Genomic DNA, 230,686 nt, shown 5'->3' on the forward strand with positions numbered 1-230,686 from the left:
CAGCGCCGATGGTACTGCGAAAGCGGGAGAGTAGGCCGCCGCCAGTTTTTATTTTATTTTTAAAAAACCTTTATCATAACGATAAAGGTTTTTTTGTTTTATACTCTATACAATACAGTACAATACAATAATGCACGCTCCTTCTGAATATCCTCAATACATGTACAGGAAAAGTAACTCAATAGGCCTTTAACCAGAAAAACTTCCGCCTCTTATAAAGTCTCTCAAATAAGCTCGTAAATCGGTTATTCCGTACAAATCAGGACTCGTGGCAGAGAATTGAAAATGGAGAGCCAGGATCTATCTTATTTTCATCGAGAAGATATAAAGAAACCGCTTCTGTGAAGAAACGGTCCTGTTTTATGATATAATGATGAATATCTATGATAAAAACATTATTAATTGGGGCCAATTGTGAAGACAATTTGAGTAGCATATGTTGTTGCAGGGATGGTTACAGAAACGCCGCTTATCTGGACTTGTCCATTAATACCCGAAAACGTTACGCTATTACCCAGTCCTAAAACACCGGTAAAATTGATGGTGAAAAATGCAGTTGCCACTGCCTGTGGTATTTCTACATAGGTAGTGCCGCCATTAATAGTGGCTGTACATCCTACACAAAGGCCACTGATACTGGTTGTTCCACCACTTCTTTTAGCATAAAGATGCAGATTACTATTCCATGTAGTTGGGGTATGATGTACGCTTATTCTGGCAGCTCCATTTGTAAGGAGATTTAAGAAGGATCCGGGTAATGTTCCTGATAGTGTAAATAAGTTGGTGGCACTCTCATAAGTTCCGGCATAGTTTGTTCCGGCTTCAGTGATAGCGGGTACGCTTACGGTCCAGTTACTTCCACCTACAGTTATTGTTTGCCCATGAAGGCAGCCTGACATTGCTGCAAGGGTAACAGAAATAAATATCTTTAAGTAAATTTCTCTGAAAAAAGGAGTATTGATTTTCATTTTTCAATTTTATTCTGTGATGGTGTAGGTAATGACGACAGCTGTATTCGCCTGTGCAATTAAATTAGCATATGTGTTGGTTGTTAATGAAATAGTAAGTAAATGGCCATTACTTGATCCGTTTCCTGTATAGGCACCTCCGATTCCACTGATAATAGTAGTGGCCGTAGTAGATAATGTAACCAGCCCTGAAGAAGTTCCCAATGTTCCTGCTCCGGCTCCTGTGGCCGCCGCTGCCTGTAATCTAATATTAACTCCTGCGATGACTTTATTCACAGATGCTGTAATTCTTCTGGTAACTCCACCGGGAGCAATGGCAGAGGTATAGTTAATTCGTTTTGAAGTATTCGGTGTTGGATTGCCGATAGCATTTCCGGCTTCAGTAGGAGCGGTAAAATTGAGCGCAAAACTTCCTGTAGGCTCGATATCCATTAAGGTAACAACAGGTAAAGTCATTGTAACATTGGTCTGGGAATAAAATAATTCCGACAAAGCAATAAATGCTAATAACAATATGGACCGGATCAAAATCATTTCTTCTTTTTTATTTCATTATATCCTACTTTCAAAGATTCCTGCTGGTATTTTATTTCTATCTGCTGCTTAACAACATTAATCCTTATTTTTTTTGTTTCCGAAGGTTGTAAGGTAAACTGAAATTTGTCGTTGGAAACCTTGTAACGTTTATCAAGACCATTACGGTAAACTTTTACAGTCCAGTCTCCGGGTCTTAGATAGGTAAAATCAAAATCCTCTCCTATAAAACAGATTTTTCGGTAAGTTTGATCCTTACTGGATGCTTCAATAATAATACTTTCCTTTTTCTTTTTTTGAGTAAGCAACTCAGTAAGGGCTGTCTGATTTTTATCTTCCGCTTCTAAAAATTGAATATGCCCCTGAACATTTGCCGCTGTTGTTAATCCGAAATTAAAAATATTTTCTTTATTGCTGAGAGAGAGCGCCGCAGGAAAATTTAAGGTGGAAATATCATTGATGTCCGTTGTTGAACGGTCTATCTCCATGAAATAATCTCCCGGGATCACATTTTTGAATGAATAATTACCGTCCTTATCTGTAACTGAAAGATAGCTGCCCAGCATTAATCTTATTCCTTCTATCTTTTTAATGCCAAGGTTACTGACATTTCCGGACAAGGAAATATATTCTGCTGTTTTCTGTACCGGAATATTGGGGCGCCACGTATATCGAAGAGAAAATATAAAATCTTTATCTCCAATTTCTCCTCTCTGTAATGAATATCTTCCGGAAAGATCCAGCTCATTTCCCGGAAATAGCTGCTGATGAAAGAGAAGCTCAAATAAATTTCTGTCTTTAAAATATTCTTCAGGCATATAATTGTTCTGATAAAAAATACTCAAAGAAGTTTTATCCGAAAATCTGCTGTAAATTCTCGCCCCGTAATAAAGCTGTTTCTGGTTCTGAAGCTGGTACCTTGAGCTGATGGCATAGCTTCCGAATACGTTAAATGATGTACTGAATTTTTGAAATGAAAGATTGGCGGAATAGAAACTGGAATTACCAGTAAATCCTATCAGATAATTATCTGTTTTACCAAACTGTCCTTCCAGATTCAGCTGAAATATGCCCATTTTCTGATCAATGCTTACTTTGAAAAATCGCTCATAGTAATCAAACTGTCTTGGCTCCAGGCGATCCTGATATTTTTGATAGCCATTAGTAAGTATGACGGAACCATTGGACAGGTATTTATACTGTAAACCATATTGGAAATACTTTCTGTAAGGTGCGGCTAAAAATAAAGTATCTCTCTGAAAATTCTTTACATCCTGAGTATAGTTGACAAAAGCCCCAAGCTTTTTGGAAATTTTATAATATGCATTTCCGTTAAAAGTGTTGGTATTGGTAAAATAGCCTGCAAATTCAGGACTTGCTCTTACATACATTAAGCTTCCGTTGAATTTTTCGAAAGCAGCGTCCGCCTGAACCATGTACGCTGTTCCTTCTGTCTGTTTTGTTGTACTGTAAGCGGCTTCTCCGGAAAGATTGATGTTTCCTGATATCTTGAATTTTCCTTTTGCATAAGGAAGATGTGCGTCAGAATCCAGTCTTACATCACTATATCTCATCTCGCCTTTTCTTGGGTTTTTATAAAGATATCCCACAGAAATCTCAGACTGTTTCCGGATTTTAAAAGCAGAATAAAAATTAAATTCATCTTTGATGTCCCTGAAAAACCTTGGATGATTATAGAATCCACCTACACTTACTTTATTAAAATCATACCGGATTTCTGCTCCGCGGCCATATCTTGCAAACTCTGTTAAATAAGAAGAAGAATACGTCTTATCCCCAAGATGAATGAAAAAGTTATTCCTTTTATAATTGAAAAAATATTCTTCATATTGGGTAAATGTGTTTAATTCTACAGGATTGTGAGTAACTGCGCGGAACTCAATCTGGTTTTTATTGTCTTTATCAAGTGTTCCCTTACCGTAGATTTCTCCCTGGAAGCCGTCATTGTAAATGCCCATATTCTGCATTCCGATGAAAGACAGGGAGAGGGCTACAGGAAGCCGGTGGTAAATATCATTTTCTGAGGGTTTTACGGAAATAACCTGAGTGCTTACATAAACACTTTGATCTTCTTTGCTGTTCCCTTGTGAGTACACCGAAAGATTAAGGTTTTGAAATTCATTCTGTTTCAGTTCAGGATTTGTTATTTTATGTATTGTGATCACTTTTGACTCATTGGGGTCTAATACCAATGAGAAATCACCATCAATAAAAGCATTTTTACTTTCCAGAATGATATCTTCCGGTATGTTACCATTGTTTTTTAAAAGGAACGAGGCACGGATCGTTTCTCCTGCTCTTATGAATTCAGGAGAATTCAGAGCGGTGAGCGATATATTGCGGTTTCCTGAAATTGTTATTGTTGATGCTTTTGTAAACGATATTCCATGAGCGGGGTCTGTAATATTCAGCATCACTGAATAATTGCCCTGGCTTGTTTCTGCGGCAATCCGCAAGGGTACCAGATAAACCGATGTCTCATGAGGAGCCATCTGAAATTCTCCCTTTGCTAAAATGGGGGTAATTAATGGACTTGATGTGGTAACCAGGATCTCGTAGGTCTTGTTTTCTGCTGAATGATTTTCTAATGTAAAAGGAATAGAAGTAGACATTCCCGGCATTAAACTATCTTTTTTACTGACCAATCTGGTAGATTGCTGCTGAGAAAAAATAAATGCAGGGAACAATAATAGGATAATAAATAAATTCCAAGTTTTAATCATTTTTTATTTCTAATTCCACATTGATTGCAAATGCATTCTCTTCTTCATCCGTAGCTATTATGGCGGCTTTGTATTTATCCGGGGGTATTTTACTGATATCAATGTAAAATGTTTTGGAGGTATCTGGCAGCAGCCCCATCGTTAAACTGGAATAAGTTCCTACTTTTTCACCTGTTTTGCGATGATAGATTTCCATGGTTGCTGTGGGTTTGCAATACAGATTACCGGTATTGGCTATGGCAATTTTCGCTGTTTGTTTACCTTCCTGTTTTTCTACTTTTATACTTTCAAACTTAAGGGCCGGTTTAGCCTTTTCTGCCTCAAAATCTGTAATCACCTGGATCGCATACCGTATCACAGAAGTAATGCTTACTCCAGGTTTATTATCAGTAGGTTTTATATCTTCCACAGGCTCTACAATGATGACGCTCCAGTAGCTCCCTGGATCTATGGCTTGTGCAGGAACAGTAATTTCATACAGTACATCCGTTTTTTCTTTACCTTTTAAAGTAACGAGATTGGTACTGAATTTTATCCATTCTCCGTTGGAACGTTTATTGGTGTGCAATTCAGTGTAATTAATGGTTCCGTCTGCATGATAAGCAAAATCCTGTAAGAATAATTTTACATTCTGAGGATTGCTGCCCGTATTTTCAATGGAAACCTTTCCTTTGTAAACTTTTCCGTTTTCTATTTTGTAAGAATGCGTAAGCCCGTTGAGAATCACAATGCCGGCATGTAAAAAGCTGAACTGCAAAATCAGGGTGACCAAAATAAGTATACGCTTTATCATTTTGTGAAATTTGAAGTTAAATTATTGATAGTACAAAATCAGGAAGAAACTGAATAACAACTTCTCCTTGCTTTTGAAACACGATTAGAATTTGATTTTTATCTTCTAATTGTCTGATATCGTATAAGTAACGGTAGCTGCTACGGTAGCGGTAGCCTGTAAATCAGCATAGGCTGCTACACCGCCCGGGCCGCTTCCTGCAGCAAGTGCATAGGTAAGATTGTGTCCGTTGTTGGCTCCGTTTCCTGTATAAGCACTTCCGATTCCGGAAACAATAGTCTGATCTGTCGCAGTCAGTGTTAATAGACCGGCAGATGTGCCTAATGTTCCTGCACCTGCTCCGGTGGCAGCGGCAGCGGTTACGTGAAGATCAACTCCCGGAACTAGGGCGTTCATTTTCACACTTACATTACGCGTAGGGTCTGCAACAGATTTAATGGAAGAGTAATTAAGCCACAAAGTGGTGTTAGAAGCACTTGGTGTAATAGGATTTCCTGCTTCAGTAGGTGCTGTGAATCCAAGAGTGATGTTTTTTGTAGCGGCTGGTTCTATATCTACCAATGCAACTTCGGGAATAGAAATGGTAACGGTATGGTTGTCCGTATTGGTATCTTGCGCGCTAAGATTCCCGGACAGAGCCAATGCAAATAAGGACATTGCAATTGTTAAATTTAATTTTTTCATGATGTGGATAATTAGTTAAGTGAATATAATAAAATTCAATAAATTTTGAAAATATTATAGTATAATTTTTATATTAATGATTATTTCAATTATGTAATGCATTATATTTAAAATATGCTTTAACATAATAAGTCAAAAAAAATCCTGCACATTAATGTACAGGATTTAGTAAGTATTATCCGTATTTTCTATGCCCAATGTGGATCAGAAACAGATACTTTTCCGGTCTCTATTCTTCCTGCAAAATGCCATAGATGCTCGCTAAACGATAATTTCAAATCATACCAGCCTTTATTTTTATCCAGATCAATCAGTATTTTTTCCTCAGGCTTCTGTGGGAGGGAAATTGTTTTTTTTGTTTTTCCATAAAGATCTTCCAGCTGCATGGAAATGGCGTTCTTTTTATGGTTTCTGATGATCAGTTCGACCTGGCTTTTTGGTGTTTTATTAACCAAAACGACCTCCAATTCCGGGGTATCCTGTCCCTTAAATTTCCTAAAAAAGCCATTCGGACCGAAAATTTCGTAATCGTAAGCTCCGGAATGTACAGCATGGGATAGCTCATGCTTCCCATACAATGCATATGAAAAATGATAATTATTGCTGCCAAACCGAGTTCGGTCATATACTAAAAGCGGAACCCCGTTTTCTTTTAAATTAACCATCTTTACGTGTTCACCTTCCAGGTTAACGTGGAAATCATACGGAAGCGGATTAGAGGGTTTCAATCCTCTTTCCTGAATGTCAAGTAAATTAGTGGTAAGCTCATTTTCAGCATACCATTTCAGATTGGGAACAGGTTTATTTTTAGCCGCATTGATGGTTTTAGCATAATCTTTCTGGTTGAGATAATCCATTTTGGGAGCCTTCACACTGGAAGAATTAAAGGCAGAGGTAAGATCTCCGCATATGGCTCTTCTCCAGTCACTGATATTATCCACATGTACATTCTTGTTGAATTTTTTCATGATGAATTTCTCCAGAAACTGCAGCACAGAAGTATGATCCGATACTTCTGAATTTACAAAGCCTCCTTTTGTCCATGGTGAAGCGATGATCATCGGCACTCTGTAGCCTAAACCAACAGTTCCTTCTACTTTTTCATAGCTTTTTAAAGAAGGATTGCTCATGTATTCCTGGGATTTATCCACATATTCTACGCCTTCTTTTCCATTCATGTCAACAGGCTGGCTTGGATTCAGCGGTGGAGCGAATGGCAGTACATGATCAAAATATCCGTCATTTTCATCGTAATTGATGATGAAAATTGTTTTTTTCCAGGTTTCAGGATCTTTGGTAAGAATATTTAAGACTTCAGAAATATACCATGCTCCATACCAGGGTGATCCCGGATGGTCAGAGAAATGTTCAGGAGCTACCAGCCATGAAACCAGCGGCAGCTTTTTATCTTCTACATCTTTTCGGAACTGGAAGAGAACATCACCTTCGGGAACAACCAGTCTTTCTCCGTTTTCATCTTTACCGATTTCCAGTTTCCAGTAATCAGGATCATTGGAATTGGTGGTAAAAGCTTTTTCGTGAAGGTTTTTTTCTTCTTTTGAAAGCTTGGCATAATGATCCGGATGGTATTTGATCTGATCTTCCTGAACTTCTGCCAGCATGGCTTCAAGTCTTTTCTTCTGATCAGGATTTTTTTCGATTTCCTGTTTCAGGTAGGCGATAATATTGGGAATATTCTGATAATATCCTTTCGAAAACTTCACATTGAATCTTGAAAACCATTCAATCGGGTTATCGGTAAAATTGCTTAGCCAGGCTTCCTGCTCGCCGGACATTCCTTTTGGAAGACTGATTTCGTTCTGATAAATTCTCCAGGAAACATTCTGCTCTTCCAAAATCTCAGGAAAGCTTTTCCATTTTGCCTGTCTTGCTTTATCATAATCAATGTTTTCATTTACCACATTGGCTCTTGCTTTTCCGTTTTGCTGTTCTCTTAATGTTCCGGACCAGTGGAAAAGTCTGTTCGGAGTAGTTCCGGTAAGGGATGAGCAGAAATACTGATCAAATATGGTAAATGCATCAGCCAGCTGGTAGTAGAACGGAAGATCTTCACGGTTATAGTAGCCCAATGTCAATGGGATATTCTTATAATCTTTATTCCCTGATGCTTTAGCCTGAAGCCATTGGTCAAACTTACCTTTATTCAGCGCTTTCTGTTGATCCGCCCATGAGTGCGGCAGTGAACTCATCCAGGTAGATTTCGTATTTCTTAAATCCAGCCGTGCGGGTGATGCATATCTTCCATCATCATTCTTTTGGAAGAATACGGAATGCCCGTCCTCTTTTACAAACGCTCTTTTATCCAGAAATCCTCTTACTCCTTTAAGAGCACCAAAAGCATGGTCAAACGAACGGTTCTCCTGCATCAGGATTACAATATGTTCTGCATCGTAAAAAGTAGACTGTGCAGCCGGATCAATGGCTAAGGCTTTTAAAATGGAAGGGTGAAGAACACTTGAAGTTCCCAGTCCGGCTAATAAAAGACTTGATTTTTCTAAAAATTCTCTTCTGTTCATGTTCAATCGTAATAAGAAAGAAACCGCAAGTTAACAGGAATTTTCTGCGATTTCTTTGTTTTCATATAAAAATAATCAGATTTCTATTGTAACCACCAAGGTTTGGAGGTGATATTGTCATTTCCTCCGTACTGAGCCGCCAGGGCAGCTTTTAAATTGTTGCTGTTATAGCTGTATTCTGACTGTGGATATCTGAATCTGAAAGGCGCCGCAACTCCTGCTTTTAGGGGGTAATTAGGGTATCCCGTTCTCAGATAGTCATAGTAGGACGTCCATTGTGCCTGATGGAACATGGTCATGTATTTTTGAGTCATGATTTTTTCAAGCTGTGTCTGAAGAGGATCAGCATTGTTGTATACTACCAAAGGCGTTGTCAGGTATTGGTTCACATCAAAACCTGAGAAATATTGTCCCGAATTTTTTACATAGGTTTGATAAAAACTGAAACTTGCTTTAACCGCATTGTCATAATGCGTTTTTGCCGAGCCGGAAATCCAGCCTCTTGCTGCAGCTTCAGCCAGAATAAACTCCAGCTCTGAATAACTCAATACAGAAGCCGGCTCATTGGTAGGATCTTTATAGAAACGGTCATTCACTTTAGAAATATTTTTTGCAGTGATTAGCGCAGCATTGTCAGAATAAGGAGAGGTAGGGTTTCCTCCATTGTATCCTGTGTAATCTGTGATGGCTTTGCCGGCTTCTTTAGCTCCTGTAGTCTGTGCTGCAAAGGTGAACAGGCGGGGATCATGTCTCTCTTTGAACATATTGATGAAATAATCTGCCATATACAAGCTGGAACCGTATCCGCTGTTGTTAAACATGGTATACCTGCTGTCTGCAGCGTCAGCAAATTTAAGCTCACCATTATCAGCGATGGAAGTCATCAGAGACTGGCTTCCTGCAATGGAAGCAAATTCTGTTGCGATATTATAATTTCCTACGGTCGTTTTTTTGGAAAGGGTAATCAAAACTTTCAGACGGAAAGAATTGATCAGTTTTTTCCATTTCATAGCATCTCCGTTATAGACAATATCACCTTCAATTTTATCACTGGTATTAATAAGATCATTGGCTTCTTTTAATTCTGATAAAATTCCGGACATGATGGCTTCCTGGTTATCATACTTTGGCTGTGTAATTCCGGATTCTCCTTTTGCCGCTTCAGAGTAAGGGGCGCTTCCTACTTTTAAACTGATATTGAAAAAATGATAGGCTCTCAGAAACTTACCAATAGCAGCATAGTTTTTATTGTTGATTTTTTCAGCTTCCTGCATCATTTTTCCTATGTTCAGAAGCCCTTTTGTATAGACTTCAAAAGAGGTGTCGTTCCATTTCATATACTGATACTTATTTTCGCCATCAGTACCAATCATCATTCTGGAAGCATACATATTATCTCCGTCTACCTGGAAAGTATATTTTTCTACATAGGTCAGAAGAAATTTAGGATCAATGCTGGCCTGGTCATTGGGGTTTTCATTGATGGTATCAAGGTTAGATTCACATGAAGCCAATGTCAGAAGTCCGGCGGCAAATATACTCTTCAGGACTCCCTTTGTTGTTTTGCTTTTTAGTCCTTTTACTTTGTTTATCGTATTTTTCATTGTTAGACGTGCTTTTTAGTTAAAACTTAAGATTAAAACCGATTCCAAACCATCTGCTGGATGGATCCTGAATGTCATTCTCTGTTTTTGTCTGGAAATCAGGGTCAGAATAAAGGTTCTTTGATTTTTTCCACATGGCCAGATTGTAAGCAGAAATATTGGCAGTAAACCCTTTTACCATTCCTCTTGGATTTAATAATGAGGAGAAATCATATTCCAGCACTACAGATCTCAGCTTGATGAAAGTTCTGTCGAAAACGTTGGCAAACTCTTCGCTCTCATCCTGTGTTACTCTTGCCTGGTATGGGTAATTCTGTGCCCAGTCCTGGAAGCTGATGGCTTTGGTGTGTGGAGTATACTGACCTGTTGCCGGATTGTAGTTCACTCCATCCGGTACAAAATAATAGGTTCCCGGATTGGCATATTCAAGATCTCTGTACGCTACAGAATTAGGATGCTTTCCTCCCCACCACATTTTTTCCACAACCTGCGATCTCATCACACCGCCTATGCTTCCGTCAATTCCGATATTTAAAGTGAATTTCTTATATTTGAATGTGTTGTTAAAACCGAAAGTCCAGTCCGGATTGAAATGTCCTAAATTGGTTGGATTATTGGCTCTTGTCGGCATTCCCGTATTGGCATCCAGAATGACTTTTCCGTCCGGAGACTTCTGCCATGTATAATCATAGTAGCTGTCCATTCTTTCGCCCAGCTTAATGTTTTTATAGTTCGGCATATTGTCGTAAATGGAAGTCAGCTTTTGTTCGTAAGTGCTCCAGTTGATTAATGTTTTCCAGCTGAAATCAGCAGTTTTTACCGGAACCAGTCCTAAGGAAACTTCAAAACCTTTGGTGGTGTATTCATTTCCATTTACATATTGTGAAGTGAAACCGGAGGATTCAGCTGCCGGGAACTGGAGAATATTATTATAATCTAATGTTCTGAAATAAGTGGCATCTAAAGTAATTCTGTTATTCAGGAAACCGGCGCTTAGCCCCAGTTCATACGATTTTGTCTGTTCAGGCTTCAGAGAGTTTTCTACATTCAGAGTGGTTGGATAATAGTAGGTAGGATTCCCGTTAAATGTGATTCCCTGATTATTCAGATAATAATTTCTGATGGAATAAGGCTGGAAGTCATACGCTACTTTTGCCCATGAAGCAGACAGTTTCAGCATATTGACCGACTCCGGTAATTTTACCAGATTTGAAATAACGGCACTGATGGATGCTGAAGGGTAGAAGTAAGACCTGTTAGCTTTAGGCAGCGTAGAAGACCAGTCATTACGTCCGGAAATATTGATGAAGAAAGCGTTGTATAATCCTATATCAATGGTAGAATAGGCACTATAGATTAGCTTTTCTTTCAGATAAGTATAATTTTTCAGTGCTCCGATAGAGTTTTCAAAAGTGTACACTTCAGGAATTTTCAATCCATCCGTAGATCTTTCATTGTTGTTGTTTTTATAATAAAATGCTGAACCTCCGGCATTGATGGTAAAATCAAAGTTGTCAGATATTTTTTTCTTGTAGGTTGCAAGAACATCGTAGTTAAGATTCCAGGTTTTATTGTCTTTTAAAATATAGCCTCCGCTTCTCGGTGCACTGTAGTTAAAATAAGAATAAGGACTCAGTACCTCTGTTTTACTGTGGTTTTCAACAAGGGATATTTTTCCCTTTACCGAAAGATCCTGCGTAGCCTTATACTCTAAACCTGTCTGAGCATTGATGATATTTGTTCTGTTCTGATTTTTATAATATTCAGCTCCGAACCACGGGTTATTATACCAGGCATAATTCCAGTTGGCTTGCGCTACACCTTCTTTTCCGGGAATCCACATATGGTTTTTCAGTGCTTTTCCGTCTACATCACCTCCCATCCAGATCAGAATGGTATACATGTGTCCGCTTGGGTTATAGTCGTAATTGGGAATATTGGGTGTAAATGCCTGATTGAAATTAAATTTTGTATCAAAGATTAATTGATCTCCAAGGTGGTTTTCGGAAGAGAAGTTAATCCCGTATTTCTGAAGATAGGAATTCGGAACTCTGTCATCATAATTCATAAAGTTTCCGGAGAAGCGGTATATATCTTTGTTATCTCTGTAGCTGATCGCAAAATTATTATTGTTGATAACCGCAGGCTTTAAGAAAGTGCTTAAATTATCATGGTATTTCCAGTCAATCGGAACTCTTTCGTACCTTGACTTATCATCATACTGAGTTCCCGTCACCGCACCATACCACGGAACAACTTCTCCTGTCACTTTATCTCTGATAGGGCTGTTCCACTGGGCAATCTGTAAACCGGGTACAAATTTAGGACCCCAGATCATGTCTCCGTCATTCACTCCGCCATCGGCTCCGTCCCAGAATTCATACTTTCCGTGTGAACCGTTTCCGTATTCAGTCTGCGTTTTGGGAAGATTGGTAAACCCTGCTGTGATCATCGTGTTCTGTGAAAATTCTACAGAAAAGCCTTTCTTCTTCGCATTTTTTGTTGTGATGAGAACCGCTCCGTAACGGCCTCGTGAACCGTATAAAGCCGAAGCAGTAGCTCCTTTCAGTACGTTGATATTTTCAATATTGTTAGGATCTAAATTCTGAAAAACCTCTCTTTCCACGATCACACCATCAATTACAAAAACCAGATTGGAGTTTCCTCTCAGGGTGAACTGCGGTGCCTGCTGCATTCCTGTTGGGTTAGAAACATTCAGGCCGGCTACCTGTCCGGAAAACAGGTTTCCAATACTGGGGGTGGTAATGGTTTCAAACTGTTTTGTTCCCACTTCCTGAGTAGAATACCCAATTTTTTCTTTCTTCTTGGCAATCCCTAAAGCGGTAATTACAACACCTTCAATCTGTTTTTCGTTTTGTTTTTTTAAAACAATGGAATACTGTTTTTTGGAAGAAACCTCAACGGTATAAACAGAAAAATCTGGAGCAAAAAACTCAAGAATATCTTTGGGGTTTGCAGAAATGGTGAAATTACCATTTTCGTCTGTTGTAGCAGTCTTTCCTGTGTTTTTGTCGGTGATGTTTACACCGGAAACACTAGAACCGTTTTCAGATTTTACATTTCCTGTAATATTGATTTCCTGAGCAGAAAAATAAAGGGGGAGTAAAAAAACGGCAAAGGTGGCTAGAGTCTTCTTCATTTTTTTGAAGGCAAATTTAGCAGCGCACTGTTACCTGTATTTTAATGAAGTATTAAAATAAAAATACGATTTTAATATTTTTTATAGGAAGAATTAATAGAAAAGTAAAACAGAAAAAGTGCTTTGTAGAGGGACTTTTACTTTATTATATAAATATAGATAGGAGACTGGGAGAAGGGTGCTGAGGGTTATTATCGTGTTGTAAGATTAGCATACAACCTTTTTATAAAAATACTAAGATAGTGAAACTGCGACCTCGATAACTTCCAGCATCCTGCGTTGCTTCTTTTCTTTTTTAAAACCTACTCAGAATTCCCCAGTGAATTTTGGTGTCATTAAACTTAAAAGGATTTCCAAATTCATTACCATTAGAGAGCTGAAAACTCATCAGGCCGATCGGAATAAAGAAGTTAAAACCAAGACCTACACTGTAAAGTTTGGGCCTGACGTTTAATGATTTATTGTTGAGCTGCCCGTATTGTCCAAAGATGTCAAAAAAGGCCTGATTACCGATCAGATACCGGTATTCCAGACTTCCGTAATAATAGAAATCGGCGGCAAGTGATTTCTCATTAAATCCCCGCATGGAATTCCATCCTCCGAAACGGTACAATTCGTTGGTGGTGAACTCTATCTTTGAATCCATCATCGCTCCTTCCCCTTTAATGTTGAGAAAGTGATTTCCTGAGATATGATAATTGTGCTCTCCGAAGAAATAAAACTGGTTTTGGTTAGCTTTGATATTGTCTTTGGAATAAGTAGTCGTTAAAAAGTCATATCCTGCATTAATCTTTGTCTTATAAAGGAAAAGGTCTATATCAGTAGGTTCGGTCATTTCAAACCAGACCCCGATTCCCTTTTTATTATAATCTTTCCCCTGCACATACAGTGTGTCAATGATAGTGGAAGATTCCAGGGTTGCTCTTAATCCTATTTTATTGCGGTTGTTGATATGGTAATAGAAAGCAGGCAGGAATTTTACATTGGCAAAAGTAGAATCCTGCCGGTAGATGTTCACTTTTGCATTCATCCCTACGTTGGATTTAAAGAGATACGGGATATCAACCTGAAGATCAAAGGTCTGTCCTTTATCCGGATTTCTCTGCCAGTATAAATTGACAGTTTCGAAGCCATTGAACATATTCCTGAAGTTTACATTCATAGTTCCGTTCAGCGTAAACTTGGAGGTTTTATCATTTCCAAAACCGACAACCCCGTCAAAAGTATTTGTCTTTTTCTTTTCCAGAAAGAGGTAGATGCTGGTGGAGTCTTTTGTGAATAAAGTCTGTGGCTGCCGTTCCAGCGTCAGAAAAGGGTGGCTCTGAAATGTTTTATTAATGGCTAAAAGGTTTTTGTCATCATAGTTTTTGCCTTTAAATTCCTTTTCAAGGTTTTTGATGAATCTTTTCGGAACTTTTTCATACCCTTTCACTACAAAACCGTCAATCGTTCTTTTATCATTCTTGTTGATGTCCAGTTCTACAATTGGATAACCGTTTTTCTGGCCTTTGTATTTGGATTTGATTCTGCTGAAAGAGTAGCCCTCATCAATGTAAGTCTTGTTAATGCTTTTTTTAGTTGAATCTAAATTTTTAGTAAAAAAGTCTTTTTGAATCTTTAGCTTCTGAACCAGAGAATCTGTAAGGTTAACATAGGTTTCATTAAAATTTTTACCTTTATCATAGAAAATTTCGGTGCTGTCGCCTTTTACTTTTACATCTTTTAACTGCGTGAAGAAATAATTACTCTGAGCGAGCGAATCCAGAAACTTTACAGCGGAAGTAGAATCTTTAACTTTTTTTCTGGCTTTGGTCTCTGTATCAATCAGCCAATACTGTTTTTTCTGCGCTTGGGTAAAAACGCAGAACAGTACAAAAAATATTTTCAGAAACAGTTTCAATTTATCATTCTGATTGTGAAGGAAGTTGAGAAATCTTCGTTACAAAGATTCTTCACTGCATTTCTGAACAACGGTCACAGACTTTCAGTCAGTGTTCAGAATGACAATGCGCTCTTTCAATCAACTAATTTTTATCTAATTTATTATATTTCTTCATCAAATTCTCATAAGTTCCCTGAGGAAGAATCCATTTCAAAGGCACCCCAATTTTCTGCCCGAATTTACCAAAATAATAATGAGCTTTCCATTTATTTTTTGCTAAAAGTTGTTCAATGTATTCCGCCACTTCCAATGGATCAGTTCCGTCATTCACATGAGCATTCATCAGCGCGTATACTTTGTCAAAAACGTTTTTATAAGGCTGGGAAACTTTCGCAATCACTCTGTTGTCTGCAATATTGGTTTTAATATCTCCCAAATGCAGCGAACATACCTCAATATTCCATGGGTATACTTCATACCGCATTGCTTCCGTTACTTTATCCAACGCAGATTTTGAGGCGGAGTAAAATCCGCGGAAAGGCAGCCCCATCTCACTTCCGATACTGGAAACATTAATGATTTTTCCAAATTTGTGTTCACGCATGTTCGGAAGTACGGCACTCATCATCTGCACAGGTCCGGCAAGATTCAGGCTGAAAAGTTTCAGAATATCTTCTTTTGTAGAATCTTCTACGGCACCTACCATTCCCATCCCGGCATTATTGATCAGAACATCAATTTTAGATTCTGTTTTTAGAACTTCAGCGATAGCATTCTGAACGGCTGTATTATCGGTTACATCAGTAGGGATTGATTTGAAGTACTGGCTTTCTGTATGCTTTCTGCTTAATCCATATACTTTATGTCCTTTTTTACCAAAATATTCGGCCAATGCAAACCCGATTCCTGATGAGGTTCCTGTTATAATGATGGTCATTGAATTCGTATGATTTTTAATGTTTTTATTTTTCTTCTGATGCCAGCGAGACGTTTTTAAAAATCTGTGTTCAAAAGTAAAATCTATTTTCAGCAAATGTAAAAAAAGAAAAATGAACTGAGTTATTTATTATTCCTGAAATAATTTTTAAGGTTTTCTTGATCTATTGTCCCGGATGGAGGATAAACTTAAAATAAAGTTAATCTGAGTTATACATAGAATATCAACAGAATGCTTACTTTTAATTGTGTATATATTTGAAATACAGTTGATTAATTTTATTTAATGGTATTTACTGTCTTAAAAAAGCTAAAATTTCTTAATAAAAACATAAGAAAACCTTAATGAGTGGTGGGAGCAGGCTGTTCTAATTTTGCACCTAATCAAAAAGGAGATCATGAATGTATTTAAAACCCCTGTCTCAGTAATGTATTTAACGGGAAGGGTATTACTTATTGGTGCAATATCAGCTTCACCGATGTTCCTCGCTCAGAAAAAAGACAGCTTAAAAGAAAAATCCATCGACGAGATTGTTGTGGTTGGATATGGGACACAGAAAAAGAGTAAAGTTTCCGGGGCTGTTTCGGAGGCTTCACTGGATAAGCTTACTTCCAGATCTTTATCTGGGGTAGGAGAAGTGCTTCAGGGGAAAGCTCCGGGAGTAACCGTAGTGAACGAAGGTGGTGATCCTAACGGAGCTCCGAAGGTAAATATTCGTGGTCTGGGAGGAATTAACGGTGAAACACCCCTTTATGTAGTAGATGGGGTAGTTTTCAACGGAACGCCTTCTATTAATCCAAACGATATTCAGGATATTTCTGTGCTTAAAGATGCGTCTGCAGCTATTTACGGAGCAAGATCTTCCGGAGGGGTTATTCTTATCACCACTAAAAAAGGAAAAAAAGGAAATCTTACCGTAGATTTTGATGTTAAATATGGTTTAAATGAGGCGTGGAGACTGAAAGAATCTCTGAATGCAGCAGAATTTCAGGATGTAATGTACAGGGCCTACGAAAATGCCGGAAAATTAGGAAGTCTGCCAATGGCTTTTAATCCTGCTCAGTATCCGGATGGAAGAATCACCAGAACAGACTGGATGAAAGAAATTTTCAGAACAGGATCCATTCAGGAATATAACGTGAACCTGAGCGGAGGAAGTGAGAAATCCAGGTATTTTGTTGGGATGAACCACAGAAGTCTGGAAGGAATCTTATTGAATACCCAGGCAAAGCGCTACAATTTCAGAGTGAATTCTGAACATAAAGTAAAAGACTGGCTGACCATCGGAGAAAATATGTATTATAATTATTCTGACGGCAATACAGCAGATACCAAAAGTGGATACACAGGAGCTTTAGTGGCAGCCATGTATTATCCGCCCAATGTTCCCGTATACACTCCTACCGGTGCATTCTCAGGACTTCCGATTGATGTGGCAGGAGGATACGGAGATATGATCAACCCGGTAGCGTATCTTAAAAGAATCAGCATCAGAAACCCTACCCACGAGATTTTAATCAACCCTTATGCTGAAATTACACTGGCCAAAGATTTAAAATTCCGCTCCAATTTTTCACAGACCTTTAAACTGGGAGATGTGAAGAACTTTACCTACAGAGTTCTGGAAGTCGGGAAAATTTTTGACACCAACAATTTGGAATACCAATCTAATAATTCTTCTACAGCACTTGCCGAGCAGTTGCTGACTTATAAAATTTCAGCAGGCCAGCATAATTTTGATTTCCTGGGTGGTTTTACTTTCCAGAAGACCATTGATGATGGCTTTGTAGCAAAATCGTATGATTTCAGAAGCGAAGCTGAGGTTTTCCAACACCTTCAGAATGCTGCGGATACCAATAAAGATGTTTCCAGCTACAGATTCAAGCAATCTCTGGTTTCTTATCTGGCCAGAGTAAACTATGACTTTGCAGGTAAATACATTGTAAGCTTATTGGGAAGACGTGATGGGTCTTCACTGGTGGCGAAGCAGAACAGATTCGCGAATTATTATGCAGTTTCCGGTGCATGGGTAGTTTCTAAAGAAAATTTTATGAAGGAAATTTCATGGCTTTCAAGTCTTAAACTGAGAGGAAGTTATGGTATTCTGGGTAACCTTGGAGGAATTTCACCACAAGCTGTAAATCCGTTAATGACCAGAGACAATAATGTCATCTTCGGACAGGATCCTTCTCAGAATATTGCATATTATGCAACCACCCGTCCGAATCCGGATCTGAAGTGGGGAAAATCTGAGCAGACGAACTTTGGGGTGGATGCTTCATTTCTTCACAACAGCCTTTCCTTACAGTTCGATTATTTCGTGAAGAATTCTAAAGATCAGATCTTCAACGTTAGCTTACCAAGTACGGCAACATATAATAATCAGTATGTGAATGCCGGATTATTCCAGGATAAAGGATATGAGCTGGGAATCAATTACAACAAAGTGATTTCAGATGATTTCACTTTCTCAGTGGGAGCAACCATGAGTCAACTAAAAAATACGGTGAAGCAGCTTGCCAGTGTGGATGAAATCTTTATCAATGATAACGGGGTAAGAGGCGTATTGAAACCTACACGAGTGAAAGTAGGTGACCCTCTGTATTCTTTCTACGGTTATAAGACGGGCGGAATTTTTCAGACTCAGGAAGAAATCAATAATTATAAAGATGCCAACGGAAATCTGATCCAGCCTAATGCTAAGCCGGGAGATATCAAATTCCTGAAAAAAGAAGGAAATACCGGAGTACTTAATAATAACGACTTTGTCAATCTGGGAAGCCCATACCCTAAGTTCTCTTACGGATTCTCTTACAACATGACCTGGAAAAACTTTGACCTGAATTTATTCTTCCAGGGAGTATACGGAAATAAAATATTCAACGGAATGAAGTTTATTTCTTTGAACCCTGGCGGAACCGGGCAGAATTATAATATGGACAGAGATATTCTGAATGCATGGACACCTCAGAATACCAATACCAATATTCCAAGACTGGTACACGGTGACCCAAGCGGTAATTATTCCAAAGTTTCAGATTTCTACGTAGAAGACGGATCTTACTTAAGACTGAAGAACCTTACCATTGGTTATTCATTACCAAAAGAACTGTACAGCAGGCTGGATGTAAACAAAGTAAGAATCTATATGACTTCCAACAACCTGTTTACGATTACGAAATATACAGGATTTGATCCTGAAGTAGGAATGAATTCTTACGGAGTGGATACCGGAAGATATCCTCAGGCACGCTCATTCATCTTTGGAGTGGAGATCGGATTATAATTTTTTAACCAACAAAAAAGAAAAAAAATGAAATTTTTCAATACAATATTTTTAGCGGCAGGAATATCTGTAATGCTGCTGTCATGTACAGGAGAGTTAGATGTTCAGCCCGAAGGAACCCCTACTGAAGCCAGCTTCTGGAAAACAGAAAATGATCTGATTACTGGTGCAAATGCTATGTATAAGCCGTTGTTTGATGGTGAATTTTACGGAAGAGGATTGTTCTGGTTTATCAATGCCAGTGATGATATGGTCACCGGACGAGCTAAAAGTGAGGCTGATAACGCTAAAAACTTCAGCAGCAATTATATTGCCGCGGGCGATCTTGAAACCCAGTGGAACAAAAGATACAATGTAATCGGAGTGGCCAACCGTGTGATTCGTAATGTGGATAACATACAGACCTCACAGGCTATTAAGAATAAATATCTTGGCGAAGCTCTGTTCATGAGCAGCAGAATGTATTTTGAACTGGCATACTCTTACGGAAATGAAAAAGCTGGAGTTCCGATTATTGACCGTTCAAAAGATCCTGATCCTAATCCCATTCCGAGAGCTGCTAACGTAATGGAAAATTACAATTACATAGTCAATGACCTGAAAAGAGCCGCCGAATTATTACCTACTCAGGCAGAACTTCCCGCAAAAGATTACGGAAGACCGCATAAAGCCGCAGCATGGGCACTGCTGGCAAAAGTATACCTGTTTATGAAAGACTGGAAGAATGCTGAATTCTGGGCTAATGAGGTAATGACCAAAGGAAACAGGGCGTTGCTGGGTAACTTCGCTGACGTTTTCAAAGCGGACAATAATTACAGTTCAGAATACATCTGGTCTGTCCCGGGCACCCCTAAGTTTACAGCGTGGGGAAGCATTCTTCCGGGAGTAATGCTTGAGAACAAAGGTTGGGGTGAATACAACGGATGGGGATATTTCCAACCCACTAAAGAATTGTATGATGAATACGAAACCGGAGACCTTAGAAGAAGTGCTACCATCCTGAAAACAGGCGATCAGTTTACCTTTAACGGAAAGGTTAGAACCTATGCCTCGTCCAATTCTCTTACCGGATACCAGTTTAACAAATATATGGATGCCTTCAAATATCAGCTGAACAGCGGCCATGTAAGTGCCAACGGAGATTACCCGTGTACAGATCTTGCCGTTCCGATTATGCGTTATGCTGAGGTCATCCTGATCAAAGCAGAAGCCTTACTGATGCAGGGGAAATCTGCAGATCAGGAAATCAATATGATCAGAGTACGCGCAGGATTATCTCCGAAAAACGGATGTACAATGGCCGATCTGAAGCATGAAAGACGTTGTGAACTGGCAGGCGAATGGGCAGACAGGCACAGAGACCTTGTACGTTGGGGAGATGCTCAGGCAGCTTATGCCAAGCCGCTGCACGGCATGAACGGACAGGTGGTCTGGGCAGCAAGAAACTTTAATCCGGCAGTACATAATGTTTGGGCGGTTCCGCAGGCTGAAATCGTAAACAGTCACGGAATCATTAAACAAAATGAAGGCTGGTAAAATTTTAATCTTTTATAGATAAACCACTATATCATTGCAGAATTTCTGTGGTGATATAGTTTTTTCTCAGGCTTTCCAGTGGGCCTGTAAAGAACAATAAAGATATACGAATGAAATTATCAAAAATAGTAGCTGTAGCGGCTTTGGCCGTATTTTCAGAAAATCAGGCACAGAATTATTTAAATTACAATCTTGGAAATGCCCATTCGCATAATGACTATATGCAGGAAATTCCTTTCTGGCAGGCTTATTATGCCAACTTCGGTTCCATTGAGGCAGATGTTTTTCTGGTAAAAGGTAAGCTTTGGGTAGCACATACTGAAAAAGAACTTTCGGCAGACAGAACACTGGAGAATCTTTATCTTGATAATATTTCAAAACAGATTAAGCTGAACAATGGAAATATTTATCCTGATGCAGGTAAGAAGCTTCAGTTGCTGATTGATATCAAGCAGGATTATAAAACATCACTTGCTGCTTTAGTCAGTACATTAAAAAATTACCCTGAAATTACAGGTAATTCCGGAATTAAAATTGTCATTACCGGTGGAAAGCCTCAGCCGTCAGAATTTAATAATTATCCGGATTATCTTTTTTTTGATGGTGACCTGGAAAAAAATTATGAAGCAGATCAGCTGAAAAGAATCGGAATGTTCAGTGCAGACCTTCCTGCATTGGTAAAATGGAATGGAAAAGGCATTCCACGGGATGAGGAAACCCTAAAAATTAAAAGTGCAGTGAACAAAGCTCATATGCAGCACAAGCCTGTCCGATTTTATGGAGCTCCGGATTTTCCCAATGCATGGGTGAACCTGATGGATTTGGGAGTGGATTATATCAATACGGATCACATTCCGGATCTTAAGAAATTTATAAATGCTATTCCGAAAAACTTTTATAAGAATACAAAGGAATATGCTACCTATACACCAACCTATCAGTCAGACGGTATTGAGAAAAAGGTGAAAAATGTGATCCTTCTTATTCCGGACGGCACTTCTTTACCACAATACTATGCTGCCTTTACAGCGAATAAAGGAAAACTCAATGTTTTCAACATGAAATCCACAGGGCTTTCCAAAACCAATTCTTCCAACGCTTATATTACAGACTCCGCACCGGGCTCTACGGCATTTGCAACAGGAGTGAAGACCAAAAATACTTTTGTAGGAGTTGATCATATGGGGAAAGCACTGGCACAAATTCCTGATATTATCGCAGAAAAAGGAATGACTTCGGGTCTGATTTCCACGGGAGATGTTACTGATGCTACTCCGGCAGACTTCTATGCCCATTCGGATAACAGAAACAGCTCAGAACCTATTCTCAAAGATTTTGCCGCTTCAAAAACTAAAATATTGATCGGCGGCCCTACCAGCGGATTATCTCAGGAGAATATTCAGAAATTCAAAGAAGCTAAAATAGATCTCTACCAGGATTTAAAATCAGTACCGAAAATAAATAACCGCACTTTGGTTATTGATCCTCTGGCTTCACAAAGGATAACCAGCGGCAGAGGAAACTGGCTTGCCGATGCCTTTGACCTTACTCTGAACGATCTGAAAAACAATAAAAAAGGTTTTTTTATGATGATTGAAGCCTCTCAGACCGATGGAGGAGGTCACAGCAATAATATCGAGCAGTTGGTAACAGAGCTGCTGGATTTTGACCACGTGGTAGGAAAAGCCATGAAATTTGCTGATGAAAATAAAGAAACCCTGGTGATAGTGGTAGGAGACCATGAAACAGGTGGGTTGACTCTATTGGACGGAAGTTTAAAAGAAGGCTGGGTATTTGGAAATTTCAGTACGAATGATCATACCTCCATTCCATCCAGTGTTTTTGCGTACGGACCGAATTCAAAAGAATTCACGGGATTGTTCGAAAATACGGAGATTTTCAATAAAATACTAGCTGCCTACGGGATTCAGAAATAGCTTTTGATTGATACTTTTACTTTTACAAAGATGGACTGTTTCAAATGAAACAGTCTTTTTATTAATTCAAAGTTCCTAACAATTAAGCGTATTACTTAATTCATCTATATAACCTGTGGCAGATAGAAGCGGAATACAATTCAAAAAGGCTGCCTTAGCAAGAAAGACAGCCTTTGAGTATATCTAACAAATAATAAATCAGAAATTTGTTTTAACAATCAATTCAGATAATTCAGCGTTCACAAAGTCAATCGGCATTATTCCAAATGATCCGTGAGTATTGGTTTGGAAGAAGGTTTTAAGTCTTGGATTAATATTATTTGATACCGTAGGAATACTTGGGATCCCGAAAATCCCCGGCTTATAACCGCTCGTGAAATTGACGAAGAGTTTACCATTCGAATCATTTTTGGCTTCATTAAGAAGGCTGGAAATCCCATTCCACTTATCATCATTATTGGTTACCTTATAGTAATCCTGTACTTTTAGCTGTACCCCGTAGTTGTTGATGTCAAAAGTAGTATTATCTGCCCATGGCGAAGCATTTATTCCCTTCGTTGCGCCAGAAGAAAATCTTCTTAATAATTTGATTTTACCTCTTACCGCTCCCAGCGTTGGAATATTTGAGCCAAGATCCCATTTAGAAGGATTTTTCTGTACATAAGAATCAAAAGTCTGTTCAAAGCTTCTGGTTGTGTTGGATGCATCATATTCTTCTTTTACAGACATAATGATTGTTTCAGATGGATGACTGTTAAGAAATGTATAACACGCATTCAGGACATCATCAAAATTCAGATTTTGGTAAATCGCTCCGTGATGAATCGTGAAAGCATTGTCAATATGTCTGCAGCGGATATCCAGAAATCGTACGCCTGCATTCAGCTGTTCTGCAATGCTGAGGTCTTGGGTTTTGGCTGTACCTGATACAACAGGGGCATCTACACGTGCTCCGGAATCATGAGTACCGGGAATTGAGATTTTTGAAAGGGAAATATTGTCCTGAAGACCGGACATCCAGCTATTCATTTCAATAGGTGCTAGCGAAGTTCTGCTGTTTACTTTTGCTAAAGAAGCTCCATTGTTTTCATTAGAATCTCTTTCCAAAAGGCTGTCATTGGAACAGGAAAAAAAGATAGATGTCGTAACCACTCCAAGAGCGATTGTCGTCATACGTCTCATGCGTTTTTTGAACATAGTTTTTTTATTTTTAAAGTAGCTTAAAAATAAGAATATATCAAAGCACTAGGAGTTAATTTAACTTTAAGAGATGATTAAGTTGGTATAAAGTCAGGAAGCTGGAAGAAATAAGACGACGTTTTTTTTAACGCAAAGTTTATTTTTAATTCCAGAGATATGGAGGAAGCAAAGATGAAATCAATGAAATTGATTTTTTCTAAGAGGATGTGTAAATCAAGCTTCATCAACGATATGTGTAGGCTTCTTTGCTCACTTTACTACTGCAGTAGTATTGTTTTTACTATGCGTTTTAAATTAAGAGAAAGATTTCCATCCTAAAACACAAAATCCTCTTTCAAACCGGGAAGCCTGAGCTTGTGATCTCCGATAAAGAAATCATTCATTTTAATAAGAGCCGGGAATTGATGGGTAAATTCTTTGTGTAAATTTTCGGGTACTTTAGTTTCATCATCACAGGATGAATATTCTCTGTCAACAATAATCTTTCCTGTAGAAAAATTGATTTCATTCGTAAAACTGAAATCACAGGTATCTTCAAAATGATCATATAAACCTATCAGATAAAAATCTCCGTTCTGAAACCTGAAGGTATGTTGATATTGCTGGGTATGCCTCGAATTGGTAAAAAAAAGCTGTTCAATAATAAGGCTGTTATTTTTAACATTGATTGTAAGAGCATTCCCTGAAGGATAAAATCCGAATCCGCTGGAAAAAACGATGGCAGAATTTTCTTTCCAAACTTTCAGACCGTTGTTTCCCTTTTTAAGAATATATAAAACCCTTTCATAGTCACTGGTCCCTTCCGGGGTTTGTATTTCTGATGCTTTTATATCCGTATTAAATATAAGGATAATTTCATCTTTTCCATCATTGTCAAGATCACCTTTGGCTTCCGCAATCTGTGTATATCCCTTCGGAACCGAAAAACGTTTCAGATTCTGAGCAGGTAAGCTTAAAACAGATAAAACTAACAAAAAGAAAAAGCAGTATTTCATGGTTATGATGTAAAATTAAAATGTGGCCATCCGAAATAAATAATCAATTTCAAATTACCACATTTTTGGATAACATTAATGAGTCAGTATGCTTTCAAGATCTTTCCAGAATACCGGATAAGATTTTTCCACCACATCTTCATCCTCAATATTCAGTTCTTTTATCAGGCAGAACGGAGCAAAGCTCATCGCCATTCTGTGATCCTGGTAGGTTTTGATCGAAATATCATCTTGTGGCTCTCCAAAACTGATGGATTGAATGGTTAAATCTGTAATCTCAGTTTCGGTACCGAGTTTTTTAAGCTCATTATATAAAGCAAGAAGTCTGTCTGTTTCCTTTACTCTTAACGTTCCCAAACCGGAAATATCAAAAGGAATTTTTAAGGCGGCTGCTGTTACGCAAAGGGTTTGTGCAATATCCGGACAGTTGTTCATATCCAGAACAATTTTTTCCGGGAAAGAAAAGCCGGGCTGAGGTTCCAGGGTTAATTTATGCTCATCTTCAGAAAAAGTAGTTTTAATCCCGAAGAACTTCTCATAGATATCAGCAATTGCGGAATCTCCTTGTGTGGATGCTTGGTAAAAACTTTTCAGATGAATGGTTTCTCTTCCCAATGCGCAGATGGAGTAGAAGTAAGAAGCTGAGCTCCAGTCACTTTCTACTTCATAATGTACAGGTGCATCGTCATTCTGAGGAGCGAATGGTTCTACTTTGATTGTGTTTCCTTCAAAGCTGCTTTGGATTCCCAATCTTGTCAGAATATCAAGGGTCATTTCAATATAGGATCTTGAAGTAACATCACCTACAAGATTAATCACCAATCCGTTTTCAAGTTTTCCTGCAATAAGAAGAAGAGATGTGATAAACTGGCTTGAAATATTGGCAGGAACATTCACAGAAGTCTGAGTAATCTTTCTTCCTGTAATTTTCAAAGGAGGAAATCCCTCATTCTCCATATATTCAATATCTGCACCGAGATCTCTCAAAGCAGTTACCAGATTTTTGATAGGTCTTTCTTTCATTCTTCCGGAACCCGTAAGAACAGTTGTTTTTCCTTCCTGAATAGAATAAAAAGAGGTCAGAAAACGCATAGCGGTTCCTGCATGATGAATATCTACCACCTCAGTACTTTCAGATAAAGCTTTTTTCAGCAGCTGAGTATCCTGAGAATTGGATAGATTTCCGATTTTTATATTGCTAAACAGGCTTTCCAGAATCAATAAACGATTCGAAATACTTTTCGAACCGCTGATCTGTACTGTTTTATCTCCTAATAATTTTGATTTTTCTAGCTTCATTATGATCTACATTATCTTAAAAATGATGAGCTCATATTCAGTTGCAATTCATAGCTCATCATTTATTATTATTTTAATTTTTCGTTATTCTGATGCCGGTCTTTATCACGGTCAGTTTTGATTTTCATTTTTCTGTCGAATGCATCCTGCAGATTAACGCCTGTCTGATTGGCCAGACATAAGGTGACAAAAAGGACATCAGCAAGCTCTTCACCAAGGTCCTTGGTCTTATCGCTTTCCTTTTCGCTTTGCTCGCCATATCTTCTGGCAATAATTCTTGCCACTTCACCCACTTCTTCTGTCAGCATCGCCATATTGGTAAGTTCATTAAAGTATCTTACCCCAATGGTCTTAATCCATTCATCTACCTGCTGTTGTAACTGCGTAATCTCCATTATTGATAAGCTCCTAAAGTTGGATTAGTCGTTCTGGATACTCCTACAATATCAGAAGGAACCGTTGCGGCTACCGCTGTGCTTCCTTTTCCGAGGGCTGGTGAGCCAGGTTTTACCCTTAAATTCATTTTAGCCATAAAATAATTGACAAACTGAGGATCTGTATTCTTCGCAGTTTGTACCACGCGTGGGTTGTTGTCAAAAGTAAATCCTGCACCTGTTGCGCTTGTATATTTGATTAATGAATTTTGAAGTAAGAATTCAAATTGCTGTCCGGGAGTCTGTTCAAAATGAACAGCATCATCCCTGTCGGAATATACAATACTGTTTTTTATGTCCAGAAGTTGTAAAGCTCCCTGTTGTGTCTGTCCGGCATCATTCTTCCATTCATTGGCTGCGAAAATTCCTGTTCGGTCAAAAGAGCTCATTGTCTTGGAATAATTAGCAATAGTAGCATGTGTATAACTGTGTTTTCCACCAAGGAAAATTCCGATACATGACGAACCGCAATTATTCATGACAAGGTTATTGGCATTCACGGTAGATCCTACCGCATAAATTCCGTATTCAAAGAAAGTATGGATGAAAGAATTGGTGATGGTAGCATTGGTTTGTCTCATATCAAGACCTCTTGTTCCTCCAAATAACCGGGCATGATTCATTTTCAGTGTAGAATTGGCCTCCATTCTGATGGAATTCCAGTTTTTAGGAATCGTGTCATAATAAGGATCATTTCTGTCACCACGGAGAATTACCTGATCAGTCTGGGTTCCATTAATATTTAAAACCGCTCCCGAAGAAACTTTCATACCGCTGTTTTTGTGAAAGTAAACCTTAGTTCCTGCATTGATATCAAGTGTTACACTTGGATTGATGGTAAGATTTCCGTAGATGATTTTCGCTTTATTGTTGTTCCATGTAGTGGAACTGCTAATAATATTGGGGTTACCGGGGGTCTGTATAAAGAATTCAGCGTCCTGAACGACAGAAAACAACGTCACATGCTGTTGCCCGCCGGGACTTGTAAAAAGCACTTTGTCTTCAGCAATTGCCTCAGGTCCGGTAGCTTCCGGGGCAATTTCAACAAATATATATAGACTGTCTTTCTTTCTTAATGGAACATTCTGAAAATCATAACCCGGTTTTCCATCCACATTGATTCTATATAATGATGCAGAGCCCTTTTCAAGATTTACCCTTGGAATCAGGATATCTTTATCCTCATTATTATATACCTTTACAACATAGGTTTCTGAACGCACCTGATGATAAACCGTATCACAGAAAACCGTATCTTTAGAGAACCTGAGTTGCTGCGTAGGACTATCAAATGTTATGTCATCCTTATTACATGATACAGCTGCAAGTAACATCCAGAAGAAAAAAGCCAGTAATAATTTGAATTTCATTGAAATTAAAGTTTAAGTAAGTTCCAAATTTAACGAAAATACTTTGAATTTCTTATCTATAAAAAAATATTGAATTCAGTATTTGGAAATTTAAAAAAATGTTGTATTTTTGCAACCTAAAATTTAGCAGAGAAATATCCATTACTATTTCGAAAGCAAACTTAATTTTTTTAAAAATAGTATTATGAAAAACGGAATCCACCCAGAAAATTATAGACTTGTTGTTTTCAAAGATATGAGTAACGACGAGGTGTTTCTTTGCAAGTCTACTGCAGAAACAAAAGACACTATCGAGTATGAAGGACAAGAGTATCCTCTGATCAAAATGGAAATCTCTTCAACTTCTCACCCTTTCTACACTGGTAAAGTGAAACTAGTTGACACTGCAGGTAGAGTTGATAAGTTCATGAACAAATACAAAAAATTCGCTAAGTAATTTTTGTATCCTTAAAAATATAGAAGTCTTCCAATTTTTTGGAAGACTTTTTTTATTGTAAATTTGTTAACCTTGAATTTTAAACTTTAAATCAAAAAAACTGAATGATGCAATTAGTATTTTCAGATGCACAATATTGGGAAGACTTTCTTCCGCTTACCTTTACCCGTCCCGTTGCTGCTATGCGATGCGGAATTCTTACATTCTCCGAAAGATGGCAGAAAATTCTGGATAATACTGAAATTTCATATTTTACAGAAATGTATCTGCAGGATAAATTTAGAAGTCCTGAAGAAAAAGAAAGCCTATTTTTAGTTCCTAATTTTCTTCCTACAGAGACCGTAATTCAACAGATTAAAGATCTTAAGCAGGGTGAAGCGCTGGTTTATGAAGGTGAATTGATTGCGGCTAAAATCAATATGAAAGGTTTTTCTCTGAACCAGATTGAGAAAATGACAGACATTAAGGAAGATCTTGTTTTCTTTAAAAGACCTAAAGATCTGTTTACCTATAATCATCATGCAATTGATTTTGATTTTGATCTTCTTACCAAAGGAAGAACTTCACAGGAATTGTCTTCAACCAATGGTTTCTTAGGTGATAAAAAAGATCTGTTTATTGAAGAAGGAGCTTATGTTGAATTCTCCACAATCAATACAAAACCGGGAAAAATTTACATCGGGAAAAATACTGAGGTTATGGAAGGCTGCCACCTTCGCGGTCCCATTGCTCTTTGTGATGAGTCCAAATTTAATCTTGGGGCTAAAATTTATGGAGCTACCACTATTGGTCCTCACTGCAAAGTAGGTGGAGAAGTGAATAATATTATTATATTCGGCTACTCCAGTAAAGGACACGAAGGTTTTGTAGGAAACTCTGTCATTGGGGAGTGGTGTAATTTCGGAGCGGATACCAATTCTTCAAACATGAAAAATAATTATGGTAACGTAAAATTCTGGAGCTACAGAACAAAAGCATTTGAAGACACAGGCTTACAGTTTGCCGGAATGATTGTGGGGGATCATTCCAAAACAGCCATCAATACCCAATTGAATACCGGAACGGTAATTGGGGTAGCCTCCAATATATTCAAGCCAGGCTTTCCGCCTAATCTTGTGGAAAACTTCTCGTGGGGAGGACTGAAAGATGATGAGAGATTCAAACTCGATAAAGTATATGAAGTGGCAGAAAGAGCCATGGCGAGAAGAAAAGTGGCTTTAACAGAAGAAGATAAAGCGATTCTGAAACATATTTTTGATACGTATTAATAGAGAAACCTCAGAGAAATTCTGAGGTTTTATTTTGAATATAATAAATATAAAGTATCTATAAAGTTATCTTGCGAAATGATATCAGCTTCTTCTCCTTCAAAAGAAAAATAATAATATTGAGGATTTTCTTTTTTTATTCTTTCAAATTTTTCTTTGCTAATATTTTTTCCATCGAAATAGTAATAATCAGGAGGCGGATTTTTAACAATTACTATACCTCCAATATATGAAAGTTGAGAATCAATCTGAAATTCTTTCTCATTTATTTGTTCATTTTTGGAAAAGATAATTGAAGTGTTTTCGTAAATATCTCCATTTATTGTATTAGGTACTTCTCTGTTGGGGTTTTTATAGGTTTCATTATTTAATTTGTCAAAATTAAAGTACAGAACATTTTTTCTTTTAATCAGCTTATTGGGTATTTCTAAAATGAAATTTCCATTTTCATCTGTTATTGTTTTTATATATCTTGATTTACAAATGAAAAAAACTTCAGCATTGGATATTTCCTTGTTAGTTTTTTTAAAGATCAATTTTCCTGAAACTTTTGTGATGACTGTTGCTTTTTGCTCAGTAGCAATTTCAGAATTATTTTGAATCTGAGCCTGAACAAAAGTAAGATTGGTAATTAAAATAATTCCTGTAGCAGCTAAAGCTAATGATCGTTTTGAAATTCTTCCGCATATTTCTTTGCTATTAGCCGTTTGAAGAATCTCATTAATTTGTGTATCTGTTTTTTCTGTAAAATCTACGACACATTTAGAACATTTCTCACAGAATTTCCCTGAAGGAAAATCTTGCATATTTTCCCAGTTTTCTGGGCAGGGGTTATGTATTGTAATTTGTTTTTTCATAATCTGTGTTGGCAAATAAAACCTTCAATGTTGGAGGTTTTATCTTATTGTTTTGTTAGTATTATATCTTTTGCATCTGGAATTACTTTTTTATAGCCTGTAGGACAACTCGTTATAATATCCATATCCTGCATAAAGACCAATTTCATTTGATTTAAATTATTTGGATCAGGAAATGATAGATAAATATATCCTCCATCATTACAATCTGCATTAGCTGTATAGGACAGCTTAGTAATAATTTTGAAACTCTCAAATCATTCTCTGGGTAGAAGCAGAAGTATCATGTACCAGATAGAAATCTACCCAGCTCCTGTCTTCTTTAAGCTTTCCGTACCATAAAGAAGTTACCTTTCCATCTTTCAATATCGGATAGAAGATGTATTTTTTATCTTCACCGAAAGTTTGTGAAGCTACATTGTAATCTATTTCACCAAAATCATCAGCTAGCTTATCATAAAAATCAGGATGTTTCACTAAAAATTGGTAAATAATTTCACTGAAAGGTTGGGCATAGCTGAGCGGAAGAGAAGTTCCGTTTTTAGAAGAATGGGTTTTCTTGTTCAGGACATCCTGGTAACGAAGATTCTCAAATCTTTTGAAAGCTTCTATTTTCTCATTTTCTAAACTTTGCTCAGAATTGGCCATTTCATCTGTCCTACAGGAGTAGAAAAGAAAAATGAGTCCCAATACTGAAGCAAGCAGCGTTAAGGTTTTTTTCATCATAGACATTTGTTTTTAGGAATATATAGAACTTTTATACTCTACAAATGTGTGAATAATATTTTGAAATATTACCATAAGAAATTACGGATACCCGTAATGGTTAGTGTCTTTCTAGTAAAGAAAGAGATATAATTTCAGAAATAGTTTCCGGATAAAAATAAAAATTTAAAAATCTTCAAAGTTTTTTTATTTTTGATGTAATAGATAGGTAACGGCAATTGTCTTACCTATAAGAAACAAAACTCATGACCCAAGAAACTTTCAAGAATACGGTGTTTATTCTCAAAGACGAGATGTATCGTTTTGCGAAGCGATTTGTCATGAGCAGTGATGAAGCAGAAGATGTAGTACAGGATCTCATGATGAAGTTCTGGCAGAAGAGGGATGAGCTGGAGCAGTTCGGGAATTTTAAATCCTATGCGCTGAAGTCTGTCCGGAATGAGTGCCTGAACCGCCTGAAGCATCACGATGTAAAAATCGGTTTTGCAGATATGCAGCTTCATCGCTCGGAGCTTTACAGTATGGAAGTTGATAACCTTAAGGAACATATTGTAGGATTTATCAGTCAGCTCCCCGAGAAACAGAAGATGGTCATCCACTTGAAAGATGTAGAAGAATACGAAGTTTCCGAAATTTCTGAAATGCTGGAAATGGAAGAAAATGCAGTAAGGGTAAACCTGATGCGTGCGAGACAAAAAGTAAAAGAACAAATCTCACAACTGATGAGCTATGAAAAAAGATCAATTACAAGATAAATACAACGAAGTCTTCCGGGATATCAGGGAAGAAAAAATGGACTGGAGCTTTGAAGATTTTCTTCAGACTGCAGAAGGTGCGGAGCCTGAAAAAAATGCTTCACCTATTATTCCGTTGGAAGACAAGAAAAAAAACTCCTTTCCTAAATGGTTCTGGATGGCCGCCAGTATCATGGTGGTTTTCGGTATCGGTTTATTTATCAACCATAATAATTCCGGTACAGGGGTACAGGACAGAGAAAAGCTGGTAAAAGACGAAATCTTAAAACAAAAGTCCGGGTTCATTGAAGAAAACAGTGATCATCAGGAACAGGTAGCCGTGAATCATACCGATTCTATATCCGGAGTGAAAAAAGATTCTGTTTTTCAGGACAACCAGGTGGCAGAAAAAGATGTAATGGATGAAATTCTGCCAAAAAGAGGAAGACTTAAGAAAGAAAGAAAACCAAGATATGTTGATAATTCTTCCTACCCAAGTAAAAATTTAAATGATTCTGCAACAGCGTACAATGAATCTTATGTAATTGTAAACGGAAAAAGAATCAGCAGTGAAAAAGAAGCCTTAGATGTTACCAGATACTCCTTTATGAAACTAGGAAATGAGTTTAAAAAGACAGTAGCATCTTCTCAAAAAAATGAAAATCTTGACAGCGAATATTAAAAATCAGAACAGTCCCATGAAAAAAATAATTTTTATAATAGCCATAATGCTAAGCAGCTTTGCAACTTCTTCTGCACAGACTGAGAAATTAGACAAGCTTTTTCAGGATTTTGAAAAAAATGGAAGAGTAACCTCTATCAATATCAAAAAACCGATGTTCAAACTATTGAATACCATTGATGTTGATGATGCCTATATCGGAAAGATAAAACCTATTCTGAATGAGGTAGAGGGGCTTAAAATTCTTATTATTCCAAAAATTACATTCCCGGATCGTTTAAAAGACGAAAATCTTGCGAATATAAAAATGAATGAAGAAAAAACGGAGAGAATAAACAAAGCTTTAAATTCTCTTAATTTCAATGAGCTGATGTCCATGAGCAGTGACGGAACTTCTATGAAATTTCTGGCTGAAGAAGAAAAAGACAACTACCTGGAGAATCTGGTTTTTAATGTAGATTCCAAAGAAGAGAACATTATTTTTATCCTTAACGGAAAAATGAAATTGTCGGATGTTAACAAGATCATTAATTCCGGGGAAACAAGTACTTCTACTGTAACAAGCACAATGAGAAGCAGCCTGACTTCAGATAACACTTCTTCTTACCTGAACGGTGACAACAGAAATGTAGGCGAATTCTCAAAAATAGATGCCAGTGTAGGAGTAAATGTAACTTTTAAACAGGAGAATACAAGGAGTGTGAAAGTAATTGCAGATGCCGATAAGCTTCAATATATCATCACAAAAGTGGAAAACGGAGTTTTAAAAATATACGTAGACAACAGAGGAGTCCGAAACTTAAGATTTAAAAATCTGACCGTAAATGTTTCAGCTCCCAATATCAACGCTATAAAAACGTCTTCAGGAAGTATTTTTACTGCAGTGAATCCCGTAAAAGAAAGCAGTCTGTCCATTGAAGCAGAGTCCGGATCCATTATTAAAGGAACATTCAATTTGAATCAGGCAACATCACTGGCGGTGAATTCCGGCTCTGTACTGGATGTAGATCTTAAAACACCAAAGCTGGCACTGGATATTTCCAGCGGAGCAAGTGTTAACTTATCCGGAGAGACAGGTTCTGCAGTGATTGATATCAGCAGCGGAGCATCCTGTAAAGCAGATGATCTGAAAATTGCAACGGCAGTAGTAGAATCTACTTCAGGAGCAAGCCTTTCAATTTTGGTTACGGATAAATTGAAAGTAAGCGTATCTTCAGGAGCAGATGTGAAGTTGAGAGGAACCCCTGAACTGGATGCCAAAGTAGATAAAATTTCGGGAGGAAGCCTCAGACAAATCAAATAAAAACTAACTATGAAAACTCTTACAAACATTTTTCTCACGCTTCTGATGGTAGGATTTATGCAGTCGTGTATTGTTTCAGAAAAACCCAATATAGATTTTTTCCAGAACTCACAATATGATTTCAAAGGAGCGCAGTTTGCAAGTATTAATGTACCGATGGTGCTGGCTAAATCCTATATTAAGAAAGCTCTTAGAGAAGAGGGAGAAAGCGAAGAGACCATAAATCTTGTGAAAAAAGCTTCTAAAATAAAAGTACTTACCGTAACAAACGGAAGCAGTAAGATGCTCAGTGATTATGAACAGTTTCTGAATAATAACCATTATGAAGAATGGGCTACCATAAAACATGACGGAGATAATATCAATATTCGTGTAAAGCAGGATGGGGAAATTATTAAAAATATGCTGATCACCGTAGGTTCCAATAAAAATGAAATGGTATTTGTAGATGTGAAAGGAAATTTTACCGCTAATGATATTTCAAAAATGATTAATACTGTGTCTGATAAATAATCATATAACCCAAACATTCAAAGCATGGAAAAATTAATAAGAGAAGTCCGCATCCTTAAAATCTATGCCGTTGTACTTACCCTTCTGTGTGCGATGTTTTTCTTTCTCGCATTCAAAAATCAGTCTTCTAATGAACGTTTTAAAGAAATAGATGTTGAGCGCATTAATATTGTTGAGAAAGACGGAACATTAAAGATGGTCATCAGTAACAAAGAACGCCAGCATCCTGGCTTGGTGAATCATAAAGAGTTGAAACCAAGGGAGCGGGAAGCAGGACTTATTTTCTTCAATTCCATGGGTGACGAATGCGGAGGTCTTGTATATGATGGTAATGAAAAAGAATCCGGAATGGTATATTCTGTAGATCAGAGAAATACAGATCAGATCATGCAGCTTCAGTATTTTGAAGGATCCGGAAAAGATAAAAACAGAGTGTATGGGTTAAAACTTTGGGACCGCCCAGATGATTTTCCGCTGGAAGATATTATTAAGTTTGAAGACTCTCTGAAAAAATTAAATGATCCTGCGGCAAGTAAAAAAGCCTATGCAAAACTTAGAGAACAAGGAAAGCTTACCAATGAACGTTTCTTTGCCGGTAAAACTGCCGCTGGTGATGTGGGGATCTTTATCCGCGATACCAAAGGGAACGTGAGATTGAAATTATACGTTGACAAAAATAACCAGACTCATATTGACAACCTGGATGAAAACGGAAACCTTGTTAGATAACCATTAAAGTTCATTATATAACCTATATCTAAAGTAGTTTCATACTTATTCAATTATTTTGTACCGTAACCGTTCTTACATAAGGACGGTTTTTTGATTTAAGTTATTGATTATTAAATTTTATTTAAACTATTAAAAAGGATTTTCATATCTCACTAAAATAACCTAATTTTGCAAAGAAAGTAAAGATGTCTATTCATAACAAAATTGTAGAGACAGCCATCACTTTCGATGACGTTCTTCTAGTCCCTTCTTATTCAGAAGTTTTACCTAACCAGGTTTCATTAAAATCAAGACTTACCGACAAAATTACGCTGAATGTTCCGATAGTTTCCGCTGCGATGGACACCGTTACAGAAGCTGATCTGGCAATTGCTTTAGCAAGAGTTGGAGGGTTAGGCTTTATCCACAAAAACATGACGATCGCTGAGCAGGCAGCTCAGGTGAACCGTGTTAAACGTTCAGAAAACGGAATGATCTCAGATCCGGTTACCTTATCTAAAGATCATACTTTAGGAGAAGCTAAAGACCTTATGTCAAGATATAAGATTTCAGGTCTTCCCGTAGTAGATCCTAATAATGTTCTGATCGGAATTATTACCAACAGAGATGTGAAATATCAGGAAAATCTTGATATGAAAGTAGAAGAGATCATGACCAAGGAAAATTTGATCACTTCAGACAAAAATACCAATCTTGAAAAGGCCAAAGAAATTCTTCTTAAAAACAGAGTTGAAAAACTTCCTATCGTAGATCAAGATAATAAGCTTGTAGGTTTAATTACCATCAAGGATATTGATAATCAGTTAGAGTATCCCAATGCTAATAAAGATGAGAACGGCCGCCTTATTGTAGGTGCCGGAGTAGGAGTGGGAGAAGATACATTAACGAGAATTGAGGCTTTGGTGCAGGCCGGAGTTGATATTGTAGCAATTGATTCTGCGCATGGTCACTCTAAAGGCGTTTTGGATAAAATTTCAGAAATCAGAAAAGCATATCCGGATCTTGATATAGTGGGAGGGAATATTGTAACTGCTGACGCAGCGAAAGACCTTATTGCAGCAGGAGCCAATGTATTGAAAGTAGGAGTGGGACCCGGGTCTATCTGTACGACCAGAGTAGTAGCCGGAGTAGGAGTTCCTCAGCTTTCTGCTATCTATAATGTATACGAATATGCTAAATCTCAAAATGTAGCCGTAATTGGTGATGGAGGAATCAAACTTTCAGGGGATATCGTAAAAGCTATTGCAAGCGGAGCTGGAGCAGTAATGTTAGGTTCACTTTTAGCAGGAACAGATGAAGCTCCGGGAGAAGAGATTATCTTCCAGGGAAGAAAATTCAAATCTTACCAGGGAATGGGAAGCCTTTCAGCCATGAAGAGAGGAGGTAAAGAAAGATACTTCCAGAGTGAAGCTAAAAAATTCGTTCCGGAAGGAATTGAAGGAAGAGTGCCGCACAAAGGAAAACTGGAGGATGTTATTTTCCAGTTGACAGGAGGTCTTAGAGCTGGTATGGGATACTGCGGAGCAAAAGATATTGAAGCTCTTCAGAGAGATTCCAAATTGGTTATGATTACCGGAAGCGGACTGAAAGAATCTCACCCGCATGATGTAATTATCACACAGGAAGCTCCGAATTATTCTTTATAATATTAAAAATATCAATACAGAAATCCCCGTTCCAACGGGGATTTTTTTATTCAATCTTAGTATATTTAAATCTGGGTTTGATAACCTTATTAAGAAATTGCCCTTTAGATTTTGCCTTTCCAAATTTCTCAATAATATCAGGTGGAACTTTAAAATAATCATAAACCGCTCCTGACTGATATATAATTCTTAATATTTCAGTCTCAGGAAAATAGATGAAATTTTTAACGACACTTGATGGCATGCAACTGTTCATACAAAAAATGTTCCCAGTCCAAAAAATAAAGCTCCCAGAATTTCTGAAAGCTTTAGATCAATTCTTTTAAAAAAGAATTTATTTTTTCACGAATTTAAACTGATGGGTCTGAAAATTTTTGGTACTGATTTTCAAAACATATCCACCAGAAACAAATTGGGAAACATCAATCTTGGAATCAAACGCTTCAGATTTCACCAAACGTCCGTCAATATTATAAATTTGAATGGAAAGCCCGTTATCAATACCGGAAATACGGATAAAATCTGTCACCGGATTAGGGAAGATCTGAATTTTATTTTTCGAAAACTCTGAAGTGCCTAATGTTATCGTCTGTACATCACCGGTCATCGTAGAATTGGCTGCGGTAAGATTTCCGCCGCATTGGCCATTGGTAACCGTTGTATTCTCTGCCCAGGTTCCTACCATATTGCCGGGAGGCATTGGGATTGAGTTATTTCCTGTCGAATTATAATAAATTAAAAATGGAGTTGTGAAAGTTCCATTTCCTTCATCAGCAAGAAATTCCCATCTGGTAAGCGCATTGTTCCATTGGATTTTAAACTCGCATGTTCCTAATCCGCTGCAGTCCTGTGCACCGTCAATAGGAGTGGTCATATAAATGTTTTTATTAAAGGAATCCACACCCGTTTTGTTAAAAGTAAATGTAGTCGCATCAAACAGATTAGGGCATCCCTTAAAAGTTATCGTCTGCGCAAAAGCTGAGCTTCCAAGAGCCAGACATACTAAGTAAAGAATTTTCATAGCGATTAGTTTTGCGTTGGAAAGACTCCTACTAATGAAATAATACATTTCAAGGTTATAAACGGAGGTCTGTTTTCATGCGGCTGGCTTCCGCCGGTGTTATTGATCATTGTACTCTTCATGGTAGTGTTGGCTGCCGCATCAGAATACTCTTTGTCAAGAACTTTTGTATCTGCCGGAAGGCTGTTGGTAGGAGAATTTTGATTTCCCTCAGCGGTTACAGCATTTACTGTATGGTTGTGAGCCGGCATTTGTGTTACTAATAACGTGACACTTTCAGTTCCTCCAATTTGTCCCATCGTATAATTGGTAGGACCTCCCGGAGCCTGCCCGTTATGCACAAGCATTCTTCCTCTCATATCCGGCAGCGCAAAAGTTGTGATCCCGTTTCCGCCGTAAGTTGTTCCTAAAAGAGCAAATAATGCCTGATTTTGTGCGATGGGTAAAAGCTGTCCGTCACATGATGCCCAGTTTTTAGGAACAAAATTATAGGGTACAAAAGCAATTTGTCCTAAATAAGGGTCCGATGCCTGAGCTTGTAAGGAAGGAGCGAATGCACCGCAGATCAGCAGTGTACATGCCATAAATAAGTTTTTCATGATAACAAGGTTTTAATTGATATAAAATTAGAAAATATTTAACATAAATACTATATAAATAAAAAAAACCTTTCATAATAAAATGAAAGGTTAGATATTATTAATTAAGATTTGATTTTTTATAGTTTTTTTCTCTAATGTCTAAAAGTCCGAAAAGCGTAATTTTAATTTTTCAAATTATCCTTAAAATCTTCGATCCGGAAATCAGTAAGGGCATTTCCTTTTTCAATCTTTTCTTTGGAATACAGCCTGAAGTCATTTTCTGTTTTTTCCAGAAGATAGTCGTAGGGCCCAATATGGGAAATCAATTTTACCAGTACCGGAGAAATTTCCAGACAGATAAATAATCCCATGATGAATGAAGCGGCAAGTCCTATGATAGCAGAGTTTTTTCCCAGCTCATCCAGTGCCTGAAGTCTTGCTGCAAAACCATTGAACTTGTCTTCAAAGGTTTCTGTCGATTTCCTTTCAGTTTCAAGATTGGTATATACCTTAGAAATTTCCTTATCCAGATATTCCAGTCTTGGAGCGGCCTGCTTCTGATAATTTTCGAGATCCTGTCTGCGCTGCTCCTTTAATTCCTGCTTACGTTTAGCATTGGGACCGTAACCTTCTTTTCCGCTGGTTAATCCTGACTGTTTTCCCAGAATTTCCTTTTCAAGTTCTACCGAGGCAGAGTCATAGGCTTTCTGATACTGAGCAATTTTTCCTGAGATCTGCTGTTTTTCAGTTTCAAAAGGTCCGCTCTGCTGAAGGATCCTTCCATTCATTTCCCCCTGAAGCTGTTTCTTATTTCTTTGAATAATCGTATTAAGCTGTTTATTCACCTCTTTCTCGAAAATTTTAAGTTCTAACGGTTTTGAGATAATAATTCCTAAAAATGTAGCAAGGATAAGACGGGGGACCGCCATGAGAACCTGGTTCCACCAGGTACCTGTTTTCTTGATAGAAGAAACAATATACCGGTCAAGATTAAAGATCATCAGTCCCCATAAAATTCCAAACCCTACTGCAGCCCAGATATGATCAAAAACTGTATACATGGCATAGCCCGCAGATAAAGTAGCAAAAACCGCTGTGAAAAGTACAATGCCTCCAATTCCTGAAAATTTATTCCATTCACTAGGAGTTTTTCTTAGAATATGGATGTTCCCTCCGGAGCATACCATGAGAAACTTCTGAAACCAGTTTATGGTATGAGTTTCTTGATTTATAGTTTGTTGGTTTGTTTTCATTACCGAAAATTTATACAAAGATAGTACTAAAAATCATACCAATGTAAAAGATAGTATTATGTTTTACCAAGTAACTGTTTATTTTGTTCTTTTTATTGTGAATCAGTTTTTTATGAATCAGTGAAAAAGTGCGATTACTTCAATCTGTCAGGATTCTGTTTCAGAAAACTTTCCCATCCCGAATATGATTTAGTATCCGATATCGTTCCGGAGTTGAAGTGATGGCATACCGCTACGGCAAGCCCGTCGGAAGCATCTAAATATTTTGTAGGAAATTCCTTTAGGTTAAGGAGATTTTGAAGCATTCCTGCTACCTGCTCTTTGCTGGCATTCCCGTTTCCGGTGATTGCCATTTTGATTTTTTTCGGAGAATATTCAGTGATAGGAATATTTCTGTAAAGACTTGCAGCCATGGCGACTCCCTGTGCACGCCCCAATTTCAGCATACTCTGTACATTCTTTCCAAAGAAAGGAGCCTCCAGAGCCACTTCATCAGGATGAAACTCATCTATAAGAGATAATGTTCTTTCAAAAATATATTTGAGTTTCGTTTCATGGTTAGGATATTTTTTTAAGATAAGCTCATGGATGGAAATCATCTCCATTTTTCCTTTTTTTACGGAGATAATACCAAATCCCATTACAGTAGTACCCGGGTCAATGCCTAAAATTATTTTCTCTGAAATCATTGCCCCAAAGATAAGGCTTTCTTGGTTTTAAGTTTCAAAAAGTATGTATTGAGATTTTTATGTATATTAGAAATATTTAAAACTTTACTACCTTTGAACAAAAATGATTATGAAAAATATATTTAATGTATTAATTGTTCCTGTTTTTTTGTTTTGCAGCTTTCAAAAAGAAAATGATGAATCTCAAAACAAAAAACTGAATTCAGAAACCATTGCAAAAAAGGGTGACAGAATTATCTATCTGTTTTTTAAAGCCGATCAAGATCAGGCCGGAAATGCAAAAGTAACTCTTCAGAGCAGTAAAATTGCAGATGGAAGACTGAAACAGACTCCGGCTTTTGAAAGAAATAACATTCACAAAGGAGATCTTGTCATCAGCCTGACAGGCTCGGACGGAAAAGAGGTTGTTCAGCAGCTTGTGAAAGATCCTTTTAATCCTGAACTGGAAGTGTACGAAAAAGAAGGCATCACAAGACATAAAGCTGCCTTTCAGAATACGGAATTCAGCGCCAGATTTCCTTACTCAGAAAATATTCAGATGGTAAAGGTGGAAAGAGCAACTGAGGATGGAGTACAATTATTATTCACACAAAAACTATAAATATGAAAAAAGTTTTATTTTCACTTCTGATAGGAAGCAGTTGCTTTGCCCAGACGTTTGATACGGTTCCGCTTTTGCAGAACGGAGATAATAGTAAGCGTGTTATTATTGCTATTTTAGGAGACGGATTTACCGCTGCGCAGCAGACCGCTTTTACCACTTCAGCCCAAAATACAGTCAACTATCTTTTTACAAAAAGTCCTTATACAGAATATAAAAATTACTTTAATGCATATGCTGTAAAAGTGATTTCTACAGAATCCGGAGTGAAGCATCCCGGAACGGCAACAGATGTTGTAGAGCCCGTTATTCCGGTCTCCAATCCTAATAACTATCTTGGATCTACTTTCGATATAGGCGTTCACAGGTGCTTATACAGCAATACATCCAATACAGTAGGACAGGTGCTGGCAGCCAACGTTCCTGACTATGACATCACCTATGTACTGGGGAATTCTACAGAATATGGAGGATGTGGAGGAACATATGCTTTTGCATCCTTGAACGCTTCGGCAAATGAGATTGTAGTACATGAGCTGGGACATTCATTTGGAAAGCTGGCTGATGAATACTGGTTCGCAGGATCTCTTGAGTCTCCTAATAAAACTCAGAACTCTAATCCTGCTACCGTAAAATGGAAAAACTGGGTGGGATTGAACGGAGTTGGCGTATATCCTCATGCTGAAAGTCCTACGTGGTTCAGACCGCATCAGAGCTGTGAGATGAGGTATCTTAACCAGCAGTTCTGCTCTGTGTGTAAGGAAGCAATTATTGAAAGAATCCATTCTCTGGTTTCTCCTGTAGATTCCTATACGCCTGCCAATAATACTACAGTAGATGCCACTTCAAGTGTTACTTTTACAGCGAATGAAATTCTTCCTATTCCTAATACATTAGTTAATAAATGGACGTTAAATGGAACGGATCTGGGATCAGCAGGAAGTTCCGTAACCATTAGTCCGGGACAGCTTAACGGAGGGAATAACACGTTGACGCTTTCTGTAGTAGATGATAATCCCCTTCTGAAAGTGGACAATCACAGCACCCTGCACGTGACCAATGTTACATGGACGTTAAGCAAAGCTACTCTCGGTACATCAGAAGTGAAAGCCGAAGAAAGACGTTTCAGTATCTATCCGAACCCTACGGACGGGGAGTTTTTTATTAAAGTAAAGCAGGGATTCTCAAAAGATATAAGAGTAGAAGTGTATGATACCTCTGGAAAACTGATACCCTCCAGATTTGAACAGAATGATTCCGGAATAAAGGTTGATATTAAAAATTATCCGGCCGGTACTTATCTGCTGAATGTAAAAGAAAATAAAACTCTGATCCTTTCCCAGAAAGTAATCAAAGAATAACGATAACGAAACCGGCTGTCCCCAGCCGGTTTTTATTTTGTGAGTTTCTTTTCAGCAATAGGAACCCAATGTCCGTCATGTCGGAGAAGTAAAATTTTTTCAACTAAAAATTTAGTTTTGTATTCTTTTGATGCATACTTTTCCCATGCTTTAAGGTAATTTTCCCAGGTCAGATCTCTGTATCCTACAGTGATATGAGGATGGAAGGAATAGGTTCCGAAATTGAACTGCTGTTTTACATTATGGTAAAGTTCTGTCAGATGCGGATTATTTTCCGGCTGAACAAATAATACGGGGTTTTTAGGATTGGGAAAACTTCCAAATCCATTCAGTTCTATTTCAAAAGGAGTTATTTCTGTATTGATCTTTTGAAACGCAGTATGAATATCATTTTCCATTTCACGTTCTCTGGAAAAAGGAGGAAAAAGAGTGATATGTGCTTCGTTTTTCAAAGCTTTGGAATTTCCATAATGAATGGCCAAATCTCTTTTAAATTCTTTTATTTCCTCAATCATCTCCTGAGGAGGATAAATCGCTATGAAATACATTTTTTTCATCAAGCAATTTAAATTTTTTTTAAATAAACTTTCATACATAAGAAAATTATGCATAAGTTTGTAATGTATAGAAAACTCTATGAAAAAGAATAGTCTTTATAAAGGTACCCTGCAGAATATTATTTTGAAGCTTCTTTCCAGAGAAGTTAAGATGTATGGATATCAGATTACCCAAAGAGCTAAAGAGCTTACGCAGGGTGAGCTGGAAATGACGGAAGGTGCACTTTACCCATCGCTGCATAAACTGGAAAGTGAAGGAATGATTACTTCCGAGATCCGGAAGATTAATGGGAGAGACCGGAAATACTATCTGCTGACTGAAAAAGGAAAAAGACAACAGGCAGAACAGGAGACTGAGATGAAAAGCTATTTACTTAATTTACAAACGATTTTCAACATATGATTACCGAAGGACAGGAAAATGCAATTACAGATTATCTGGTAGCCCAGCAGCTTTCTCTGGATATTCTGGTTGAAATCAGAGATCATATGATCAGCCAGATTTCGGAGATGCAGTTCAATGAAAATATCAGTTTTGAGGAAGCCTTTTCAAAGGTAAAAGAATCCTGGAGCGGAGAATTTAAAATGGTTCATTATGTACTGTTTTATCCAACTCAGATTCCATTGATGGCCAGAAGAATTATTCATGAAAAATACAAAGGACTTTTTAAAAAATCTCTGATGATTGGTATTTTGGCTTTAGTGGTAAACCTATTGCTTATTTTTATATCAGGCAATCAGAAGCAATATGATCTGTTCTTTAAACTGCTGAACGGATCCTTTGTATTGACAACAATTCTGATCTGGATTTTTAATTATAAAATCTGGAAATATATTAAAGCTGATTTTAAATACAAGGGGAAATCTCTCTACACCATGTATCAGCAGAATCTGGGATTAATGGTTGTCTGCGCCAGCTCCATGACGCAGGTTGCGGTAAGAAGCGGACATTATGCTTACCAGTTTTTCAGAGAACAGAACTATTCTGATATGACAGCGACTCTTTTGACTCTGATTCTTCCTTTTGTTTTACAGATGGCTCTTGTTTTTGCCATATTCAATTTTGTTGAACACAAGAAGAGTCTGTTGAAAATGCAGGAATTTCTAAAGCCGGCATAAACAAATCAGTATCAAAGCTAATCTTTCGATCTAAGCTGTGTAAGTGTATTTTCAAGATGATCCGTGATCTTCTTTACTTCAATATGAGGTCTGAAAATTACTCCTTTTCCTTTTTCCTCATCAGCAATATTAGAAAGAATGAGCACCGATGTTTTGGTGTTCGGATAATAAATATTCAGCGAAGGAGAACCTTTTATATAACCACTGTGGAAATAGGAATCAGGTTTCCCGATATTAAGCATAATACCATAAGCGTACCCCATCTTTCCAAAAATAGCATGATGTCTTTCCGAACTTTTTGCCATAAAGAGTTTAAGCGTTTCTGGTTTTAAAATTTTTCCACCGTACAGTGCATTGTTCCATAAGTGAAGATCCTGAATGGTAGATAATATTCCGCCAGCCGGAGTTCCTATTTCCTGCCCTCCTAATCTTTTCGGCATGTTGGGAACTTCTGAGAATTTAGCAGGTGTACCGACGTAAGCGCTGGCAAAATGATCTCCTTTGAAAATATTCCCTGTTGAAGAATGCGTCATTCCCGCTTTTTTGAACAGTTCCGAAACATTCTCATCATAAGATTTTCCGGATACTTTTTCCACAATTTTTCCGAGTGTATTAAATCCATCGTTGGAATAAAAAAAGTTAGAACCACTTTTAAACATCAGTTTTCCTCCCATCAGATTCAGTCCGGAAGTATGGTTCAGCAGCTGATGAATCGTAATATTTTCGTATTCTTTGGTCTGAAATTCCTTCAGGTATTGGGAAGCTTTATCCGTTATATTAAGTTTTCCCTGTTCCATCTGAAGCAGGATCAAAACAGCGGTGAACTGCTTGCTTACAGATCCTATGGCAAAAATGGTGTTACTGTCAATTTTCGTTTTTCTTTTAAAATCCGAATAACCATTTTCCCTTCTGTACAGCGGAACAGAATCTTTAAAAACGGCAATACTTCCGTTAAAGTGATATTTTTTGAAAACAGAATCAAGTTGTTGTTCTAAAAGTGTTTTCTGAAAAGCCGTGATGGTAGAATCTACAATTGCCTTTTTATCAACAGGCGTAATTTTGGGCGTTTCGGAAGTGCAGGAGCACAAAAATGCAATAAGGGACAGAAGTACTAAATTTTTGATCACAGGTGTTATGTTTTTAAAAATAAATAATATGTAAGATATTACCTAAAATATCCTAAAGAGTAGTAAGGGAAGCAAATTACGTGCTAGAAGAGATTGCTGAATCAAATTAATGAAGAATTCCACAATCTTTTTGTGGAGTATTTAATACTTTTGATATGGACTATTGATCAAAATTATGAATGAACATTTGAAAAACGATACAGGCAACATCAATTATCTGCTGAATATCGTTAAAGAGCAGGGGGTAACGTACTTGAATTCTCTTGAGAGCAGACCTACATCCGTGATCAGTCAAAATGCTCCGGAAAGACAGGAACTTCCGGAATCCGGATATGGCACAGAAGAGGCGTTACAGATTTTCAACAGGAAATTTGAGCCCATCATGGTGGGATCCGGAGGGCCAAGGTATTGGGGATTTGTCACCGGAGGTGCTACTCCTGCATCAGTAGCAGGCGACTGGCTGGCAACTGTTTATGACCAGAATGTACAGACTGTAAAAGGGCAGGGGGATATTTCCGCAGTGATAGAAATAGAGACAATTCAGCTCTTACTCGAGCTTCTGCAGCTTCCGGAAAAATTTCTTGGAGGTTTTGTCTCTGGGGCCACGATGTCCAATTTTACCTGTCTGGGTGTTGCCCGCCAATGGCTGGGAAGAGAACAGGGACGAGATATTGCGAAAGAAGGCATTTCCGGAGCGGTAAAAGTACTTACGGCAACTCCTCATTCCTCATCCATCAAGTCATTATCCTTATTAGGGCTCGGAAGCAGTAATATTATTAAAATTAAAACCGAAGAAGGGAATCGTGAAGCCATCAATATCAAAGATCTGGAAGAACATATTCTGAAACTTGGCGGCGAACCATTTATCCTGATTTCCAGTGGAGGAACAGTGAATACAGTTGATTTCGATGATTTTAAAGCGGTCAGAAAACTAAAAGAAAAATACTCGTTCTGGTGGCACATTGATGCTGCTTTCGGAGGTTTTGCTGCCTGCTCGGAAACACATCAGCACCTTGTAGAAGACTGGGAGTACGCAGACAGTATCACAGTAGACTGTCACAAATGGCTGAATGTGCCATATGAAAGTGCGGTCTTTCTCATTAAAGAACAATATAAAATTTTACAGGTAGAGACTTTTCAGAATTCCAATGCTCCTTATCTCGGGGATCCGTTAGAAAACTTCAGTTATTTGAATTTCCTTCCTGAAAATTCAAGAAGGCTGAAGGCTCTTCCGGCGTGGTTTTCTCTTATGTCCTACGGTAAGAAAGGATATCAGGAGATTGTGGATAAGAATATTTCATGGGCAAAACAATTGGGAGAGCTCATTGAAAACAGTGATGATTTTAAACTGCTTGCCCCGGTAAGGTTAAATACAGTGTGCTTTTCCCTGAAAGATAATACAAAACAGGATGAGGTAGGAGTATTCCTTGAAAAGCTTAATGATACGGGAAAAGTCTTTATGACACCTACTTTTTATAATGAACATAATGGGATTAGAGCTGCTTTTGTTAACTGGATGACTGACGAAAAAGATATCCGTATGGTATTTGATCTCATGAATGAAACTATACAGAAAATAAAATAATAGATTTAAAGCCTGTGAACAGATGTCCGCAGGCTTTTTTATATCAGGTCACTGAACCAGAAAATATATTCCCCGTCTTCTTCTTCCGGGGAGGTCTTGGGTTTAGGATAGGTTTTCTTTACGGTTTCTCCAATTTCAAACTGAACAGGTTTTTTGAAAATAGGCCCGTCAAAAGTGAAAGTATGAAACTCTCCATTTTCTCCACATGGATCAACATTTTCTGGAAGGTCATCAATAAATTTCTGATCGATAATCCGTCCGGCAAAGCTTTTGTCGAGGTAAGATCCGTTTACACACGTTACAATGGTTTTAAATCCGAGCGCTAAAAATTCCTGGATCAGTTGGGAGGTATTGCGCTTCCAAAGAGGAAATACTGCTTCCATACCCACGGCCTTTAACTGATCTTCTCTATATTTTCTCAGATCTTCAAGAAAAATATCCCCAAAAATAGAGTGAGTAATCCCTTGTGCCTGAACGTCGGTCATTGTTTTGCTCATCATTTGCCGGTATTCCTCCATGGACGGTTCTTTGGGAAGCTCCATCTTAATGAGAGGAATGCCAAGACTTTCCGCCTGCTTTTCCAGAAGGGATACGGATACTCCATGCATAGAGATCCTTTGAAACTCTTGATTAATGCTTGTAAGCAGTACGGCGACCTCATACCGGTTCTCCTGCAGAGTCTGATAAAGAGCGAGCGCAGAGTCTTTTCCGCTGCTCCAGTTGAATAAGGCTTTTGGTTTCATCTAATAATAAAATCAGTCAAAAATAGGGTGATTTTGCAGTTCATGAAAAATATAAAACTCCCGGATGAGCAGGAGTCTATATTTACCGGGGAATTTGCTTATTTTGAAGCCGGCCTTCCGTAGTTGTTTTTGACACTTGTAATGTCAATTTTATCTTTTTCTGCCTGCTCTCTTTTCTGTAATTCTTCAACATTTCTAACCATGTCGCTTTTAGGAGAGGCATCTGCAGCGGAGGTTTTACAAGAACCTAATGCCACAAACAGGCTAAGCACCGAAATCATTTTAATATAGTTTTTCATTCCAATTTTTGGTGGCAAATATATAGGATCAGGTTAGTTTATTTTTAATTTTTAACAAACATTATAAATCAGCATGCCGGAATTTGGAATGTTTTTCCATTAAAAAATAAAAACCTCAAAGAATTTCTTTGAGGTTTATGATATGATAAGATCACGATTACATATTTCTCCTGTACTTACCGCCTACTTCAAACAAAGCGTTGGTAATCTGTCCTAAAGAACAGTATTTCACAGCGTCCATCATTACTTCAAATAAGTTTTGCTGGTTGATGGCAGCATGCTGAAGCTGTTTTAATGCTTCTTCAGATCTGTTTTCATTAGCTTGCTGGAAGTTATGAAGAGACTCTATCTGTGCCTGCTTTTCTTCTTCAGTAGAACGGATAACTTCTCCCGGTAAAACAGTTGGTGAACCGTCTTTTCCTAAGAACGTGTTTACCCCGATAATCGGATATTCACCGGTGTGTTTCAGCCATTCGTAATGCATAGATTCTTCCTGAATTTTTGAACGCTGATACATGGTTTCCATTGCTCCCAGCACACCGCCTCTTTCTGTAATTCTGTCGAATTCTGCATATACAGCTTCTTCCACAAGATCTGTCAATTCTTCAATGATGAATGACCCCTGAAGCGGATTCTCGTTTTTAGCCAATCCCAATTCTTTATTAATGATCAGCTGAATTGCCATCGCTCTTCTTACCGATTGCTCTGTAGGGGTAGTAATGGCCTCGTCATAAGCATTTGTATGAAGGGAGTTACAGTTGTCATAGATTGCATAAAGTGCCTGAAGAGTGGTTCTGATATCATTGAAATCAATTTCCTGAGCGTGAAGAGAACGCCCCGAAGTCTGAATATGGTATTTCAGCATCTGGCTTCTTTCGTCAGCTCCGTATTTTAGTTTCATTGCTTTTGCCCAGATTCTTCTTGCTACACGTCCGATTACTGAATATTCAGGGTCGATACCGTTGGAGAAGAAGAAAGACAAGTTGGGAGCAAAGTCATTGATGTCCATTCCGCGGCTTAAATAATATTCCACATACGTGAAACCATTAGCCAGTGTGAATGCCAATTGGGAAACCGGATTGGCTCCTGCTTCAGCAATATGGTACCCTGAAATGGAAACAGAGTAGAAGTTTCTTACTTTTTCTCTGATGAAATATTCCTGAACGTCACCCATTAATCTCAATGCAAATTCAGTAGAGAATATACATGTATTCTGAGCCTGATCTTCTTTTAAAATATCAGCCTGAACGGTACCACGCACCGTAGCAATTGTTTTAGCTTTGATTTCTGCATATACTTCCGCAGGGATTACTTCATCACCTGTCAGCCCTAAAAGCTGAAGTCCTAAACCGTTATTGGATGGAGGAAGTTCACCATTGTATTTTGGTCTTTCTAGTCCTTTATCATCAAATTTTTCATTAAGTTTAGCTTCTACTTTAGCTTCTAAGCCATTTTCTTTGATGTATTTCTCAACATTCTGGTCAATAGCGGCATTCATAAAGAAAGCCAGCAGCATGGGTGCCGGGCCGTTGATGGTCATTGAAACCGAAGTTAACGCATTCACAAGATCAAACCCGGAGTACAATTTCTTCGCATCATCCAGTGTAGCGATAGAAACTCCTGCATTTCCGATTTTTCCATAGATATCCGGTGGTAAAGCAGGATCCTGGCCATATAAGGTTACAGAGTCAAAAGCGGTAGATAAACGTTTTGCAGGCATTTCTGCAGAAACATAGTGAAATCTTCTGTTGGTTCTCTCCGGACCTCCTTCTCCTGCAAACATCCTTGTAGGATCTTCTCCGGTTCTTTTGAACGGGTAAATACCTGCTGTATAAGGGAAGCTTCCCGGAAGGTTTTCCTGACCTTTCCATTTGATCAGGTCTCCCCAGTCATTGTATTTAGGTAGAGCAATTTTGGGAATTCTTAAGTGGGATAAAGATTCGGTAGACGTTTCCACTTTAATCTCTTTTCCTCTTACGAAATAAGAATAAAACTCTGCATGAAAAGCTTTTTTTGTATCCTCCCAGGTCTTCAGGAAGTCGATGTTTTCCTGTTGAAGCTCTTTTTCTGCTTTTTGGTATTCGGCATCCAGCACTTCATTGGAGATGATATTTTTTACGCCTTCAATATGATACATTTTTCTGGCCAGCTCAGCCTGTTTTTCAATACTGATATCGTATTGCCTGTTGTTTTCTACAATTTCAGAGAGGTAACGAACTCTTTTCGGGGGAATAATGGTTACTTCTTCTGTAACTTCCTGTTCTACGAAAGTTTTTAGGTTTAAATCAGAGAATTTATCGTTTACTTTTGAAACCAGTCTGTTGTATAATTCTGTAGTTCCGTGGTCATTGAACTGGGATGCTTTTGTTGCATATACCGGCATATCGTCTAATGGGCTTTCCCACAGTAGATGGTTTCTCTGGAATTGTTTCCTTACCGCCTGAAGGGCATCCAATGCACCGCGTTTGTCAGATTTATTCAAAGCTACCAGATCCGCATAATCTAACATGTCGATTTTTTCCAGCTGTGTAGAAGCACCGTATTCAGGAGTCATTACATACATGGATACATCCGCAAAATCAGAAACTTCGGAACCGGACTGCCCGATCCCTGATGTTTCAAGGATAATGACATCCGGATGAGCCAGTTTCAGGACATTCAGTGCAGAATGAATAAATGGTGAAACAGAAACGTTGTTTTCTCTGGTAGCCATAGAACGCATATAAACTCGTGGATCATTGATCGCATTCATACGGATTCTGTCTCCCAATAAAGCCCCGCCGGTTTTCTTTTTCGAAGGGTCAATGGAAATAATAGCGATTTTTTTATCCGTATTGGAACGTAAGAAACGTCTTACCAATTCGTCTGTTAAAGAAGACTTACCTGCTCCTCCGGTACCCGTGATACCGATAATTGGAATCGTAAGATCTTTGGATTTTTCGTCGATTGCTTTTACAAGTTCCGGTTTTTCTTCCGAGAAGTTTTCAACGGCGGAGATGATCTGTGCAATGCTGGAAGGATTTTCGAAGCTGATATCATCAAGATCTTTTGCCGTAACATCTTTCCCTGTCGCGAAGTCTGATCGGTGTACCAGATCATCAATCATTCCCTGAAGGCCAAGTTCACGGCCGTCATCCGGAGAATAAATTCGGTCAATTCCGTAAGACATCAGGTCTTTGATCTCTTCCGGAAGGATCACACCACCGCCACCGCCAAAAATTTTGATCTGCGGTGAATTCTTTTCTCTCAAAAGGTCATAGATATATTTAAAATATTCGTTGTGACCTCCCTGATAGGAAGTTAAGGCAATCGCATTGGCATCTTCCTGAATGGCTGTATTAACCACTTCCTCTGCTGATTTATCGTGTCCTAAGTGGATCACTTCGCATCCTGTTCCCTGTATAACACGACGCATAATGTTGATCGCAGCATCATGCCCATCAAATAATGAGGCAGCAGTTACGATTCTTACCTTGTTGGTTGGAGTATATTTTTGGGTTTCCATAAAAAATTCTAGACAGTTTCTAAGTTCTCAAATATAGTAATAAAATGAAAACCTTGTATTGTGAGTTAATGTTATGGTTTTTAAGTGTTTATGATAATTGTTTTTTTGAATCTTACAGACTTTCTCAGAGGTCAGGTCTGTATTTCTCAGTTTATTACGCCAGTCAGTAGAAATATGAATGCCGGCAGATAAAATCTGCCGGCATTTCTCATGATCTTAAGCCTTACAGTTAGTCTCTGTTTAAGGTTAAATTTCCTGTTTTATTGTTTTTCAGAAAAAAGTGTTTTTCTTTTGCTGTCCAGTCCCCAGTTCAATCCTAAAAATGAAATGAGATTGTCCTTATCTCCGTAGTTTTTTCCAAATGCTGCATTGATATATACACTGTCAGATACTTTGTAATTGATGATTCCGTTGGAACGGTAGGTGTTATCCAGATCGCTGCTTCTGTAAATGAATTCATAGCCAATGGAGAATTTATTGTACACAAGCTCTATCTTCCCGCCAAAATCATAATTATTCGTTTTGCTGAATCCGCTGGCAACATCATAAACCGTTTTATCCTGCATGTATCTTGCAACGGCGTAGAAGTTCAGTCTTTTTTCAACCTTTGAAGGGTCTGCAGAAGTCTCTTTGATGGTTACTTTTGATTGTATCTTATTTTGATCATCAGCCGGTTTGGGTTTTTGTCTTTCGAGGTTGATTCCGGAACTCATTGTCATCCAGAATCCCAGCTTCCCGAATTGATTATTCTTGAACTGATTATCCAAAAAGAAGGTACTGTAGGCCGAAGCCACATCTAGTTGGAAAGCAGGTTTTTCATCAAGATACTTTTTGTATTTTTCAGTTTCGGTTTTATAGTAATCTGTGACAAAGTCATCTTGTGCCTTTGAAAGTTTTTCTTCCTTTTCGCTTTGACTTATATCGGATTTCATAATATCCATGAACTTGGGTGATTGTTCAAATTCTCTTTGAATATCGGTTAATTCCTTTGAAATATTTTTATTTGAAGCCGCAATAGCCTCTATATTTTTTTTATTCCTTACTTTAAACACAGTGGTTCTCAAAGAAAAAGAGACCGAGGGATTTTCCGTATTGAGATCTTCAATTTTATAATTTCTCAGAAAGGCAAATGAGACGGAAACGTTTTTGGCTTCACTGAAAATATTATTCCTATACTCATCTTGATGGCCAGCGTTTTTGATCGTTTTAATGCCGGCATACTTCAATGCATCCATTTCTGTCAATGGAAATAAATGAGTGGGAGTAAGTTCTACAGCATAGGCGTTGGGAAGACCTTCATTTTCGCTGAATGAATTCACAATACTGGTCATGAAAGCCTTTTTTGATTTGGGCGTTTCCAAATCAGAACTTGCCAGGCCGAGAAGCATAACACTCGGAGCATTGGAAAGCTCCAGTTTGTTCAGCTCTTCACTAATTTTCTTGCCTTGGGAAAACAGTAAGGCCGGCAAGGCCGTCAGAGTTAACATGATGATCTTTTTCATAGCTCAATTTTTATGAATTTATAAACCCCATAGATAAATTTGCCAGCCAGGTCTTCGGTTGTCTTACCTTTAAATGGGTTGAAATTAAAATTCTTACTGGGAATCTGCGGGAATTCAAACTTTATTTTGCATGTATTAATTAAAATCTGCAGATGATTTTCCTGCATATTAATATTGAATGAAGTTGCAAAAAGTAAATGATCAGACTTTAAATCTGCTTTTGGGATGGAAAAGGAAAATCCGTTTTTTTCATTATTGTCGTCTATCCGCATTCCATTGATGATAAAATGGGGATCGCCAAATTGAGTATTAGCACTTATTATTACGTTCACTTCAACGTTGTCTTCGTTAAATTTCGTAATTTCCACTGTTTTTTGAGGAATCTTTTTCATGTCTATTGTTTTTTGGTTTTTGATTTTTTCTTCAAATCAGATCTCTCATGTTCAATATTCACGTCATGATCATGAGGATATTCGGGCTCTTGATTCTGTTTCAAATGTATAACTTCCGGTGGTTGTGTTCAATTACCTTTTCGGGTGATATTGTTTTGCTGTGATAATACTGTTCAATTATTTTATATGAAAATCGAGCCTGTAACTCAATAATTAAATACTTACAGGAATTCTGCACCCCGATTAAATTCTCTATTTTTGCAGCATATTTTTAAAGACATGCAAAAAGCTTTGATGTATTTCGCTTTGGGAACAGCAGTGAGCTTCCTGATCAATTATTTCTTTATAAGTTCAGAAAATATCGCACTGGATATTTATTATGCCGCCGCCTTCGGTTCTGCCTGGGGAATTGCCTATTATCTGGATACTCCAGATTTTACACTGCCCAAAAAATTAATTCTTTCATTTGCAGCAATGGGAATTCTGGTGCTTATCGGTACTTTGATTTTTACTCTTGAGCTGGCGATTCCATCTATTCTGAAGTTTTCAACCGTTTTTGTTGCCTACTATCTCTTTGCAAGCTTCAGAGGAAATAAATCCCTGAGGAACTAAACTAATGAAGCATGATAAAGCTCAGGTACATCAGTACCATAAACATCATAATCAATCCAATATAATTGATAATAAATAATAAAGAACCTTTCAGAATACTGATTCTTTTTTTAGTTTCATATACCCTGTGATGCGCGGCAAAGAAATAAACTGTCATGTAAAGTCCAAGCCCTAAGCTCGCTAAGACATACAAAAGCGTAAGTAAAGAATTCGCGGGCAGAAAACTTGCTATTTTCTCTCCTACAATAAATACCAGTATCGTTAATAAGAGAAATGAAAAGTAATGCAGGGTAAATATGCCGTGATCAAAATACCACCATTTTTTCTTATTATGAAACAGCCACAAAAAGAAGGCAAATATCGGTAGATATACGAACAGAGCCTTTGGAATGGTGTGAATGAAATTTTCTTTATATTTTTCCCAAATCTGATTTTTGCTGTATCCGTCCTCTTTCAGTTCAAATACTTTTCCCGCTACAGGTCTCATTATCGTATAGATTCCGGTGTCGTCTTTGGCCATAATGGAGTCATACTGCTTCATGGAGTAAGCATGCATAATAGATGCTTCTTTAGGATCAAACGTACTGTCAAAAAGCTCGTCGCTTTGTTTTTCATTCTCTATCTTTAAAGTGTCATCCTCCAGAGCTTTTTGTGCGGCAGTGGCGGTTTCGCTTGACATGACGCCTCCTTTTTGTAATTCTTTTACAATGTCTTTGGAAACTTCTTTCTGTTTTTTTGCTTGTTCTTCCGTTTTAACTTTGCTTGGTTTTTCATCTTCCTCTTTAGCGTGAGGTAAGACATTGGGAAGGAAAAAGGTAAGGAAACTTATAAATATATAGAGTTTTACGGGTGCTACATATAATTGTCTTTTGCCAGACAGATATTCTTTGGTAAGTAAGCCCGGGCGGGTAAACAGATATTGTATTGTTCGCCAGAACTGCCCGTCATAATGCGTGAAATCTTCAATGAAATGAGTAAACAGAAAATGAAAAGGCTGCCTGCTTTCAATATTTTCCTGTCCGCAGTGCGGGCAGAATCTTTCATCAACCTGATGCCCACAGTTCAGGCAGGTGTTGTCTTCTCTTAGTTTTCCGTGGCTCATGGATATGGAATATGATTAACGCAAATATAATTATTTCAGTGAAATTATAATTATATATTGGTCTTTTGCGGAAATCTTTAAAGTAAATTTAATAAAAAGAAAGAGTTGAGGGAAAAAACTCTTTGCTGTTTCATTGGTGTTTTTAGAATCTTCGAAGTGTTTTTTTCATCGGCACATCAGTTCACAAGATTTATGCCAAAATGATAAAAAGTGTTAAAATCTATTGATAATGGGATGTGTAGCACAGATAATATAGATTAAATAAAATATGTTTTTGGGTTACAAAAATAATTTGTACCTTTGCACACCCTTTTAGGGGTAAATTATGTTTAATCTTTAACTAAAACGTGTGAATACATTAAGTTACAAAACTGTTTCAGCGAACAAAGCTACTGCTAATAAAGAATGGGTTGTGGTAGACGCTGAAGGACAGCCGTTAGGTAGATTAGCTTCTACGGTTGCAAAGATTTTGAGAGGTAAGCACAAAACGAACTTTACACCTCACGTAGATTGTGGTGATAACGTGATCGTTTTGAATGCTGGGAAAATTACACTTTCCGGAAACAAGTGGGCTGATAAGACTTATATCTGGCATACAGGATATCCTGGTGGACAGAAGTCTATGACTGCGGCTGAACTTCAAAAGAAAGATTCTTTAAAGGTATTAGAGAAGTCTGTAAAAGGGATGTTACCTAAAAACAGACTAGGAGCTGCTATCCTTAAGAACCTTTACTTATATGAAGGAACTGAGCACAAACATGAAGCTCAACAGCCAAAAACAATTAATGTTAACGAATTTAAATAATTAATTATGTCTATAGTTCACAAAATCGGAAGAAGAAAAACTTCTGTAGCTAGAGTTTATGTAAAACCAGGTTCTGGTGTTATTACAGTAAACGGTAAAGATGCTAAAGAATATTTCTCTACAGACGTGATGGTTTACAAATTAAACCAACCGTTTATCCTTTCTGAGACTGTTGGTCAGTACGACGTTACCGTAAACGTATTCGGTGGTGGAAATACAGGTCAGGCAGAAGCTATCAGATTAGGTATTTCAAGAGCTTTATGCGAAATCAACGCTGAGTTCAGATTAGCATTGAAGCCAGCTGGTTTACTTACAAGAGACGCAAGAATGGTGGAAAGAAAGAAGCCAGGTCAGAAAAAAGCAAGAAAGAGATTCCAATTCTCAAAACGTTAAGAATTGCGGTAAGCTTAAAGCATTATGCAATAAGCTTTTTGAAAAACTTATTAAAATTTTTAATTCGCTTCAAAGCATATGGCTTACTGCCTGAAGCTTAAAGCAAAATTGCCCGTTACGTTTAGCATCCAAACGCTTCTCCCATCTAAAGAAGTTGTTGATTGTTTAAAAGACGGAAAGTAAACTAACAAAAACAGAAAACATGGCAAAAGCAAATGTAAAAGACCTTTTAGAGGCTGGCGTACACTTCGGTCACATGACTAGAAAGTGGAACCCAAATATGGCTCCATACATTTTTATGGAGAAAAACGGTATTCACATTGTAGACTTACATAAAACAGCAGTTAAATTAGATGAAGCGTGCAGCGCTTTAGAAAAACTAACTTCTGCAGGTAAAAAAGTTCTTTTCGTAGCGACTAAAAAGCAAGCGAAAGAAGTTGTTGCAAAACACGCTTCTGAACTTAATATGCCTTATATTACTGAAAGATGGCCAGGTGGTATGCTAACGAACTTCGTTACGATCAGAAAGGCTGTAAAGAAGATGAACTCTATCGACAAAATGAAAAAAGACGGTACGTTCGAAACTTTATCTAAAAAAGAAAGATTACAAGTTGACAGACAAAGAGCTAACCTTGAGAAGAACTTAGGTTCTATCGCTGACATGGTGAGACTTCCATCTGCTGTATTTGTAGTTGATATCTTAAGAGAACACATCGCGGTAACTGAAGCTAAGAAACTTGGTATTCCAGTTTTCGGTATCGTTGATACAAACTCTGACCCTAGAAAAGTTGACTTCGTTATCCCAGGAAACGATGATGCTTCTAAGTCTATTGATATGATCCTTAGCGTAGTTTCTGAATCTATCAAAGAAGGTCAGTCTCAGAGAAAAGCTGATAAAGAAAAATCTAAAGAGGAGGGAGAAAAAGTATCTGCTGATACAGATGCTGATTTCGATGCAGAATAATTGAAGATTTTCTTTAATATAGGAAAAACGCTGGATTTCGATCCAGCGTTTTTTTATTGTTTACTATTCATTAAGGCTTCTTGGGGCATACTGTAAATTCTGGAAAATCAGGATCTGTAGTGGGAACTACAACCCCGATTCTGCATACACCGCTGCAGCACATTTCTCCCATTTCAATATTACAGCCATCTATACAGCTTCTGTATCCTCCTTTAATTGTTCTCAGCTCACCTCTTGAGACTTTCTTTAAATTTTTCATGGTTTTTAGTTTTTAATTTTTTTCCTACTCTATATGCTTTTCGGATACCGCCATTGTATTTCTAAATATATGGAAATATCTGTTATGTGTATGATATTCAGTAGGATATTTTTATGGCTGACGGTTTTTCCCATGAATAAAAGGACTTCCGAGGGCTCTTTACTATTTTCGGAAACGTGATCATTTAAACTCAGTTGTGAATATGTACTTTGAGCAGCTGGTTTTTCAGGTATTTAATTAAAAAACAATAGTCTTTAGACATCAGCTATTTGTTAAATTAAAAACCCGCAGAATTCTGCGGGCTGTATTGTATTTTAATTTGAAAGTTTTATAGAATAGGAGGTGGTGATAAACTTAGTGGATTGGTATGTGGAATTACAAACAACTCCTGATAATCTGTAATTTTGATTTTTCGGAACCATTGTATAACCTATTTTTCCTGCACCAATAGGTATTTTCTTGAAAAAATTCCCTCCGCTTACTGTGAGCACCATATTGCATGGAGACTTGTTTTCTACAGAAATAGAGGTTCTCGGGTTCTTAGGATCATCACTGTTAAGAAGATCATTAAGAACTTCAGCCGTTTCCGGTTTGTAAGTTTTTATAAGCTCGTTATATTCACTTTCAGTGTTGGTTCTGTTTCCTGTATTACTGGTTGGGTAAGGGTATGAGGTTCTTCCCGGGTAGCTGCCGTAGTTTACATTACAACTGGCAAGAATCAAAGAAATGCCGGCAAAAACAAATAGCTTTCTCATCCTATTTTATTTTTTGATTTTTGTTTTTTCGGAGACTTTTCCGGTATTGGTTCCTTTTGTGCAGATTTCACTTCTGTCTGAGGCTGATTCGGATTCTCTATTGTTACAAATATACTTTTTTTAATGTCTTTCCGTGACGAATATTTCATGTCGCAGATATTGCTGCTAAGCGTGTACGAATCTTTATTCAATACAATAAAGTTTTCTGCATGCGCAGGCACAGCAAGGTTATAAAACTCTTTTCCTTCAATTCTGAGGACAATATTACAGTCTGAATTATTTTTGAACAGGAGAATTGCTTCATTTCGGTTAATATCCTCATTAAACATGGCATTCAGAACCTTTACCGTTTTTTCCTTATGCTGGACCGAAGTTTCTGCAATAAGCCTTTTAAACTCTTCAGCATCGTCCGAATTAGGATTTCTCATGGCACTTTTAGGTATGTCCGCAATTACGGGCCTTGCTTCCATTGGTTTTGCTGTGCGGGCACCTTTTGTCCACTCAGAGTTCTTTAAAGCAATAAGCTTAGGTTTCAGCACGCTCTTCTTGGGATCGTCAGGGTGTGCGTTCTTCAGGTATTCTTCAATTTCTTTGATATTTGTGCTTTTTAGAATGTCTTTACTGCTTTTTTGAGCCTGTGTAAAGTTGGGAATAAGAAATGTGAAGAATAAAATCGTTAAAAAATTTTTTTTCATCAGGTTTTATTTCATCAGCTGATCCGGAATTTAATGTATGTAATTGTTTTTCCTTTCGCTGAGAATAGCTCTTCATAATACGTTTTGATATCTCTCAAATGTTCTGTATTAGGATCATATTCCGGCGCACCATAGATATCATGATGTGCAGAAATGATCTCATAGCCTGCCCCCTGTAAGTAGCCCAGGGTATACCCATGCAGAAATTCTGAATCGGTTTTCAGGTGAATGATGCCTCCCGGCTTAAGGAACTTTTTATAACGGTTTAAAAAGTCCGGATGGGTTAATCTGTGTTTTGTTCTTTTATATTTTATTTGAGGATCCGGAAACGTGATCCAGATTTCGTCTACCTCATTTTCGGCAAAGAAATAATCGACAAGCTCAATTTGTGTTCTTAAAAAAGCCACATTAGTCATATTGTTATCTACAGCTTCTTTAGCGCCAAACCAGAATCTGGCTCCCTTAATATCAACTCCGATAAAGTTTTTTTCAGGAAATGTTTTTGCCAGCCCTACAGAATATTCTCCTTTTCCACAACCTAATTCCAATACAATCGGATTGTCATTTTTAAAGAAATTGTCTCTCCATTTTCCTTTAAGTTCGAAGCCTTGTAAAGCATCTTCCCTTGTTGGCTGGATTACATTCGGTAATATTTTGTTTTCTGCAAATCTTGCTAATTTGTTCTTGCCCATTGAATTATAAAATGAGTGCAAAAATAGTGAAAATTTATGGAGTTTTTCTGTCTTTCGCAGGTAAAAGACATAGAGATAATTCGCTTTTAACGGATATTACTGCCCTCCCAGGGCTACCATAATGGCTCTTTCAATTGTTTTTTGTGAAGCATATTGGGCTCCGCAAACCAGGCTGGTAAATAAATACTGACCTTTTTCGATTACAATTGAACCTTCACCATGGGCAGGTACGGCCAGTCTGTATTTGGTGGTTCCTACGCCTTCCATTCTTACAATGATATTACAGTCTGACTTATTTTGGATCAATATAATAGCTTCCTTCGTATTAGGATCATTATCAAATAACGAATTGAGTATTTTTACCGTTCTGTTTTTATGCTCTACAGGAGATACCGCCATCAGCATATTGAATTCTTCTGCCTCAGCGTTAGGAATCGCCGTATTGGCGGCCGTATTTATTACATATGCATTCTGCGCTGTACTTGGAGTATAAACATCCGTAGGTTTCTTCGCAGCCAGTTCAGCCTTATATTTTGCGATCTGTTTCTGTTTGATGATGGCATTCATTTCATCAAAAGTAATCTTTGTAGAAGGCCTTCTCTTGAGCATAGCCAGCATTTCCTGCATATCTTTCACTTTCTGATCAGCCGGATGTGCATTTTTGATGTATTCTTTCATCATTTCCATTACCCTGGGCTTCAGGACAGATCTCTTGGGATCATCAGGATGGGCATCTCTAAGAAAGGCATTGATTTCGTAGATATTCTTACTTTTCAAAATATTACTGTAGTCTTTCCCTTTTTTTTGGGCAGACATCGTAACGAAAAACATACAACAAAGAAGTAAAAGTACTTTTTTCATTAATTAATATTAAATTAAAAATTCGGTGCTTCTCTTTAATTGACTTTCTGGGTTGGTTAGTTTTTTGAATAACGAAATACCAGTGTTTTTATTTTAAACACTTGTTTGTGAGATAAATTTAAACATATTTTTGAATATCAAAGAATATTGTGCTGTTAAAATTGAATAATTTGCAGATAATACAGCATAAAAATCAATTCCACTGAAATAGGTATAAAAAAATCCATGTATCTTACATGGATTTTTTATCTACAGGAACGAATTTAATTATTGCTTACCACCTCCTGAAGGTGAGAGCTTCTGAGTCTTTTCTGATAAATCGGAAGATATTTCTCAATAGGAATTTTTATCGCTTCGAAATTTCCGGCTAATACATACGCCTGAATATTTTCGGAAGTATAAACGAACTGAAGGAAATTATCAATCAGATTCTCAGGAATTTTGAACTTCGTGAAATAATCTTTCCCCAAATAATTCTTAATCTGGGCAACGGAAGTGTTCATTCTTTCATAAGCCTGATAACGCTGTTTTTTCTTCCTTTCGCCAGAAAGAATATCGTAGATACTTTCAAGGCTGAAGGTAAGTCCGCCATCCCGCAGTCCGGCAACAGGAAGTTCAGGAGGAGTTCCGTCACCTTTGGGCTCCGGAAGGCCAATTACTTTCTTAAGAGCATAGGCTTTATCTTCTTTTCTTAATGAATTTACATCATACCGAAGGTTACCGGTTGGCTTGAATCTGCTGAGTACAATTTCCTGGATCTCATAATAAGCAATCTTAAGCTCGACGAGATTTTTTTGCTGCATAGACTGTGGAGTCAGTTTAATATCTTTTCTTTCGGTTACAATGGACGTAAAACGGATTACATCTCCAGCATTGGCCGGAATTGTAAAATTACCATTGTAGTCCGTAAGAACGGTTTTTTGAGTATTCAGGTTCGTAACATATACCTGATTGAGATATAAAATAGAGTTGTCTCTCAGAAATACCTCTCCGGAATATATTTGTGCATTAATTTTCGCCAGAAAAACCAATAGCAGCAGAGTAAACAGTTTCTTCATATAATGCGCAAAATTACATAGAAATAAAGCAATTCTGCCTAATTAGATGATGAATAGTGGTTAAAGTTATATTAAACTTTAAGATTTAAGTGTTAAGGAGTGTTAGAAATGTGCCGATAACCTAAAAAATAATGCATAAAGATAGAGAAGCCGGAAGAAAATAATACTGAGTTCAAGTATGCTTTCTTTCCGGCTTGTCTGTTTTATCTGTGTTTTACAAGCAGCCAGCTTGAATATTTTATAGTGAGTGTAGAGCCATATTCTGTCCAGGTAATAAAATACCAGTAGGTTGCCGTAGGAACATACCTTCCGCCAACTCTTCCGTCCCAGGTATATCTGTTTTCCGGAGTTCCCCGGAATACTTCTGCTCCATATCTGTCAAAGATTCTGAAAACAAGATTATCATTGGCCATTAATGCAGAATAGTCAATTCCTTCATTATACCCGTCTCCGTTGGGAGTAATGGTATTGATCAAATTAATAATAGCAAAAGGTTTTTTTACTTCTTCACACATTTTAGAGTCTCTTACAAATACATTGTGAGCTCCTCTTGGCACGTTGGTAAAGACATTGGAGCTCTGCCACAGGACTCCGTCCAAAGAATATTCATAAGGAGGTGTGCCGCCGCTAACTCCTACTTTTACCGTTGTTCCATCTATTTCAATGGAAGTAATCATAGGAAGCGGTAATTCTGTAACGTTCACGTACTGTTTATAAACACAGCCATTGAAGGTAAGTTCTACCCAATAACTCCCCGGTGCAACGTTGGTAATAGAAGGAGTAGTAGCTCCCGTACTCCATAAATATCTCTCAAAGCCTGGGCCGGCATCCAAGGTCGTGGTAGTTTTCGGACAAATGGCCTTATCTACAAGTATATCAGATTTTTTGGGAACCTTGATATTGATTATAAGGGTACCTACTTCAGGACACACTCCATTTTTTTCAAAACGAATGTAGTAAGTCTGAGAAGTAATTATGTTCACTGGAGACGAAATTATATTTACATTATTCTGAGCATCTGATAACGTTGCATGAAATGTATAGGTAACATTGGGATCCAGTGTAAACTGAGGAATAAACTGGGTTAAATTAACACTTTTCGTTCCATCCAGATTATCATCACAAACGCTTTCAGTAACAGTTTTGGTAATCAAAGTTACTTTAGCCCCGATACTGAACTGTAAAGGTTTGATAACAGTGGCACATCCATCAGGAGAATCCACCCTGATATAAATGGTGGTCGCTGCAGTATAGCTCCAGTTGTTGGGAAGTGTATTGGTGTTTCCTGCATTGGCATCAGCAAGATTGGCATAATATCTTACGGTGGTAAAGTAGTTCGGGTTATTTAATACAATAGGAGTGACGTTGGAAAGAGTGACCGTGATTGTGCCATCCAGATTATCATCACAGAAAATACCATTGTAGTTATCCAGAACAATTGCTTTGTTGAAGAGCGATAATGTGATTTGTGCTATACTTTTACAGCCAATACTATTTTTCACAACAGCATATACAATAGTTCCGTTGGGTGCATTGTAGGCTGTTGTATTGGTAATGAGTGCTGCTGCGTTTTCATTTTGAGCATCCAAAAGGGTAGGATAATAGGTAATAGTAACCGGAGAATTGCTTGTGACGTTAGCGGTAGTCAGGTTGAATGTTCCCTGTCCGTTAATGTCGCAGGCAAATAATGTTGCATTCATTACCGTAAGAGCCTGAATATTGATGGTAACCGTTACTGTTTCACAATCCGGAAAGTCGGGATCATTGCCGCAGAATGTGTAGGTGAATGTGTCTGTTCCTGATGTACCCGGAGTATTTACCGTGTAGGTAATTATTCCAGTTGCTGCATTTATTGTTGCGGTTCCCAGTGTAGGGGCGGTTGTAATTGCTACCGTATTGGGAGCAGTTGCCTGTGTAGAGCTGCTTAATGCAGGAGTTATGGTCTGTGAAGTACAGACATTGTAGGTTTTAGTGCTTAGCTTGGTGCAGTTCAGAACTTTAAACTGCTGCGTAACCAGAGGAGCACAGCTTCCCATTGTAACAGAACAGGTATAATATCCGGGAAGTGTAGGGGTGATGGTAGACGCTGTTGCTCCGGGAACTATAGTTCCGTTTCTGTACCATTGATAAGTATCATAGATAAGAGGATCTACCGTAAGAACTACCCCGGGAATGCAACCACTTCCGGACTGTAAAATCACAGGCTGCGTAGGGAAACCTGCAAAAAATCCTCCATATCCTACCGCATCACTTCCCGCTGTGATCCCTGCCATAATGGCTTTATCGGAAACAACGGTGATGGTTCCTGTTACATTGGGAATTCCATAGGTTACCCAATTGGTGGTTCCGGTCATGTTGTAAGGCCCTGTAATTGCGAGGGGAGTGGCACTGTTTACGGTAACGTTGGCTCCTCTTTCTGTAATAAGATTCAGTTTTGTCGGAATGTTCAGAACTCCTCCGATATTACCGTTGGAGTGAACAAAATTTTCATTAATCAACCCCAGCTCATTGATCTGTTTTGGAAGATAGCAGTTGAGAGCAGGAATAAAGTTGAATCCTCCTGTAGCTGTTTCATTTCCCGAGTTGGAATCTCCGGCTAAGATCTGGTATACATACGCATTCTTTGATGTTTTCAGATATAAGTTGTAATGGCCGTTTCCCTGAAGAATATATTTGGAATCAGGGACAACATAGTATTTCCCTGCATTGATGGTTGCTATAGGAGGAATTTCATTATTGACGAAGATTTGCGTATTGTCTTCCGTAGCAATGACAACAGCACCTTCCATATTGGCACCTATAGGTCCGTTACCTTTTACGAGAGCAAATTCATTTCCAAGCCTGTTGACTGGTACCGCCTGGTCCATCAGAATATCGGAACTGGAAGGGAAATTTCCGGCATATTGCCCATTGAAGTTTCCGTTGGTGACATTGACGGGTTTGTTTGCTACAATTTTTGAACCAATGAATCCGTCAGAGTTTCCTGTAATATCTCCAATTCCATCAATGATATAAGATTGTCCCTTATTTAAAGTAAAAGTCATGGTTGGATTGGCAGCTCCAGTCATCCCGTTAGAGAACTGAACGGTAGGGCTGTATCCGGAGATGGTAACCGTAGTATTGTCTTCTGTTGCCAGTACGCTGGTCATGAAGTTCAGGATCGAATTGCTTACCGTGATAGGAGCAGATGCTGCATAAAATGTAGTTCCGGTAGAGGGAATTCCCTTAGAGGTAATAATTTCCGCATGGTTGAATACCGAAAATCTCAGATTGGCATAAAAAGGAAATTCTGCTTTTAAATACAATCCTTTGGTAGTAGGTGTAAACAGATCTGTCTGTTGTGTGGTAATGATATAATTCCTAAGGACATCGAATTTCTGAGGGTTGTTCTTGCTGATATTCACCGTTCCGATCAGAACATTATTGTTATAAATGTTTACCGGAAAAGGGGTGGTTCTGCTGGTAGATAAATACAGTTTCTGATAAGGATTGGGTGCGCCTGTCCTGTCTACCATCGGAGCGAACCAGTGCTCACGGTCCAATTGTGCGAAGGTAGAGGTGAAAATATAAAATATAAATAAAAAAGATAGAATTTTCTTCATTCAGTAGTAGTATTTATCACAAATTTAATAATAAAAAGCATTGAACACTTGAAAATCTAATAAAAAAGCTTTGATTTTAAAATCAAAGCTTTTACAAATCTATACAAGGACTAAAAAATAAGCCACGATTATTACAATCGTGGCTTATCAATATAGTTTTAAACTAATTATTACTCTCTGTTTTTAACAAGAATCCAACCTGTGTATTTTATTGGAGTCTTTTCTTTATTGGATTCATTCCATGTGATGTGATACCAGTATGTTCCTGTTCCCAGCTTCTTATCAAAGTGTTTTCCGTCCCATCTGTAGTTATTGAATTTATTTCCGGTAAATACCATATTTCCATATCTGTCATAGACTACGAAGCTTAGATTTTCTTTGTAAGCAAGTTCACTGTAATCTATAAAGTCATTGACATTATCTCCATTAGGGGTAATGGCGTTTAATAGATTAGGGATGGTAACTTCTACCGAAACAGGGGTACAGTTATAAAAATCTTTTACATAGAAAGTATGCTGTCCTCTGCTTAATCCTGTGAAGGTACTTGAATCCTGCCAGTTAGCGGTTCCGTCAACTGCATATTTGTAAGGAGCTTTACCACCGCTTACCACTACTGTTGCAGTATTGTTGTTGATCTCAATAGTCTGAATTACCGGATCTTCCACTTTTTTCACTTTTACCGTTTGAGTAAGGAAACATCCGTTTTTACCAAGTACTACGGTGTATTCTCCAACGCCTACATCTCTGATACCTGAAGTAGTAGCGCCTGTGCTCCATTGGTAAGAATCGTATCCGGAACCTGCATCCAGATTAGTTTTTGCATCCATACAGATGTACTGGTCTACAAGGATCGGAGATTTTTTGATTGGAAGTACAATTAATTCAATTTTTGCATTGGCTGTACATCCTTCAGCAGTGGTTACTTTCACATATACAAATCCTCCTGTTGATGGGAAGTTCGTAGGGGTTGTAATTTCGTTAATACCTGCTGTAAGGTCATTCAGCGTACGGTAGTATTTTTTCGTAACGGCATTATAGTCTGTTACTTTTGCTTTTGTAAGATCAAAATAAGCGTAAGGATCTACATCATACCAGCATGCTTTGATAGAAGTATCAGTTACGATGAAAGGCACTACAGTCAGATTTAATGTCACCTGCTCACAATCTGTAAATTCTACAGAGTTTCCACAGAACTTGTAGACAATTTTGTCTGGTCCTAAATATCCGGGATTTGGCGTATAAGTGATCGTTCCGTTTGGATTCACTACTGCTGTCCCTTTTGTAGGAGGAGTTAAAATGACTACTGTACTTGGGACCACAGTCTGAGTGGAAGAAGTAAATGTAGGCGTGATAATTTTAGTAGAGCAGGCATTAAGAGCCTGGGTGGTTTCTTTTAAACAGGTTTGTACTTTATAAACAGGTGTTGTAACAGGAGGACATGTTCCCATGGTTACTTTCACCGTATAATTTCCGGATTGGGTAGGAGTGTAAGTAAAAGAAGTTGCCCCCGAAATAGCTACTCCGTCACGGTACCATTGGTAGGTTTCATATCCGTCATCTAATTCAAGAACGATACCCGGTACACATTCCCCTGTTTTTTTAGCAATTACGGGGATAGATGAGAATCCTGCAAAATACCCTCCGTATCCGGCAGAACTAAATCCTCCGTTGATACCAGCCGTTACAGCTTTTGTAGAAGTAATATTAATATTTCCCGTTACTCCGGTAATTCCATAGGTAACCCAGTTAGAATTTCCTGCCACCGGATATGGTCCGTCTGCTGCGGCGATAGGCATACCATTTAGCAATACGGTAGAACCTGTTTCTGTCAGGATATTCAGTTTTACAATGATATCCTGAACTGCACTTGCTCCTGATGTACCGATCGGCATCTCATTAATCTTTCCGATTTCGTCAATTTTTCTCGGAAGAAAACAGTTTAATGGCGGAATATAGTTGAATCCATTGGTGGCATCACTTCCCAGAATTCCAATAAATTGATATAAATATACATTTTTAGTCGTCGAAATGAACATATTTGAATGTCCTGAAGTACCCTGAGCTACATAGCTGGTTTCATTGATTCTGTACCATTCTCCGGCAGCAAGCGTTGCAACAGAAGTACCTCCGCCATTTAAAAATACCTGAGTGTTGTCTTCAGTAGCAACAATAAGACCTCCTTCCATATTTAAGTTAGGGGCAGTAGATCTGGTTTTTACCATTGCAAAAGTATTTCCAAGTCTATCCACCGGAACCGACTGATCCAGAACCGGGTCACTCCCTGACGGAGCAGTAGAGAAGTTGGCATTACAGCTTCCGTTAGTAAGAGTTATTGGTTTGTCAGCAACTATTTTTGCACCGATAAAACCAGTCTTATTTCCAGACTGGCTTCCAGATCCTGCAAGAATGAAGGACTGACCTTTCTGCAGCGTAAATGTATGAGTATTACCTGTAGGTGAGCCATTAATAAAAACAACTCCGGCAGCTCCATTCCAAGATACTGTTACATTAGTATTGTCTTCAGTGGCGAGTACCCCTGCTGTAAAGTTTTGAATAGTGCTGGTATTGGTATTGGGCGCTGTAGCAACAAAAAATGTTTTTCCAATTCCCGCTTTCCCCTTACTGGTAATAACTTCTCCATGAACACTTTGTGCCAGTCGTAAACTACAGTAAAAAGGTTTTGCAGCTTTTAAATACAGTCCTTTATTACCAACAGTAAAGGCTTCAGTAGTGGTGCCAGTAGAAATAAGGCTATTGGTAACCTTGTAAGTTTGCGGGCTGCCTTTACTGATGGTAACCGTAGTTACTACAGCGTTATTGTTATAAATGGTTACATCAATGGGAGTTAATGAATCAGTGGAAAGATATAGCATATTAGTATACCCTCCAACACTGTCATAATAAGGAGCAATCCAGTGCTCGGTATCCCTTTGTGCAAAGAGTGTATTAATTGTCAAAAAAATTAATACCAGACTGAGTAGAAATCTTTTCATGTGTATGGAATTAGGATTTCTACAAAATTAAAATAAAAAATGAAATACTTTTAATAAAATTTAAATAAATGTTAAAAAGTTATTCCCGATTTTTAATTAAAAGCCATCCTGAGTACGAAACTGGTAATTGGGTGTCAGGCTCAATCCATTTGATAATATACCAATAAGTTCCCGTAGGAAGATTTCTTCCATTCACTCTTCCGTCCCAGGTATAATTTTTGTCTGAGGACTTGTAAACAGAGGCTCCGTAGCGGTCTGACACCTCAATGGAAACATTTTTTTTGATTCTTAATTCTGAATAATTGAGGAAATCATTAATTCCGTCTCCATTCGGAGTGATGGTATTGATCAAGTTCAGCACTAAAAATTCCTTGGTTACATGGCTGCATCGGTCTGATCCTAGGACATACACTGTATGAAGGCCTCTGGATAATCCTGTAAAAACATTGGATGTCTGATAATCGAAGCCATTTAATGAATATTTGTAAGGAGCTGTTCCTCCGCTTACAGAAACAGTTGCTGTAGTACCTGTTACTTCAATTTTAGTGATAGTGGGCGCCTGTGAAGTTGTTACATTAACATGTTGGCGGTATACACACCCGTTGGATCCAAGATCTACATAATAAGATCCGGGTCCTACGGAAATACTTGAAGATACAGCCCCTGTACTCCATAGGTATGAAGTGAATCCGGGACCTGCGTCCAGCATTATTTTTTCATCAGAACAAATGACCTGATCAAGAAGTTTCTCAGATTTTTTAGGTGTTTTCAGTGTAAGAGTTAAAACAGCCGTGTTAGGACATGCCGTATTGCTTTGAAATCTTACATATAACACCGTTGAGAAAGAAGTAAGTGTCTGCGAGGCGGAAATAGGATTTAATCCTGCCTGCGCATTTGCCAGTGAAGTATAAAAAGATAATACCACTCCCGGATCTGCAGTAAATAATGATTTGTAGTCATTAAGATTTACCGCTTCTGAACCATTAATATCATTATCGCAGATATCGGCCTGCGCATTACCGGTAATCAAAGGGATTTTATTTCCGATTGTAAAGTTGATTTGTCCAAATGCAGGCGGGCATTCTCCCGTGACCCCGGATACTCTTATATAAACGGTAGTATTCGCGGTGAAAGTCCAGTTGGCAGGAAGTGTATTGTTATTGCCTGCAGTAGCGTCTGCCTGGCTGAGATAGTATTTTACGGTGAAGCTGGCAGGATTGGTTACAATCTGAGGGGTTACGTTTGTAAAATTAACACTTACAATTCCATCAAAATTATCGTCACAAATTGCGGCATTGAAGTTATTTGTATTAATATTGGGTGTAGGATAAGTATTTAAAGTAATGGTGGCTGTTTGAGAGCATCCATAGACAGAAGTTACTTTCGCATATATGGTTCCGGCCGGTCCTGAATAGGCTGCCGGATTGGCAATCTGCCCTGTTAAATTTTGATTACTGAAATAAGTGACTGTTGCCCCGGGTTCCGAAGTTACACTAGCTGTAGTCAGGTTGAATGTTCCGTTTCCGTTAGCAGCTGCGCAAGAATTTAAAGAAGCATTATTTACCTGAAAAACATGGGTGTTGATTACAATTTTAAAATATTCAAAAGCTGCCGGGTTTCCGTTCCCCTGAATATAATAAGTAAATGTATCCGTAGTATTAGCTGTAATACCAGCATTAGGAGTATATATGAGCTGTCCTGTTGTCGGATTTATGCTTACGTTTCCGTTGGTGGGTGATACAATAATATTGGTATAAGAAGGATCAATAGTTTGGGTTGAATTACTAAATACCGGAGTGATAATTTTTGTATTACAAGATCCAATATCATAAGTAGTTGTAGTGACAGGCGGACAAGCAGTATAATCAAATTCAGCAGTAAGCCTGGATTCACAGTTTGTTCTGGTGATATAGCAGGTGTATATTCCGGAGCCGTAAAGATCCGGGTTGATGGTTGGGGTAGTAGCTCCTGTAATCGGGTTTCCGTTCAGATACCATTGGTAGGCATCATAACCGGATTCTACAGAAAGCTGAACGCCGTTATAACAGTCACCAGTTTTTGTAATTACCGGAACAGAAGAAAATCCTGCAAAATATCCTCCGTATCCTACCGCTCCGTTTCCGGCAGCAATACCTGCTGTAACAGGTTTCGTAGAACCTACAGTAATATTTCCTGTCACACTTGGAATAGAATACGTAACCCAGTTCGGATTTCCTGTTACCGGAGCCGGGCCTGTACCCGCTGCAATAGGGTTTCCATTGATCGTCACAGCAGCACCAGCCTGAGTAATAATATTAAGTCTTGTATTAAAGGTATCATTCCCGATCTTGTTAATAAATCCGATCTCGTTAATTTCCTTGGGTAAGAAACAGCTAAGCGGTGGTATAAAATTCATTCCCCCTGTGGCATAAACGGTTCCACTGGAAGTTCCGGCCAGAAGCTGGTACACATATACATTATTATTGGCGGAAATACTCATATTGTAATTTCCGTTCACCTGGTTTACATAGTTGGTTCCCTGAACAACATAGTATTGCCCTGCATTAAGGGTAACATTATTCAAAAGGGTTCCGTTTACAGTAAGCTTTGTATTGTTTACCGTAGCAATCACTACGGCTGCTTCCATTCCTGAATTAGCGGGTCCGTTTCCTTTCATCATTACAAAATCTTTTCCCAGTCTTTCTACCGGCACCGCCTGATCCATCAGCACATCTACATTGGTGTTATTTTGGGTAGTGTAGATACTGTTAAAGTTTCCGTTAGTTACAGAAATCGGTTTGCTGGCAACAATTTTTGCGCCTACCAATCCTGTTAAGTTGTTAGAATTAAGATTACTCTGAGCCTCAATGATGTATGACTTTCCTTTATTAAGGGTGAAAGTTCTTGAGGGAGCAGAAATTCCGTCAGAGAAAACAACAGCCGGATTATATCCTGATAAAGTTACGGTGGTATTATCTTCTGTTGCGGTTATTCCGATAGTGGAGTTCACATAAGGTTTGGCTGTGGTATTGGGAGCCATTCCTGCAAAGAATGTTCTTCCGAGTGCGGCTAATCCTTTTGAAGTAATAAATTCAGCCTGATCCTGTACGCTGAATCTGTAGCTTGCAAAGAATTTTTTGTTTCCTTTTACATACAGTCCCATGGAATTGGATGTAAAAAGGCCGGATGGAGCAGAGGAAATCATCATATTATTCGGGATGGTTACCTGAACCGGGTTTCCTTTGCTTACCTGAACGGTAGAAAATAGATTGTTATTGTTAAATACCTGTACAGAGAAAGGTGTTGTTTCATTGGTTGAAAGATAAAGATAGCCTTTCGGGGTGCCAAGGAGGCTGCTTGCAGACATGGGAGCGATCCAATGTTCAGAATCCAGTTGTGCATTCACCAGCAGACAAAAAAAAGAGCAAAAAGCGAGTAGAAGTTTTTTCATGCGTTATTATAAGGGGCCGCAAATTTAAACATTAATAATCTAATTTTTATGCAAAAAAAGTTTTGAAATAACGTTTATTCGGTATTTGCTGAATATTTAAAATTCCCTTCATATTGCGTTAATAATCACATGTTTTTCCGTAATAAAAAATCCCGGTGAACTTCACCGGGATTCTATATTTTTTTGAAAGGGACAGCTTATAGGCTTACTCTTACAAATCCTGTTACTTTTAGGTCTGCATTTACAGATTTTACGTAATCAGCAACTGACATACTTCCGTCTTTAATGAAATCCTGGTGTACCAAAGTGTTGTCTTTGTAGAATCTCTGCATTTTACCTTTAAGGATATTATCGATAATGTTTGCAGGCTTACCTTCTTCAGTAAGTTTGTGTCTTTCAATTTCTAATTCTTTATCAATAGTCTCCTGAGAAACTCTTGTTTCGTCCAAAGCGATTGGGTTCATAGCAGCAACCTGCATAGAAACAGCTTTAGCAGCTTCGTCAGCTCCGTCTACTTTAGCAGAAAGAGAAGAGATTGCAGCAATTTTGTTTCCAGCGTGGATGTAAGCTCCTAAGAAATCTCCCTGGATTCTTTCAAAAGATCCGATTTCGATTTTCTCGCCGATAACTCCTGTTTGCTCAATTAATTTTTCAGCAACAGTCATTCCGTGGAAGTCAGTAGCTAAAAGCTCTTCTTTAGTAGCTGCGAAGATAGCCATTTCAGCAATTTCGTAAGCTAGCTCGATGAACGCTTCGTTTTTCGCAACGAAGTCAGTTTCGCAGTTTAGAGAGATTACTACACCTAAAGTGTTGTCCTCGTTTACTCTTGCAATTACAGCTCCTTCAGAAGATTCTCTGTCAGCTCTGTTAGCAGCAACTTTTTGTCCTTTTTTTCTAAGGATATCTACCGCTTTTTCGAAGTCTCCTTCAGCTTCAACTAGAGCTTTTTTGCAGTCCATCATACCTGCACCTGTTTGGTTTCTTAATTTAGCTACGTCTGCAGCAACTGGTGTATAAGACATAATATGTATTATTTTTTTATTTAAGATTAGTATTAATTTTTAGCTTACTTTTAGAGCAGTGCAAAGATAATGATTTTAATGATAAACTAAAAAATGACTTTTCACGTTATTAATATATTTAATACTATTTTAAAGATTTGATTAATGAAAAAAATCTTCTTTCTTCTATTTATATGCATTTTCTCTCTTGGATTTTCCCAAAAAAAGAAAAAAACAAAATCTAAAGCCGTTGTTGAAAAAGAAACGGTAATTATCTATACAGAGCAGGAGGCTGAAATTTCAAAGGAGGCCAGAGTAATTGCCGGCTTTCTGAAACAGAATCCCGGGCATGCTAAAACAGATTATTTTAAAAGAAGACTTATTGAGATCATCATGGCGGACAATTCTCCGGAAGCCAAGCCCACCATTAAACCTATCAGCAAGGAGAAAATTGAAAATATTGTAAAAAATAACGAGCTGAACAGTGGGAAAACAGTTGCCACCAATGCTGCAAAAACAGTTAACGGTAAACCTGTTTCCAACAATACGGCTGCGGCTATAGAAGCTCTTAAAGAAGAAAGAAGAACAACCTACGCAGCGGTGGGTTCTGCAGGAGCTGCAAAAAGCGCAGGTGCCTCTTCTGCCGGATCTAAAGCTGAGCCAAGTGAGGAAAACAAAAGAAGAGCTGCTATGCTTACCCATCTCTTTAATAATGATGTCAACAAGAATGAAGCGTATGTCAATATTAAAAACAGATCTGCCTGTAATCTTATTGTGAAGATAAGCGGTAAAAAATATTATAACCTCACCGTTCCTGCAAAAGGAGAAAACTTTATTCTGGTGGATAAAGGAGAATATGTGATGACAACAGTTGTATGTGACGCAAAGTACTCTTCTTTGAAGAAAATTACTCAGGATATTGAAATTGCACTCAATGTTTCAGAATAGATAAAATAATACAGAAGAAAACTAAAGAAAAAACGGTTAAGAAATAATTCCTTAACCGTTTTATTTTTTATCCTTTAAACTGACCCATTGCAATGAATTTGTCCTGTCTCTGCGTTTCTAGCTCCTGTCCGGTAAATTTGGAAAAAGCTTTGATATTTTGTAGGATTGAATTTTTCAGGTTCAGATAAGTTGCCTCCTGATCATAATGAGCACCTCCAAGCGGTTCCTCAATAATTCCATCAATGAACTTTTCTCTTAGGGCATCTGCCGGAGTAAGATTCAATGCGTTGGCTGCATCTTCTTTATGATCCCAGTTTCTCCACAAGATAGAAGAACAGCTTTCCGGAGCAATTACCGTATACCATGTATTTTCCAGCATATATACTTTATTGCCTACACCTATTCCTAGTGCACCACCGCTGGCACCTTCTCCAATGATGTAAGTGAAGATCGGTGTCTTCAGCTGAACCATTTCAAAAATATTTCTTGCAATGGCTTCACCTTGTCCTCTTTCTTCAGCTTCCAGTCCTGGATATGCTCCCGGTGTATCTACCAATGTTACTACAGGGATATTGAATTTTTCAGCTAGCTTCATAAGTCTTAAAGCTTTTCTGTATCCTTCCGGATTTGGCATTCCAAATCTTCTGTGCTGTCTTTCTTTAGTCGTTCTTCCTTTTTGAGTCCCTATGATCATTACTTTTTGACCATCAAGGGTAATCAATCCTCCAATCATTGCCGGATCATCAGCGAAATTTCTGTCTCCATGAAGTTCTAAGAAACTGCCTTTATCTGCCATTCCGTTAATATAGTCCAGTGTGTAAGGACGATCCGGGTGACGGGACAGTTGTACTCTTTGCCAAGGTGTAAGATTTCCATAGATTTCTTTTTTCTTTTCTAAAATCTTATCCTCAATCTGGCTGCATGCTAATTTTACATCAACACCACTTTCTTCTCCTACTAAAGAACACGTCTGGTATTGATCCATCAATTCTTTGATAGGAAGTTCGAAACTTAAATATTCCATTTCTTGAAGTAAATTAAATCTTTCAAATGTATGAAAAATTATGGTTATTTTAGTTAAAATTATTTATAGCATTCTTTATTCTGGCAATACTTTCCTCTTTACCAAGGATTTCCAGAATGTCCGGAACGTCTGGACCCTTCAGTTCGCCAACCAAAGACAAACGCAGTGGCATCATTACTTTACCCATACCTAATCCTTTGCTTTCCGCGAAATCATGCATCTTTTGCTTTAAGGTTTCTGCGATGAATTCCGTAGATTCAAAAGCTGTTGCCAATTCTCCTAAAATGGCAGATGTTTCTTCATTCCATGCTTTTTTTGATGCTTTTTCGTCATAAGAAACCGGAGATTCAAAGAAAAATTTTCCGTTTTCGTAAATGTCTTTCGGGAAAGTTGCTCTTTCTTTCATCAGGTGAATTACCTTCAGTAGTTTTTCATCAGAAGCACCGGACAGATCAAGATCGGTATTTTTAAGAATCTGAAGAAGTTCTTCATCAGTTTTCATCTGAAGATACTGATGATTGAACCACTCAGATTTTTCTTTACTGAATCTGGCACCTGCTTTGTGCACTTTATGAAGATCAAATTCTTTGATCATCTCTTCTAATGGGAGAATTTCTTTATCGTCAGCAGGAGACCAGCCTAATAATGCTACCATATTGATGAAAGCATCAGGAAGATATCCGTTTTCTCTGTATCCCTTAGATACAAGTCCTGTTGCAGGATCTTTGAAATCAAGCGGAAATACCGGAAACCCGAATTTATCCCCGTCTCTTTTGCTTAGTTTTCCTTTCCCTTCTGGCTTTAAGATTAAAGATAAGTGGGCAAACTGTGGTGCTTCCCACTGCATTGCTTCATATAATAAGGTGTGAAGTCCTAACGATGGCAGCCATTCTTCTCCACGGATTACATGAGAGATCTCCATCTCGTGGTCGTCAATGATGTTGGCAAAGTGATAGGTTGGCATTCCGTCATTCTTTACCAGAACTTTATCATCCAAGGTATTGGTATTGACTGAAAATTTTCCACGGATAATGTCCTCCAGATTCAATACTCTGTCAACAGGTATTTTGAATCGTACTACATACGGTGTTTTTTCATCCAGCAATCGTTTAACCTCATCTTCAGAAAGGGTAAGGCTGTTTCTAAGACCGTTTCTGGTTTTATTGTCATAGGAAAATACATCACCTTTCGCTTCATACTGGGCACGAATTGCATCCAATTCTTCTGCTGTATCAAAAGCGATGTAAGCATATTCTGTTTTTAGAATCTGCTCTGTATATTTATCATAGATGTCTCTTCTTTCAGATTGTCTGTAAGGAGCAAACTTTCCTCCCTTTTTAGGACTTTCATCAGGGATGATTCCGCACCACTCCAATGCTTCTTCAATATATTCTTCAGCACCTTCTACATATCTGGCAGTATCTGTATCTTCAATTCTCAATACAAATTCTCCTCCCTGGTTTTTAGCAAAAAGATAATCATATAATGCGGTTCTTACGCCTCCCAAATGTAATGGCCCTGTAGGACTTGGAGCAAAACGTACTCTTACTTTCTCCATTTCAATTTTTAATTTTTGCAAATTTACTTAATTTCTAGTTTTTAAGTGTTCTGTGGAACTTAATTTTAATGAGTTTTTTTAAGTAGTATCTAAAATAAAAAAGCAAGTCTGAAGACTTGCCTTTTTATTACTTTGCTAAATTATTACCATTGAAAATTAGAAGCTCCTTCAAGTTTATATTCGTTTCCGTTTACAGTGGTTGTAAATGTACCTCCTATTTTTCCTCTGCTAGGCTTCCACACATAATTTTGTTTGCCTCCTGTATTTCGTATGACACTTCCGTAGTCAGATAAAAATCCAAGAGTCTCAATTTCTCCGATTCCAGAACCAAAGAATTCTGCATAGGCATCTAGTGCGGGACGCATAGAACTAGGATACAAAACCCACTGCCCATTAACATATGCATTAGATCCAAGTTGTGTGAAGTTACGATAAAATGTAAGTCCTATATCATCCTTGTGCTTTTCTACCCCTACATGCCATGTAATGTTATATACTCCATTAGATAATAAAACACCTTCCTTTACTGAAACGACTCCTATGTATTTTCCTGTTGAATTGTCAGACTTGATAGTAGACAGTTCGTTGATATCAGTAGTGATAGCTGTTTCATAGTCAAGTGTTGGTTCCACTGTATAAATAGACTTTCGTAAATAGTTGGAGTACTTCTGGAATAAATTTTCTGCTTTTTCTTTATCAAATAATACCAGGAAGTTGATTTCGTCTGCCAGATTCTGAAGACTTGTAAATTTAAACGTTTCTCTTTCCTTATAGACGGATTTTAGTTTTAAATCATGATAGAAGATGGCATTTTTTTCTACATTATTAGATGTAGAGCCAGTTGCAAAACTTTTGAACTCGGATGAGATTCTTTTTTCTTCATCTGATCTGAATTTACCTATTTTGTTCGCTAAGCCAGATGCTGTTTCTGTTGTTCTCATTTCATGCGAATTTTCTATGCTGTCATTTGTACAAGAAAGCATAGTAGCTCCAATTGATACTGCCAATAAAAGATTTGTTAATTTGAATGATTTTCTTTTCATGTCTGTCCGTTTATTTGTTATCTGTTTGTAATTTCTTGTCCTGCTAATTGAATTCTAAACGAAGAATAGAAAACTGCAGAATCATTATCAGGATAAATTTTCAGCGGCAAATATAAATTTTATTTCTTTATTTTGTGATTAATTATTTATTAAAATATCAATATTAAAGGATTTTTAAGATGTTTTGATTTTACTTTTATTTCATTTATTTGGGATTTTTTTAAAATTATTTAAAGAAAATTTGCTATTTTTTTATATTTTAGAATACCGTTATGGGGTTAAATACCAATACTTCAATTTATTCAAGCATCAATACGATTTAATATGGAAATTACTAAGATGGCATTTGAGTTATTTTCATTTAATATTGGCAGGAAAAGCTTTTATTAAGCATCTATTAATGATTTGTTAAATTCACTAAACAATGATATATATCATGATGTAATTGTTTTTTCACTTACTGTTGAATATTATATTTGCAAAAACTTTTAAATAATCTATGAAAAAGCAAATTTTATTTTGCGTCAGTAGTGTACTGATGCTTTTTATGAGTTCCTGTTCTACAGAAGAACTGAACAGTGAGGTAACCCCGGAAAGTCCTGCAGCAAAGACCAGTAACAGTTTGTCAGCTGCCAAATTTGCAGGAGACGGAATTTATGATGTCTTGGGACATGGTTATAATGTTGCCGGTGAATATGCCAATGCAACAGCAGCCGGTTTTAAAGTCATTGATATCGACCGTTTTAAAGTGGAGCAGGCCAACAGACTGATCAGCGAGAACACATTTTCGCAGGAATACACTGAAGAATATGGTGAAAATGCTGAATCTTATTCTAAAATGGTTTCTACCAAAGTGAATGCTACTGCAGGTATTCCGTTATTCAAGAAAACACTTTCGGTAGGCTTTAATTCTGCCGTAACAACCAATAACAAGTTTGAAGGAAAGTATATTTACGGAAGCTACAATCTTACGATTAAACAAAAAAGAGTGCGTTTCAATGCCACTACAGATATGTTGGGAGACTATCTTACTCCGGAATTTGTTCAGGATTTACAGACAAAAACTCCGCAGCAAATTGTACAGGATTACGGAACTCACGTAACACTAGACATCTATACAGGTGCAAAACTGGATGTTTTATTCCAGGCAGAAACAAGAAGCCAGAGCCGTGACCGTGCTGCAAGAATTGGAGTAAAAGTGGGGATGAAAGACATCTTTGATGTAGATGTAACCAATGATGTGAACACGTCAGAATCATCTATGAACTATTCTAAGAAGTTATCATTCAAAACAAGAGGGGGAGATCCTTCAAAAGGCTTACTGGGAGAACTGAATCTTGATCAGACCAACCCTAAAATTAATTTTTCAAACTGGCAGAACAGCTCAAATACAAGCAACTCAGTATTGGTAGATTTTGGAAGCAACGGACTGGTTATCATCTATGACTTAGTGAAAGATGCTGCTAAAAAAGCGCAGCTTAAAGCGTACGTGGATCAGTATCTGATCGATAATAAAGTGTATATGGAGTTCAATACCATTCCGGTTTACAGATATTATAACGGATTGGATCATTATTATACAAAAACTCCGGGAAGCTACAGCGGATATTCGTTTGAAGGAATCGAGTTTAATGCATTCTTGTATAAGGCTCCCAATACAGTTCCTATCTACAGATATTATAACGGTAAAGATCATTATTATACAAAAACTCCGGGATATTATCAGGGATATGTAGACGAAGGAATTGAATTTAATGCTTTTGCTACTCAGCAGCCTAATACAGTTCCTATCTACAGATACTGGAATGGTAAAGATCATTATTATTCAAGATCCAGCGTAAAACCATCAGGTTATGTTGCAGAAGGAATTGAATTCTATGCATACTAACTAAAAATATTGATATTTTACAACGAAGAACCGTCTCAGTTGAGGCGGTTTTTTGCAATTTTGGAGCTGATTTTTATAAATTATGTATAAAAGATAAATGCAGTACACATTTCATATATCCTTATCTTTTTAAAATGTATTTTTGCAACAGATAATTATTGAAAATTATAAATGAAAAAAGCAATCTGCCTTTTTATCGTTGGAGAAAAATATCGCAAAATATTTAGTAAAAATAAGGTTCAGTTTGAAAAGTATGCGCAAAAATGTGGAGCAGATCTGATTATTCTCGACAAACCTCTGGATGATACTTTTTATCGCCCTTTATTATCACAAAAATTACTGATCCCATTTCAGACAAAACAGTATGATATTGTTTTATTTTTGGATCTTGATATCACTATTTCAGAAAAAGCACCGTCTGTATTTGAATACCTTCCCGAGAACAAATACTTTGGAGCAGTCCTTGATCCGCGCGGGACGGAAGAATTTGATAAAACATGGGGACATATCCCAAGAATATTAGAAGAAACTTCTGAAATATATTTTACGGATAGGCACTTTGATGCTCACCCTATGTTACAAGGAAGTATAAACGGAGGAGTTTTTGTTTTCCGTCCGCAGAAAATCGCCGATACATTTAAAGATTATTATTTTTCTGAACATAACCAGGGAGAATTCAATAGTTTTGAAGAAACTCCTTTTGCATATATTTCACAGGTCAACGGCTGGTTTGAAGCATTGCCTGCTGAATTTAATGTTCAGGTTATGTATAAAATAAAAGGAACGCATGAGGGAAATCACGTTGATGCTGATGAAAAAAATATTTCAAAATTCATAAAAAAGTATTTTTATAAAAAGAATAACTATTGCATGCTGCCTACAAAAAAATATAAAAGATTTGTAAAAAATTTGATTGCAGACAATTACTTTGTTCACTTTGCAGGTAACTACCCGATAATTTATAATTAGCCCTATGAAAGTCATTAGAAAAATTTTAAAAAAATTCGTGAGCATTTCTTACGGTATAACGGTGAACAATGAAGCTGATGAAATTATCCGACTTTTAAATGCTTTGCTCCCTGCCATAGATAAAAATGATGAGGTTATTGTTTTACAGGATGTAACCCATAAGAATCAAAATGTTGCCGACATTCTTGATACATATGGTAATAGAATTGTCCGAATTGAAGCACGGCTTGATGGAGATTTTGCAACATTCAAAAATAATCTGATAAAAGTTGCCCGAAAAGACTATTTGTTTCAAATTGACGCAGATGAGATACCTGAGTCCTCTCTGATGGAAAAACTAAAACCTTATCTGTTTAAAAAAAGGAAAAAAGACGTTTTCATGGTTCCCAGGATTAATATTGTAAACGGAATTACCGATGAGCACATAGAACGCTGGAACTGGCAGATAAATGATAAAGGATATATCAATTTTCCGGATTATCAGCATCGTATTTTTAAACTTAACAGAGGTATCAAATGGGAGAATAAGGTGCATGAAAAACTTTGTAATTATAAAAAAATTGCAGGTCTTCCGGCATCAGATTATTCCATGTGTCTGCTTCATATTAAAGAAATTAAGAGACAGGAGCAGCAAAACTCTTTTTACGACACTATTGTATAAATATCCTATGAGTATAAAAGTAATCTTAGACGCAGATGTTATAGCAGACTTCTACAAGGATAACAGGACCGGAATTTTCAGGGTTACTTTGGCCTTTTTTCGGGAACTAAGCAGGAATAAGGCTATTGAAGTGTTCTACGCTCACCTTAGTGTACTTCACAACGAGACCTCTACCAAAGAAATTGATCATTTTTTTTCTGAAAACTCCCTATCAGTAAAAAAGGCAAACCATAGATACAGAAGACCTTTTTTACCCTTAAGAAAAGAAAAGCTTTTCCGTCACTTTTACCATAAAATGGGAATTTATAATTATAAAAATGTCCATTTTGAAGAGGTTTTTAGCAAAGCTGAAATTTTTCATTCCTTTTATTATCCTATTAATCATGAAGTCAGGAAGTATGAAAATCTAAAAAAAGTGGTAACCATCCATGACTTAATACCTATTATGTTTCCCGATCTGCACTTTAATGCTGATCTTATCAAGAATATTATAGAAAGTATAGGTAAAGACGGATATGCGGTCTGTGTATCAGAAAATACCAAAAAAGACTTGCTTAACTATGCTCCTCATCTCAATCCTGATCATATCTTTGTTAATTTACTGGCTGCTTCAGAATCCCTCTTTTATGTATGTAACGACGCCGAGAAATTTAACTCAATAAAAGAGAAATATAATCTTCCGAAAAAATACTTTTTAAGTGTAGGAACTTTAGAGCCACGAAAAAATGTAGATTTTGTGATCCGTAATTTTATCAGGGTTATTAAAGAAAATAACATTGATGACTTAGGGTTGGTATTAGTGGGTGCTAAAGGATGGGATTATGATAAGATTTTTAATGAATACAATAATGCTCAGGAATTAAAGGATAAAATTATCATCACAGGAAGAGTACCGGATGAAGATCTCGCTAGCTTGTACAGCCATGCTCACTCTTTTTACTATATGTCTTTTTACGAAGGATTTGGACTGCCTCCTTTAGAAGCTATGCAGTGCGGTGTGGCCACAGTAACATCCAATACTTCATCCTTACCGGAAGTGGTTGGTGATGCTGGAATTATGTTAAGCCCTGATGATGATGATGCGCTATCGCAAACAATGCTGAATTTATATGCAAATGAAAATTTGAGAAGAGAATATTCAGAAAAAGGATTGAAACGCTCTAAGCTGTTTTCCTGGAAGAAAAGTGCTGATGAACTTGCTGTAATTTATAAGAAAATCAGTAATCATTGATCATAAAACAGTGATTTAGAAATTGCTGATCTTTACAAAAATAGAATAAAAAATGTTTCCGCGGTATGGGAAACATTTTTTTATGATTTTATTTAAGCAGCTCAAAAATCTCTTCTTTCTGCGCTTCAATAGAAAATGGATAAATGGCTTTCTCAGAATTATTATGCAGTGTATTCCAGGTAGATTCATTGGTACAGATTTCAATAATATTATCTGCAAATTTTTGATAATCTTCATTTCCTGAAATTAAGGCAGTAACTCCGTTTTCCAAAAACATACCTTCAGCACCAATTTCAGTAGTTAATACCGGAAGGGTGTATTCTAAAGCCTGGCCGATTTTACCTTTTACCCCTGCTCCAAATCTCAATGGAGAAACAGAAGCAAAACATTTTTCGTAGTAAGGGATAATATCTTCGACAAAGCCTGCAATTTCAAACCTTTCAGAATTCATTTTTTCAATAGATTCAGGTGCTTTCGAACCTATGATGGTGATCTTAAGATCTGGTAATACGTTCCACACCAAAGGCATAATATGATGATAAAGGATTTCTACCGCATCCACATTAGGATCATGCAAAAAAGTACCTATAAAGAAAATACCTTCCCTTTTTTCAAATGACGGCATATCTTCAGGTTTCACTTTTAAATTATGAACATTGCTTACCGTAAAAAGTTTAGACGGATCTACAAAGGCAGTCATAAACTCTTTCTCCTTATCGCTTATCACCGCGATTTTATCAGCCTGCTTGCAAAGTTCAGTTTCTATATGTTTATAATAGACAAGCTCCTTGGCTCTGTTCTTATCATATTTTATTTCAAGACCTCTTTCCATTCTCAGATAATGGATATCTACCATATCGTAAACAATCTTGGCTTGTGGAGCCTTTTTTCTGAAAAAATCCAAATAATGTTCAAAAAGTTCAGGTCTGTGGCACCATACAAAGTCCAGTGTTGGAAGAAGGTTATTGATGAAGTGCTTTTTACCTTTCATAATGCCATACTGACCTATAAAAGGAGTATAAACCATTACATTGTGATCATTCAGATTCTGAATATATTTTTTCGATTCTAGTTTTGGAATAGCCTTTCTCCAATCCATCAGATACACATTATAGTGCTTAGCCAGAAACTTGGCAATTTCGGTAATCCTGTTAGACGCAGAATCTTTATCAAATGTAGGAATCTGGCTGTCTACGATGAGAACATTCTTTTTATTGGGATCAGGAATAATGTTCTTTACTGATAAAGGATAATGCCTTTTTAAGTATATATAATTTTTTATTTTTCTTTTGATACCCATGATCTTTATAATTTGAATATTTTCTTTGTAAAGTTTCGGACACTGTATTTATCAATAATATCCTGAGAAATTTCCTGGTAATCAAGCTTCAGAAAATTTTTAATCTCATCCGTATTTATGCGGTTGCTGTCTATGATCAATATATTATTAGGGTGATAAAATTCATATTCTTGTACTGCTGTGTTGGTTGTAATGAGTTTTTTTCTGTATCCTAAACTTTCAAACGTTCTGAAAGATAATCCTTTCTGATCTTTTCTCTGAATGTCAATCATTGCTTTAGACTGGGCAATCAATTTCTTGGTTTCATCAAGTGAAAGATATCTTGTGGTTGAAATTAAATGAGGATATTCTAATTTTTGATACCAAAATAATACAAAATAAATACTTAATCCTCCTTCAGCCAAAGCTGTTGAAACCGCATTGATTTCATCAATTCTGGAATCATAAGACGAAACATTGAAAATGTCATACTTTATTTCTTCCGGTTCTAACGTCTCATCATAAATGAAATTAGACGTTTCAATAAAGTTGTATTTTTTAATGTCCCCTTTTTCATACGAGTAAATTTCGTCAAAAAAATGGGCAATTTCAAGCTGTCTAGGAAATTTTTTACAGCTGTCATATAAATACGCCGTAAATGTCTCTGTATTACTCTTTAACTGTTTTAATAAAGAATCATCCAGCATATCGGGTCTGATCACAAAAATAATATCCTGCTTCTCTTTTATCCGGTCTAAAATCTGCTGATTGAAATATTTCTTTTTTATGTTACTTCCAAATAATTTGGTAATGCCATTCCAGACTTTTACAAAAATATTGGGGTACTTATATTTTATAGTATCTGTTTTAATATCAGTGACCACAATATTATGATGAGAACTCAGCTCCTGAACAACAAAATCTAGATAGCCATACGCAAAAGGGTAAATTAAAGTAATTTTCTTTGACGTCATTTTTTAAATATTTCTTTCAGCTTATTTTCAAATGCAATTTCTTCATTCAAAACCATATTTTTATAGGTGCTGAACTGCGAAATATGATCAGGATAGTGGTTCAAAACGTCTTTTATTTTTGCAATAATTTCGGGAATTGCCTTTTCACTAAAGTTGAATTTGTACTCGTCAGGAATCATCAGATCCTCATAAAAAGCTGAAGATCCGTTTCTTCCGGAAATAATACAGCAATCCTGAGATACAGATTCACGGAGCATTTTATCTCTTCCGGGATTTTCACCAAAATCTACATAGAGTAATGATTTTGCCATCAAATCCTGAATTTGATCTGCATTCATATTTTGTACGGGAATCCACTGTAAATCAGGAGAATTCTTAATCAGTTCAGAAAGCTCTTTTTTTCCTTTTCGGGGATTATATAGAATCGTTTTGTTGGAAAGATCTTTTTGGATTCTGCCCGTATTTTTTAAAAAGCTTGGGTTAATATAATCACAAACAAAATCTATCTGGCTGGAAGGAATGCCATGGTCTTTTATATATATTGAAGATCTGTAAGACTGTGCCCACTGATAGACATTAGGTAAATGTTCAAAATGATATTCTTTATCATTCTGTTTATAAAATAATTTCGTGAAGATGCTTTGTCTCCGTATTCTGTGATCCATCAGGATCTTGTAAAAATCTACGCTCAGCCACCAGATAACCTTTTGACTTTCAGGGTGTTTTTTTACAAGAAAAGTCATAGATTCCGGGATGATTAGAATATTTTCGGGTTTATCTTCTACAATTTCAATTTCTTTGGTAGTGTAAACATTGTAATTGACGGGCTTAGCATTTTTTCTTTGAGGAATATAATGCATGAAAACATTTGTAATTCCTAAATGGTGCAGCTTGTCAGCAAATTGATGCAAAGCTTCCGGGCCTCCGGTAACACTGTTTGGAGGACAAAATATAATTATTTTTGATTGATCTGTATGTGTAAGCATGATTTTCAGGTCACAATGTTTAGGATAATTGAAAAACTCTTTCTATCCAGCTGTCCAGAGTGTATCGTGCATAGATTTCCTCAGGAATTTTTTCATAAGGCGTTTCAAAGAAAGATTTGTCAAGATTACTACTATTTTTGTTTAAAATCAAAATATTATTGGGATTGTAAAAATCATATGTTTTAATAGCTTCATTATCAGTAATGATTTTCTTCTCCAGAGCCATGGCTTCAAATACTCTGAAGCTAAGCCCATACTGTCCTTCGCGCATCAGATCCAGTAAAACTTTTGCATTTTTGTAATATTTGGGAAGATCATTATGAGGAATCTTTTTTATACTGAAAATCAGGAAAAGATTTTTAGGCACCGTAATGAACATATTCGTCAGCTGATGTTTCCATGATTTTTTTCCGATGATCATAATCTGGAATTTCAGTCCCTGTTCAATCAGTTTTTTGGCGAGAAGTTTTATAAGGGTTACTCTTCTGTTATCGTAAGAGGTAATGTAGAAAAGATCCATTTCAGGGCGCTGGTCTTCTTTCTTGCAGTGCGGCAGATAAATATAATTGGTCAGTTTCTCAAAACCATGTTTTTTAACATCTATATAATCAAAGGAAAATACTTTGTCAAAAAGATACAGTTTATCTTCTACAGGCACTCTTTCAAGGTTATCATAAAGGTAAGTAACCAGGCGGTCTGTATACTTGCGGATTTTTTGAAGGGTAGAAAGATCAAATGTATCCGGATTCATTACAAGAATCTGATCCTGATGTCCTAGTCTTTCCAGAGAATCCAGAACATATTTCTGTCTTTTTTCAGTCTTAAGATTTTTATTTAAAAAAGTTTTGCTTAAAGCATTGACAGCTCTTTCATTGAAGTTGGAATGAGTAACGGTACTGATCTTTATATGATGGGCATCAATACCCCGTTTGCATAATGTCTCAACAATATACTTATCATAATCCCAAAAATCATAACTAATGATACAAATCTTCATTCAACTAATTTTGCTCTTTTTTTAATGATTCGTAGGTTTCATAAACGCTTAAAGATTGCAGATAAGATAACTGATATCCTTCTTTTCCGTCTAGAATGCCTAGCCTCATTATATAGGCCTTAAAGAATTTAAAAGCTGTTTTAAGATATTGAACTAAAACACTGTACTTTTTCCCTTTTGCAGCCAGTTCTTTCCCCTTTAAAACTCCATAATGAATCATCTTTTTTCTATAGGATTCATAATCTGAAACGGAGTAATGTAGTAATTTATTTTTTAAAATCCCAACAGTTCCGTTGACTTCCAGTGTTTCATGCACTTTTTTATCTGCCATGTATCTGGCCTTCGATTTTCTGAACAGTCTGAAGTTTTTATCTCCCTGTGTCCCTGAAAAATGAATAGGTTTCTGAGCAAAAAAGAATTTCCTGTAAAAAAAGTAGGCATCTTTTTGCCCGGGTTTATTCAGCTCATTAATAATTTCCTGCTTCAGTGCCGGGGTAATTCTTTCATCTCCATCCAAAAATAAAACCCAGTCATTTTTTGCAGCATCCAGAGCCAGATTTCTTTGCTTTGTAAAGTCTTCAAATTTATTTTGAATTACTTTTACATTAGAGAATTTCTTTGCAATTTCTACAGTCTTATCCGTACTAAAAGAGTCTACTACTATTATTTCATCGCAGAAATCAAAAGACTCCAGGACATCCTGTATATTTTTTTCTTCATTATATGTTATGATTAAACCACTTATATTCATCACAACGATTTGTTTGATAGAGAAGTACGTAAAATACCCCTTTAAAATTGTTTTTTTAAAATAGTTTTAATCTTCCAAAGATAAGTTTTAATTTGAACTTTATGATCGAATCTTTACCTTTTATATCAACTCTGCATAGTTCATACGGATGCCGGGTTGGGTAGTAATTAACTCTATTTCCAATTCTTACTGCAAAATCAATTCCTATTTTTTTTAAAACGGAAAAAAAGGCATTTTTTTCCTCTTCTTTATTGGGATACTTGCCAAAAGGATATGCCAAAACCTTGGAGTAGGCTATATTTTGTGCATCAAGAATGTTCATGTTCTTTTCTAGATCTTTTTCTATAAGATCCAGTGTTCTGTTTTTCAGGTTTTCATGGGAATGCGTATGAAGGGCTATTTCAAAGTAATCTTTGTCCAGCGTTCTGATGTCATCAAAGGTCATCATCTGATAATTTTTATATCCGTCTTGTATGAATCCTGTGGGGATAAAAATAGTTGCCTTCAGATTGTATTTTTTCAGTAAGGACGGGAGGTATTCAAGATTATTCCTGTAGCCATCGTCAAAGGTGATGATGATATTTTTTTTAGTGGAAGCAGTAAGCTCAGAAAAGAACTGACAAGTATATTTTTTGCGGCTTAAATAAGAGAACTGCTGTTCAAGGTTTTGCAGGCTGACCGTAAGATCTTCGTGGCTTTCTTTTTCTATCTGATGATACATAAGAATAACCAGTCTGTTATGCGGAAAAGCAAATAGATAGAGACGGAAATACAGGACAATAAATACCGCCAGCACCATAAGAATAAGATAAAAAATCATGCTATTTTATTCTGTTTTTTTCCCTTTCTATTTCTGCCAGTCTGATTTTTTCTCGCAATTTTATATATTTCAAAAAGGTGTAATAAGACATTGTTTTAGCAATATAAAACCCGGGAAAACCGTCCAGAAAGCCCAGTTTGAAAATAAATACTTTGGTGAACTCAAAAACAGGGCTTACAATAATTTTGAACCTGTTTATTTTTTTTCCTCTTTCAAACATCTTTTCCGCCATCATATCAGAATACTTATTGACTTTCGAGACATGATGATGAATGCTTTTATACGTGTAATGATCCAGTTTGCCATCCAGCAGCCCAGATTTCTGATCAGTGATCAGAAATTCATGTACTTTATCATCAGAATATCGGGCATACTTTTTTCTGAAAAGCCTTTCACGGCATACGCTTCCCCAGCCTCCGTACCTGATCAGGTGAATACCGAGATGATTGTTGAATTTGGCATTATATACATTGAATTCTGTATTTTCTGAAGAAATGATCTTTTTTATGGATCTTTTCATATCCTCATCGGGAACTTCGTCAGCGTCCAGAAACAGAACCCATTCATGGGAGCATAGATGAAGGGCATGGTTTTTTTGTTCACCATACCCATTAAATTTTTTCTCAAAGAATTTGATCTGAGGATATTTCTGCGTACAGATCTCTTTGGTATTATCGGTAGAAAAGCTGTCAACAATAATAATTTCATCGGCTGTATCTGCCAGAGAATCTAATAATCTTACGATATTTTCTTCTTCATTATAAGTAATGATTGCAAGGGAAAGAGCCATCTATTTATACTCGAGAATAGTCTTTTCAATAATCTTCACACAATCCAGCAATTGCTCTTCAGTAATTACCAATGGCGGTGCCAGTCTGATAATATTACCGTGTGTAGGTTTTGCAAGCAGTCCGTTTTCTTTTAACTGTAAGCAAAGGTTCCAGGCGGTAGAGCTTTCTGGGGTGTCATTGATCAGAATAGCATTTAAAAGTCCTTTTCCTCTTACTTTGGTAATAAGGTCCGTCTTTTCAATTAACTTGTTAATTTCAGCTCTGAATAACTGTCCTAAAGCTTCAGCTCTTTCAGATAACTTTTCTTCAGCTACAACATCCAGTGCTGCTACTGCCACTGCACAGGCAATCGGGTTTCCTCCGAATGTAGAGCCGTGTTGTCCGGGCTTGATAACATTCATAATGCTGTCATCCGCTAAAACTGCAGATACAGGATACATTCCTCCGGAAAGCGCTTTCCCTAAAATTAAAATATCCGGCTGTACCTCTTCGTGATGGCAGGCGATTAGTTTTCCTGTTCTCGCAATTCCGGTCTGAACTTCGTCTGCAATGAAAAGAACGTTGTGTTTTTTACAAAGCTCAGAAGCATTTTTAAGGAAATTTTCATCCGGAACATATACACCCGCTTCTCCCTGAATAGGTTCTACCAGGAATGCGGCAATATTTGCGGCATCTCTGTTAAGAACCTCTTCTAAAGCATTGATATCGTTATAAGGAATTTTGATAAATCCAGGGGTAAAAGGTCCGTAGTTTTGGTTGGCATCCGGATCATTAGAGAAAGAAACAATAGTTGTAGTTCTTCCGTGGAAATTATTTTCGCAAACGATGATTTTTGCTGCGTTTTCTGCAATTCCCTTTACTTCATAACTCCATTTTCTTGCCAGTTTTACGGCTGTTTCCACAGCTTCAGCTCCGGAGTTCATTGGTAAAACCTTATCAAAACCGAAAAGAGTTGTAATTTTCTGTTCGTATTCTCCTAATTTGGAATTGTAGAACGCCCTTGATGTTAAAGCCAGCTTTTGAGCCTGCTCTACTAAAGCGCCTACAATTTTAGGGTGGGAGTGCCCCTGGTTCACGGCAGAATATGCTGAAAGAAAATCATAATATCTTTTGCCCTCTACATCCCAAACGAAAACACCTTCTCCACGATCCAGAACTACTGGAAGAGGGTGGTAATTGTGCGCTCCATGTTTGTCTTCAAGGTCAATAAAATACTGTGAGTTTTTTGTTTGTTCTGCTGTTGACATATTTTTTTGATTTTCAACAAAATTACACAATATTAATGATATGGATGAACAAATGCGCAGTAAGGTTTTGGGATATAATTGAAGTAGTTTTTAGGTGGAATCATGTCGTATTAGAAAATATTTTGTTTTTAGAAAGGTAGTTTTTAGGTATTATATCTTTCTTACGGCAGGTTTTTTATTTTCGCTTCTTTATTAATTTTTATTCACGATAGATGGTAGAGTACTATGATAACCTTTATGATATCTTGCTTAAATACTTTCTCTATGAATGAAACAAAATAAAAACTGCCTCAGAAAGAGGCAGTTTCATTGTTTGTTTTTCAATAATCTTAGTGATTATCATATTTTCTGTCCATTACAAAATCTTCCATGAATTTTGTAGTGTAATTTCCTGAAAGGTAATCTTCATTGTCCATCAGCTGTCTGTGGAAAGGAATCGTTGTCTTTACGCCCTCAATATAGAATTCCTCAAGAGCACGTCTCATCTTTGCAATAGCTTCCTCGCGGGTCTGAGCCGTAGTGATAAGCTTAGCAATCATAGAGTCGTAATTAGAAGGGATTGTATATCCGGAATACACGTGTGTATCTACTCTGATTCCGTGTCCTCCAGGGATGTTTAATCCTGTGATTTTTCCTGGGGACGGTCTGAAGTCTGCGTAAGGATCTTCAGCGTTGATTCTACATTCAATTGAATGTAATTTAGGATAATAGTTAATTCCTGAAATAGGAGTTCCTGCAGCAAGAAGAATTTGTTCTCTGATCAGGTCATAATCAATTACCTGCTCAGTGATAGGGTGTTCTACCTGGATTCTTGTATTCATTTCCATGAAATAGAAATTTCTGTGCTTGTCTACAAGGAATTCGATCGTTCCCACTCCTTCATATCCGATAAATTCAGCAGCTTTTACAGCGGCTTCACCCATTTTCTCACGAAGTTCATCTGTCATGAACGGAGAAGGTGTTTCTTCGGTTAATTTCTGATTTCTTCTCTGTACGGAACAGTCTCTTTCAGAAAGGTGGCAGGCTTTACCGAATTGGTCACCGGCAACCTGAATTTCAATATGTCTGGGCTCTTCAATCAGTTTTTCCATGTACATCCCTCCGTTTCCGAAGGCCGCTACAGCTTCCTGAATGGCAGACTCCCAGTGGTCTTTAAGGTCTTCAGCTTTCCAAACAGCTCTCATCCCTTTTCCACCACCACCGGCAGTAGCTTTAATCATTACAGGGTATCCTGTTTCTTCTGCTACTTTTACAGCGTGCTCGTAAGATTCGATCAATCCGTCAGAACCGGGTACGCACGGTACACCTGCTGCTTTCATGGTAGCCTTAGCGTTTGCTTTATCTCCCATTTTCTCAATCTGTTCTGGAGAAGCACCAATAAATTTGATACCATTCTTCTGGCAGATTCTTGAAAAGTTAGCATTCTCAGACAAGAATCCGTAACCTGGGTGAATCGCGTCTGCATTGGTGATTTCGGCAGCAGCAATAATGTTTGGAATTTTAAGATATGAGTCTTTACTCATTGCGGGGCCGATACATACCGCTTCGTCAGCAAATCTTACGTGAAGACTGTCTTTATCAGCAGTAGAGTATACCGCAACGGTTTTGATCCCCATTTCTTTACAAGTACGTAAAATACGCATTGCAATTTCGCCACGATTGGCTATTAATATTTTTTTGAACATCTTCTTCAATTTGAAAATTAGATAATTTGAAAATTAGATAATGTTATTTTAATGTAGAATTTAATCTAACATCTAATGTCTAACATCTAACTTCTAAATTAAGATGGATCTACTAGGAATAAAGGTTGATCATACTCAACAGGAGTAGCATCGTCAACTAAAATCTTAACGATTTTTCCGCTGATTTCAGATTCAATCTGGTTGAATAATTTCATTGCTTCAATAACGCAAACTACTTTACCGGCAGAAACTTCGTCACCTACGTTAATAAATACGTCTTTGTCAGGAGATGGTTTTCTATAGAAAGTACCGATCATTGGAGACTTGATCGTTACATATTTGCTGTCATCAGATGCTGCTTCAGCTTTTTCAGCAGGTGCAGCAGCAGGAGTTGCAGCAGGTGCAGGAGCAGCTACTGCCTGCGGAGCAGTGTGGTATACTGCAGGTTGTGCATAAACAGCATCGCTTCCAGCTAATGGAGTTTTAATAGTGATTTCGAAATCTTTAGTTTTGTACTTCACCTCTGATACTTCAGCTTTAGATACAAACTTGATAAGATTTTGTATGTCTTTAATGTCCATAAATTTGATATTTGATTTTGGCTCAAAGATACCAAAAAAACGTAAAAAACAACAAAAAACCGCCAAATTTTATCAAAATTGGGCGGTTTTTGTATTAAAATGAGGCTTTTTCGGTGAAAAGCGTCTCTTAGTTTTCTTCAGTAGCAGCTACTTCTTTTTCCAATACTACTTTACCTCTGTAGTAAAGTTTTCCTTCATGCCAGTGAGCTCTGTGGTATAGGTGAAGCTCTCCTGTTGTTGCATCTTTAGCTAATTGAGGAACTACAGCTTTGTAGTGAGTTCTTCTCTTATCTCTTCTTGTGGACGATTGTCTTCTCTTTGGATGTGCCATTTTCTAATAACTTTTTTAATTGATGAGCGATGAGATTCATCATCTCATCATATTTAAATTATTCTATTTAATTATTGTCTCTTAACTTTCTTAAAGCGTCCCATCGGGGATCACTTTCATGTTCTTCTTCATTTTCCTCAATCTCTTTAGGACTGAACTGATCAAGAATCTGAAGATCTTCATCACTTACATTCGGTGAGATTTTTTTCATCGGTATAGAAAGCATCACATTTTCATAGATCAGATGAGCTACGTTAAAGGCGTGATCTGTACTGGGAATAGTAATGACATCTTCATTGCTGTCATCGTATTCTTCCCCGAAATTCACCAAAATTTTGATTTCATTCTCAATAGGATAGTCAAAATTATCGTTTGTAATATCACAAACCAACTCCACTAATCCTTTAATTTTTATCTCAAATTCTAAAAAAGTAGTATGCTTATCAAGTGATACATGTACTTCTATTCTAGGATTTGTAAATTCCTGTTCAGTGTCAAATAATTGAAAGAACGTTTTATCTATCTCAAACCTGAACTCGTGTTTTCCGATTTTCAGTCCGGAAAAGCTTACGTCATAGTTTCTTAACTTGTCCATAAAATGAGTGTGCAAAAATATGCATTTTTTTTATAATAACAAATAAAATCTGAAACAAATTAATTTAAAATTTGTTTTAAAGATTTATGCTTCAGTTTCCTCCGGTAGATCTTCATCTATTCCGTTGTCTACAACCATTTTTCTTGGCTGCAGGCGGTTATTCATCAGTTCGCTGTATTCAATTCTGTTCTTGAAAACTTTAATTGCTGTGAAGATAGCTTCTGTAAAGCTCTGCTCATCGGCTATATTTTTTCCCGCAATATCATAGGCCACTCCATGATCCGGAGATGTTCTGATAAATGGAAGTCCTGCAGTGTAATTTACCCCTTCTTCGTAAGCTAATGTTTTAAAGGGAGCTAATCCCTGATCGTGGTACATGGCTAAAACAGCATCGAAATTTTTATATTTACTTGGCTGGAAGAAGCTGTCGGCAGGGAAAGGACCAAAGGCTAATATTCCGTTATCAGAAAGTTCTTTGATGGCCGGGCTGATGATCTCGATTTCTTCATTTCCGATAACACCGCCGTCTCCTGCATGAGGGTTTAATCCCAGTACCGCAATTTTAGGTTTTTGAATGCAGAAATCTTCTATTAATGTCTGGTTTAATACTCTGATCTGTTTCTTTATTTTTTCCTTGGAAATATTTTCAGCAATCTGCGCAATAGGAATGTGGTGGGTAGAAACGGCTACCTTCAGATCTTCAGTCACCAGGAACATGAGTCCTTTTTTGTTGAATTTTTCTTCAAAATATCCTGTATGCCCGGCGTGTTTAAAACCCATTTTCACCATCTCATCCTTATTGATGGGAGCTGTTACAAGAACGTCAATATCTCCTTTGATCAAAGCTTCAGTAGCTGCTTCAAGAGAATCTATTGCCATTTTCGTGGATTCTTCCGTAGGAACTCCTAATTCCACATTGACATTTTCTTTGGTAAGGTTAACCATATTAAGTTTCCCCGCCTGAGCCTGTGAAGCTTCGTTAACGTAGTTGAAATTAAGATTCAGCTTGAAAATATTTTTCTGATAAGTGAATAATTTTCCCGAGCCAAAAATTACAGGAGTGAAAAAATCTGTAATGGTTTTGTCTTTCAGAGACTTCATAATGATCTCCGGGCCGATGCCGTTGAAATCACCGATTGAAATTCCTACTCGTACTTTATGGTTTTTTGGGCTCATTTTGATTATCTTTGAAGATTATAATTTACAAATTTAGCAAAAAATAATATGTTCACAGGAATTATTGAAGCAGTTGGTGTTATTGAGAAGATTGAAGAAAAAGGAAGCAATATAGATTTTACCTTGACATGCCCTTTCACAAACGAATTAAAAATTGATCAGAGCCTTGCCCATAACGGCTGCTGCCTCACGGTTGTTGAAATAAAAGACAATCAGTATGTGGTAACCGCTATTAACGAAACACTGGAAAAAACAAACCTTGGAAAATGGGAATTGGGTACCGTGGTGAATCTGGAGCGATGCATGAAGATGGATGGGAGGCTGGATGGCCATATCGTTCAGGGACATGTGGATAAAACCGGTGAAGTAGTAGGAATTGAAAATAAAGACGGAAGTTATTTTATTACTATGAAGTATGATAGTGACGGCAGTTTTGTGACAGTGCCACAGGGTTCTATCACGGTAAACGGAATCAGTCTTACAGTGGCAAAAAGTGAAGATGCACAGTTCTCTGTAGCTATTATTCCTTACACATGGGAATTTACCAATATGAAACATTTGAAAATTGGTGACAAAGTAAACCTGGAATTTGATATTATTGGTAAGTATATTGCTAGGTTAATTAAAAAGTAGAATGTCAATTAATAAATATAAAGGATATAGCTTAAGAAACCGTGTGTTTTTTGGTTTCCTCCTGGTATGTTTTTTAAGTGTAGTGGCTACATCACTTGTTCCATACTTTGTATTGAGGAATAATTCCATGCAGCAAAGTAATATTGACATGCAGGAGAAAACCAATGCTGTAATGCGGTATCTGGACTATGCGGTAAGCCAGACTCTTGTAGAAACACAGGATCTTCCCAAAGTTTTAGGAAATAAAATTTTTGAAATTGCAGATATTAATCAGCATGATATTGTTATTTATGACCTCAAAGGTAATTATCTGCTTTCCAATAAAGATGAAGCTTTAATAGATCAGAAAACAATTCCGATAGAGATTGTAAATAGAATTCTGGCAACCGACGCAAGAGTTGATATGGTAAGATATGACACGGCTAAAGATGCCAAGCTTACCTCTTCTTATCTTTTACTGAAGAACAATGAACTGGAACCGGTCGGGATTGTTTATATTCCTTTATATCATAATGAATCTGCCTATCTGGATGTTCTTCACCAGTATGTAAAATATATTCTTTTAGTAGATATTTTCCTTATTTTATTCAGCATCTGGATCAGCTGGGTGACCTCTAACAGCCTTGCAAAGACCATTACGAAATTCTCTGATATGATTACCCGTATTACATTGTTTGAAAATGAAATGCGTCCTATCAGATATTATAAAAATGATGAGCTTAATGCGTTGGCAAGAGCTTATAACAGAATGATTCTGCAGATTCAGGATCAGAAAGAAAGGCTCCGGTTTAAAGCATCTGAAGAAGCATGGAGAGAAATGGCAAAACAGGTAGCCCATGAGGTGAAGAACCCGTTAACACCCATGAAACTGACTATTCAGAATTTTGAAAGAAAATTTGACCCGGAAGATCCGAATATCAGAGAGAGGGTAAAGCAGATGAGTAAAACAATTGTAGATCAGATAGACCTGATTGCCACTGTGGCTTCAGCTTTCTCCGAATTTGCAAAACTTCCTGAAAAAAATAATGAAGTGATCAATCTGAATACAGAAGTGGAAGATATTCTCCGTGTATTCAATGATGACAGTATTTTTATGCATGCCAACAAGAGCAATATTATGATCAATATGGACAGGATTTACCTTTCCAGAATCATCACCAATCTTGTGACCAATGCAAAACAGGCTGAAAGTGATGAAAGAAAACTCATCATCAATGTAGATGTGGAACAGCATCAGAGAAGAGTGATTATTTCTGTTCAGGATAACGGAATCGGAATTCCTGAAAATATGTATGAGAGAATCTTTGAACCGAATTTTACTTCTAAAAACAGTGGAATGGGGCTTGGCTTATCTATGGTAAGAAAAATGATTGAAGATTATAAGGGGGAGATCTCTGTAAAATCTGAAGTAGGGAAGGGGTCCACATTTATTATTACACTGCCTACCAATTTATAGTGAAGCCTTTTACTTTTAAGCAGTTTCAGATTCAGCAGTCTAAAAACGTCTTTCGTGTGGGAACAGACGGTGTTCTGCTTGGTGCATTGGCTGACGTTGAAAATGCTTTCAAAATACTGGAAGTAGGTACCGGTACAGGATTGATTTCTCTTATGCTGGCACAAAGAAATCCGCAGGCGGTATTTTTAGGGCTGGATATTAATGAGGATGCTGCCAGGCTTACCCAACTCAATTTTGAAAATTCTCCTTTTGATGCAAGGTTAAAAAATAAGTTTCAGGATTTTAAAACTTTTGAAACGGAAGAGCGTTTTGACCGGATCGTTTCCAATCCTCCCTATTTTGAGGAATCTGGGTCTGAGAAGGATAAAATTGCACGGCAGACCGTGGAGTTAAACTTTATACAGTTAATAACCAAGGCATCACAGCTTTTGTCTGTAATCGGAATTTTTTCAGTCATTATTCCTGTTGAGGCAGGCGAAGTTTTTATTTCAGTGGGAAAAGAAAATGGTTTGTTTCTGAATCGTAGAATCAATATCAAAGGAATTGAAAACTCAAAGACTAAAAGACTGGTTCTGGAATTTTCTTCAAAAGAAAAAGAAATCAACGAGTCTGACTTTATTATAGAAAAAAGTCCGAGACAATACTCGGACCAATATCTTGAACTCACCAAAGAGTTTCATGTTTTTAAGTAAAGAAGTTAGTTAATTCCAACTTTTCTTCATCCCTATATTCTTATTCAAATAATTCTGAAGTATCCAATACAGAAACTTTTCCGTCTTCACATCTGATGGCTTCACCAGGGAAGTTTTGGATCATGTGGTAATCGTGTGTTGCCATTACTACTGCAGCACCGTTTTCAAGGGCAACCTGCTTTAACAGCGTCATAATTTCGTTGGAAGTTTCAGGGTCAAGGTTTCCTGTAGGCTCGTCTGCTAAAATAAGATCCGGGTGGTTAAGAAGAGCTCTTGCGATGGCAATACGCTGCTGCTCTCCCCCTGAAAGTTCGTGAGGCATTTTGTGCTTTTTACTTTTCATGTTCACACTTCCTAAAACCTCGTTGATACGGTCTTCCATTTTTACTTTATCATTCCATCCTGTAGCTTCAAGAACGAACTTTAAGTTTTTCTCAACGGTTCTGTCTGAAAGCAACTGGAAATCCTGGAATACAATTCCTAGTTTTCTCCTTAGGTTAGGAATATCAGACGGCTTTAGCTTTGCCAGGTCAAATCCTACAACAGCTCCGTGTCCTGATGCCAACGGAATATGTCCGTAGAGCGTTTTCAGAAGGGAACTTTTTCCGGAACCTGTTTTTCCGATAAGATAGCAGAATCTACCTTTTTTAATGTTAAGATTTACATCAGAAAGTACAGTAAAGTTTTTTTGCGCAATCTTTGCGTTTTGCAAACTTATAATGTTGTCTCCGGAGATATGTGTATGTGGCATAATTTAATTTTAAAGACTGTTTCTAACAAAAATATTTCAACTTTTAAAAATAGAAAAAAGATGTTGATCCAGCCTAAATTTTAGTAAATTTTAACAACAAAAAATGCCTGAAAAGGGACTTCTCAAGCATGATTTGTATATGATAATAAAAAGATTATCTCTTAGCGCGTGCAGCACTTACAGTTAAACTCTTTCTGCCTTTAGCTCTTCTCGCAGCCAAAACTCTTCTTCCATTTGGCGTAGACATTCTTTCTCTGAAACCGTGTTTGTTTCTTCTTTTTCTTTCTGATGGCTGGAATGTTCTTTTACTCATTACTATATGTTTAAATCGTAATTAATCTATTAATTTTCAGGTTGCAAAGATATATAAAATTTTATAAGTTGCAAACTTTAATTATCTTTTTTTAAAATTAAATGCAATGTTTTTTGGGCAGGTATTGGTAAACCCTGATGGAAAAACTGTTTTTTCCGGTGCAAAAATAATATTTAAATGATTTATATAAAAGCTCTATCTTTGAAAACTTTAATTTTAACGAAAAATAAACACCGGATGTTTACACCAGCAGAACTTTTAGATATTAATACATTACTAACCCAGGACAGCAAAATAGTGATCCTTACGCATTATAATCCGGATGGAGATGCTATCGGATCAAGTCTGGGATTGAAGCATTATCTGAAAGCAAAAGGAATTTTAGCCGAGGTTATAGTACCTAATGATTTTCCGAAATTTCTGAAATGGATGCCGGAGGCAAAAAAAGTTATTATTGCTGAATATAAAAGAAAGCTGGCTTCTGATATGATTGCAGGCGCAGATGTTATTTTCTGTCTGGATTTTAATTCTCCGTCAAGAATCGGTTTATTAGGAGACTGGCTGGTAAAGGCTCCTGGAAAGAAAATTCTTATTGACCACCACCAGCAGCCGGAACAATTTGATTTCGTGTATTCAGATACGGTGATCCCTGCAACTTCACAAATGGTCTATCATTTTATTGAAGCCATGAATGATGAAAAACTGGTTAATCAGGATATGGCAGAATGTCTTTATACCGGAATTATGACAGATACAGGTGGTTTCCGTTTTCGTTCTACCAGTGCCACTACGCACAGAATTATTGCAAATCTTATCGAACATGGGGCAGATCCTGCAATGATCACCTCCAATACATGGGATACTAATACGGTTTCCCGACTGCATCTGCTTGCTCTTGTCCTGGGAAGAATAGAAGTAGTGAATGACGGAACGGTAGCTATTTTGAGCCTTACCAGAAACGAACTCAAAGAATTTGGCTTCCAGAAAGGAGATACGGAAGGTTTTGTGAATTATGGTCTGAGCATTGCCGGAGTGACAATGTCTGCATTTTTCATGGAAGATCTGTATGAAGACTTCGTTAAAATTTCCTTCAGAAGCAAAGATGATGTGGATGTGAACCAATTCTCAAGAAAATACTTCAACGGTGGCGGGCATATTAATGCGGCCGGAGGAAAATCTCTAGACTCTTTAGCCGGAACAATTGCCAACTTTAAGGAGAAAGTAAAAGAAGAAGGTTTTTAAGAGCGAAAATAGCTTTTACGTTATACTTTTACGAAACCCTTTTTCTTCAAGTTCCTGACAGGTGTACTCATAGACCTGCTGAAACATTTCGTCTATGTATCTTTTGTTGAAAAGACTGTATTTCGTCATTTTGGGCGGATCTAAAAATATATTGCAGTATTTTGCTTTAGAATACACCGATTTTGCGATGGCTAAGTGAAGAATCCTGTCAAATTCTTTCATCAGACTCATTTTCTTCAGTTCATCATAACTGATTGAATTGACATGGGAGGCAATAAGGAAATTGCACTTGTCCATAATAGGTTCAATAGGAAGATTGTCCAGAACACCGCCATCTACATAGATTTTCTCGCCCATCCTCACCGGGGGAAGAATAAAAGGAACACTGGAAGAAGCCAGTAGCGGTCCGAAAAGTTCTCCCTCAGAGAAAAAATCTACAATACCATGAGTCATTTCTGTAGCGGCAACATAAACCGGAATTTCTAGAATACTGAAATTATCTTCCGGAAAATAATCCTTGAACAGTTTTAAAATAAAATTAGAGCTGAAAATTCCGTTTTTTGATAATTTTAAAGATGACCGGGAGAAAAAGGACGTATGTCTTACAATTTCCATCATCTCATCCGGGGTTTTACCAAAAGAATAAAACGCACCAATAATAGAACCAGCGCTGGTTCCTGAGATAATATGCGGTTTCAGGTGATATTCTTCCAGAGCTTTCAGTACAGCAATATGGGCAATCCCACGCATTCCTCCGCCTGAAAGTGTAAGTCCGATAACCGGTGATGCCGGTGATTTCTTTTTTTTGAATGAGAATAAAGCCATTGCAAAAATTATCCTCTACTAATATACAGGAATTTTTATTAAAAAAGCTTTAATCTAATAGAGTAAGACTTTACAAAACCAGTTTTTTAGGAAGATTGTGAAGAAGTTCCGTATTGATGATTTCAGCGCAAATAGCGGGTTTTTCCCAGTGGCCGTTGTGTCCGCAGTCCAGAATATAAGATTTGATATTGGTCCTTTCAGGAAGATGTCTGATCATCAAATCCGTTTTTACGGCATTATCATGTTTTCCGGCCAATACTAAGATTTTAGCTTCCAGATTGTTCAGGATATGCTTTTTGTCGGTTCTCTCTACCATTCCTTTTACACAGGCCAATGCACCAAGGTTATTGGTGGAAAGTGCGGTTTCAAGAGCGGTTTCTATTTTGCCTTCTAAGATATCTCTTTCATTTGGATTGAATAAATTGGGGATTCCTACTCTGGCATAATGGGAGAAAGAATCTTTTATAATCCTGTAGCTTTTGATTCGCTGCTGTTTTTTTTCTTCGTCATCCGGAAAGTACGTAGAGAAAAATAGAGTAAGGCTTTTTAAAGAGTCGGGATATTGTTCAGCAAAAGCAAGTGAAGTATATCCTCCCATCGAATGTCCCAGAAGATGTACTTTTTCTACATTCTCATGATCTAAGACTTTCTTTACCTCTTCTGCTATCATTTCCATGGTGTGAACTTCTGCGAGAATTTCAGATTGTCCGTGCCCCGGAAGATCAATTTTGAGCAGTGAAAAATCTTTGGAAAGATGAGATTCCATATCGCTCCAGATGGATAGATTTTCCATAAACCCGTGAAGGAGTACCAAAGTTTCTTTTCCGTTTCCTTTTCTTTCAAAGTTCAGCATGATTCCAAAATTATAGGGGGTTAAAAATAATGCAGGCACTTACATCCTGCAAATCCGTTTCTCCTTTCAAATGTAAACAAAAAAGAGCATTGTTTAAATGCTCTTTGACTTTTATTGCGTTAATTCCTTGTAAACCTTTGTTTCCCAGGGCTTGATATCAGTTACGCCATATCTTTCCTTTTTAGAGATGGCAAGGTTATCAAGCATATCTACAAAATTTTTGTAATTGGCATCATCCGTTGGTTTTACAATAACGGTGAATTTTTCCCGATCCGGAGCTTTTTGATAAGCCTCAGCAATGATCTTTGAAATTTTTATCCCACTAAAATCCGTTTCTTTAAGATTCGTGGTATTTAAATCTTTTGCATTGCTCTGATGATAGAATACACGGTTGGCTTTTCCTAAAATAAATGTAATCTGGTTTTGCTCTCCGATTACAGGATTATCTATCGGATGAGGATTGGGATCTTTTGCCGGTAGTCCAAGATCCATTACATTAGGCTTTGTGAAATTAGTGGTAAACATAAAGAATGTAATGAGTAAGAAACCCAGATCCACCATAGGAGTCATATCTACCCGGATCATTTTTTTCTTTTGTTTGCTGCCCTGTTTCTCTTGTGCAATTACTTCTGCCATGATTAAAAATTTTTAAATGTTAAACGGTATTTGTTGAAAAATTCTTACAAAACACATGCCTTGTTTGTGGTATAATCAATAGATTCATGAATCTATTGATGGTTTTTGTAATGAATTTTAAATATTCCGCTCTTTTCCCACTTTCTTTTTGAAAATTGATCATTATTAAATCAAGGCCTACATTTTTAGTAATATTTTTCTTTCACTATTAACAAAAAAACTCACACGGTACCGTGTGAGTTTTTAAATGATATGTAAATAAATTATTTATTCTTCTTGTAGAAGTTGACGCCACATTCCAGGAATTTCTTGAAATCCTCTTTTGGCATATATCCTGAAACCGGAGTATTGATTACTTTTCCATCCGGAGTAATTAAAACATAATGCGGTTGAGAGTTATTGTTAAAGTTAACCTGTTGGAATAAACTCCATCTGTCGCCAATTGTTTTTACCTTTTTGATCTGTCCGTCACCAAGGTCGATTTTTGTTTTTTGATCTTCAGGAAGCTCTTCTTTGTCATCTACATACAAAGATGCTAATACAACATCATTCTGAAGTATTGGCAAGATGTCCGGTTCGCTCCACACAAACTCTTCCATTTTTCTACAGTTTTCACAACCATATCCTGTAAAGTCGATAAGGATTGGCTTGTCTTCTTTTTTAGCCAGTTCTATTGCTTTGAAGAAGTCGTGTTCAGGATGCATTCCTAAAATTCCATCATTCTCATCATGGAAATAACTTACATTCAATGGAGGTAAGATACCGCTTAATAACTGAAGTTTCGGACGATCGGACGGGATCAGACCCTGAACCAGGTAAATCACAAAACCGATTCCCAATGCACCCAATATTTTTCTTGTGATAGAGATTTTAGGTTTTTTATCATCGTGCGGGAATCTGATGAATCCTAGTAAGTATAATGCTAATCCTAAAGCAATAATGATCCAGATGGCGATGAAAAGTTCTCTTTTCAGGAAGAATGTCTTGGATACCAGATCTGCTTTGGATAAGAATTTTAATGCCAATGCCAGTTCCACGAAACCTAAAACCACCTTTACCGTATTCATCCATCCTCCGGATTTTGGAAGGCTTTGTAATGCCTGCGGGAATAATGCCAGCAATCCGAAAATAATAGCCCATGCCAGCCCGAATCCTGCCAAGGCAAATGTCAGCAGCATAGGAACATTAGATGAACCTGTTACGGCACTTCCCAGTAAACTTCCCAAAATAGGTCCTGTACAGGAGAAAGAAACAATCACCAATGTCAATGCCATGAAGAAAATTCCGATAATTCCTCCCGCTTCTTCAGCTTTGGAAGATTTGTTGGCGATAGAGCTTGGCAGCGTAATATCATAATATCCGAAGAAACTTCCGGCAAAGAAGATAAATATAATAAAGAAGGCAATATTAAGCCATACACTGGTGGAAATTTCGTTGAATATATTCCCTGCAATTCCGTCAATAATATGGAAAGGAATACTTAGTAAAACGAAAATAAGAAGGATGAAAAAACCATAGATCAAAGCGTCTCTTTTTCCTTTTGCTTTGTTTTTGCTTCCTTTGGTGAAGAAAGAAACCGTTAGTGGAATCATTGGGAAAACGCAAGGGGTAAGCAATGCAATTAATCCTCCGATAAACCCTAAGAACAGATAGGTCCAGTAGTTTTCATCCACTTTAGCAGATGCTGTACCGCAATCTGTCAGCGGCTTTTTGAAATCAATTGTTTCAATTTTAAGCTGCTTGGGATCCAATTTTGAAGTTTCCGTAACTTTAGCTTCTGTTTTCTCCGGATTTTCGGTAACTGTTTCAGTAATTTTTACAGAGTCTTTTACAGGAGCAGCTGTTTCCTCAGAAGCCGTCTCTTCCGTTGCCCCTTTCGGAGTCACTTTCTGGTTGAATTCTAATGTATTGGGAGCCAGACAAACTCTGTCATCACACGTCTGATACGTAATCTCAGAAGTAACATCCGCAGGTTTTGCCGGATCTTTTAATTTAAATTTTTGCTTAAATCCAGCAGAATTGGAGTAGAATACAATGGTTCCTCCAAATGCTTCAGAAAATTCTTCATGCTTTTTACCCACTTCGGTAAATTTCCCTACCAGCTCAATATTCTTTCCTGTCACTTTATACTCCGTCGGAATTCCGGTGTCTTCCGGTAAATCTTTTGAGTAAATGTGCCATCCGCTCTCCATGGTGGCATTCAATACCGCTTCGTATTGATTGTTTCCAAGATCATTGATGGTAAATTTAAACTTTACAGGATTTTTTATCTGCGCATTAATTCCTGTTGCTAACAATAGCAGAATTAATACAAACCAATTTCTAAATTTCATTGTTCCTTTCATTAAATTTTGAGACTCCATTTTGTCTTCTCTTCTTTGTGTATCTTCTATCCTGCCCGAGGAATCATTGCTGTCAGACAGTATCCGGATTTTTGCCTCGCTAAAATAGATAATTTTTCGTCCCTAAAAAACTTAGAAACTTTCTTTTTTTAAGCCTTATGTTTAAAATATTCCGTCTTTTGCCTTAGCAGCAGGAGAAGCGTAACCTATTCCGTCTTTAAAAATGATTATTGATTTTGTCAATTTTGTTGACTTACATTCTTAACGGTACGGATGTCTGCATCCAAATCAATTCAGATTTTTTATAATATCTTCTACAGAAGCTCTATTTTTATAATCGGTATCAAAATGTCTCCATGTAATCTCTTTATTCTCATTAAGGATGAAAGTGGCAGATACCGGCAGTCTTCCCGAATGGTCTGATCTGCTGTCAGCAAAATCGTCTTTTAATTTTGAGTTATAAAAATTAAGAGTTTCACTGTCAGGCGTATACAGGACATCGAATGCCTCGGCAATTTTATATCCCTCATCGTACAAAACGGTATAAGCTGTCTTTGTTTTGCTAATCGTCTTTTCTATAAATTCCGGTTTTTCTGGAGAAATAATAACGAGCCGTGCATTTTTAGATTGCAGTTCCGGTGACAGATCCTGTAAGGTTTGAATGTATTTGTTACAATATGGGCACCATTGACCACGAATAAAAACTATAACAAGTTTTTTGTTTTCCTTTGATGAAGAAAATGTGTTGCCCAAGTGATTTTTCGCTGTGAAATTATCAATTTTATCACCTATCATTCTTCCTTTTACCTGATCTAAGGTTTTACCGGATTGAGACGTTTTTTTCTTCAGTACAGATGCTCCTACTCCTAAAAACTGTTCAGGATTATAATATCCGAAATCATACTGAACAAGTTTCCCTTTTGGATCCAGAAAAAGGAAAGAAGGGTAGTTGACCACTTTAAATTCTTTGGCCAGGCTAAGTCCTTCTTTTTCTGCATCTATGGCAAGATTTACAAAATTTTTGTTGAACATTTCTCCAATCCCAGGATCGGTAAACGTGTTTTTTGCCATGAGCTTACAAGGCCCGCACCAGGTGGTGTACAGATCAATGAAGATCAGTTTGTTTTCTTTTGCTGCGATTTTTTTCGCGGCTTCCAGATCAATTTTTTGAAAATTGATCCCCTTGCTTTGCGCATTCATTGAAATTCCTATTCCTATAAGAAAACTCAATATCATTTTTTTGAACATATATTTCTTTTCTTATAATGTTCCCTGATTAAGAAAAAAATCACCCGTAAAGCTGACTGTTTTATGTATGTAATTGATTATCAAGTAGAAAAAATACTGTTGTTTTTAATTTTTTTGATTTGTTCAACACATTTATACTTTTGATTCTGCGCATTATGCCTGCTGGAATACTGATATTTGTCCTGAATTTCTTCTATACTTTTATTTTCAATGAAAATATCATGGATCAGATTCTGGCAATGTGAAGAAATAGATTTAATATAACCCAGCAGCTTTTCCCAGTAATATCTTTCGTTCTCAATAGCAGCACTTATTTCCTGCTGATGTTCTATAAAATAGTCCTCAGGAGATTCTATATAAAAATGCTTATGCTTTAATTTTTTAAACCACAGGTTTTTAACAATTCCAATAATATAATTTCCGAGACAGGTCTGAACTTTAAATTCATCAGCATTCAGCTTTTGATAAAGAATGAGCAGCGCATCCTGAAAAACATCTTCTGCATCTTCCAGATTGCCTTTATTCTTGAGAATAAATTTTTGAGTATAACCGAAATACTGTTGGTATAAAATCCCAAAAGCTATATTGCTGTCTTTCTTAAAATCATCAACAGCTAACGAGTTAGTTGTTTTTCTGTCCACTTTACAGTTATCTTTTTTTGAGTCGTATTGTCTGCCTGATATCTGCGGTCCTGTCTAAGAGGAATAACTCCCAGAACATGGTTTTCGGAATCACAGAGTAACCAGGTCTTTTCCCTGATCAGAGCAGGTAATTTTTCATCTCTGAAAAATTTTGAAACCTTTTTCTTTCCCGAAAAACCCGCTGGATAAAATTCGTCTCCCTGATTCAGCTTTCTTAACCGTAAGGGGAACTGAAGTTTCTCCGCGTCGAAATCCCATTCAAATTCTTTATTGATTCCGCCAATATCCTGTAGATGATCTACGAGGTTGATGGTGCTTTGGTTTTCTGAAAGATCAAAATTACCTGTTAGCACTATTTCATCTCTGGTTTCCTCTACCTCTTTTTTATCAATGAAAATCAGTTCATCACGATGAACAATCAACTGATATTCTTTTGAGAAAAATGAACTGTTGTTTTCAGCCCTGAAAATTTTGGGAATTTCTTCTTCCTGATTGAATCCGTATTTTTTTAAAATTTCAAATTTTACAAAATCGCTTTCCTGATCAAGCTTTTTCTTTGATAAAATTTTATGGTCTTTGTTAAATACTGTAAGATAATTTTCTATTTCTTGAATCTGTTTCTGAACAAAATCCTTAGTTTGATTCAGCAGTAAAGAACTTTTTCTGAAGTTTTCCAGAAAATGATCATTGGTTTCCATTAAGATCGGAACTACCTCATTTCTGATCTTATTCCTCAGATAGTCATTCTTTTGGTTAGAAAGGTCTTCCCGGAATTCAATATTATTCTGCTCTGCAAATGCGTAAATTTCTTTTTTTGAAAAATGCAAAAGGGGACGGAGAATCTGATGATTATTCGCCGGAATTCCGCTGAGTCCGTTGATACCTGCTGCCTTGGAAAGATTAATGATAAAAGTTTCCAGCTGATCATTCAGGTGATGGGCTGTAACCAGAAATTCGAGATTTTCTTTTTCCTGAATTTCTTTAAAAAAAGCATAACGGAGCTCCCTCGCCCATAGCTGGATAGAATTTTCGGGTTTACGGTCTTTTTCAGAAACTGTATACAAATGAAATTTTATATGATTTTTCTCACAAAAGTCCTGCACGGTTTTCTGATCCAGATCCGAATCATTTCCCCGGAGTTTATAATTGATATGGGCAATCTGAAACCGGAATTTAGAATGCTGAATTTCATGCATAAAATCCCTGAACAAAGAGGCTAAGACCATAGAATCTGCCCCTCCGCTTACTGCCAGAAGATAGGTGCGGTTTTCCGGCTCGTTTACGAGATTTTTCAGTTGATGGGTAAAGGTTAATTTTTTCAACATATATGTTGAGAATTTCTTTTATGCAAAGATAACCGATATAATTCAATTGAATTTCCCTAACTTTGAGTAGTCTAAAAATGATTATTTATGAAGATTTTAAAAATTTTAGCAGTTTCTGCAATGGCGCTGGGAATGACATCTTGTGTCAGCAAAAAGCAGTATGATGCTTTGAGCACAAACTATAAGCAGTGTATTGAAAATATTGGAGAAAGACAAAGAGAAATTCAGGATTTGAAATCTCAGAACTCTGCATTAACAGGGGAAAACAACTTGTTGAAGAGCCAGCATGATGCTTTGAAATCATCCCTTGATGCATGTCTTTCCAACACAGGAAAAAGTTCTGCTAACATTGATAAACTGGTAGGTGAAATCAATGCTTCCAATTCTTATATCAAACAGCTGATCTCCAGCAATGCTAAGAATGACAGCTTGAACCTTGCATTATCTAATAAACTGAAGAGATCTCTGGATAATGTATCGGATGAAGATGTACAGGTGAAAGTATTGAAAGGAGTGGTAATGATCTCTCTTTCAGATAAAATGCTTTATAAAACAGGAGATTACAACATTCTGCCTGCTGCTCAGGAAGTGTTAGGCAAAGTAGCGAAAGTAATCAACGATTACGATAAATATTCTGTACTGATTGAAGGGAATACAGATAATGCTCCGTTGAATTCTCCAAATCTGCCGAGAGATAACTGGGATCTTTCTGCATTAAGAGGTACTTCTGTAGCTAAGGTTCTTCAGACGCAGTTTGGAGTGGATCCGGCAAGAATTACAGCTGGAGGACGTTCTGAATACAACCCTAAAGCGACCAACATGAGCGTTTCTGGAAGAGCTGAAAACAGAAGAACGGAAATCATCATTATGCCTAAACTGGATGAGTTTATGAAACTTATGGATATTGCCCCTAAGAAATAATCTCTGAAAACATATTCAAAAAAATCCCGAAGCCATTCGGGATTTTTTTTATACACCCATCTGATCTGGAATATAGACGCCCTGTTTTTTCTTTGAACTGACTTCTGTTTTTTTAGCAGGCTGTTCAAAATAGAAATTGGTGATATTCCATACAATCATAATGGCCGAGAAATAGTAGAGATTAAGTACCAGTGCAATTCCTATATGCATGGAAACGGTTAGGAAAAGCCATGTTTTTTGTGTGGGCTTATACCAGATGAAAAACGGATAGCACATTTCAATAATAATAGTACTCCACCCGATGAAACTTAACAGATAAGAATGCTCTGCCAGCCAGCTGAAATCAATATTCAGATCTCTGTTGGAGTAGGGAAGGTGGATTGCTTTCCAGATAGCTTCCCCGTTCCACCAGTTGAAGCCTAATGCTTTATCCAGTCCCGAAAAGAAATACGCCATGGAAATATGAATCTGAAATAATCGTTTAACAGGAGTAATATTGTTTTGGATGGGTTTTCTGCGGAAAATAAGATTTCTCAGTGAAAAATGCTGGTCAGCAGGAAAAAGTATAAGATAAAATAAAGACATGCTTGTGAAAAAATCTGCACCGTAAGCAAAGAAAGAACTTCCCTTCAGCAGTGAGATCTGCAGGATAAGCAGAAAAACAGCGGCAAATCTGGAATAAAATCCCGTGATGATACCAATACACAACGTGATGAATGATACTTTGGTTATGATAATCGTGGTGCTTTCCTCCATACCAAAGCTTTGTAAAAAGCCGACTATTTTTGAAAAGGTTATCAGCCAGTCAGGAGTGAAAACACTCATAATATCCTGTGGAATAATACTGCTGCTGGAAAATAATTTGTCAAAATCCGGTAACACTGCCGTAAACTGTAAAAAGATCACAATTCCTATAGCAACCCGGAAGAAGCTTAAAAATTCTGTTTGACCGTCTTGCCTGAAAAAGAATTTTTCAATTGTTCCGTAGAGTATATTCAGTTTTTTCATCGCCTTGTTATTTAAATTCATCAATAAGTATAAGATTTTCATTCGTTTTTCCCCGTCTGAAATTGGCAATCGCAGGAAAATCGTACAGATAAAGTTTTGTGGTAACGCTGCAGGCTTTAGGATTTTCTTTCATAATATGGGCGGCAATCTGTCTGATGATGATATCCAGATACTGGTAATATTTTTTATCGTAGTTATTTTTGTCAGAAATTTTATCGAGAAACATATTAAAGACAGTGGTATACCTAACCCTGCTTTCTTTATTGATAAAGTATGGCAGGTTTTTCTGTTCCAGAATCTTTCCATTTTTATCTTTTAATTCAAAGCTCATGACGAAGTCGCTGGCAACATTGGGTGCGTAGAAGCCATATCCTGTATCAAAACCAGTATATGAAGTAAATATATTGACGGGTTTTGACTGGGCAATATGTTCTGAAATAGTATACAGCAGTGGCTTTTTATAGTCTTTGTTTTCATAATAAAAACCATAATAGCCATCAAATGTTCCTTTCAGACCGATGGTGAATACCAACAGCAGGATCATAAAAATTCCGGATAACTGAAGCTTTCTTTTCATGGCAAAAAAGGTAAAAAAAGGCTGTCTCTGGACTAAAAACAGCCTTTTGAGGTTATTTGTAATTCATCAATACACTGTTCAGCTTTACATTGATTCTGGGATCAATGGCTGTATTGACTTTGTACGATTTAATGATCACATTGGTAAGGTTTTTTCTACCCATTGTTGGCGGGCAGATGGTGTATTCTTCAGCACCTCTTACCGTTAGTTTATTTAGTGATGCAATGTCCTTCTGGCTCAATAATGCGGCATTAGTAGCAACCTGATTGTTTTGAATAGCGTAATAATCTGTTCCCAATTCTTTAGCTCCGTACTTTTTCAGTATTTCATCAACTTTTAATCTCAGATCACCATATTTTTTCCAGTCTATATTCGCTTTCATAAGACATCCCCGGATTACGTATTGTCTGTTGATTTTATAGAGGATAAAATTCGTTCCCAAACTGCTCTGGTGAAGTTTCTGAAGGCTCAATAAACGCTTCATGTCTTCGTCAGAAATTTTTTTCACATCTTTCAGGATGTAATATGATCTACAATATAGTTGCCTTTTTCTTTATAAAAAGACATTTCCTGAGGTTTGAGCTGGGAAAATATAAGAACAAGTCCCGCTATAGCTCCAATTAATAATAAAGTCTGTGTTTTCATGTGCTTGTTTTTGAAATATCCCTACTCTGTTTTAGGATTTTCGGGTTCCTCCTGTTTGAATGTTTCATGGTTGAAAAACTTACATCAAAGGTAGAAGCAGGCAGGCAGTGGGAGGCAGGTGTTTTTCCTGTTTTTTTTGAGGATTTTGACTTTGAAAATAAAGTCTTTGAGAAAATTTCTTGGGAAATAATAGGTATTTATGAATATTTCAAGCGTTTGAACTTGCCGCGATCATGAATTTTATAAAAAAAGCTGTAGAATAAATTCAGAAATATTCTGTAGAGTGGATATAGTGAAAATGATGATTTCTGAACTGAAGGATGAGGTTTTAAAGCAAAAATAAATCCCGAAGGTGGCCGGGATTTATTTTTTTAATCAAATTAATTCTTCCTTTTTCAGGCGCGAAAAAATTCGTTGCAAAAATGAAGTGGATATTTCTTTCTTAGTTTTTGCTGCAGAAGCATCAGCTCTACCTCCCGGTATGACTGTTTTGCGATTCTCATGGTTAGTTTGTGTCTCTCCTGCAATCATCTTGTTTCTATTAGTGTTTTTACCCCTTATTCTTATTGCAAACATAAAACTAATACCACAAAAATAACACCCGTATTTTCACGGTATTTTATATGGGGTTTTCACTGAAATAAAAACGATTTTGTATTTTTAAAACAAATTAAGTTATTATAATGATTTGATTAATAAAAGAATACGTATATTTAAATCTCCATTATAGGAAATAAAAAAGAGGTGTCCGAAAATCTAAAGAGTAGGAAATGAATACTAAATTAAAATTATTATGAAAAATTCAAAAAAACTTTCAAGAGAAGCAATGAAAACCGTACAAGGTGCTATCAATGGGTGTAATCCACAGATATTTTGTACGAGCCTGCAAACAAAGTGCTGCCCAGGATGGGTTTGTGCTGGTATAAGACAATATTGTATAGCCGTATAATAATTTTTTCAGAGCCATTACACCATATGGAAGAGAGATTAATTTCTCTCTTTTTTTTATCCTATTCCTGTATTGAAAAGCTATCGGTAAAATCCTTAAATTTGTTTAAATTAAAATTATATGAGTTTTTTTGAAGAAAAGAATCCTGAAATGGACAGATATTTGGAAGCACATGCTTCTTCGGAATCCGAAATTCTGAAAAAACTGAGAAGAGAAACCTACCAGAAGACCACACAGCCTCATATGATTTCCGGATACCAGCAGGGAAGACTGTTAACGATAATTTCCCAGATGCTGCAACCCAAAAGTATTCTTGAAATAGGAACATTTACCGGTTATGCAACATTATGTCTTGCATCAGGATTGACCAGAGACGGAAAAATCACCACTCTCGATGTAAATGAAGATCTTGCCTATCTGCCGAAAAAATATTTTGAAGCAAGTGAATACGCTTCCCAGATTGATTTTAAACTTCAGGATGCTAAAGAATATTTAAAAGAAACTGATGAATTTTTTGATCTGATCTTTGTAGATGCAGATAAAGAAAATTACGCAGAATATTTCAGACTGATTAAGCCCCATACAAAATCCGGAACCGTAATCCTGTTTGATAATGTGCTGTGGTACGGAAAAGTATTGGAAGAAAATCCCAAACTGAAATCTACCCAGTCTATCCAGGAACTAAATGATTTAGCAGCAAAAGATGAAGATTTTGAAAATCTTATTTTACCTTTGCGTGACGGAGTCAACTTTCTTCGAAGAAAGTAATTACGATATCCAAAGATGACAACATTTAAAGAGGGTACAGACCGTACGTTTTTTTAAATTATTCAATCTTTAAATTGAGAGTTAATGAATAAAGGAATTTGTATTGTTACAGTAGCGCCGGTTCGTGCAGAGAATTCTGACAGAGCTGAAATTGTTACGGAAATATTGTTTGGAGAAAGTGCAGATATTTTGGAAGTAGATAAAAACTGGACCAAAATAAAAATGCATTATGATGGCTATGAGGGATGGATGGATACCAAACAGCTGAAACCGGTAACAGAAGAAGAACTTGCCAAAAGGAAAGTTACTGTTGTTACTGAAGATTTCTCTTCCGTATTAATGAATGACGGAAAAACTTTACTTTCCATGGGTTCAGAAGTGGAGTTTCCGGTGGTAGCATCAAGAAGAAGCCATGATGTGCGGGAAAGCATCGCGCTTACGGCAAAAGAATTCCTTAACGTACCTTATCTGTGGGGCGGCAAAAGCTTTTTTGCAGTAGACTGTTCAGGCTTTACCCAATTGGTTTATAAAATCCACAATATTAAAATTCCGAGAGATGCATCACAGCAGGCTGAGGTAGGAGAGGCACTCACTTTTGTAGAAGAAACACAGCCAGGAGATCTTGCTTTCTTTGAAAATGCCGAAGGAAAAATTATCCACGTAGGAATTATGCTGGACAATCAAAAGATCATTCATGCTTCAGGAAAAGTAAGAATAGATACGCTGGATTCCACTGGAATTTTCAATAAAGAAATGAATAAGCATACTCATAAACTGAGAGTACTGAAAAGCGTAATTTAATCCCCACCAAATCTTATCTGAAATGGAAAATATTCTCTTTACAATTTTTGATATTTTTAATTTTGGATGGGTTGCTTTTCTATGGTGGTTTACCTTAAAAAACTATAGCACTTTGCCAGAGAGAATTCCTGTGCATTTTGATATGGAAGGAAAGGCTGATGGATTTGGTGGAAGAGTGTATGCCTTTCTGATGCCTGTATTAGCTTTGGGATTATATGCTCTATTCGTTTATGGAGTGAGGCATCCTGAAGATACTAATTTCCCCGTAGAAATTACAGAACAGAATATGAATGCTCAGTTTTTGATTATGAAAATCGGATTGAGAATTCTTTTTGTGGTACTGGCAGTCATTTTTATGAATATTCAGGATTATATGTTCAGATGTGCGGTAGATGAGAAAGCCAAACCAAAAATTTCATTTGCGGCTATATTTTTATCTGTTGTATTATTTACTCCTGCATTAGTTTTTATAGCCCATTTGTTTAAATGATACATTCTAAAAATAATTCAGAACATTATATCTGGGGAAACCAATGTGACAGCTGGATCCTTAAAAATACGCCAGGCTTATCCATAAAACAGGAGAAGATGCCTGCGGGAACTTCAGAAAAACTTCACTATCATAAAGTTGCAGAACAGTTTTTTTATATGCTGAAAGGAGAAGCGGTTTTCCGCATCAATGAAGAGAAATTTTGTGTACGTCAGGGAGAATCTATTTCTATTGAACCCGGAGCAAAGCACTTTATCTCCAATGAATCTGCTGAAGAAATCGAATTTTTAGTCATATCAAATCCTTCTACGGATCATGACAAAATTGAAATTAAAGAATAAACAAAATGGCCTTTATCTACAATATATTGATCAGTCTCCTTACTTTCGGAATGAAGGTTTTCACATTGTTTAATGATAAAACTAAAAAAGGCGTTGAAGGAAGGAGGCAGTCCTTGGATAAAGTAAAATCAGCGTTTTCAAAAACGGATAAAGTGATCTGGATGCACGCTGCCAGTCTTGGTGAATATGAGCAGGGGCTGCCTGTTTTGGAAAAACTTAAAGATAATTTTCCTCAGCACAAAATACTGGTGACTTTCTTTTCGCCATCAGGTTATGAAAACGTTATTAAAAAGAGCAATATTGCAGACGTGATCTGTTATCTGCCTTTTGATAAAAAAAACACAGTAAAAGAATTTATATCTCAATTTAATGCTGAACTATTTTTTACGGTTAAATATGATTACTGGTACAATCTTCTTGCAGAATTAAAAAATCGGGGAACAAAAATCTATGTAATCTCTGCATTGTTCTATGAAAGACAATCCTTCTTTACTTCCTATGGTAAATGGTTTGTCAGACAGCTTCAGAAAGATGTAGACTGGTTTTTTCATCAGACCCAGTTCTCATTGGCTCTGGCAAAAAGTGTTGGATTGATGAGGTCTTCGGTGACGGGAGATACAAGATTTGACAGAGTGAAACAACTTCGCGGAAGGGACAATCACGTAGATTTTATTGCAGATTTTATCGGAGAAAATAAAGCGGTAATTTTCGGAAGCTCATGGCAGGCAGAAGAGAAAATGGCAGAAGTAATCTCCCGTAAAAACAATACAGCAAAGCTCATTATAGCGCCTCATGATCTGAAAAGGGTGGAGCATTTGAAAAACCTGTTTCCGGACGCAGTATTATACAGTGAAGTACAAAATACCCAATCTTTGGTTTCCCATTCTCAGATTCTGATCATAGACAGTATTGGGTTATTATCAAAACTCTATTCATACGCGGATGTTGCGGTTGTAGGAGGAGGGTTTCATGATGCGGGTCTCCATAATATTCTGGAAGCAGCTACTTTTGGTGTTCCTGTCATCTTTGGAAATCATTACAGAAAGAATCCGGAAGCTGATGATCTGGTCTCTGCAAATGGAGGAAAATCTTTCCCTGACGAATATACAGCCTCAGAATTCGTATTATTTCTTTTGAATGAAGAGAATAGAGAGGAACTTGCAGAAATGTCTCAGAACGCCGGAAAATTCGTGGATGAAAAACCTGATTCCACTAAAATGATTCTTCAGAAAATTTTATCTTAGGAAACCCTGGCTTTTAATCTCTTTCATGATCTGGTCAATGTTTTCAGGAATTCTTTCACATTCCAGCCAATTGAAGTCAAGACCATTGTTAATACAAAGTTTCTGAAGATAGTGATTTTCTAAAAGTTTATTCTGAGTATCACGAAGATATTCATCAATTTCCATCCAGTAATCTTCGTCCAGTTTTTTAATCAGGACCAATGACTTAAAGACTTTATTGATGATATAGATATAAAGCTTGTAAACATTGTCAAATCTTTGTCTGCCGAGATCACTGTTGTTTTCCAATATCTTGTTGACAAGAAGAAGATTCAGTGAAACCTCCCCGAATTTGTCAGTAGTGATTTTTACATGTTCAGTAATTTCAGCACTTATTTTTCTTACGGTAGACAGGAAATATTTGGCATTTCCCACATATTTCGAAGCCAGGAGAACCTGTTCCTCCACGTGTTCTTCCATGGAATTTCTTTTGTCATCCGTGGTTTCCGGATCAATCAGTTCAAAGTAAAGCTTTTTAGACAATAGCTTATCCTTTCTCAGAAGTCTGAAAATAAGTTTGTCTTTATCGGCACCTGAAAAAGCACTCAGAGCAGCTTTAAACTCTTTAGAATATTCCATTAATTAAATATTTTCGAATATTTCATGAATCCGTTTAACGCCCAGTTAGCCGTATAATACAATGATTTTACTGTAGAGAAGCCCATGAAATCTTTATACACAAGATACTGATCTTTGATGATATTTTTCTTATTTCTTGAAACACTGTTTTCACGCATTCTGTATTTGGCCATCGTCTTTTTTACAGGATAGCCTTTGGGAATGACTTTCAATAAATTCAGCCACATGACATGATCTTCACGTTTGCTTTTTACCGGAAAGAAAAATTTTCCGACTCTTCTGGTGTCGTAAATAGTGGAAACCGGAGCCAGCCTGCAGGTTTTAAGTAAATTAGAGAAGGTCACAATTTTATCAGCTTCAAAATCCTTTAAAATGGGTTTCATGGTATATTCATCACACCTTGAGTAATTGCAATAGGCCAGTTCTGCATTGTTTTCCTGAAGAAAAGTAATCATGGTTTCCAGATATTCAGGATACCACAAATCATCGGAATCGAGAAATGCAATATATCTTCCGTCAGCCCTTTCAAGACTTTTATTTCTGGCATTTCCTGCGCCGCCATTTTGCTCCAGAACCTGTAATTTTATTCTTGGATCGTTATATTTTTTTAAAATTTCAATGGTGTTGTCTTTCGATAAATCATCAGTGATCAGCCATTCCCAGTTTTCATAGGATTGGTTCAGGACAGACTGGATGGTTTCCTCAATAAATTCAGCCGAATTGTAGCAAGGCGTAATGATGGAGACAAGATCTTTCATTTATGTTTTTCTAAACTGCAAAATTATAAAAATCTTTTTTCATAAAAATGCCAGGAACTTACCCCTACGGCAATTACCACCAACATACATACCAAAGCCATTAGAAACGGATTGTAATCCTCAAACAATCCTAAAGTCTGGAAAGTTCTGATGATAGGGAAGTGGAAAATATAAATTCCGTAAGTGAAATCACCATATTTTCCGAAGTTATTTAAGAATGTAAATGAATAGGCAATATACATAACAATAACACCGATCATCATAGGGGAGAAAAGCTGGATGTTTAAAAATAAATCAATCCAAACTGTAGCCAATGCAATGATGAAAATGATGTTTTTATGCTGGATGAATTTGTCAAAATTAAAGTAAATCAGCATTCCGGGGATGAAATAAGATAGTGTTCCGGGAAGCTGTTTGGCGACTGAAATTTTATTTAAAGATTCAAAATAATTCAGATAAATAAGGGAAAGGAAATATAAAATAATCAAACTTACATTTCTGTATTTATTATTCTTTCCGAAAAGCAGAAACAGCAAAGGAACAGAGAAATAGTAGCACATTTCTATTTTCAGCGTCCATAAGGCACCATTCACTGCCTGATTGCCAAAAACTCCGGGAAGCCAGGGGGCTTTAAAATTTAAAAATAACGAATTCCAGAAAAGGTATTTGTAAACCTGCGTATTACTGAAATATTCGGTAAAAGAATAGGTGCTTACCAGACTTAATAAAGTTGCACATAAAAAAATAACCAATAAGTAAGCGGGAACAATTCTTTTGATTCTCTTTTTTATATAACTTTTAAGGCTTGATGACCTGTCATAGCTTCTCGCAATAAGAAATCCGCTCACTGCAAAGAAACCGAAAACGGCAATTTCGATGGGGCTGTGCTCAAGAATCTTGAGATCAGGAGAAGCGCTGAGGGTGCCAAGATGTCCAAGAAAGACAATAAAGGCGAGGAGAACACGTATAAAGTCAAAATTGTTTTTCGTTATATCCTGCATTTGTATTTTGTTTGCTGCAAAAATAACCATTTTAATAAAATGATCGGTGCTCGTTCATTCATTATTTGTTAAATATAGGGAAAATGATGTTCGGCAGTTTTAAAATATATACAAATAAAGGCCAATGAAATAATTTTTCATAAAAAATAGTAATATAAATCAAAAAAATTATAATTTTAGCGCTTGAAAAAATTGATCTATGAAGAAATTAGCATTACTATTTGCAGGTTTGTCATTGTTTGCGGCTACAGGATGTAGTGATAATAATGATACTGTTTTGGAAGCTCCTCTGGTTGGGACCTGGCAACCATTAAAAGAAGTGGTTACTACAGTGGAAACTGGTGAAGATCCGGTTTCTAACACGATTACTTATACAGACTGCCAGAAGCAGACCAGATGGTGGTTCAGTGTAGACTCCAAAGGGGGAAAAACAAACTGGGGCGATACTGCTACACCTGGGCAGTGTGCTATTCTTTCTGATATAAAATTTAATTATACCTATGATAAGGAGGGTAAATCCGTTCAGATGAAGATTCAGGGAGTAGTGGAACCGCAGAATGCGAAGATTATTACGCTGGATAACACAACACTCAATCTTGCAGTAAGGGAAGAGACTCAGGATCCTACTGTATTCCAGACAAGAACTTATACTTTCAAAAGAGTTCCGCAATAATACTATACTTCAGGATATAAAAAACAGATCTCATCCCCGGATGGGATTTTTTTGTTGAGAAGAGAATGGCAATTCACCTTAAATTAAAATTTCTATTTACTTTAAAATCATTAATTTTGTGAATCTTGTCAAAAAGAAAAATAATTCAGTCTAACATATAACATATATATAACGTGTTTTACGATCATCAGCAGATAGAAAAAAAGTGGCAGAAATACTGGGAGGAAAATCAAACCTATAAGACCTCTAATAACACAGACAAACCTAAGTTTTATGTACTCGATATGTTTCCGTATCCATCAGGAGCAGGGCTTCACGTAGGTCACCCGCTTGGGTATATTGCATCCGATATTTATGCGAGATACAAGAGACACCAGGGGTTTAATGTGCTCCACCCGGTAGGATATGACAGCTTCGGACTTCCTGCTGAACAATATGCGATCCAGACAGGACAGCATCCGGCCGTTACTACAGAACAGAATATCAACAGGTATGAGGAGCAGCTGAAAAAAATCGGATTCTCATTCGACTGGAGCAGAGAAGTAAGAACTTCAGACGCTTCTTATTATAAATGGACACAGTGGATTTTTATCCAGCTGTACCACTCATGGTATAATAAAAATACTGACAAGGCAGAATCTATTGATTCATTAATCCAGCATTTTGAACAAAAAGGAACAGAAGGATTAAATGCCAATCAGAACGACGAATTAAATTTCACCGCAGAAGAATGGAAAAATGCTTCCGAGCTGGATAAGCAGGATATCCTTTTAAACTACCGTCTTGCTTACAGAGCAGAAACCACTGTAAACTGGTGCCCGGCATTAGGAACCGTATTGGCCAATGATGAGGTGAAAGATGGTAAATCCGAAAGAGGAGGGTTCCCGGTTTTTCAAAAGAAAATGATGCAGTGGAGCATGAGAATTTCTGCCTACTCAGAAAGATTATTACAGGGATTAAATACATTAGACTGGCCGCAGCCGTTGAAAGATTCACAGGAATACTGGATCGGAAAATCTCAGGGAGCACAGGTTCAGTTCAAAGTAGAAGGCCATGACGAAACCGTTGAGGTATTTACTACAAGACCCGATACCATTTTTGGAGCCACCTTTATGGTGTTGGCTCCGGAAAATCCATTAGTGGAAACCATTACTACCGATGCCCAAAAAGCAGAAATAGATACCTATATAGAAGAAACTTCCAAGAAAACCGAAAGAGACAGAATGTCTGACGTGAAAAACGTGAGCGGAGCTTTCACGGGAAGTTATGCCGTTAATCCGTTCAGCAATGAAAAAATGCCGATCTATATTTCAGACTATGTATTGATGGGATATGGAACAGGGGCTGTAATGGCAGTTCCGGCACACGATGAACGAGACCACAGATTTGCAAAGAAATTTAATCTTGAAATCAAGAAAGTGGTGGAAACCGAAGAAGACGTTCAGGAAAAATCTTTTGATTCTAAAGACTCCGTCTGTGTAAACTCTGATTTCCTAAACGGATTACATTATAATGAAGCAAAAGCAAAAATGATTTCAGAGATCGAAACCAAAGGTATCGGTCACGGAACTACCAACTACAGACAGCGTGATGCTATTTTCTCAAGACAGCGTTACTGGGGAGAGCCTGTTCCTATATATTATAAGGATGGGATGCCTTACACGTTGCCAACTTCTGCTTTACCGCTAGAACTTCCTGAAGTTGAAAAATATTTACCTACAGAAGACGGAGATCCGCCACTGGGAAATGCAAAAGAATTTGCATGGGATGAAGCGAATCAGAAAGTAACAGCCACGGATCTTATTGATGACAAAACGATTTTCCCTTTAGAACTGTCTACAATGCCGGGATGGGCAGGAAGCTCATGGTATTTCCTTAGATATATGGATCCTAACGATCAGGAAACTTTTGTTAAAAAAGAATTGGCGGACTACTGGGGACAGGTAGACCTATATATAGGAGGAAGCGAGCACGCAACAGGTCACTTATTGTATTCCCGTTTCTGGAATATGTTCCTAAAAGACAGAGGTTATATCAGTCATGATGAGCCATTCCAGAAACTGATCAACCAGGGAATGATCTTGGGGATGAGTGCATTTGTATACAGAATTGATGGAACGAATCAATATGTCTCTAAAAATTTAGCGAAAGACTACCAGACTCAGCAGATCCACGTAGACGTATCCTTATTAAAAGGAACTTCAGATGAATTGGATACCGAAGCCTTCAAAGTATGGAGACCGGATTATGCTGATGCCGAATTTATTCTGGAAGACGGAAAATACATCACCGACCGTGAAGTAGAAAAAATGTCCAAGTCAAAATATAACGTAGTCAATCCTGATGACATCTGTGAAGAGTACGGAGCAGACGGATTAAGATTATATGAAATGTTCTTAGGCCCATTGGAACAGTCCAAGCCCTGGAACACACAGGGACTTAGCGGTGTATACGGTTTCCTTAAAAAATTCTGGAACCTGTATTTCAACGGAGACCTATTTGAGGTTTCAGACGAAGAACCTACCAAAGCGGAATACAAAGTTTTACATACCTTAATAAAGAAGGTCGTATATGATATTGAAAACTTCTCATTCAATACCTCCGTATCATCATTTATGATTGCGGTGAATGAGCTGCAGAAAATAAAATGCAGCAAACGCAATATTTTAGAGCCGCTTGCCGTTATCATTTCTCCGTATGCGCCTCACATCTGCGAGGAACTTTGGAGTTTATTAGGCCATCATACAACGATCGAGTTTGAAAAATTCCCGGCATTAAATGAGGATTATCTGGTAGAAGACGAAATTGAGTATCCGGTAAGCGTAAATGGCAAAATGAAGTTCAAAATTTCACTTTCTGCTCAATTATCTGCCAAGGAAGTGGAAGATTTGGTGATTTCAAGCGAGAAAATGCAACAGATTTTGGAAGGTAAAACCCCTAAAAAAATCATTGTAGTCCCTCACCGTATTGTGAATATCGTAATTTAAAAAAAAATTAACATTGGGAAATTAAAAAAAATGGGTGTCTTATTTTTTTGATTTTTTAATCCAAATGTTAAATTTTGAAAAAATAAATAAAATAATTTAAAATAATTATTATTTCGAAATCGTATTAAAATTTCTTTATCAAAAAAAAGCAAAATGTTTAATTAAGACTCTTGCATTTTAATTAATTTTGCCTTTAATTTACACCCTGTAAAATTTTAAAACAATATAATTTAGTTAAATATGGAAATGAATGTTTCAAAAAATGATGAGCAAGTAGTTGCTAGAAAGGCAGGAGGTTTAAATCCAGCTGTTATTATTCCTATTCTATTTGCTATAGGAGTATGTATTTATTTATTCGTTCTTGGTAGCCCAGGAAACTTTAAAGATGCAGATAAACTAGGAAGTGGTTCTGTAGCTTTTTCAAGTGTTGAAGGAAAAGACATTCACCCAGAATCGTTTTTAGGTATTATCTACAAAGGAGGGGTTATCGTACCAATCTTGATTACTTTCATGATTACTGTAATCGTTTTCTCTTTTGAAAGATATTTCGTTCTTGGTAAAGCAGCTGGAAAAGGAAACTTAGACAACTTCGTTGTACAGGTAAGAAGCTTGCTAAACCAAAACAAAATTGACGAAGCTATCGAAGAGTGTGACAGACAACAAGGTTCTGTTGGTAACGTAGTAAAAGAAGGTCTTACTACTTACAAAGCACTTTCTCACGATACTACATTAAATAAAGAGCAGAAAATGGTAGCTCTTAACAAAGCTATCGAAGAAGCTACTACTCTTGAGATGCCAATGCTTGAGAAAAACATGATGATCCTTTCTACTTTAGGTACTGTTGCAACGTTAGTAGCACTACTTGGAACGGTAATCGGGATGATCAAGGCATTCTTCGCATTAGGTTCAGGAGGTGGTACTCCGGATGCTGCTGCACTATCTACAGGTATCTCTGAAGCCTTGATTAACACGGCATTAGGTATTGGTACTTCAGCAATCGCTATTATCCTTTACAACTTCTTTACTTCTAAAATTGACGGATTAACGTACAAGATCGATGAGATCTCTATGAGTATCCAACAATCTTTCGCTGAATTCAACTAAGAATTAGCAAGATATTTGCATTAGCAATTAAAAGAAGTTTAATTAAAAATATTTTATAATAATGGCGAGAGTCAAACCAAAAAGACACGGAGTAATTACGGACATGACGGCAATGTGTGACGTTGCGTTCCTACTACTTACGTTCTTTATATTGACCACTCAGTTTAAAAAACCTGACGTGGAGCAGATTAAACCGCCATCTTCAATTTCGGAAAAATTACTTCCTGATGCTAGTTTAATGACTATCAACGCTACTCCGGACGGAAAATTCTATTTCCAGCCGGTAGAAAATGCATCAGAAAGATTAGCTCTTTTGGATAAAATGGGACAGAAGTATGGAATTACTTTTGACAACAACCAAAAAGCTGCTTTCCAGAAAATTCAGGCAATTGGTGTTCCAATGAACCAGCTTAAAGGGTATTTGGACCTGCCTGCAGATGAGCAGAAAAATTATAAGAGTCCTACAGGAATTCCTATGGACAGTACAAATAAGCAATTAATTGACTGGGTAAAAGAAAGTTTAAGCGTTAATCCTGACTACAAGTTAGCCATTAAAGGTGACGTTACAACGCAGTACCCTAAAGTGAAAAGCCTATTTGAAGGTTTAAGAGATATTGATTTTCTTAAATTTTGGTTGATTACATCACAAGAAGGTAAACCTAACGAATAATATCGATAGAAATGGCAGAAGTACAAGTACAAGAGAAAGGCGGCAAGGGCGGCAAGGTCCGTTCCAAGAAGCAAAGTACCAGAGTCGATATGACTCCGATGGTGGACTTGGGTTTTCTATTGATTACCTTCTTTATGTTCACAACTACATTTAGTAAACCGAATGTTATGGATTTGGGTCTTCCGGCTAAACCGAAAGATGAAAAACAAAAACCACCTCCAACAGAAATTAAACTTTCGAACTCAATTTCTATCTTATTAGGAAAAGACAACAGAGTATTTTGGCACCAGCAGGATGCAACTTCCCTGAATGACCAGACTCTTATGGAAACTACTCTTGATAGAGAAGGAATTAGAAAAGTAATTCAGCAGGCAAAATCTAGAGCTGCAGATCAAACGAAATTTACCGTGATCATTAAGCCAACTGACGATGCTGTATATAAGAACTTTGTTGATATTCTTGACGAAATGGCTATTACCAAAAGTGAGCAGTACGGTGTTACTGACATCAAACCTTGGGAAAAAGCTGTTTATGAGAAAAAAGTAGGAGGTGCTGCTGCGCCGGCTGCTGCTACAAAGTAATTTAACCATAAAATTGTTATATCTAATCTATGGCAGATGAAAATGTATACGGTCAGAATCTTACTCTAGACGAGATCGTATTTGAAAATAGAAACAAGGAATATGGTGCCTATGATCTTAGACATCAGTATCCGAGACTTTTAACAAAGTCTTTTATCATCGGAACAGCATTATTCCTTTTGGCAGCTTTGTCTCCGTTCATCTATCTTACGATTAAAAATCTTACAGCTCCGCCTAAGCAGGAAGTGAAGGCAGATCTTGTAGATATTATCGAAGAAGATCCGATCATTGAGCAGCCTAAAGAAGAAGAACCACCGCCACCACCTCCACCTCCAAAAGAGGAAGAGAAAATTGAGGTGATTCAGAACGTAGTTCCTGAGCCTGTAAAAGCTCCGAAAATTGAAACTCCACCACCACCGATTTCTAAGCAGTTGGAAACTACAACTGGTTTACAGAATCAGGAGGGGGTAAAGGCTCCAGCTTATACACCGCCGCCGCCACCACCATCTACAGGTACTAAAGCAAGTACTGTAGAAGTAAAAGCAAATAATCCTAACGAGATCTATAAAGATGTTGACCAGTCTGCAGAATATCCTGGAGGTATGGGTGCATTAAGAAAGTTCTTGGGAGATAACTTCGATACTTCTTTAATGGAAGGAGGTGAAGGAACGCTTAAAGCTAAGCTTAAGTTCGTTGTAGAAAAAGACGGAACAGTTTCTGCAGTTACTATTGAAGAGAAATCTCCAAATAGCGACTTCAATAATGAAGCAATTCGTGTAGTTAAGAAACTTAAAAAATGGACTCCTGCGAAGAGAAACGGGGAGAGCGTTAGATCTTACTATAGTGTTCCATTTACTATGAACTTTGAATAAGACTTATTTGTTCAAAATATAAATAAAAAGAGAAGCATATGCTTCTCTTTTTATTTTTTTTGGTATTTTTGTTACATGATGTTCAATTGGTTATCCCTGGTTACGGGATTGTTTTATATCGTTTTAGGAATTGTAGTGATTGTCTACAAATTCTTCTTTACTATTTTAGAACCTGCTGTTGCCTATGCGCTAGGTGTTGTATTGGTTATATATGGTATCTTCAGAATTTACAGGGCAATCTCAAGAATCAAAAAATCGAGAAATGAAGAATAGTTTAAAGCTTGCAGTAATTTTTGCTTTAAGCATAATGCTTGCAGGCTGCAAAAAGGAGAAAAATGCTCCCTCATATCACAAAGGTGATCTTACCATTTTTACTGACGAATCCTTCCAAAGCGTCACAGAGGCATTAGCTGACGGCTATATGATCAATTATCCTGAAACCCACATAAAAGTACAAACCAAAAAAGAAGACTTGGGACTTCTGGATCTGCTTAAAGGAAGTGCTAAAGTGGTAGTAATGTCCAGAAATCTTACTCCGGAAGAAATAAAAACATACGAAGAGAGAACAGATTTAAAATTTCTGCCTGCTAAATTTGCTGCAGATGCCGTTGTTTTTGTTGTGCCTAAAGACTCTCCGAAGGAAAGTATCTCCATGGAGGAAATCAACAGCGGGCTGATGTCCGACAAAAAAGAATTTATTTTTGACGGAACCAACTCCAGTAATCTGAATTTTGTAGCTGAAAAATTTAAAAAACAGCCAAAAGACCTTCAATTTTCCATTATTCCGGGAAATCAGAAGATTATAGAGGAATTAGGAAAATACCCCGAAAAAATAGGCGTTGTAGGGCTCAATACTTTTAGCCGCCCCTATGATAAAACTTCTGAAAAATTAAGAGCGATGGTGAAAGTTCTTCCTGTTGTAAATAATGGGAAGCTTTATAACCCGGATTTTGAAGGGCTTCGTTCCATGGAATATCCATTTACAAGAGTCCTTTATTTCCTGATCAACGAAGGTAACTTTAATATCGCCAATGGTTTTATAAGATTTTCATGTACACACCTGGGACAGAAAATCGTTCAGAAAGAAGGTCTGCAGCCTTATAACCTGTACAAGAGAGAGGTACAGATGCGTTAAAAAATATTAAATTCACAATTTACCCCTGTTAAAAATTTTGATTTGGTCTGAAAATTGTGTATAATAAAACTCAATTATTAGAAAATATAAAATGAAAGATATAATGAATATGAATGTAAAGAAGATTGCTTTTGGAGCAGCCGTGGTATTTTTTACCGGTTTTGCCTCTGCACAAACGCTGCAGGATGGTATTAACAGTATAGACAGTGATAAATTTGCTCAGGCAAAAACAAACTTCACTAATATGATCGCTAAAGAACCTACAGCTGAAAACTACTTCTATTTAGGAAATACTTTCTTAAGACAAGGAGAGCCTGATTATGCTAAAGCAACAGAAAGCTTTAACAAAGGATTAGCTGCTGATTCGAAAAGCTATCTTAATAAAATCGGTTTAGCTGCTGTTAAATTAGGTAAAGGCGATAAAAACGCTGTAGCTGAAATTCAAAAAGTAGTCACTGATTCCAAAGAGAAAGATGCTGAAGTTCTTTTCAGAGCTGCAGAAGCTTTAACCTTATTTGAAAAAAACAGTTCACCTGACCTTGCGATCCAGTTTTTGAATAAAGCTATTGAGAAAGCTGAGAAGAAAGGGGTTCCTGCACATTACTATTATACCTTAGGAGATGCTTACAGATTAAAAAGAATGCCGGGAGAGGCTATGTCTGCTTATGATAAAGCATTGCCTACTGCTAAAAATAAAGCTTCTGTTTACACGAGAATGGCAACTTTATGGATGGCAGCACAACAGTGGCAGCAAGCTAAGCAAAACATTGATAAAGCTATCGGTGTAGACCCTACTTATGCTCCTGCCTATAAAGCGCTTGCCGGATATGATATCAGATATCAGCAGAATGCAAAAGCAACTCAGGACCTTATCAACTATACAAAATACGCTGACGAAGATCCGTATACTCAATTAGAAATTGCAAAATTATACTTCACAAATGAAGACTATGCAAACTCTAAAATGGTACTAGATAAGATTTTTGATAAGATTGATGATCCGATTAAGTTCAAATTAAGAGCTTACAATGCCTACGCAGATAAAAACTATGCAGATGCCAAGCAAAATATGGATACATTTGTTTCTCAGGCTGAGAAAACAAGAGTACTACCAGCTGATCAGGGTTTACAGGGACTTATTGCTGCCGGTTTAGCAAAGGATGAAAAAGATGCTGCGAAAAAGTCTGCTTTAATGGCTGAAGCACAGCAGAAAGTGGCTATTGCAAAGGCTGCTAAGGATGAGACAATGAAGTGGGATCTTGAATTGGCCAACATCGCAGGAGGTGGCGGCGTATCTCAGTCTGAAGTGGACAAAGGACCTACTAATCCTGAAATTGAAGCATTGAAACAGAAAGTTGCGGCTAACAGCCAGGATTCTGATTCATTATTTAAGTTAGCGACGGCTTACCAGGATGTTAAAAACTGGAATGGTGCAATTCTTACATGGCAAAAAATGTCAACGTTACTTCCTGATTGGGCTCCGGCTTATTACAGCCAGGGATATTCTTACCAGCAGGCAGGAAATAACGATGCCGCAAAAATTGCCTATGAGAAATTCATCAGTACTGTAAAACCAGCTGACCAGGAAGCTAACAAACAGACTCTTGCCTATGCTTATTTTGCAGTAGCATATATGAGCAAAGACTCTGATCCTGCTAAAGCAAAAGATTATGTGGCTAAATCTTTACAGTTGGATCCTACGTATCAGGATGCTGTAAAATTAAATGCAGAAATCAACAAGTAATTTAAAATTTAAATTATAGATATTACAACTTCCCATTCATTGTGTTTGGGAAGTTTTTATTTTAAACTTATCTTTGATTATATGAAAACTGATATACTTGCTTTTGGAGCGCATCCTGACGATGTGGAATTGGGATGTGGCGGAACTATTGCCAAAATGGTTTCAGAGGGTAAAAAATGTGTGGTTGTAGATCTTACTAGAGGAGAGCTTGGAACAAGAGGCACGGATGAAACGAGAAAAGCTGAAGCTGCAGACGCTGCTAAAATTTTAGGATTATCTGCGCGTGAGAATCTGGGAATGAAAGACGGGTTTCTTGTAAATTCCGAAGAATACCAATTGAGGATCGTAAAAATGATCCGCAAATACCGCCCGGAAATCGTCTTGGCGAATGCAATTGATGATAGACACCCGGATCATGCAAAAGGAGCGAAATTAGTGTCTGATGCGTGCTTTTTGTCCGGTTTAAGAAAAATAGAGACTGTATGGGAGGGAGAAGCTCAGGAAGTCTGGAGACCTAAGCATGTTTTTCATTACATTCAGTGGAAAGATATCAAACCGGAATTTGTAATTGATATCTCAGAACATCTTAAGACAAAACTTGAAGCTTGCATGGCTTATAAAACCCAGTTTTATGATCCAACTTCTAAAGAACCCGAAACACCGATTACCACAAAAGACTTTTATGAGAGCTTAACATACCGGGCTCAGGATTTAGGCCGGTTGTCGGGAGTTACTTACGCTGAGGGCTTTACATCTGAAAAATTAATTTCTTTGAAAAATTTTGATGGAATTGTTTGGTAGTTGAGGAAATTGTCATATATTTGCACTCAGAAAACGGTGATTGTAGCTCAGTTGGTTAGAGCGTCGGATTGTGGTTCCGAAGGTCGTGGGTTCGAGACCCATCATTCACCCTAAATTAGCACATTTTCAATTTGAAAATGTGCTTTTTTTATGTCAGAAACAGTATTAAACTGTCTTTAAATCAAACTGTTTGGTGTGTTATTTTTTTTAATAAGGTCTTAGAAAAAGTATATTTGCGCGGTAGTTTGAACATCATCAAGGATGAAAATTTTACTTTTTACTATTTTTCCTTAATTCTATTCTAATCCTGATTTTACAAATAAAACCATATTTTTCGGGCAGCCGGAATTCTGAGAACTTCAGATGACAGATAGTCCACCCCTACCAAGAATGTGTCTGTCAACTACGGAATACTGACGGATCCACCCGCAGATGATATAACACGAACAGCTGATATAGGAATCCTGAAGTTAGAGCTATAAATGGTGGAAAGAACACTTAAATTGGTCCAAATACTGTAAAAGATATCTTAACTGTAAAAACTGCTGATAAAATTTCAGTAGAACGGGCTTTGCCCGTTTTTTGTGCGGCAACAAATAATAATTTTGATTATCAGGCATAAAAAAAGCATCTTTTTCAGATGCTTGTGTTTTTAGATATTCTTTTTTTAAACTTCGTCGTCAGAATCAATTGTAAAAGATCTGCTCTTGAAGTCTTTGTCATGTTTTTCTGAAATTACATCCTCACCCTTTTCATTAATGATGAAATCTGTGGACTCATTAAACATCTCCTGGAAACTCTTAAAATCTTCCTTATAAAGGTAAATTTTATGCTTCTCGAATGTAGCTTCCCCATTCTCTCCGAAATTCTTCTTACTCTCAGTGATGGTAAGATAATAATCTCCTGCTTTCGTCTCGCGCACATCAAAGAAATAAGTTCTTCTCCCTGCTTTTAACACCTTCGTGAAAATTTCATTTTCATGGCGTTCCTTGTATTCACTCATTGTTAGATATTTTTTAATCTTGTTAAGAACAAATATAAAAGAATTCTTTTAATCACAAAATTTTTTTTATGATTTATTTAACAATTGAGAACGAAATGGCTAAGCGGTTACAGAATTGGTAATTTCTGTAAGGTTAAGAATCTGATCTGCTTTTTGAGCGCTAGACTCTCTGTGTGTGATGATTATGGAAGTAGCGTTGCTTATTTTTTTATCAATATTCTCCAGAATATTTTGCTCGGTTTCGGTGTCCAGAGCAGATAATGAATCGTCAAAAATAATGATCTTCGGGTCTTTAATTAAAGCTCTTGCAATACAAATTCTCTGCTTTTGTCCCCCGGAAAGCATCACTCCGCGTTCACCTACAAGTGTTTTATATTGCTCTTTAAACTCTACGATATTTTTATGAACATCCGCTATATTAGCATATTCTACCACTTTCTCATGCGAAGGATGATCTATGGCAAAACCAATGTTGTTCTCTATAGAATCTGAGAATAAATAACTTTCCTGAGGAATGTACCCTATAAAATCTCGGTAGTTGCTAAGATTGTGATCCTTAAGATTTTTACCGTCAATTAAAATTTCCCCTTCCGTAGGATCTATTAACCGGCATAAAAGTAATGCGATTGTTGATTTTCCACTTCCGGTTTTACCCATAATAGCCAACGATTCTCCTGCTTTTACTTTAAAACTCAAGCTTTCAAGTGCTTTGATTCCCGTATTAGGATATACATAAGATACGTTTCTGAATTCTATATCTCCCCTAATAGGATAGTTTTCGAAATTGGTATTGATGATCTCAGATTTTTTATCCATGAATTCATTAATCCTCTGCATGGAAGCTTCAGCTCTCTGATTCACAGAGGTTACCCATCCTACCATAGAGAAAGGGAAGATCAGTGTATTGATATACATGAAGAAATCTGCAATTTTACCGATACTCAGTTCTCCGGCAATATACTTGGTCCCTCCGATCAGAATAATCGCAACATTCAGTAATCCGATCACAAAAAGAATGATGGTAAAGAAATAGGCTTCCGTTTTGGCTAGATCCAAAGCTTTATTCTGGTAATCAGTAACCTTGATTCCGTAGTTTTTTTCAATATATTTTTCTCTTGCGAAGAATTTTACCACACGGATCCCGGAAAAGCTGTCCTGAACGAAAGTTGAAATGGCAGACTGGCTTTTCTGCATGACCTTCGACTTTTTATTGATGATTGAGCTTACCTTATAAATGGCAAAAGATAAAATGGGAAGCGGAAGTAAAGTCCACATCGTCATGGAGGCATCCGTTTTTACCATATAAATGGCAGTGATCACCACAAGGACAATCAGGTTGGCAACATACATGACACCTGGGCCCAGATACATCCTTACCGCTACCACATCTTCACTTAGTCTGTTCATTAAGTCTCCAATGGTAGTCTGCTTATAATCCGTTAAAGATAAATCCTGATAATGTCTGTAGATTTTATTTTTCAGCTCATATTCTATTCTTCGGGAGGCAACAATAATCGTCTGCCTCATCATGAAGGTAAAAAATCCGGTGAGAAGGGAGCATCCTACAATAATTCCAACATAGATCAGAACCTGATTGTTAAAGCCAAGGTTTCCATTTTTTGTAAGTTCATCTACAGATTTTCCTACAAACTGAACCTTATATATATTGAAGAAATTACTGGCAATAATAAATAGTACTCCCCAAAACAGCAGTATTTTGTGTTTCCAAAAATAGGGGTTTAAGGTTTTTAGCGCTTTCATATAGTTGCACAAAATTACAAAAATGTCATCACACTACGAATTTCATCAATTTTAAATTTCGTATCTTTGCACCCATAAAAAAGCTCTTTGAATGTTAGGAAGACGACAAATCCGTGAAAAAGTAGTACAGACCGTGTATTCATACTACCAGAATCCTGTAAAATTTGATGTTTTAGAGAAAAACATGTTTGCCGGGATAGAGAAAATCTATTATCTGTACATCTATCAGCTCAACTTTTTAGTGGGTCTGAAAGATTTGGCAGAGAACCAGATCGAAATTGGTAAGAATAAATTTCTTAAAACTGATGCTGATATCAATCCTAATCAAAAATTCATCAATAACCAGGTATTGCTTAAACTGGAAGAGAATCCTGAAAGACTGTTCTTTACAGGCCAGCACAAGCAATTGAAATGGGATATGCATGATGATTTATTGGTGAAGACTTTCCAGAGAATTACGGCTGGAAAACGTTATCAGGATTTCATGAAAGAAGAAGGATACTCTTTTGAAGAAGATCAGAAATTTATCGGGAAATTATTCTTACGATATATTGCTGAAAATGAAGATTTTCATGATTATTTGGGTGATAAAGAACTTTCATGGTATGATGATATCCATATCGCCAACTCCATGGTTCAAAAAACCATCGGCTTCCTGAGAGAAGATGAAGAAAGCAGAACTTTGATCAAAATGATTAAAGATGAAGAAGATAAAACATTCGCTGCAAAATTGTTGAGAGATACCCTGAACAACTGGGAAAACAATGAAAAGAAACTGGAAGAAAGGCTGGAAAACTGGGATCTGGAAAGGGTTTCTTTAATGGATAAAGTAATTTTGTCTACAGCAATTGCAGAACTTGATAACTTTGCTTTCACCCCTTCAAGAGTGATCATTAACGAATATATTGAAATTGCAAAAGTATTTGCTACAGACCGTTCCAATATCTTCATCAATGGTATTTTAGATAAATATTGTAAAGATCAAAATAGAATATAAAATGAAAAAGACGTTATCAATTATCGCCTTGTCTATTATAGGCTTTGGGTTAGTTTCATGCAAAAAAGAGAACAAAGAAACTCAAAGTACTGAAACAGCAGCTACTGATTCAGCATCTGTTGTAGCTCCTTTAACCACTGATTCTGTTGCAGCCCCTGCAGCAGGTGAGGCAGCGGCCCCTGTTTCTAATGAACCATCTACTTCTGTAGCTTTATCTGAAAACAGCTTCGATTTTGGAAAAATCAAAAAAGGAGATAAAGTAGAGCACGTATACGAAATCACGAACACGGGTAAAAATCCATTAATTATTTCTGAAGTAAAGCCTGGATGCGGATGCACAGCTCCGGATTTTACAAAAGAGCCTATCATGCCTGGTAAAAAAGGAAAAGTTACGTTGCACTTTGATTCTTCAAGCTTTGACGGAAACGTTCAGAAGTATGCAGATGTTTTTGCCAATGTGGAAAAAGCTCCCATCAGATTAACGTTCACCGCGAACATTCAACCATAATATTTAAAATATGTTGACACTATTTTTACAGGCAGCAGGGGGATCTTCTCCTATGATGCTGATCATGATGGGTGTAATGTTTGTTGGGTTTTATTTCCTGATGATCAGACCTCAGATGAAAAAACAGAAGCAGGAAAAAAACTTTCAGGAAAACCTTAAAGTAGGAACAAGAGTGGTTCTTACATCAGGTCTTCACGGAAGAATTGCTCAGATTCAGGATGACGGTTTTGTTATCGAAACATTATCCGGAAAACTAAAGTTCGAAAAAGCAGCGGTTTCCAGAGAAATGACGGAAGCCCGTTTTGGAGATAAAGCAAAATCTACTGATAAAACAGAAACAGCAACTGAAGAAAAGAAATAATTCAGTCTGAAAAATATTGAGTTGCGGCGGGTGAACGAAGTTCACCCGCCGCAACTTTTTATATACAATAAGTTCAGAAGTTTTTTGTGTCCATTTGTGAAAACAATTAGTGAGATTAGTGTTTAATAAAAAAATTATCTTTGCCCCATGAATCAAAACACAAACAAAACAGTTCTTATTCTGGGCGCCAATTCAGATGTTGCCAAGCAATGTATAAAACAATATATTGAAAAAGGGTTTACAGTAATAGCGGCTTCCAGAAATACCGTAGCTCTGGATCATTTCATTCATTCTAATAATCTAGACCGTTCCAAAGTCTCTGTTTTGTTTTTTGATGCCGCAGATTTTGATTCCCATCAGAAATTCTATGCCGATCTTTCCGTAAAACCTCATATTGTAGTTTATGCTGCAGGTTTTTTAGTAGATAATCAAAGAGCTTTGACTGATTTCAAAGGGGCAAAACAAATGATGGAGGTCAATTATATGGGAGGCGTTTCTATTCTGAGCATTATAGCTATGGATAAAAGCAATAAGAATCTGGAAAGAATTATCGGTCTTTCTTCTTTGTCCGGAGTAAGAGGAAGGAAAAGTAATTTTGTATATGGAAGTACAAAGGCTGCGTTTATTCAGTTTCTTGCCGGATTGAGACAGGAATTGGCTTCCCGTGAGGTCATTGTGAATGCTTTGGTCATAGGGTATATCCGAACCAAAATCAATGAAGGGCTGAAATTGAATGAATCTTTAATTATGGAACCTGAATATGTAGCGAAATTCGTTGTAAATGCAGGTAATTCCTTTACTATTGTTCCGAATTACAAATGGAAGATCATTTATTTTATTCTGAAAATGCTTCCGGAAAGTCTGGCTGCCAAATTACCTTAACCAGATAAGTACACCATTATTCAATAAAAGTTTACACAATATTAATTTCCGAATCATACACTTCGGTATCGTTTTTGTAATTCAATCACCGAAAAATTATTTCTTCCTGTAAGATTCAATTTCTGAATGATTATTGAGTAAGCTGAAACCATCTGTTCTGCCGGCAATCTATTTTAGTCTATAATATGATTCACTTTCACTGGTTTAGTGTAAGCTGAATTTCTTTTTGAAGCAGATTATACTTTTGTTCAATTTCATTTTAATCTTGCAGGAGATATCAATGCATCATTGATATTAACATAAAAAATACACAAGAAAATGAACGATTTAGAACTGAACAAGATTCAACAACACTGGGACACCCTGATTTCTTCAGCCGTTTCATGGGCCCCGCGAATTTTCACAGCCATTATTTCCGCATTGTTAATTTACCTGATCGGATCATGGATGATCAGAGTGATCAAAAAGCTGGTGGAGAAAGCATTTAAAAAGCGTAATATGGAGGCTTCACTCCAGCATTTTCTTTTAAATATGATCAACTGGGGACTTAATATTCTCTTGTTTATTGTTGTGGTAACACAATTGGGAGTACAGACTTCTGCATTTGTCGCCATGATTGGTGCCGCAGGTTTGGCGGTAGGTCTGGCTTTACAGGGATCCCTTACCAATTTTGCGGGTGGAATATTAATTTTATTATTAAAGCCGTTTAAAATAGGAGATTTTATTTCTACCAATTCAGGCGTTTCAGGAACCGTAGATGCTATAGATATTTTCCATACAAAGCTGATCACACCACAAAACCAGCTGATTGTTATTCCTAACGGAGTGGTTTCAAACAATAGTATTACCAATTATACCCAGTTAGGAACAAGAAGAACAGCATTGGATATCGGGGTTGCCTACGATGCCGATCTTAGGCAGACGAAAGATATTTTGATGGCTGTTATTAAAAATAACCAATACGCGCTTGCCGTACCTGCCCCACAGGTAGTGGTTACAGAGCTGGGTGAAAGCGCCGTGAATCTATCGGTTAGAGTTAGTACCTCTACCGAAAATTTCTGGACCATGAATGAAGAACTAATCATCGGTTGTAAAGAAGCTCTCGATAAAGCGGGAATAGGAATTCCTTTTCCGCAACGGGATATTCATGTTTATAATCAATAATTATATTTAATTTTAAGGAGCTCCTGCATTGCAAAATGTGGGAGTTTTGTTGTACAAAGCTTTTTCTTTGTCAGAATACTGCTGCAGAAAGTCTGACAGAATTTTATAAAAATTCCAATACCAGAAATAAGAGGGCATAAGCAATAGCTTTTTTAAGCGCAACAAGGTGTTTCTTCCAGGTGTACTGAAGAAAAATTTTTGATTCTGATATTCTATATTTTCTTTAAAACAGAGAAGTAAAAGCGTAGTGGACAAAAAAACTAATCCATATTCTGCAGCAGCTCCAAAGTTTTCATCATGTCAATTCCTTTACCCAGAACCGGTTTGAACAGATCACCTTTTTCTTTGATTCTTTCTAAAGCATTATGAATCGTAAAATCAGTAGGTTTCAGGCCTGGTTTTAATTCATCCCATTCCAAAGGCATGGACACTGAAGCACCCTGTTTGGGCCTCAGGCTGTAGGCACTTGCTAAAGTTTGTCCTGTTCTGTTCTGGAGATAATCCAGATAGATTTTCTTGTTGTCTCTTTTTTGAAGGCTTCTTTCTAAAGTGGTGATCTCAGGCAGTTTTTCATTCACCTGCTTCATCAGAATATGGGCAAAATCTTTTACCTGGTCAAAATCATACTGGGCTCCCATAGGAATGTAAATATGAATTCCTGTACTTCCGGAAGTCTTGCAATATCCTTTTATTTTTATAGCTTTTAAAACTTCATTTACCTGAAGTGCGGTTTCAATTACATGATCAAATGTATTTTTTGAAGAAGGATCAAGGTCTAAAACCAGATAATCAGGATGCTCCAGATCCGGTAAAGAACTGTTCCAGGGATTAAGATCAATACATCCTAAATTATTAAGATAGGCTAAAGTTGCTTTATCATTACAATAAATATAATCAATATTTTTGTCATTGGATTCCGAATATACCTCCGTCGTTTTAATCCAGTTAGGAATGTGGTCTCCGGCATCTTTCTGATAAAAGCTCTGCTCTTCAATTCCATTCGGAAAACGATTGAGAGAAAGCGGACGGTTTTTGAGGTAAGGCAGAATATATCTTGCAACAGATTGATAATAGTCGATCACATCTCCCTTCGTAACTTCATCTTTTGGAAAATAGATTTTATCCAGATTGGTGAGTTTTACAAGATGCTTGTCTAAAGTAACCTCCTTTTCTTTCTCATTAACTTCAGTTTTTTTTGATGATGTTTTCGGTTTCATTTCTTTAGGTTTTTCGGTGAAGGAGGATCCCCTGAGTTCTTCCGGACTTTTGTCTTCTCTGATGGTTATAAAAACAGGATGTCTGAAGATACCGTCCTTGGTAATTTCAGAATATTTAATTTCACATACCAATTCGGGCCTTACCCATGTTACCGGCATATTGGTTTTGGGAATCTTTTCGAAAGGAGATGATCGTACAACTAATTTTTGAAGCCGCTGATATACTTCTTTTAAAGTTGATGTATTAAATCCGGTACCCGTATGGCCGCAGTAGATAAGATTTTCATCCTGGTATTTTCCTAAAATCAGTGCGCCAAAGCTTTCCCTTGACCCTCTGGGTTCTGTAAAACCACAAATAATGACTTCCTCGGTATTGGAAAATTTAATTTTAAGCCAGTCACTGCTTCTGCTGTTTTCAATATACAAGCTGTCTGCACGTTTTGCAATCATCCCTTCCAGCTTCATTTTTTTCATCTGTTCAAAAAATTCAATACCCTTTTCCGGAATATGATCGCAATATTTAATGCAGTCGGTTTCGGTTAAAGCTTCCTTTAAAAGTTCTTTGCGTTGAATGAGAGGAAGTTCTTCGGTAGAATGCCCATTCAGCCAGAGAAGATCAAAAACCTGATATACAAGAGCCGCTTCAGGATGATCCATAATTTGCTGTAAAAGCTGAAAATCAGGTTTACCCTGTTCATTATAGGCTACTACTTCTCCGTCTAAGATCATATGATGTTGCTGCTGATCAAAATCCTGAGCAATCTTATCAAATTTAGATAAAAATGAAATTCCGTTGCGGGAGTAGAAGAGTGGGGAATCTTTTCGCAGATCTGCAATTGCCCTGTAACCGTCCCATTTTATTTCAAAAAGCCAGTCTTTATCATCGAAGGCCTCCTCGGAAAGCTTAGCCAGCATGGGTTTTATAAAGGATTTTAGTTTCCTTTCATTTGTTAAAGAATTAAAATTCCTGAATGGTTTAACAGCGGTTGCTACTTCTTTTTTTCCTTTGTTTTTAGGCTTTTTTTTTCCTCCAGAAATTTTGTGACAAGCGATTTTGCAGAGGTGTTTTCTTCAGCATCGTAAGGACTTTCTGCAAATTCATCTTTATGCTTGATGAGCAGCCACGCATTGTCTTCACTATTTTTCATTTTAACCAAAGCAAACTCACCTTTCAGTTTTTTACCGTGTAAAATAAATTTCAAAGAACCTGCATGCAATTCTTTCAGAAGCTGTTTTTCGTCAGAAAGTTTAGTGTTTTCTTCCAACGGTTCATAAGTTCCGCTGTCCCATACTTCCACCTGTCCGGCACCATAGTTTCCTTCGGGGATATTACCTTCAAAGTCTTTATAGTCATAGGGATGATCTTCCACCATCATTGCAAGACGTTTGTCTTTAGGATCTAATGACGGTCCTTTCGGAACGGCCCAGCTCTTCAGTACACCCTCCATTTCAAGCCGGAAATCATAATGAAGTCTGCTTGCAGCGTGCCTTTGAATCACAAAAATGAGCTGATTTTTGCTTTTTTTTGTTTTCCCCTTGGGCTCGCTGGTTTCATCGAACTTTCGTTTCTGCTGATAATCTTTTAAAGCCATTATGATGCGGATTTGGATTTAGAACTATTGAGACTGGCCTTTAACTGGGCCATGAGGTCAATCACTTTACCTTCTTTTGCAGGCTGAGCTTTTTGAGCTTTAACATTTTTACCTTTTGCTTTCTGTTTGATGATTTTCATCAGTTCATCAGAGTAGGTATCCTTATACATTTCGGGATCAAATTCCTGGGAAAGCTGTTCTATGAGGCTGACAGCCATTTTGAGCTCGGCCGGTTTCGGAGCTTTTCGGGCAGGAATTTTAAGATCTTTATAATCTCTGATTTCCTGATCAAATCTCAGCCGGTTCAGCACCAGTATCTCATCATTATACGGGCGGATCATTCCGATGGCTTCACTATCACGAAGTACAAAGGTTCCAATGCCCACCATTGCTGTCTTTTCAAGGGCTTTCAGTAAAAGCCTGTAAGCGTTTTCCCCGTTTTTCTGAGGTTCAAGGTAATAAGGAGTTTCAAAATACACGCTGTCTACTTCTGTTTCTTTTACAAACTGATCAATAGAGAGTATTTTTGTTTTTTCAGGACTTGCCGCTTCGTAATCTTCATCATCCAGGACGATATATCGGTCGTCCATCAGATAACCTTTGACGATATTTTCCCATTTTACTTCTTTTCCCGTATTTTCATTTACTCTTTTAAACTTGATGTTTGAAAAATCAGATTTATCAAGCATGTCAAGATCCAGTTTTGTGGTTTCTGTTGCCGAGTAAATTTTTACGGGAATGTTTACTAAACCGAATCCAATGGCGCCGTTCCAAATTGCTTTCATTGTCTTACGTTTTTAAAAATCAAGCAATTAATATGCCGCAGGAGGCTTGTGTGGTATCTTTAACCAGGTTTGTTGCCAAATGACAATTGTTTTTAGCATAGACTTTTATATCTTTATATTTCCGCAGTCTGTGGTTATCAAAGAATATGGAAGAGCTTTTTACTTATATCAAAAAATTCGGAACACTGAATCCTCAGGATGAACTTCTGATTGCTGAAGGTATTCAGGAAATCACTGTAAAGAAGGGAGATCCTTTTGTAGAGGCGGGAAAGGTGAGTCAGAGAATTGCATTTGTGAAAAAGGGGGTTTTCCGGTCTTTGTATTATAACAGGCAGGGAGATGATTTTACGCGGTATTTCATTTATGAAGGCAGATTTATCGGAGATTTTCAGGGATTTACTGATCAGCTGCCCGCACACGAAGATATTGAAGCTATTACAGATGCTGTACTGCTGGTAATAGATCTTAAGCATTTTAAAATCCTTGAGGAAAAAATTTCGGTCTGGCCGGTTTTATTTGCCCGGATTCATGCTTTTGTGGTTGAGAACAAACTGAAGGTGGCCAGTATTATGCTGAATCAGGATGCGAAATCCCGTTATATTCATTTTTTAAATCATTATCCTGGACTTGCCAACAGGGTTCCGCAGTCTATGCTGGCGTCTTATCTTGGGGTTACGCCTTCTTCTTTAAGCAGAATCAGAAGAAATATTGTATAGAATTATATTCCTGCGTCTGCATGGCGAACTTCAGGCATCCAGCATCTGACTTCCTGCATCCGGTATATATCTCCAACCTCTAAATCTAATTTCTCATACAGCTCTTTTTGCCAAATGACAATGGTCTTTCTTATTGACTGTCATAGCTTTGCTCCATAAAATTTAAAGTACGAATATGGATATTGTATTAGGATTACAATGGGGTGATGAAGGTAAAGGGAAGTTTATTGATCTTATCAGTGAAAATTACGACATTACAGCCCGTTTTAACGGCGGATCCAATGCTGGGCACAGCATAGAGAGGAACGGACGCAGAATTACGCTTAAAATGATTCCTTCGGGTATCTTTATGAATGGGGTACAGAATGTGATTGGTACAGGAACTGTTCTGGATCCTGTAAGTTTTCAGAAAGAAATTTTAAATCTCAGGACTTTTGACGAAACGGTTCAGCCCGAAAACAATATAATCATTTCGCTTAAAGCTCACTTTGTACTTCCTACTCACAGGCTTTTGGATATTTTTATGGAGGAAAGTTCTGATTATACTACCATCGGAACTACCAAAAATGGAATTGCACAGGCTTATTCCAATAAAATTTTGAGACAGAATGTAAGAATTGGAGATATGTTCGCTCCGGATTTTAAAAGCAGGGTACAGCATATTTTGGCAAGGGATTATAAAATGCTCAAGGAAGGCGGTGCTGAGCTGCCGTCTCTGGAAGAAATCAGTAATGAATTCTTTGAGGCTGTAAATTTTCTCAAGACATTTAAATGTACCGAAACGGAAATCTATCTGAATAATGCTCTGGTTGAAGGAAAAACGATTTTAGCGGAAGGATCTCAGGCAGCTATGCTGGATATTGACCACGGAACCTACCCTTATGTGACGTCTTCATCTACTACCGCTTCAGGTGCCAGCAGTGGGCTGGGTGTATCACCGAAAAAGATCGGTGAAATATTTGGAATTGCTAAAGCATATTGTACAAGAGTAGGAAACGGCGTTTTTCCAACGGAACTTTCTGATGAGGTAGGGGAGGAAATCAGAATAAAAGGGAATGAGTTTGGTTCCAATACCGGACGTCCAAGAAGAACTGGCTGGCTGGATTTACCTGCTTTAAAATATGCTGTATTGATCAACGGTGTAACACAGCTGGTACTCACTAAGGCAGATGTGTTAAGCGGCTTGAAATCGGTAGCAGTATGTACTCATTATGAACTGGAAAATGGAGAGAAGGTATCTGTTTCAGGTTTGCTTCCTGAAAACGGAAAGCCAATATTGAAGTGGATGAACGGCTGGGATGCTGATTTTTCTGGCATGAAAAGCCCTTCTGAGCTGCCAAAAGAAGTGAAAGAATTTCTGTCATTCTTAGAAGCAGAATTAAAGATACCGGTGGGCTATCTTTCAACCGGACCGGGAAGAAATGAAATGTTGAAGCTAATTGGTGAATAGGTACAAAATAGAAAGAGATTAGGAAGTTTATTTCCTAACCTCTTTTTGTATAAAAAAGCTTAATTAACTTTTGTAAGGATAAATCGCTGTTTTGTAGAAGGCTGAACCGTTTGATCCGTAGTGCCAATTACAATAGGAGTCAGATTGGTTGTAGAGCCGTTTTTCACCTCAAGTCTCAATGCCGGTGCATTCTTGGGAGCAAATCCAAAACCATTATTTCCCAGATTGAATAATAACCATTTCTGAGCATCCGTATTGGAATTAGTCCTTAATTCAACCGCTGTTCCATTCACAGTTCCGCTGCCTTTAACGGTTAATACCTTTGCAGGATCCAATACAGATTTGATAATATAATAACCATGATCAGATTTACTGAATGTAAACTTCTGGTTATTCCCTGTAGAAGCTGAATACAGAATTATGCTGGTGCCATCTGTAGTGGAGCTTCCTGAAACATCTATATTTTTATCATTCGCTAAAGCTGTTTTCATCGTATAAGTTCCGTTGATTGCTGAAGTAGCATTAACAGGACCATACAAATGATTGATTCCGGCATAATCACCAGCAGACAGGCCTGTTCGCTGCTTGGTAAATGTGGATCCGTCCAGCTTAGTCATTACAGGCTGGCTCGGGTCTATAGCAAAATCTGTAGACTGGTACATCATCACTGATCCGAAATCAAACGCGCCATGTCCTGCGTAATCATTGTAAAGATTAAAGTTATGACGGCTTCCTTCCACGGCCTTGTTAACGTCTACAATAATGTACTGATCTCTATCCGGGCGGCACTGCTCGTGCATGATTCCCATAGAGTGCATCACTTCATGAGCAATAATTGCCGGATAAGTGATATTGTAAATTTTAATTCCGTTTACTCTGTTTTTTTGCCATCCAAGAGGAGAACTGTTACTTGTTGTGTAAGTAAAGGTGATGTATTCTGTCTGATTGGTTCGTTCAACAAACTGAACACTGGTTTGAGAAGAAATCAGATCAAACGCTTTGTTGATGTTGGTAATGAAGGTATTGTAATTTTGAGTACTCATGCTTCCCTGGCTGGGTAGTGTATAGTAAACTGTTGCATCAGGCCATGTCTTAATAAAAGAGCTTACAATGGTGCTTTTCTGGGCTGTTGAGGCCTCAGGATCTGCCTTTGTCTTTAATATGTTGAACTGTTCAGGGCTGATCGTAATATCTTCTGCATAAAAATACTCCCCATTTATTTCATTAACGTAGGTGTATTTTCCGTCAATCAGTAATTTGTGAATTTTTGCATTGGTTAAATTCTGTGTTGTTGGCTCCATTGAATCTGTCTGTGCATTTTCAATATCCGACCTGCATGAGTTCAGGGCCAGAACAAGGCATCCTGATAATAACAATAGTTTGCTTTTCATATTATTTAATTTTGGTTTGGTGATCAGGTTGTAAATATGAACAGCTATCGTATTACCTTGCGCAAGATTACAAAATAAGTCAATGCTTACTTTTGATTAAATCATCATTATACTTCAGCTGTGTGTTGTAAATATATTAATAATCGGTTATACTTGAATATAACATAATATATTGATTGTTTTGTTGTGTTTTTGTTTAATTTCTGTATTAATTTCGTTAATTTATTTGTAATGTTTTATTTTTTACTATTAAATTTTAAATTACGTTATTTCACAGATATTTGAGATACAATATAAAAATGAAAATTATACAGGTTTAAAGTCTGTTTTGCTGAAAATTTGATAAGATTTTATTAAATTTAGAACAAGCAACAACGGAAATTTTTCTGCTTTTTATTTTACGCTTAATGTATGTAAACGATATCTGTCTGATTGTTTTCAGTATTTAAGATAAGAATCCCCTCATTTTCATGATTAAGTTGTCCTATAAGATTTCCATTGCAATCCCAGGCAGAAGATTTTCCGGCACATTCATAACCTCCGGATTCTCCTATGAAATTAGCCATTAAAACATGCATATTATATTTTTCGGCAATAGCAGATAACGTAAGCAGATCATGATCAATTCCGCCAATTGAATTAAGAACGCTTGCTGTATAAATATTGGAGCCGTGCTGGTAAGCTTCAAGAGAATGTATTGGATCTGAGAGATCGTAACATATGGCAAGTGAGATTTTATTCTGTGCTATTTCCAGCTGGCAAGAGGTATTGCCTTTCGAAAAGATATCAGTTTCAGTTGGAAACAAATGACGTTTTGAATAAATACTCCGTGCTTTATTGGGCTGGAATATAATATTGCTTATCAGTAAGCTGTTTCCGCTTTTTACAGGCATTCCGACAATAATGATAATATTATGATCATCTGCCGTTATTTGAAAATTGTCCAGAAGAGGGTCGTTGTAATCAATGGAAAGCTGCCGGGCTAATTCAGGCTCATAGCCGGTGATAGAAAGTTCAGGAAAAATAATAACCTCCACATTTTTTTGAATGGCTTCTGTGATTAATATTTCGTGTTTTTCAATATTGCTAAGAATTTTTCCTTTTAACGGTTTGGTTTGTGCTACTGCTATTTTCATTTTTTTTCATTAAAAAAGCGGGGCATATACCCCGCTTTACATTTATGCTTTTAAATTCAATTGTAATTCTAATTCGTCGAGCTGTGCATCAGCGATTGAAGCAGGTGCGTCAATCATTACATCCCGTCCTGAATTGTTTTTAGGGAAAGCGATATAATCTCTGATCACTTCGTTTCCGTCCAGAATCGCTACCAGACGGTCAAATCCGAATGCCAGTCCACCATGCGGCGGAGCACCATATTTGAATGCATTCATCAGGAATCCAAACTGCGCTTCCGCTTCTTCTTTGGTAAATCCTAGTAAATCGAACATTTTAGACTGAAGATCTTTGTCAAAAATTCTGATGGATCCTCCTCCAATTTCGTTTCCGTTCAGAACCATATCATACGCATTGGCTCTCGCTTTTCCAGGATCAGTTTCCAGTAAGTGGATATCTTCCGGTTTTGGGGAAGTGAAAGGGTGGTGCATGGCGTGGTATCTTTCCGTCTCTTCATCCCATTCCAACAGAGGGAAGTCAACTACCCAAAGCGGTGCAAATTCATTTCCTTTTCTTAATCCCAAACGGTTTCCAAGCTCCATTCTCAACGCGGAAAGCTGAGCTCTTACTTTATTTTCATTTCCGGAAAGAATCAACATTAAGTCTCCTTCTTTTGCTCCGAATTTTTCGATGATTTTTGTTAAATCTTCTTCACTGTAGAATTTGTTTACCGATGAGGTTTTCACTCCGTCATTCTGGAATTTGGCCCAAACCATCCCTGAAGCCCCGATCTGAGGACGTTTTACCCAATCAACAAGCTCGTCGATCTGTTTTCTTGTGTATTCTGCACATCCCTCTACATTGATTCCGACTACTAACTCAGCATCGTCAAATATCTTAAAGTCTTTCCCTTTTACCAGTTCATTCAGTTCTACGAACTCCATTCCGAAACGGATATCCGGCTTGTCATTTCCGTATTTTCTCATTGCATCTGCAAAAGTCATTCTTGGGAAAGCTCCGAATTCCTGACCTGTAATATCTTTTATAAGCGTTTTGGTCATTCCCTCGAAAACGTTCATTACGTCTTCCTGCTCTACGAAAGCCATCTCGCAGTCAATCTGTGTAAATTCCGGCTGTCTGTCGGCTCTTAAATCCTCATCACGGAAACATTTTACAATCTGGAAGTATTTATCCATTCCTCCTACCATCAAAAGCTGTTTGAAAGTTTGTGGAGACTGTGGCAATGCATAAAACTGTCCCGGATTCATTCTGCTTGGTACTACAAAGTCTCTTGCTCCTTCAGGAGTAGATTTGATTAAAACAGGAGTTTCCACTTCAATGAAACCTTCTTCAGATAAGTAATTTCTTACTTTCTGCGCCATTCTGTGACGGAAGATCAGTTTATCTTTTACCGGATTTCTTCTGATATCCAGGTAACGGTATTTCATCCTTAATTCTTCGCCGCCATCTGTTTCGTCCTCAATAGTGAAAGGAGGAAGCTGCGATTCGTTCAGAATAGTCAGTTTTTCCACCAGAATCTCAATTTCTCCGGTTGGAATATTAGGGTTTTTGCTTACTCTTTCAATAACTCTTCCGGTGGCCTGAATCACAAATTCACGGCCCAGTTTTTTTGCTTCTTCCATCAGTTGGGCAGAAGAGCGGTCCTGATCAAAAACCAGCTGGGTAATTCCGTAACGATCTCGAAGATCTACCCAAATCATAAATCCTTTATCACGGATAGTCTGTACCCATCCTGATAGTGTAACTTCTTCATTCAGATTTTTCAGAGATAGCTCTCCGTTGGTGTGTGATCGAAACATAATTATTTGTTTAAAGTTCAATGTTTAAGGCTCAATTCCGAACCTTGATTTTTTCGTTGGCAAAGATAAGATTTTTGCAGGTTTTATAAATAAAAAAAACTTCCTTTCGGAAGTTTCATATATTGATTTCAGATTTTTTAATCTCTGTTGCCGCCTTTTGCGATCAGAATTTTTTTCACTTCTTCGCTGCCTTTTGTTTCATCAGCTACTTCAAGAGGCGTTTTGTTCTGGCATTTTTTATTCACACTGGCCTTATTGTCCAAAAGGAAGTTGATAATCTTCTTTCTGTCAGACATTACACTAAAACCAAGGGGAGAGTAAAGAATATCTCCAACAAGGAAACACTTGTTGTAATCTCCCGGAGCAAACTGTTTTTTAAATGTGGCTATATCATCAGAATAAATAGCTTTCATCTTTTCCTGACTCATCTTCTGAGCAGATACCATACCGCCAGACAGTAATATTCCAAATAGAAAAGTAGTAGAGATTATTTTTTTCATAAGGATAATTTTTAAGAATATACAAATCTAAATTAAATTTTATTACCAATTGCTAAGTTTTTCTAATAATTGGATTTGTATTTTTGGGATTATCTAAATTATTGATTACAAAATGACAAAATATATTGAGTTTTTGAAAAAAGCATTCAGTGGTGAAGAAACTGATCTTACCAAAGTGAATATCAGAAGTGCCGTACTGCTTTTAGCAATTCCGATGATGCTGGAAATGGCAATGGAATCCGTATTTGCCCTTGTTGATCTCTATTTCGTTGGTCACTTGAAAGAAAGTGGTTTTGCTATTCAGACAGTAGGACTTACCGAATCTGTACTTTCTGTAATGTATTCTATTGCGATTGGTATGAGTATGGCCGCCACAGCCCTGGTGGCAAGAAGAATTGGTGAGAAAAATCCTGAACAGGCTTCCAGAAGTGCTGCGCAGGTATTGCTTGTTTCTTTTGCCATTACTTTTGTTTTAAGCTTATTGGGAGTGATCTTTGCTGAAGAAATTCTGATTTTAATGGGTTCAAAGCCTGAAGCAGCGGCCTACGGAAAGAATTTTACCAGAATTATGATGGGAAGCAGCACGATTATTATGCTTTTATTCTTAATCAATGGTATTTTCAGAGGAGCAGGAAACGCAATGATTGCCATGAAAAGCTTGTGGATCGCGAATATTGCCAATATTATTCTCTGCCCGATTCTGATAAAAGGATTAGGACCTGTTCCTGCTTTGGGACTGACCGGTGCTGCCTTGGCAACAACAATAGGACGAAGTATAGGGGTTATTTACCAGTTGTATCATCTTTTAGTAGCAGATACACAGATCCGTATAAGGATTTCTTATTTTAAACCGAACTATGCGTTAATTACATCCATCATAAAAATAGCCACTCCAGGGATTTTTCAGTTTGTCATCGCTTCATGCAGCTGGATTTTCCTTGCGGAGCTTGTCGCTACTACGGGAGGTGAAAATGCATCTGCAGGTTATCAGACCGCTTTAAGACTGATGATGTTCTTTATGCTTCCTGCATGGGGACTGAGTAATGCGGCATCCACGCTGGTAGGCCAGAACATGGGAGCCAATGAAATGCTGAGAGCAGAACAGTCTGTGATGAAAACGGTAAAATATAATGTCATCTTTATGCTCGTTGTAAGTCTTATCTTTCTTTTTATGGGAAATTTCTTGGTAGGGTTTTTCACTCAGGAAACTGCTATTAAAGATTTTGCTAAAAATGCACTTCAGATCATGAGTACCGGCTTTATTTTCTATGGAATAGGAATGGTGATGATTAATGCCTTCAATGGAGCAGGAGACACCTGGACGCCAACGTGGGTTAATCTTTTTGGGTTCTGGCTGTTTCAGATTCCTCTCGCATATTTTTTATCCAGATATCTTGAGATGGGTCCCAAAGGAGTTTTTATTTCAATCCCCGCTGCTGAAACTTTGATTACCATTGTTGCCTTTATCTTATTTAAAAAAGGAAAATGGAAGACGATAAAAGTGTAGAAGGGATGGGCGGTGGAAGCTTGAAGAGGGAAGTTATGCAGATCAGAAATATCTAAAATAATCATTATAAACAGTGTTGCTAAACTGATGACAGATCATTTAAAATAGTAACCTGCTGGTAACTTCCTGCATCTGGCGTCCATCCTCCATCTTTAATTTATAAAATTTTAACAGCGTTATCAATTGGATTTTAGGCTTACATTTTTTAATTTCGTAATGACAACAAATACATAATACTATGGGAAAAGGAGACAAAAAATCAAGAAGAGGAAAAATTAATTCCGGAAGTTATGGAAAAAGAAGACCTAGAAAAGCATCAAAATCTTTTGCCGCTTCTGAAGAAAAATCTAAAAAGTAATCCAAATAAAAAGACCGGAGATCAGATCACCGGTCTTTTTTATGAAAATAAAATTAATTATTTACCGCCAAGAATATTTCCAAGGATGCTTCCTAAACCGCCGCCGCCTTGCTGTTGGTTTCCATTGCCGCCCAGCACACTTCCTAATATATCATTCAATGGGTTTCCTGATGATTGAGACTGTCCGCCGCCTAAAACACTTCCAAGAATATCATTCAAAGGATTAGACTGCTGAGCTTGTGCCTGGCTTGAAGCATTTCCAAGGATTCCTCCTAAGAGATCTCCTAAACCTCCTGCTCCAACATTGCTTTGCTGTTTCTGCTGCCCGATGTAACCCATTACTACAGGTGCCAGCATGGCAAGAATAGGACCTATTTTGTCTATTGAAATTCCTGTATTCTGAGATAACTGGTTTTCAACATTACTTTTCTGATCACCGAAAATATGCCCCAGGATAGATCCGCCTTCCGCCTGTCTTGATTCAATCTGAGAAGCATCATTTAAAATACTTCCATTATGGTCTTTATCTAAAGCGCTGTTTAAAGCTTCTGCTTCTTTGGCATCCTGAGATTTATTTCTAAGATAAGAAATAATAAGAGGAGTAGCTACTGCTAATAAAGCAATTACCTGGTTTTTGCTGATCCCGAATTTATTTTCAGCCTGTTCAGCAACCTGGTTGCCTGTATTCCCTGTAAGTAGGTCGATTAAACTCATTTTTGTGTTTATTAAGTATTAAGTAACCAAAGTTATCAAAAAATATGCCTCACAAAATGACAGGCCTTCATAATTATTGTTAAAGTTTTCTGATCTGTTCTTCTGTATAACCTTTACTCTTTAGAAGTTGTATATAGTCTACCGCACTGATAGTCATCCATTCGATAGGTTCGGGAGCCTGCTTTTTATCAATAGTAAATTCCAGAATTCCTACATTGTTATTCATCCATGGCAGGATGTAATAATCAAGTCCGCCTTTATACGCTTTGAATGCATGAAATTCTTTTCCTTTTTTTGTTAAAAATGCAGCTTTATACAGAAGGAGGTATCCTGCAGGAATCAATAAGCATACCCATGAAAACTTTCTCAGACGTGCATACTTTGCTGAAGAAAGGCCATACCCTATAGACAGCGCAAAAATGATATTGAAGGGTAAAAAGAAAACGTAATTGTCTGATACGGCATAGAAAGTTGCAAATCCGTACACGCATACGGCTCCTGAAGCAAAGACAAAAAACATTTTTCTATGGGTTTTGTACAGCAGCAGAATGCCTGCGATTCCGAAAAAGGTGAATATATTGAAATTATAGATCAGATAAGCAAAAGACTGGAAAAAATCCTTCACGTACTGAATGGTGCTTTTTTTCAGAGAATCTTCCACCCAAGTGCCCTGATCAGAGCTGTATGGAGATTTGAAAGGAAGCCCCTGGGAACTGTTGAGAATAAATAAGGAGCAGAATAACACGGCAAAAACCAATAGTGAAGCCGCTGCATATTTTTTTTCATTTCTGAAATAAAATAAGAAAACCAGTAAGGAGGGGATGAGCAGGATATTTTGAATATGAACCCACAAACTGATTCCTAAAAACAAACTGCTTAAGAGAATATAGATTCTTTTCTCTTCAGTAAAACTCTTAATGACCGAAAAGAAAAAAAGACTTATCCATAAGGAATTATAAGTGTAAACTTCCACTATCTCTGCATTTCTCCAAAAGGAAAAGCTGAAGCCGAAAACAAAAGCGGCTGCAAGAGATGCCCAATCTGTCTTTGAAATACTTCTTACAGTAAGATAAACAACAGAAACGGTAGCTGCGCCAGAAAACACTACCAAAAATCTGCTCGCTTCGATGCCATTCATATCAAAAAGGTTTTTAATAAAAATAACCGTATTGATATAGAGAAAGTGACTGGTTGCTGTAGCAGTGGTTTCCCATATCCCTGTTTCTGCACTCAGTACAAATCCTACACAGTCTGCAAAAGGAATTTTTGAAAAACTTCCGGCATAGTAGATACCAAGAAAAATAATGAACAAAAATAAGGCTGATAAATATTTGTTCATATTAGTTCTTTACGATAGGTACATTAGAACATGCTTCTCCGAACATCAGAGATTTTACAATGGGTTTTAACTGTTCTACGAGTTCTATATAGGCATTTTCCGGAATTTCTTTATCAGAGCAGCCTTTTACAAGAACTCTTTTTCCTCTCATTTCCTCAAAATCATGCGTCTGAATTGCATTGTGCATTAGAATAACTTCAAGATCCTCACGGCTTCCAAACACAATTTTTCTGGCCACATCAGTAAGTTTTGCCGTCAAAACAAAATAGGCCCACAGAGGAATAATAGTATCTACAGAATTGTAGATGTATATATATGAATCTCTATACTGTTCAATATCAATAGCTTCTACTTTTTCACGAAAATCTTTCTCTTTCAGGATCATTTCCTGGAAAAGAAAATCTTTCAGGTCAATTCCTTTTCTTTCTCCTTTTGGAAGTAAAGTGGCAAGGTCAAAATTGATAAGGCCGCTTTCGGCAACTTTATTCCGGATTTCAAATTCTTCTGACATTTTTTATCATTATCTTTGAACAAATTTACGAATTAAGATCATATCTATTTTAATTTGTTCTCTATCCTTACTATAGAAATGAAGTATTACATTATTGCAGGCGAAGCTTCAGGTGATTTGCACGGAAGTAACCTGATGAAATCTCTGAAACAAAAAGATCCGAATGCTGAATTTAGATTTTGGGGTGGTGATCTGATGAAAGCTCAGGGCGGAACACTGGTAAAACATTACAGAGATCTGGCTTTTATGGGATTTCTGGAAGTGGTAATGAACCTCAGAACGATTCTGAATAATATTAAATTCTGTAAAGAGGATATTCAGAAAAACAGACCCGATGTTTTAATTTTAGTTGATTATCCGGGTTTTAATTTAAGGATTGCAAGGTTTGCTAAAGAGCTTGGAATCAAAGTTGTTTATTATATTTCTCCGCAGCTTTGGGCCTGGAAAGAAGGACGGGTAGAGATCATCAAAAAATATGTGGATGAAATGATGGTCATCCTTCCTTTTGAAGAAGATTTTTACAGGAAACACGGAGTTCATTCTCATTTTGTAGGCCACCCTTTGCTGGATGCTATTTCGGATCTTCAGGAAATCAGTATTGAAAATTTCAAAGCTGGGAACGGTTTGAACGAAAAAGAAATCATTGCGCTGCTGCCGGGTTCCAGAGAACAGGAGGTGGAGAAGATGCTCGAAATAATGCTTTCTGTAAGACCGCATTTTAAAAATTATCAGTTCGTCATTGCCGGAGCACCGAGTCTCCCTAAAGAGTTCTATCAGAAATATGTGGATGATAATGTCCATTTTGTATCTAATAAAACCTATGATTTACTAAGATGTTCCAAAGCAGCTCTGGTGACCTCCGGAACAGCTACCCTGGAAACCGCTTTGCTGAACATTCCTGAAGTGGTTTGTTACCGCGGAAGCAAAATTTCTTATGCTATTGCTAAAAGATTAGTAAAAAATATCAATTACATTTCTTTGGTTAACCTGATCATGGATAGGGAAGTGGTAAAAGAGCTCATTCAAAATGATCTGAATACTAAAAACCTGGTAGAAGAACTCAATAAAATTGTATCAGGAGAAAAAAGAAACCAGGTTCTGAATGACTATGAACTTCTGAGAGAAAAGCTTGGCGGAAAAGGCGCCAGTGATCATGCTGCTGAGGTCATATTGAAAGTGTAATTTTTACCAGTGCTTTTGAGAATTTAATCCACTTTTTAACTATGAATTACTATACCCGTTTCCTTTTATTACTGACATTTACGTTGTTTTTCTCAAACTGTTCTTCACAACAGGGCAATCGGAGAGATAAAGTCCAGATATTCTATTATGGCTGGTACGCAAATCCTGCAACCGATGGGAGTTATCAGCATTGGAACCACGAAATTCTTCCCCACTGGAGCAATCCGAAATGGAATAATCTGGGGCATCACCAAGGAGGGGACGATATTGGAGCTAATTTTTATCCTGCATTGGGAAATTACAGTTCCAATGACCCGAAGATTATTGAAAAGCATATGAAAATGATCAAAGACGCAGGAGTAGGGGTAGTTGTCGTAAGCTGGCTGGGAAAAGATTCATTTACGGATAAAAGTCTGCTTAAATATCTGGATATTGCAGACCGTTTTAATCTGAAAATTGCATTCCACATCGAGCCGTTTTATACGAATACATCAGAATTAAAGGAACAGCTTTCTTATCTTATAAAAACCTATTCTCATCACCATGCTTTCTATAAAAAAGAGGGTAAGCCGTTGTTTTATGTATATGACAGTTATAAAATTTCTAAAGAGGAATGGTCAAAAATGCTGTCCCAAAATGGAGAAAAAACAGTCAGAAATACAGATTTGGATGCTTTTTATATCGGGCTTTGGGTTGAAAAAGATGATGTTAAATTTTTTGACTCGGCTGGCTTTGATGGCTTCTATACCTATTTTGCCAGCGAAGGCTTTGTGTACGGAAGCACCACTGCTAACTGGAATTTTATGGCCCAATACGCTAAAGATCATAACCTGATTTTTATTCCTTGTGTAGGACCAGGGTATTCCGATACAAGGATACGTCCATGGAACGAAGCTAATTTCAAAAGCAGAGAAAATGGAAAGTATTACGAAAAGATGTTTGATGCCGCCATGAAAGTAAATCCGGATTTCATCGGAATTACATCATTCAATGAATGGCATGAAGGAACACAGATAGAACCCGCTATCCCTAAAAAAGCAGGTGATTTTACCTATGAAGATTACGGGAAAGATTCTTTATTTTATATCAAAGAAACGAAGCGGTTGACGGATAAATTTCTGAAAAAATAAACCGCTGAAAAGCGGTTTATTTTTTATTGTTTTGTTAAATGTATAATTTTATTATCCGGAAGAGTAGTTTGAAAGTTACTACAATTCTGAGTTACAATATCATTGTCTGGATGAAAATTAACTCCCAATTGAGTTGGAGTTTCTGGCTTTATCCACATATAAAAAAATCCGTAATCAATACATCCCGATTTATCACCAGAGAAGTCCTTTAAATAAGCTTTTAAATCTTTCTGAAAATTAAAACCAGTAAACTTGGTTTCAGTATCAGGTTTAGTGAAATTATCATATTCTACCACACCATTAGCGTTTGTTATTTTTACCCTCCCAACAAGCATATCCTATTTTTGATTTTGTCCCACATTTTCTTTCTTGATAAAATTAAATTCATAATTTTTACCATCCCTGTTTCCTTTCCATGTTCCAGCATATTTATTCAGGGAATTATTAATATCTTTTACATAAGAGGTATTTGGGCATGTTTGAGCTGATAGAGAACATTGTGCCATTGTCTCAAGAGAGACGGTTTGCCCTTACAGTCTGTAAATACAGCAAGACATATAATACTTAAAATATTTTTCATCGACTTTTTATATTTTATTGCTATCAATTAAAATGTCAATTCAAAAAACCGGTGAAAAGCGGTTTATAATTATTGCTTAGTAAAAATTAAATCTTTTGTCTCTGGTAGGTAAATGTTTATGTCTGTTCCTGGGGGACACTTAGCATCATCTATGATAATATCATTGGGGCGATATTCCCAAATAATTTGATTGTCATTTAATTTTTTTAAAATAACTTTCCCCCAGCCAACATTACAATTAGTGCCACTGTACGAAAATATTATAGAATTTTGATAAGGTCTTGTTCCAATACTAAATAACTCTATTTTAGAAGTATTGTTTTTAGTATCCTGAAGTATTGTGCCAGAAGAGTTTTTAATAATATATTTAATTATTAATGCATCTCTGTAAAACTTTTGATCTCCATAATCAACTAATTTATTTTCAGCTTTTGTAACATATAAAATGATTTCATTTCCTTGAAATATTGCTTTATAAGTTCCTAAATATGGTGTTAGTTCATTATTTAGATCCTTTACATAAGCATTTGTTGGAATATTTTTTAAGTCAGTATTTAAGGGTAATTGCTGACCTTTGCAAGAAAAGAAATAGATGAAAAATGATAAGAAGAGTATCATTTTTTTTGTATTCGTTGTTTTCATGTTTTTACTTTATAATATTAAACTATTAACAGGATGTTGTAATTAATTGATTATTTGTATTTATTTCGATATTTTGTATTGTGTTATCAAGTTCTATCCTTTGTAAAATGATTTTTCCGCTTAACCCCATTTTTTTTAAAGTTTCAAAAAATAATATTTCCACTCCCAGATTATTGATTGTTCCGTCGGAATTAATATAAGTATTTCCATTCTTGCCAAAATCTGTTAAATTAGACTCAATCTCTATATATTTTTTTGTGAATTTATTTAACTCTTCTTGTGAAAAATTAGTTAACGCATCTTGATAAGTTCCGTTAAAATTCATTACATAATGCATACCATTAGGAGCTACTACTCCTAAATAAGCATTGCCTGGAGTATTAGTTGAGGTAGGTTGGGCTCTTGCAAAACCTAATAACTGATCAATATCTGCAGGTGAAAACATAGGTATTCCTGTAGGGGTGTGGTTATGATATCCTCCGGCATATCCTGTTTTATCTCCGAAGTTAACACTATGTTTCCCTCCTGTTATCGTTGGTGAAGGTGTTCCATCCAGCATAAATTTGACTCCCTTTTCACCTCCAAGAGTTGACTGTTGTTTTAACTCATTTATTTTTAACTGTGAAGTAGGTTGCAAAAGTCTATTCTGTGTTCTTATACATGGAGTGTTATCATGAGCGTCAGGATATTGGTATCCACCTCCGCCACCTCCGCCGCTTCCGCCGTCACCGCCGCTTCCGCCACCACATTGTGAATCTGGTGACATATCCATACACTCCAAATAAGGTCCTGCTGGTGAGCAATGCATTTCTACAAAATGATCAACCTGCAAAACGGCTCCGGTTACAGTATCTGTCCAGGTAACTGTTTTATAGATGGTGACACAGCTGTTCTTACTTTGAGCGGTTCCTGAGTTTTCTTTAAATGTTCCGGAAAGATTTTCCCTGTTTTTAAAAACCAATAGATCAAAAAACTTTTTGGACTTTTCATTAGGATCGATTTTGAAAAAGACTTTATCTTCTTCTCTTTTTACTACAAGAGTAAAATTTACCTTCCCGTCTTTTATCACAGGAACTTCAAGGAAGCTTTCTTCACCTGCTGTTGTAGCATAATTCCAGGCGACTTCACCATGCCTGGCTTTAACATAATTGGGATCTGAATAGGTCTCAAATATTTTCTTTACATTTTTAATGTATTTTTCGTCCTCTTTCCAAAGAGTTTTTGAGGTGTATTCCTTTGATAGAATAGAGGCCTCAGAAACAGATGAGGTTTCATCATGAATACAGGAGGAAAAGGAAGACGTTATGATTGCCAGCACCAGCAACCAATGGGTTGTTTTTTTCATCATACGATTTCTGTTTTTTAGATGTTGAATATACAAATTTTATCACATCGGTGTGATTTTATGCAAAAATATATTTTTCCGCCATCCTACATCATAAGAATTTTTATATTTTTGATAAAAATTCTTTTAAAATGAGCATAGGTACAAGAGTAAAACAATACAGGGAAGCCAGAAACTGGTCTCAGGAAGATCTGGCGGTGCGCTTAGATACTACACAGACTACCATTTCCAATATAGAGTCTGATAAAAATATTCCCAACTCTTTACTGCTGAACAAAATAGCAAAAGAATTAGAGGTTGATATTAATGAGCTGCTTAATGATAGTGCTAATAATATCATGACAAATAATGAATTTAGTGATCATGCTGTTGCCGCTGTTAATCAATATAATCCTGTTTTCAATATGCAGTCTCCGGAATTATTAGAGAGCATTCTGAAAAACCAGGAACAGATTGCTAAGCTTATGGAAATACAGAGTAAGCTGATAGAAAACCTCCTCAAAAAATAAAGCATAAAGAACAACTATAATAAAGTCTGAAATTAAAACTTCAGACTTTCGTTTTTTATATCAATGGGTTTTACATAGTAAAAAATCAGGTTCTCTATTAATCCTTTTTTTTGTATTTTGAATTGATATTTGGTTGTTAAAGAGGAGGGGATTTAAGGAGTAATTATCTATTTTTCCCGAATAATTAATTGAAATTGCAAAAGCAGCCTCTTTTTATTCTGGTACTACTTTTTATTCTTGGAATTCTTTTTCAGGATAAGGTTGTATTGTCAGGTACTGCGCTTTACTCACCGATTGTACTGTGCTTAGTTTTACTCACTGCCATCTGCTTTCATTCGTATTTTCTGCATAAAGTCAAAGTTATTTTGCTTGTCCTTTTATTTTTTGGAACAGGAATTATTCTCCACTATTATAATACTTCTGCAGCGAACGGGGATCATATTTCAGATAAAAAAGAAACCGTTATTTTTAAAATTTCGCAGAAATTAAATTCTACCGCAAAATATAAAAAATATGAAGGAATTGTACAGGCAGGAAAAACCACTTTTAATTCTGTTTTGTATGTTCCTGCAGCTTTCAAAGAGCTGGATTTTATTCATTATTACAAAGCAGAAGCTTTTGTGGCAAAACCAAAGGCTCCTCAATATGATTTTCAGTTTAACTATGTTCAGTATCTGAAGAGAAAAGGCATTAGTTATCAGATTTATATTTCAAAGGAAATAGTAGCTGAAGAACGAAACGATGTGAAGCTGGCAGATCAGTTACGACAGTATAGACTTACAGTTCTTCAGAAAATTGATCAGATAAAAATTTCAGGAAAAACAAAAGAATTTCTAAAAGGAATCATCCTGGCAGACAGAACAGAGCTTGATGCGGGTACGGTTCAGGATTTCAATAAGTCCGGGCTGGTTCATTTTCTGGCGATTTCAGGAACGCATATAGTGGTTATTTTTGGAATGTTTTACTTTTTTCTGATTCGTTTTACTCCTATAAAATGGAGAAAATATGCAGTGATTGTAAGTTTAGTATTTATCTGGCTGTTTGCTGCTTTTATCGGGTTTGGAAACTCTGTTCTGCGGTCATGTATCATGTTGAGTGTCTATTTTATTTTTGTGCTGCTTCAGCGGAAACCGGATCTGCTTCATTCATTGGCTTTGTCGGCTTTTTTTATTTTGATTGGAGATACCCAGCAGATTTTTGATGTAGGATTTCAGCTTAGTTTTTTGGCAGTTTTGGGGATCTATTGGCTGAATCAGCCTTTACTGAAATATTTCCCAAAACAGGATCATTATCTTAAAAAACTACTTTTCAGTACCATTACCCTATCTGTATCGGCTCAGCTGGCTACACTTCCGCTGGTGCTGTATTATTTTCATCAGTTTTCTTTCATTTCTATCATTGCCAATTTTGTTATTGTTCCTTTTTCCGAGATAATTATCGTATTCTCATTTATTATGACAGGCTTTATTGCATCCGGAATTGATTTTGAGCTTATGAATAAAGGGTATGATTTTGTTATTCAGATTCTGTTAAAAATAATTCATTGGTTTGCGGAGGCAGACTTTTTATTCTTTGAGAACATTCCCATGAACGGATGGGAAGTGCTTTCTATTTCTGCGGCTGTCTATTTATTAAGACCTGTTATTTTAAAATTTGATTTTAAAAGTTCGATGAGGTTAACGATGGCTTTAGTGGTATTTTTGATGATAAGAACAGGAAGTAATGTCTTTGAAAATCAGAAAGAAGAAATATTGGTTTACACCTATGGTAAGAGCCGTGTTTTTTCTGTGAAAACGGGAAGCAGAGCAGGCTTTTGGGTTTCGGATGGCAGGAATGAAGCGAAAATTATAAAGTATATAATCAATCCCTATTGTGCGGCAAGAAGAGTAGATCATTTTGAAATAAAATCTTTCTCTTCCTTTACTAAAAAAGTCGTTTTCAGAGGCCGGATTTATAATCTCAAGTAATGCTGTATAATTTATATGTTTTCGTGTATTTATAATGTATAAAATTCTTATTTAGAAACATTACAAACTGCCTAATTGTGAGATTTCTCACTTTTCGATATTGTTAAACTTTCTTAATTTTGTAGAAATTCAAATTTAAACTTATATGGCAGGTTTAACGAGTTCTACGATAGGTAGAAAATATGCTATGGCATTATCAGCTCTATTTTTGCTGATTTTTCTTATACTGCATTTGACGACCAATTTGTTATCAGTTCTGAATCGTGATGCATTCAATACGGCATCCGACTTTATGGGCTATAATCCTTTTGTGCAGTTCTTAATGCAGCCTATTCTTGGTTTTGCAGTAATTTTCCATTTCATTATGGGATTTGTTCTGGAGATCAAGAATAATAAAGCGCGTCCTATCAAGTACGCATCAAACAACCCTTCTGTGAACTCTTCATGGATGTCCAGAAATATGATTATTTCAGGGGCTGTGGTTTTAGCTTTTTTAGTGCTTCACTTTTATGATTTCTGGTTACATGAAATTAATTATAAGTATGTTGAAGGACTTACTCCTGATGCAGAACGTTTCTGGCCGGAACTTCATGAGAAGTTTGCTGATATGTGGAGAGTAGCTCTGTATGTAATTGCTTTTGTTTTATTAGGATTACACCTGGCTCACGGATTCCAGTCTTCATTTCAGTCTATCGGAGCAAGACATCCAAAATATACACCGGTAATCAAAGCTTTCGGGAAATGGTATTCAATCCTTATTCCTGCAGGATTTATTTTTATCGCAATTTTTCACTTTGTAACTCAATAATATCAATATACTAATATGAGTAGATTAGATTCAAAAATTCCAGCAGGTCCTTTAAAGGATAAATGGAAAAATCATAAAGACCATATGAACCTTGTTGCACCAAACAACAGAGATAAGATTGATATTATTGTTGTAGGTACAGGTTTGGCAGGTGGTTCTGCAGCAGCTACATTAGCTGAGCAGGGATATAACGTAAAAGCATTCTGCTACCAGGATTCTCCAAGAAGAGCACACTCTATTGCCGCTCAGGGAGGGATCAACGCAGCGAAGAACTATCAGGGAGACGGTGACTCTACATACAGATTATTCTATGATACCATTAAAGGTGGTGACTACAGAGCAAGAGAGGCTAATGTTTACAGATTAGCTGAAGTTTCTGCCAACATTATTGACCAGTGTGTTTCCCAGGGGGTTCCTTTTGGTAGAGATTACGGAGGTCAGTTAGATAACCGTTCTTTTGGTGGAGTTCAGGTAAAAAGAACTTTCTACGCAAAAGGACAGACCGGACAGCAGTTGTTATTAGGTGCTTATTCTGCAATGAGCCGTCAGATCGGTAAAGGTAGAATCAAAATGTACAACCGTCACGAAATGCTTGACCTTGTTATTGTAGATGGAAAAGCAAGAGGAATTATTGCAAGAAACCTTGTAACAGGTGAGATTGAAAGACATTCAGCCCACGCAGTAGTTATTGCTTCAGGAGGATACGGAAATGTATACTTCCTTTCTACCAATGCAATGGGATCAAACGTTTCTGCAGCATGGAAAATTCACAAGAAAGGAGCTTACTTCGCAAACCCTTGCTACGTACAGATTCACCCGACTTGTATTCCTGTTCACGGAACACAGCAGTCTAAACTGACTTTGATGTCTGAATCATTAAGAAACTCAGGAAGAATCTGGGTTCCTAAAAAGATTGAAGATTCAGTAGCCATCAGAGAAGGTAAATTAAGACCTGAAAATATTAAAGAAGAAGACAGAGATTATTATTTGGAAAGAAGATATCCTGCATTCGGTAACCTTGTACCAAGAGACGTTGCTTCAAGAGCAGCTAAGGAAAGATGTGACGCCGGATACGGAATCGAAAATAATGATACTCAGGAAGGGGTTTACCTTGATTTCTCTACAGAGATCATGAAGAAAGGTAAAGAAGCCGCTATCGAAAAACATATTCATAATCCAACAGATCAGCAGATCTATGATCTGGGTAAGAGCTGGGTTGAGGAGAAATACGGTAACTTATTCGTAATGTACGAAAAAATTACAGCAGATGACCCTTACAAAACTCCAATGAAGATCTATCCTGCCGTTCACTATACAATGGGTGGGGTTTGGGTTGATTATAACCTTCAGTCTACAATCCCTGGATGTTTCGTAATTGGTGAGGCTAACTTCTCTGATCACGGAGCCAACAGATTGGGAGCTTCTGCATTGATGCAGGGTCTTGCTGACGGATATTTCGTACTTCCTTATACCATTGCTGACTATCTTTCTGCAGATATCAGAACAGGAGCTATTCCTACCAATTCAGCGGCCTTTGACGAAGCTGAAAAAGGAATTAAAGAGAAAATCGATTTCTTCCTAAACAACAAAGGAACTCATTCAGTAGACCACTTCCATAAAAAACTGGGACACATTATGTGGAACAAAGTAGGTATGGGAAGAACTCCTGAAGGGTTAAGAGAAGCGATCAGAGAAATTGAAGAAGTAAGAAATGACTTCTGGAAAAACGTAAAAGTACCTGGTGAAGGAGAAGGGATGAACACTGAGCTTGAAAAAGCATTCAGAGTGGCAGACTTCCTTGAGCTTGGACAATTGATGGCTATCGATGCACTACACAGAAATGAATCTTGTGGTGGGCATTTCCGTGAAGACCATTCCACTCCGGATGGTGAAGCGGAAAGAGATGACGTAAACTACAAATACGTCGGAGCTTGGGAATATCAGGGTAACGATATCAACGCAGAAGTGTTGCATAAAGAAGAGCTGATATACGAGAACATCGAGGTTAAAACTAGAAGTTACAAATAATCTCCAACCTATAAATATAACATTATGAGTGCAAAAAAAGGCCTACATCTTACGCTGAAAATTTGGAGACAAAAAAATAATAAATCTAAAGGTCAGTTTGAGACCTACAAAATATCAGATGTATCTACAGACTCTTCATTCCTGGAGATGCTGGATATTCTGAACGAAAATTTAATTAACGAAGGTAAAGAACCTATCGCTTTTGATCACGACTGCCGTGAAGGAATCTGCGGGATGTGTTCACTTTACATCAATGGTAGAGCCCACGGGCCGGATACAGGAATTACTACCTGCCAGCTTCACATGAGAATGTTCAAAGATGGAGAAACGATCGTTATTGAACCTTGGAGAAGTGCCGCTTTCCCTGTTATCAAAGATTTGATGGTAGACAGAAGCGCTTTTGACAGAGTAATGGCAGCAGGAGGATTTATTTCTGTAAATACATCAGGTAATACTCTGGATGCTAACGCAATTCCGGTTCCTAAAGAAGATGCAGACAAAGCAATGGATGCGGCTGCTTGTATCGGATGTGGAGCTTGTGTGGCTACATGTAAAAACGGATCTGCAATGCTGTTTGTAGGAGCTAAGGTTTCTCAGTATGCCTTACTTCCACAAGGTAGAGTAGAAGCTAAGAGAAGAGTTCTGAACATGGTGAAGGCTATGGATGAAGAAGGATTCGGAAACTGTTCAAATACCGGAGCATGTGAAGTAGAATGTCCGAAAGGAATTTCTCTTGAAAACATCGCGAGAATGAACAGAGAATATATGGCTGCTCTTGTAGATCAAGGATAGAATTGATTTAAATACATAAAAAATCGCCTTCATTTATGGAGGCGATTTTTTTGTGAAAGACATAAGCCTGTTAAAGTTTGTTAACTTATTGATCGTTCTTCGTCATTCTTTATTTAATAAGTATATATTTGAAGGGTAGTTGAATCGTTTTTTTTAAACTTTCAAATACAGCATGCCCTTCAGAAAGAGATCATTAAAACAGTCAGTATGTCCCTTCTGAAAGGCAGTAATAAAATTTTCAAAAAAAATAATTAGTGTGAATTAGCAAGCCCTAAAAAGCGTATTTTTGTGTAATATTAAAAATTGAAATGAAAAAATATCTTTTATTGTTTATCATCACAGCTTTTGTGATGTCTTGTTCAAAAAAAGTAGAAGTAAAAGGAAAAATTACTGGAAGCTCACCATTAGAAAGAATAGAATTTGTAGAAGCTTCTGGAGTTGGAACCCTGCCTTTGATTAATATAGGTTTAGATAAAGACGGAAATTTTTCTGGTAGCTTTGAAGCGCCTAAAGATGGAATGTACGTCATCAACTATGCAGGAAGACAGAATCTGATCTATCTGGAAGGAGGACAAAAAGTAAATATTTCAGGTAACGGAACTACTTTCCCAAATGAATATGTAATTACCGGAGATGCTAAAAAGAATAACGACTTCCTTACAGCAAGTATGAAGTTTCTCGCAGATTACGGAAGCAAGGTTAACCTGGCTGGATTAATGAGCGGAGACGAAGCTGCATTTTTAAAAGGAATGCATAAAGTAGAAGCTGATATTAATAAAAATGTAGACGAATTAGCAAAGAAAAACAACCCAAGCAAGGGACTTCTTGAATGGAAGAAAAATGATATCAAAGTGACCATTCTTAACCTGCTTGCGAACTATGAAATGTCTCACGGCCCAATGGCTGGGAATCCATCTTACAAAGCTTCTAAGGCTTTCAAAGACTATGAAACCCAATTGGAAACAGATAAAGATGCGATGGTTAAGTCAATCCCTCTTTACAGACAGTACCTTCTTGTTAAAATGACTCCGGATTTCCAGAAATATGCAGAAGCAAACAGCAAAGGAAAAACAGGAATTACAACTTCTGAGATGTTCGCTCAGTATTTAAAAACAAAAAAAGATTTATCTCAGACTGCTAAAGACTATCTTTTGGCATTTGTAATGGCCCAGGCTGATATTCATCCTACAACAACACCGGCCAACATTGATAAAATTAAAAAAATCATTGATTCAGATATTAAAGATGCTACCATTAAAAGTGATCTTTTAAAAATGCAGGTTGCCATTACTGGTCTTAAAATCGGAGATCCGGCACCTGAAGCGGCTTTAGCAAAACAAGACGGAAAATCTTATAACCTTTCTGAAAATAAAGGAAAACCCTATATGCTTTTCTTCTACGCTTCATGGAATCCTTACATCAGCGAAGCTACGGTACCTGTATTAAAAGAAGTGGTAAACTTTTACAAGTCTAAAATGAACTTTGTATTTGTAAACGTAGATGATACTAAAGATCAGTTCATTAAAACAAGCAATTCTCTTCTAAAAGGAATTCAGGGGGTGAATGTTTACGGAGAAGGAGGTCTTAACTCTGATATCGCTAAAAAATACGGAGTGTACGGATTTAAACTGCCTTGCTTTGTAATCATTGACAAAGACGGTAAAATTGCCAGCAGATCATTCGTGAATCTTGGTGAGCAGGAATTGGTAACAATTCTTGATAAGCAAACTGGTCTTTCTGCTCCTAAAGTTGCACCAAACGTTCAGATGCAGCCACAGCTTCAGATAGATCCTTCTGCAGCTCAGCAGCAGGCTCCACAGCCAGCAAATCCACAGCCGGCTCCAACAAAATAATAAACTTTAACACCGTATAGAAACCTTATCTTCGGATAAGGTTTTTTTTATTGTATTTTTGCAAACTGGAACGTAAGAGTTTCAATCAGGAAAATAGAAAATTTTAGAATGAGTAGGAAGAAAAAAAGAGATTTAGTTCTTGAAAATATAAAGCTGTTGACTGCCGGAGCAAAAGGCGTGGCAATAGGAAAGACAGAGGAAGGAAAAGCAGTGATGGTAACAGGAGCAATTCCGGGCGACATTGTGAATGTAAGAGTGAAAAAAGCAAAGTCTAAATATTTTGAAGGTGAAGCAGTAGAAGTACTGGAAAAATCACCTTACAGGGTAGAGCCAAAATGTATTCACTTCGGAACCTGCGGAGGCTGCAAATGGCAGAATATGAGCTATGAAAAGCAGCTTGATTTTAAACAGGAAGAAGTCTATAACAATATCAAAAGAATCGGAGGCATTGAAAACTTCGAAACCGTACCAATTCTTGGATCTGAAGAGCAGTATTTTTACAGAAATAAAATGGAGTTTTCTTTCTCAAATGCGAGATGGCTTACCCAATATGAAATCAGCTCCGAAGAAAATTTCGGAAGCAAAGATGCCTTAGGTTTTCATATCCCTGGAATGTGGAGCAAAATTCTTGATCTGAAAGAATGTTTCCTGCAGGAAGATCCTTCCAATGCTATCCGGCTGGCCGTAAAGGAATATGGAGTGAATAACGGACTGGACTTTTTTGATGTAAGAAATCAGGAAGGGTTTTTAAGAACCTTAATGATGAGACAGAATTCAAAAGGAGAATGGATGGTTCTTTTCCAGTTGTACAGAGAAGAAAAAGAAAACAGAGAAAAACTTTTCGGATTCTTATTAGAAAAATTCCCGCAGATTAAAACACTGGTATATGCTATCAACCCAAAGCAGAATGATTCTATTTATGATTTAAATATCAATATCTATTTCGGAGAAGGTTATCTCATGGAAGAAATGGATGGGCTGAAGTTTAAGATCGGACCGAAATCTTTCTTCCAGACCAACTACAAGCAGGCACTGGAATTATACAGAAAAACCCTTGAATTTGCAGATCTGAAAGGAGATGAAGTGGTGTATGATCTTTATACTGGAACAGGAACCATCGCGCAGTATGTGGCAAGAAACGCAAAACAGGTTATAGGGATAGAATCTGTACAGGAAGCAATAGATGCAGCTATAGAACATGCCGCATTAAACGGACTTACAAATACAACATTCTATTGCGGAGATATGAAAGATATTTTCAATGATGAATTCATGGCGAACCATCCTAAAGCAGATGTTTTGATCACAGACCCGCCAAGAGACGGAATGCATCAAAAAGTAGTAGAACAGATCTTAAAACTTTCACCGGAAAAAGTAGTTTATGTAAGCTGTAATTCTGCTACTCAGGCTAGAGATCTTGCTTTGATGAAAGATCATTATACTTTAGTAAAGATCCTGCCGGTAGATATGTTCCCTCAGACACACCATGTGGAGAACATTGCTTTGCTGATTAAAAAATAAATTTATTTAAATTTGATCTCAAATCTTAATATGAAGTACTTTAAATTTCTTATAGCCATCTGCTTTTTAGGAATGCTTTTTTCCTGTGGAGGAGATGATGATATCTGCGAAAGCGGAGAAGGAACTCCCAGAATGAAGGTGGCTTTCAAATCACTGTCAACGGGAAAGGAAGTGACGGTGGATACACTATACGTAGCAGTAGATTATGGTGCCGGAAAAGTGGATCTGGGGAAACTTGCACAAATTGATTCCCGGCTGATTCCTCTGCGTGTGGATAACTCGCCTTATACAGATATTTATTTCAAAGTTAGGCTTAAAGGAGCAGAATCTAAAGTAAGGGTTAATTATACCACAAAGTCAACCTATGTCTCTCCAGGATGTGGCATCAAAAAGTATTATGAGAATTTAACCTCAGAATTAGTAACTCCGAACCCTGTTCAGAAAGTGGAAATCGGACAAAATCAAATAGAGAATGAAGACAAGACTAATCTTTACCTTTCTTTTTAGTTTATTTGGAATAATAAGCTGGGCACAGGACAAAAAAAAGGAAGCAGAGAAAAAGGTTCATGAAAAATATGAACCCAATTTTATGGTTGGCCTTGATGTGTTAAATACCGGAGCCGGTTTCTTTTCAGACAGAAAACTATACCAGGGGTTTATTTCTTCAAAAATCAGAGGAAATGTTCACGCCATTGCGGAAGCAGGTTTTGAAAAGAACGTATATCAGAAAAATGGGTATGATGCAAAAGCAAGCGGTCCTTTCGTTAAGTTAGGAGCGTTCTACATGCTCGCAAAAGATTCGGAAAATGAATTCAATGGATTTTATGCCGGAGGAAAAGTGGCAGGATCATTCTATAACCAGGAGTATATGGCAGTTCCGGTTCGTGGATTTGGCGGCAGTAATTCTTTTGAGGCATTTCCTTCCTCATCACAGTCTTCTTTTTGGCTGGAAGGAACTATAGGCGGGAGAGTACAGCTGTTCACTTCGAACTTTTATATTGACGTAAATCTTCAGCCGAGATATTTGATATATACTTCCAAACAGGATGATATCTCGCCGATGATTGTTCCTGGATTTGGAAGAAGTTCTTCAAAATTTAATATGGGATTTGCATGGAATATTGCCTATAAGTTTTAGAATTAGATAGTAATTGCTTTTACAATATATAAAATACAAACTTTAGAAACTTCTAAAGTTTGTATTTTTTTTAATAAATGTACTTGCGTATTACAGAATATTGAAAAATATTAATTTATTTTACTTTTGTAAATTGTAAAATGGTTATATTTGGCGGAAATTATAATTGTTATTTAATTTATGAAAAGAGTATTTACTGCCTTGGTGTGTACTTTAATAGGTGGAGCGGCGTTCGGACAATGGACTCCCACTTCATTTAATAAAGCAGACACCAAAAAAAGAGGAGCTTTTACAGTAGAGAAATCAAATGTAAGAGACAATGGGTATTACAAATTAGACTTGGCTTTGCTAAGATCTCAATTGAAGAATGCTCAGGAGATGGGGCCAAACGCAGCTCCGGTAATCATTTCTCTTCCTACTGTAGATGGAAGAATAGAGAGATTTAAAGTATTTAGCTTTCCTGTTCTGGCAAAAGAAATTGCCGATAAGTATGAGCTAGGTTCTTATGTAGGGACAAGTGTTGAAGACCCAGGTAAATATTTAAGATTCAGTGTTTCTCCAAACGAACTTCAGTCTATGATTATTGATGGAGACAAATATGAATTCATTGAACCTTTAACTACAGATAAGAGTGTATACGCAGTGCATCCTAAAACGATGAAAAATCCTAACGGATTTATATGCTCTACTAAAGAAAGCCCTGCTTCTAAAAAACAGATAGATGCTCTATTGAAAAAGGGTAAATCTATCGCCAACCAACCCACCAGTTTTGCTAAAACTTCTGATAAGAAATACAGAACAATGAGATTGGCAATGTCTGTTACCGGTGAGTATACCCAATTTTTTGGAGGAGTTGCTGGTGCATGGGCACAGGTAAATAACACCATGTCTAGAGTAAACGGAGTATTTGAAAAAGACTTTGCATTACACTTAAATGTACTAAACTACCCAGCTCTTATTTTTGATAACCCTGCTACAGATCCATATGCTTCTGTTACCAGCGCATCATCACCCCCAGATACATGGAACACCGAGTTGCAAAACCAATTGACAACCGTTGTTGGGGAATCAAACTACGATATCGGTCACTTATTCGGTGCCTCAGGTGGTGGTGGAAACGCAGGCTGTATTGGTTGCTTTTGTGTAAGCCCTACTACTGATGAGCCGGAAGGTAAAGGTTCTGGTATTACATCTCCTGCTACAGGAAGTGTAAATCCATCTGCAGCATATCCGCCATCCGGAGATAATTTTGATATAGACTATGTAGCTCACGAAATGGGACACCAGTTGGGAGCAAATCATACATTCTCTCATAGCCTTGAAGGGTCTGGAGTAAACATGGAACCGGGTTCAGGATCTACAATTATGGGATATGCCGGTATTACAGGAGCTAATTTTGATGTACAGCCACATTCAGATCCTTACTTCCATATTGCAAGTATTGATCAGGTTCAGGATAAACTTATTGAAAGAACATGTGATGTAGAAACTTCAATTGCGAACAACCCACCTGTAATTGCTGCTTTACCAACATATAATATTCCTAAAGGTACTGCGTTTGTACTTACAGCTTCTGCTACAGATGCTGAAAATGATCCGCTTACTTATGTTTGGGAAGAAATAGATAATGCTTCTGTTGTTATTAATAAAAATAATATTGGTAATACAACTACTGGAGCAACATTCAGATCCAAGTCTACAGGAACAAGTCCGACAAGATATTTCCCAAGCTTTACATCTGTAATGAATGGAGTATTAAATAACGCAAACAATACCTGGGAATCAGTTTCTGCATTCGCAAGAACTACCAATTTTGCAGTTACAGTAAGAGATAATAACCCGAACATTGCACAGCAGCAAACTAACTTTGCCATTCAAACAATTGTTGTAGGAGATACAGGACCTTTCAAATTAGCCAACCAATATGCTGATGTGAATACACCTACACCTATCCAATGGCTGGTAGCTAATACTAACGCTGCTCCATATAATGTTGCCAACGTTAAGATTGATTATACTACAGATAACGGAACAACATGGACTGTATTAGCAGCTTCAACTCCAAACGATGGAACTGAAAACTTTACATTCCCTTCTTCTTTAAACGGACAAACCATTAAAGTAAGAGTTTCTGCGATAGGAAACGTTTTCTATGCAGTAGGACCTGTTACAATAGGACCACTTTCTGCCTGTAGTTCTGCTGCCCCTACAAACGTGGTAGTAAGCAGTATTGGTAATACTTCTGCTAACGTTTCATGGATGGCTTATACAGGAGCAACCTATAAAGTACGTTACAGAAAAGTAGGTACAACTGCATGGAATGAAGTTGATTCTCCAGTTCCATCTATTAACCTAACTGGTTTAGCGGAAGGTACAAACTTCGAAGTACAGGTTGCTTTGGTATGTGGTGCAACAGTTGGAACTTATTCTGCATCTGTTAATTTTACAACACTTGCCATTACCTATTGTGCGGCATCAGCTCTGCTGAATACGGATGAATATATTTCAAATGTTACCGTTGCCAACATTAACAACACTACAGGAGCATCAACGTATTCCAATTATACAACGAATTCTGCCCTTCAGATTAACCTGGTTAAAGGATCATCATATCCTATTTCTCTTTCAGTAGGAAATGCATATGCTAATGACGTGGCAGCTATATACATAGATTATAATAAAAATGGAGTCTTCGAAAGTAACGAAGCTGTATTAAATGTTCCTACTACAAGTACTGCAGTATCTTCATTCTCGGGAATGTTTACAGTTCCTAATACTGCTGTGGAAAATCAAACTCTGAGAATGAGAGTTCTTTTATTCTATGCAGGAGCAGACAGTGAAGGATACCCGCTTCCGGCTTCATTTACTTGCGGAACAAATTTCTACTATGGAGAGGTTGAAGATTATAACGTAGTTATTACAAGTAACCTTGCTACTTCTGAAACATCTGTTAAAAATGACGGAATTCAGATTTATCCAAATCCGGCAACTGATGTTCTAAATATTACTAAAGTTTCAGATAAAGCAACTTATAAGATTTACAGCGCTGCAGGACAATTAGTGGATAGAGGAAATATCAATGATGGAAAAGTAAATGTTTCATCACTGGTTAAAGGAGCTTATGTTATTACAATAGAGGATAAAGGAATTGACCAGTTCAAATCTAAATTCATCAAGAAATAAAGATAACCTTTAAATATTGGCAAATCCCCGGGAATCCCCGGGGATTTCTTTATTTAAAGCATAAGTGATTAAAATGTCATTTTTTTTCAAAAAAAACCTAAATGTACCTATAATTTAATAATAAAAAATGATTAGATTTGTCTGATTAATATTATAATGAAAAACATTATGAAGAAACTCTTTACCTCTTTAATTCTGTTTCTCTGTTTGATTTGTGCAGGCTTTGTATCCAAAGTCTCGGCTCAGGCAGGCCAGATCGGAACGGGAACGGGTACCTCTGTGTATCTCCCTATACGTTCCTACTATGGGTATAGTTATTCCCAGCAGATTTATACTGCATCGGAAGTTTCGACTGCCATTGGTACGTCGAACTATATCACGGCAATAAAGTTTTATTCTACCACTGTTGCAACCTCTCAGGATGTATACAAGGATTGGGTAGTATATATGGGAAACACCACCCAGAATAACTTTGCCTCCCTTACAAACTGGGTTCCTTTAAGCGCCCTTACTCAGGTATATGCCGGAGTTTTACCTACCTTAACCAACGGAAACTGGGTAACACTTCAACTGGCTACACCATTTTTATGGAATGGAACAGACAATCTAGTGGTTGCTGTAAATGAAAAAACTCCAGGTTACTCATCTTCACCAGGTACAGCTTGGGGCTCTTACAATGCAGGAGCAAACAGAGGTATGATTTATTATGAAGATACTACAAATCCGGATCCGGCAGCACCGCCAACTGCGAAGGACAGACTTGCAGATATTCCTCGTATACAGTTTGAAAGCCACCCGCTGCCAGCTTGTTCTGCAGCGCCGCCTACAAACATTACAGTTTCCAACCTTACAACAACTTCTGCGAATGTTGGTTGGTATTTATCTGCTGGCGCTACTTATGTTGTAAGATACAGACCTTTATCAGGAGGCCCTTGGATCACAATTAACGTTACCACGCCTTTAGTAGGAAACCAGCTTATTACCGGATTAACAGAGCAGACCGCATATGAAGTTCAGGTAGCTACGGTATGTGGAGGTTCTACAGGAGCCTTCTCACCAAGTGTGAACTTTACTACTCCGGCATTAAGCTACTGTGCTTCAGCTGCTACAAGTACGTATATTGACGGATATATAGGTCAGGTTGCAGTCAATGCGCAGGGTGCTCCTTCCATGGTAAGCAATTCTGGTCAGAGTGGTTATACAGACTATAGTAATGACCCTACAAGATTGGTTACTTTGGTAAGAGGGGGTACAGGTACTGTTTCAGTATCAAAAGTATGGCCGGATTATCAGTACAGCTTCTTGACGGGAGTTTGGATTGATTATAACCGTAACGGTGTTTTCGAAGCTTCTGAAAGAGTGCTGACTTCGCCAAGTAATACAACAACTCCGGTTACAGCAACATTTACTGTACCTACTACTGCCAGTGGAAATGTATATACAGGAAACCTTACCACTAAAATGCGTGTCGTAATGAATGAGTATAGCCCAATTAATGCTTGTGGTACATATTCTTACGGAGAGACCGAAGATTATGCGGTAAAACTTATAGACCTGTCAGCATGTACTACCGCTCCACCTTCCAATATTACTGTAAATAATATAACGCCTTCTTCAGCTAACGTTACTTGGACGTCAGCTACAGGAGCTACTTATATAGTAAGATATAGAGTTTCGCCTTCTGGTGCATGGCAGCAGATTACTGTAAATACTCCTTTGGTAAGTAACCAACTGCTTACAGGATTATTAGAGCAGACCGCATATGAAGTTCAGGTAGCTACGGTATGTGGAGGAACTACAGGCGCGTTCTCACCAAGTGTGAACTTTACAACTCCGCCTCTTACTTACTGTACTGCAGGTCCTTCCAGCAACACTGCTACCAGTGGATACATCAATAATGTAACCGTTACTCCAACGAATACGCCTATTATGTTGAGTAATTCCGGATCAGACAATTATAAAGATTATACACCAGACCCTACAAGAGTAGTTATCTTTGAAAGAGGATCCGCCAACAATAAAATTTCTGTGAATAAATACTGGCCAGGTTCTCCTGTATCTTACGGAGTTTCAGCATGGGTAGACTTTAACAGAAACGGAACATTTGAAACCAGTGAGAGAATTCTTAATACTACTTATAACACCACTACTCCTGTAACAGCTACTTTTGCTGTACCTACAGTGGCCAGTGGAAATGTATATACAGGAACTCTTCCAACGCGTATGCGTGTTGTGATGAGATATTATGACAATGCCAATGCGTGTGGAACATTCACTCAGGGAGAGGTAGAAGATTATGCAGTTAAATTTGTAGATTCTCAGCCTTGTTCTACTGCTCCTCCTACAAATATTACAGTGAATAACGTTGCAGCCACTACAGCTACCGTATCATGGGTTTCTACCGTTGGAGCTACGTATACCGTAAGATGGAGAGTGGCACCAAGCGGAACATGGCAGACGGCTACAATTCCTGCAGGTCAGAACTTCTATGGTATTACTGGTCTTACAGAACAGACCAACTATGAGGTTCAGGTTTCTACCACATGTGGAGGCTCTACAGGAGCTTACTCGTCATCAGTAACATTTACAACACCGCCATTGTCTTACTGTCAGATGACAGGAACCGGAACTAACGATCATATTTCGAATGTAACGGTTACCTCTTCGAACCTTGGAGTTCCTGTTATGAACAATACATCTGTACAGGGCAACTATACGAGCTATACAACACCTGAGACGCTTATTACTTTAGATGTCAATTCACAAAATAATAAGATTTCCGTATCAAAAGGTTGGACCGGATCCACAGGAAACGATGCAGTAACGGCATGGATCGACTTTGACAGAAACGGACAGTTTACAGACGCAGAGAGAATTTTAATTTCTGCAGCAAGTACAACGAGTCCTGTTACAGCTACTTTTGCCGTTCCTTCAACAGCGTACACAGGTCCATTAACAACAACGATGCGGGTGGTACTGAAACGTACAAGTGCTCCGATAATGTGTCAGAATGCTGTAGATGGAGAAGTAGAAGACTACAGAGTAAGAATAAGACCTTGCAGCAATGCAACACCGAATGCGCCTACATTTACCACAACACATACATCTGCAACGGTTACCATAACAGGATCAGGTGTAAGCTACGTGGTTCGATACAGGGTTCAGGGAACAACAGCCTGGACGCAGGTGTACGCTTCAGCACAACTGGGTAACCTTCCTTTAGTGATTAACGGATTAACACCGGCTACCACTTATGAAGTAGAAGTAGCTGCCATTTGTGGTGATATTGTTGGAACAGCAACGCCAATCAAGACATTTACAACACGATGTGATCCTACACCTCCAAATGTAACGGTAACTAACATTACGCCAACCACAGCATTGATTACATGGGCACCGCTGGCCGCAAGCTCTACGTACACCATGAGATGGAGAAAAGTAGGAACTACAACGTGGAATATCGTGAGTTTACCGGCACCACCAGCCAACACGTATGTGTTAGGAAGTGTAACAGCGTTAGAGCCTTATACCACGTATGAAGTTCAGGTTGCCAACCAGTGTAATGGAGAAACAACATTGAATCCATATTCAAACCCTAAAGTATTTACAACAGAAAGAATATGCCAGATTCCTCCTCCGGGATTAACCATTACCCAACTGCTTCCCACATCAGCAGCGATCCAGTGGGATCCTTTCCCAGGCGCCACATATGTTCTTCGCTATAGAAAAGTGGGTATTCCAAGCTGGACGGAAGTACCGTCATTAGTAAATAATGTAGTACTGACAGGTCTTACGGAATTAACAAAATATGAGATGCAGGTAGTGAATATCTGCAGCGGCACACCAGGAAATTATACTCCTCCATACTATTTCACAACGCCTACAGTAATCTACTGTAAGATGAAAGCTGAAAACTCTACAGGAGAGCATATTTCTAAGGTTACTGTGAAACCAACAGGTAAGAAAACGATGGAGAATGAATCAGGAGCTTCTACGTATACAGATTATACGGGAGTACCTAAAACATTCATCGAAATGATCCAGGGATCTACAGACAATGAGATCATTATTGAGAAGAAGTGGACCGGAACTACTTACAACGAAGGAATTGCCGTATGGATTGACTTCAACAGAAACGGAGAGTTTGATATCAACGAAAGAGTTTTCACTTCTTCACCGAATTCAAACAGCCCTGTATCCGGCAAGTTCAATGTACCTGCAGATGCATTTGTAAGCATGACCGACTACAAGTATGTGGTAATGAGAGTGGCTATGTCAAGAGACGGAATTCCTGTAAACTGTGCTGACTTCAAGAATGGAGAAGTAGAGGATTACACGGTAAGAATCTCAAAACCTGTTACAGCCAACCCTCTTGATCAGACCAGTATCATGATTTATCCTAACCCTGTAAGTTCAGTATTGTTTGTGAAGAATATCAGCAAGCGTGCAAAATACACAATTTACAATGCCGCAGGGCAGGTAATTGCCAACGGTATTTTACTGAACAACCAGATCAATGTAAGCAAATTGATCAACGGTGTTTATGTGATCGATATCGAAGATAACGGTAATACTGTTCAGAAGAAATTTATCAAAGAATAAATACATTTAAATTTCAAATAGAATAAGCCTCCAGCAATGGAGGCTTATTTTTTGTAAAAATACCCGGGTTTTTTTGAAAATTTCAGTAGAATTTAAGGCTCTAAAATGGTTATAATTTATTTGAGTTATTCTTTTGTGGGTATATGTTAATGATTTACGCAATCTAATTGGTTATTGATAAAAATATAATTAATTTTGTAAAGATTAACATATATATCTAACCAAAACATTATGAAGAAACTCTTTACTTCTTTAATTCTGTTTCTTGGTTTGATCTTTGGGCTCTCATTGCATGCCCAGGTCGTAACCATTGGAACAGGAACAAGTACGCAGCGATATCCTTTGACGCCCTACTATGGGTATCAGAGATCTGCATCGCTATATACTGCTGCAGAAATAAACACTCCTGGTGGAGGAAGTATCTTATCCGTAGGATGGGAGGCTACCACAACCATGAATATTACCTTTCCGGTAAAAGTTTATTTAAAATCCGTGCCATCCACTACTACAGCTATCACGGCTCAAAACTGGAATACGGTAACGACTGGAGCAACCTTAGTATATAGTGCGAACATAACCAGCCTTGCAGTTGGATGGAATACTCTCCAATTACAGCTTCCGTACACTTACAATGGAACGGATAACCTCATGGTTTTAGTCGAAACCAATTACGGAGGGTCCGGAGGGGGCTCTGGAACGGCTGGTGCAGGCTTTAAGTACAGTACCGCTACAGCAAGCCATATGTATTTTGAAGCGGACACTAATGCTCCTACAGGGAATGGAACAATAAGCGCCAACAGACCAAATGTCCGATTAACTTTTGGTACACCGCCTACTTGTTTGCCAATGCCTCCGGGAGGAACTTTATCTACAGGTACAATAACTCCAACTAGTGCAGTGTTAAACTGGACAGCTTACTCATCTGTTCCTGCAGGAGGATATGATATTTATTACAGCACTACCAACACTGCTCCAACAGCAGCAACGGTACCGTCACAAAATGTACCTTCCGGAACCACAGCAACTCTTTCTCCATTAGTACCTAATACAACGTATTATGCTTGGGTAAGAGCAAAATGTAGTGCTACAGACCAAAGTACATGGTCCGGACCTGTAACAATTACTACACCTCCTACATGCCCACCTATGCCTGCAACCGGATCATTATCTATCGGTACCGTAACTCCAACGAGCGCAGTGCTGAACTGGACAGCTTTTGGATATGTTCCTGCAGCAGGGTATGATATTTATTACAGTACAAGTAATGCTGCTCCAACAGGCGCAACGGTGCCCTCACAAAACGTTCCTTCCGGAACGACAACAACTCTTTCTCCATTAGCACCTAATACAACATATTATGCATGGGTAAGAGCAAGATGCAGTGCAACGGACCAAAGTACATGGAAAGGACCTCTTTCTTTCTACACAGGATATTGTATACCTACAGGCGGTACTTCAAGTACTTCATATTACCTGAATAATATTACAACTACAGGAGGGATTGCAAATTTGAATTATACAGCAAACAGTTATACTACCTATGTGAATAACTCTGCTACAGTACTTTCTGCAATTCCTAGTACTTCTGTAACTGTTAATTTGGCGACTTCAGGAACCAGTACGTATTACTATTATATCTGGGTAGACTGGAATAATGATATGAATTTCAATGGACCTGGTGAAACAATTCTTGCCACCACCACGTATGCAGGGACTGCTACAGGTACTATTCCAATTGCTGCAGGACAGGCACCGGGTAATTACAGAGTAAGAATGGCTACATCATGGTCCGGAAATATTACTTCTTGCGGGCCTGCTCCTTATGGTAATTATGTAGACTTTACATTAAATGTTATTGCTTTACAGCCATGCTCTGCCGCTCCGCCAAGTAATATTGCCGTTTCAAACCTTACAGCAAGTACAGCTCTCGTATCATGGATTCCTGCAATAGGGGCAACGTATACGTTGAGATACAAAAAAGTTACTGATGCTACATGGACTACAATTAACATTACAACTCCACTTACAAGCAGCCAGTTATTAAGTAATTTAACAGATCAGACGCAGTACGAAGTTCAGATGGCAACTATCTGCGGCGGCACTACAGGCGCGTTCTCATCAAGTGTGAACTTTACAACTCCAGCCCTTACTTACTGTACTGCAAATCCTACAGGGAATACCGGTACCAGCGGATACATCAATAATGTAACCGTTACGCCTACCAATACGCCTATTATGTTTAATAATTCAGGATCGGATGGCTATAAAGATTATACTACGGATGCTACTAAGATGATTATCTTTGAAAGGGGATCTGGCAACAATAAAATTTCTGTGAATAAATACTGGCCGGGTTCCAGCAGTTCATATGGAGTTTCAGCTTGGATTGACTTTAACAGAAACGGAACATTTGAAACCAGTGAAAGGGTTCTGAATACTACAGCGAGCACCACTACTCCTGTAACAGCTACTTTTGCTGTACCTACAGTGGCCAGTGGAAATGTATTTACAGGAACTCAGCCAACGCGTATGCGTGTTGTGATGAGTACCAGTAGTACGAACAACCCTTGTGGAACATTCACTCAGGGAGAAGTGGAAGATTATCCGGTAAGATTTGTAGATTCTCAACCTTGTTCTACAGCTCCTCCAACGGGTATTACAGTAAATAATATCTCTGCAACTAATGCTACCGTATCATGGATTTCTACCGTTGGAGCTACGTATACCGTAAGATGGAGAGTGGCACCAAGCGGAACATGGCAGACCGCTACAATTCCTGCAGGTCAGAACTTCTATGGCATTACTGGTCTTACAGAACAGACCAACTATGAAGTTCAGGTTTCTACCACATGTGGAGGCTCTACAGGAGCTTACTCGTCATCAGTAGCATTTACAACACCGCCATTAGCATACTGTCAGATGACAGGTTCGGGAACTAATGATCATATTTCGAATGTAACGGTTACCTCTTCCAACCTTGGAGTTCCTGTTATGAACAATACATCTGTACAGGGCAACTATACGAGCTATACAACACCTGAGACGCTTATTACTTTAGATGTCAATTCACAAAATAATAAGATTTCCGTATCAAAAGGTTGGACCGGATCCACAGGAAACGATGCAGTAACGGCATGGATCGACTTTGACAGAAACGGACAGTTTACAGACGCAGAGAGAATTTTAATTTCTGCAGCAAGTACAACGAGTCCTGTTACAGCTACTTTTGCCGTTCCTTCAACAGCGTACACAGGTCCATTAACAACAACGATGCGGGTGGTACTGAAACGTACAAGTGCTCCGATAATGTGTCAGAATGCTGTAGATGGAGAAGTAGAAGACTACAGAGTAAGAATAAGACCTTGCAGCAATGCAACACCGAATGCGCCTACATTTACCACAACACATACATCTGCAACGGTTACCATAACAGGATCAGGTGTAAGCTACGTGGTTCGATACAGGGTTCAGGGAACAACAGCCTGGACGCAGGTGTACGCTTCAGCACAACTGGGTAACCTTCCTTTAGTGATTAACGGATTAACACCGGCTACCACTTATGAAGTAGAAGTAGCTGCCATTTGTGGTGATATTGTTGGAACAGCAACGCCAATCAAGACATTTACAACACGATGTGATCCTACACCTCCAAATGTAACGGTAACTAACATTACGCCAACCACAGCATTGATTACATGGGCACCGCTGGCCGCAAGCTCTACGTACACCATGAGATGGAGAAAAGTAGGAACTACAACGTGGAATATCGTGAGTTTACCGGCACCACCAGCCAACACGTATGTGTTAGGAAGTGTAACAGCGTTAGAGCCTTATACCACGTATGAAGTTCAGGTTGCCAACCAGTGTAATGGAGAAACAACATTGAATCCATATTCAAACCCTAAAGTATTTACAACAGAAAGAATATGCCAGATTCCTCCTCCGGGATTAACCATTACCCAACTGCTTCCCACATCAGCAGCGATCCAGTGGGATCCTTTCCCAGGCGCCACATATGTTCTTCGCTATAGAAAAGTGGGTATTCCAAGCTGGACGGAAGTACCGTCATTAGTAAATAATGTAGTACTGACAGGTCTTACGGAATTAACAAAATATGAGATGCAGGTAGTGAATATCTGCAGCGGCACACCAGGAAATTATACTCCTCCATACTATTTCACAACGCCTACAGTAATCTACTGTAAGATGAAAGCTGAAAACTCTACAGGAGAGCATATTTCTAAGGTTACTGTGAAACCAACAGGTAAGAAAACGATGGAGAATGAATCAGGAGCTTCTACGTATACAGATTATACGGGAGTACCTAAAACATTCATCGAAATGATCCAGGGATCTACAGACAATGAGATCATTATTGAGAAGAAGTGGACCGGAACTACTTACAACGAAGGAATTGCCGTATGGATTGACTTCAACAGAAACGGAGAGTTTGATATCAACGAAAGAGTTTTCACTTCTTCACCGAATTCAAACAGCCCTGTATCCGGAAAGTTCAATGTACCTGCAGATGCGTTTGTAAGCATGACCGACTACAAGTATGTGGTAATGAGAGTGGCTATGTCCAGAGACGGAATTCCTGTAAACTGTGCTGACTTCAAGAATGGAGAAGTAGAGGATTACACGGTAAGAATCTCAAAACCTGTTACAGCCAATCCTCTTGATCAGACCAGTATCATGATTTATCCTAACCCTGTAAGTTCAGTATTGTTTGTGAAGAATATCAGCAAGCGTGCAAAATACACAATTTACAATGCCGCAGGGCAGGTAATTGCCAACGGTATTTTACTGAACAACCAGATCAATGTAAGCAAATTGATCAACGGTGTTTATGTGATCGATATCGAAGATAATGGTAATACTGTTCAGAAGAAATTTATCAAAGAATAAATACATTTAAATTTCAAATAGAATAAGCCTCCAGCAATGGAGGCTTATTTTTTGTAAAAATACCTTATTAAATGATATTCTTAAGCACTATTTTTTAACAAAAAACTCGTTAGAAAAGCTTTCTAACGAGTCCTTATTTAGTCAATACTGAAAATTACTTTTTCGGTCTGTTCTTTTAATTCTTCCAGATTGGTATTATTATAGACGATGCAGTCTGCCATTTTAATTTTATCCCTTTCAGGCATTTGCTTTTCCATAACAGCTTCTACCTCCCGGTACGTTTTATTATCCCTGTCCATCACCCTTTTAATTCTGATATTATCCTCAGCGGTTACCAAAAGAGATTTGTAACATTGTCTGTTAAGTTTGAGCTCAAAGAGTAAAGCCGTTTCTTTGAAAACCAAATATTTGCTTTGCTTGCTTACCCAATTTTCAAAATCAGCTTTTACAGCGGGATGTATAATTTCGTTTAGGTGCTGGAGCAGATCTTTATCATTAAAAACCTTATCAGCAACAAATTTTCTGTCATACAATCCATTTTCATCATAAGAATCTTCTCCCAGAAGTTCTTTGATTTTTATTTTCAGGTCTTCACTTTCATTGACGATCGCTTTAGCTCTGTCATCGGAATAATAAACCGGAAAACCGAATTCCTCTATAAAATGAGCTACTGTAGTTTTCCCTGAGCCTATTCCGCCTGTTAAGCCTATGATCTTGGGTGCTGGTTCCGGTTCCGCCTGCTGCGTTTCTGAATGTAATTCTTCCATGATCAAAAATTAATATCCAAACACATCATTAAAGCTAAACGTCTCATCAAGCCTTACTCCTTTTTCGGTCATTTTAAGACTTGCCAGCTCGTTGTGGGCATCGTGCTCAAAGAACAGTAAATATTCATTGTCTACACACTGCTTCAGAAACTTCCCTTTTTCTTCCATTGTTAAAAGAGGTCTGGTATCATATCCCATCACATATACCGGGTTGATATGCCCTGCTGTAGGAATAAGGTCAGCTGCAAAAACAACTGTTTTTTCCTGGTATTGAATCACCGGAAGCATCTGTTTTTCGGTATGGCCGTCCACAAAGATAACATCCATCTTCAGATCCGGAGCAAAACCATAGTTTCCGGTAGTAGGAAGCGGTAAAAAATTAAGCTGGCCGCTTTCCTGCATTGGCATAATGTTTTCCTTCAGGAAGCTTGCTTTTTCTCTTGCATTAGGCTCTGTTGCCCACTGCCAGTGATTTTCATTGGTCCAGAAGTTGGCATTTTTGAAGGCTGGTCTGTATCCCGTTCTGTCGTCATTCCATTCAATAGCGCCCCCACAGTGATCGAAGTGAAGGTGAGTAAGGAATACATCCGTAATATCCTCCTTTATAAAGCCGTATTTTTTGAGATTTTTATCAAGAGTATCATCTCCCCAAAGAGAATAATGTCCGAAAAATTTATCATCCTGTTTGTTACCGAGACCGCAGTCTACCAGGATCAGTTTTTTTCCGTCTTCAATAAGCAGGGAACGGGTTCCCAGCTCGATCAGGTTTTTTTCGTCTGCAGGATTCGTTTTTTCCCACAGACTCTTCGGGACGACTCCGAACATAGCACCGCCGTCCAGTTTAAATTTTCCACATTGTATTGGATATAACTTCATATGTATATTTTGATTATTTTTTTATTGCTTTCATTTTCTCCGCAATTTTTCTTGCGTTATCATCAGATTGTTCAAGTTGAACAATGATGTTGTTAAAATCATTCTCTTTTCTGTTCTGAGAAAGTTTTTGCTTGATGAATATTTCGGTCGGAATTATTTTAATCCCACAAGCGCCCTTCATTTCCTTTTCCACAAATTCCTTTCCCATATCTTTCACCATCATCGGACATTGCTGAAAACTTTCATATTTGGAAGTCAATTTGTCTAAATGAACATAGAGCTCATCATGATTCATTAATTCAACCTTTCCGTAAATTTGTACTGCTTCATAATTCCAGGTAGAAACATTCACATGATCATACCAGCTGCTGGATATATAAGTATGGGCTCCTAAAAAGTCACAAAGAACTTCGTCTCCGTTTTTTAAAGTCTTTGCCTGTGGATTTGCCCGTAAAATATGAGTTTCAATATAAGTATTTCCGGGGTCATCCTCATTAAGCATCATCATAGAATGAGTGGCTCTTATCCTATCCGCAGAAGAGATCAGTAAAGCAAAAGAATTTTCTTTGATGATCGTTCTCATCACCGTTAAATCTTCACTTTTGTATAATTTGGGAATAAACATACACTAATAAATTCTCATTAACCTTAAAATTTTGAACTAAAAAAGTTCCCCAGGGTTTTTAGGTCTTGTAATATTCAGATGCTTGTAAGCTTTGTCTGTAACTTCTCTTCCTCTGGGAGTTCTGATGATAAATCCTTCCTGAATTAAAAACGGTTCATAAACTTCTTCCAGTGTTTCCGGATTTTCCGCAATAGACGTAGCCAGAGCAGAAATACCAACCGGTTTTCCTTTGAAATTTTCTATCATCACGCGCATGATCTTATTATCCATTTCATCCAATCCGAATTCATCTACATTGAGAGAATCCAGCGCATACTTTGTGATCTTAATCTCAATTTCACCATTTCCTTTGATTTCAGCAAAATCACGGACTCTCCTTAATAATGCGTTCGCAATTCTCGGGGTTCCACGGCTTCTTCTCGCTATTTCTATCGCTGCATCTTCATAAATCACCACTCCCAACACCCTTGCACTTCTCTGGATAATCATAGACAAAAGCTCAATAGAGTAGTATTCCAGCCTGCTTTGAATCCCGAACCTCGCAAGCATTGGCTTGGTAAGCATACCGCTTCGTGTAGTGGCTCCCACCAGAGTAAAAGGATTCAGCCCTATCTGTACACTTCTGGCATTAGGCCCTGTCTCCAGCATAATGTCAATCTTGTAATCTTCCATTGCAGAATACAGATATTCCTCTACCACAGGAGAAAGACGGTGAATTTCATCAATGAAAAGAACATCATTTTCTTCCAGATTGGTCAGTAAACCCGCTAAACTCCCGGGTTTGTCCAATACAGGCCCAGAAGTAATCTTACAGTTTACTCCAAGTTCATTCGCGATAATATTAGCTAAAGTCGTTTTACCTAATCCCGGCGGACCGTGTAACAAAACATGATCTAATGCTCCTCCACGTCTTTTCGCAGCGGTAACAAAAACCTCAAGGTTCTCCAGCGTCTTTCTCTGTCCCGCAAAATCTTTAAAGCTCTGGGGACGGATCTGTTCTTCCTGCATCAGCTCCTCTCGTGAGTAGTTTTCCTTATCTGGATGTAAAAAATCTGGCATTAATTCATTTCATTTACTTCAAAGATAGCAAATTTCGACTAAGGTTTGAAGAGGAGATGGTGAAAACGTTAAGATTGATACAGAGGTTTCAGCCAATGCTCAAAATGAGAACGGCTAAGATTTAATTAATTGGGATATTTTAAGTATTTTTGAGAGGAGAAATTATTCATAAAAATTAATACAATTTTAACTGTTTGGAAAACAGGTACTGATTGACGAATTAATCTGCCTGAAGCTAAACATTGCACTAACTTTGAATAAATGAAATTAATAGGACCCTTTAAGCAGGTGGTAACACTTGCTGACTTACCATTAAGAGGAAAACTTTCCGATGAGCAGCTGGAAATTATCGTAGACGGAGGAATTGTGGTAGATCAGAATACCATTCAGAAAGTTGGACATTTTGAAGCCTTAAAAACAGAAAATCCCAACATAGAAATTGAACAGATTGATGGAGAACAGATTGTTCTTCCATCCTTTGTCGATTCACATACCCATATCTGTTTTGGCGGAAACCGTGCCAATGATTTTGCCATGCGTAATGCGGGGAAAACCTATCTTGAAATTGCAGAAAGCGGCGGTGGAATCTGGAGCTCTGTACAGCATACCAGAAATGCATCAGAAGAAGAATTGCTGAAAACTCTTGTTGAAAGAATCAACTTTTTGATAGATCTGGGAATTACCACTATTGAAGTGAAAAGCGGCTATGGTCTGGATGCGGAAAACGAGCTTAAAATGCTTAGAATTATAAAAAAGGCTCAGCATGAAACGACAGCTTCTTTAGTTCCTACCTGCCTTTCAGCACATTTAAAACCAAGAGATTTTGAAGGAAGCAATCCCGAATATCTTGAATATATCATCACAGAAATTTTACCCAAAGTAAAAGAAGAAGGATTGGCTGATAGAGTAGATATTTTTATTGAAAAGTCTGCATTCCAGCCTGAAGAAAGTAAAGAATTCCTTCTGAAAGCAAAAGCATTAGGTTTTGAAATTACCGTACATGCAGATCAGTTTACGCCTGGAAGCTCAAGAATTGCAGTAGAAGTGGGAGCAAAGTCCGCAGACCATTTGGAAGCAACCATTGACGAAGATATTCAGTTTCTGGCAGAATCTGATACCGTGGCAACGGCTCTTCCGGGAGCAAGTTTAGGATTGGGTGAAAAGTTTACTCCGGCAAGAAAATTATTAGATGCAGGAGCTATTGTAGCCATCGCAAGTGACTGGAATCCCGGTTCAGCTCCGATGGGGAATTTAATTACCCAAGCCTCTATTTTAGCCACTTTCCAAAAGCTGACTACCGCCGAAGTGCTTGCAGGAATGACTTTCCGTGCTGCTTATGCCCTTAATCTTGAGGACAGAGGACAGTTGAAAGCTGGAAAAAAAGCCGATTTTGTAACTTTCAAAACGAATAATTTTCAGAACATTCTTTATAATCAGGGAAGCCTGAAAGCTGAACATGTTTATATTGATGGATATCTAAACTAGAATTTTGCAATGTTAAAATCAATTAAAAATACAGTAATGTATTTTGCACTGCTCTTTACATCTTTAAATGGGATTGTATTCATACAATCTCTTTGGAATGATAGGGAATGGATAATGGGGGATAAACAGCTTTTAGGACTATTCTATTCTGGATTTCTATTCATATCCTTTTTATTGATAGCATTATTATCTTTTTACTTTTTCATAAGATGCATACATAGTCTTTTTCTAGTTATAAAAAGTGTATTCATTCCATTTATTAGTACTGGTAAGCAATGAAAAAAGTTACAGATTAACAATTGAGAAAAATAGTTTAATTTGATCGAACTTTATAGGGACAAACACAAATTACAATTATTAACAATGAGTAATATTTGGCAAGGCAGATTGGATGGAGAAGAACTTCTCTATCACAGATTATTTCAAAGAGTAAAAGAAGAACATAATTACGACCATATTTCTACAGGAGATTTTGCGTTGCATGGTTTTGCTGTGGATGAGGGCGTAAGAAGAAATAAAGGGCGCCAGGGAGCAAAAGATGCCCCGGATGTAATCAGGAAAAACATGTCTAATTTTCCGGTAATTCTTCCTGACTTTTCATTGCTGGACTTTGGAAATGTAACCTGTGAAGACGGCAATCTGGAAAATACTCAGAATAATCTTGCCAAAAATGTCTCAAAAGTCCTTTTAAAAGGAGGGAAGTCCCTTGTGCTTGGCGGAGGCCATGAAGTGACATATGCTCATTATTTGGGCATAAAAACAGCATTCCCGGAGCAGAAAATAGGTATTATTAATATTGATGCTCATTTTGATAACCGGCAGCCGGAAAAAGAAGTGGGACCAAGCTCAGGAACCGGATTCTGGCAGATTGCTCAGGAAGGTCCTATCAATTCCCTGCATATCGGGATTCAGAGAAACTCCAATACGCTGAAGCTTTTTGATACCGCTCATCAGTATGGAATGAAATATATTCTGGCAGATGAATTATTTTTTGAAAATCTTACCTCCATTTATCAGCGTATTAACGAATTGCTGGAGAGTGTAGATTATGCCTATCTTACCATTTGTATGGACGTCTTTAATGCGTCAGTGGCTCCCGGAGTTTCGGCTGCCGCATATAATGGTATCTTTGCAGATGCTGCTTTTATGCATTTTTACAGACATATTTTAAAAAACAAAAAATTGGTGGCGCTGGATGTAGCGGAAGTTAACCCTTCTTTCGATATTCAGGACAGAACCGCAAGACTGGCAGCATGTCTTGTGAATGAATGGCTAATGATGTAAGATAAATGTATATTCTTTCAATAGAGAAAATCATTATTTTATTAACCCTTAAGGAATGGAATTTGCTCATTTCACCGTGCTTTTAAAATAAAAGCGCTCATAAATTCATTAGCTGAATTTAAAACAGAAATTTATATTATGGAACAATTAATTGAAAGCAAGCTTATTAAAGCAGATAAAGCGTTTTCAGTGTGGAGAAAAGTGCCGTTTGAGGAAAGGCAGAAGTTAATTGCAAAAGCAGCGGAAATTTTAAAGAATAATTCGGAGAAATTTGGAAAAATAATTACAACAGAAATGAATAAACCCATTTCAGAATCTATTGCTGAAGTGGAAAAGTGTGCTTTAATGATGAATTATTATGCAGACGCTGAAAATACTTTACAACCTGAAAAAGTAGCATCAGAATTTGCTTATTCGGAAGTGCATTATGCTCCGAAAGGAGTAATATTAGGCGTAATGCCATGGAACTTTCCTTTTTGGCAGGTACTGAGATTCGCTGTTCCTGCAATGTTAGCAGGAAATACAATCGTTTTAAAACATGCTTCAATTTGTTTCGGAAGTGGAAATGCCATTGAAGAAGTTCTTCTGGAAGCAGGTTTTTCTGAAGGTATTTTTCAGAATCTGGAAGTAGGGCACCAGGCCGTAAAAGAAATTCTTGAGCACGATACTGTAAAAGGAGTAAGTCTTACAGGGAGTGGAAAAGCAGGAGGAGAGGTGGCTTCAATAGCCGGTTTAAACATCAAAAAATCTCTGCTTGAATTAGGCGGAAGTGATGCCTTTATCATTTTTGAAGATGCCAACTTTGAAGAAGCTGCAAAAGCAGGAGCAAAATCAAGGCTTCAAAACTGCGGACAAACCTGTACGGCAGCCAAAAGATTTATTATTGACGAAAAGGTCGAAGATGTATTTTTACCGATATTCATTGATGAATATAAAAAATATACAATTGGAGATCCCTTAGATAAAGGAACCAAATTAGCTGGAATGGCCAGACCGGATCTTGCTGATGAATTGGAAGCGCAGTTCAACAGAGCATTGGAAAATGGCGCGGAAATTATCATTCCTTTGGAAAGAGTTTCTGAGAATGAATTTAAACCCGGTTTAATCAGAGTTCAGGAAGGAAATCCGATTTTAAAAGAAGAACTTTTCGGGCCTTTGGGAATGGTTATGATTGCAAAAAATGATGAAGAAGCCCTACAGATGGCCAATGATATCCCTTTTGGACTTTCCAATTCTGTATGGACCCAAAATAAAGAACGACAGCTATTCTTTATTGAAAATCTAGAATCAGGAACCGTTAATATCAACAGAATGACGAGTTCTGATCCCCGTTTTCCATTTGGAGGATCAAAAGCATCAGGGTACGGAACAGAGTTGTCTCTGTTAGCCTTAAAAGAATTTGTAACCGCCAAGACGATTGTTGGTAATTAAATAGGTATAAATGTTATTCAGGCAGCCTGGGGACGCAGAGATTCTTTACTGCTCTCCGCTGTATTAAGAATGAAACACAGCCATTTATGAGTTAACAGCATACCTCTATACAATAAAAGACTCCCGGAAATTCATTTCCGGGAGTCTTTTATATTTTGACAAAGTAACTTTGCTTATTGCTTATTGCTTATACCGTAGTCAATCTCAAGGTATTTGTTTTTCCACCTTCATAGGATGGAGTAGCATTGATGTTGATAACAAAGTCTCCGGACTCAATATATCCGTAGTTATGCGTTAACATATTTACCTGGATAATTGTTTCGTCCGTAGATTTCTTCATATCATAGTAATAAGCGTGAACACCCCAAAGAAGGTTAAGCATTGTAATTACTCTTCTGTTGCCACTGTATACAATGATATGAGAATTTGGTCTGTGTGCTGCAAGCTGGAAAGCGGTATAACCCGAATGCGTAAGGGTTACAATAGCAGAAACATTGGTTGTTTTAGCAATTCTTACTGCGGCAAGACAAACTCTGTTGGTAATGAATCTTTCGTCGATACAGTTATAATCCTTTTCGATAGGTTCATTTTTGTGCTGGTAAAAATGAGTGGTCTCGATGTTCTTTACAATTTTAGCCATGTTTTCAACCACCTGTACCGGATATCTGCCTACAGAAGTTTCTCCGGAAAGCATTACCGCATCAGCTCCGTCCAATACAGAGTTGGCAACGTCGTTTACTTCCGCTCTTGTTGGCGTTAAGCTGTTGATCATGGTTTCCATCATCTGGGTCGCAATAATCACCGGCTTGGAATAAAATCTTGCTTTTTCTACCAGGTTTTTCTGGATAGCAGGAACTTCTTCCATGGGAACTTCTACTCCAAGGTCTCCACGGGCAACCATTAATCCGTCACATTCAAGAAGGATTTCATCAATATTTTTAACCCCTTCAGGTTTTTCAATTTTCGCAATAATCGGAGTTTTGAATTTACCGTTTGGATGCGCTTTGATTAGCTCTTTCAAGTCAATAATATCCTGAGCATGGCGTACAAATGATAAGGCAATCCAGTCCACTTCCATGTCAAGCATGAAATTAGCATCCTGAACATCCTTCTCCGTCAAAGCAGGAAGAGAAACGTTTGTATTCGGAAGATTAACTCCTTTTTTAGAACTTAAAGGTCCCCCTTGGATGGTTTTTGCTTTTACAGTATCTTTTTCATTGGTTTCAATAACCTCCAGCATTAGTTTTCCATCATCAATAAGGATTCTTTCCCCTACTTTTACGTCTTGTGGAAACTGCTGGTAAGTCATATACACTTTGGTAGAGTCACCCTCCATCTTTTCATTGGTGAAGGTAAGAATGTCACCAGGATTCAGGTAAGATCCTTCTTTTACAACTCCCACTCTCAGCTTCGGTCCCTGAAGATCTCCCAGAATTCCTACTGAATAACCATACTCGCTGTTAAGCTCTCTAATTATTTCAATATTTTTTCGAACCAAGTCGTAATCTGCATGTGAAAAATTTATTCTGAAAATATCAACACCCGCTTTCATTAAATCTAACATTACCTCCTTTGATGATGAAGCAGGCCCTAGTGTTGCGATAATTTTTGTCTTCTTTAAATACTTATTCATAATACTGGATAATTTGATAAAGTTCCTCTTCAGAACTCAGTGTATAATCTTGAATTGGAAACACAAGATTTTCAGGGAGCAAAATTACGGAAAAATCAGGAAACTGTTCCGAACTATGCAGAATATATTCCACATCTACCTGATTATTTAATAAAAATTTAATGTTTTCTTCTTCTGTAAAGAGTTCTGTCTGAATTTTTTTTTGCTTACTTTCAGAAGATTTATTGGAAATGAAGGTAAAACAAGTCTTCGTAAACTTGTGGTAGGCCTCATATCTTGGAAAAAAATAATCATAATACCCCCCATGAAAGACAAGATCTTTCTTTCTTGAAAAGCTGAGGTTGTTGGTCTGATTTATTTTGTAGAAAAACTCATGAGCGGGTATATCTTTGGCTAATCTTACCAATCCTATGGCAATATCTTCAAATTCAATATCATCAAGATCATAAAGTTTTTGAATTTCCAAGTATATTTTCTTTTTTGTTTAAAATATAAAATGCCCTTTGTGCTGCCTTCTCCTCCGCTTTCTTCTTGGAAGTCTCTGTTGCGTTTGCAATTTTTTCATCTCCCAGCCATACATGGCACCTGAATACTACAGATTTATTGGCCTGTATTTCCTCGCAGGTTTCGTATTTTATATTGACTTTCTTCTTCTGGCTCCATTCGAGCAGGAGACCTTTATAGCTTACAATTTTATTTTCAAGCTTATTGATTTCGGAAGGGGTCAGTAATTTCTCCAAAATAATCCTTTTACAGGCATCATAATGGAAGTCCAAATAAACGGCACCTATGAGGGCTTCGAATAAATTGCCGGAGATATTTTCACCCAAAGCTGAAGAACTGTTTTGTTTTTGCAAAAGGTTGGTAAGCTTGAGGTCTTCTCCTAATTTATTGAGATTTTTCCTATTAACAATCTTAGATTTCATCTGCGTCAGGTATCCTTCATTAGCCTGAGGATAGGTCTGGAACAAATGACAAGAAATAATTGTACCCAAAACAGAATCTCCCAAAAATTCAAGTCTTTCGTAATTGCTGTCTTGATTTTTAGAAGAATTTTTTAAAGAGAAAGCCTCACGGTAAAGAGCAATATTCTGTACTTCAGTACCTAACACTTTTTTAAGTTCGGTACTGAGAAAATAGTCTCTCTCCGTTAGTTGTCTTTTTCTTTTTTTGAGAAGGAATTTAGAAAAGTATTTCTGTAACTCCATTCATTGAATTTAGATTTTCTTAAATAGAACGCAAGCGTTATGCCCGCCAAATCCAAAAGTATTGCTCATGGCTACTTTTACATCTTTCTTCACAGCTGTGTTAAACGTAAAGTTTAGTCTGCTGTCAATATTTTCATCATCAGTAAAATGGTTGATGGTAGGAGGAACAGTACCATGAATAATAGTTCCCAATGCAGCAATAGCTTCAATAACACCGGCTGCTCCCAAAAGGTGGCCTGTCATTGATTTTGTAGAATTAATCTGAATGTCATAAGCATGCTCGCCAAGTAATCTTGAGATGGCGTTGGATTCTGCGATATCTCCTAATGGAGTAGATGTACCGTGCATATTGATATGATCTACTTCATCAGCAGTTAAACCTGCATCTTCCAGGCAGCTCTTCATTACCAGATAAGCGCCAAGGCCTTCAGGATGCGGAGCGGTCATGTGATGTGCATCAGCACTTAAACCACCTCCTAATAATTCTGCATAAATTGTAGCACCACGTTTTACTGCGTGCTCATATTCTTCAAGAATAATACATCCAGCACCTTCGCCTAATACAAATCCATCTCTGTCTTTGTCAAAAGGTCTTGAAGCTGTTTTAGGATCATCATTTCTTGTAGAAAGTGCCATCATTGCATTAAATCCACCGACACCACTTGCTGTTACGGCTGCTTCAGAGCCTCCACAAACAATTACATCTGCTTTTCCAAGCTGGATCAGCATTTTGGAATCAATTATAGCGTTTGCAGAAGAAGCACATGCAGATACCGTAGTATAATTAGGCCCGTGGAAACCATACTCAATAGAGATATGGCCAGGAGTGATATCCGCAATCATTTTGGGAATAAAGAACGGGTTGAATCTCGGAATTTCCGTATTGGCCCATCCTAACACTTCTGTTTCGAAAGTCTCTAAACCTCCGATTCCTGAACCCCAAATTACACCGACTCTGTTTTTATCCACATTGTCTTCCATAATCTTGGAATGTGCTACTGCTTCTCTGGCAGCAACAAGTCCCAATTGGGTATTTCGGTCCATTTTTTTAGCCTCTTTCTTATCGAAATGCTGTAGCGGATCGAAATTTTTGACTTCGCAAGCGAACTTTGTTTTAAAGTTTGTGGCATCAAAAAGAGTAATCGGAGCGGCACCGCTCTCACCTTTTACAAGATTTTCCCAGTATTCTTTTGCATTATTTCCTATTGGTGTTATTGCTCCAAATCCGGTTACAACTACTCTTTTTAATTCCATAAACTTTGTTTAATTTCTTTTTTGTTGAAGAATATTATTTATTTACTACTTCTTCGATGTAAGCGATAGCGTGTCCTACAGTAGTAATTTTTTCAGCTTGGTCATCAGGGATCTGAATGTTAAATTCTTTTTCAAATTCCATGATTAACTCAACTGTATCTAGTGAATCAGCTCCTAAATCGTTAGTGAAGCTAGCTTCAGGAGTTACTTCTGTTTCTTCAACGTCAAGCTTATCAGCGATGATAGCTTTTACTCTTGATGCAATGTCTGACATAGTAAATTATTTTTTTAATTGTTAGATGGTGCAAATATATAAAATTCTTTACGATAAAACATTTTTTTAGTCTTTTTTGTGGACCGGAAGCTTTCATTTTGGATTGTTTTGCTTTAGTCTTTTAGTTTTCAGTAGGTTATGTTAGGGGGTCTGTCAGCGTGAAATTAAAAAGCTGTTGCTTCAATAATTCAAGCCCATTTTTAAGCTTCTGGTTTTATTATAGTCCGGCATTGTGTTAAATAAAAATTATTTCAACCATTCTCAGCCTATATTATTTTCCATACCACTATATGCCTCAAGGTGATCTGTTGTTTTATTGAGCCGCAAGTTAATTTTTATAAGCCCGCTTCATAGAAAATTCAAGGGGATAAAATGAACTTATACCATAGATTTTTAAAGCCGGATTTTAAAATTATGAAGCAAAAGCCTGTTGTTTGGAATGCGCGATGAGAAAATGTGTTGATGGATATTTGTGTTGGTTTTCAGTTTGTTACATAGGTGACGTAGATTTGAGATAGCTGTTTTTTTGCATATTGTATGAATTTGAAATTTACTTTGCCCAAAATTATTAAGTACGAAAAGTTTAGTAAACAACTTTTAATTTTAAAACACTATGAAGAAAAAATTATTACTAGCAGCAACTATTGCTGTTTCATCTTTTGCGTTTGGACAGGTAGGAATTAATACAGCTGCTCCAAACGCCACACTAGATATAACAGGAGTTCCTTCCGATGCTTCTAAAACAGACGGTTTTATTGCACCAAGACTTACTGGAGATCAGCTGAAAGCAAAAGATAATGTATATGGTACAGCACAGACAGGAGCTGTAGTCTATGTTACACAGCTGCCGACATCCGGATCAAGTTCAAAAACAGCTAACGTAAGTGCTATTGGATATTATTATTTTGACGGGCTAGTATGGCAGACTTTAAACAATGATGTCTGGAATTATGTATCTGGCACTACCGCAACGAATACAGCCGCGGGTGTAAGTACTGATAATATCTGGAGATCAGGTAATGTGACGGTTGGAGCAGGAGGTCCTTTGGTTCCTACAAATAAATTCACTGTTAATCATACGGTTACATCTGCTCCTGCAGGAGGTTCAATAGCGATTATAAGCAGTATGGACAGTAATGCTCAGGGACAGAAAATTGGAATATCAAGCAACATCACTGATAATTCAACGGCCGGTACCAGTATGAATTTTGGGATTGCTGCTGCTGTACAGGACAAGTCTACTGTACCATCCAATGGATACGGAGGTTTCTTTCCTTATAATATGATTGGTTCAAAAACTAATCCATCATCATCAAATACCTATGGAGTAAACACGGGGGTTAATCTTTTTTCAACGGGTACTCTTGCAGCCGGAAACATTTATGGTGTTACCTCTACAGCTGGTGGAGTTAACGGAGGTGGCAATGTAGGAGATATAAGTGTAAATAATCTGCGTGCGTTTGATGGAAGTGCAAGACCTTATACAGTAAGCGGACATACCTTTACCTCCCCAATGGCAATAGGCGGGCAAATGGAAGTAAGTCTTGTAGGAGGTGGAACATCTACTGTTACATCAGCTTATGGGGTTAATGCATCTTTCAATGCTTCAATGGCTGGAGGTTCTGTAACAGCTGGTGCTGCTGCCTCATTAAGAAGCTATACAGGTTTTGGATCAACAGGGAATTATAATATTACCAGACTGTACGGGTTGTTTGTGGATGCGGCAGATACGTCAACGGGAACTAAAGTTATTAATAATTCATATGGTCTTTTTATAAGCCGATACCGTTTTACCGGAGATACGGCTTCCAATGCCTATAATTTATACTCGCAGGGTGCGGATACAAAAAATTACTTTCAGGGAAGAATCGGTGCCGGAACAAATGTTCCTGCAGCCCAGCTGCATGTTGTAAAACAGGTATCAGACCTTACCCCTGCAATTATTGAAGGCTGCCCTGATCTGGCAGATAACGCGGCAGCACTTGCAGCTGGTTTGCCGGTGGGGGCCTTATACAAAACCGGAGATGTTCTCAAAGTAGTTCATTAATTCTGGATTTTGAATTTTTTATGTGTGTGATTGTATAGTGGCTGCTGTAGTAGCCACTATTTTTTTGATCAGCAAATCAGGATCAGGATAGGTTTGTAGTGGTTAAAGCGAAGCCACCGGAAGAATGGTAACCAAATTTTATATAATCATATATGAAAGAAAATCATTTAGAATAAATCTCCGGATGATTCATGACGGTAATTTAATATTATTTTTCCCGGTAGGCTCGCTTTAATTAATAAATGGTTACTTAGAATAAAGTCTTTTTTTTTACATTTACTTATACCATAAAACATGAATTAATGCTATGTTAAAGAAAATAGTTTTTCTGCTTTTAACAGTTATTGTTTCTGTACATCTTTTAGGTCAAAAATATAGCGCAAAAGAAATAGACAGTCTTGGTAAAATAGCGGTATTTAGCATGACAAATAAGAAGGAAGCACTCAAGCTGATTCTTAAATATGTGGATATTGCTGATAAAAGCGGATATGAAAAGGAGGAAATGTATGCCAGGTATCGTGCGACATTGATTTATTTTGATCTGGGAGACTACGAAAAACTGATAGAATATTCTCTAGGCCTGGAAAATGATGCTCGTAAATCAGATAATTCATTTTTTGAGATGCTTGCTCTTCGAATGAGGGCGATGTCTTATATGAAGCTGGGGGTTTATAACAAGTCAGAAAGTTTGTTTAAGCAGGCTCTCGAAAAAGCATCAGAGCTAAAAGGGGATGAAATGTCTGCAGGAAAAGGTGCATTGTTTAGTGATTTAGTTATCCTAAAAAGTGAAATGGGGCTATCATCTGATGAGAGTACGCTAGCTTATCTCAAAGAAAGTTTAAAATGGTATCACAAAATGCAGGACAAAGATAAAAGAGAAATAGCTTTAATTCCATTGTATTCTAATCTTGGTAAGTATTTTTCTGATATGCATCAACTCGATTCTGCATTTTACTACAGCCGCAAGGCATTGAGGCTTTCCGTTTCAAGAAAAGATACAATAAATGTAGGCTTTATTTCCAGTAATCTCGGGTCTTTTTTTTACAGGAATAATGATCAGGACAGTGCTCTTTTTTATTTAAAGAAAGCTTTATCTATTACCAGGCTCAGTGCAAGACCTTATCAATTAAAGGATGTTTATGATAACCTTGCTCTTGTGTATGAAAAGCGAAAAGATTACAAGAACTCTTTGTTTTACGGAAATAAATATAAAAGACTTGCTGACAGCTTACGTGACGTTGAAAAAATGGCTGTAAATAAAGAATCTATACGAGATCATGAAAAAAGCAAGCAGCAAACGGGTAGATTTTATATCACCTTGGGACTTATTTTAAGTATACTATTGGTCATAATCTATTATGCAGTAAGATATTTTAAAAGGTACCAAAAAGAAAGAAAAGAAAAGAAACAGAAAGAAATGGTGATTTCGGATTTGGAAGATAAAATGAACAGTGCTTTTGAGGAAGTGGTTCAATTGGCGAAATCAGATGATCCTGCGTTTCTTCCAAGATTTAAAGAGATTTACCCTGAATTTTATAATAAACTATCAGAAACATATCCTTTTCTCACTTCAGGCCAGCTTAAATTTTGTGCACTGCTCCGCCTCAATTTTTCTACTAAAGAAATTGCTTACTATAATCACCTGACGATTCGTGGAATTGAAACCAAAAAAAACAGATTAAGGAAACAACTAGGTATTCCTTCTTATGAGGATCTCAATAAATGGATGATGAAATTTTGAAAATTTACTTTATACCTGTCTTATGACAAATAAAAAGGTCCTTGAAAAAGGACCTTTTTTGAAAGTGGAGTTGGAGGGACTACTTTTTTGAATCTGTTAAATTGTTAGTTAATTTATAAATGCTTTATATCAAAGTGTTTGAAGTGTATTTAATTAATTTGAATTTATTGAAATTAACCTATATTTGAATTTTTTGGGTACAACTTTGGGTACAACTTTAAATTTGAATTATTTAATTATGGCATCAGTAAGTTTTTTTGTTAGGGGTAAAGTAGTAGATAAGGAAAGTACAATTTGGGCAAAGTTCAGAGACAGGGATATTGATATTCGTGTACCTGTTCCATACCTGAACTGTAAACCGAAAGATTGGAAAGATGGTAAGTGCAAAATACCATCTAAAAAAAATCACAAAGACGATACGGAAACTATTAACACACGTTTAGCTCAATTGGAAGCAAATATTATTTCCAGTTATGCGGAGGATAAGCCTGAACTAGATTTGAAGGAGTGGCTAAAATCTATCATTGAGCCTAAAAGTCAAAAAGAGGAAAAAGTAAAATATTCGGATGATGTTGTTCCCTTTATAGATATTTATGTTTCTTTTAAAAAAGATAGTATTACAGAAGCTACTATCAAAAAAGCAGGTGTAGTAAAACAAGTCTTGCAACGCTACATAGATGATAAAAATACGATTAAGAAAACTTTCAGGAGTTTGAAATTTAAAGATTTAGATAATACTTTTAGAATTGATTTTGAAAAATATTGTCAAAATGAAATTTACAAAGTTTCAAATACATATAAAAATTTGAAGTTTTTAAAAATGGTATGTAGTGTAGCAGAATCTTTTGATATTGAAGTTCATAAACACGTTAAAAACTGGAAATTTGAAGTTGAAAAATCAATAAGGAACGACCCGAAATCTATTTATTTGACATTTGAAGAACTTGATAAAATTGAAAAAACTGAAATGCCTCACGATTATTTGGATAATGCAAGGGATTGGCTTTTGATTTCTTGTTATACTGGGCAACGTGTTAGTGATTATATGAGATTCACCTCTTCAATAATTGTTCAAGATAGTGAAGGAAGGAAATACTTAGATTTTACACAAATAAAAACAGGTGCTAAAATGCAAATTCCCTTATTGAAAAAAGTTCAAGAAGTTTTAGATAAAAGGGATGGTGAATTTCCTCGAAAAATTTCGGATGTAAAATTTAATCTATATATAAAAGAAGTATGTAAAATTGCAGAAATTGATGAGATAATTTACAATGGAAAGATGATGACAATTGAACGTAAAGGAAAGCCTAAAATCACCCGAAAGGTTTTTGGTGATTATCCTAAATATGAGTTGGTTACTTCGCACATTGGGCGAAAAAGTTTTGCATCAAATTTTTATGAGAAAATTGCAACAGCTTATTTACTTAATGTTACTGGACATACAACAGAAAAGCAATTATTAGCATATATTAACAAAACAGATGTCGAAAAAGCTAAATCAACAGCAAAAATGTTTGATAGTTTAGGATATTAACAGTTTTTGGCATATTAATTGAATGTCTAAAAAAGATTGATTTTTAAAAAAAGTTTTTTTTAAAATGAAAATCAGATAGATGTTCCTTATCCAGTAATTTTCTATGTTTAAAAAATTCTGTTTCACTTGAAATAGTGATAAGGGGTGTCACCTGTATAAAAACGGCAACAGTCAGCTCATATTGAGAAAATATATAAATCTATTACAGTTGAAATGCTGTTAAGGGGAGTCACCTAATTAAAAACGACAGTAGTTACTCATTTTGAGACATGGGAAAATTATGTTTATTTAGCATTATTTAAATGCTATGGCTGAAAAATCCAAACTAGAACAAGCCACTAGAGAGGGGGCGCACCTCAATAAAAACGTGTTGGTCACTTATTTTTTGGGAAAGACAAAAACCTCAAAAATAAAGTAGATAGGGTGATTTTGTCTTATTGCTAAGTGTAAATAGTCAAAAGTCGTAAGGTTTGACAAACCAAAGAGGGGTTGCACCTCATGAAAAACGTATTACGCAAGCTCAGATTTTGGATAATATCTAAAAAGTATTTAATATTCAAAACAGTAGACAACGAATAGTTATATAAAAAATTAAGATAGATAGACCAGCTCGAAAGAGTTAGGTCTTTTTTTATGCCCTAAATTAACAAAATAAATAAAATACAAGATAGGAGACCCTTTGAGGTCTCTTTTTTTGTTGGTATTAATAAAAATAAAATAAAAAAATAAATATTATGATACAATTAATTTCAATTTCAAAAGACGAACTAATGAATGAATTTGAGCAAATAGTTTATAAAGTATTAGAAAAAATGCAACAAGATCAGGCTCCAAAAGATCAGAAAGAGTTTTATACTCGTGAAGAAACAGCTAAATTATTAGATGTTAGCTTAACAACACTTTTTCATTGGAATAATGACGGAACTTTGAAAAATACCAAAATTGGCAAAAGGGTTTATTACTCTAAAAATGAAGTTTTAGCACGCCTAAATCCTTAAAGCAAATTTGACAGTTGTTTTTATTAGTATGGGGCATAATTCTAAAAACTGTTCTCTTATCAATGCACCTGTTAATTAAAAAGTACATCTTTATTACAAATGGGCTTAGATCTCAAATAATAGCTCAAAAATCAACTAAAATTTTAAAACAATACGAACCTCAAAAAATATAGCCAACAAGCTGTATGGACTATCGCTATGTCCTTATTTTAAACGAATCTGTAAAGCAATGAATGAACATTATATATTAGTCCCAAAAAATCTAAATTTAGATCAAAGACTTGCCAAGTTTCCACCTTCTTTTAAATTTAATAAAGAATACATCTATTATTTTATTTCAAAACTTATTGAAGATATTACCTATCAAAATATGGATGAACCCTATGATAGAAGCCCTGAAAATAATAAAAATGATATGGATTCTATGATAAAACATTATGCACCTATGTGTGCTGCTATTAATCAAAGTTTTTTTAGAGCTTCAAAATTACATCTGGATTATTTATATCTTAATTTACCTAATGAAGGCAGATTCCTTTGGAGAAATAATTATAAAGAAGGTAGCTGTTTCTCTTATAGGCTCCCTGAATACTATTGGGGGGATGGTGAACTGGAATTGATACCACTTTCAGGACAGTCTTTTATTAATAAAATAAAGAAGTATGATAAACCAACTGTTGAAAACATTATCAAAAAAAAGTTTAATTTCACCATTGGCTATTTTGATATTAAAAGATTTGCATTAGACGAAAAATCAGCTTTAAATGATCTTTATGTAGAGTATCAAAAAACAGGGAACTATCAAAAATATCTTTTAAATGCAGTTCGGGTAATGAATTTAAAAAATGGGTATTACACATTTCACCATAATCCTGAAACTGATGGAAGATTGCACACCGCCTTAACACAGTTTCCTAAAATATGTAGAAAGCACCTAAAATATGATAATGAAAGGCTCTCTGAAATCGATCTGTCTTCTTCAGTACCATTTATACTATCATATATATTGTATAACTACAATACCCCACAGCCTACAGATCTTACCTTTAAGATTAACAGTAAAGATCTCTTATATCATTATATATTAGTAAAAAGCTCTGTAAAGCCTTCTGATAAGGAGATACAGCATTTCAAGGATTTGATATTAAATAATAAGCTGTACAATTATTTTATGAATGATTTTATAATGCTTCCACACTTTGAAGAAAACTTTCAAAGACAATTTAACAGACCCTTTGACGGTGATATGGACGATTTAAGAAAATATAGTAAAAAAAGATTTTTATCTATGTTATTTGCCAAATCTGCAAGCTACAAAAACGAACAAACTGTCTTTAAAAGGTATTTCCCTACCATAAATAATTTACTTTTAAAATATAAACGAAAGAAATTCAGAGATTTTAAAAAGTCTGACTGGCACAAAAAACTGTCTTACCTGACTTTTCAATTAGAATCTCATTTTATGGTAAATATAATTGCAAGAGAAATCAATAATGTTTTCAAAAGAAAAATCCCCCTATTTACTCTACATGATTGTATTGTGGTTAAAAAACAACATTTAGATATTGTTTACAAAATGATTGAAGATATTTTTATTCGTGAAATTGGTTATGCTCCAAATTTAACTAAAAAAGTGTGGGAATAATAAATAGTATTATTTCTTGTAGTTATAAAAAATAATAATTATAATATATTTGTATATAAAATTGAATATTTAATAACCCAAACATTTAAATGGTAGATCAAAATAGTTCCACTCAAATAACAATTCCATTTAAGGTGTCTGCAAGAACTGCACGTTTAATTGGTCGAGAAAATATAGCGACTTCTAAAGGAGCAATTATTGAATTAGTTAAAAATGGATACGATGCAGATAGTAAAGCTAGTATTGTTTATTTTGATAATAAATACTCGACTATTTTATCAGAGATTGATGAACATCATTTCAATAAATTGATAGAATTTGGTATATCTGAAAATGATTTAAATAATATATATACAAAAAACGATGATGACCTATTTAACTTAAAGAATGATATTGACGAATTAACAATATCAGCCCTAAAAGATAAATTAAATAAATTGTCAATATTATATATTATTGATTTTGGAGATGGAATGACGCAAAATATTATTAGGGATCATTGGATGACAATAGGTACTGATAATAAAGCATCAAACATTTTTACGAATACTGGAAGAGTTAGAGCAGGAGCAAAAGGTATTGGGAGGTTTGCGCTAGATAAATTAGGAAGTCGTTGTGAAATGATAACTATCTTTAATCCTAATATACAAAATCCTGACACGGATATAAATGGAAATGTTACAAATTTTACAGGATATAATTGGAAAGTTAATTGGGAGGATTTTGAGGGAGAGTTTAAGACTATTGATAAAGTTGGTGCTGTTTTAACGGGATTATTTAGTGAAAGCATTAAAGAAGAATTGTCAGCTATACTTCCAAACCTCAATATCTCGCAAATTGAAGGGGATTCAGAATTTAAGTACGGAACCGTATTGAAGGTTATGGATTTACGAGATAATTGGGAAGATTATTTTGTAGGTCAAGTATATGAAGATTTAGAAGTGTTAGTTCCTCCAAAGGAAGCTGGTGGTTTTGAAATTTATGTTTATTCTTCTTTATTGCCCCAAAAGTATGGCGAAGTTTTAGGTTCAATTTGTGATGATTTTGACTATAAACTTGTCGCAAAGGCAGATAATAATCAAAATGTTCACATTACAATATACCGTAATGAATATGATCTTGAAGCAATACCTAGTGATTTTTTCATGAGAGATGGGATGCTAAAGTCTAATTATAGAAAAGAAGATTTTTTAAAAGGTTATTGGGAAAAAAATACATCTTTTTCAAAATTATTAAAAGGTTTTAATAGTATTGATGAAGATAATACTTTTGATAATATAGGGTCATTTGAATTTACTTTTTATTTTTTAAAAAGACAGAATAACAGCTCGGATTCCAAGAGGTTTTTTAACCGCAACTTTATGTCGAATAATAGGAAAGACTGGTTGAATAAATTTGGAGGTGTTAAGCTCTTTAGAGATAATTTTAGAGTTCGTCCATACGGAGAGATAAATAATGTAGCATTTGACTGGCTTGGCTTAGGTAGTAGAAAATCACAAAGCCCTGCTAGTGTCGCAAAGAAAGAAGGGGGATATAGAGTTGAACCTGATAATGTTGCTGGTGCTATTAGCATTTCTAGGTTGACAAACGTTAATTTTGATGATAAATCAAGTCGTGAAGGACTTCAGGAAAATAAAACTTTTTCAATATTTACAAGAATTATTACAGAAATTATTGCAGAATTCGAAGATGATAGATCCTATATTGCTAGGGAAATGTCAGATTATGATAATAAGAAATATGGTCCTCAAAGAGATAGTGAAAAGGCAGAAAAGATAAAAAATGAAATAATAACAAAGTATCGAGATAAAAAACAGCAAGACGAAAATGCATCATCTGGTAATAATGAAAATGATGAGTCATTTGATGAAGAAAAAATATTATTAGCAAGTGAGATTGATAAAAAAGATGAAGAAATTGAAAAACTGAAGGAAGAGCAGAAGCTGTTAAGAGCATTAGCTAGTAGTGGTATTGTATTAGCTTCATTTAGTCATGATTTGAGTAAGTTGAATCAACAATTATCTTTAAGAACTGATAAACTTAAAGATTTAATCAGTCAAAAAATTAGTGAAGAAGATTTTGAAAATGTTGTCGATAGAAAAAATCCATTTATTCTTATAGAAAGGATTAAAACCCAAGATGTTAAGCTTCAAAATTGGTTGAATTTCTCATTAGGTGCAGCGAGAAAAGATAAAAGAACGAGGAGACTTGTAATGCTCAAACCTTATTTTCATAATTTTAAAAATGATTGGTCAACAGTACTTCAGGAAAAAGCAATAGATTTAAATATTGATAATATAGTTGACATAGGTATGAGAGTTTTTGAAATAGACCTTGACAGTATTTTCAATAATTTATTAGTTAATTCAATAGATGCTTTTTTACTCTCCAAATCAAATAGAAATCGAAAAATTGACATAACGTTACAGCAAAATGATAAGGAATTAATTATTGAATATCACGACAATGGCACAGGAATATCAAATGAAATAGAGAATCCTGAAAAAATATTTGAACCCTTATTTACAACAAAAAGAAATCAATTTACTGGGGCAGAAGAGGGGACAGGTTTAGGTATGTGGTTGGTAAGTTCAATAGTAAAAGAAAATGATGGGAATTTAAAGTTATTATATCCAGAGTTTGGTTTTGGGATTAGAATATCCTTCCCTGTTAAATATAAAAAATAATAATACCATGAGTAAAATATTATACATTGATGAAGAAACTTTAGAAATCGAAAATTTTGAAGATTACATAGAAAAATTTGATGTAAATCAAATATTTGAATTGCTAACAATGAAGCCCTTACCTCATATTGATGATACGATTGATGAAATTTTCAAAATTAATCCTGATGCTATAGTTTCTGATTATTTAATAAATGAGAATATTGGAGAATTAGGATATAATGTAAATTATAACGGTGTTGATCTAGTAGAGAAATTTCTTAAAATTCGACCAAAATTCCCGTGCTTTGTTTTAACGGCAAAAGATGGAGATGCTGTAAAGGTAATTCATGATGTTAACTTAATTTACGGAAAAAATCTTATGATCTCAGACCAAGAAAAAAATGATCAAAATGCTAAGTTTACAGATAGACTTTTACAGCAAGTAGAGCATTATAAACATTTGTTAGAAAAATCAAGTAAAGAATTTGATCGACTAATTGAATTAAAAAATAAAGGAGAAATAAATTCTGAAGAGGAAGAAATATTAAATGAATTAGATGAATTTCTCGAAAAATCGATTGATAGCCGTGTAAAAACACCTAAAGAATTAATGGAGTTTTCTAATATGCAAAAACTTGATGAACTTCTGGATCAAGTAGATTTAGTCTTAAAAAAATTGTAGCTATGAGATATTTTAGAAAGGACTCTCCAAAAAGAACATGTACCAAAACATATGCTAACTATAAAAGTTTTAAAAAATATTTGAGGGAAGATTTTAATTTCCGTTGTGGTTATACAGATTGCTCGGATTTTTGGTTTGGTGGAAGTAATACATTTCACATAGATCATTTTAAGCCTTATTCAAAATATCCTACTTTAAAAACTACTTATTCGAATTTAGTTTATTGTTGTTCGTATGTAAATATTTTAAAATCAAATGATGAGGGAAATTATTTACATCCTTATGATGTTGACTTTAATGAGCATTTTGATCGTAATATAGAGGGAAGAATTACTCCTAAAGCGACTTCGGTTGAAGCAAACTATATGTATAATAAATTAAAATTAGGTCTTAAAAGATATGCTTTAATTTGGAAATTAGATGAATTGGTTGATAAACAAAAAAGATTAATTGAAAAAATTGAGACCTTAGAAGATGGTGATTTAAAAGATAGTTTACATATTTTAAATAGTAAATTGTCGATTTATATTAATAAGTATTTGCTAGGATTAAAAGGTGAACAGTAACATAAAAAACACAATATTTAAATTATTAAATAGTTATTCGACAGAAATAATTCCTATTGATAGAATAATAGTCTCGTTGTATTTGTATTATAATAAGATCAATGTCGTTAATAATAGATTAGTAAAGAGTTATCAAATTGTTAAAGAGGATAATAATGAGTATGAATTTCTAAAAGTTATAATAAATAGCATTCCAGACGATTTTGTATTAAATATTGAAGATTTGATAGAAATCTTTGAATATGTTATATCTCCTTCAGACAAAATAATTAATGGTGCTATATATACCCCATCATATATAAGAGAGTATATAATTGATCAAACATTTTCTCTCAAAAAAGATTTTTTGGATATTAAAATTGCTGATCTATCTTGTGGATGTGGTGGATTTTTATATAGTGTTGCAAAGAAATTAAAAGAAATAACACAACTTAAATACTCTAAAATTTTTAGAAATAATTTGTTTGGACTAGATATTCAAAAGTATTCTGTAAATAGATCTGAAATATTACTTACATTACTGGCTATATCGGAAAATGAAGATGAAGATGAATTCATTTTCAATATTAATTCTGGTGACTCACTAATATATAGTTGGAAAGCTAATTATCCTAATTTTGTAGGCTTTGATATTGTTTTAGGTAATCCTCCATATGTAGGTGCAAAGAATCTATCGTTGGAAACTAAAAAAAAGATTAAATTTTGGGATGTTAGTAAATCTGGAAATCCAGATCTTTACATTCCTTTTTTTCAGATAGGAATTGAAAATCTTTGTGAAGATGGTATACTAGGGTATATTACAATGAACACCTTTTTTAAAAGTTTAAATGGAAGGGAATTAAGAAAATATTTTAGCGATAAGGAATTAAATATTAAAATAATTGATTTCGGATCAACACAAATTTTTAAGTCAAAAAATACTTATACTTGCATATGTTTTATTCAAAATAATAAGAAAAAATATATAAAATATATTAGATTAAATAACAAACAGCTTCCAACAAAAAATGATAATTTTCAAAGTATAAAATATTGTAATCTCGATTCATTTAAAGGGTGGAATTTACAGAATCACAAGATAATCGAAAAAATTGAATCGACAGGCACTCCTTTAGGAAAGCTTTTTAAAACAAGACATGGAATTGCTACACTGAGAAATAATATTTACATTTTTAAACCAATTCATGAAGATTCTGATTTTTATTATTTAAAAAGTGAAAAAATTTATCCGATAGAAAGAGGTATTTGTAAGGAAATTCTTAATACCAATAAACTAAGTAGAAATGTAGATTTTGATCTAATAAAAGAGAAAATAATCTTTCCTTATCATAACTTAGATAAGCCCAGATTATTTGAAGAAAAGTATTTTAAAGACAAATTTCCTAATGCTTATAAATATCTAAAAGACAATTATAAAGATTTAGGTAAAAGAGACAATGGAAATAGAGAATATGAAAATTGGTTTGCATTTGGTAGAACTCAGTCTCTTGAAAGAATATCTAATAAATTATTTTTTCCTAAAATGACTGATAGAACACCATCTTTTATACTAAATGAAGATCCTAATTTGTTATTTTATAACGGACAGGCAATTGTTGGTCATTCACAAAGAGAAATGAATCTTATAAGAAAGTTTATGGAATCAGATTTATTTTGGTATTACATTCAATCTACGAGTAAACCGTATACTTCAGGATATTATTCTTTAAATGGGAATTATATTAAAAATTTTGGAATTTGTGATTTAACAGAATCTGAAATTGATTTTATTCTAAGAGAAGATAATAACCAAAAGATCAATCTATTTTTTGAAAGAAAGTATGACATTAAAATAAATTAATATATAATAATTACAGATCTAAAGAATCTTTATATTTGTAATTCAAATTTTATCGAAAAATAAAGCGTTAGCTTTTATTCTGTAGGAAGAAATCTGGTAAATTTCAAATACGTCACAGGATAAACAGTTGATGCCTTCACTATGCGTGGAGGCTATTCCTGTTTGTGATGTATGGCATACCAGAGCCTCTTCCTGCAAATTGAGTTTAGTCCTCTACGCTTTTTGCATTTTATAAACTTTTCACTTTTAGGACTGAGTGAGTAAAACTTTCATTATGAAAAAACTATTATTCACAATTGGTTTAACCTTACCAACATTATTTTTTGCACAGCAAACAGAAAAAGACAGTAAATGTGATCTCTCTAAAGATTATCAGGAACCAAAACCAGACAAAAAAATTCAGTCTTGGTTAAAGCGAGGTGATGCCACTATTGAAGATTTGAGAAAACATATTGCTGTAGAAAATGATTGTAACGAGAAGGATGTAATCTTTTTAAGAATATCAGAACAAAAGGGAAATGGAATGTATTTGGTTTGTGTTGCAGGAAAGCCAATGAAGTACAAAAGAATGGGGACGGTTTTTATGGGAGCTTCTGAAAATCCCTTTGATACAGCTTCAAAATAACCCATAAACCCATCTGTATGAAAAAGAATTTAACTTTTTTAATACTATTAGGAAGTATTCTTATATTCAACGCACAATCAGGGATAGTTACATTAGATGAACAAATTAAAGCTGATGGCTACAATCCCAATGCTTATCAATATACACCCCCACCCGAAGTCCCTAAACAACAGGATCAAAGTTTTTACCCTGATTGGACAAAAAAGATTAAAGAACCTTCTATATCAGAGGATATTAGACCTGAAATAAAAGAAACTGTCAAACAGGTGAAAAAAATCCCAATAGAAAAAGAACCCGACAAAGTTCAAGAGGTCATTGATGAAATGTTTCCGAATAAAATTCCTATTGCTTATGAAGCCCCTGCCTCCCAAACTGTAAAGCCAATAGAACAAAAGCCTAATGTTTCAGTATATCAAAATTCAAAAAATCAAAACAGTTTTGATATCGACAGGTTAATAAATATTTTGACAATGCTGTTTCTAATGCTCGGTGTGATATTGTTTTTTATATGGCTTACTTCAAAGAATAAAGCTAAAGTAAAATTTAATACTCCAGTCGCTCCAGAAACAAAAGAAAATCAACTTTCGTACAGTCAAAGGGAGGAATTGTTGAAAGAAACCCTAATCGAATCAGCAAAACAAACGCTTGTTTCAGATTTAAGAGAAATGGAAATAAGAGGGATTCTGGAAGACCGAGGCATAACAATACAAACTCTTTTGAGAACGTATCAGGAAATTTCATTAGATCAGTCAAACGAATATTCTAAATCAGCCAACCTACCGAAAATTGAGGTAGAAAAAATTATCAAAAATGTTTATCAAATATTAAAAGTTCAATATTTTAAATCCACAACATGAAAAATCACAAAATCCATTTAAAACAAAATGACAGTCTTTTCCCTACGGATAAAGAAATTCGGATAGCACTCCGAAAGTTAGGATTAAAAGACGTTGCATTTTCTATACTAAAGACAGTCGAGTTTGCTGAACTGTCTGAAAGAAACCTAAAAACTGTCATTACGAGCAAACCTCAAAGTCCCTTAGAGGAATTATTAAAAACCCAACTTTTAAAATAAAACACGTCAAGTTTTGACGTGATGCTGAAATATATTTGTCAAAAACTTATACAGAATGTTATTTTCATCACTTGTAGAAAAAATGTAAATTGCAGGAAACACAAAACACACAAAATATTAATATTCAAGATGAGAAAAATATATATTTTTCCCTTATTACTTACAGGTATAATAAGTTTTGGCCAAATTCCGAACTTTCCTACTCCACAAGCAAGTGGGTTGGGTAATTATTCCGCTAATAACTATGGCAATCCAACAAATAGCAGAAGTTTCCAAAGAAATTATGCTCCCTCCATACTGAGTGCATATCAAAAATCCTCAAATACAACTCAACAACATAATGTTTATGAATCACAGGTGAGATCACAAAATGATGCTGTAATGCGAGGTATAGGGCAAGATATGGCAGAGGTTCAGGAAATGCAATTCCGGCAGTGGGTAGACAATGGTAGAAATATGTCTTACGAACTTCCTACACTATCAGGAAAAACAGGAACAAAAGCCTATTACGATGCTTTTGACAAGCTCACAACAATAGATTCTGAAAATTACTCTCTAGCAGATGTCAATTTCACCGTAGAAAATGCTTTTTATGACAACAAGCAGGATGTAAACAAATTCAAAGCAGGAATACAAAGAACAGCAAAACAACTGTTGCAGAAAATGAAGGAAAGGAAACAAGATACGGAAAGCAATGTTTCTAAAAACCTGATGCTATTCGAGTATTTTTCTAAGGATATGAAATTGAACGGAACAACTCATAAAGCCTTTGAATACGATTTTAAGGACTATATGGGACAAAAAGACTATTCCAAAATGTTTGTTTCTAAACTTCTTAAAACGGGCTCAGGACAATGCCATTCAATGCCTCTGTACTATCTGATGTTAGCAGAAGCAATGAATACAGAATCTTATTTATCATTAGCTCCCAATCACTCTTATATTCGATTTGTGGATGATGAAGGAACCATGAGAAATATGGAACTTACCAATGGAATGTTTCCTACTGATAATGCGTTTTTGGAATCAGGGTATATCAAATCAGAAGCCCTACAAAATAAAATCTATTTGGAAAACCTTACCAAAAAGGAGCTGTTAGGAATGGCTTATTTTGATTTGGCGAGGGGATATGTAAGTAAGTTTGGATATGATGAATTTGTAAACAAAGTTATCGACAAAGCATTGGAGCTTTACCCTAACGGAATAGCACCGAATATGGAGAAAGCAAATGTAAGTCAGGTAAGATTTACCAATGTAATGAAAAAACTGGGGATTAATCCCGAAGACAAAAGAGATTTACAGAGAATCGGTTATTTTCCAAAGGCTGTTGAACAGCTAAATCAAATCAACGAGCAGTTTAATACTATTGATAATTTAGGATATGCCGAAATGCCTGCATCTGCTTATGAATCATGGCTCGGAAGCCTGAAAACCGAAAAGAATAAGCAGGAAAGCGAAGCATTGGCAGAAAGAATGCGCTTATTCCAGCTTCAAAAACAAAAGGAAAGAAAGGAACAAGAAGCTGTCAAAAAAGCACAGGAAAAGAAAAAGCAGGAACAAAAACCGAGATATATTCCAATTGATCCAAACAAATTATAAAAAATGAATAATTTTAACAATCATAAAAACAAATGACTATGAAAAGAATATTATTTATTGCTTTTGCAATAATAACAGGCTTTACACAGGCACAGGTCAAAAAAAACCAAACGAAACCAAAACCTAGAGTTGAAAAAAAATGGGTAAATCCTGTTAAATTGACAAAGGAAGAAAGAAGCCGTCCTTACATGGATGAAGTTTTGAAAACAAAAGATTCATTAACACCAGAGGAAGCAGAAAGACGAAGAAAGAATATTGCTATTGGAAACCCTTTTGCTAAATATGGGGTTTATCCAAAGATTGCAACACTCAGTAAAGGAAAATACTTAGAGTTTCACGATACAGACAGTATTGTAGTAATTGGCTCTATAAGATATAACACAAAAAAAGGAAATATTATTGAAGTAAGAGAAATTGATTTATCCGATCCTGATGCACAGCCTATTGGTGACACTCATGGGCGTTGGATGTCTCCCGATCCTTTAAGTGAGGAATTTTCAAGTTGGTCACCTTACCATTATGCGTACAATAACCCTATTAATGCAATCGACCCAGATGGAAGGGAATCTAAATGGATACCTACCATAGAATTTGATAAGAATAAAAGTGGTGAATTAACAGGAGGACATTTGGCTTTACAAATGGAAAAGGGAGACACTGCCGAAACACTTGCTAAAACATTGAATATAGACCAGAAACAAGCTGATAAGTTATTTGCTGGTATGCAAAAAAGTGGAGAAACATCTATTGACGTTCCTGAAAGTATTGCTGGATCAATTAATGATGCTATTACTGACGCTATTGTTAATTCAGGGGATTATAGTGGTAAAGAAAATTATAATTGTTTTGCATGTGCTTTTAAAACTGCCAGAGGAGAAAGTTTAAAAGAAGATTATTTCAATTACACTTTATCAGGAGATGAGTTCCAAACATTTTTAAAAGCTGGATTTGAAAAAGCTGGTGCTAATGAAAAAGTTTTTGGAAAAACCATTCTTGCATGGAAAGGAGATGTAGAAAGTAAATACTTTGGAATGACAATAGACAAAACAAAAGGCTTTACTCATGCAGCAACATATCTAGGAACATCAAGAAATGGTACTGAATATACTTTTTCCAAAAATGGTCAAGGTATAAATCCTAAAATTGAAACTACTAATCAATTGAGGAAAATTTATGGAAATCAAGTAGGTTATTGGAATAAATCAAAGTAGTTATGAATAATTTCAATTTTACAATGATTGTAAAGGTGTTAAGAGTAATATTTATTGGTATAATTACTTTAAATATAATTTCACACAACTACATTCTAATTAGTATTCAAAAAAGCATTTTTGATATTCAAAATATCTTATCCTTATTACTTATCTTATCATTTATCTTTGTTAACAGAGCAACTACAGTATTTTTAATATTTTATTGTTTCAATATTTTATCAATGATATTTTTTCCGAAATTGTTTTCTGAAAATATTTATTACACATTCTTTTTAGGACAAAATTTATCTTCTTATATACGTTTAAATATTACCAATACATATTGGATAGTCAATCTGATTATGAACCTTTCTTTTTACTTAGTGGGATATATTATTTTTTTGGAAATCCCTTTTCGACTTTATAAGAGAAAACTCTTCCCATTTAATAAAAAATCTTAGTTCTGTATCATGCATAAAATAATATTAATCAGTATTTTTTTTATCGGGATTTTTTCAAAAGCTCAAGAAAACCGATTCTATTCTGATGCTTACCAAACCATAGATAATATGCTTAATGATAAGCAGAAATATAGTTTCAAAGAAGGGGTTTTTGCTGTTGAAAATGCTTACTATCAGGGAAAATATGATACAGTCGAGTTGAACAATAAGATTAAGTTCTTAAAACATTTCTGTAATCTTTTGTTGAAAAATAGAAAACTAACTTATACTGATAAGGATGAAGCCAAAGTAAATAAGTATGCTGCTATTTATACAGTAATGTGTGAAGCAACCCCTGTAATTATGAAGAATGATACCGTAAAATATAAACCATTCGCTTACGATTTTGAGGACGTATTCGGACATACAGAACTGTCTAATCTATTTGTATCAAAATTATTAGATACACAAAAAGGTAATTGTAACTCAATGCCCTACCTTTACAAGATTTTGGCAGAAGAATTGGGTGTAGATGCCAATTTAGCACTTGCACCGAACCACGTTTATATCAAGCATAACATTAAATCTATTGGATGGTACAATACAGAGCTTACAAGTGGTATTTTTCCGATTGATGCGTGGTTATCTGCTTCTGGATTCATTCATTTGGATGCCATTAAAAATGGTGTATTTATGAAAGCCTTAAATAATAAAGAAAGTCTTGCACTGCTATTGGTTGATTTAGCTAATGCATATAATAGAAATTATCCAGGGAATGACGGAAGTTTTGCTTTAAAATGTGCTGAAAGAGCAATACAAATTTATTCTTATTTGCCAAATGCTTTGTTGTTACAAGCTGAAACTCATACAAAACAATTCCAAAAACTCATGAAAGAGCAGAATACAAAAGATATTCAGGCTACATTATCAAATCCAAAGGCTAAAGAATTGTTTGATACAATGAATAAAGAATACACCTATATTCACAAAATAGGGTATCGCAGTATGCCAGAAGAAATGTATTTAGATTGGTTGGTGTCTCTGAAAACTGAACGATCAAAATATGAGGATACAAGATTGTCTAAATAATATTTTTAAGCCCTGTCAATAAACACATATATCTAAATAACAGAAATGTAATACAAAAATGAGAATTTATCTAGATAAACAAATTTTCAGTCATTTATTCAAAGGAGAAAAAGTATCATATATTAATTTGTTACAAAAAATAGTAAGCTCAAAAAGCAATCATATTTATTGTTATTCTTATGCTCATTTACAGGATTTAAAAAATGACAAAACTGACATAAAATATGAAGAACTTGAGTTCATGGAAAAGATTGTTGATGATAACTATCTTCAGTATGATTTTTCTAGTAAAGATGCATTCTGTTATCTTGCTAAACCAATAACTGCATTTACGGAGATTGAAAATACTAAAGAAGAAATTATAGATTTTACAACTATTTTTGATGATATTGATTACAGTCTTTTAAGTAAGGATCAAATTGAGCAGTTTGAAACAGCAAAGAATTTTTTGCAAAATTTCAAATTTGATTTCAATTTTATGAAACTTGATGAAGTATCTGAGGAATTATCAGAACCCTTAAAAAAAATAGTCCCTTTTAATTCAGAGCCGATGAATGTTTTTGAAATGGCTCAAAAATTTTTAGAAACACATAAATTAATGGAAGAAGATAAAAGTGTATACAAGGGATTAAGAAATATAACTGATAAATATATCAATAATGGAAAATTCACATTAGATTATAATAGCTTAGATTTTAATGATGATATGAAAAATTCCGTTTTGAAGAAGAGTTTTGTTGAATTTGTAAATAATAATTTAAATCCGAATGGAGATAAAGAAGTTTCCAGATATGATTTTTTTAATAATGCATACTTTTCTCTAGATATACTTGGTATTAGCAAAGAGCCCTCCAAATCAGTAAAATATAGAAATGTCCTCAACGATGGCTTACATAGTTTTTATGGCGCATACTGTGATTATGTTGTTTCAGACGATAATGGCTTTTTAAAGAAAACCAAAGCTCTTTATAAATTATTGGGAATCGATACCGCTGTATTGCATATTGATGAATTTATTAGTTCATTCTCATTTGTAATTGACAGTTCAGAAAAAAGTTATTTTAATTTTATTTCTCTCTTGACTAATGATTTAGAAAATGCAATTATAACCAATACAAAAAAATCACTTAAATATAATCGTGTTACCATAGAAATAAAACCCAATCATATTTATCTGGGGTATTTTAATAAAATAGACCAAATGCTTGAAGATAATATTACTTATATTTATTTATACAAACAAAGGTCAAATTACTCTTTTTTTAATTTTTATAGGGAAACTGAGATAATTGTAAATAATTGCTATAAAATTTTCGGTGTAGATGATAATGGAAATGGAAAATTTAACTGGGATATTGAAAGAAAAGAACTTAAAAGATCGGAATGGAATGGTAGATTCTGGAACAAAGGTCAATTTACATTACTTTTAGATATTAACGAAGGAACTGAAAAAATAGGTTTATTACTCACAAAAATGTAATTCATACTATTAAATATTTTGAGGAATTTATAATAGTTGTTATTTATAAAATTTAATATTAGTATTGTAAAATTATGTGGACATTAGATAAGCTGAATACTTTAATAAAAGAAGGAGTTGAAGAAAATTTACATCTTGACTACAAAGCTTCTGGCTCAATTTCAAAAAAGAATGATAAAAAAAATGAAATCTCTAAAGATGTAAGTGCTTTTGCAAATTCCGATGGAGGAGTAATAATTTATGGTATAAAAGAATTTGATGATCTTAATAAAAAACACCTCCCTGAAAGAATCGATCCAATTAATGGCAATGAATATACAAAAGAATGGTTAGAGCAAATTATTAATAGTACTATTTCACCTAAGATTCACAATGTTGTTATAACCCCTATTCAAGTAGAAGAAAAAGATAAAAATAAACTCGTTTATGTAGTTGAAATTCCCAAAGGTAATACAGCACATCAAATGAGTGATAAAAGATATTACAGAAGATACAATTTTCAATCTATTGCAATGGATGATTGGGAGATAAAAGATATTATTAACCGAACATCTAGAACGCAGGTTAATTTAGTATTTAAAGCTAATACTCCAAAGAAACTCTTGTTAAAAATGTTAACGCAAAAAATTGTAGTAGGAATTTATGTTGAAAATACAGGGAACAAAATAATACAATATCTTGATTGTTTCGTGAGTGGTAAAAAGGAATCATCAAAATTTATTATAAAACCCAAAACGCCAAATGATAAGGATTTTCAAATACCTTTTTCTAATGTTATAGAAAGAGAAATAGCACTTGGAGCAGAAACCTTTACAGTTAATACTGAAAGAATACCCATACTACCAAAAACTTATAGAAGAATTGGAGAGATTGAGCTAAAAGAGGAATTTATTAGTGAAAATCTAACATTGACCTTTCAAATTTCTACTGAAGATAATGTAGAATTCTTCGAGTATACTGGAATGGAAATAATAAATAATCTCGTTTAATAAAGTTTTATTCTGAATCAATTAAATCAAATAGTAGAGCCTCAATTAAGAGGCTTTTCTAATTCGTCTAAAACATTATCAAAACAATCATCAAAATATGAAATTACTTTCCCATCTTTAATCATTTTGATTTCATCGTGTGAAACATGGATTTCTACATCAGGTATCTCAAATATGAAATAATTACCAGCATTTCTATGTGACCACTTAATGTTCTTCCCTCAATCCTGGATGCAACTAAATCTAACTTAGATTTTCTAGCTTTGTTTCTTTTTATTGACATATTATATTTTTTTTTATTGGAAACAAATATATGATGCAACCTAATCTTCTTGCGGTTTGCTAAAATATTACTTAAACAATTATTTTAAATAGATTTTTTAAGATGAATTGATCAGTTAAAATTATATTCTATTTTTATTTGGGTGAAAAAATACAATGGTGAATCCCTGCCTACAAAAATACCCCCATCAAAGCTCAATCAAAAAATCAAATAATCCTTTATAGTAGAATTTACAATAATTTAATACCAGTAAAATATTTTGAGTGAATAGATTATACCTTCTATGTCAATACCCCCATCACCAAGTCAAAGAAATTTTATCTCCCCCTATCAACTATCAGACCTTTTTTCAACAGTAAGTTTTGTTTTATTTGGTTTTTGTGGATGTGTTTTTATTTTCCACTTACATTTTCTACTAGTTATAGTCTTTAAGATACATTTTTATTGATATTTTTTTGACAGTTTTTGTTAGTGGCGGTCTTAGTTTAAAAATATTTTAAAAACTTTAATTTTAAAGTTGAAATCTCTGTCAATTGGCATGAATATTGACTTTATTGATATGTCTAAGAACTATTTCAAGTTCTTTTTTCTATATAGATTCTCACAATAATATATAAAAAATGCCTAAAGTGCTACGAACACGATAGGCAACATCAATAAATTTTAATTACACTAAAAATTATCGACATGACAAATTTACAAAATTGTCTTGATACTGCTAGTATCTACGTAGGAACCTACAAAAAGTATAATGAAAGCTCATTATTTGGGAAATGGCTCAATCTTTCGGATTATTCAGATTATGACGAACTATTAGAAGCAATGAAAGAACTTCACCAAGACGAGCACGACCCAGAGTTCATGCTCCAAGATTATGAAAACTGTTCTTTATTTGAAAAGTTAGGATTAATCGAAGAAAGTTATTTATCTAATGAGATATTTGAAATAGCAGAGCAAATAAACTATTCTGGCTATGATCTTGAAATTTTCGAGGCTTACCTTGATTGTATTGGAAAAATGGATTTTCAAAGCATTTATAACGGTGTGATAAACTATTATATGGGTGAGTTTTCAGACGATGAAACATTTGCTCAATATATCTTAGAAGAAAATATTCCTGAAAGCCTACCAAATTATATTTATATTGATTGGGAAGCTACAGCAAAAAGTTTGATGTATGATTATTTTGAAAGTAATGGACATTATTTTAAATCGTAGTATATTTGTAGTGTTATACAATAGCCCTTTGTATGTTTTAAAATTCAAATAGGTTTTATTAAATTCAAACAGATTTAAAAAGTACATTTTAAAAATTCGGGTACAACTTTGGGTACAAAAACAAAAAAGAGAAAATGTAATTATCTAAAATTCAATAATTTACAAATTCTCTTTAGCTTAAAAAGTGGAGTTGGAGGGATTCGAACCCTCGTCCAAACAAGCAATACATAAGCTTTCTACATGCTTATTCTACCATTGGTTTTCGACTGAAAGCAGAGGATAGACACCCAACTTCCAGCTTATCTTCTAAAGTTTTCGAGCTTTAGCCAAAGCTTCTAAAGCCTTATTTCTGCATTCCTATATCCCAGGATCAAACGCCGCAGAACAGAGCATTTGTGGAATATCTTGCTTCCCTACTAAAATCTTCGGGAAAACGCTTGATCTACTATACTTCGATATTAAGCTGCAAGAGCGAACTCTTCGTTGCCAGTTAAAATTTTGTAGCAAGGGATTATAGAGATCGCGCTACGGTTCTCTGCATGCTTACTTACCCATTGGTCTTGCTGTCGAAACCAGTCAACCCCGTGAATAAAGTGAATGCAAAGATAATGCTTTTTGTTTACATTTCATTATTATGAGTGATTTTAATGAAGTACAGATATAAGATTGGATCCAGTAAGCCGGTAAAAATGAAATTTTAAATTATTGATGATGAAAATATTAATATCCCTAACCTGCCTTTAATAAAGGGTTTTTGAAAAGAGTTGAATTAAATTAAAGGTGGTTTGTAGGAATATATTTTGTGATCTGAGAAAAATTGCCTAGTTTTGCAATCCAAAATGAGATGTAAAATATGTTAATAATTCCAGTAAAAGATGGTGAATCCATCGACAGAGCTTTAAAAAAATACAAGAGAAAATTTGATAAAACAGGAACTGTTCGTCAGTTAAGATCTAGACAGCAGTTTATTAAGCCTTCTGTAACTTTGAGACAAGCTAGACTAAAAGCGGCTTACAAACAAAGAGCACTTAGCAAAGAAGAGCAGGCTTAAGATTTTTTCTTAACCATATATTAATTCATTCCTTAAATTCTTATATTTGAGGAGTGAATTTTTATTTTTATACCCATGATGCTGGAAAAGTTCTTAGAATACTTACAATTCGAAAAAAGATATTCTTTTCATACCATTACAAGCTACAAAAAAGACCTTGAAGACTTTTCCCATTTCTTTCTTCGAACAGAATCTTCCGATGATTTAGCTAAAGCTGATAAGAAAATCATCAGAAATTTTATTGTTGAACTGAGCGAAAATGACATTTCCAAAAGGAGCATCAATAGAAAATTATCTTCACTCCGTAGTTTTTATCTTTTTCTTTTAAAAATAGGAGAGATTAAAGTTTCTCCTACCGAAGGTATTTCTTCCCTGAAGTTTTATGCTGAAAAACAGATTCCTATGTCTAAAGAAGAAATGACAGATCTTAATGACCGGGTTTTTGAACAGGTCCACGATGTGCTTGAAAAGTGCATCATGGAAGTGCTGTATCAGACAGGGATGCGTAAAGCCGAACTTTGTGGCCTGATATTTGAGAATGTTGACTTATATGGAAATGAATTAAAAGTAATAGGAAAAGGAAATAAAGAAAGGATTATTCCTATTTCCAGTGAATTGTCTGAGCTCCTTAAAAGCTATAGGGAAATAAGAAATCCCCAGACAGAATATAAATCATATTTTTTCGTCAATAAGAAAGGGAAAAAACTCAACGAAAAATTTGTTTATGTGGTAGTTAATAAGTACCTTAGTCTTATAACAACGAAAGAAAAAAAAAGTCCTCATATCCTTCGGCATAGCTTTGCTACACATGTTTTGGATAATGGGGCGGAGATCTCCAAAGTTAAAAAAATATTAGGGCATTCCAGTCTTGCCAGTACTCAAGTCTATACGAATGCTAATATTGAACAATTGAAAAAAGTGTTTAATCAGGCTCATCCTCGAGCATCAAAAAAAGAAGAATTATGAAGATTTCAGTTCAATCGATTGGTTTAACACCACACGAACCACTAGAGTCACACATTGACAAAAAAGTAAGCAAATTAGATACCTTTTATGACAAAATTCAGGAATGTAAGGTGTTTTTAAAAGTGGAAAATAACGCTGATAAAGCTAATAAAACAGCTGAGATTATTTTGGCGGTTCCGGGAGACGATATCGTAGTAAAGAAGACATCCTCTAGTTTTGAAGAAAGTTTGGATCTTTGTGTTGATACAGCTAAAAAGCTACTAATCAAGAAAAAAGAAATGGCATAGTAAAAAAAGTTAAAAAAAGTTTATAAAATATTTGAGAATTCAAAAAATCCGTTCTATATTTGCACTCGCAAAAAAGGAACAGCGATCTTTTGAATTCTTTTTTATATTTGCCTCCATAGCTCAGTTGGCCAGAGCACGTGATTTGTAATCTCGGGGTCGTGGGTTCGAATCCCTCTGGAGGCTCATAAAATATAAACTTTTGGGGAGATTCCAGAGTGGCTAAATGGGACTGACTGTAACTCAGTTGCTTCGGCTTCGTAGGTTCGAATCCTGCTCTCCCCACTTTATATTTTTACAAAAAAACTTGCAGGATTAAATAAGTTTTCTTAGTTTTGCACAGCGTTTACCAATAGTTTTGGAAACAAAATTGCGGAAGTAGCTCAGTTGGTAGAGCGTCAGCCTTCCAAGCTGAATGTCGCGGGTTCGACCCCCGTCTTCCGCTCAAAAAATCACCTTATAAAAAGTGATTTTTTTTAACACTGAAATGTGTAGAGTAGAGTTTCTCGATCAGTTTCAGTCCTTATTAAAATGCCTCCATAGCTCAGTTGGCCAGAGCACGTGATTTGTAATCTCGGGGTCGTGGGTTCGAATCCCTCTGGAGGCTCATTTTAATATAAAATATCTGGGGAGATTCCAGAGTGGCTAAATGGGACTGACTGTAACTCAGTTGCTTCGGCTTCGTAGGTTCGAATCCTGCTCTCCCCACTTTATATTATAAAAAAGTTGCAAAACACAATAAGTTTTCTTAGTTTTGCACAGCGTTTACCAATAATTTTGGAAACAAAATTGCGGAAGTAGCTCAGTTGGTAGAGCGTCAGCCTTCCAAGCTGAATGTCGCGGGTTCGACCCCCGTCTTCCGCTCAACAAAAATCACGCTCGCTAGTGTGATTTTTTTAGTTGAGGCCGACTTAGCTCAGCGGTAGAGTGCTTCCTTGGTAAGGAAGAGGTCACGGGTTCAAGTCCCGTAGTTGGCTCTAGATTTCCCGAATTTTCTTCGGGATTTTTTTATGCCCAAATTTTATTCTAAAAAGGACAGAATAGCTATACTATACTTTAAGCAATTTTACGGTTAAACGCTTGCTTAGATAAGGTCACAAAAAAAGATCTTCACACAAGTGTAAGCAGATCTCTTTACGATTAAATCCAGATCTGTCATCAAACTTTTACCCCTTCTATAGAATACGAATCATAAAATTTTTGTTAAATTCGTGTAAAATAAATTTTGATGAATATTCTTTTATTAGAAGATGATCTCATTCTGTCTGCAGAGCTTTGCAGATTTTTAGAATCCAATAATTTTAATTGCGATAAGATCTATGACGGTGAAACTTTTCTCCGCCAGATAAAAAACAGTACATACGATTTGTATCTGCTGGATATTAATGTTCCTAAAATAAATGGGCTGGATGTTTGTCAGACCATTCGTTCTTTTGATAAAAATACACCTATTATCATCATTTCTGCGTACGGAGATATTTCTGATAAAAAAGATGCTTTTACCAGACTGGCAGATGACTATCTTGTAAAGCCTTTTCAGTTTGAAGAACTTCTTTTAAGGATCAATTCGCTGCTCAGAAGAAAAACTCCGTCCGACAATTCAGATCAGGATATCCTGAGAATTGATGATCTTATTATTAACAAAACAGAACAGAAGGTCTATCGCGGAGGAAATGAAATTACCCTTACCCTAAAAGAATTCCAGCTGCTCGTTTATCTTGCAGAGGCGCAGGGAAGAACGGTTTCCAAACAGCAGATTACAGAACATGTATGGGAACATAATTTTAATACCAATACCAACACGGTAGAAGTTTATATCAACTTCCTCAGGAAAAAAATTGATAAAGATTTTAAAATAAAACTGATCCATACCCGTTCAGGATTCGGATACTACCTAAGCCCCTTGTAAATGTCTTTAAAAAGAAAGATAGCTTTAACGATCAGTATCGCCTTTTCATTGCTTTTTGGAATGGTGATGGCGGTCATTTACTTATCCTTCAATGATTTCAGAAGGGATGAATTTAAGGAACGGTTTAGGCAGCGACTGGAATTTACTTCCCATTTCATCTCAAAATCCAAAGACTTTGAGGAAGAAGCACCGGTCTTCTTCAATGAAAACTCAGATAATATTCTTTTGAATGAAAAGATTTTAATTTTCAATGAAAAAAAAGAATTAATCTACAGTACAATCAAAGACAGGAATGTCACCTGGGACAGCGCCATGCTGAAAGAGCTGGATAAAAAGAAAATCATTTATACAGAAAAGACTGTTCCTGAGATCTATGCAGCACTCAGGACCATCAATGGTGAAAACTATTATATCCTTACCAGTGCTTTTGATACAAACGGAAAATCGAAACTTGGATATCTTAAATATCTTTTGGTTACGGCTTATGTAATGAGCACGATGCTTATTGGCTTTTTCAGCTATTATTTTGTAGAGAAGTTCCTACGGCCTCTTGAAGACCTGAATAAAGAAATTTCCGAAGTTACCGCTCATAAACTCACTACACAGATTCCTGTAGAACAGTCTAACGATGAGGTAAGTGTTCTTGCAAAATCATTTAATACAATGATCGGAAGGCTGGATGATGTATTTCAGTCGCAGAAAGATTTTACGGCGAGTGCCTCTCATGAAATCAGGACACCCATTACAAGAATGGCATTTCAGCTGGAGAACCTGATTAAGTTTGAAGAACATTCCCCGGAAACATTATCTTCTTTGAAGCAGATCCAGAGAGATGTATACCAGCTCTCTGATCTTACGAACTCACTATTACTGCTCACAAAATTTGATAAAGAAAATATCCAGAGTATTTATGAAGAAGTAAGAATTGATGAGGTGATCTTTGAAGCCTTTGAGGCCGTAGAAAAAAGTTATCCGCAGCTTAGGCTGGATTTCATGATTAATGAAGACAGCTCTGAAAATGCTTTTCTGACGATTAAAGGAATTCAGTCGCTATTGGTAATTGTCTTTATTAATTTATTTAAAAATGCAGCAGTATACTCAGACAATACCGAAGTAAATGTTCTGATTACTGAAACCCCTGACAATCTTTCTGTTGAAGTTATTTCCCACGGAAATACCATTTCTGAAGAAGAGCAGACAAAACTTTTTGAAGCGTTCACAAGAGGAAATAATGCCCAGAATATAGCGGGATCAGGTCTTGGGCTGAGAATCGTTAAAAGGATTCTGGAGTATCATGATGCAGATATCGTCTATTCTTCTCCTGAAGATTATGTGAATAAGTTTACCCTTGTTTTTAAAAAGTAGATTAAAAATCCACCGGTTTCATAAACAGCTGTTTTTTGTTAAACTCCGGATTAATTTTTTAACTTAAAATTCAATAGTTGGAGAAAAATATATTGTTTTTTATACATCGGATATTCGCTAAAACGTCCTATATAAGCCTATTTTAATATTTTTTTAAGCGTCATTTAAGTTTCTTTTAATCGCATCACAGCAATTTTGTAATTTAAAAAGAAAAATAATGAACAGAATTGCAGTGCTGTGCCTCGCCGTTTCCTCATTCGCGGCAGCACAACAGCAGATGTCTCTTTTGGACTGCGAAGAAGCCTTTCAGAAGAACAACCTCCAGCTGCTCGCCGAACAATACAACATCAATATGGCTGATGCGGATATTCTGCAGGCTAAAATCTGGGAATTACCTCAATTAAGCGGACAGTTCAATGCTTACAATCCCCAAGGGAAAAAGTTCTTCGATGTGGGGCACTCCAAAGGAGCAGGAGTGACCCAGCTGATCTATATGGGTGGCAAGAAGAAAAATGAAATTGCTTTTGCCAAATCCAATAAAGAACTGGCTCAGCTTCAGTTTTCACAATTGCTGGTAGATTTGCGATCTCAGCTCCGCTCTGCTTACTTTAATCTTTATTATGAAAAGCTAAAGCTGGAAAATACCAACAGGCAGCTAGGGTATATGAATGACCTTTTAAATGCTTACCGCGTACAGTCGGCCAAAGGAAATGTTTCCCTGAAAGATGCTGTGAGATTACAGAGCATAGTCATTCAACTCAATCATGATAAACTTGAGATCAATAAAAATATTCTTGAATTTGAACAGAATCTGAAGGTTTTAACCGGAGTTTCAGAAGAAATTGAACCTGCAATATCTGAATCAGAAGCTAAAGAAGCACTTACAGCGCAGCCTTTCGGGGATGAAAATGAACTGAAAAGCAAGGCGCTGGAAAATAATGCCGATTATCGGTACAATTTGAAACTTATTGATAACAGTAAACTGTATGCGCAGTGGCAGAAATCACTAAACGTTCCGGATGTTACCGTAGGTGCTGCATGGGATCAGGCAGGAGGAACATTCAATAATGAAGCAAATCTGACACTGGGAATTCCTTTGCCTTTATGGAAAGCCAATCAGGGGAATGTGGTAAAAGCAAATTATGCCATTCAGCAGAACCAGAAAAATGCGGATTTTCAGAAGCTAACCCTGGAAACGAAAGTGGAATCTGCCTACAAGACATGGAAAGCACAATATGATCAGCTTCAGGATGTAAAGACCACTGATCTGCAGAATATGGAACTTGTGTACAACGGAATGCTGACCAATTTCAGGAAAGGAAATGTCAATCTTATTGAATTTACGGACTTTATGGACAGCTACAGGGAAACAGCCCTTCAGATCTACGATATGAAAAATGAAATCATGCAGTCGGCAGAACAGCTTAATCAACTAGTACAAACGAAAATCTTCTATTAAAATCATGAAAACATATATTATCCCCGTATTAATGGTTCTTTCATTAGCAGCCTGTTCAAAAAAGGAGGAAGAAAAAAACGTTCACGCCAAAAAAGGATTTGAGCTCAGCAACACAATGCTGAATTCTATTTCACTGGCTAAGGTTGAAACAAAGAACATAGAAGATGAATACAGCTTTTACGGAAAAATTTCCGCAGATAAAAACAGTTATATAGATGTTTACCCTTTGGTAGGAGGAAATGTAATGAGTGTAAACGTAGAATTGGGAGACTATGTAAAAAAAGGACAGGTGCTGGCAACCATCAGAAGTACCGAGCTTGCAGAAATTCAGAAGGATGTGAGTGATGCAAAAACAGATCTTGTTGTGGCTAAAAATAATCTTCGTGTTGCAAAAGAACTTTACGAAGGAAAACTAAATACGGAAAGAGATGTTCTGGAAGCCAAAAGCCAGTTACAAAAGGCCGAGGATCAATTACAGAGAGCAGCAGCCGTAAGTACGGTTTACAATGTGAAAACCGGAAATATATACAGTGTTGTAGCACCCATCAGCGGTTATATTGTTCAGAAAAGCATCAATAAAGACATGCAGCTGAGAAGTGACAGAAGTGATAATATTTTTGATGTGGCCAATACCACCAATGTATGGGCTATCATGAACGTCAATGAGTCTGATATTGATAAAATAAGTCTTGGAATGAAGGCGCAGGTATCCACACTTTCTTATCCTGATAAGGTCTTTGACGGAAAAATTGATAAGATATTCAAAATTATTGATCCGCAGACCAATGCCATGCAGGCCAGAGTAGTGCTGGACAATGCCAACGGATTATTGATTCCGGACAGTAAGGCCACTATAAAAGTTTCCAGCATGGAAAACAGTACAACACTGGCAGTTCCATCCAAAGCGGTGATCTTTGATGATAATAAAAGTTTCGTGGTGATATTTAAGTCCAGAACGGATGTCAAAGTCAGAGAAATCAAAGTACTGAAGCAGGTAGGTGATATCACCTATATTGCAGATGGTCTCAAAGAAGGAGAGGAGGTTATTACCAACAATCAGCTGCTGATCTACCGTTCGCTGAACAGTTAGTCTAAATTAAACCATTAAGAATATGTATTTTTTTCTTTAACGGCTTTTTTAGGTCATCAATTTATCTATCATGAATAAATTCATAAAAAATATAATCGCTTTTTCACTAAAAAATAAAGCATTTACCTTTATCTGGGTAGCGATTTTAGCCATCTCCGGTTTTATAAGTTTCAAAAATATGCCTATTGAAGCTTTTCCGGATGTCACCAATACCCAGATTGTAATCATTACCCAGTGGAATGGGCGTAGTGCAGAAGAAGTAGAACGTTTTGTCACTACTCCTATTGAATTGGCGATGAGCCCGGTTCAGAAGAAAACAAGTGTCAGAAGCACGACTATGTTCGGGCTTTCTATTGTTAAAATTCTGTTTGACGATGGGGTGGACGATACTTTTGCCAGAAATCAGGTCAATAACCAGTTAAGAACCATTAGCCTTCCTGATGAGGTAGATCCCGAAGTACAGCCGCCCTACGGGCCAACCGGTGAAATTTTCAGGTATACCCTGGAAAGTAAAACAAAAGACTCCCGGGCACTGCTTACCCTGCAAAACTGGGTGATAGACCGTGCTTTAAGAGGGGTTCCCGGAGTAGCAGATATCAACGTTTTCGGAGGACAGGATAAAGTTTTCGAATTAAGTATTGATCCGAGAGCTTTGGATAAATATAACCTCACGCCGCTTCAGGTATATGATGCTGTCACCAAAAGTAACCTGAATGTAGGAGGTGATGTTATTGAGAAAAACGGACAGGCATATGTAGTACGGGGAATTGGTCTCGTAAAATCAGTAGCCGATATCGGAAATATTACCATTCAGAATGACAGCGGAAATCCTGTTTTGGTAAAAAATGTAGCGGAAGTTCATGAAAGCTCCATGCCCAGGGTAGGGCAGGCCGCGCTTAATCATCATGACGATACGGTAGAAGGAATTGTTGTGATGCGGAAAGGAGAAAACCCAAGAGAAGTTCTGGTAGGAGTAAAAGCCAAAATTAAAGAGCTTAATGAAAAAATACTTCCGAAAGATGTAAAAATGGTCACTTTCTATGACCGGGACAATCTCATGGATTTCACTACTCATACCGTAATGCATAATCTTATTGAAGGTATTGTACTGGTAACGGTAATTGTTTTGATCTTCATGGCCGACTGGAGAACTACCCTGATTGTTTCTATCATCATCCCTCTATCGCTACTCTTTGCATTTTTATGTTTAAAATTAGCCGGAATGAGTGCCAACCTGCTTTCATTAGGAGCCGTAGACTTTGGAATTATCATTGACGGAGCCGTCGTCATGGTGGAAGGTCTTTTTGTAATGCTGGACCATAAAGCGCATAAGTATGGGACCGAGAAGTTTAATAAACTCGCCAAGGGGGGATGGATCAAGCAAACCGGAACCGGACTGGGAAAAGCCATCTTCTTTTCGAAATTAATCATTATTACTTCCCTGATTCCTATTTTCTCATTCCAGAAGGTAGAAGGGAAAATGTTTTCTCCGCTGGCATTTACACTGGGCTTTGCATTAATGGGAGCATTGATATTTACATTAACACTGGTTCCTGTTCTTTCTCATATCCTTTTGAATAAAAATGTAAAAGAAAAAAATAATCCGTTTGTTAATTTTTGGGACAGAATCGTTTTGAAAGGCTTTAATTTAACATTTAAGCACAAAAAAATGAGTATGATTGTGGCAATTTCCTTTTTGGCTGTCACTTTATTTTCCGGTAAATTCCTTGGAACGGAATTCCTTCCTCAGCTGAATGAAGGTTCGTTATGGATTACTGCCGAAATGCCGATGAGTTCTTCCTTAAAAGAGTCTCTGAAAACAGCGGATCTTTTAAAGAAAGATATTATGAGTTTCTCCGAAGTGACAGATGTTCTTGCACAGACGGGAAGAAGTAATGACGGAACAGACCCCAACGGGTTCGGATTCGTACAGTTTGCCGTCAACCTTAAGCCCAGAGAAGATTGGAAACGTAAAATTACTTACGATGAACTGATTAATGAAATAGATAAAAAACTCAGAAGCTATCAGGGAATTACCTTTAACTATTCCCAGCCGATTTCCGATAACGTTGCAGAAGCCGTAGCAGGTTTTAAAGCTGAGAATGGAATCAAAATCTACGGCGATAATCTGGAAACCCTGGATAAACTGGCTCATGAAGTCTTATTGAAAATTAAAGACGTACAAGGCGTAAAAGATCCCGGAATTATTAAAAATATAGGACAGCCGGAGGTAAGCGTGGTGCTGGACAGAGATAAAATGGCCGCTTACGGCGTGATGCCTGCAGATGCACAAGCTGTTTTAGAAATGGCTTTTGGGGGGAAAACCGCATCGGAAATGTTTGACGGCGAAAGAAAATTCCCCATCCGTCTTCGTTATTCCCAGGAATACAGAACCAATGAAAATGATATAGCCGCTTTGATGGTGCCTACACAGGACGGAGCGAAAATTCCTTTAAAGGAAATCAGTACCATTGTTAAAGATAACGGAGCCGCATTCATTTACAGAGACAATATCAAGCGGTATATTGGTGTTAAATTTTCCATTCGTGACAGAGATTTGGGAAGTACAATTGCTGATGCCCAGAAAAAAGTGGAAACCATTGAACTTCCGGACGGCTATTCTGTAGGGTGGACAGGGCAGTTTGAAAACCAGCAGCGTGCTTCGCACAGGTTGGCACAGGTAGTACCCGTGAGTATTCTGATGATTTTCTTTCTTTTATTTATTCTGTTCGGGAATATGAAAGATTCTCTTCTCGTATTAGCCAATGTACCATTCGCCCTGATCGGAGGAATTATCGCTTTACATGTTACCGGAATCAATTTTGGAATTTCAGCCGGAGTAGGAATGATTGCCCTTCTGGGAATCTGTATCCAGAATGGAGTGATTCTTATCACAGAATTTCATCAGAATGTTAAAGATGGAATGGATCTGGACACAGCCATCCTAAATGGAGTAAAGTCCAGAACAAGACCTGTAATTATGACAGCATTGATGGCTTCCATAGGATTAATGCCGGCTGCACTGTCTACAGGAATCGGATCAGAATCCCAAAAACCTCTGGCAATCGTGATTATTGGAGGATTAATTACGGCTACAGTGCTTACGCTGCTTATTTTCCCAATTATTTTCTGGATTTTCAACAGAACGAAAAAGCTCAGCCAAATTTAGATTATCTTTCATTTATATTAGTAAGAAGCGCGGAAAACTTTGTTTTCCGCGCTTCTCGATTATTGAAATAAAAATATGATGAGTTTAAAATCCTAATCCTACTGCAAAAGCTTTTACGGTATTCGGGTAATCGGAAACTGATGTAGCAGCTCCTGTTGCTGTATTAATAGAGTAAATTTTGGTAGAGGAACCTACAGAGGCCATTAAATAGGCTTTTTGGCTCATACTTCCAATATCAAATCCATTGGCACTGGTAATGTTGATTCCTAAAGAACCTGTTTCCACTAAAGTTCCGTTGTTCGGTGGGTTTTGCTGGTATAGTTTATCTGTATTATGATCAATCACAAAAAGAGTAGTAGAGGTAGCTCCCGCAAAGTTATTGGTATATGCAGCAGCGCTTATCATAGGACTTCCCGGATTTAATGTAAGATCAGTAGCGGCTATTGTTCCGTCATTAGGATTGAGTCGAAGGTTTTGCCCTGTATTGCTCACCACTCTTATCCTGTCTACAGTTGGATTAAAGTCAAACCCAAAATCTGTTCCGGAAAGTAAAGTTGAAAAAGGAGCATTACCAACCGCCGTTGCGGTTCCGGTTCCTAAATTAATAGTATATATTCTGCTTGAGCTTCCCAAAGCATACAATTGCCCGTTGGCAGGACGGAAATCTATCCCTAAAATATTTTCACCACCTTGCAGTCCCGCTATGGTTTTCGAAACAGGCATAGGACTGTTTGGATTGAAAATTTGAAGATTATTTGCATTATCAACAGCATAAGCCACCGGTTCTGTAGGAATAGCAATATCAATGACTGCCTGCTGAAGAGTTCCTATAGAGGTCGCTTTTCCATTATTCAGATCCAGAACATGTAATTTATCATTGAAAGCTAATAAAGCAGTACTGTTATCATACTTGATATCAAACGCAGACTGCCCTGTAAAAGTTGTACCGAGACTTCCTACTTCTACTAAAGTTCCATTGTTGGGAGGATCCTGTTTGTATAATTTTCCCAAAGCCGGATCAATATCATATAAAACAGTAGACGCCGCACCCGCTTTGCTGTTGGTGTAGGCTAATCCTGTTACAGAAGGATTTCCTGTTCCGTTAATGTTAATATCCGTAGCAGCTGCAGCTCCGGTTTCAGGATGTAAACGCAGATTTTGCCCGGTATTACTCACCAGACGAATCCTGTCAACAGTAGGGTTGAAATCAATTGAAGCTATTGTGCCGGAGATCATCGGTGTAAACGCTGTAGAGCTTACTACTCTTGCCGAAGCATTAGACGTGTTGATGATATATAATTTGCTGGCATTGGATAATGCATACAATTCTCCTGTGGCCGGTCTGAAATCTATGCTTAGCAGCTTCTCTCCGGAGGCAACGCCTGTTACAGCTGTTTTTGAGGTGAAAGTTTTAGGGTTGCTGGAATTAAAATAAACCAGCTCATTCATTGCTGTCAGTCCGTATACCATAAGATCCGGGCCCTTTGGATTTGTATTTTCAGGCATATTGTTTTCGTCTGAATTATCGCAGGAAAATAATGCCATAAAAGCAAACAGGGCTAAATACATGTGTAATAGTTTTCTCATAATATTAATTTTAGTTGTTGTTTTGATATGTACGAGAAAAAATAAGTATTGGATTTTAAGACAGAGATAATTAACTTTTTTTGTCAATATATTGTATTCATAACTAGTCACATAGTTTATATTTTTAATAAAACGTTTCTAAGGATTTTTTCTATTCGGAAAAATGTGTAAATTTGCAGTCTCAATACGTTAAATATAAGGTTTGTCCTTCACTGGATGAGAATATTGAAAGTTTTTTTAATAAAAAGTTTTTGGTATTTAAAAATTCATTATATTTGCACACCGAAAATTTGAAAAACAATAAATAAATAATTTTAAATCATGGCAAAGGAAACGTTTAATCGTAACAAACCACACTTGAACATTGGTACTATTGGTCACGTTGACCATGGTAAAACTACTCTTACAGCTGCTATTTCTGCTGTATTAGCTAGCAAAGGTCTTGCTGAGAAAAAAGACTTCTCTGCAATTGACTCTGCTCCAGAAGAAAAAGAAAGAGGTATTACTATCAATACTGCTCACATCGAATACGAAACTGAAAAAAGACACTATGCTCACGTTGACTGTCCAGGTCACGCCGACTATGTTAAGAACATGGTAACTGGTGCTGCTCAGATGGATGGAGCTATCGTAGTATGTGCTGCAACTGATGGTCCTATGCCTCAGACTAGAGAACATATCCTACTTTGCCGTCAGGTAAACGTACCTAGAATCGTTGTTTTCATGAACAAAGTTGACATGGTAGACGATCCTGAGTTGTTAGAGCTTGTTGAAATGGAACTTAGAGACTTATTGTCTACTTACGAATTTGACGGAGATAACTCTCCAGTAATTCAAGGTTCTGCTCTAGGTGCTCTTACTGCTGCTACTGCATCTCCTGCTAACACAGAAGATAAGTGGTTCAAAAGCGTAGAAGAATTAATGGATGCTGTTGATAATTGGATCGAGCAACCACCAAGAGATACTGATAAGCCATTCTTGATGCCAATCGAAGACGTATTCTCTATTACAGGTAGAGGTACTGTAGCAACTGGTAGAATCGAAGCTGGTGTTATCAACACTGGAGATCCAGTTGATATCGTAGGTATGGGTGACGAAAAATTAACTTCTACTATTACAGGAGTTGAGATGTTCAGAAAAATCCTAGATAGAGGTGAAGCTGGAGATAACGTAGGTCTATTGTTGAGAGGTATTGAAAAAACTGACATCAAGAGAGGTATGGTTATCGCTAAGAAAGATTCAGTGAAGCCACACAAAAAATTCAAAGCTTCTGTTTATATCCTTTCTAAAGAAGAAGGTGGACGTCACACTCCATTCCACAACAAGTACCGTCCTCAGTTCTACGTAAGAACTACTGACGTTACAGGTGAGATCTTCTTACCAGAAGGTGTAGAAATGGTAATGCCTGGTGATAACTTAGAGATCACTGTAGAATTGTTACAGCCAATCGCTCTTAACGTAGGTCTTAGATTTGCGATCAGAGAAGGTGGTAGAACAGTTGGTTCAGGTCAGGTAACTGAAATCCTAGACTAATCATCTTAAAAATATAAAAAGCTTCCGTAAGGAACTCTCTTTACGGGGCTTTTTTTAACTACGGGCATCGTCCAATGGTAGGATACCGGTCTCCAAAACCGTTGATCAGGGTTCGAATCCTTGTGCCCGTGCAAATATAAATTATGAGTTCATTTGTCGATTTTTTAAAAGGTTCTTATAACGAATTCAGACATAAGGTTGAATGGCCAAAGTGGGCTGACCTTCAGTCTTCTACAATCGTAGTGACTATTGCGACAGTGATTCTGGCATTATTTACCTTTGGAGTTGATGAATTGTTTTCGAAAGCAATCAGCAACATAATTGGAATGCTAATCAACTTGTTCAATTAATAATTAAGTATTTTCCCATAATGAGCGAATTGAAATGGTATGTGCTGAAAGCAATCAGCGGACAGGAAAATAAAGTGAAAAACTATATTGAGACAGAAATCAAACGTCTAGGGTTTGAGCAGTACGTTACTCAAGTGGTTATTCCTATGGAAAAGGTAATCCAAATTAGAAACGGAAAAAAAGTTCCTAAAGAAAGACCTTACTACCCTGGCTACTTGATGATTGAAGCTGACCTGATGGGAGAGATTCCTCACGTTATCAAGAATATTCCTGGTGTTATTTCTTTCTTAAGCTTAACAAAAGGAGGAGATCCTGTTCCAATGAGAAAATCTGAGGTTAACAGAATGCTTGGAAGAATGGATGAACTTTCAGAATTTGCAAGCGATGTTGAGATTCCTTATGTAGTAGGTGAAAACGTTAAGGTAATTGATGGACCTTTCAACGGATTCAACGGTACAGTTGAGAAGATTCTTGAAGACAAAAAGAAAATTGAGGTTTCTGTATTGATCTTCGGTAGAAAAACTCCAATGGAACTAAGCTACATGCAAGTAGAAAAAGTATAATAATTACGTATAAAAATATAAAAAGACTGCTGATAAGCGGTCTTTTTTTATTCAGGAAATAAGATAGGACTATGATATTATCTTCGAAAAAAAATAGCAGCTTTTTGTTATATTCTTCCTTTTTAATTATGATTTTTCTTTATGTCATTTTTAAATTATACGGAAAGGCTGCATTATCTATTCATGAGTGGACGTTGTCTGACTGGCTGGTCAACTATGAAGACGGAGGGTTTAAACGTCGGGGAATAAGTGGAACTCTATTTTTTGCTATACAGGATACCTTCGGTATACCTTTACCTTTTCAGGTATATATCGTGCAGATTGTTTGTTATGCGCTTATTTTTTGTGCGTATTTCAGGCTGTTATTAACAAAGACAATAGATTGGAACATTTTACTGCTGTTATGTTCCCCGCTTTGCTTTATGTACTTTCCCGTTAATTTATCTTATTCCGGCAAAAGAGAAATGATTCTTTTCGCGCTTGCCGCATTTTTTGCTTTAGGTAAAATGACTGTCCTTAAGGAAAGAATTTTTTTGATCTTATTTTGTTTAAGTCTGTTTATCCATGAAATGTTTTATTTTTTCCTTCCTTTTTTTATTGCCATACATTTTATTAAAACAGGAGAAAAGAAATACTCCCTTTGGCTGCTCTTTTTCGCTTTTTCTACCATCATCATGGGTATTCTGTTTTTTTTCGGAAATGAAATCAATGGCGGTAAGAGTTTGGATATTATAAGGCAAAGAGGGGTGGTTTTTAGCGATAATAATATTTTTCTGTATAAATTTTCGGATGGAATTGAACTTATAAAGCATGAGGTTGTTTCCTATCTTTTCTTCATTTTGGAACTCGTTCTTGAAGTTTCAATGTTTTTATATTATGTATTTACATTTTATAGAAACAAATTTAATGCACTGATCAAATTTGTTGCAGTAAGTCTCCTTTGGGTATCACCCTTGTATATCTTAGGGATTGACTGGTACAGATGGGATCATATCTATTCGATGCTTCTGTTAATTATTGTAATTTCTATATTGCCGGATAAAGTAGGTTCCGGAATTTCATTTAACCAGAATAGGTTCTTGAAAAGTTTCCTTTTTATTAATATTATATTTTTTATCTTTTTCTTTATCCATATTCAATATGATGGAAGAGGTCTTTCCTTACAGAAAGTAAAAGAATATTATTTTTCTAAGTTCTTTTAGTGTTTGACCGAGCAAATTCACCGTTCTGCTGCCAGAAAAGACTTTCCTTTAATTAAATGATCACCATCTGGAGAATAGATAGAGTTTTCTGTATCAATGTTTTTGTACTGCCATTAATTCACCCATGGATGGCATACTTCTTGCAACACTCTGTTAACTAATCCAAATAATTTTATATTTTTTATTTCATACACTGTTTACAGGTGTATGGAGTGCTTATATTTAAAAGAAATAAAGAATATAAAATCGGAACGAGTATCCAAAACACAAGCTTTAAATAACACAACCCAATGACAAAAATTATTTCGATGATCATTTTGGTGGGCACCTCTATGCTCGCAAGTGCTCAGGTTGGTATCAATACTACTGCGCCTGAAAAAGAACTTACCGTGAATGGTACCATGAAGACATCAGGAATTGTTTTCAAACAGCCGATGGAAAAACTGAAAGCGGACGAGAATTACACTTTCATTATTAAATCTCCGGCACCCGAAAATAAAATTACTGCGTACAACGATTCCTTTGTACCCAATTCACCGGCTCCGATAAACCTGATTCAGTTTAAAATTACATGTGATCCATCCGATAAAGATTGGGTCAATCAGTTTGATACAAAGATCAATTCCAATAAATTTCTGGTGGTGATATCATCATTTGGATTTACACAGCCTACAAGGACTTTCTCTGCGGATTGGTTGACACCTGTGCCTCAGATCTTTGCGTACTCCTCAGGAGGAACCTGGAAACTTAAAGCAGATTATCAGGGGTTTGCTCCGGATAACTCTTTCCCTACAGGCGTGTGGACGCTAAATTTATTGGTCTTCGACAGATCATACGCTAAAGAATTTAACCCTACGCAGAATCTCAATGCTTCAACTACCGGTGCTGCTACAGCTCCGTTAATTCAATAAAATACAACTATGAAAAAAATAATTGCGGTACTTTTTACAGGTTTTGCTGTTGTAAGTACGTATGCACAAGTAGGAATTAATACTAAAACACCTAAAGGAACTCTCGATGTTGAAGGAGAAACATTGGTAGAGTCTTATTTAATAGATACAGAGAACACAAAGGCAAACGGAAACTATCTTCTGCTTACCCGTTCTAAAGATACTTCACCAGTAGGTAAGGTTAAGCT

The 230,686-nt window shown here is 36.7% G+C and carries 201 protein-coding genes, 9 tRNA genes and 1 other RNA gene (1 of these 211 cut by a window edge); 113 read left to right on the forward strand and 98 right to left on the reverse strand.

Going from position 1 to position 230,686, the window contains the following annotated elements; translation table 11 throughout:
- Window positions 1-398: 398 nt before the first annotated feature.
- The 10 genes from BLW74_RS00005 to BLW74_RS00050 all read right to left on the reverse strand — a co-directional run bounded on the left by BLW74_RS00005 (window position 399) and on the right by BLW74_RS00050 (window position 15,843).
- Complete coding sequence (locus tag BLW74_RS00005; protein WP_089689449.1) at window positions 399-968, reverse strand: hypothetical protein; 570 nt, start codon at window positions 966-968, stop codon at window positions 399-401.
- 9 nt (window positions 969-977) lie between these two features.
- Window positions 978-1,502 (reverse strand): hypothetical protein, encoded by a 525-nt coding sequence (locus tag BLW74_RS00010; RefSeq protein WP_089689450.1) that lies wholly within the window; start codon window positions 1,500-1,502, stop codon window positions 978-980.
- Entirely contained in the window at window positions 1,499-4,246 is a 2,748-nt protein-coding gene (locus BLW74_RS00015) for a COG1470 family protein (RefSeq protein ID WP_089689451.1), read from the reverse strand. Before BLW74_RS00015 ends, BLW74_RS00010 begins: the two co-directional genes overlap by 4 nt.
- On the reverse strand, window positions 4,239-5,039 hold the full coding sequence (locus tag BLW74_RS00020; protein WP_089689452.1) for a WxL protein host-binding domain-containing protein: 801 nt from the start codon (window positions 5,037-5,039) through the stop codon (window positions 4,239-4,241). Before BLW74_RS00020 ends, BLW74_RS00015 begins: the two co-directional genes overlap by 8 nt.
- A 105-nt stretch (window positions 5,040-5,144) precedes the next feature.
- Window positions 5,145-5,723, reverse strand: a complete 579-nt coding sequence (locus BLW74_RS00025) for a hypothetical protein (protein WP_089689453.1) — start codon at window positions 5,721-5,723, stop codon at window positions 5,145-5,147.
- Between the two features lie 188 nt (window positions 5,724-5,911).
- Window positions 5,912-8,260, reverse strand: coding sequence for a phosphocholine-specific phospholipase C (locus BLW74_RS00030; protein WP_089689454.1), 2,349 nt, complete (start codon window positions 8,258-8,260; stop codon window positions 5,912-5,914).
- A gap of 83 nt (window positions 8,261-8,343) precedes the next feature.
- Window positions 8,344-9,864, reverse strand: a complete 1,521-nt coding sequence (locus tag BLW74_RS00035) for a SusD/RagB family nutrient-binding outer membrane lipoprotein (protein WP_089689455.1) — start codon at window positions 9,862-9,864, stop codon at window positions 8,344-8,346.
- Between the two features lie 19 nt (window positions 9,865-9,883).
- Window positions 9,884-13,024: a SusC/RagA family TonB-linked outer membrane protein gene (locus BLW74_RS00040; RefSeq protein ID WP_089689456.1), complete on the reverse strand. Its 3,141-nt coding sequence runs from the start codon at window positions 13,022-13,024 to the stop codon at window positions 9,884-9,886.
- Window positions 13,025-13,319: 295 nt separating this feature from the next.
- Window positions 13,320-14,924: a BamA/TamA family outer membrane protein gene (locus tag BLW74_RS00045; protein ID WP_089689457.1), complete on the reverse strand. Its 1,605-nt coding sequence runs from the start codon at window positions 14,922-14,924 to the stop codon at window positions 13,320-13,322.
- A 124-nt stretch (window positions 14,925-15,048) separates the two neighbouring features.
- Window positions 15,049-15,843, reverse strand: coding sequence for an SDR family oxidoreductase (locus BLW74_RS00050; protein ID WP_089690586.1), 795 nt, complete (start codon window positions 15,841-15,843; stop codon window positions 15,049-15,051).
- A 397-nt stretch (window positions 15,844-16,240) separates the two neighbouring features.
- Here BLW74_RS00050 and BLW74_RS00055 point away from each other — a divergent pair, with 397 nt between their 5' ends.
- From BLW74_RS00055 to BLW74_RS00065, 3 genes are all read left to right on the forward strand, one after another.
- Window positions 16,241-19,129, forward strand: a complete 2,889-nt coding sequence (locus BLW74_RS00055; RefSeq protein WP_089689458.1) for a SusC/RagA family TonB-linked outer membrane protein — start codon at window positions 16,241-16,243, stop codon at window positions 19,127-19,129.
- A 27-nt stretch (window positions 19,130-19,156) separates the two neighbouring features.
- Entirely contained in the window at window positions 19,157-20,665 is a 1,509-nt protein-coding gene (locus tag BLW74_RS00060; RefSeq protein WP_089689459.1) for a RagB/SusD family nutrient uptake outer membrane protein, read from the forward strand.
- Between the two features lie 110 nt (window positions 20,666-20,775).
- On the forward strand, window positions 20,776-22,602 hold the full coding sequence (locus tag BLW74_RS00065; protein WP_089689460.1) for an alkaline phosphatase: 1,827 nt from the start codon (window positions 20,776-20,778) through the stop codon (window positions 22,600-22,602).
- A 198-nt stretch (window positions 22,603-22,800) separates the two neighbouring features.
- On the opposite strand, the gene BLW74_RS00070 is transcribed toward BLW74_RS00065, so the two are convergent.
- The 5 genes from BLW74_RS00070 to BLW74_RS00090 form a co-directional block, all read right to left on the reverse strand.
- On the reverse strand, window positions 22,801-23,799 hold the full coding sequence (locus BLW74_RS00070) for a phosphatidylinositol-specific phospholipase C (protein ID WP_089689461.1): 999 nt from the start codon (window positions 23,797-23,799) through the stop codon (window positions 22,801-22,803).
- Window positions 23,800-24,116: 317 nt separating this feature from the next.
- Window positions 24,117-24,797: a hypothetical protein gene (locus tag BLW74_RS00075; RefSeq protein WP_089689462.1), complete on the reverse strand. Its 681-nt coding sequence runs from the start codon at window positions 24,795-24,797 to the stop codon at window positions 24,117-24,119.
- A 75-nt stretch (window positions 24,798-24,872) separates the two neighbouring features.
- Complete coding sequence (locus tag BLW74_RS00080; RefSeq protein ID WP_089689463.1) at window positions 24,873-26,096, reverse strand: 3-phosphoshikimate 1-carboxyvinyltransferase; 1,224 nt, start codon at window positions 26,094-26,096, stop codon at window positions 24,873-24,875.
- 68 nt (window positions 26,097-26,164) lie between these two features.
- Complete coding sequence (locus BLW74_RS00085) at window positions 26,165-26,491, reverse strand: nucleotide pyrophosphohydrolase (protein ID WP_047385875.1); 327 nt, start codon at window positions 26,489-26,491, stop codon at window positions 26,165-26,167.
- Window positions 26,491-27,900, reverse strand: a complete 1,410-nt coding sequence (locus BLW74_RS00090; protein ID WP_089689464.1) for a hypothetical protein — start codon at window positions 27,898-27,900, stop codon at window positions 26,491-26,493. Before BLW74_RS00090 ends, BLW74_RS00085 begins: the two co-directional genes overlap by 1 nt.
- A gap of 184 nt (window positions 27,901-28,084) precedes the next feature.
- On the opposite strand from BLW74_RS00090, the gene BLW74_RS00095 reads away from it, so the two are divergent.
- Both BLW74_RS00095 and BLW74_RS00100 read left to right on the forward strand, forming a co-directional pair.
- The gene (locus BLW74_RS00095; RefSeq protein ID WP_002976190.1) at window positions 28,085-28,336 is read left to right on the forward strand and encodes a type B 50S ribosomal protein L31; all 252 of its coding nucleotides are present in this window, start codon (window positions 28,085-28,087) and stop codon (window positions 28,334-28,336) included.
- A gap of 107 nt (window positions 28,337-28,443) precedes the next feature.
- Complete coding sequence (locus tag BLW74_RS00100) at window positions 28,444-29,604, forward strand: putative sugar nucleotidyl transferase (RefSeq protein ID WP_089690587.1); 1,161 nt, start codon at window positions 28,444-28,446, stop codon at window positions 29,602-29,604.
- A 29-nt stretch (window positions 29,605-29,633) separates the two neighbouring features.
- Here the strand turns inward: BLW74_RS00100 and BLW74_RS00105 are convergent, their stop codons facing one another.
- Window positions 29,634-30,461 carry a hypothetical protein gene (locus BLW74_RS00105; RefSeq protein ID WP_089689465.1) on the reverse strand — a complete coding sequence of 276 codons (828 nt, stop codon included), beginning with the start codon at window positions 30,459-30,461 and terminating at the stop codon, window positions 29,634-29,636.
- Between the two features lie 252 nt (window positions 30,462-30,713).
- Window positions 30,714-31,187, reverse strand: a complete 474-nt coding sequence (locus BLW74_RS00110; RefSeq protein ID WP_139265669.1) for a hypothetical protein — start codon at window positions 31,185-31,187, stop codon at window positions 30,714-30,716.
- 245 nt (window positions 31,188-31,432) lie between these two features.
- On the opposite strand from BLW74_RS00110, the gene BLW74_RS00115 reads away from it, so the two are divergent.
- From BLW74_RS00115 to guaB, 6 genes are all read left to right on the forward strand, one after another.
- Window positions 31,433-31,942 (forward strand): RNA polymerase sigma factor, encoded by a 510-nt coding sequence (locus BLW74_RS00115; protein ID WP_089689467.1) that lies wholly within the window; start codon window positions 31,433-31,435, stop codon window positions 31,940-31,942.
- Window positions 31,917-32,603: a hypothetical protein gene (locus tag BLW74_RS00120; RefSeq protein WP_089689468.1), complete on the forward strand. Its 687-nt coding sequence runs from the start codon at window positions 31,917-31,919 to the stop codon at window positions 32,601-32,603. Before BLW74_RS00115 ends, BLW74_RS00120 begins: the two co-directional genes overlap by 26 nt.
- A gap of 16 nt (window positions 32,604-32,619) precedes the next feature.
- On the forward strand, window positions 32,620-33,906 hold the full coding sequence (locus BLW74_RS00125) for a DUF4252 domain-containing protein (RefSeq protein WP_228424716.1): 1,287 nt from the start codon (window positions 32,620-32,622) through the stop codon (window positions 33,904-33,906).
- 9 nt (window positions 33,907-33,915) lie between these two features.
- Window positions 33,916-34,419, forward strand: coding sequence for a DUF4252 domain-containing protein (locus tag BLW74_RS00130; protein WP_089689469.1), 504 nt, complete (start codon window positions 33,916-33,918; stop codon window positions 34,417-34,419).
- A gap of 24 nt (window positions 34,420-34,443) precedes the next feature.
- Entirely contained in the window at window positions 34,444-35,148 is a 705-nt protein-coding gene (locus BLW74_RS00135) for a hypothetical protein (RefSeq protein ID WP_089689470.1), read from the forward strand.
- A 188-nt stretch (window positions 35,149-35,336) separates the two neighbouring features.
- The gene (guaB, locus tag BLW74_RS00140; protein ID WP_089689471.1) at window positions 35,337-36,797 is read left to right on the forward strand and encodes an IMP dehydrogenase; all 1,461 of its coding nucleotides are present in this window, start codon (window positions 35,337-35,339) and stop codon (window positions 36,795-36,797) included.
- Between the two features lie 46 nt (window positions 36,798-36,843).
- Here the strand turns inward: guaB and BLW74_RS00145 are convergent, their stop codons facing one another.
- The 5 genes from BLW74_RS00145 to ruvC form a co-directional block, all read right to left on the reverse strand.
- The gene (locus tag BLW74_RS00145; RefSeq protein ID WP_317041012.1) at window positions 36,844-37,053 is read right to left on the reverse strand and encodes a KTSC domain-containing protein; all 210 of its coding nucleotides are present in this window, start codon (window positions 37,051-37,053) and stop codon (window positions 36,844-36,846) included.
- Between the two features lie 78 nt (window positions 37,054-37,131).
- Window positions 37,132-37,818, reverse strand: coding sequence for a T9SS type A sorting domain-containing protein (locus BLW74_RS00150; RefSeq protein WP_089689473.1), 687 nt, complete (start codon window positions 37,816-37,818; stop codon window positions 37,132-37,134).
- Between the two features lie 5 nt (window positions 37,819-37,823).
- Window positions 37,824-38,417: a phage tail protein gene (locus BLW74_RS00155; protein ID WP_089689474.1), complete on the reverse strand. Its 594-nt coding sequence runs from the start codon at window positions 38,415-38,417 to the stop codon at window positions 37,824-37,826.
- A gap of 164 nt (window positions 38,418-38,581) precedes the next feature.
- Window positions 38,582-39,652, reverse strand: a complete 1,071-nt coding sequence (locus BLW74_RS00160; RefSeq protein WP_089689475.1) for a DUF4407 domain-containing protein — start codon at window positions 39,650-39,652, stop codon at window positions 38,582-38,584.
- 134 nt (window positions 39,653-39,786) lie between these two features.
- Complete coding sequence (ruvC, locus tag BLW74_RS00165; RefSeq protein WP_089689476.1) at window positions 39,787-40,341, reverse strand: crossover junction endodeoxyribonuclease RuvC; 555 nt, start codon at window positions 40,339-40,341, stop codon at window positions 39,787-39,789.
- Between the two features lie 109 nt (window positions 40,342-40,450).
- On the opposite strand from ruvC, the gene BLW74_RS00170 reads away from it, so the two are divergent.
- Together BLW74_RS00170 and BLW74_RS00175 are read left to right on the forward strand one after the other, a co-directional pair.
- Window positions 40,451-40,942: a hypothetical protein gene (locus tag BLW74_RS00170; protein ID WP_139265670.1), complete on the forward strand. Its 492-nt coding sequence runs from the start codon at window positions 40,451-40,453 to the stop codon at window positions 40,940-40,942.
- Window positions 40,943-40,944: 2 nt separating this feature from the next.
- Window positions 40,945-42,303, forward strand: a complete 1,359-nt coding sequence (locus tag BLW74_RS00175) for a T9SS type A sorting domain-containing protein (RefSeq protein ID WP_089689478.1) — start codon at window positions 40,945-40,947, stop codon at window positions 42,301-42,303.
- A 32-nt stretch (window positions 42,304-42,335) separates the two neighbouring features.
- Here BLW74_RS00175 and thpR read toward each other — a convergent pair whose 3' ends face one another.
- Window positions 42,336-42,860, reverse strand: coding sequence for an RNA 2',3'-cyclic phosphodiesterase (thpR, locus tag BLW74_RS00180; RefSeq protein WP_089690591.1), 525 nt, complete (start codon window positions 42,858-42,860; stop codon window positions 42,336-42,338).
- Window positions 42,861-42,939: 79 nt separating this feature from the next.
- Here thpR and BLW74_RS00185 point away from each other — a divergent pair, with 79 nt between their 5' ends.
- A complete protein-coding gene (locus BLW74_RS00185) occupies window positions 42,940-43,263 on the forward strand; it encodes a PadR family transcriptional regulator (protein WP_089689479.1) in 324 nt (107 codons plus the stop codon).
- Window positions 43,260-43,979: a hypothetical protein gene (locus BLW74_RS00190; protein WP_089689480.1), complete on the forward strand. Its 720-nt coding sequence runs from the start codon at window positions 43,260-43,262 to the stop codon at window positions 43,977-43,979. The genes BLW74_RS00185 and BLW74_RS00190 overlap by 4 nt, the downstream gene beginning before the upstream one ends.
- A 17-nt stretch (window positions 43,980-43,996) precedes the next feature.
- Here the strand turns inward: BLW74_RS00190 and BLW74_RS00195 are convergent, their stop codons facing one another.
- Window positions 43,997-45,106 (reverse strand): serine hydrolase domain-containing protein, encoded by a 1,110-nt coding sequence (locus BLW74_RS00195; protein ID WP_089689481.1) that lies wholly within the window; start codon window positions 45,104-45,106, stop codon window positions 43,997-43,999.
- 175 nt (window positions 45,107-45,281) lie between these two features.
- Between BLW74_RS00195 and BLW74_RS00200 the strand changes: the two genes are divergently transcribed.
- Entirely contained in the window at window positions 45,282-46,691 is a 1,410-nt protein-coding gene (locus BLW74_RS00200; protein ID WP_089689482.1) for a pyridoxal phosphate-dependent decarboxylase family protein, read from the forward strand.
- A gap of 38 nt (window positions 46,692-46,729) precedes the next feature.
- On the opposite strand, the gene BLW74_RS00205 is transcribed toward BLW74_RS00200, so the two are convergent.
- The 5 genes from BLW74_RS00205 to BLW74_RS00225 form a co-directional block, all read right to left on the reverse strand.
- Window positions 46,730-47,434, reverse strand: coding sequence for a Dph6-related ATP pyrophosphatase (locus BLW74_RS00205; protein WP_089689483.1), 705 nt, complete (start codon window positions 47,432-47,434; stop codon window positions 46,730-46,732).
- Window positions 47,435-47,532: 98 nt separating this feature from the next.
- Window positions 47,533-47,733, reverse strand: a complete 201-nt coding sequence (locus tag BLW74_RS00210) for a hypothetical protein (protein ID WP_089689484.1) — start codon at window positions 47,731-47,733, stop codon at window positions 47,533-47,535.
- Window positions 47,734-47,890: 157 nt separating this feature from the next.
- Complete coding sequence (locus tag BLW74_RS00215) at window positions 47,891-51,238, reverse strand: methylmalonyl-CoA mutase family protein (protein WP_089689485.1); 3,348 nt, start codon at window positions 51,236-51,238, stop codon at window positions 47,891-47,893.
- 260 nt (window positions 51,239-51,498) lie between these two features.
- Complete coding sequence (locus BLW74_RS00220) at window positions 51,499-52,740, reverse strand: hypothetical protein (protein ID WP_089689486.1); 1,242 nt, start codon at window positions 52,738-52,740, stop codon at window positions 51,499-51,501.
- Window positions 52,737-53,132: a hypothetical protein gene (locus BLW74_RS00225; protein ID WP_089689487.1), complete on the reverse strand. Its 396-nt coding sequence runs from the start codon at window positions 53,130-53,132 to the stop codon at window positions 52,737-52,739. Before BLW74_RS00225 ends, BLW74_RS00220 begins: the two co-directional genes overlap by 4 nt.
- A 279-nt stretch (window positions 53,133-53,411) precedes the next feature.
- On the opposite strand from BLW74_RS00225, the gene BLW74_RS00230 reads away from it, so the two are divergent.
- On the forward strand, window positions 53,412-53,744 hold the full coding sequence (locus tag BLW74_RS00230) for a hypothetical protein (RefSeq protein WP_089689488.1): 333 nt from the start codon (window positions 53,412-53,414) through the stop codon (window positions 53,742-53,744).
- A 1-nt stretch (window position 53,745) separates the two neighbouring features.
- On the opposite strand, the gene BLW74_RS00235 is transcribed toward BLW74_RS00230, so the two are convergent.
- Entirely contained in the window at window positions 53,746-54,846 is a 1,101-nt protein-coding gene (locus BLW74_RS00235) for a DUF3667 domain-containing protein (RefSeq protein ID WP_089689489.1), read from the reverse strand.
- Between the two features lie 349 nt (window positions 54,847-55,195).
- Between BLW74_RS00235 and rplM the strand changes: the two genes are divergently transcribed.
- From rplM to rpsB, 3 genes are all read left to right on the forward strand, one after another.
- Window positions 55,196-55,651 carry a 50S ribosomal protein L13 gene (gene rplM / locus BLW74_RS00240; RefSeq protein WP_027375420.1) on the forward strand — a complete coding sequence of 152 codons (456 nt, stop codon included), beginning with the start codon at window positions 55,196-55,198 and terminating at the stop codon, window positions 55,649-55,651.
- Window positions 55,652-55,657: 6 nt separating this feature from the next.
- Window positions 55,658-56,044 (forward strand): 30S ribosomal protein S9, encoded by a 387-nt coding sequence (gene rpsI / locus BLW74_RS00245; RefSeq protein WP_002976218.1) that lies wholly within the window; start codon window positions 55,658-55,660, stop codon window positions 56,042-56,044.
- Window positions 56,045-56,246: 202 nt separating this feature from the next.
- The gene (rpsB, locus tag BLW74_RS00250; protein WP_034692922.1) at window positions 56,247-57,008 is read left to right on the forward strand and encodes a 30S ribosomal protein S2; all 762 of its coding nucleotides are present in this window, start codon (window positions 56,247-56,249) and stop codon (window positions 57,006-57,008) included.
- Between the two features lie 70 nt (window positions 57,009-57,078).
- Here rpsB and BLW74_RS00255 read toward each other — a convergent pair whose 3' ends face one another.
- From BLW74_RS00255 to tsf, 10 genes are all read right to left on the reverse strand, one after another.
- Window positions 57,079-57,267 (reverse strand): bacteriocin-like protein, encoded by a 189-nt coding sequence (locus tag BLW74_RS00255; protein WP_089689490.1) that lies wholly within the window; start codon window positions 57,265-57,267, stop codon window positions 57,079-57,081.
- A 314-nt stretch (window positions 57,268-57,581) separates the two neighbouring features.
- Window positions 57,582-58,022: a DUF6759 domain-containing protein gene (locus BLW74_RS00260; protein ID WP_089689491.1), complete on the reverse strand. Its 441-nt coding sequence runs from the start codon at window positions 58,020-58,022 to the stop codon at window positions 57,582-57,584.
- Complete coding sequence (locus BLW74_RS00265) at window positions 58,019-58,717, reverse strand: DUF6759 domain-containing protein (protein ID WP_089689492.1); 699 nt, start codon at window positions 58,715-58,717, stop codon at window positions 58,019-58,021. Before BLW74_RS00265 ends, BLW74_RS00260 begins: the two co-directional genes overlap by 4 nt.
- 14 nt (window positions 58,718-58,731) lie before the next feature.
- Window positions 58,732-59,409 carry a tRNA (guanosine(46)-N7)-methyltransferase TrmB gene (gene trmB, locus BLW74_RS00270; RefSeq protein WP_089689493.1) on the reverse strand — a complete coding sequence of 226 codons (678 nt, stop codon included), beginning with the start codon at window positions 59,407-59,409 and terminating at the stop codon, window positions 58,732-58,734.
- 96 nt (window positions 59,410-59,505) lie between these two features.
- On the reverse strand, window positions 59,506-60,270 hold the full coding sequence (locus tag BLW74_RS00275) for a DUF6759 domain-containing protein (RefSeq protein WP_089689494.1): 765 nt from the start codon (window positions 60,268-60,270) through the stop codon (window positions 59,506-59,508).
- A gap of 263 nt (window positions 60,271-60,533) precedes the next feature.
- Complete coding sequence (locus BLW74_RS00280) at window positions 60,534-61,328, reverse strand: hypothetical protein (RefSeq protein WP_089689495.1); 795 nt, start codon at window positions 61,326-61,328, stop codon at window positions 60,534-60,536.
- Between the two features lie 203 nt (window positions 61,329-61,531).
- Entirely contained in the window at window positions 61,532-64,930 is a 3,399-nt protein-coding gene (locus BLW74_RS00285; protein ID WP_167358353.1) for a T9SS type B sorting domain-containing protein, read from the reverse strand.
- A 170-nt stretch (window positions 64,931-65,100) separates the two neighbouring features.
- Complete coding sequence (locus tag BLW74_RS00290) at window positions 65,101-67,923, reverse strand: T9SS type B sorting domain-containing protein (RefSeq protein WP_089689496.1); 2,823 nt, start codon at window positions 67,921-67,923, stop codon at window positions 65,101-65,103.
- A gap of 79 nt (window positions 67,924-68,002) precedes the next feature.
- Window positions 68,003-71,353 (reverse strand): T9SS type B sorting domain-containing protein, encoded by a 3,351-nt coding sequence (locus BLW74_RS00295; RefSeq protein WP_089689497.1) that lies wholly within the window; start codon window positions 71,351-71,353, stop codon window positions 68,003-68,005.
- A 197-nt stretch (window positions 71,354-71,550) separates the two neighbouring features.
- Window positions 71,551-72,375: a translation elongation factor Ts gene (gene tsf / locus BLW74_RS00300; RefSeq protein WP_089689498.1), complete on the reverse strand. Its 825-nt coding sequence runs from the start codon at window positions 72,373-72,375 to the stop codon at window positions 71,551-71,553.
- 144 nt (window positions 72,376-72,519) lie between these two features.
- Here tsf and BLW74_RS00305 point away from each other — a divergent pair, with 144 nt between their 5' ends.
- Entirely contained in the window at window positions 72,520-73,302 is a 783-nt protein-coding gene (locus BLW74_RS00305) for a DUF6759 domain-containing protein (protein ID WP_089689499.1), read from the forward strand.
- A gap of 67 nt (window positions 73,303-73,369) precedes the next feature.
- Here BLW74_RS00305 and BLW74_RS00310 read toward each other — a convergent pair whose 3' ends face one another.
- The 3 genes from BLW74_RS00310 to BLW74_RS00320 form a co-directional block, all read right to left on the reverse strand.
- Window positions 73,370-74,326, reverse strand: coding sequence for an acetyl-CoA carboxylase carboxyltransferase subunit alpha (locus BLW74_RS00310; protein WP_089689500.1), 957 nt, complete (start codon window positions 74,324-74,326; stop codon window positions 73,370-73,372).
- Between the two features lie 49 nt (window positions 74,327-74,375).
- The gene (gene gltX, locus BLW74_RS00315) at window positions 74,376-75,884 is read right to left on the reverse strand and encodes a glutamate--tRNA ligase (protein ID WP_089689501.1); all 1,509 of its coding nucleotides are present in this window, start codon (window positions 75,882-75,884) and stop codon (window positions 74,376-74,378) included.
- Window positions 75,885-76,027: 143 nt separating this feature from the next.
- Window positions 76,028-76,927 carry a hypothetical protein gene (locus tag BLW74_RS00320; protein ID WP_089689502.1) on the reverse strand — a complete coding sequence of 300 codons (900 nt, stop codon included), beginning with the start codon at window positions 76,925-76,927 and terminating at the stop codon, window positions 76,028-76,030.
- Between the two features lie 499 nt (window positions 76,928-77,426).
- On the opposite strand from BLW74_RS00320, the gene BLW74_RS00325 reads away from it, so the two are divergent.
- From BLW74_RS00325 to BLW74_RS00340, 4 genes are all read left to right on the forward strand, one after another.
- The gene (locus BLW74_RS00325) at window positions 77,427-78,815 is read left to right on the forward strand and encodes an MAC/perforin domain-containing protein (protein WP_089689503.1); all 1,389 of its coding nucleotides are present in this window, start codon (window positions 77,427-77,429) and stop codon (window positions 78,813-78,815) included.
- A 171-nt stretch (window positions 78,816-78,986) separates the two neighbouring features.
- Complete coding sequence (locus tag BLW74_RS00330) at window positions 78,987-79,784, forward strand: hypothetical protein (RefSeq protein WP_089689504.1); 798 nt, start codon at window positions 78,987-78,989, stop codon at window positions 79,782-79,784.
- Window positions 79,785-79,788: 4 nt separating this feature from the next.
- Complete coding sequence (locus tag BLW74_RS00335; RefSeq protein ID WP_089689505.1) at window positions 79,789-80,445, forward strand: glycosyltransferase; 657 nt, start codon at window positions 79,789-79,791, stop codon at window positions 80,443-80,445.
- A 7-nt stretch (window positions 80,446-80,452) separates the two neighbouring features.
- A complete protein-coding gene (locus BLW74_RS00340) occupies window positions 80,453-81,676 on the forward strand; it encodes a glycosyltransferase family 4 protein (protein ID WP_167358354.1) in 1,224 nt (407 codons plus the stop codon).
- Window positions 81,677-81,764: 88 nt separating this feature from the next.
- On the opposite strand, the gene BLW74_RS00345 is transcribed toward BLW74_RS00340, so the two are convergent.
- The 13 genes from BLW74_RS00345 to pdxA all read right to left on the reverse strand — a co-directional run bounded on the left by BLW74_RS00345 (window position 81,765) and on the right by pdxA (window position 93,889).
- On the reverse strand, window positions 81,765-82,976 hold the full coding sequence (locus BLW74_RS00345) for a glycosyltransferase (protein ID WP_089689507.1): 1,212 nt from the start codon (window positions 82,974-82,976) through the stop codon (window positions 81,765-81,767).
- 5 nt (window positions 82,977-82,981) lie between these two features.
- Window positions 82,982-83,929, reverse strand: coding sequence for a WaaS/CpsH family glycosyltransferase (locus BLW74_RS00350; protein WP_089689508.1), 948 nt, complete (start codon window positions 83,927-83,929; stop codon window positions 82,982-82,984).
- The gene (locus tag BLW74_RS00355; RefSeq protein WP_089689509.1) at window positions 83,926-84,915 is read right to left on the reverse strand and encodes a hypothetical protein; all 990 of its coding nucleotides are present in this window, start codon (window positions 84,913-84,915) and stop codon (window positions 83,926-83,928) included. The genes BLW74_RS00350 and BLW74_RS00355 overlap by 4 nt, the downstream gene beginning before the upstream one ends.
- A 19-nt stretch (window positions 84,916-84,934) precedes the next feature.
- A complete protein-coding gene (locus BLW74_RS00360) occupies window positions 84,935-85,912 on the reverse strand; it encodes a WaaS/CpsH family glycosyltransferase (RefSeq protein ID WP_089689510.1) in 978 nt (325 codons plus the stop codon).
- A gap of 4 nt (window positions 85,913-85,916) precedes the next feature.
- Complete coding sequence (locus BLW74_RS00365) at window positions 85,917-86,663, reverse strand: glycosyltransferase family 2 protein (RefSeq protein ID WP_089689511.1); 747 nt, start codon at window positions 86,661-86,663, stop codon at window positions 85,917-85,919.
- Between the two features lie 55 nt (window positions 86,664-86,718).
- Window positions 86,719-87,483, reverse strand: a complete 765-nt coding sequence (locus BLW74_RS00370) for a polysaccharide deacetylase family protein (RefSeq protein ID WP_089689512.1) — start codon at window positions 87,481-87,483, stop codon at window positions 86,719-86,721.
- Window position 87,484: 1 nt separating this feature from the next.
- Window positions 87,485-88,273: a glycosyltransferase family 2 protein gene (locus BLW74_RS00375; RefSeq protein WP_089689513.1), complete on the reverse strand. Its 789-nt coding sequence runs from the start codon at window positions 88,271-88,273 to the stop codon at window positions 87,485-87,487.
- A complete protein-coding gene (gene rocD, locus BLW74_RS00380; RefSeq protein WP_089689514.1) occupies window positions 88,274-89,521 on the reverse strand; it encodes an ornithine--oxo-acid transaminase in 1,248 nt (415 codons plus the stop codon).
- 329 nt (window positions 89,522-89,850) lie between these two features.
- The gene (gene accC / locus BLW74_RS00385; RefSeq protein ID WP_062675730.1) at window positions 89,851-91,206 is read right to left on the reverse strand and encodes an acetyl-CoA carboxylase biotin carboxylase subunit; all 1,356 of its coding nucleotides are present in this window, start codon (window positions 91,204-91,206) and stop codon (window positions 89,851-89,853) included.
- A 98-nt stretch (window positions 91,207-91,304) separates the two neighbouring features.
- A complete protein-coding gene (accB, locus tag BLW74_RS00390) occupies window positions 91,305-91,787 on the reverse strand; it encodes an acetyl-CoA carboxylase biotin carboxyl carrier protein (protein WP_089689515.1) in 483 nt (160 codons plus the stop codon).
- A gap of 127 nt (window positions 91,788-91,914) precedes the next feature.
- The gene (gene rpmF / locus BLW74_RS00395) at window positions 91,915-92,118 is read right to left on the reverse strand and encodes a 50S ribosomal protein L32 (protein ID WP_002976251.1); all 204 of its coding nucleotides are present in this window, start codon (window positions 92,116-92,118) and stop codon (window positions 91,915-91,917) included.
- 67 nt (window positions 92,119-92,185) lie between these two features.
- Window positions 92,186-92,713 (reverse strand): YceD family protein, encoded by a 528-nt coding sequence (locus BLW74_RS00400; protein ID WP_089689516.1) that lies wholly within the window; start codon window positions 92,711-92,713, stop codon window positions 92,186-92,188.
- Between the two features lie 84 nt (window positions 92,714-92,797).
- On the reverse strand, window positions 92,798-93,889 hold the full coding sequence (pdxA, locus tag BLW74_RS00405; protein ID WP_089689517.1) for a 4-hydroxythreonine-4-phosphate dehydrogenase PdxA: 1,092 nt from the start codon (window positions 93,887-93,889) through the stop codon (window positions 92,798-92,800).
- A 48-nt stretch (window positions 93,890-93,937) separates the two neighbouring features.
- Between pdxA and BLW74_RS00410 the strand changes: the two genes are divergently transcribed.
- Genes BLW74_RS00410 through BLW74_RS00420 form a run of 3 tightly spaced genes read left to right on the forward strand, consistent with a single transcriptional unit; the run spans window position 93,938 to window position 96,670 of the window.
- Window positions 93,938-94,522 (forward strand): riboflavin synthase, encoded by a 585-nt coding sequence (locus BLW74_RS00410; protein WP_089689518.1) that lies wholly within the window; start codon window positions 93,938-93,940, stop codon window positions 94,520-94,522.
- Window position 94,523: 1 nt separating this feature from the next.
- Entirely contained in the window at window positions 94,524-95,978 is a 1,455-nt protein-coding gene (locus BLW74_RS00415; protein ID WP_089689519.1) for a sensor histidine kinase, read from the forward strand.
- The gene (locus BLW74_RS00420; RefSeq protein WP_089689520.1) at window positions 95,978-96,670 is read left to right on the forward strand and encodes a tRNA1(Val) (adenine(37)-N6)-methyltransferase; all 693 of its coding nucleotides are present in this window, start codon (window positions 95,978-95,980) and stop codon (window positions 96,668-96,670) included. Before BLW74_RS00415 ends, BLW74_RS00420 begins: the two co-directional genes overlap by 1 nt.
- A gap of 40 nt (window positions 96,671-96,710) precedes the next feature.
- Here BLW74_RS00420 and BLW74_RS00425 read toward each other — a convergent pair whose 3' ends face one another.
- Entirely contained in the window at window positions 96,711-97,421 is a 711-nt protein-coding gene (locus tag BLW74_RS00425) for a cell division ATP-binding protein FtsE (RefSeq protein WP_089689521.1), read from the reverse strand.
- A gap of 154 nt (window positions 97,422-97,575) precedes the next feature.
- Complete coding sequence (rpmH, locus tag BLW74_RS00430; protein ID WP_039365072.1) at window positions 97,576-97,734, reverse strand: 50S ribosomal protein L34; 159 nt, start codon at window positions 97,732-97,734, stop codon at window positions 97,576-97,578.
- A 237-nt stretch (window positions 97,735-97,971) separates the two neighbouring features.
- Here rpmH and BLW74_RS00435 point away from each other — a divergent pair, with 237 nt between their 5' ends.
- Window positions 97,972-98,976, forward strand: a complete 1,005-nt coding sequence (locus BLW74_RS00435) for a DHH family phosphoesterase (RefSeq protein WP_089689522.1) — start codon at window positions 97,972-97,974, stop codon at window positions 98,974-98,976.
- 15 nt (window positions 98,977-98,991) lie between these two features.
- Here BLW74_RS00435 and BLW74_RS00440 read toward each other — a convergent pair whose 3' ends face one another.
- The 7 genes from BLW74_RS00440 to tilS form a co-directional block, all read right to left on the reverse strand.
- Window positions 98,992-99,801, reverse strand: a complete 810-nt coding sequence (locus BLW74_RS00440; RefSeq protein ID WP_089689523.1) for a patatin-like phospholipase family protein — start codon at window positions 99,799-99,801, stop codon at window positions 98,992-98,994.
- A gap of 70 nt (window positions 99,802-99,871) precedes the next feature.
- Entirely contained in the window at window positions 99,872-100,654 is a 783-nt protein-coding gene (locus tag BLW74_RS00445) for an alpha/beta fold hydrolase (protein WP_089689524.1), read from the reverse strand.
- A gap of 111 nt (window positions 100,655-100,765) precedes the next feature.
- Window positions 100,766-101,290 carry a biopolymer transporter ExbD gene (locus BLW74_RS00450; RefSeq protein ID WP_089689525.1) on the reverse strand — a complete coding sequence of 175 codons (525 nt, stop codon included), beginning with the start codon at window positions 101,288-101,290 and terminating at the stop codon, window positions 100,766-100,768.
- A gap of 263 nt (window positions 101,291-101,553) precedes the next feature.
- Window positions 101,554-103,623: a protein-disulfide reductase DsbD family protein gene (locus BLW74_RS00455; protein ID WP_089689526.1), complete on the reverse strand. Its 2,070-nt coding sequence runs from the start codon at window positions 103,621-103,623 to the stop codon at window positions 101,554-101,556.
- 297 nt (window positions 103,624-103,920) lie between these two features.
- The gene (locus BLW74_RS00460) at window positions 103,921-104,862 is read right to left on the reverse strand and encodes a redoxin domain-containing protein (RefSeq protein ID WP_167358355.1); all 942 of its coding nucleotides are present in this window, start codon (window positions 104,860-104,862) and stop codon (window positions 103,921-103,923) included.
- Window positions 104,863-104,960: 98 nt separating this feature from the next.
- A complete protein-coding gene (locus BLW74_RS00465; protein WP_089689528.1) occupies window positions 104,961-105,521 on the reverse strand; it encodes an RNA polymerase sigma factor in 561 nt (186 codons plus the stop codon).
- A complete protein-coding gene (gene tilS, locus BLW74_RS00470) occupies window positions 105,494-106,846 on the reverse strand; it encodes a tRNA lysidine(34) synthetase TilS (protein ID WP_089689529.1) in 1,353 nt (450 codons plus the stop codon). Before tilS ends, BLW74_RS00465 begins: the two co-directional genes overlap by 28 nt.
- Before the next feature lie 87 nt (window positions 106,847-106,933).
- Between tilS and BLW74_RS00475 the strand changes: the two genes are divergently transcribed.
- Window positions 106,934-107,767 (forward strand): OmpA family protein, encoded by an 834-nt coding sequence (locus BLW74_RS00475; protein WP_002976267.1) that lies wholly within the window; start codon window positions 106,934-106,936, stop codon window positions 107,765-107,767.
- A gap of 48 nt (window positions 107,768-107,815) precedes the next feature.
- Here the strand turns inward: BLW74_RS00475 and BLW74_RS00480 are convergent, their stop codons facing one another.
- From BLW74_RS00480 to BLW74_RS22760, 4 genes are read right to left on the reverse strand one after another with little or no spacing between them, the layout of a single operon-like run.
- On the reverse strand, window positions 107,816-108,775 hold the full coding sequence (locus BLW74_RS00480; RefSeq protein WP_139265671.1) for an HTTM domain-containing protein: 960 nt from the start codon (window positions 108,773-108,775) through the stop codon (window positions 107,816-107,818).
- Between the two features lie 7 nt (window positions 108,776-108,782).
- Window positions 108,783-109,352 carry a hypothetical protein gene (locus BLW74_RS00485; protein ID WP_089689530.1) on the reverse strand — a complete coding sequence of 190 codons (570 nt, stop codon included), beginning with the start codon at window positions 109,350-109,352 and terminating at the stop codon, window positions 108,783-108,785.
- 52 nt (window positions 109,353-109,404) lie between these two features.
- Window positions 109,405-109,860, reverse strand: a complete 456-nt coding sequence (locus BLW74_RS00490; RefSeq protein ID WP_089689531.1) for a hypothetical protein — start codon at window positions 109,858-109,860, stop codon at window positions 109,405-109,407.
- A gap of 5 nt (window positions 109,861-109,865) precedes the next feature.
- On the reverse strand, window positions 109,866-109,997 hold the full coding sequence (locus BLW74_RS22760; protein WP_262487308.1) for a hypothetical protein: 132 nt from the start codon (window positions 109,995-109,997) through the stop codon (window positions 109,866-109,868).
- A gap of 793 nt (window positions 109,998-110,790) precedes the next feature.
- On the opposite strand from BLW74_RS22760, the gene BLW74_RS22890 reads away from it, so the two are divergent.
- The 6 genes from BLW74_RS22890 (at window position 110,791) to BLW74_RS00520 (ending at window position 114,590) form a co-directional block, all read left to right on the forward strand.
- Window positions 110,791-110,946: a CCPGW family putative bacteriocin gene (locus BLW74_RS22890; RefSeq protein WP_446661302.1), complete on the forward strand. Its 156-nt coding sequence runs from the start codon at window positions 110,791-110,793 to the stop codon at window positions 110,944-110,946.
- Window positions 110,947-111,066: 120 nt separating this feature from the next.
- Window positions 111,067-111,714, forward strand: coding sequence for an O-methyltransferase (locus tag BLW74_RS00500; RefSeq protein WP_089689533.1), 648 nt, complete (start codon window positions 111,067-111,069; stop codon window positions 111,712-111,714).
- Window positions 111,715-111,798: 84 nt separating this feature from the next.
- The gene (locus BLW74_RS00505) at window positions 111,799-112,515 is read left to right on the forward strand and encodes a C40 family peptidase (RefSeq protein ID WP_089689534.1); all 717 of its coding nucleotides are present in this window, start codon (window positions 111,799-111,801) and stop codon (window positions 112,513-112,515) included.
- 22 nt (window positions 112,516-112,537) lie between these two features.
- Complete coding sequence (locus tag BLW74_RS00510; RefSeq protein ID WP_089689535.1) at window positions 112,538-113,005, forward strand: DUF1648 domain-containing protein; 468 nt, start codon at window positions 112,538-112,540, stop codon at window positions 113,003-113,005.
- Window positions 113,002-113,346 carry a cupin domain-containing protein gene (locus tag BLW74_RS00515; protein WP_089689536.1) on the forward strand — a complete coding sequence of 115 codons (345 nt, stop codon included), beginning with the start codon at window positions 113,002-113,004 and terminating at the stop codon, window positions 113,344-113,346. The genes BLW74_RS00510 and BLW74_RS00515 overlap by 4 nt, the downstream gene beginning before the upstream one ends.
- Before the next feature lie 5 nt (window positions 113,347-113,351).
- Window positions 113,352-114,590 (forward strand): 3-deoxy-D-manno-octulosonic acid transferase, encoded by a 1,239-nt coding sequence (locus BLW74_RS00520; protein ID WP_089689537.1) that lies wholly within the window; start codon window positions 113,352-113,354, stop codon window positions 114,588-114,590.
- Here BLW74_RS00520 and BLW74_RS00525 read toward each other — a convergent pair.
- The 3 genes from BLW74_RS00525 to BLW74_RS00535 are packed head-to-tail and all read right to left on the reverse strand — an operon-like array spanning window position 114,582 to window position 116,967.
- A complete protein-coding gene (locus tag BLW74_RS00525; protein WP_089689538.1) occupies window positions 114,582-115,208 on the reverse strand; it encodes a calponin homology domain-containing protein in 627 nt (208 codons plus the stop codon). The genes BLW74_RS00520 and BLW74_RS00525 overlap by 9 nt on opposite strands.
- Window positions 115,208-115,966: a glycosyltransferase family 2 protein gene (locus BLW74_RS00530; RefSeq protein WP_089689539.1), complete on the reverse strand. Its 759-nt coding sequence runs from the start codon at window positions 115,964-115,966 to the stop codon at window positions 115,208-115,210. The genes BLW74_RS00525 and BLW74_RS00530 overlap by 1 nt, the downstream gene beginning before the upstream one ends.
- A gap of 23 nt (window positions 115,967-115,989) precedes the next feature.
- Window positions 115,990-116,967 carry an acyltransferase family protein gene (locus BLW74_RS00535; protein WP_167358356.1) on the reverse strand — a complete coding sequence of 326 codons (978 nt, stop codon included), beginning with the start codon at window positions 116,965-116,967 and terminating at the stop codon, window positions 115,990-115,992.
- 199 nt (window positions 116,968-117,166) lie between these two features.
- Between BLW74_RS00535 and BLW74_RS00540 the strand changes: the two genes are divergently transcribed.
- The 11 genes from BLW74_RS00540 (at window position 117,167) to BLW74_RS00590 (ending at window position 127,645) form a co-directional block, all read left to right on the forward strand.
- Window positions 117,167-117,640 carry a lipocalin-like domain-containing protein gene (locus BLW74_RS00540; protein ID WP_089689541.1) on the forward strand — a complete coding sequence of 158 codons (474 nt, stop codon included), beginning with the start codon at window positions 117,167-117,169 and terminating at the stop codon, window positions 117,638-117,640.
- 173 nt (window positions 117,641-117,813) lie between these two features.
- Complete coding sequence (gene leuS, locus BLW74_RS00545; RefSeq protein ID WP_089689542.1) at window positions 117,814-120,627, forward strand: leucine--tRNA ligase; 2,814 nt, start codon at window positions 117,814-117,816, stop codon at window positions 120,625-120,627.
- 240 nt (window positions 120,628-120,867) lie between these two features.
- Window positions 120,868-121,731 carry a MotA/TolQ/ExbB proton channel family protein gene (locus tag BLW74_RS00550; protein ID WP_076594929.1) on the forward strand — a complete coding sequence of 288 codons (864 nt, stop codon included), beginning with the start codon at window positions 120,868-120,870 and terminating at the stop codon, window positions 121,729-121,731.
- A 61-nt stretch (window positions 121,732-121,792) separates the two neighbouring features.
- Entirely contained in the window at window positions 121,793-122,401 is a 609-nt protein-coding gene (locus BLW74_RS00555; RefSeq protein WP_089689543.1) for an ExbD/TolR family protein, read from the forward strand.
- An 11-nt stretch (window positions 122,402-122,412) separates the two neighbouring features.
- Window positions 122,413-122,982, forward strand: a complete 570-nt coding sequence (locus BLW74_RS00560) for an ExbD/TolR family protein (protein WP_089689544.1) — start codon at window positions 122,413-122,415, stop codon at window positions 122,980-122,982.
- Between the two features lie 29 nt (window positions 122,983-123,011).
- Entirely contained in the window at window positions 123,012-123,854 is an 843-nt protein-coding gene (locus BLW74_RS00565; protein ID WP_089689545.1) for an energy transducer TonB, read from the forward strand.
- Between the two features lie 75 nt (window positions 123,855-123,929).
- On the forward strand, window positions 123,930-124,127 hold the full coding sequence (locus BLW74_RS00570) for a DUF308 domain-containing protein (RefSeq protein WP_172617109.1): 198 nt from the start codon (window positions 123,930-123,932) through the stop codon (window positions 124,125-124,127).
- Complete coding sequence (locus tag BLW74_RS00575; RefSeq protein WP_089689546.1) at window positions 124,117-124,989, forward strand: PstS family phosphate ABC transporter substrate-binding protein; 873 nt, start codon at window positions 124,117-124,119, stop codon at window positions 124,987-124,989. The genes BLW74_RS00570 and BLW74_RS00575 overlap by 11 nt, the downstream gene beginning before the upstream one ends.
- A 91-nt stretch (window positions 124,990-125,080) precedes the next feature.
- Window positions 125,081-126,733: a tetratricopeptide repeat protein gene (locus tag BLW74_RS00580; protein WP_089689547.1), complete on the forward strand. Its 1,653-nt coding sequence runs from the start codon at window positions 125,081-125,083 to the stop codon at window positions 126,731-126,733.
- An 81-nt stretch (window positions 126,734-126,814) separates the two neighbouring features.
- On the forward strand, window positions 126,815-127,534 hold the full coding sequence (gene bshB1 / locus BLW74_RS00585; protein ID WP_089689548.1) for a bacillithiol biosynthesis deacetylase BshB1: 720 nt from the start codon (window positions 126,815-126,817) through the stop codon (window positions 127,532-127,534).
- A 35-nt stretch (window positions 127,535-127,569) separates the two neighbouring features.
- A tRNA-His gene (locus BLW74_RS00590) sits at window positions 127,570-127,645 on the forward strand.
- 556 nt (window positions 127,646-128,201) lie between these two features.
- On the opposite strand, the gene BLW74_RS00595 is transcribed toward BLW74_RS00590, so the two are convergent.
- Entirely contained in the window at window positions 128,202-128,537 is a 336-nt protein-coding gene (locus BLW74_RS00595; RefSeq protein ID WP_027375472.1) for a DUF3276 family protein, read from the reverse strand.
- Window positions 128,538-128,636: 99 nt separating this feature from the next.
- Window positions 128,637-130,298, reverse strand: a complete 1,662-nt coding sequence (locus tag BLW74_RS00600) for an ABC transporter ATP-binding protein (RefSeq protein WP_089689549.1) — start codon at window positions 130,296-130,298, stop codon at window positions 128,637-128,639.
- Window positions 130,299-130,389: 91 nt separating this feature from the next.
- Between BLW74_RS00600 and BLW74_RS00605 the strand changes: the two genes are divergently transcribed.
- The 5 genes from BLW74_RS00605 (at window position 130,390) to BLW74_RS00625 (ending at window position 134,210) form a co-directional block, all read left to right on the forward strand.
- A complete protein-coding gene (locus tag BLW74_RS00605; RefSeq protein WP_034693040.1) occupies window positions 130,390-131,295 on the forward strand; it encodes a transcription antitermination protein NusB in 906 nt (301 codons plus the stop codon).
- A gap of 1 nt (window position 131,296) precedes the next feature.
- Window positions 131,297-131,803 (forward strand): DUF1573 domain-containing protein, encoded by a 507-nt coding sequence (locus BLW74_RS00610; protein ID WP_089689550.1) that lies wholly within the window; start codon window positions 131,297-131,299, stop codon window positions 131,801-131,803.
- A gap of 10 nt (window positions 131,804-131,813) precedes the next feature.
- A complete protein-coding gene (yajC, locus tag BLW74_RS00615; RefSeq protein WP_089689551.1) occupies window positions 131,814-132,164 on the forward strand; it encodes a preprotein translocase subunit YajC in 351 nt (116 codons plus the stop codon).
- A gap of 147 nt (window positions 132,165-132,311) precedes the next feature.
- Window positions 132,312-133,046, forward strand: a complete 735-nt coding sequence (locus tag BLW74_RS00620) for an SDR family NAD(P)-dependent oxidoreductase (RefSeq protein WP_089689552.1) — start codon at window positions 132,312-132,314, stop codon at window positions 133,044-133,046.
- Window positions 133,047-133,364: 318 nt separating this feature from the next.
- Window positions 133,365-134,210 carry a mechanosensitive ion channel family protein gene (locus BLW74_RS00625; protein ID WP_089689553.1) on the forward strand — a complete coding sequence of 282 codons (846 nt, stop codon included), beginning with the start codon at window positions 133,365-133,367 and terminating at the stop codon, window positions 134,208-134,210.
- Window positions 134,211-134,470: 260 nt separating this feature from the next.
- On the opposite strand, the gene ligD is transcribed toward BLW74_RS00625, so the two are convergent.
- The 3 genes from ligD to ku all read right to left on the reverse strand — a co-directional run bounded on the left by ligD (window position 134,471) and on the right by ku (window position 137,804).
- Complete coding sequence (gene ligD, locus BLW74_RS00635) at window positions 134,471-136,342, reverse strand: DNA ligase D (RefSeq protein WP_089689555.1); 1,872 nt, start codon at window positions 136,340-136,342, stop codon at window positions 134,471-134,473.
- Window positions 136,343-136,416: 74 nt separating this feature from the next.
- On the reverse strand, window positions 136,417-137,019 hold the full coding sequence (locus BLW74_RS00640; RefSeq protein WP_089689556.1) for a DNA polymerase ligase N-terminal domain-containing protein: 603 nt from the start codon (window positions 137,017-137,019) through the stop codon (window positions 136,417-136,419).
- Window positions 137,019-137,804: a non-homologous end joining protein Ku gene (gene ku / locus BLW74_RS00645; RefSeq protein WP_089689557.1), complete on the reverse strand. Its 786-nt coding sequence runs from the start codon at window positions 137,802-137,804 to the stop codon at window positions 137,019-137,021. Before ku ends, BLW74_RS00640 begins: the two co-directional genes overlap by 1 nt.
- A gap of 146 nt (window positions 137,805-137,950) precedes the next feature.
- Between ku and BLW74_RS00650 the strand changes: the two genes are divergently transcribed.
- Together BLW74_RS00650 and BLW74_RS00655 are read left to right on the forward strand one after the other, a co-directional pair.
- A complete protein-coding gene (locus tag BLW74_RS00650) occupies window positions 137,951-138,520 on the forward strand; it encodes a Crp/Fnr family transcriptional regulator (RefSeq protein ID WP_089689558.1) in 570 nt (189 codons plus the stop codon).
- A gap of 175 nt (window positions 138,521-138,695) precedes the next feature.
- Window positions 138,696-139,970 carry an adenylosuccinate synthase gene (locus BLW74_RS00655; RefSeq protein WP_089689559.1) on the forward strand — a complete coding sequence of 425 codons (1,275 nt, stop codon included), beginning with the start codon at window positions 138,696-138,698 and terminating at the stop codon, window positions 139,968-139,970.
- Window positions 139,971-140,029: 59 nt separating this feature from the next.
- Here BLW74_RS00655 and BLW74_RS00660 read toward each other — a convergent pair whose 3' ends face one another.
- From BLW74_RS00660 to BLW74_RS00675, 4 genes are all read right to left on the reverse strand, one after another.
- Window positions 140,030-141,361: a M12 family metallopeptidase gene (locus tag BLW74_RS00660; RefSeq protein WP_089689560.1), complete on the reverse strand. Its 1,332-nt coding sequence runs from the start codon at window positions 141,359-141,361 to the stop codon at window positions 140,030-140,032.
- Between the two features lie 404 nt (window positions 141,362-141,765).
- On the reverse strand, window positions 141,766-142,497 hold the full coding sequence (locus BLW74_RS00665) for a carbon-nitrogen hydrolase family protein (protein ID WP_089689561.1): 732 nt from the start codon (window positions 142,495-142,497) through the stop codon (window positions 141,766-141,768).
- A 42-nt stretch (window positions 142,498-142,539) separates the two neighbouring features.
- A complete protein-coding gene (gene aspS / locus BLW74_RS00670; RefSeq protein ID WP_089689562.1) occupies window positions 142,540-144,294 on the reverse strand; it encodes an aspartate--tRNA ligase in 1,755 nt (584 codons plus the stop codon).
- 137 nt (window positions 144,295-144,431) lie between these two features.
- The gene (locus tag BLW74_RS00675) at window positions 144,432-144,794 is read right to left on the reverse strand and encodes an ankyrin repeat domain-containing protein (RefSeq protein WP_089689563.1); all 363 of its coding nucleotides are present in this window, start codon (window positions 144,792-144,794) and stop codon (window positions 144,432-144,434) included.
- A 112-nt stretch (window positions 144,795-144,906) separates the two neighbouring features.
- Here BLW74_RS00675 and BLW74_RS00680 point away from each other — a divergent pair, with 112 nt between their 5' ends.
- Together BLW74_RS00680 and BLW74_RS00685 are read left to right on the forward strand one after the other, a co-directional pair.
- Window positions 144,907-146,301 (forward strand): MATE family efflux transporter, encoded by a 1,395-nt coding sequence (locus tag BLW74_RS00680; RefSeq protein WP_089689564.1) that lies wholly within the window; start codon window positions 144,907-144,909, stop codon window positions 146,299-146,301.
- 238 nt (window positions 146,302-146,539) lie between these two features.
- The gene (locus BLW74_RS00685; protein WP_089689565.1) at window positions 146,540-146,659 is read left to right on the forward strand and encodes a 30S ribosomal protein THX; all 120 of its coding nucleotides are present in this window, start codon (window positions 146,540-146,542) and stop codon (window positions 146,657-146,659) included.
- A 57-nt stretch (window positions 146,660-146,716) separates the two neighbouring features.
- Here BLW74_RS00685 and BLW74_RS00690 read toward each other — a convergent pair whose 3' ends face one another.
- The 3 genes from BLW74_RS00690 to BLW74_RS00700 form a co-directional block, all read right to left on the reverse strand.
- Window positions 146,717-147,373 (reverse strand): DUF937 domain-containing protein, encoded by a 657-nt coding sequence (locus BLW74_RS00690; RefSeq protein WP_089689566.1) that lies wholly within the window; start codon window positions 147,371-147,373, stop codon window positions 146,717-146,719.
- A gap of 79 nt (window positions 147,374-147,452) precedes the next feature.
- Window positions 147,453-148,712 (reverse strand): protein O-mannosyl-transferase family, encoded by a 1,260-nt coding sequence (locus BLW74_RS00695; RefSeq protein ID WP_089689567.1) that lies wholly within the window; start codon window positions 148,710-148,712, stop codon window positions 147,453-147,455.
- A 1-nt stretch (window position 148,713) separates the two neighbouring features.
- Window positions 148,714-149,223 carry a DUF2480 family protein gene (locus BLW74_RS00700; RefSeq protein WP_089689568.1) on the reverse strand — a complete coding sequence of 170 codons (510 nt, stop codon included), beginning with the start codon at window positions 149,221-149,223 and terminating at the stop codon, window positions 148,714-148,716.
- A 78-nt stretch (window positions 149,224-149,301) separates the two neighbouring features.
- Between BLW74_RS00700 and lpxB the strand changes: the two genes are divergently transcribed.
- A complete protein-coding gene (gene lpxB / locus BLW74_RS00705; RefSeq protein WP_089689569.1) occupies window positions 149,302-150,405 on the forward strand; it encodes a lipid-A-disaccharide synthase in 1,104 nt (367 codons plus the stop codon).
- Between the two features lie 41 nt (window positions 150,406-150,446).
- On the forward strand, window positions 150,447-151,535 hold the full coding sequence (locus BLW74_RS00710) for a glycoside hydrolase family 99 protein (protein WP_089689570.1): 1,089 nt from the start codon (window positions 150,447-150,449) through the stop codon (window positions 151,533-151,535).
- A 23-nt stretch (window positions 151,536-151,558) separates the two neighbouring features.
- Here the strand turns inward: BLW74_RS00710 and BLW74_RS00715 are convergent, their stop codons facing one another.
- From BLW74_RS00715 to BLW74_RS00725, 3 genes are all read right to left on the reverse strand, one after another.
- Window positions 151,559-151,870: a hypothetical protein gene (locus BLW74_RS00715; RefSeq protein ID WP_089689571.1), complete on the reverse strand. Its 312-nt coding sequence runs from the start codon at window positions 151,868-151,870 to the stop codon at window positions 151,559-151,561.
- A 314-nt stretch (window positions 151,871-152,184) separates the two neighbouring features.
- Entirely contained in the window at window positions 152,185-152,757 is a 573-nt protein-coding gene (locus tag BLW74_RS00720; protein WP_089689572.1) for a DUF6705 family protein, read from the reverse strand.
- A 25-nt stretch (window positions 152,758-152,782) separates the two neighbouring features.
- Complete coding sequence (locus BLW74_RS00725; protein WP_089689573.1) at window positions 152,783-154,105, reverse strand: hypothetical protein; 1,323 nt, start codon at window positions 154,103-154,105, stop codon at window positions 152,783-152,785.
- A 128-nt stretch (window positions 154,106-154,233) separates the two neighbouring features.
- Between BLW74_RS00725 and BLW74_RS00730 the strand changes: the two genes are divergently transcribed.
- The 12 genes from BLW74_RS00730 to BLW74_RS00785 all read left to right on the forward strand — a co-directional run bounded on the left by BLW74_RS00730 (window position 154,234) and on the right by BLW74_RS00785 (window position 177,411).
- Window positions 154,234-154,611 carry a helix-turn-helix domain-containing protein gene (locus tag BLW74_RS00730; RefSeq protein ID WP_089689574.1) on the forward strand — a complete coding sequence of 126 codons (378 nt, stop codon included), beginning with the start codon at window positions 154,234-154,236 and terminating at the stop codon, window positions 154,609-154,611.
- 194 nt (window positions 154,612-154,805) lie between these two features.
- Window positions 154,806-156,578: a ComEC/Rec2 family competence protein gene (locus BLW74_RS00735; RefSeq protein WP_228424718.1), complete on the forward strand. Its 1,773-nt coding sequence runs from the start codon at window positions 154,806-154,808 to the stop codon at window positions 156,576-156,578.
- 145 nt (window positions 156,579-156,723) lie between these two features.
- On the forward strand, window positions 156,724-157,386 hold the full coding sequence (locus BLW74_RS00740; protein ID WP_089689576.1) for a succinate dehydrogenase cytochrome b subunit: 663 nt from the start codon (window positions 156,724-156,726) through the stop codon (window positions 157,384-157,386).
- Window positions 157,387-157,401: 15 nt separating this feature from the next.
- On the forward strand, window positions 157,402-159,414 hold the full coding sequence (locus BLW74_RS00745) for a fumarate reductase/succinate dehydrogenase flavoprotein subunit (RefSeq protein ID WP_089689577.1): 2,013 nt from the start codon (window positions 157,402-157,404) through the stop codon (window positions 159,412-159,414).
- Between the two features lie 24 nt (window positions 159,415-159,438).
- Window positions 159,439-160,206, forward strand: a complete 768-nt coding sequence (locus tag BLW74_RS00750; protein WP_065399437.1) for a succinate dehydrogenase/fumarate reductase iron-sulfur subunit — start codon at window positions 159,439-159,441, stop codon at window positions 160,204-160,206.
- Between the two features lie 308 nt (window positions 160,207-160,514).
- Window positions 160,515-162,059, forward strand: coding sequence for a TlpA family protein disulfide reductase (locus tag BLW74_RS00755; protein WP_089689578.1), 1,545 nt, complete (start codon window positions 160,515-160,517; stop codon window positions 162,057-162,059).
- A 108-nt stretch (window positions 162,060-162,167) separates the two neighbouring features.
- Entirely contained in the window at window positions 162,168-163,580 is a 1,413-nt protein-coding gene (rlmD, locus tag BLW74_RS00760) for a 23S rRNA (uracil(1939)-C(5))-methyltransferase RlmD (RefSeq protein ID WP_089689579.1), read from the forward strand.
- Window positions 163,581-163,610: 30 nt separating this feature from the next.
- A complete protein-coding gene (locus BLW74_RS00765) occupies window positions 163,611-164,087 on the forward strand; it encodes a DUF6452 family protein (protein WP_089689580.1) in 477 nt (158 codons plus the stop codon).
- Window positions 164,053-164,718 (forward strand): DUF6048 family protein, encoded by a 666-nt coding sequence (locus BLW74_RS00770; RefSeq protein ID WP_089689581.1) that lies wholly within the window; start codon window positions 164,053-164,055, stop codon window positions 164,716-164,718. Before BLW74_RS00765 ends, BLW74_RS00770 begins: the two co-directional genes overlap by 35 nt.
- Before the next feature lie 180 nt (window positions 164,719-164,898).
- Complete coding sequence (locus BLW74_RS00775; protein ID WP_089689582.1) at window positions 164,899-167,901, forward strand: reprolysin-like metallopeptidase; 3,003 nt, start codon at window positions 164,899-164,901, stop codon at window positions 167,899-167,901.
- A gap of 168 nt (window positions 167,902-168,069) precedes the next feature.
- The gene (locus BLW74_RS00780; RefSeq protein WP_167358357.1) at window positions 168,070-172,503 is read left to right on the forward strand and encodes a GEVED domain-containing protein; all 4,434 of its coding nucleotides are present in this window, start codon (window positions 168,070-168,072) and stop codon (window positions 172,501-172,503) included.
- A 231-nt stretch (window positions 172,504-172,734) separates the two neighbouring features.
- Window positions 172,735-177,411 carry a GEVED domain-containing protein gene (locus BLW74_RS00785; RefSeq protein WP_089689584.1) on the forward strand — a complete coding sequence of 1,559 codons (4,677 nt, stop codon included), beginning with the start codon at window positions 172,735-172,737 and terminating at the stop codon, window positions 177,409-177,411.
- 137 nt (window positions 177,412-177,548) lie between these two features.
- On the opposite strand, the gene coaE is transcribed toward BLW74_RS00785, so the two are convergent.
- Genes coaE through ruvB form a run of 4 tightly spaced genes read right to left on the reverse strand, consistent with a single transcriptional unit; the run spans window position 177,549 to window position 180,738 of the window.
- A complete protein-coding gene (coaE, locus tag BLW74_RS00790) occupies window positions 177,549-178,178 on the reverse strand; it encodes a dephospho-CoA kinase (protein ID WP_089689585.1) in 630 nt (209 codons plus the stop codon).
- A 9-nt stretch (window positions 178,179-178,187) separates the two neighbouring features.
- Entirely contained in the window at window positions 178,188-179,054 is an 867-nt protein-coding gene (locus BLW74_RS00795; RefSeq protein ID WP_089689586.1) for an MBL fold metallo-hydrolase, read from the reverse strand.
- Window positions 179,055-179,067: 13 nt separating this feature from the next.
- Complete coding sequence (locus BLW74_RS00800; protein ID WP_089689587.1) at window positions 179,068-179,679, reverse strand: FMN-binding negative transcriptional regulator; 612 nt, start codon at window positions 179,677-179,679, stop codon at window positions 179,068-179,070.
- A 36-nt stretch (window positions 179,680-179,715) separates the two neighbouring features.
- A complete protein-coding gene (gene ruvB / locus BLW74_RS00805) occupies window positions 179,716-180,738 on the reverse strand; it encodes a Holliday junction branch migration DNA helicase RuvB (protein ID WP_089689588.1) in 1,023 nt (340 codons plus the stop codon).
- Window positions 180,739-180,999: 261 nt separating this feature from the next.
- On the opposite strand from ruvB, the gene hutI reads away from it, so the two are divergent.
- The 3 genes from hutI to BLW74_RS00825 all read left to right on the forward strand — a co-directional run bounded on the left by hutI (window position 181,000) and on the right by BLW74_RS00825 (window position 184,938).
- On the forward strand, window positions 181,000-182,223 hold the full coding sequence (gene hutI, locus BLW74_RS00810) for an imidazolonepropionase (protein WP_089689589.1): 1,224 nt from the start codon (window positions 181,000-181,002) through the stop codon (window positions 182,221-182,223).
- A gap of 363 nt (window positions 182,224-182,586) precedes the next feature.
- Window positions 182,587-183,507: a formimidoylglutamase gene (hutG, locus tag BLW74_RS00820; RefSeq protein ID WP_089689591.1), complete on the forward strand. Its 921-nt coding sequence runs from the start codon at window positions 182,587-182,589 to the stop codon at window positions 183,505-183,507.
- 138 nt (window positions 183,508-183,645) lie between these two features.
- Window positions 183,646-184,938: an aldehyde dehydrogenase family protein gene (locus BLW74_RS00825; RefSeq protein ID WP_089689592.1), complete on the forward strand. Its 1,293-nt coding sequence runs from the start codon at window positions 183,646-183,648 to the stop codon at window positions 184,936-184,938.
- Window positions 184,939-185,125: 187 nt separating this feature from the next.
- On the opposite strand, the gene pyk is transcribed toward BLW74_RS00825, so the two are convergent.
- Genes pyk through BLW74_RS00850 form a run of 5 tightly spaced genes read right to left on the reverse strand, consistent with a single transcriptional unit; the run spans window position 185,126 to window position 189,307 of the window.
- Window positions 185,126-186,571, reverse strand: coding sequence for a pyruvate kinase (pyk, locus tag BLW74_RS00830; RefSeq protein WP_089689593.1), 1,446 nt, complete (start codon window positions 186,569-186,571; stop codon window positions 185,126-185,128).
- Entirely contained in the window at window positions 186,564-187,037 is a 474-nt protein-coding gene (locus BLW74_RS00835; RefSeq protein WP_089689594.1) for an IPExxxVDY family protein, read from the reverse strand. Before BLW74_RS00835 ends, pyk begins: the two co-directional genes overlap by 8 nt.
- Window positions 187,015-187,779 (reverse strand): ribonuclease III, encoded by a 765-nt coding sequence (rnc, locus tag BLW74_RS00840; RefSeq protein WP_089689595.1) that lies wholly within the window; start codon window positions 187,777-187,779, stop codon window positions 187,015-187,017. The genes BLW74_RS00835 and rnc overlap by 23 nt, the downstream gene beginning before the upstream one ends.
- A 9-nt stretch (window positions 187,780-187,788) precedes the next feature.
- A complete protein-coding gene (fabF, locus tag BLW74_RS00845) occupies window positions 187,789-189,033 on the reverse strand; it encodes a beta-ketoacyl-ACP synthase II (protein ID WP_089689596.1) in 1,245 nt (414 codons plus the stop codon).
- A 34-nt stretch (window positions 189,034-189,067) separates the two neighbouring features.
- Entirely contained in the window at window positions 189,068-189,307 is a 240-nt protein-coding gene (locus BLW74_RS00850; protein ID WP_002976354.1) for an acyl carrier protein, read from the reverse strand.
- Between the two features lie 613 nt (window positions 189,308-189,920).
- On the opposite strand from BLW74_RS00850, the gene BLW74_RS00855 reads away from it, so the two are divergent.
- The 18 genes from BLW74_RS00855 to BLW74_RS00940 all read left to right on the forward strand — a co-directional run bounded on the left by BLW74_RS00855 (window position 189,921) and on the right by BLW74_RS00940 (window position 213,020).
- Window positions 189,921-191,354, forward strand: coding sequence for a hypothetical protein (locus tag BLW74_RS00855; RefSeq protein ID WP_089689597.1), 1,434 nt, complete (start codon window positions 189,921-189,923; stop codon window positions 191,352-191,354).
- Between the two features lie 307 nt (window positions 191,355-191,661).
- Window positions 191,662-193,095 carry a hypothetical protein gene (locus tag BLW74_RS00860; RefSeq protein ID WP_089689598.1) on the forward strand — a complete coding sequence of 478 codons (1,434 nt, stop codon included), beginning with the start codon at window positions 191,662-191,664 and terminating at the stop codon, window positions 193,093-193,095.
- 238 nt (window positions 193,096-193,333) lie between these two features.
- Complete coding sequence (locus tag BLW74_RS00865; protein WP_089689599.1) at window positions 193,334-194,629, forward strand: site-specific integrase; 1,296 nt, start codon at window positions 193,334-193,336, stop codon at window positions 194,627-194,629.
- A 734-nt stretch (window positions 194,630-195,363) separates the two neighbouring features.
- Window positions 195,364-195,627 carry a helix-turn-helix domain-containing protein gene (locus BLW74_RS00870; RefSeq protein WP_089689600.1) on the forward strand — a complete coding sequence of 88 codons (264 nt, stop codon included), beginning with the start codon at window positions 195,364-195,366 and terminating at the stop codon, window positions 195,625-195,627.
- Between the two features lie 229 nt (window positions 195,628-195,856).
- The gene (locus BLW74_RS00875) at window positions 195,857-197,272 is read left to right on the forward strand and encodes a hypothetical protein (RefSeq protein ID WP_089689601.1); all 1,416 of its coding nucleotides are present in this window, start codon (window positions 195,857-195,859) and stop codon (window positions 197,270-197,272) included.
- 89 nt (window positions 197,273-197,361) lie between these two features.
- A complete protein-coding gene (locus BLW74_RS00880; RefSeq protein WP_089689602.1) occupies window positions 197,362-199,959 on the forward strand; it encodes a sensor histidine kinase in 2,598 nt (865 codons plus the stop codon).
- Between the two features lie 7 nt (window positions 199,960-199,966).
- Window positions 199,967-200,623, forward strand: a complete 657-nt coding sequence (locus BLW74_RS00885; RefSeq protein ID WP_139265673.1) for a hypothetical protein — start codon at window positions 199,967-199,969, stop codon at window positions 200,621-200,623.
- Window positions 200,624-200,625: 2 nt separating this feature from the next.
- Window positions 200,626-201,189 carry an HNH endonuclease family protein gene (locus BLW74_RS00890; protein WP_089689604.1) on the forward strand — a complete coding sequence of 188 codons (564 nt, stop codon included), beginning with the start codon at window positions 200,626-200,628 and terminating at the stop codon, window positions 201,187-201,189.
- The gene (locus BLW74_RS00895) at window positions 201,179-203,029 is read left to right on the forward strand and encodes an HsdM family class I SAM-dependent methyltransferase (protein ID WP_228424720.1); all 1,851 of its coding nucleotides are present in this window, start codon (window positions 201,179-201,181) and stop codon (window positions 203,027-203,029) included. The genes BLW74_RS00890 and BLW74_RS00895 overlap by 11 nt, the downstream gene beginning before the upstream one ends.
- A 274-nt stretch (window positions 203,030-203,303) precedes the next feature.
- Complete coding sequence (locus BLW74_RS00900; protein ID WP_089689605.1) at window positions 203,304-203,654, forward strand: hypothetical protein; 351 nt, start codon at window positions 203,304-203,306, stop codon at window positions 203,652-203,654.
- Window positions 203,655-203,671: 17 nt separating this feature from the next.
- Window positions 203,672-204,511 (forward strand): hypothetical protein, encoded by an 840-nt coding sequence (locus BLW74_RS00905; protein ID WP_089689606.1) that lies wholly within the window; start codon window positions 203,672-203,674, stop codon window positions 204,509-204,511.
- A complete protein-coding gene (locus BLW74_RS00910; RefSeq protein ID WP_079243277.1) occupies window positions 204,508-204,729 on the forward strand; it encodes a hypothetical protein in 222 nt (73 codons plus the stop codon). Before BLW74_RS00905 ends, BLW74_RS00910 begins: the two co-directional genes overlap by 4 nt.
- A gap of 381 nt (window positions 204,730-205,110) precedes the next feature.
- A complete protein-coding gene (locus BLW74_RS00915) occupies window positions 205,111-206,328 on the forward strand; it encodes a hypothetical protein (RefSeq protein ID WP_089689607.1) in 1,218 nt (405 codons plus the stop codon).
- 38 nt (window positions 206,329-206,366) lie between these two features.
- On the forward strand, window positions 206,367-207,539 hold the full coding sequence (locus tag BLW74_RS22620; protein ID WP_185116331.1) for an RHS repeat domain-containing protein: 1,173 nt from the start codon (window positions 206,367-206,369) through the stop codon (window positions 207,537-207,539).
- 452 nt (window positions 207,540-207,991) lie between these two features.
- A complete protein-coding gene (locus BLW74_RS00925) occupies window positions 207,992-209,050 on the forward strand; it encodes a hypothetical protein (RefSeq protein WP_089689608.1) in 1,059 nt (352 codons plus the stop codon).
- Window positions 209,051-209,108: 58 nt separating this feature from the next.
- Window positions 209,109-210,530, forward strand: a complete 1,422-nt coding sequence (locus BLW74_RS00930; protein ID WP_089689609.1) for a hypothetical protein — start codon at window positions 209,109-209,111, stop codon at window positions 210,528-210,530.
- A 74-nt stretch (window positions 210,531-210,604) separates the two neighbouring features.
- Window positions 210,605-211,519: an AlbA family DNA-binding domain-containing protein gene (locus BLW74_RS00935; protein WP_089689610.1), complete on the forward strand. Its 915-nt coding sequence runs from the start codon at window positions 210,605-210,607 to the stop codon at window positions 211,517-211,519.
- Between the two features lie 970 nt (window positions 211,520-212,489).
- On the forward strand, window positions 212,490-213,020 hold the full coding sequence (locus tag BLW74_RS00940; protein WP_089689611.1) for an antirestriction protein ArdA: 531 nt from the start codon (window positions 212,490-212,492) through the stop codon (window positions 213,018-213,020).
- Window positions 213,021-213,202: 182 nt separating this feature from the next.
- On the opposite strand, the gene ssrA is transcribed toward BLW74_RS00940, so the two are convergent.
- Window positions 213,203-213,604, reverse strand: a transfer-messenger RNA (tmRNA) gene (gene ssrA / locus BLW74_RS00945).
- A gap of 269 nt (window positions 213,605-213,873) precedes the next feature.
- On the opposite strand from ssrA, the gene rpsU reads away from it, so the two are divergent.
- From rpsU to BLW74_RS01020, 15 genes are all read left to right on the forward strand, one after another.
- The gene (rpsU, locus tag BLW74_RS00950; RefSeq protein ID WP_034693154.1) at window positions 213,874-214,071 is read left to right on the forward strand and encodes a 30S ribosomal protein S21; all 198 of its coding nucleotides are present in this window, start codon (window positions 213,874-213,876) and stop codon (window positions 214,069-214,071) included.
- 78 nt (window positions 214,072-214,149) lie between these two features.
- The gene (locus BLW74_RS00955; RefSeq protein WP_089689612.1) at window positions 214,150-215,037 is read left to right on the forward strand and encodes a tyrosine-type recombinase/integrase; all 888 of its coding nucleotides are present in this window, start codon (window positions 214,150-214,152) and stop codon (window positions 215,035-215,037) included.
- Window positions 215,034-215,324 (forward strand): HPF/RaiA family ribosome-associated protein, encoded by a 291-nt coding sequence (locus tag BLW74_RS00960; RefSeq protein WP_089689613.1) that lies wholly within the window; start codon window positions 215,034-215,036, stop codon window positions 215,322-215,324. The genes BLW74_RS00955 and BLW74_RS00960 overlap by 4 nt, the downstream gene beginning before the upstream one ends.
- Window positions 215,325-215,433: 109 nt before the next feature.
- A tRNA-Thr gene (locus BLW74_RS00965) sits at window positions 215,434-215,507 on the forward strand.
- Between the two features lie 18 nt (window positions 215,508-215,525).
- Window positions 215,526-215,606: transfer RNA gene (locus BLW74_RS00970), tRNA-Tyr, on the forward strand.
- Between the two features lie 87 nt (window positions 215,607-215,693).
- Window positions 215,694-215,766: transfer RNA gene (locus BLW74_RS00975), tRNA-Gly, on the forward strand.
- 88 nt (window positions 215,767-215,854) lie between these two features.
- Window positions 215,855-215,928, forward strand: a tRNA-Thr gene (locus BLW74_RS00980).
- A gap of 20 nt (window positions 215,929-215,948) precedes the next feature.
- Window positions 215,949-216,029, forward strand: a tRNA-Tyr gene (locus tag BLW74_RS00985).
- Window positions 216,030-216,112: 83 nt separating this feature from the next.
- Window positions 216,113-216,185, forward strand: a tRNA-Gly gene (locus BLW74_RS00990).
- A gap of 41 nt (window positions 216,186-216,226) precedes the next feature.
- Window positions 216,227-216,298 (forward strand) — tRNA-Thr (locus tag BLW74_RS00995).
- A gap of 251 nt (window positions 216,299-216,549) precedes the next feature.
- The gene (locus tag BLW74_RS01000) at window positions 216,550-217,230 is read left to right on the forward strand and encodes a response regulator transcription factor (RefSeq protein ID WP_089689614.1); all 681 of its coding nucleotides are present in this window, start codon (window positions 216,550-216,552) and stop codon (window positions 217,228-217,230) included.
- Entirely contained in the window at window positions 217,231-218,595 is a 1,365-nt protein-coding gene (locus BLW74_RS01005) for a sensor histidine kinase (protein ID WP_089689615.1), read from the forward strand.
- Between the two features lie 217 nt (window positions 218,596-218,812).
- Window positions 218,813-220,054: a TolC family protein gene (locus BLW74_RS01010; RefSeq protein ID WP_089689616.1), complete on the forward strand. Its 1,242-nt coding sequence runs from the start codon at window positions 218,813-218,815 to the stop codon at window positions 220,052-220,054.
- A 4-nt stretch (window positions 220,055-220,058) separates the two neighbouring features.
- Window positions 220,059-221,144, forward strand: a complete 1,086-nt coding sequence (locus BLW74_RS01015) for an efflux RND transporter periplasmic adaptor subunit (RefSeq protein ID WP_089689617.1) — start codon at window positions 220,059-220,061, stop codon at window positions 221,142-221,144.
- 70 nt (window positions 221,145-221,214) lie between these two features.
- Entirely contained in the window at window positions 221,215-224,313 is a 3,099-nt protein-coding gene (locus BLW74_RS01020) for an efflux RND transporter permease subunit (RefSeq protein WP_089689618.1), read from the forward strand.
- An 84-nt stretch (window positions 224,314-224,397) separates the two neighbouring features.
- Here BLW74_RS01020 and BLW74_RS01025 read toward each other — a convergent pair whose 3' ends face one another.
- Complete coding sequence (locus BLW74_RS01025; RefSeq protein WP_089689619.1) at window positions 224,398-225,900, reverse strand: DUF4394 domain-containing protein; 1,503 nt, start codon at window positions 225,898-225,900, stop codon at window positions 224,398-224,400.
- 321 nt (window positions 225,901-226,221) lie between these two features.
- Here BLW74_RS01025 and tuf point away from each other — a divergent pair, with 321 nt between their 5' ends.
- The 7 genes from tuf to BLW74_RS01060 form a co-directional block, all read left to right on the forward strand.
- The gene (gene tuf, locus BLW74_RS01030; RefSeq protein ID WP_089689620.1) at window positions 226,222-227,433 is read left to right on the forward strand and encodes an elongation factor Tu; all 1,212 of its coding nucleotides are present in this window, start codon (window positions 226,222-226,224) and stop codon (window positions 227,431-227,433) included.
- 60 nt (window positions 227,434-227,493) lie between these two features.
- Window positions 227,494-227,564 (forward strand) — tRNA-Trp (locus tag BLW74_RS01035).
- A gap of 12 nt (window positions 227,565-227,576) precedes the next feature.
- Complete coding sequence (gene secE, locus BLW74_RS01040; protein WP_002976410.1) at window positions 227,577-227,783, forward strand: preprotein translocase subunit SecE; 207 nt, start codon at window positions 227,577-227,579, stop codon at window positions 227,781-227,783.
- A gap of 20 nt (window positions 227,784-227,803) precedes the next feature.
- A complete protein-coding gene (gene nusG, locus BLW74_RS01045; RefSeq protein ID WP_002976412.1) occupies window positions 227,804-228,346 on the forward strand; it encodes a transcription termination/antitermination protein NusG in 543 nt (180 codons plus the stop codon).
- A gap of 128 nt (window positions 228,347-228,474) precedes the next feature.
- Entirely contained in the window at window positions 228,475-229,548 is a 1,074-nt protein-coding gene (locus BLW74_RS01050; RefSeq protein ID WP_089689621.1) for a hypothetical protein, read from the forward strand.
- A 290-nt stretch (window positions 229,549-229,838) separates the two neighbouring features.
- Window positions 229,839-230,459, forward strand: a complete 621-nt coding sequence (locus BLW74_RS01055; RefSeq protein WP_089689622.1) for a hypothetical protein — start codon at window positions 229,839-229,841, stop codon at window positions 230,457-230,459.
- Between the two features lie 9 nt (window positions 230,460-230,468).
- On the forward strand, window positions 230,469-230,686 hold the start of the coding sequence (locus BLW74_RS01060) for a hypothetical protein (RefSeq protein WP_089689623.1). 430 nt of this gene lie beyond the right edge of the window; 218 of the gene's 648 nt are visible here — the first part of the coding sequence; its start codon is at window positions 230,469-230,471; the stop codon falls past the right edge of the window.

This window comes from Chryseobacterium culicis (assembly GCF_900108365.1).
GTDB lineage: Bacteria > Bacteroidota > Bacteroidia > Flavobacteriales > Weeksellaceae > Chryseobacterium > Chryseobacterium culicis.

Bases quoted from the DNA above. Each gene is read 5' to 3' on its own strand.
- BLW74_RS00260 (WP_089689491.1), bottom strand. From the start codon at position 58,022: ATGAGAAAGCTATTTGTTTTTGCCGGCATTTCTTTGATTCTTGCCAGT.
- BLW74_RS00220 (WP_089689486.1), bottom strand. From the start codon at position 52,740: ATGAAAAAGATCATCATGTTAACTCTGACGGCCTTGCCGGCCTTACTG.
- BLW74_RS00715 (WP_089689571.1), bottom strand. From the start codon at position 151,870: ATGCTTGTTGGGAGGGTAAAAATAACAAACGCTAATGGTGTGGTAGAA.
- BLW74_RS00700 (WP_089689568.1), bottom strand. From the start codon at position 149,223: ATGTCAGAAGAATTTGAAATCCGGAATAAAGTTGCCGAAAGCGGCCTT.
- BLW74_RS00855 (WP_089689597.1), top strand. From the start codon at position 189,921: ATGAAGAAAAAATTATTACTAGCAGCAACTATTGCTGTTTCATCTTTT.
- BLW74_RS00455 (WP_089689526.1), bottom strand. From the start codon at position 103,623: ATGAAATTTAGAAATTGGTTTGTATTAATTCTGCTATTGTTAGCAACA.
- BLW74_RS00055 (WP_089689458.1), top strand. From the start codon at position 16,241: ATGAATGTATTTAAAACCCCTGTCTCAGTAATGTATTTAACGGGAAGG.
- BLW74_RS00960 (WP_089689613.1), top strand. From the start codon at position 215,034: ATGAAGATTTCAGTTCAATCGATTGGTTTAACACCACACGAACCACTA.
- BLW74_RS00095 (WP_002976190.1), top strand. From the start codon at position 28,085: ATGAAAAACGGAATCCACCCAGAAAATTATAGACTTGTTGTTTTCAAA.
- BLW74_RS00730 (WP_089689574.1), top strand. From the start codon at position 154,234: ATGAGCATAGGTACAAGAGTAAAACAATACAGGGAAGCCAGAAACTGG.
- BLW74_RS00070 (WP_089689461.1), bottom strand. From the start codon at position 23,799: ATGTTCAAAAAACGCATGAGACGTATGACGACAATCGCTCTTGGAGTG.
- hutI (WP_089689589.1), top strand. From the start codon at position 181,000: ATGAAATTAATAGGACCCTTTAAGCAGGTGGTAACACTTGCTGACTTA.
- rpmH (WP_039365072.1), bottom strand. From the start codon at position 97,734: ATGAGTAAAAGAACATTCCAGCCATCAGAAAGAAAAAGAAGAAACAAA.
- BLW74_RS00310 (WP_089689500.1), bottom strand. From the start codon at position 74,326: ATGGAATATTTAAGTTTCGAACTTCCTATCAAAGAATTGATGGATCAA.
- rlmD (WP_089689579.1), top strand. From the start codon at position 162,168: ATGAGTAGGAAGAAAAAAAGAGATTTAGTTCTTGAAAATATAAAGCTG.
- BLW74_RS00620 (WP_089689552.1), top strand. From the start codon at position 132,312: ATGAATCAAAACACAAACAAAACAGTTCTTATTCTGGGCGCCAATTCA.
- BLW74_RS00020 (WP_089689452.1), bottom strand. From the start codon at position 5,039: ATGATAAAGCGTATACTTATTTTGGTCACCCTGATTTTGCAGTTCAGC.
- BLW74_RS00745 (WP_089689577.1), top strand. From the start codon at position 157,402: ATGAGTAGATTAGATTCAAAAATTCCAGCAGGTCCTTTAAAGGATAAA.
- BLW74_RS00365 (WP_089689511.1), bottom strand. From the start codon at position 86,663: ATGAATATAAGTGGTTTAATCATAACATATAATGAAGAAAAAAATATA.
- BLW74_RS00935 (WP_089689610.1), top strand. From the start codon at position 210,605: ATGTGGACATTAGATAAGCTGAATACTTTAATAAAAGAAGGAGTTGAA.
- BLW74_RS00105 (WP_089689465.1), bottom strand. From the start codon at position 30,461: ATGAAAAAACAAATTACAATACATAACCCCTGCCCAGAAAACTGGGAA.
- BLW74_RS00350 (WP_089689508.1), bottom strand. From the start codon at position 83,929: ATGACGTCAAAGAAAATTACTTTAATTTACCCTTTTGCGTATGGCTAT.
- BLW74_RS00610 (WP_089689550.1), top strand. From the start codon at position 131,297: ATGAAAAAGACGTTATCAATTATCGCCTTGTCTATTATAGGCTTTGGG.
- BLW74_RS00275 (WP_089689494.1), bottom strand. From the start codon at position 60,270: ATGAAAAAAGTACTTTTACTTCTTTGTTGTATGTTTTTCGTTACGATG.
- BLW74_RS22890 (WP_446661302.1), top strand. From the start codon at position 110,791: ATGAAAAATTCAAAAAAACTTTCAAGAGAAGCAATGAAAACCGTACAA.
- BLW74_RS00885 (WP_139265673.1), top strand. From the start codon at position 199,967: ATGAGTAAAATATTATACATTGATGAAGAAACTTTAGAAATCGAAAAT.
- BLW74_RS00155 (WP_089689474.1), bottom strand. From the start codon at position 38,417: ATGAAAAACTTATTTATGGCATGTACACTGCTGATCTGCGGTGCATTC.
- BLW74_RS00125 (WP_228424716.1), top strand. From the start codon at position 32,620: ATGAAAAAAATAATTTTTATAATAGCCATAATGCTAAGCAGCTTTGCA.
- BLW74_RS00850 (WP_002976354.1), bottom strand. From the start codon at position 189,307: ATGTCAGACATTGCATCAAGAGTAAAAGCTATCATCGCTGATAAGCTT.
- pdxA (WP_089689517.1), bottom strand. From the start codon at position 93,889: ATGAGCCCAAAAAACCATAAAGTACGAGTAGGAATTTCAATCGGTGAT.
- BLW74_RS00060 (WP_089689459.1), top strand. From the start codon at position 19,157: ATGAAATTTTTCAATACAATATTTTTAGCGGCAGGAATATCTGTAATG.
- BLW74_RS00330 (WP_089689504.1), top strand. From the start codon at position 78,987: ATGAAAAAAGCAATCTGCCTTTTTATCGTTGGAGAAAAATATCGCAAA.
- ruvB (WP_089689588.1), bottom strand. From the start codon at position 180,738: ATGCCAGATTTTTTACATCCAGATAAGGAAAACTACTCACGAGAGGAG.
- BLW74_RS00560 (WP_089689544.1), top strand. From the start codon at position 122,413: ATGGCAGAAGTACAAGTACAAGAGAAAGGCGGCAAGGGCGGCAAGGTC.
- BLW74_RS00520 (WP_089689537.1), top strand. From the start codon at position 113,352: ATGGCCTTTATCTACAATATATTGATCAGTCTCCTTACTTTCGGAATG.
- BLW74_RS00780 (WP_167358357.1), top strand. From the start codon at position 168,070: ATGAAGAAACTCTTTACCTCTTTAATTCTGTTTCTCTGTTTGATTTGT.
- coaE (WP_089689585.1), bottom strand. From the start codon at position 178,178: ATGGAAGAATTACATTCAGAAACGCAGCAGGCGGAACCGGAACCAGCA.
- BLW74_RS00235 (WP_089689489.1), bottom strand. From the start codon at position 54,846: ATGAGCCACGGAAAACTAAGAGAAGACAACACCTGCCTGAACTGTGGG.
- BLW74_RS00075 (WP_089689462.1), bottom strand. From the start codon at position 24,797: ATGAAATACTGCTTTTTCTTTTTGTTAGTTTTATCTGTTTTAAGCTTA.
- BLW74_RS00765 (WP_089689580.1), top strand. From the start codon at position 163,611: ATGAAGTACTTTAAATTTCTTATAGCCATCTGCTTTTTAGGAATGCTT.
- BLW74_RS00320 (WP_089689502.1), bottom strand. From the start codon at position 76,927: ATGAAAAGAAAATCATTCAAATTAACAAATCTTTTATTGGCAGTATCA.
- BLW74_RS00110 (WP_139265669.1), bottom strand. From the start codon at position 31,187: ATGATGAAAAAAACCTTAACGCTGCTTGCTTCAGTATTGGGACTCATT.
- BLW74_RS00215 (WP_089689485.1), bottom strand. From the start codon at position 51,238: ATGGAAACCCAAAAATATACTCCAACCAACAAGGTAAGAATCGTAACT.
- BLW74_RS00605 (WP_034693040.1), top strand. From the start codon at position 130,390: ATGTTAGGAAGACGACAAATCCGTGAAAAAGTAGTACAGACCGTGTAT.
- rocD (WP_089689514.1), bottom strand. From the start codon at position 89,521: ATGTCAACAGCAGAACAAACAAAAAACTCACAGTATTTTATTGACCTT.
- rpsB (WP_034692922.1), top strand. From the start codon at position 56,247: ATGGCAAAAGCAAATGTAAAAGACCTTTTAGAGGCTGGCGTACACTTC.
- BLW74_RS00100 (WP_089690587.1), top strand. From the start codon at position 28,444: ATGCAATTAGTATTTTCAGATGCACAATATTGGGAAGACTTTCTTCCG.
- BLW74_RS00770 (WP_089689581.1), top strand. From the start codon at position 164,053: ATGAAGACAAGACTAATCTTTACCTTTCTTTTTAGTTTATTTGGAATA.
- BLW74_RS00875 (WP_089689601.1), top strand. From the start codon at position 195,857: ATGAATGAACATTATATATTAGTCCCAAAAAATCTAAATTTAGATCAA.
- yajC (WP_089689551.1), top strand. From the start codon at position 131,814: ATGTTGACACTATTTTTACAGGCAGCAGGGGGATCTTCTCCTATGATG.
- BLW74_RS00325 (WP_089689503.1), top strand. From the start codon at position 77,427: ATGAAAAAGCAAATTTTATTTTGCGTCAGTAGTGTACTGATGCTTTTT.
- BLW74_RS00660 (WP_089689560.1), bottom strand. From the start codon at position 141,361: ATGAAAAGCAAACTATTGTTATTATCAGGATGCCTTGTTCTGGCCCTG.
- BLW74_RS00050 (WP_089690586.1), bottom strand. From the start codon at position 15,843: ATGACCATCATTATAACAGGAACCTCATCAGGAATCGGGTTTGCATTG.
- BLW74_RS00870 (WP_089689600.1), top strand. From the start codon at position 195,364: ATGATACAATTAATTTCAATTTCAAAAGACGAACTAATGAATGAATTT.
- BLW74_RS00825 (WP_089689592.1), top strand. From the start codon at position 183,646: ATGGAACAATTAATTGAAAGCAAGCTTATTAAAGCAGATAAAGCGTTT.
- BLW74_RS01055 (WP_089689622.1), top strand. From the start codon at position 229,839: ATGACAAAAATTATTTCGATGATCATTTTGGTGGGCACCTCTATGCTC.
- BLW74_RS00340 (WP_167358354.1), top strand. From the start codon at position 80,453: ATGAGTATAAAAGTAATCTTAGACGCAGATGTTATAGCAGACTTCTAC.
- BLW74_RS01050 (WP_089689621.1), top strand. From the start codon at position 228,475: ATGATTTTTCTTTATGTCATTTTTAAATTATACGGAAAGGCTGCATTA.
- BLW74_RS00280 (WP_089689495.1), bottom strand. From the start codon at position 61,328: ATGAAGAAACTGTTTACTCTGCTGCTATTGGTTTTTCTGGCGAAAATT.
- BLW74_RS00010 (WP_089689450.1), bottom strand. From the start codon at position 1,502: ATGATTTTGATCCGGTCCATATTGTTATTAGCATTTATTGCTTTGTCG.
- BLW74_RS00205 (WP_089689483.1), bottom strand. From the start codon at position 47,434: ATGAAACCAAAAGCCTTATTCAACTGGAGCAGCGGAAAAGACTCTGCG.
- BLW74_RS00200 (WP_089689482.1), top strand. From the start codon at position 45,282: ATGAATGAACATTTGAAAAACGATACAGGCAACATCAATTATCTGCTG.
- BLW74_RS00710 (WP_089689570.1), top strand. From the start codon at position 150,447: ATGAATTACTATACCCGTTTCCTTTTATTACTGACATTTACGTTGTTT.
- BLW74_RS00175 (WP_089689478.1), top strand. From the start codon at position 40,945: ATGAAAAAAGTTTTATTTTCACTTCTGATAGGAAGCAGTTGCTTTGCC.
- guaB (WP_089689471.1), top strand. From the start codon at position 35,337: ATGTCTATTCATAACAAAATTGTAGAGACAGCCATCACTTTCGATGAC.
- BLW74_RS00720 (WP_089689572.1), bottom strand. From the start codon at position 152,757: ATGAAAACAACGAATACAAAAAAAATGATACTCTTCTTATCATTTTTC.
- BLW74_RS00415 (WP_089689519.1), top strand. From the start codon at position 94,524: ATGTCAATTAATAAATATAAAGGATATAGCTTAAGAAACCGTGTGTTT.
- pyk (WP_089689593.1), bottom strand. From the start codon at position 186,571: ATGAATAAGTATTTAAAGAAGACAAAAATTATCGCAACACTAGGGCCT.
- BLW74_RS00435 (WP_089689522.1), top strand. From the start codon at position 97,972: ATGTTTACACCAGCAGAACTTTTAGATATTAATACATTACTAACCCAG.
- BLW74_RS00355 (WP_089689509.1), bottom strand. From the start codon at position 84,915: ATGCTTACACATACAGATCAATCAAAAATAATTATATTTTGTCCTCCA.
- BLW74_RS00040 (WP_089689456.1), bottom strand. From the start codon at position 13,024: ATGAAGAAGACTCTAGCCACCTTTGCCGTTTTTTTACTCCCCCTTTAT.
- BLW74_RS00225 (WP_089689487.1), bottom strand. From the start codon at position 53,132: ATGAAAAAGATTCCTCAAAAAACAGTGGAAATTACGAAATTTAACGAA.
- rpmF (WP_002976251.1), bottom strand. From the start codon at position 92,118: ATGGCACATCCAAAGAGAAGACAATCGTCCACAAGAAGAGATAAGAGA.
- secE (WP_002976410.1), top strand. From the start codon at position 227,577: ATGAGTTCATTTGTCGATTTTTTAAAAGGTTCTTATAACGAATTCAGA.
- BLW74_RS00290 (WP_089689496.1), bottom strand. From the start codon at position 67,923: ATGAAAAGATTTCTACTCAGTCTGGTATTAATTTTTTTGACAATTAAT.
- BLW74_RS00800 (WP_089689587.1), bottom strand. From the start codon at position 179,679: ATGTTTATTCCCAAATTATACAAAAGTGAAGATTTAACGGTGATGAGA.
- rpsU (WP_034693154.1), top strand. From the start codon at position 213,874: ATGTTAATAATTCCAGTAAAAGATGGTGAATCCATCGACAGAGCTTTA.
- BLW74_RS00485 (WP_089689530.1), bottom strand. From the start codon at position 109,352: ATGAAAAGAAAGCTTCAGTTATCCGGAATTTTTATGATCCTGCTGTTG.
- BLW74_RS00185 (WP_089689479.1), top strand. From the start codon at position 42,940: ATGAAAAAGAATAGTCTTTATAAAGGTACCCTGCAGAATATTATTTTG.
- BLW74_RS00035 (WP_089689455.1), bottom strand. From the start codon at position 9,864: ATGAAAAATACGATAAACAAAGTAAAAGGACTAAAAAGCAAAACAACA.
- BLW74_RS00535 (WP_167358356.1), bottom strand. From the start codon at position 116,967: ATGCAGGATATAACGAAAAACAATTTTGACTTTATACGTGTTCTCCTC.
- BLW74_RS00230 (WP_089689488.1), top strand. From the start codon at position 53,412: ATGCAAAAAGCTTTGATGTATTTCGCTTTGGGAACAGCAGTGAGCTTC.
- BLW74_RS00600 (WP_089689549.1), bottom strand. From the start codon at position 130,298: ATGAAAGCGCTAAAAACCTTAAACCCCTATTTTTGGAAACACAAAATA.
- accC (WP_062675730.1), bottom strand. From the start codon at position 91,206: ATGTTCAAAAAAATATTAATAGCCAATCGTGGCGAAATTGCAATGCGT.
- BLW74_RS00265 (WP_089689492.1), bottom strand. From the start codon at position 58,717: ATGAAAAAAAATTTTTTAACGATTTTATTCTTCACATTTCTTATTCCC.
- BLW74_RS01020 (WP_089689618.1), top strand. From the start codon at position 221,215: ATGAATAAATTCATAAAAAATATAATCGCTTTTTCACTAAAAAATAAA.
- BLW74_RS00865 (WP_089689599.1), top strand. From the start codon at position 193,334: ATGGCATCAGTAAGTTTTTTTGTTAGGGGTAAAGTAGTAGATAAGGAA.
- BLW74_RS00400 (WP_089689516.1), bottom strand. From the start codon at position 92,713: ATGGACAAGTTAAGAAACTATGACGTAAGCTTTTCCGGACTGAAAATC.
- hutG (WP_089689591.1), top strand. From the start codon at position 182,587: ATGAGTAATATTTGGCAAGGCAGATTGGATGGAGAAGAACTTCTCTAT.
- BLW74_RS00575 (WP_089689546.1), top strand. From the start codon at position 124,117: ATGAAGAATAGTTTAAAGCTTGCAGTAATTTTTGCTTTAAGCATAATG.
- BLW74_RS00690 (WP_089689566.1), bottom strand. From the start codon at position 147,373: ATGAGTTTAATCGACCTACTTACAGGGAATACAGGCAACCAGGTTGCT.
- BLW74_RS00475 (WP_002976267.1), top strand. From the start codon at position 106,934: ATGAAGATTTTAAAAATTTTAGCAGTTTCTGCAATGGCGCTGGGAATG.
- BLW74_RS00120 (WP_089689468.1), top strand. From the start codon at position 31,917: ATGAAAAAAGATCAATTACAAGATAAATACAACGAAGTCTTCCGGGAT.
- BLW74_RS00530 (WP_089689539.1), bottom strand. From the start codon at position 115,966: ATGAAAGATCTTGTCTCCATCATTACGCCTTGCTACAATTCGGCTGAA.
- gltX (WP_089689501.1), bottom strand. From the start codon at position 75,884: ATGGAGAAAGTAAGAGTACGTTTTGCTCCAAGTCCTACAGGGCCATTA.
- BLW74_RS00880 (WP_089689602.1), top strand. From the start codon at position 197,362: ATGGTAGATCAAAATAGTTCCACTCAAATAACAATTCCATTTAAGGTG.
- BLW74_RS00440 (WP_089689523.1), bottom strand. From the start codon at position 99,801: ATGGCTTTATTCTCATTCAAAAAAAAGAAATCACCGGCATCACCGGTT.
- BLW74_RS00335 (WP_089689505.1), top strand. From the start codon at position 79,789: ATGAAAGTCATTAGAAAAATTTTAAAAAAATTCGTGAGCATTTCTTAC.
- tilS (WP_089689529.1), bottom strand. From the start codon at position 106,846: ATGTTGAAAAAATTAACCTTTACCCATCAACTGAAAAATCTCGTAAAC.
- BLW74_RS00295 (WP_089689497.1), bottom strand. From the start codon at position 71,353: ATGAAAAAACTTCTACTCGCTTTTTGCTCTTTTTTTTGTCTGCTGGTG.
- BLW74_RS00860 (WP_089689598.1), top strand. From the start codon at position 191,662: ATGTTAAAGAAAATAGTTTTTCTGCTTTTAACAGTTATTGTTTCTGTA.
- BLW74_RS00360 (WP_089689510.1), bottom strand. From the start codon at position 85,912: ATGAAGATTTGTATCATTAGTTATGATTTTTGGGATTATGATAAGTAT.
- BLW74_RS00210 (WP_089689484.1), bottom strand. From the start codon at position 47,733: ATGAAAAACTATATTAAAATGATTTCGGTGCTTAGCCTGTTTGTGGCA.
- BLW74_RS00640 (WP_089689556.1), bottom strand. From the start codon at position 137,019: ATGGCTTTAAAAGATTATCAGCAGAAACGAAAGTTCGATGAAACCAGC.
- BLW74_RS00450 (WP_089689525.1), bottom strand. From the start codon at position 101,290: ATGGCAGAAGTAATTGCACAAGAGAAACAGGGCAGCAAACAAAAGAAA.
- BLW74_RS00115 (WP_089689467.1), top strand. From the start codon at position 31,433: ATGACCCAAGAAACTTTCAAGAATACGGTGTTTATTCTCAAAGACGAG.
- BLW74_RS00445 (WP_089689524.1), bottom strand. From the start codon at position 100,654: ATGCTGAACTTTGAAAGAAAAGGAAACGGAAAAGAAACTTTGGTACTC.
- rpsI (WP_002976218.1), top strand. From the start codon at position 55,658: ATGTCTATAGTTCACAAAATCGGAAGAAGAAAAACTTCTGTAGCTAGA.
- accB (WP_089689515.1), bottom strand. From the start codon at position 91,787: ATGGACATTAAAGACATACAAAATCTTATCAAGTTTGTATCTAAAGCT.
- BLW74_RS00595 (WP_027375472.1), bottom strand. From the start codon at position 128,537: ATGAGTGAATACAAGGAACGCCATGAAAATGAAATTTTCACGAAGGTG.
- BLW74_RS00900 (WP_089689605.1), top strand. From the start codon at position 203,304: ATGAAAAAACTATTATTCACAATTGGTTTAACCTTACCAACATTATTT.
- BLW74_RS00345 (WP_089689507.1), bottom strand. From the start codon at position 82,976: ATGGGTATCAAAAGAAAAATAAAAAATTATATATACTTAAAAAGGCAT.
- BLW74_RS00580 (WP_089689547.1), top strand. From the start codon at position 125,081: ATGAAAGATATAATGAATATGAATGTAAAGAAGATTGCTTTTGGAGCA.
- aspS (WP_089689562.1), bottom strand. From the start codon at position 144,294: ATGTTTCGATCACACACCAACGGAGAGCTATCTCTGAAAAATCTGAAT.
- ligD (WP_089689555.1), bottom strand. From the start codon at position 136,342: ATGCTGGCTAAGCTTTCCGAGGAGGCCTTCGATGATAAAGACTGGCTT.
- BLW74_RS22760 (WP_262487308.1), bottom strand. From the start codon at position 109,997: ATGAAAACACAGACTTTATTATTAATTGGAGCTATAGCGGGACTTGTT.
- BLW74_RS00695 (WP_089689567.1), bottom strand. From the start codon at position 148,712: ATGAACAAATATTTATCAGCCTTATTTTTGTTCATTATTTTTCTTGGT.
- BLW74_RS00540 (WP_089689541.1), top strand. From the start codon at position 117,167: ATGAAGAAATTAGCATTACTATTTGCAGGTTTGTCATTGTTTGCGGCT.
- BLW74_RS00160 (WP_089689475.1), bottom strand. From the start codon at position 39,652: ATGAAAACAAACCAACAAACTATAAATCAAGAAACTCATACCATAAAC.
- BLW74_RS00510 (WP_089689535.1), top strand. From the start codon at position 112,538: ATGGAAAATATTCTCTTTACAATTTTTGATATTTTTAATTTTGGATGG.
- BLW74_RS00910 (WP_079243277.1), top strand. From the start codon at position 204,508: ATGAAAAATCACAAAATCCATTTAAAACAAAATGACAGTCTTTTCCCT.
- BLW74_RS00625 (WP_089689553.1), top strand. From the start codon at position 133,365: ATGAACGATTTAGAACTGAACAAGATTCAACAACACTGGGACACCCTG.
- BLW74_RS00570 (WP_172617109.1), top strand. From the start codon at position 123,930: ATGATGTTCAATTGGTTATCCCTGGTTACGGGATTGTTTTATATCGTT.
- BLW74_RS00525 (WP_089689538.1), bottom strand. From the start codon at position 115,208: ATGGAATATTCTAAAGAGTTTAAAGCTGCTCTGAGTGCTTTTTCAGGT.
- BLW74_RS00930 (WP_089689609.1), top strand. From the start codon at position 209,109: ATGAGAATTTATCTAGATAAACAAATTTTCAGTCATTTATTCAAAGGA.
- BLW74_RS00725 (WP_089689573.1), bottom strand. From the start codon at position 154,105: ATGATGAAAAAAACAACCCATTGGTTGCTGGTGCTGGCAATCATAACG.
- BLW74_RS01000 (WP_089689614.1), top strand. From the start codon at position 216,550: ATGAATATTCTTTTATTAGAAGATGATCTCATTCTGTCTGCAGAGCTT.
- tsf (WP_089689498.1), bottom strand. From the start codon at position 72,375: ATGTCTTATACACCAGTTGCTGCAGACGTAGCTAAATTAAGAAACCAA.
- BLW74_RS00145 (WP_317041012.1), bottom strand. From the start codon at position 37,053: ATGAACAGTTGCATGCCATCAAGTGTCGTTAAAAATTTCATCTATTTT.
- BLW74_RS00550 (WP_076594929.1), top strand. From the start codon at position 120,868: ATGGAAATGAATGTTTCAAAAAATGATGAGCAAGTAGTTGCTAGAAAG.
- BLW74_RS00480 (WP_139265671.1), bottom strand. From the start codon at position 108,775: ATGAAAAAACTGAATATACTCTACGGAACAATTGAAAAATTCTTTTTC.
- BLW74_RS00500 (WP_089689533.1), top strand. From the start codon at position 111,067: ATGAGTTTTTTTGAAGAAAAGAATCCTGAAATGGACAGATATTTGGAA.
- BLW74_RS00955 (WP_089689612.1), top strand. From the start codon at position 214,150: ATGCTGGAAAAGTTCTTAGAATACTTACAATTCGAAAAAAGATATTCT.
- BLW74_RS00080 (WP_089689463.1), bottom strand. From the start codon at position 26,096: ATGAAGCTAGAAAAATCAAAATTATTAGGAGATAAAACAGTACAGATC.
- BLW74_RS01015 (WP_089689617.1), top strand. From the start codon at position 220,059: ATGAAAACATATATTATCCCCGTATTAATGGTTCTTTCATTAGCAGCC.
- BLW74_RS00150 (WP_089689473.1), bottom strand. From the start codon at position 37,818: ATGAAAATTCTTTACTTAGTATGTCTGGCTCTTGGAAGCTCAGCTTTT.
- BLW74_RS00190 (WP_089689480.1), top strand. From the start codon at position 43,260: ATGATTACCGAAGGACAGGAAAATGCAATTACAGATTATCTGGTAGCC.
- BLW74_RS00005 (WP_089689449.1), bottom strand. From the start codon at position 968: ATGAAAATCAATACTCCTTTTTTCAGAGAAATTTACTTAAAGATATTT.
- BLW74_RS00375 (WP_089689513.1), bottom strand. From the start codon at position 88,273: ATGGCTCTTTCCCTTGCAATCATTACTTATAATGAAGAAGAAAATATC.
- BLW74_RS00890 (WP_089689604.1), top strand. From the start codon at position 200,626: ATGAGATATTTTAGAAAGGACTCTCCAAAAAGAACATGTACCAAAACA.
- BLW74_RS00785 (WP_089689584.1), top strand. From the start codon at position 172,735: ATGAAGAAACTCTTTACTTCTTTAATTCTGTTTCTTGGTTTGATCTTT.
- BLW74_RS00655 (WP_089689559.1), top strand. From the start codon at position 138,696: ATGGATATTGTATTAGGATTACAATGGGGTGATGAAGGTAAAGGGAAG.
- bshB1 (WP_089689548.1), top strand. From the start codon at position 126,815: ATGAAAACTGATATACTTGCTTTTGGAGCGCATCCTGACGATGTGGAA.
- lpxB (WP_089689569.1), top strand. From the start codon at position 149,302: ATGAAGTATTACATTATTGCAGGCGAAGCTTCAGGTGATTTGCACGGA.
- BLW74_RS00130 (WP_089689469.1), top strand. From the start codon at position 33,916: ATGAAAACTCTTACAAACATTTTTCTCACGCTTCTGATGGTAGGATTT.
- BLW74_RS00305 (WP_089689499.1), top strand. From the start codon at position 72,520: ATGAAAAAAATCTTCTTTCTTCTATTTATATGCATTTTCTCTCTTGGA.
- BLW74_RS00905 (WP_089689606.1), top strand. From the start codon at position 203,672: ATGAAAAAGAATTTAACTTTTTTAATACTATTAGGAAGTATTCTTATA.
- BLW74_RS00410 (WP_089689518.1), top strand. From the start codon at position 93,938: ATGTTCACAGGAATTATTGAAGCAGTTGGTGTTATTGAGAAGATTGAA.
- BLW74_RS00425 (WP_089689521.1), bottom strand. From the start codon at position 97,421: ATGCCACATACACATATCTCCGGAGACAACATTATAAGTTTGCAAAAC.
- BLW74_RS00370 (WP_089689512.1), bottom strand. From the start codon at position 87,483: ATGATTTTTTATCTTATTCTTATGGTGCTGGCGGTATTTATTGTCCTG.
- BLW74_RS00090 (WP_089689464.1), bottom strand. From the start codon at position 27,900: ATGAAATTCAAATTATTACTGGCTTTTTTCTTCTGGATGTTACTTGCA.
- BLW74_RS00085 (WP_047385875.1), bottom strand. From the start codon at position 26,491: ATGGAGATTACGCAGTTACAACAGCAGGTAGATGAATGGATTAAGACC.
- trmB (WP_089689493.1), bottom strand. From the start codon at position 59,409: ATGGGCAAGAACAAATTAGCAAGATTTGCAGAAAACAAAATATTACCG.
- BLW74_RS00030 (WP_089689454.1), bottom strand. From the start codon at position 8,260: ATGAACAGAAGAGAATTTTTAGAAAAATCAAGTCTTTTATTAGCCGGA.
- ku (WP_089689557.1), bottom strand. From the start codon at position 137,804: ATGAAAGCAATTTGGAACGGCGCCATTGGATTCGGTTTAGTAAACATT.
- BLW74_RS00925 (WP_089689608.1), top strand. From the start codon at position 207,992: ATGCATAAAATAATATTAATCAGTATTTTTTTTATCGGGATTTTTTCA.
- BLW74_RS01010 (WP_089689616.1), top strand. From the start codon at position 218,813: ATGAACAGAATTGCAGTGCTGTGCCTCGCCGTTTCCTCATTCGCGGCA.
- tuf (WP_089689620.1), top strand. From the start codon at position 226,222: ATGGCAAAGGAAACGTTTAATCGTAACAAACCACACTTGAACATTGGT.
- BLW74_RS00065 (WP_089689460.1), top strand. From the start codon at position 20,776: ATGAAATTATCAAAAATAGTAGCTGTAGCGGCTTTGGCCGTATTTTCA.
- BLW74_RS01005 (WP_089689615.1), top strand. From the start codon at position 217,231: ATGTCTTTAAAAAGAAAGATAGCTTTAACGATCAGTATCGCCTTTTCA.
- BLW74_RS00915 (WP_089689607.1), top strand. From the start codon at position 205,111: ATGCGAGGTATAGGGCAAGATATGGCAGAGGTTCAGGAAATGCAATTC.
- BLW74_RS22620 (WP_185116331.1), top strand. From the start codon at position 206,367: ATGAAAAGAATATTATTTATTGCTTTTGCAATAATAACAGGCTTTACA.
- BLW74_RS00505 (WP_089689534.1), top strand. From the start codon at position 111,799: ATGAATAAAGGAATTTGTATTGTTACAGTAGCGCCGGTTCGTGCAGAG.
- fabF (WP_089689596.1), bottom strand. From the start codon at position 189,033: ATGGAATTAAAAAGAGTAGTTGTAACCGGATTTGGAGCAATAACACCA.
- BLW74_RS00775 (WP_089689582.1), top strand. From the start codon at position 164,899: ATGAAAAGAGTATTTACTGCCTTGGTGTGTACTTTAATAGGTGGAGCG.
- BLW74_RS00170 (WP_139265670.1), top strand. From the start codon at position 40,451: ATGAAAAATATATTTAATGTATTAATTGTTCCTGTTTTTTTGTTTTGC.
- BLW74_RS00135 (WP_089689470.1), top strand. From the start codon at position 34,444: ATGGAAAAATTAATAAGAGAAGTCCGCATCCTTAAAATCTATGCCGTT.
- BLW74_RS00565 (WP_089689545.1), top strand. From the start codon at position 123,012: ATGGCAGATGAAAATGTATACGGTCAGAATCTTACTCTAGACGAGATC.
- BLW74_RS00755 (WP_089689578.1), top strand. From the start codon at position 160,515: ATGAAAAAATATCTTTTATTGTTTATCATCACAGCTTTTGTGATGTCT.
- BLW74_RS00285 (WP_167358353.1), bottom strand. From the start codon at position 64,930: ATGAAGAAAATTCTATCTTTTTTATTTATATTTTATATTTTCACCTCT.
- rnc (WP_089689595.1), bottom strand. From the start codon at position 187,779: ATGGAGTTACAGAAATACTTTTCTAAATTCCTTCTCAAAAAAAGAAAA.
- BLW74_RS00675 (WP_089689563.1), bottom strand. From the start codon at position 144,794: ATGAAAAAAATAATCTCTACTACTTTTCTATTTGGAATATTACTGTCT.
- BLW74_RS00680 (WP_089689564.1), top strand. From the start codon at position 144,907: ATGACAAAATATATTGAGTTTTTGAAAAAAGCATTCAGTGGTGAAGAA.
- BLW74_RS00650 (WP_089689558.1), top strand. From the start codon at position 137,951: ATGGAAGAGCTTTTTACTTATATCAAAAAATTCGGAACACTGAATCCT.
- BLW74_RS00025 (WP_089689453.1), bottom strand. From the start codon at position 5,723: ATGAAAAAATTAAATTTAACAATTGCAATGTCCTTATTTGCATTGGCT.
- BLW74_RS00515 (WP_089689536.1), top strand. From the start codon at position 113,002: ATGATACATTCTAAAAATAATTCAGAACATTATATCTGGGGAAACCAA.
- BLW74_RS00940 (WP_089689611.1), top strand. From the start codon at position 212,490: ATGACAAATTTACAAAATTGTCTTGATACTGCTAGTATCTACGTAGGA.
- BLW74_RS00015 (WP_089689451.1), bottom strand. From the start codon at position 4,246: ATGATTAAAACTTGGAATTTATTTATTATCCTATTATTGTTCCCTGCA.
- BLW74_RS00555 (WP_089689543.1), top strand. From the start codon at position 121,793: ATGGCGAGAGTCAAACCAAAAAGACACGGAGTAATTACGGACATGACG.
- nusG (WP_002976412.1), top strand. From the start codon at position 227,804: ATGAGCGAATTGAAATGGTATGTGCTGAAAGCAATCAGCGGACAGGAA.
- BLW74_RS01025 (WP_089689619.1), bottom strand. From the start codon at position 225,900: ATGAGAAAACTATTACACATGTATTTAGCCCTGTTTGCTTTTATGGCA.
- thpR (WP_089690591.1), bottom strand. From the start codon at position 42,860: ATGAAAAAAATGTATTTCATAGCGATTTATCCTCCTCAGGAGATGATT.
- BLW74_RS00255 (WP_089689490.1), bottom strand. From the start codon at position 57,267: ATGAAAAATTTAAAGAAAGTCTCAAGAGGTGAGCTGAGAACAATTAAA.
- ruvC (WP_089689476.1), bottom strand. From the start codon at position 40,341: ATGATTTCAGAGAAAATAATTTTAGGCATTGACCCGGGTACTACTGTA.
- BLW74_RS00740 (WP_089689576.1), top strand. From the start codon at position 156,724: ATGGCAGGTTTAACGAGTTCTACGATAGGTAGAAAATATGCTATGGCA.
- BLW74_RS00795 (WP_089689586.1), bottom strand. From the start codon at position 179,054: ATGAAGTTATATCCAATACAATGTGGAAAATTTAAACTGGACGGCGGT.
- BLW74_RS00750 (WP_065399437.1), top strand. From the start codon at position 159,439: ATGAGTGCAAAAAAAGGCCTACATCTTACGCTGAAAATTTGGAGACAA.
- BLW74_RS00665 (WP_089689561.1), bottom strand. From the start codon at position 142,497: ATGAAAATAGCAGTAGCACAAACCAAACCGTTAAAAGGAAAAATTCTT.
- BLW74_RS00685 (WP_089689565.1), top strand. From the start codon at position 146,540: ATGGGAAAAGGAGACAAAAAATCAAGAAGAGGAAAAATTAATTCCGGA.